This window comes from Pantoea sp. X-Soil-YNGN-775, assembly GCF_059730575.1.
Map to the genome: position 1 here is coordinate 114,953 of NZ_AP035946.1, position 225,850 is coordinate 340,802.

Genomic DNA, 225,850 nt, shown 5'->3' on the forward strand with positions numbered 1-225,850 from the left:
ACCGGCGCATTTTTCCGCCAGAGGTAGATCGCCGGATCAACTGCAATATCATCCAGCTGTGATTTGCTGACGCCCGGGCCCGACTGATAGGCCTCATTACTGAGGCCAAAATAAATACCGGGTTTCATTGCGCAGGTTCCTCCCACCCAAGCACGACCTGAAGCTCGTAATTGCGGGTCGCCTGCAGGTAAGCCAGTTTCGTAATAAAATCGATGTAAGTCTCATTTGCTTCCAGATGAGCACAGCATTTCTTCACCTCAGGATGCAGGTTCCAGTGGCGGAACAGATAAAGATGATCCGGAAAGCAGGTCAGAAGTCGCTGTGCCTCATCATCGATCCACTGCTCCTTCCTTATCGCCTCCTGCTCCTGCACATCAAGCAGGTCCTTGTGTCTTTCCAGCAAAGCATATGGCGTCATCATGGCTGACCCTCCTTAAGCAGAATTCCGATAACACGATCGATAGCCACCTGAATCAGCGGCAGCGGTGGTTGAGGTGGCAGTGCCGGAGAGGATGACGATGAAAAACTGGCACCGGTAACGATGTTTTCTGCTGAAAACTCGATATCGCGGATGGCGTGAAAAGGGCGAGCAAAAGCGGCATCGCCCCTGATGGCTGGTTGCATCATGGGAAATGGTCCTTTGAACAGTTGGTTTAAACGAATACGCTTAGTGAAAAGCCGGGCTGGCTGTCAGAAAGAGGTGTGGCCAGAAGGTAAAATGGAAATTTACCGGACAAGACCACAACCCGTTAAAGGGGGGTAGTTCAATACTCCTCCTCTTGTCTTGCGGCGTTCAGCGCGGCAAAGATACTCACCGGATCACCTGATATCAGTGTCCGGAGAATAATAATGCCGGTAGTTGTGACATCAGCTTCAGGGGCGGCTTCCAGTGCAGCCTCAACAACACGGATATGCTCAGAAAGGCATAAAATGAAGCTCTTGATGGTGAGTATCGAACGCACACCATTGGTGATGTAATCAATTTTCACGGTTACTCCTTAATCGCGCTGGCCCGTCGTCAGCAGAAGGCCAGTGATTAAATATGGATGATTGACTGCCTAAGCCAGCGGGACGCTTAAGCGAAGCGCTGGCCTTAAATCTGTTTGTCATAATCTGCGTGACTGAGCAACTCCCAATGCTGTCCGTTATCTCTGGAGAGGAGTCGCCATTGCGGGGTGACCCGAAGCGTGAGGTATCTATCACGACAGGTTCGCCTCGCCCGGATTTGTCCGGCACGCCATGAATGGATAATCCTTTCGGCGCGCTGTTTGATCCTTACCGGAGCACGAGGTTTCGGCATGAGCGCAACCTCATCTCAGCAGCACAGGCTGCCGCGAGTTTCTGAACAATAGGCACCATTCGGTTCAGCGAACCGGGTATGCCGATGAACATGCTATTACGGGCAGGGATATTCATGTCTCGTCTCCGTTGAGGTATAAAAAAACCGCCACAGCGGGCGGTTATGTTTACGTTATGAGAGACACCGTTATGACTGGTTATCCTCTTCTGCCTCTGGATCTGCACAGCAACAGCAGCCTGAAGGCCGTAAATCAGGGTGAATGTCGACAATAGGCGTGAGGGTTGAAGTCAGTAATTCATCCATTGAGCCCATTACGGCGCGCCGGTATGTTTCTCCTTCTTCTTTACTGATTTTTCCCTCCTGCTCACTCGCTTCAAACATATTTATTAATGAACACAGCTGATAAGCCACATTCAGCAGCGCTTCTGTGGCTTTTTCTGCAGTCTCACGATGTTGCATGGTGACCTCCGGGTCAGGTGAATATGCTGTCGATTAAGGGCTGGCGGAACGGCTCCTTAAAGCTCGTGTTTGCCATTTTCATCAATGACGATGAGGCGCGTATTTCTGATGAAATCACTCATGTTCACGCCCACATCCTGCCAGTGGGCCAGCGCAAGCAGCACATCGCGGCGGGACTGGCAGTGACAGGCATTGACATACGCCTGCACGTGAACAAGAGCGAGGCTGCGCATTTCTTTCTGGCTCAGCACACGCGAAGGTTTGTTTTTGTGCATAGTTTTCTCCGGTTTCGTCATAACAACATAGGAATGAGAGTGTGAGAATTTATTCGAAACATTTCTTGAATCTTCATTCTTTTGAGACAATAATGGTTTTCTGTTTTATGAAATTTTAATTTAAAGCACACATCAATAATGTGACCTTTTATTTGATTGCAATGAGGCTTCGATATGGATATCAACAAGGAAACTAGTTCCACATACTTTCAGAATCTCTATTCTATACTTATGGCCATGGTATATGGCTTGCTTGGCTTAATTGTCTATAATTGGATGGCCGGAAAACTTGATTTCAATAACCCTCCTGATTCAATGATATGGGCTACCATACACATTGGTTTTTTCTGGTTTTTATCGTACTTCCCTAAACGTAGGCTCGCCAGAGTATTTTATGTTTTCCCGTATTTTAAATATAAAGAAAAAATAGCAGCTATAATTTACTTTATTATGAATGTGATGGTAGGGGTCTTCCTTTCTATCTATTTTGATTTCTTTATGCTTTCGGGGCCAGATGACAAGGTTACTGTAAATCTATTGACTAGCTATACGGTTTTTGCGATGGCATTGCTTTGTTATCCTCTATTTGCACTTGAGCGAAGTAAAAGCAATAAGCAAAAATAATTTTTGTGATTGAACCCTTTCGTGGTTTTAGATGTAATTAGTGTCGTAATTGTTTATAAATAGAATTAGCTATTTAATATCATAACTTAGCCGCTCTAGATTAGTGAATAAAATATCAGTTATTACCGAATCGGCATTTTTTCTGGACGGCGTGTATTTGTCGACCTGCCTCGTTGCAAACTTTGGTGAATTGAGAGTTCATTCGGTAATCAGGATACTTCGCAGCGCCAGCCATAATCTGTTTGTGATATTCGGTTTCCGTCTCCACGGCCTTACTTACGCGATCGGTTACTGCTCGCCTGCAATGGTTTTCCGCCCGGCAGAGTTCAGTAGCCCGTGCTGGCGGCTCCCATCCCAGCTCTGAAGCCAGAATTTCTTCAATCTTGCGGCACGCAATCGCCTCAAGCATGCGCCGCATATGCCGGCGTGCCCGGGCATTGTTTTTGGCTACAGGTTTAACAGATCTGCCATAGCTGATTTTCGCCATACATCCCTCCGTTAAGTTACTGGCTGCACTGTCGCAACAATGCACGCAGTAACCTGAGGTTCGGTGCGTTCTCGGCACCCTTCGTAGAGCTTCCCGCTCGTTGTTAAAGAGCTTGATGTCATGCAGGTTGATAGGATTTCCCTGCTCAAAACTGACTTTATCTTCATGATAAATTTCAGTCAATATCAAAATGATAAATATCCTGATATTTGATATATCCATTTGATTTATAGTGGTTTTTATTTATCTCGAAACCTGCATTGAGAAGGTTTCGAGAAAAGGATGTTTGTGAAGGGGGGGGGCGAAGGCGGTTAACTGGCTTTACTAAGGTGTTCCAGGAAACGCGTATGCTTTAGTATTGCTGCAACATATTGGATTTTTTCAACCTCGTCTGGAGCCAAGGTGATTGGATGATGCTGGCTATTTACACTTGTAAATAGAAAAGATCCGTCTCGAGTTTTATTAAAAATTTTTATCATGTTACGCCCGTCCCTGGTCCTTACGAAAACTTCATCTCCGACCTGAACAGGCGTATTGGGTTCTATTACGACGAACTCACCTGATTGAATCCTTGGCCACATGCTATCGCCTTTCACTTTCAGCCCAAAAGCTTCCTGGTCCTTGCTACATATACATAACCATCCGGCATGAAGTTCCATCATATCCACCGAGCCATCTGTGCCCAGTAAAGCTTCTCCCACCACTCGTACAAAGCCGCTGGCAGGTGCGCCTGCAATCTCAATCTCATCTTCTGGGATGTTGTCAGGATGAATGCTATCCAGCCATCCAGTAGGAAGCTTTAGTGAACTTTCAATCCGGCGGGCAAGCCTGTCACCAATATTTCTAAATGCCTCATTGCCTAATACCTGGCTGAGCTGGGCGGGGTTCAGTCCACACTGTTCTGCAAAGCCAGCCTTAGTCGCATCGGTTTGCTGCAAATGTTCATTTAGAAGCTTTAACAGGTTTACCTTTCTAATCTCTTTGTTTTCCATCTTTAAATTTTTACATGATTTATCTTCATGATAAATGTTCAAAAAGATAAATATAGTTGCCTGAAATTTATCTAATTGATAAAGTGCCATCATTTTAAGGCAAAGGAGCCTATCGAATGAACAATGAACTTTTGCGTTGGCGCAAAGATGCTAGCAAGGAAGAGTGGGCGTTATTAGCAAGTAAGGCAATGACGACTGTAGGTTATCTGGATCAGCTGGCTTACGGTTTCAGGAAGGCCTCTCCCTCAAAAGCTGTTCAGATTGAGAAGGCCTCAGCAGAATTCACCTCAAGGAAACCGGTAAGTAAAGAAAGTCTGCTTTTTGATTCACGCGCCTAGTCGGTGAAATTCAAAAAACAATTTCTAAACGGAGCTGTTATGAGCATGACACTCATGGCCCAGGCTATGGGCATCAAGGTCGGAAATCCCATCCGAAAGCTGGTGCTGATCAAGCTTGCAGACAATGCAAACGATAAAGGCGAGTGCTGGCCTTCCTATCAGCATATTGCTGACCAGTGCGAGATCGGACGGTCAACAGTTAAAGGTCACATCAGGGCTCTGGAAGAAATGGGTCTGGTACGACGTGAGTACCGTAAAAATGGCGATCTCAATCAGTCAAATCTTTTCCATCTCACTCTCGACAATCCGGTCAAAACCTTCGCTGAGGTTAGTGGGGCAGATAATGACCCGGGTCAGGAGCTGACCGGGGTGGGGCAGGAGCTGACCGGGGGTGGGGCAGGAGCTGCCCCAGGGGGTGGGGCAGGAGCTGCCCCCAGAACCAGTCACTCTTTAGAACCAGTCATTGAACCTATAAACATAACATCCGCCGCTGGCGCGACGTGTGTGACGAAACCGGCTTTTTCTCGTTACGCTTTCGATGGCAATGTTGTGAAGCTCAATCACGAGGATTTTGAGTCATGGCGTAAACTCTATGCGAACGTGGATCTGGTTTACGAACTCCAGAAACTTGATATCGAGTTCACTCATGAGAGGCCGAAAAGCTGGTTTATCACTGCCAGCCAGAAACTCAGCTATCAGAACAAACAGGCTGTCTGGCGGAGACAGCCACCTCTTGATGCAGTAACCCTGCCGCACTGGAACGATCTCAGCGAATGGGAGAGTAATTTCATATGACCAGTCCAGCCTCAGCCGCCATTGGCGCGGAAGATCGTAATTTGGCACACAGCAACGTGCAGACGAGTAATCGGGGCGTGAATAAAACCGCCGAACAGCTGGTGGACATGCTGTTTGCTGGGCTGAAGCTGGTATTTCCGGCAGCAATCAGCACCACGCTGAAAGATCCCCGGGATGAAGCTGCCGCAAAACGACAGTGGATAGCCGCATTCATTGAAAACGGTATCTGCACGAAGCAGCAGCTATCGACAGGCATGAAGCATGCGCGTGCCAGCTGCTCACCGTTTTGGCCGTCTCCGGGGCAGTTCATCCAGTGGTGTAAACAGGACGATTACAGCGCGGCAGGCCTGCCTGATGCAGAAACACTTTATGAACTCGTAATGACCTACTGCGCGCGCCGCGGATTTTATGAAGGCCCGGAAAGCTACCCCTGGAAAACAAACGCTGAATACTGGCTTGTTACCGGTCTGTACAGCCAGATGAAAGTGAAGAATCTGAGCGAGAGTGAGCTACGTCAGGCATGTAGCGCCGACCTGCAGAGGATGTATCGCCGTATCAGGGCCGGAGAGTTAATACCTGCGCCTAGAAAACAACTGGCGAAAATTTATGTGCCGGTCAGCAAAAAAATTGCACTCGGGCATATTGCCTCTATTCGCAAACAGCTTGGTCTGAAGAAAGTTCCGCACCCGAATGTATAAAATCCATGCAGGAAAAAAGGGGGAGCAAAAGAGAGTTACGTGTACAGGTTTGGCATACCAGTGGCTGAATTATCTTGATTAAGACTGAATTACATAATGAGTGATCATTGTCAGACATGCCATTCCTGCAGGGTAAGTGAGCTCTGGTTAAAAATGGAAGGTTTATTCAGACAGGCCTTTAGCTGGTACAAGATCGTATTCCTGAATGATTCGCTTTACTGCATTCTCAGCCGCATCTGAAACCATTTTATTAAGCTCTGTTGTGGTCATTATGACCTTTGAGTCCTGGTGTATCGGATCGGGGACATCTTCTGCTTTTACCCAGGCTTCTATAGCAGCAACCATCTCAGCATTCGCTGAGCGTTTGTTGCGGTCAGCCATAGTAACGATGTGTTCCTTGAGCTCTTCAGGAAGACGAAGATTGACCTGAGGGTGTTTATATTTTCTGTCAGCCATTTATACCGCACGCGTGACCTTCTGGGTACACGTCCGTCTCGTTAAGTAACTGATAATTATCAGAAATATTAGCTACTTACATATTGACCAGCAAGATGTCACTTAATAATATGCATACGTACCTACTACATATTATTTCTGATTTTGAATTTTTCTTTCGGCCCGATGTGGCTGGAAAAGTGGTGGAAAGCTTAACGTTAAATTATCAAGGCTCCAGTATTAAGGGAGCGGTAAGGGTAATCAGGGAGTATACGGAGCGACCAGGTGTTAAGCGCCTATAGTTGCAGAAGTCCAACGGTAGTCAGACCGTCAGGCTTCAGGTTCCGAACATTCTCTGAAAGTAATTTCCGATATGAAAACTGGAGTTAAAAAATGCCTTAGCTTCCGTGGCATTCAGCTAAACCCTTAGCTGAGAAGCCCGATATCTGGCTTACAGCAATGCAGATTGGCTATGCGCTGCAGTATGCTGATGATAAAGCTGTACAGCGTATTTATTCGCGTCATGCGGATGAATTCACTGAACACTTGACGGGGATGGTCAAAGTGACCACCCCTCATGGAGAACAGCTAAGCCGAGCATTTTCACTTAGCGGTGCCCATCTGATAGCATTTTTCGCACGCACGCGCGTAGCCAAGGAGTTCCCTCGCTGGGTTCTCGACATTCTGGACCAGGAGATAACTATTTCTGCTGTCTGTAAGCCAGTCGAGCGTGAGCGTCATGCTTATAACGCAGAGGCTCTGGCTACGCACTTCTCAGAGCTATATGACGCCTGGAAGACGCAAATTGAACCCGCGCTTCGTTCAATTGAATCACCACTGGCTAGCCGACTGCATGATCGGTTTCAGGAAGGGAAGATTCTGATGAGTTAAGTTGCGAATGATGCGAGAGGTTTTTTGTTGCCTGGTGAAAAAGCAAAAATCATGTAATAACTGAAATTGAAAATCGCCAGTTACTGCTGGCGGACTTTATCAGCGCCAATTTGCATTTAGCAGGCAACAGTGTGCACCTAATACGCTGAATTTATCAAATAGCCATGCGAAAATACTGAACCGACTTTGGGGCTTATCAACTTGAGAAGGCCAGTTCCTATAGTGGAGCATTGTCCATCAAACGCGGGAAGTTGACCCACAGAAATTAAACTTTAAAAAGAAATCAGCTAAATCTCCAACCCTGGGCGGTAGTTCTGAATGCTTTTCTATTTTCACTATGTAGGCTTAATAACTTATAGTCGTTTAGCCAGCAAGTCCTTACTAATATCGTATTCTAGTCGACTCATAATTATCTTCATGCCCATGACATCATTATGTTTTGCAAAGGCGTCTGCTGTCGTATTTTTCCTGCAGTTCCAGATAACGGTGAATACACAGGTTTGTAAGACGGTTGGCTTTGTTACGCCAGCCCAGACTTTCTGATGAATTTTGGTCTGATAAGCTTTAATTGCCGCTTAGCTCACAAATAACCGTATGAAATTGTTGAGGAGTTGAAAAAGATTGAATTTGATTAAGAATTGATCAATTTTGAAGGATCGGCAAGATGATTTAGAGAAATTATCTTATGAAAAAATCTCAACATGAACATATTTGTGTTGCTCAGTATCTGAGAATGTCTACTGAGCACCAAAGGTATTCCATTGAAAATCAGGAAGAATATCTTAAGTCTTATGCCTCACAACATAACATGCTCATCAAGCATACCTACAATGATGCAGGCAAAAGCGGCGTTACACTATCTGGCAGGGACGGTCTAAAACAGCTCCTGACTGACGTGTTAAGCGGCGGAATAAACATTGAGGCAGTGCTGGTTTATGATGTGAGTCGTTTCGGTCGTTTTCAGGACCCTGATGAAGCAGCGCACTATTCATTCTTGTTAAAACAGCATAAGGTCAAGGTAATTTATTGCGCAGAGCCGATTTCTGATGAGCATCCTGAAATCGCAATGTTAGCTTTACCTGTGTTACGTTTTGGTGCAGCAAATTATAGTAAGAACCTGTCAGACAAAGTTTTTCTTGGACAGATTAATCTTGCTAAAAAAGGTTTTAGGCAGGGCGGATTATGCGGTTATGGATTGAGAAGACTTCTTATCGATGAAAATAACAAGCCTAAAGAAATACTGAGATTTGGACAAAGGAAAAGTATTCAGTCAGATAGGGTAATACTTATTCCTGGGCCTAATGACGAAGTGGATGTTGTTAATAAAATTTTCGATATGTTTATTTTTGGTAATATGCCAGAGTTTCTAATAGCCCAAAAACTTAATGAGATTAACATTTTTGGCGAAAACAAACTTAAATGGACGCGCAGTAAGGTAAATCAGATATTGACTAATGAAAAGTATATCGGGAATAACGTTTATAATAAAAAATCTTTCAAGCTAAAATCTAAGCACATTAAAAACGACGAAAGCGACTGGGTGAGGTGTGAAAACGCATACCAACCTGTAATAAAGAAGAAAAAGTTCCTGCTAGCCCAAAAAATCATAAAGGCCAGAGGGGAGCATTTTAGTAACGAGAAAATATTGGGGTATTTAAAGGACAAGTTGTCAACAGTTGGTTATATCAACAAAAAAATCATTGATCAAGATGATATAGGACCTTCAAGTTCCTTAATTGCGTCACGGTTCGGTGGATTAATCAGCGCTTACAAGCTGATAGGCTTTAAGCCACTGATAGATTACAGTTATGTGGATATAAACCAAGAACTAAGAAAAAATAAAGTGGTTTTCATTGAGAGGATTAAAGCAGGTTTTAATTATTTTAGTTGCGGGACATCATCCGAAACTCGAAAAGATATAATTATAAATGGAGAAGTAGTGGTCAATGCTTTAATTGCCAAATGTTCAGTTAAAAATCCATCAAGCGTTAAATGGAATATCAACTTTAATAATATCAAAGGGGCGGATATCTTATTGGTTATAAGAATGGATGGTACTAATAAAGATATTGAGGATTACTATATATTCCCAAGCATTGAAGCGTTTAGTAATAAGCTAACGCTTAAGCAAAAAAATATCCTGAAGCATGATGTTTATCGCTTTGATGATTTGAGTTTACTTTACCTGTTGTTAAAGCCAGTAAACGTACGCGAGGTGAGACATAATGAACTACAACCGCATTGAAATTGTTGAAATTTCGAAAATTAAAATACTAAATCCCAGAGGCAGGAATAAAGTTGTTCACGATGAAATAAAAAATAGTATCGATTTATCAGGTTTAAGAAAACCTGTTTCAGTTCGGGAAATCAAAGATGGTAAATATAAGTATGCATTAATTTGTGGCCAAGGCAGATTAGAGGCGCTTTCAGCTATAGGAGAAAGCCATGTCCCGGCAATAATTAAAGATATTAATCAAGAGGATGCGTATGTTATGAGTCTTGTTGAAAATATAGCAAGGAGGAAACCACGAGCAAGTGAGCTCTATGAAAGGATCAGTGAAATGAATGCCAGAGGTATTTCAGTTACTGATATAGCTAAGTATCTATCCTGCTCGGAAAACTGGGTAAAATCAATCCTGTTAATGTTAGAGAGAGGTGAGCGAAAATTATTAGCCGCGGTTGAATCCGGTAAAATTCCTCTTTATCTGGCAGTCGAATTTTCACGTTCTAATGGATCTGAAACACAGGATATAATGATTAATGCTTACGAAAAGGGTGTTATAAACTCGAAAAATGTTGGAAAAATCAGGGACATTCTCAATCTTCGTGCGACCGGAGTTAAAGGTATAGCAAACCTGGACTTTCAGCAACATAAAGGGAACAAAAAAATTTCTCCTGATGAGTTACTGTCTCTATATCAGGAAAGTGTTAATCAGCATAAGAACCTTATTGCAAAACATGACTATGTCATCGAATGCTTGTTAGCATGCAGGACTATTATGGTTGATCTTCTTTCTAATGACAGTTTTGTCGGGCTTTTAAATGATGAAGGGTTGAATCAGGTCCCTTATGCAATTGTAAAAGATAATGTTGAATTGGAGAAAGATAATGACAAAGCAATGCTTTAACAATGAATTCTTGGAAGTTTCTGTTGAAAAACTTATTTATAGCAAGGTTCTTCCTGAAAATGTCAAATTGAGTTTTAAATACAGACAAATACTGGCTTCAATAAAAGAAATAGGTTTGGTTGAGCCAATAATTGTTTTTATTACAGACTCCGGAAGAGTGATGAAAATAATAGATGGCCATTTAAGATTGGAGGCTATGAAAGATCTGTCATTTGAAAAAATAAGCTGCATCATCTCTACAATAGATGATTCATATACACCAAACAAGTTCGTAAATCGTCTAACTGTATTACAAGAGCATAAGATGATAAAAAAAGCAATTGATTCTGGTGTGTCAATTGATAAACTCAGTTCTGCATTGGGCATAACTTCTGAAATTATAAAGTCAAGATTCAATATTGCTAAAGGTATTAATGACGATGTTGCCTATATACTTGCAGATAAGCATGTTCCAATTAACACTTTTGATATACTAAAGAAAATGAAGCCGGTGCGGCAAATCGAAGTTGCTAATATAATGATTAATTTCGATAATTTTACTGTTAAGTTTGCGCAGTCTTTGTTATATGCCACTGAAGCGAAATTAATGGTAGAGCCTAAGAAAAAAGAGAGTTCAGGTATGACAGAAAACCTTGCTCGGCTTGAAAGGGAAATGGCATCAGTGCAAGTAGAAACAGAAAATATAAAAAATAATTATGCAGAAAAAACTTTGCAACTCCTTATCATTAGGAATCATATAAAAAAACTTTTGGGTAATTCCAACGTGTTAATGTGGCTTTTGGAAAACAAACCAGATTACCTTAACCTGCTGAAGAAAATATCTGATATTGAAAATATAAATCACCCTTGATTTAATCAGAGTTTGTAATATTAAAAATTTTTTTCAGTAGATAATTTCAGTTGATATTTTCAATGTTTAATCACTTTTTATCCTGATGGCTTGGTTGGAAATTTAATCACTATAATGAAATAAAATAAAGGGTTTTGGTTCTATTGGATTTGCGCGCATTACATTAGGCCACAGGAATGTGTTCAGCTGGTTAGGGGGCTGGTTTCGGTTTATGCGTGCTTCGTGTCGGTCGATTAAATGTTAGGTAGCCGCTGGCACAAAGCGGACTTTAGCAGTTCTTTCCGAACGTTTGAGACGCAGTGGAACCTTAAGCCGGCTCAGCGGTTGGCGGAGGGGCAAAAGTTTAAAGTGAGAAGGGCGCCACGACGCGATGTTAACGCGATATCTGATACCGGTTATGAGATTCCAGAGGGGTTTCGGGGTGGGTGAGCGTGACAAGCATCATTTTCTCCTAGTCCGCTATGAGCGAAGAGCGGACATTTACTGATGAGAACTAAATATCAGATATAAAGTCCCGATCACGAATCCCGGAACCTGCAGCAGGCCTGCTGAACCTCTGCGCTTCACTGCAAAATCGTGATACAGTATGCGGCGGATTTTCTTATCGCGAATTTCACTGCCTTACTTTCCTTCCCGGCTCCGCTGGCCAGGTTTCGGGATTTTTTTCAGCCATCCTGGTTGTTTGTCCAGGATGGCTGCCCCGGAACTTACCTTCTATATCACGACCACGCCCCTGCGCTTCAGGCACCCGACAGCGGACGCCGGCAGCAGCACGCCCGTTTTCAGGACAAAAAAAACGCCCAGAAGGCGGTACAAAGAGGAATACTGTGACTCTTGATTTTATCGTGGTCAGCCGGAGCCGCCGGCCGGTATTAACTATAGAAAAGATAGCCACAATAACAAGCGTAAGCGGGGAAAAACGCTTTCTCATACCTAGTCGCATCTACCGGCATGGCTGAGCCAGAGACCTGACTCGACGGGACTCTGCCCGTAAATACCCGCCATCTTTAGCGGGCTGAATAATCAACCATTGTTCGCAGGTTACGGCAAACGTGCCGGCTCCAGTCCAGCAGGGAAGAGATACTCCCTTCAGCATGGAATAAAAATACAGTTGCGCAAGCAAGCATACGCCGAGAATGGCAAAAAAAATGTCTCCCAGACAGGGAGCCAAGAAAAACGGTAGTTTAGGTCGTTGCACATCCCTGGTGAAGGATTATTTAAGTATCGGCCGGATTTTTGCATGTGTAAACCCGGAGAGCACAATTGTTTGTAGTTTGTAACCGCCTGTATGTAGTATTTAACCTAACAGTGCTTATTAGTCTATCAGCAGAGCAGTAATACCCGCTTTTTGCACAAAGCAGACTTGCATGCGGGGCACAGTCCGCTATGAGCGAATAAAGGACGTTAGCCTCAAGCGGACATAATCAGTTTTTGAGAAGATCTCTAAAATTGAATGAACTATTTTGACAAGCCACCTAAAGGTTTACGCGTACTTAAGCTACGTTCATCGTTAAATAATGAGTGCTGCCCAGACTTTTCACGTCTCACTCCAGACATCCGGTAAAATGAGAACACTGTACTTAACATAGCCTCGCTAATTTCAAAACAATTTAAAAGATAATCCTTAACATTGATAAATGTAACTTAAACGATTTTTCAATTTTCAAGATCGCGTGTACTAATATTTGTTTTTAAGTGCCATTTGGGAGTAAAGTTCCTATTATTAACCTCACTAGTAAATGGACACCATGAAAAAAATATTAATTACTGTTATCACAATTGTGATGTTATCTGGATGTGCTCAACAAACATTCAAGATTAATGATGGTATTACTGATAAACCCTCTCATGAGACCAAACAGACCTTCTTTGTTCAAGGTCTCGGGCAAGCTCAGACTATAGATGCAGCTCTTGTCTGTGGTGGAGCTGATAAAGTTATCCGCACTGAAGTTCAGGAATCAGGAATGGATGTACTTCTGCGAATTGTAACACTTGGAATTTATACACCTCGAGAAGCCAGAGTATATTGTTCTAAATAATTCTTGAAGGATCGAAACAGACTGCACCTTACTAAGTTGTAAATTGACTTATTAGGGTGCGTTTTTTATTATAAGTATACAGCTTTTAGCATATATAATTATGCTGAGATTCTTTTCTTATACATTGCCTTCATTATCAATGTCTTCAATTTAAATAAATCGCCTGCTAAATTAGGCAATGTAACAATTAAATGTCATTAGTGTGATCTGCTTCCCCTTTGATTATTGCAATACGAATTTAGCAAGGTCCGCAACTGGCACAAAGCGGCTTGGCGCTGGCCCACGGTCCGCTATGAGCGAGAAGCGGGCGTGCCCCGTTCACGTCCGGGCAATGCACAGTACTTGCTGGTAATCTGCATAACCCGGATTGAACATTACATCCGGGTTATGCATCGGGGTCTGGAGGCTGCGGTTCCAGACACGCGAGTCGTCTGATCGCATAGGACAGCTGCTAGGGCACGCGCTTAAGCATGTGGATTGCTAAGCCACCGTTTCGTTCTTCAGTGCGTTCAACGTGATAACCTAATGATGCGTAGAGGCGAAGGTTCACTTCAAACAATGAGTTTGTATAAAGTCGTACGACATCTAAACCGGCTTGAACGGCCAGTTGCTCTGCATGAGCCACCATCTTTCTTCCGTAACCGCGCTTCTGGAAACGCGGGTCAACGGCAACGCTTTCAATCAGGATATCGTCCTTGCGCTGAATTGTTTCCACGAGCGCGGCCAAATCTGCGCCAGAGAACAAAAGATCGACTCTGTTCTCCTGGATGAATGCGGCGTGATCCGCCTTCATCGGAAGAGGTTCCCGGCCAATCACGGGTACCCACTTAGCGTAAGCCATTCTTGTGAGTTCCGTAACGGCCTCGACATCACTAATCGTTGCAATTCGCATCGTCTCGATCATGTTATTGCCATAACATCTGTTACGAGCCCCACTGAAACGCGCTGAGCGCGTTTCTGGTCAAAAAAAAACAGATAACTGTTCCACAACATTTTCCATGTCTGTACATCATTCTCTTTCAACACCCGGATAAGCATAAAATCACCTCTTCAATTTATTGAAGTTCACCCTGTACAAAGCATAAGTATCTGTACCTAATATATACAGCGTGATAAAAAATAACAGAGATACTGAATAATTACTCATTTTTATAGAATATAAAATCATGAAGGTGCTAATGAAAAGACGCTATGTGATTGCAGACGTATTTACTGACAAACCTTTTAGCGGTAATCCGGTTGCAGTCGTTCTGGATGCTGAGGGACTGACCACTAAGCAAATGCAGTTACTTGCCGTTGAGTTTGGCTACAGTGAAACGACCTTTGTATTGCCCCCTGAAGATTCCTCAAATACTGCTCATGTCCGTATATTTACGCCGTCTCGTGAAATTCCTTTCGCTGGTCATCCTAACGTGGGGACTGCTTTTGTGCTGGCAAATCAGGCCACACTAAATGGCAGGTCGTTGCCTGAAATTCTGCTGTTCGAAGAGGCTGCTGGGCTGGTACCGGTCAGGCTTATTAAAGAAAATGAGGCGGCCACCGGTGCAGAACTTCTTGTGCCTGAAGCATTATCCTGCCGCACAGAAGTCAGCCCGGAAAAGGTAGCCGCCTGCCTCTCTCTGGGAACCAGTGATATTCGGACAAAAATGCATATGCCTCTTGTCGCCTCGGTTGGTTTGCCTTTTCTGGTTGTCGAGCTCGCAACCCGGGATGCACTTCGCCGTTGCGTACCAAATTTACAGGGTTTCCGGACTGTTCTGCCTCTCGATGGTGCGGTTTCTGTTTATGCCTATACTCTGGAAATTGCTCCGGAAGACCAGTGTGATATGCATGCCCGCATGTTTACTCCGCGAATGACCGAAGATCCGGCGACAGGAAGTGCGACAGCAGCAGTGACAGCCCTGCTGGCACAGCTTCGCAATGAGAAAGTGCTCTCGCTCCGGGTAAGCCAGGGCGTAGACATGGGACGGGCCAGCGTGTTGTATTCAGGCTATGACGGCACGTCAGAAATACCGTCCGTCAGGGTGGGAGGAAAAACCGTTATTGTGATGGAAGGATCATTTAACCTACCCTGAAGCACAAGTGGATGGTCCGCTGTGCCAAAGCGGACGTTGTGCCTTAGTGATTTTTTCAGAGATTGATAAGGTTAATTCCCCCTACATCATTTGGACAGGTGTGAAAAGTGAGCATTTCAGCGATACATGAATGGCATATGAATGATTTTCTGATTAGTACAGACAATGAAAAGTTGAATATACAGGCTGTGCATCAGTATTTGACGAGATCCACATGGGCAAAAGGTATCGATCTGGAAACCGTCACTGCTTCAGCAGAGAACAGCCTTAACTTTGGCATTTATCATAATGAATTACAGATAGGGTTTGCACGCCTGATAACAGATTATGCTACTTTCGCGTACCTTTGTGATGTGTATGTGCTTGAGGAGCATCAGGGCGACGGGCTGGGAAGGTGGCTTATGGAATGTATTCATAACCATCCGCTGCTTGAAAAGCTTCGTAGAGTGTTCTTATTCACAACAACTGCGTCCTGGCTTTATGAAAAGTTTGGCTATGAACCGATAAATCAGAAAAACTTCGCGTGGGCCATCACCAGGCCTGATATCTATACCTATAGACAAAAGTAAACATAACATTTGTTCCAAATGCCTGCTAACAGGCCCTTCAAGAGTGCAAGGTCCGCTTTTGGCACGAAGCGGACTGGTGCAGTTCCTTTGGGGCATGCAGGTGCAGTGGGACCTGACGCTGGCTCAGCGGCTGGCGGAGGAGGGGCGGCAGGATATGATGAGCAGAGTGCAAGGCCGTTACGTTAACGCGATACCCCTTACCCCATATGCGGTGCCTGAAAGGTTACGGGGAGAGTAAGGTGTCGCGGAGGCGGGGGTAAGCGGATTATGTACGCGACAAATAAAAAATGATTTGTTATTAACCCTGACAGGCTGAATACATTATTAACCTGCCTGTCGGATTTTTAGGCAAAAGGGGGCTTTGACGCCGCAGGACTATGTCAGCAATCTCTCTGACATTCACTTCCTTCATAACGCAGCCATACCGCCTCATGTATCGCAACACTATCTGCATTGTATTTGCCTCACGACTGAAACCGTACAAAAGCGCCGTCAGCAAAGCATCTTTATGGCATAACCTGAATTCATACAGGTCAGGTATTTCTGAGGGTGTCAGGGCCATTTATTTTTGAGTTTTATAATAATCAGCCCTGAACAATAGCGACACGAGATAGATGAGGAAATTCTCAAAAATTAAGATGCAGCCTGAATGCTGTCGGTAAATTAAGACACTACCGGTTCGCTTATCAAAAAAATACTCCTTTAAAATCAATTAGATGAAAACATTCGTGATTAGTGTAAATTTTTCATTATTTGACGGACTTCAAATTTAGCGAATAAAAGCATCCATTTCTCTTAACTCAAACTGGTGATTTATCAGGAGTTTGCTAACGTTAAAGCAAATGTTAGCAATTATTGCTATTCCTTAACAGTTGACACTGGCTTTCTCTGCCAGGCCCTGTGTTTACGCTTTTTATTTCCGTTGTACCGGATGCAGTCTTCATTCGTCTGAAATCCCGAGGAACCCATGAAATTAACACCTCTAGCCCGAAGTCTGGCCCTGGCCGGTTTACTCTCTACCGCTTCGCTTAGCGTATTTGCAGATGAGACACAAAAAGATGCCGCGCCTGCCACCAAACAGGCTAATGATGCCCTCTATCAGCAATTACCCTTCGATAACAAAAGCGATTTCGAAGACGCCCATAAAGGTTTTATTGCAGCTTTGCCTGATGCTGTTATTAAAGGCGAGTCAGGCAACGTGATCTGGGACCCAAAACAGTACGCCTTTATTAAAGAGGGTGAGAAAGCACCGGATACGGTCAACCCGAGCCTGTGGCGTCAGTCTCAGCTGATTAACATCAGCGGTTTGTTTGAGGTTACCGACGGGATTTACCAGATTCGTAACCTCGATCTTTCCAATATGACCATTATTGAGGGTAAAGAGGGCGTTACCGTGGTTGACCCGCTGGTTTCGGCTGAAACCGCCAAAGTCGGCATGGATCTCTATTTCAAAAATCGCGGTAAGAAACCTGTCGTCGCGGTGATCTATACCCACAGTCACGTTGACCATTACGGCGGCGTGCGTGGCGTAGTCGATGAAGCCGACGTTAAAGCGGGCAAGGTCAAAATCTATGCGCCGGCCGGCTTTATGGAATCTGCCGTTTCTGAAAATATCATGGCCGGCAACGTCATGAGTCGCCGCGCCAGCTATATGTACGGCAACCTGCTGAAAGCCGATGCGAAAGGTCAGGTCGGGGCGGGGCTGGGCACCACCACCTCAGCCGGCACGGTAACGCTGATCGCACCCACCGATTACGTCACCAAAACCGGTGAGAAACGCGTTATTGATGGTCTGACCTACGATTTTATGATGGCCCCTGGCTCGGAAGCCCCGGCAGAAATGCTGTGGTTTATTGAAGAGAAAAAGGTCATCCAGACCGCCGAAGACGTCACCCATACCCTGCATAACACCTACTCGCTGCGCGGGGCCAAAATCCGTGAGCCGCTTCCCTGGTCCAAATACATCAATGATGCGATTAACCGCTGGGGCGACAAGGCAGACATCCTGATGGCGCAGCACCACTGGCCGACCTGGGGCAATGAGAATGTTAACAAACTGCTGAAAAGTCAGCGCGATCTCTATCGTTACATCAATGACCAGACGCTGCGAATGGCCAACGAAGGCCTGACGCGTGATGAGATTGCCGCGCAGTTCAAGCTTCCGCCGTCACTGGCCACCATGTGGGCCAACCGCGGCTATTACGGCTCGGTCAGCCACGACGTGAAGGCAACCTATGTGCTGTATCTCGGCTGGTTTGACGGCAACCCGGCCACGCTTGACGAACTGCCGCCGGAAGATGCCGCGAAGAAATACGTTGAGTACATGGGCGGTGCTGACAGCATTCTGCAGAAGGCCAAATCGGATTACGACAAAGGGAATTACCGCTGGGTCGCTCAGGTGGTCAGTAAGGTGGTGTTTGCCGATCCGGAGAATAAAGCCGCGCGTAATCTGGAAGCTGATGCGCTGGAGCAGATGGGCTATCAGGCCGAATCCGGCCCGTGGCGTAACTTCTACCTGACCGGCGCGCAGGAACTGCGTAACGGCGTGAAACAACTGCCGACGCCAAATACCGCCAGTCCGGACACGGTCCGTGCCATGACGCCGGAAATGTTCTTCGATTACCTGGCGCTGCATATTAACGGTGAAAAAGCCGCCAATGCCAAAGCGGTGCTGAATGTGGACTTTGGCGGCGACGGCGGCAAGTACAAGCTGGAGCTGGAAAATGGCGTGCTTAACCACACGGCAAATTCAGAAGCGCAGAATGCGGATGCAACCCTGACGCTTTCCCGCGAAACCCTGAATAAAGTGATCCTGAAAGAGGAGACGCTGAAGCAGGCACAGGATAAAGGCGAAGTGAAAATCACCGGCAACGCCGACAAGGTCAGCGAGCTGCTGGGCTACATGGATAAGTTCGACTTCTGGTTCAACATGGTCACGCCGTAAAAACCCAGCCGGTAGCGTAATGCTACCGGCTTTTTATTTAGCGACTGACGTTCCGGGAGGATTTTTAATGAAAACTGCAGAGATGGGCGCCGCGTGCCTGCTTTTTTCTTCCGTTGCTGGCAATGCGTACTCAGCCGATCCGCCGGCAGACGCCGCCCAGGCCAATAACCCGCTGGCAAACATGACTGCATTTAACATGCAGAATTATTACATCGGTGACGTCAGCGAAAGTGACAAAGACGCCAACCAGTTCTGGTTCCGCTATGCACAGCCTTTCTCACTGGGCGAAAGCAAGTGGCTGCTGCGCGCCTCGCTGCCTGTCAATACTTACCCCTCACCGCCCACCGGCGGACATCAGACCGGGCTGGGCGACCTGAACCTGTTTACCGCTTATCTGATCGATACCGGCAATCCGGCCGTCAGCTTTGGTTTTGGCCCGCAGATCACCGCGCCCACCGCGACCGAAAATTCACTCGGCAGCGAGAAATGGTCCGCCGGGCTGGTCAACGTGCTGTTTGATGCCAGCTCACCGAAAATTCAGTATGGCTATCTGGCCTCCTGGCAGCACAGCTTTGCCGGTGAGGGTGACCGCAGCGACGTTAACCTGGGCGCTTTCCAGCCGTTCGTTTTTTATCAGCTGGGCGGCGGTACCTATCTGCGTGCCGCGCCTATCTGGAATTATAACTTCCAGAACGACAGCTATGGCGTGCCGCTGGGGCTGGGGGTCGGACAGGTCATCAAACAGGGTAAAACGGTTTATAACTTTTTTGTTGAGCCGCAGGCATCGGTCGCCGACGACGGGCCGGGACAGCCTCGCTGGCAGATTTTTGCCGGCCTTAACCTGCAGTTCCTGAACTGATAGCCTGGGAGACCCCGGCATTGTTACTGGCGCAGAGAGAAGACGGGTTCGCGCCACCAACCGGATGCTGTCAGAAAATCAGGCAAAATTTCACCGTTTAGCGGAGCCCGAAATGAATCTTGTCACAGCCGCTATTGGCTCACTGTTACTGCTATCAGCGCTGCCGGCTTCGGCGTCGCCGTACCAGAATCTGGAGTATGCGCTAAAGGAACAGAAGATTATTGCTGACCTGCGGACACACTGCACGCTGGGTAAAAATATTCCGGATGAAAAGATCCGGTCAGCATTTCTCAGTAATGAAAACAGCCATAAGCTGATCCTTGCCGCAGCCGACGCACTCTCTGCGGATAACCAGCAGGCTTATGCAGAATCGGTAGAAAAGATTCCGTGTCCTGACATCCGATAGACCGGCCACAGTCATCACCTTCCGGAGACGCTATGCGACGAATTACAGGGCTGCTGGCGATACTATTATTTTCTGCTTCATCACAGGCCAGCGGGCTGTACCTTTACGAAATTGCCACTGAGGATACGGGTCTGGCCGGAGCTGGCCAGGCCGCCCGGGCACAGGATGCCTCCACGCTGGTCACTAACCCGGCGGGTCTGACGCGGCTGCCGGATCGGATGCTGACGGGTGGTCTGCAGGCACTCTACGGTGACACGCCTTACACCCTTGATGACAGTGCTGCGCTCAGTGGAAAGAGTCCCGGCAATACTATCGGCTGGTTTCCTGGTGCCAGCGTCTTTTATCATCAGCGCCTGAATGAAGCTGTTTCGGCTGGCATCGGCCTGTACGGTAATTACGGGCTGGGGCTGGACTTTGGCGACTGGGCGGGCGAGCGCTTAATCAAAAAGAGTACGCTGGTTGGCCTGACGCTGAGTCCGGCCGTGGCCTGGCAGATAAACGACCGTCTTTCATGGGGGGCGGGCGTCGGGATTAACTATGGTTTTTTATCACTTACCCGGAATGTGGACGGACAGGATGAAAAAGCGAGCGATCATGACTGGGCACTGAACTTCCGCACCGGATTGCTGTTTGACGTGACCGAGGCAACCCGCATCGGCCTTGCTTATACCAGCAAGACCGAATACCACTTCAATATTGATGCCACGGCACGGTTCCCTCAGCTCGGTAACACTGAATTTACTCTCCCGCTCTCATCACAGATTAATACACCCGCGCAGCTGATGCTGAGCGTGGTGCACGACCTGAATAACCGCTGGTCGGTCATGGGCGATCTGGGCTGGCAGGACTGGAGTGTGTACGGCGGTAATCAGATTTATGTTGCCGGACAGCAGGTTGAGCGCACCAGCCGCCTGCGGGACACCTGGCACACCGCACTGGGGCTGCAATTCCGGCCGGATGAACGCTGGCGTCTGAATGCCGGTATCGCCTATGACAGCAGCTTTTATAAAAACCAGGATGACACTGCTATGACGATGCCTTCCGGCGACGCGTGGCGGTTTGGCACCGGAGCACAGTACCAGCTGACGCCGTCAAGCAGCGTCGGCGCAGCGTTTGAATATCTGAACATGGCTTCGTCCGCCGTTTCCTCACCGCTGCTGCGGGGTGAATACCGCGATCCGGATTTGTACTTTTTCAGTATGAATTACAGCCACACCTTCTGATAGCGCCTTCCCGGGAGGGCAGATGAAAAGAATGGGATGCCGTACTGCCGTGGTGATGCTGTTTGTTCTGAACGGCACCGCCTGGGCAGCCGCCGTAAGCGAGCCGCGCGACAAGCTGGATGACGATCCAACAAAGGTGACCACCAAAGCTGGCGTCTCATGGTCAAATACCTACGACCTGGACGACAGCAATCTCTCATTTTCCGGCTCGGTGGCGCTGGATAAGGCGAAGAAGCTGAATGCGCGGGTTAACAGCGACGCCAGCGAGTGGCGGGTGGGTGGTTCCTGGCTGTTTCCGGTGGGGATTATCAACTTCAACTTTGGCAAAAACGAGTACACCAACGGTGCTACCCAGACCAACTATTCTGTCGGCACCTTCGTCCCGCTCAGCTATTTCGGCATTGAACCGGCAGGCTTCCAGATATTCCCGATGGCCGGGTATACCTACAACACCGGGGAAATAACCGGCTGCAGTACCGGTAATCCGGCTGACTGCAAAGCGCCTCAGTTCGCCGACGCGATTCCCTCAGAGTATGGTTTCAGCACCATCACCACCTCCGGCAGCAGCGGCTATCTGGGCGCGTTCACGCTGCGGCCCCTGACGCCGGACATCACGATACTCGGCTTTGCGGCAGGATCGTATGGCTCGAAAAATGATGAAGGTGAGAACTATCGTGGGTACTTTGGCGGGCTGGGGATAGGGTACCGGTTTGACGCCCACAGCTCCGTTAACCTGCTGACTTTCGTTATGGACAACAACACCTATCTCGACGATCCGGACTCCCGCTTTCTGGTCTCATATACCTGGCAGTTCGAGTAGCTGATTATGAGCGGCCGCCGGGCTGAAACTCAGCCCGGCCGGTAATGAAATCGTTCCGGAGGCGGAATGTTCAAACCTTTAGTGTATTTAGCCTGCTGGCTGATGTTTTTCACCTCGCAGGGGGCAACCGGTGCTGAGCCGCGTCAGGCGCCGTCGCCGCAGGAGCAGGCGCGCACCCTGTACCTGCTCAATCAGCCGGTTGTGATGCTGCAGGCAACATTTGGTCTCACCACGCCCGAAGAACGGGTACAGCGGATCGTGACGCTCTTGCGATCGCTCAATGATGATGACCTGACGCAGCCGGTAGAAACGCATAACGTGACGCGTTACCGGCAGCCGGCTGTGCTTTTTTCAGTTAACGGCAAACCTTTTATGCTGCTGGCGCAGGGCGATCTGGATGAAGGCGATGACCTGTCACTTGCGCAGGCAGCGGACCGCATCCGGCTGCGGCTGGATGCCCTGCGCCTCTCACTGGGTGAACAGTACTCTTCCGGTTATCTTCTGCTTTCTGCGGTGAAGAGCCTGGTGGGGGTGCTGCTGCTGGCGTTGTTTATTCTGTTTGCCATCCGCTCCTATGGCTGGCTGAAGCGGCGCTATGCCGCCCGACGTACCCAGCAGAAAAGCATTATCCCTGGCGCGCTGCGCGCCTTCCTCGGTCCGATTGAGGTACGGCTATATGCCATAGTGCTGACCGCAGCCTTACTCGTGTCCTTTTACCTCTGGGTGAGCTGGGTATTGCGGCTGTTTCCCTGGACACGGATCTGGGGCATGGAGCTGGGCGGGTATGCGACAGGCCTGCTGCAGCATCTGGGGCTGGCAATATTTTCCGCGCTGCCAGGCCTGCTGATTGTCGTCGTCATCTTCCTCATTACGGCACTGGTGACGCGTTTAATCAGACTGGTGCTAAGGCGGGTTGAGACCGGACAGTTACGTCTGCCGGGCCTGCATCCGGATACGGTAGGGGTGACGCGTAAACTGATCGGCGTGGCCATCTGGTTATTCGCGCTGTCAGCGGCCTATCCCTTTCTGCCAGGCGCCAATTCACTCGCCTTCAAAGGGATCAGCGTGTTCTTCGGCCTGATGCTGACGCTCGGCTCGGCTGGCGTCATGAACCATGCGATGAGCGGGCTGGTGCTGACCTACTCGCGGGCACTGCGCAAGGGTGAAGTGATCAGGATTGCCGATCATGAGGGCGTGGTCACTGAGGTGGGCATGCTGGCCACCAAAATTCTGACCCGTGAGAATTATGAAGTTACGGTTCCTAATGCGGTGGTGGTTAGCGGCAGGATAGTGAATTTGAGCGCGATGCTTAAAGGCGACGGCGTCAATATGACCACCAGCGTCACCATTGGCTACGACACGCCGTGGCGGCAGGTTGAGGCGATGCTGGAGCTGGCTGCCAGCCGGACTGCCGGTATTAATCACGACACCGCGCCGCTGGTGCGGCAGCTGGCGCTTCAGGACTGGTATGTGGCATATGAGCTTCAGGTCCGGCTCCGACCGGGAGAGTCGCTGGCCGGAGTAAGGAGCGTGCTCCACGGCCATATACAGGATGTGTTCAGTGAATTTGGCGTACAGATTATGTCACCGAATTTTATCAGCCAGCCTGATCATCCGGTCCTGGTTACAAAAGATGACTGGTTTATCCCGCCGGCGAAAGAAAAGGGAAGCACAGGTGCCACTGAGAAGCCGATCCAGGATTAGAAGGTCGATACGCCTTTAACGGGCAATAATGTCTCTGCCATTTTAACAGACGTTTCGGGAGGCACAGGGCAATACAATTACACACTCATTCTCATCATATGAAGTTATCAGGTCTGCTGAATTGAGCAGTGATGTTTTCATTACGTCTGCTCCGGGGTATCTCACTGGCAATGCAATACAGCATCATAATGTTGAAAGCGTCATGAACCATGAAAGCCATATAAGACAGCATGAGTACTCAATGGTTTCAATCCCGGCCTGCCACGCCGGCTTATATGCATGGACATATCAAATCAGCTTTTTTCTGCTTATCTCCCGTTCCACGTAATTGGGGCTTGCACACGCAGCCAGTATAAATGCAACCACTTTCATCTCCCTTATTTGATCTGGCCTCAACTTTCGGCAAATAAAACCTTTAAATTCCCGTTATGAACTATTGTTAAGAATTAGTAATTAATGTTTTCAATTATGTAATCTTATTGCATTCAGCTTGTTATTGCGCTTCGAGGTCCGTGATGAACAAAGTTTACCGGTTAGTCTGGAGCTGTGCCGCGTCTTGCTATGTCCCTGTTTCTGAACTTGCTTCCGCAAGAGGTAAAAAAGCCTCTTTAACCACATCACTGTTACTTACCGCGCTCATCACAGGTGGCGCTGGCTATGCGCAGGGGGCTTATGCGGTTGATGCAGAATGGACTGCATCAGGTCATCCTTCCTATCTGTTCCCGGAAAATCAGGGCATCAACTATGACAGCGTGATTAATACGGGCTTTGCCTTTACGCTGGACAGCCAAAACGCGCCTGATCATTATCCCCCAGGCACCGCGCTGAACATTATCGGCGCTATCCCTCAGATTGGCGCAGGCAGCACAGGCAGCAGCACCTCAGTCGCGGTCGGACAGGCGTTACCCGGGAACACCGGCAGCGATCCCAACCGGATTACGGTCATTACAGCCACCGATTCATCCGGTAATCAAACCGCCATCACAGCCAGCAATATTGATCAGTTTACTTATTCACCCAACCCGGCCAATCCTCAACAGAATCAGGAGCTGAACGTTGTCATTCCCGGGCTTGAAGGCAGTAATCAGATCATCAGCATTTATGATTCCACTACATTTGTTTCATCGGACGATACGCCGGTCAGTGCACTTTTACTGCCGGTATATGACCCTGATTCCCTGCGCATCTTTAACAGCTTTGGCATTGCCTCAGTCAGTTCGGAAGGGGGGAGCGCCAGTATTAATATCGGCTCAGATACTGCGGGTAGCACAGCCATTGCCGATTCCACCAACACGCTGGATTTGCTGGCAAAAAATTCTGTCCTGGCGAAGGCTGACGGCAGCGGTACAGAAGCCAGCGCGACCCGCTGGCAATCCGATAATTATATTCATTTCCGTCCGGCACCCGTTATTTCCAGCAATACCCAAACTATCACCGCGCAAAGTGCGCAATACAATTACACCATCACGCTGCCGAATTACATCCGGATAGGCGAGCGAGTGGTGCAGGTAGGATCGCGCGCGTTTGATATTACGTCTTCAGCCGACATTGCTACCGTCAATGATTACCTTACGGGCCAGGGCGATTATGCCGGCAAACCGCAAATCCAGTACTGGCTGACGGCTGGGGCAACGGTGAATGGCGATACCATCGACTCGGCGGTGGAGGCGCAGAACACATACAATGCCATTATTACCGGCTTGCTGGCGAAGGAAGACCAGACCACCATCAACCTGACTTACCACGTATGGGATGACAAAGGCACACATATCAATAATGGCACCTTGCCGGTCGGCGATCTAAACGTGATCTACGCAACCGGCGCGAATGCCAGCGGTGCGGTAACCTCAACGGGCAGTCTGGCAGTCGATGGTGCATCAGCCGTCATGCGGGCAGATCAAGGAGCAATAATTACTAATGATGGCGCGATCAATGCCTGGCGCAGCAGTAATAGCAGTCCGGCGACCGTGGGGATGATCGCAACAGACGCGACAGCCATTAACAACGGCACCCTGAATGCCGGCTTGTTTATCGAGAAAGACGGCACTAATCAGAATGCAGGCAATGCGGGCAGTGTCGCAATCTCCGGACTGGGTGCCAGCACCTTAACCAATAACGGTCATATCAACGTCGCACTTACCGATACCACAACGGCTAATGCCATCGGTATTCGCGCGTCGGGCACTACCCTGGCAACGAATGCTGCAGGCGGCACAATTGCGATTGTTGGTAATGCTAATAATGTTGGCGGTCGTGCAACAGGTTATGGCGTGTATGCCGATCAGGGCGCGACGTTCACCAACAACGGTAATATCTATCTGGGTGTAGACCCCATCCTGACCGGTGGCGTGACACCTGTAAGCGTTGCCATGACCGGTGGCGGCAGCCTGGCGGCGGGGATCTACAGTAAAAGCAGTGGAGCTATCGTTAACAATGGTTTGATTTATCTCGGTGAAAATACCCGAAATGCGGCAGGCATTTTTTCTGATAGCGGCACGGGAGACGTGACCAACAGCGGGAATATTGCAGTTTTGGGCAAATTAACCAATGGCGCTGCGGCCTCCAGTTACGGTCTGTATATTGCCGATAATAGCGGCGCGGTGGTGAACGACGGGGATATTTTGATTGATGGCGACAATAATATCGCTATCTACCTGCAGGCCCGCACAGCGAATGCTTCAGTCACCTCGACGCAAAATAGTGAAATTACCGTTGGCAGCGCCGGCGATACTGGCGGAACGGATAACAACCCTTACACCTACCGCAATTACGCAGTTTATGCCGAAGGCCTGAACACTCATCAATCGGTGGTCAATCTCTCTTCTACTATCAGGTTACTCGCGGCGGGTGCCATTGGGGTACATGCGCGTGGCAACGCGATTATTAACGTCACCAACCAGTCCAGCCTTTCACTGGAAAACAGCCAGCAGATTGGTTACTACGCCTATGGCAATGCGGCCAATATTAACGTGGCCAATGCCTCCATTAATGATAATGGCCAGGCGGGTTCCGTGCTGTTTGCAGTAGATAATGGCGCCACCTTTAGCGGTGACAATGGCAGCGGAACGCCCTATCAGTTAACGCTGACCGGGACAGGCTCAACAGGGGTGTTTGCCAATGGTTTTGATGACAAAAATAACAGTGATGCCAGTGACGATGTGCTGACTACCCTCAACACAGGCCCGGCTATTATTGATGTAAACGGTGAGAATGCCGTCGGCGTTAAAGTCACTGGCGGTGCAAAAGGAACTATTGCCGACGGCGGTATCATCCTTAATCACGACAACACGACGGCAGTACTGATTGATGGCCGGAATTACAATATTGATGGCAGCAAAGGGACCGATCAGTTTGTCACTAATGTCACCTCAGACGCATCAACAACCAGCGGGGTCGCACAAAGTGGCATTGTCGGTTATGACGTATCACACCTCGGTAATCTGCTGTTACAGGGCGCTTCAGGTATTCAGCTGAACGGCAGTAACAGCAAAGGGATCGCATTGCATGATAACGGCAGTGCCGTGGTTAATGCGCCCGTTCAGGTACTGGGCGCTGGTAATAACGTTGGTGTGGATATCCTGAACGCGGGCGTGCTGACCAACAACAGCACCATCAGCGTTGGCGGTGGCGCTGGAAATGTGGGTATTCGCGTTCAGGGCGCTGGCGCGATTGTGCAGAAGCTGGGGGCGGTAACGGCAAATGGCGGGCTTGCTGCCGTTCAGTTACTGGGTTCAGGCGCAGCGCTGACCATTAATGGGTCGGACAATACGATTACCGCCTCTGGCGGCGCTGACGGCGTGTTGATGGACATCGGTTCTTCGTCCTTTACCGCCAGTAACAGCATCATTGGGATCAGCGGATCAGGTGCGGGAATCAATAATAAATCCAATACCGGCAATATTAACCTCAACAATGTCACCATCAATGCCGCGGATGGCCCGGCAATCCGCACAGCAGTGACGTTCAATGCTGAGGGGACCAACAACATTCTCAACGTCAGCGGCAGCGGTCAGGGCTTCGCTTTTGAGAATGATGACGGCTCGGCCACAACCGGTAATCTGGCCATCGGCACCGGATATACCATTAATGGCACGGGCGCGGGCAGTATCGGTATTCTCGGTAACACCGCCGGGAATGTAACTTCTGGTGCCAATATCACTATGGGTGGCAGCGCGGGTGCGGCAATCGATGCCACCAACGCCAGTAGCCTGATCAACAATGGCACGATCGTGACCAGTACCAATGCGGGCAGCACCATTCTTGCCGCCAATACCTCACAGTTCGTCAATACCGGCAGCATCACAGCCAGCGGAGCCAGCAATAGCAACAGCATGATTGTGCTCAACGGAACGGCGGCGAACCGGACCCTTGTCAACAGTGGCAACCTGACCAACGCCAGCACCAATCTGAATGCGGCAGTGATTGACGCCTCGGGAAATGCGAACAATACGATCACCAACAGCGGGACTTTACTGGCCGCAGGCAGCACCTCTCAGGCGATACTGACCGGCGGTGGCAACGACGCGATTTCTCTTACCGGTGGCAATACGCGCGGTGAAATCAATCTCGGAAGTGGCAACGATCAATTCAGCTGGACCAGCGGCCTGCTTGCGGGTGGCGTCACATTCAGCGGCTCGGATGGCAATGACAGCGCGACAATCGGCGATGTTTCACTGGCAAATATGACTCACCTGGTGAGTGAAGGCGGCACGGGCAGCACGCTGACGTTTAATAATACCCATCAGGGCGACAGCCCGGCCTTAGTCGGATCTTTCAGCACGGACAATCAGGTCCGCGGCACCAATATTGGCAGCGGCTGGAGCACCTTAACGCTTAACGGGGCAGCTACGGACGTACGCCTGGTCGATGATTTAACGCTTTCCGGTACGCCGCAAATTAATGTCACGGGCGGGGCGACGTTACGCAGTGGTGACAGTGTCGCCAGTTCCAGCGAAGCCACTCTGCATAACTACAGCCTCTTTACTGATGGTGCGGACAGTCTGGTGTCGTTTGATGGCGACGATGAGCAGGATTACGCCGGAATCATTTCGGGTAATGGCGGCATGGAAAGAACGGGCGCAGGTAAAACCAATTTGCTGGCCGATAATACTTATACCGGTAATACGCTGATTGGCAGCGGCGCTGAGCTTTCTCTCGGCAAGGGAGGCACCACAGGCAGCCTTTCTGAGGTTACAAACATCACCGACAACGGCATTTTGACCGTTAATCAGTCCGATAGTGTCACGCTTAATGGCATCATTTCTGGCAGCGGCGCATTTCATCAGATTGGGTCTGGCGTGACCCGGCTGGGCGGTAACAATAGCTATGCAGGTGAGACGTTGCTTTCCCAGGGGACCTTATTGATCAATGGTGATCAAACTGCCGCCCGCGCGCTGACAACGGCAGGTGATGGCACGACGCTGGGCGGTAACGGCACGTTAGGCGGTGCGGTTGTGTTTGGCAACAATACGGTACTGACGCCAGGCGATAACAGCAGAGGCACCCTGACCATCAATGGCGATTTAACGCTGAATGCCACGACCAACAGTCAATTTGAGCTGGGACAGTCCTATACGGCAGGCGGCGCCCTGAATGATTTTGTTAATGTGAAAGGGACCCTGATCCTTGATGGGATCCTTAATGTCACCCTCTCACCAGGCGGCAGTTTCCTGCCTGGCGTCTATCGATTGTTTAGTTATGCAGGGGCCTCCATCAACAATACGGCGGCTAACCGGGGTCTGGATATCGGCTCTTTACCTGCTAATGACGGCGGTACCAGCCGTATTCAGACCAACATTGCTAATCAGGTTAACCTGATCCTGAACTATCTCAATCCGGCTTCTGAACTGCAATTCTGGGATGGCGGCCGTACCACCAACCACGGGGATGGCACCAGCGGTAACAGCAATGTTGACGGTGGTAATGGCATCTGGCGCGCCAATATCGCCGGGGTAACCAATGACTGGACGACGTCAAATGGGGTGGGAAATGCGCCCTGGTCACAGACGGCTTTCGCTATTTTCCAGGGAACGGCAGGCGTGGTAGTAGTCAGTAACGTAAACGGCAGGGTGATCAACTCAGGAATGCAGTTTACCAGTGACGGCTATGCAGTGAATCAACTCAACGCCGACTCACCGCTTTATTACATCAGTACCGTCACGGACTCTTTCCCAGAGTCCGTTCCTGCACCAGCCAATAGCTACAGTGCGCAAGGGGAAGCGGTTGCCGATACTTATTACATCGTTCGAGTCGGTGACGGCGGCACGGGCAGCGATGTCACGACGACAATTAACACCGATCTGTTGCAGGACCCACTGGATGAGAATCGCATCAGGTTGCTGAAAACCGACCCCGGCAGATTAATTCTTAATGGAGAGAATGATTTCTCAGCAGGGATAGAAGTCTGGCAGGGAACATTACAGGCTTCCCGCGATGCCAGCCTGGGCCTTAGCGGTACGTCACTGACGCTGAAAAATGGTGCATCGCTGCAAGCTGGCGCAGATTTCGCGACTAGCCGGTTAATTTTTCTTGATGCGGCTGGCGGCGGCACGCTGGATACGTACGGCCACACGTTTACCCCAGCCGGGGTTATTGGCGGGAATGGTGCTCTGAACATTGTGGATACCTCTGTCAGCACAGGCAATGGCGTGCTCGAGTTGAATCAACAAAACAGCTACCTGGGTGATACCAGGATCGCCGGCAAAAACGGTAATGGACAGCTCAGCGTGAATGCGAATACCACCGGTGCGTTGGGGACTGCTGAAAGCAATATCAGCCTCACCGATCTCGCACAGTTGAATTTTACCGGCGCTGCTCAGGCGGAAGGTCATGCTTTCAGCGTAGATAACGCAACGCTGCAATTCATTGGCTCCAGTTCAGCTGCTCAAAGCAGGGTTAACCTGATAAACAGCGGACAGCTTAACTTCGCCGATCAAAGTTCCGGCGGTACGTCGCAGGTGACTGTTGATGCTACTTCTGGTCTGGCCTTTACCGATGCGGCTGATGCTGGCACTGCCGCTGTCACTAACCAGGGCGAGGTGATCTTTGCCGACAATGCTCAGGCTGGCAATGGCCGCATAGATAATCAGGCAAACGCGCGGGTAGACATCAGCGCAGCATCGCAACCGACGGCCATCGGTTCACTCTCCGGTGCCGGAAATGTTGTATTGGGTGCCGGCACACTGGTCGAAGGTAACCTGGGGCTGAGCGATCTTATCTCTGGGGTTATCAGTGGCAGTGGCGGTAACCTGGTGAAAGTCGGCAGCGGCACGCTGACGCTGACCGGTGAAAATAGCTGGACAGGAGACACCCGCGTGCTGCAGGGAACGTTGTTAATTAACGGCGATCAATCCGCTGCAACCGGCGCGATCGCTGTTGCTAGTCAGACGACGTTAGGGGGAGAAGGCATCTCAGGCGGCAGCGTAACGGTAGCGGATGGCGCTCATCTCGCTGCCGGACGCGATTTAAACAGCGTCGGTGTATTGACGCTAGGCGGGCTGACATTGGATGAAAATGCTCAGCTCGACTTCCAGTTTGGTCAGGCTTATTCGCCAGGTGGGACGCTGAACGACCTGATTAACATCAACGGCGATCTCAACCTGAATGGCAAATTGAATATCACTCAAACCACCGGTGGCCAGTTCGATGTTGGCCTGTACCGGGTATTCAATTACAGCGGCAGGTTAACAGACAAACAGCTTGATATCGGCACGGCACCTCAGGCAGCTGCTGATCTTTACGTGCAGACGTCCATCGCGGGCCAGGTCAACCTCATTAATCATGCGGGCACGGTAATGAGATTCTGGGATGGTGCCGGTGGAAATAACAGTGCGGACAAAAACAACGGAGTGATCGACGGCGGAAGCGGCATCTGGCAAAACAGTACCGGTAACGATAACTGGACCACCGATCAGACCTCACCAGACGGGCGCTTTAACACACCGTTTAGCGATACCTCTTTCGCTGTTTTTGGTGGCCAGGCCGGGACAGTGACCGTGAATAATAGCCTGGGGGTTGTGGCGATCAGTGGCGCGCAGTTTGCTACTGATGGTTATGTCTTGAATGATGGCGTAATTACAACCAATACTGCCGATACCATCCTGCGTGTGGGGGAGGGTTCCCTTCAGGGGGCAGGCTATACCGCTACGATTAATTCCTTGCTGGTGGGATCGGGTGGCATACGAAAAACTGATTTAGGTACGCTGGTGCTTAACGGCAACAACACCTACTCAGGCGGCACCTCAGTTACTGCGGGCACGCTTCAGGTCGCACAGGATGCCAGCATGGGAGCGCCAGAAACGGCACTGACCCTGGGCGGGGGGACTTTGCGTTACGGTGCAGCCTTTGATACTCCCCGTGAAGTGAAGCTCGCTGACAGCGGCGGCACTGTCGATACCAATGGTTTTAACGTTTTATTACTGAACAGCGTTACCGGCTCAGGAGATCTGACTAAAGCGGGCGCGGGAGTGCTGACGTTGACGAAAGACAGTAGCTTTCAGGGAACGACGATCGTTAACGGCGGAACGTTACAGCTGGGTGATGGCAGCGCGGGCGGTAACGTCACGGGCAACATTCAAAATCAGGCTGTTCTCTCTTTTAACCGGTCTGATGAGATGGCGGTGAACGGGGATATTTCCGGCAGCGGGCAGGTCTGGCAACGCGGTAGCGGCATTACCACCTTAAACGGCAACAACCGCTGGAGCGGCACGACGCGGGTAGAAAATGGCACGTTGCGAGCGGGCAGTGCTAACCGCTTCAGTTCAGCTTCAGACTATGTTGTCAGCCAGAATGCCACGCTGGATAGCGGTGGGTTTAATCAGCGTATTGGCAATCTGGTAAACCAGGGCACGGTAAACCTTCAGGGCGGGGATGTCGGATCAACGCTTACCGTTAATGGCGACTATGTTGGGGTTAACGGCAGGTTGAACATTGCTGCTCAGCAGCACAGCCCCGGCGTTGCCGACCGGCTGGTGATTTCCGGCGGCTCGGCATCCGGCCTGACGCTGCTAAATATTGATGTCAGCCAGTTAGGTGAACCAACAGAAGGTGATGGAATCAAGGTGGTAGAAGCGCAAAATGGCGCAACCACTACGGCGCAGTCCACCAGAGATGCGTTCACCATCGGCGCAGATAAACTGCTGGCAGGCGCATACCAGTATCAACTTTTTGCCGGAAATGCAGCTGGAGCGGGAGAGGACTGGTTCCTGCGGGCAGGTTACCGGCCGGATGTGCCGGGTTTTAACAGTCTGGGCTCAATCATCCGTCAGGCCGATCTGACCGTATTAGGTACCCTGCATCAACGCGTCGGGGATGAGCAACCGTGGCAGGCTGCAATTCCGGAAGATCAGGAAGGCCGATTCTGGGCGCGCTATATCTATAAAACCGTCGATCAGAAGATGAATGATGCTACCGGTACCACCAGTGATTCCAGTTATAACGGAATGCAGATGGGGCGCGACTTCTGGCAGAAGGATCAATGGCGTGCGGGCATCTATGCCACCTTTATGGATACTGATAGCGCGATTTCTGGTAACACCGGCATGGGCGGCGGCTCAGCCTATAATTCGACCTTTTCAAGCTATCTGGGCGGTTACGCCACCTGGACAGACAGTGACGGATTTTATGTCGATAACGTGATTCAGTATGGTTACCACCAGGTCGACCTGAAAAACAATGTGGATCGGATTACCTATCATCCGGACGGCAACTCGCTGGTTGCCTCGGTGGAAGTGGGTAAGCCGTGGAAAATAGGTAACAGTCGCTGGGCCCTTGAGCCTCAGGGCCAGCTCATTTATCAATACAGTGATTTCAGGGACGTCACGCTGAAAGGGGCGGCGAAAACCAATGTTAATGTAGACACTGACGCAGCGGTGATTGGCCGGATAGGCGCCAGATTAATGGCGGATTATGATACGGATTATGGCAAAGTTAAACCTTATCTCCGGGTGAACCTGTGGCAGGAAATATCGGACGGGCAGGACACCGTGACCTATCGCAACACCCGCAACAATGACGGAAAAACCAGCCTTAGCGCCGATCAGCGCTACAGCGCGACTGAAGCTGCGGTGGGCACCACCTGGGCGGTGAGCAGTAAAGTGCAGGCTTACACCGAAGTCGGCAAAGTCTGGGACAATGGCGGTGACAGTAAAATGACAGCGGATATTTCAGCATCGGTCGGACTTAAAATGCGCTTCTGATGTTCTGATGATAAATTCAGACCAGAGCGAAAGGCATTACTGCTCTTGTGGCCTGCTGCTGGAACAGGGCTGCTGTTGCAGCCCTGTAAAATACAGGCCTCTTATTCAATCATTTTTCCTGACAACATCATCAACGTTATGCCCGGATGAGATTATCAGGATGTTTTATCCCAGCGAGCACCGCTGCGCTAAAACATCCACCCTATGTCGCATTGGCTAATACCAATGAAGGTATCGCGCTGTCGAATAGCAGGTTTATACAAAGCCTGTCTGTTCCAGACTGAGCAGACAGGAATTAGGGTGGTTGTCATCCTGCATCTGGGTTATAACGATTTTTCCCTGCTGGTTCTGCACGTTTTTAACGTTATTGCGCAAAACAGAGGGCAATGTTCTGGTATTTACTGACAATCCTAAGCTACTCAGTAAGCGAAAAAAGAACCTGCTAAACCGTGTCTGTGACATGGAATATGTACTGGACATATCCATGCCGGTCGCTTACATCTCATTCCTGCTTGAGCATTATTTGAACAGGAAGCGCGCACTGGCTGAAACCTGTAAAATATCGATGCGTGAGCTCGCCGTTATTGATGGCATTCTCAACGGTGTTAATGCCGAATGTCACTCATCAACGCTGGACATTGAGATCAGGACGCTTTATCAGCACCGGAAAAACTGCGCGAACAAACTCGGTGTCAGAAATCTCAAAGATTTACTCAGGCTTTGATCATCGGGGGGAAGTAACGTGCCCGTCATCAATATTCATAAAATCGACTGGTTCAGGATACTCACAGACATGAGCCGTTCCGGTTACTCGCTGCAGGACATCGCGAACGAACTGGACGTGGTTGCCTCAACGCTCATCGGGTGGAAGAAAGGGGCAAGCCCCCGTCACCATACCGGGGAAGCTCTCATTCAACTGTGGTGTCGGGTGACAGAGAAGGGCAGGCATGAGCTGCCCAAAGAAAAATTTGTTCAGAAATTCATTTTTCACTCGTCGGAACGTGCCAGCCGTCATTCAGAAAAATGAATCCGGACCGACTCATAGTCCCGGTAAGTTTTTACCGGCACAGAGACATGAAGATGAAGCTTGAAAACGTTGTTAAATATCATTGCCCGCGTTCCGCTACGCCCGTTATCCGCCTTTCATCACTGTCGCCTGAGGCCATGACCGGCAGCGATGTGATGACTGCTCTGGGTATGATGCAGAAACGTGCCCCCCTCGGTTATGCAGCCTTCTCTGGCAAAATGAACCTCAGTCGCTACGACAGTCACCGCGCCATACAATTGCTCGCGATGATTGGCCTGAAGGAGTCTGTGCGTTATCCGGCCCTGTTAAAACTGGATAAGGAAGAACGCATGGCCGTCATCTTTATCATCGCCACCTATGCATTTCTTGATTACTCACGCAGCCCGGATACTGAATTACCCTGTCATGCCTGCAGCTGCACCGGACTGCGTAAAGGAAAGCGCTGCAGCAAATGTGAAGGAAAAGGTATTGTTCGTGCAGCGTGTAAAGACTGTAAAGGCCGCGGGCAGTCAGTTAACCGGAGCAAAACCCGGTTTCAGGGTATACCGGTTTATCAGTCCTGTAAGCGGTGTGCCGGACGGGGCTTTGAGCGGCTCCCTTCGGCTGTCGTGTTCAGGGCCGTGTGTCAGGTGACTCAGGCTATCTCGCTGGATACGTGGAACAAAAGTGTAAAGCAACTGCCAGAGCTCCTGATTACAGAGCTGCACAAAGAAGAGGCATGGGCTGAGAAACAGCTTAGATACATCACCCAATAGCACGCTATTTACAGGTCTGTTATCTTATCGCTTGCTATTTACTTTTCCATTTTTTGTGTTAGATTAGCTCTAACGATGGGTTAATGACCCCCGAAAAAGTTTCATGAAGCCCTGCCATCTTTGTCAGGGCTTTTTTTTATGGCTGGATGTGCCGTCAGTTGATCTTTCCCATTTCCCCTCTCCGGCTTCACATCTCAAAACACTGCGCGGCAGGACCTGATGAGCAAACTCACAACCGGTGTGGCTTATGGCGTATCCGCGGGCGAAGTTATCCATGGTGTCCTGACATTTTTCAGTCCGGAAGAGTGGAGTGCCGTGGGTGTTCTGGCCGGCATCAGTCTTGCGACCGTCACCTGCATCATTAACTGGTATTACCGGCGCAAGGCGACACTGGCAGAAATCAGGGCACTGCGCTGTACCTGCCAGGAAGAACCGCACTGAATCATGGTCATTTCTACCGCGCTGCGTAACAGACTTCTGGCTGTAGCCGGTACGGGTGCCCTGACTCTGGCAATCACGCTGCTGGGCGGTCCGGATGGCGTTGAAGGGCGCCGCTACATTCCCTATCGGGATGTCGCCGGCGTACTCACGGTGTGTGATGGTCACACCGGCGCAGATATTGTCAGAAGCAAAACCTATAGCGATCAGGAATGCGACAGTCTGCTGCGCGCTGACCTGCAACCTGTTCAGGTAAAAGTTGATAGCCTGGTAAAGGTCCCCCTCAGTGAGTACCAGCGGGCTGCGCTATACAGCTTTGCATTTAACATTGGCATTCCCGCCTTCTCAGAATCGACGCTGCTCAAAAAGCTCAATGCCGGTGACCAGCCGGGAGCATGCGACGAGCTCCGCCGCTGGGTCTTTGCCGGCGGCAGGAAGTGGAAAGGGCTGATGAACCGCCGGGATATTGAGCGTGCACTTTGCCTGGCGGAGGGAAGTGATGACCTTAAAGTTTAAGCTGTACCTGATCCTTGTGCCGATGGCTTTGGTGACTGTTTCATCCGCTGCATCATTTGTCCTTTACTACCGAGCCAATGCGGTCGAGTACAAAACCCAACTGGATAAGGTAAGCAGTAGCCTCAGACTGGCGAACGCCAGCATCGCTGATATGCAGGTCCGTCAGCGCGATGTGGCTGTGCTCGATGCGAAATACACAAAGGAATTAGCCGATGCTCAGGCCGCTATCGATAAGCTGCAGCGTGATGTTGCTGATGGCCATAAGCGGTTGCTGCTGCACGCAAGCTGTCCCGCCATGCCACCCGGTAAAACCTCCGGCTCCCCCAGCATGGATAATGCAGCCAGCGCCCGACTTGATGACGCCGCTCAACGGGATTATTTCACCCTCAGAAACCGAATCGAAATCGCCATAAAACAGATAGCCGGACTGCAGCAGTACATCAGAGAGCAGTGCAAGTAAGGAAAAAATTATTAAAGTCACAAAGCCCTCTACCGATACCAATCTATGAAATTTTAATTACATGGAGAGGTAGTTATGCGAGGTCAGTGCCCTTATTGCAGTCGTGAATCAAACTTCAGAGAAGAATCATTTGGTGAGTTAACAAAGTCACTCTTCTCAGGTATTGGAGCGTTCATCACAAAATCAAAAGTTGGTATGGTCGCTACTGTGGCTGGAGAAATTGGCAGCGGAAAGTGGGAGAATTTCAGGTGTGTCTCTTGTGATCGCAAGGTGCATACCTGCGGTGGGTGCGGTTCAATTGAGCACTATCAAGATTTTGGCGCAGTATGTTCTAAATGTGGTTATCGATAAATCCTGCTTTGATCATCACAAGGCGCATTTGCGAGTGCGCCTGATGATGGAATATCATTTGCAGCCTAATTCCTTTAATGTTTTGACAACTACAGGAAATGCAGGGAATTTCCATGGATCAACGAAATCCGGATGGAGTGTTGTTCCTACAAGGTTTCCTTTATTGTCGTATAGCGGGTCGGAATGGATTGTTTCGTAATCGTGATTTTGTTTATCTATAACTTTTAAAATTTTGCGCAATGACAATGATGGGCATGTGCTAGCCTCATTTTTGGATGTCGCTTGTGCGGCTGCCCTAATGAAGCCAGAACAGAATGCCCAGTCAGCTCTGCTTTGCTTTGACTCAACGGATTCAGCTCCATTTGAACATGCCCGGTAGAGCTCGCTTGTGTCCGGGTATGACATGTGGTCTGAAGCACTGAGTGGTGCAATGATAGGTAAATCGAGAGCACTATCATCTGCTTGAGAATGGTAACTAATGAGGAGCAGCAGGCTTAGGTAAATTTTCTTCATTTCTCAGATACATTCGGTTTTTGTTGTCATTATTATGTCTATTTTAGAGACAGATAAAAATCCGAAAAGAGAACGATAGTCACCCTGTTGAACGTTGCTGGAGTCGCGTTAAGGCTTAATGCATCAAGACATTAAATCAAGGCTGCTCCATCACAGTTAGGGTGTTCACATTTGGCTAGTTTGCCGTTGCGAACGTTGTTCGCTTTTGAAGAAAGAAATAGAAATGCGTATAGAAAATGATCTGGAAGCAATCAAGCAAAGCTTACACCGAATTGCTTACGGTGGGCCTTCTATCGGGAATCTTTGGGTTATAATTGTCGAAGTTATTGTGTTTAACCTGCTCCTTGGTTGCAGACGATGTGTTTAAGAGAAAGAAAAAGTCTCAGCGCAAAGTGTAAAACATATCTTTAATTTTTATCCAGGGCTCGCTTCGGCGAGCTTTTTTATTGGATTGAATATGACAAAGCTCACCGACAAACAAGAGCTGTTTGCTCGTGAGTTCATCAAAGACCTCAACGCCACACAGGCGGTTATTCGGGCAGGGTTCAGCAAAAAGTCAGCCCGTAACCAGGCTTGCCGCCTGATGACAAATGATGACATTTTGAACCGTATTGCTGAGCTGAAAGCTGAGCGTAACGATCGCGTTCGGGTGGATGCCGATTATGTTCTGCTCCGCCTTGTCGAGATTGACCTGATGGACGTTCTCGACATCATGACAGATGACATGAGCATTAAACCCGTGTCGCAATGGCCCGCATCGTGGCGCCGATACCTGAGTGGATTCGATCTGGCCGAGATGTTTGAAGGTCGGAGCGAAGAGCGCAAAATGGTCGGCATCCTGAAAAAGATCAAATGGCCGGACAAGGTCAAAAACCTTGAGCTGCTCGGTAAACACATTGCAGTGCAGGCGTTCCGCGAGCAGGCCACGACATCTCTGACAGGCAAAGATAGTGGCCCACTTGAGGTTGCGCTGCTTTCACGCGAGGAATACCGGCAGGCGCGCCGGGAAATGCTGGAGAATGACGACTGCTGACTTCAGGACTGCTGCACGCCGTATAGAGTGTGAAGAGGACGGGCTCTACTTTGCCCGCTACTTCTTTAAGCAGCGCACCGGCAGCAGAATGATCGTCGCGCCACATCATCAGGTGATCCAGCAGGCTCTGGACAGGGTGATTTATGGCGATATCCGGCGACTCATCATCAACGTCCCGCCGGGATACACCAAAACTGAGCTGGCTACCATCAACTTGATGGGCCGCGGGCTGGCGCTGAACCGCCGCGCCCGATTCATGCACCTGTCTTATTCCCACAATCTGGCGTTACTGAACTCCTCGACCACGCGCAGCATTGTTAAGTCTGCAGCATTTCAGGCCATGTGGCCCATGGCTCTGCGTGAAGATGCTGACAGTAAAGCCATGTGGTGGACCGAATACGGCGGTGGGGTATATGCCTCTTCTGCTGCGGGACAGGTTACCGGCTTTCGTGCCGGGCATATGGAGCCGGGCTGGCAGGGGAGTCTTATAATTGACGACCCGGTAAAGCCCGACGATGCCTACAGCGAAACGGTGCGTAACGGGGTAAACACCCGCTTCAACGAAACCATCCGTTCCCGCCTGGCGATCGAGACCACGCCTGTCGTGATCATCATGCAGCGTATCCATTACCATGACCTCAGCGGTTATCTGCTGCGGGGCGGTAGTGGCGAGATGTGGCATCACCTGAATCTGCCTGTACTGATTGACCGCAGCCAGTCTTACGCGTTGCAGTATGCTGAAAACTCACACGCGATACCTATTGAACACGGGTTGCCAGATGGCTGGCTCTGGCCGTTCAAGCATAATGAATCGCATCGGGTGCAGCTGTTTTCACACCGGCGCACCGCTGAAGCGCAGTACATGCAGCGTCCGCGCCGTTTCAATGCTGAAGGCGCGCTCTGGACAGAGGCAATGGTGTCCGGAGCGCGAGCGCTGAATATTGCCCTTCAGCCAACGCGCACCGTTGTCGCCATCGATCCGCAGGCCACTAACAGCGAAGAGAGTGACGAAACCGGAATAATTGTGGCCAGTTCATACGGACGCGGTAACGATCGTCTCTTCTCCGCTGACGCGGATTACTCCGGTAAATACTCACCGAATGGCTGGGCAAAGCGGGCCATTCGGGCCGGTGAAGAACACCACGCTGAAGCCATCGTTATTGAAACCAACCAGGGCGGAGATATGGCAGAAGACACGCTGCGCAATGCGGGATTCCGTGGGCGCATCATTCGTGTTCATGCCAGCAGGGGCAAGTTTGCCCGGGCAGAACCCATCTCAGCGCTCTACGAGCAGGGCCGGGTGGCGCACCGTGGCAACCTCTATCAGCTGGAGAATCAGCTGCTGGAATACGTGCCCGCGACAGCTAAGAAATCGCCGGACCGCCTGGACGCGCTGGTCTGGGCAATCACAGAACTTTTCCAGCCGAAAGGCACCACTGTCCGTCCATTTTCTGCCTGACAGAACATTATCATGAGCAACAACGTCCGGAAGAGATCGCCCAAAATTGAGTCATTGGCTGGCTGCTGGCCGATGATTACCGCACTGCTGGGCGGTACGGCGGCCATGCGCCTTGCGGGAAAGACCTGGCTGCCCAAATGGCCCAACGAAGAGGATACGTTCTATCAGAACCGGCTGGCAGTGGCCACGCTGTTTCCGGCGTTCTCCCGTACGGTCGAAGTCCTGAGCGGTAAGCCGTTCTCCCGGCCGGTGACGTGGGATGAGAAAGTCGTGCCTGCCCGGATAAGCGAGATGCTGACGGATGTGGACCTGCAGGGCACTAATCTCCATTCCTTTCTGGCTGATATCTTTGAAGAGGCGATGGCATACGGTCTCTGCGGTATTCTGGTTGAACACCCGCGAGCCGATAAGCCGCTTTCCCTGGCCGAAGAACGGAAACGGGGGCTGCGGCCATACTTCGTCAAGGTGACCGCGAACAGCCTGCTGGACTACGATTCAGAACGCGTTAACGGTCAGGAGACGTTCACCATGCTGCGCTTTGTCGAAGTGGTGAGTGAACGTGATCCGGAGAATGAATTCACTGTACGAGAAATTGAGCAGGTCAGGGTGCTGAATCCGGGCCGATGGCGCATCTATCGCGAGAAACCTGATGCCACATCCGGCGCGCTTGAGTGGCAGCTGCACGACGAAGGCACCACCAGCCTGAATAGAATTACTTTTGTCCCGGTTTATGGCGACAGGCGCGGCTTCATGAACGGCAGACCACCGCTTGCGGAGCTGGCCTGGCTTAACGTCGAACACTGGCAGTCACGCAGCGACCAGCAGACTATTCTGCATGTTGCCCGCGTGCCGGTACTGTTCGGTAAAAAACTGGGTGACGGGCCCATCTCGGTGGGAGCTGCGTCGGCCATCATGTCGGAAGAAGATGAGGCGGATTTGCGCTATGTCGAGCACAGCGGTAAAGCCATAGAGGCCGGGCGCACTGACATTATCGACCTTGAGGAGAAGATGCGGCAGATAGGCGCCGAGCTGCTGGTGATCAAACCCGGCCATCGCACCGTCGTGCAGACGCTGGCAGATAATGAGGCGGGGACCAGCGCCCTGCAGCGCATGGTGTGTGATCTCACCGATGCAGCCCGGCTGGCGATGCAGTATCTGGCGGAATGGACCGGTGAGAAAGACGGTGGTCACGTCACCATATTCAGTGACTTTGGTGCCACCACGCTTGCTGAAGCATCGGCAGACTTCCTTGTGAGCATGTATCGGACGCGTGCGCTTTCAGACGAGACGCTCTTCAACGAAATCCAGCGCCGGGGCCTGATTAACAGTGAACTCCGCTGGGCAGACGAGCAGGGGCGTATCCGCGCTATGACGCCACCCTCGTCAGATAAACCGGTAACAACCGCTCCGGCTTAACCCCTCCAGGCTCATGCATTTGCATGGGCCTTTTTATTGCCGGCCGCTGTGGATGCAGCGCGGCGCCACGAGCCGGATGGCTCCTGTCTGGTTGGATAACCTTAATGAAACTTAAACTCGATGAGAACGGCCATGTTGTCGTAAACGATGGCAAGCCTGTGTACGTGCAGGATGACGGAAAAGAGGTGATGTTTGATGCGCCCGGTACGCTGCAGACCATTTCGCGTCTGAACGGTGAGGCGAAGTCACATCGTGAACGTGCCGAAGCCGCGGAAATCCTGTTGAAGACCTTTGAAGGCATCGACGATCCGGCCGCTGCTCTGGTCGCGCTGGATACCGTGAAAAATTTGGAGGACAAAACGTTGGTAGATGCGGGCGAGGTTGAAAAGGTCCGCACCGAAGCCCTCCGGGCACTGGAAGAGAAGTACGCGCCGATCGTTAAAGAGCGCGACGATCTGAGCCGGAAACTCACGGCGGAGAAAATTGGCGGCAGTTTTGCCCGGTCGAAATTTATCGCCGAGAAGATGAGTATTCCGGCTGACCTGGTGGAAGCCCGCTTCGGCAGCAATTTTCAGGTAGTGGATGATGCCGTCACGGCATTTGACCGCGAAGGAAACAAAATATTCAGTGCGATCAAACCCGGCGAAGCAGCCGGCTTTGATGAAGCGCTGAGTATTCTCGTTGAACACTACCCGTATAAAGATCAGATCCTCAAAGGCACCGGTGCATCAGGCGGCGGTTCCGGCGGCGGCAATGGTCACACCAACCCCAACATGCTCACCCGTGAACAATTTGAATCCCTCAGCCCTCAGGAGCAGAGTGCGAGAGCGTGCGCGGGTCTGCAGATTACCGATTAACAGGACATCCCTGAATGGCTAATACCCTTACCCAACTCATTCCCGACCTCTATCAGTCGCTGGACATTATATCCCGTGAGCTCTGCGGGTTTATCCCATCCATAACACTCGACGCAACCGCAGAGCGCGCGGCACTCAATCAGCCGATCCATATTCCTGTGACTCCTGCCTCAGAAGCTGAAGATGTGAAACCTGGCCAGTTGCCACCGGATGACGGTGACCAGGACATTGGCAACGTGCCGCTGGCCATCACAAAATCCCGCATGGTGCCGTTCCGCTGGGAAGGCGAACAACAGAAGGGGATCAAATCGGGCCCGGGTTATCATGGTATCCGACGCGACCAGGTCATCCAGGCAATGCGTACTCTGGTCAATGAAATTGAAGAGGATCTGGGCCAGCTCTTCTGTCGTGCGTCTCGCGCAGCGGGGGAAGCGGGTAAGACACCATTCAAAGATACCCTGACTGACACGGCACAGGTGCGTAAAATCCTCACCGACAACGGTGCGCCACTCAGCGATCTGCAGTGCGTCATTGATACCACTGCAGGCGCGGCATTACGTACCATGGCGCAGCTGACCAAAGCCAACGAAGCAGGTACCACAGCGTTGCGTGCACAGGGTACCCTGCTCGAACTGCATGGCTTTACCCTGCGTGAATCGGCGGGGGTGGCAGAAAACACCGGTGCAAAATCAGAAAAACTGTCTGTCGGTGACGACCTTGAGGCTGGATCCGTGATCATCCCTGTGGCTGCTACAAGCACCAACACAAAACCTGATATCCCTGATTCTGTCAGTCCTGGGAGTGTTGTGCTGCTGGGTAAACATAAATATGTAGTAGCTTACGTAACACCAGGGGAAGCCATCATTATTAATGAGCCGGGATTGCTGGAGGATGTGAAAGCTACAACCAAATTCGACGTTGTCAGTGAATTTGTTGCCAATTTTGCCTTCAGCCGCTCAGCCATCATTCTGGCTACCCGGGCACCTGCATTACCGGAAGAAGGTGATATGGCGGATGACCGCATCATGATCACCGACCCGCGCACCAACATGTCGTTCGAGGTCTCCATGTACAAACAGTACCGCCGTGTGCGCTATGAAATCGCCGCGGCATGGGGCTGTCAGAACATCAAGCCGGAGCATACGGCAATTTTAATGGGGTGAGTAAATAATAAATACCTCCAGAATTGGTTGTTGGTTAAAATAAAGTCTCTTAAACGGGAGGCTCTGTGCTTGGAAAGTACGGTTTGCACCCGTGTGATATCAAATCATGCCATGCTGGAAATCGGTTTGGTCGCCTGCAGGTTCTTGCTGTTGGTGTAAAAGGTAGCTATCGGTATTACGCAATCTGAAAGTGTGATTGCGGAGCGGACAAAGCTATTCGTGTTGATGGGTTAAAGTCTGGAGTCGTGCTTTCTTGTGGTTGCCTGCAAAAAGAGATAAGCACAAAACATGGAATGTACACTTCTCCAAACTATTTCTGATGGAGGGGCATGCTTGACCGCTGCGAGAACCCAGCTTCACCTTCCTTCCCGAACTATGGCGGAAGAGGGATTAAGGTCTGCGAAAGATGGTATGACTTAGCTAATTTTATTAGCGACCTGCCAGATGGGTTTAAGCCTGGTATGGAGATTGACCGCATCGACAACGATGGGGATTACTGCCCCCAAAATATCAGGTGGTCGACCAGAAAAGCCAATACACGCAACAGACGCAGCACAAGGCTTATCACCCACAACGGTATCACCAGAACATCATCAGAGTGGTCGCTGCTGCCTGGCGGCGCTCATAACCTCGTTTCTGAGAGAATTGATGATTTTGGATGAAGCGAAGAGCGTGCTGTAACAACCCCGGTTGCTGACAGGCATGAAAACATACTTCAGGCTCAGCAGAAAAGATGGGCCGGGCATGTGAAAAAGCCCAAGCGCGAGACTAACCCTAAAGCACCACGCACGGTGGAACTTAATGGAAAGCAGGTCACTGCACTGGATATATCAAAAATAACTGGCAAGCCAGTCACTCTCATCAGGAGGCAGCTTTTTGAGCGAGGATGGCCGGTTGAAAAAGTGATGAGTAAAAAATAAGGGCTTCGGCTCTTTTTTATTTTCGGAGATAAAAATGGCAGGACTTACCCGAGAACTGCGCGCTGATCGTGAAGCGCAGACACAGGCTGACAATGACAGCATTCAGTGCGTCATGATGGTTCGTGATGAAGCTACGTACCCGGCACCACACACTGCTCAGGTTAACTCTGATGAAGTGCAGAATTACTACTCCGGCGGCTGGGTAGTGGGTAAAAGCTAACAGGCGATGAACGATGCTGACTCCTCAACAGCTTGCCGATGCACGCCGCTATATGGGCTATCCCATGACGGGTGACGCGTTGCCGGACGACCGTAGTGATGCGGCTTATGCGCTGGTCACGTCAGGTCGGTACCAGACGCTGGCGCACCGGCTGGCTTCGCTCCGGGCTGAAGAGGAAGCCATTGTGGTGAACTATCTGGCGACGCTGGCAGGTCTGGAAAGTGGTATTGCCCGTGCGGCAGACAATCTTGATACGGATAAGGCTGCTGTCTGGCAGCGAAACCGCTCAGAAGTGTCAGACCGCACGCGTCTCTACAATCAGTGGCGACGTCAGCTGTGCGGACTGCTCGGTATTCCACCGGGACCGTCGCTGGGCAATGGCACTACACCCGTTACCCGGTGCTGACATGGACGCGTATCAACTGGCCGCGAAGGTGAACCAGGGTAACGGTAAGGCGGCGAAACGTCTGGGCAGTATGGCCCGTCATTACCGTGCGACGTCACCATTCAGCCCTTTAAACGGAGAACCGCTGCAACAGCTCACTGCGTCATTCATCACCGATTATGGCTATATGCGGGCGGCACGGTTTGGTCAGACCGCCCGCATTGGGATCTTTGATGCGGCGGAATTTGAAGTGGGCGATATTCTGGTCTCAGCAGAAGGTACATTTTACGTGGCAGCGCTGCCGCTGTTACAACCCATCCTGTGTGTCAGATCTGAGCGGCTCGTCAGTATCAGCCGTACCTGTCAGGCGGGTTCCGGTGCCGGGCTTAAGGAGTACGGTGGCACCACCGTCGCGAATGAAACGCTCATCATGTCCGGCTGGCCAGCCAGTATTATTCTGAGCCGGGGCGGTGAGCACAGCCCGCTGAAGTTACCGGGTGAAGTGCGCAGCGCGTGGCATAACATCCTGATGCCAGCATACAGGGAGCTGCCTGTGCATACGGGGGACTTTGTGACGGATGATACGGGTCATCGTTATGTCATCAGCGGCACCGAACTGACAGCCATGGGCTGGCGGTTCACTGCTTTACAGGTGACGGTATAACATGGCCAGCGTCGATGATGTCTCACATTTCCTGGCAAGGCGGGTCGCTGACGTGGTGTATCCCGGCGGCATTCAGTTACCCGGCATCGTTAATGCTGCGGTGAAAATCTACCCAGGCTGGCCAGTGTCTGGCGACTTACAGCAGGATATCGGGAAGGGCGGCGTTCACATCTCTGTATGGCCATTACCGGCAGAACGTAAAATTGTTAGTGCGCTGGGCAGGCCCTGTCGGGTCATTGCGAAAGGCAGACCCTCCCTTCAGATTACCGTAAACGGCAGCTTGATAGGCGTCTACGGTGTGGCTTCGGCGCTCACTAACGTGCGGGTAAGCCTTGATGAAAAGGAATTCAGCTTTCAGTTCAGAGCGGGAACCACGGCTGCACAGGTGGTTCACTCTCTCACTGTATTGTTACCGCTGTCATTCATAGTGGGCAGCAAAGTGTGTGTCCTTATGGTTAAGCATATTAAGGCTCTCGTGACGACCGCAGGCACGGCGGTGAGGGAGTTGCGCAGGCAGATAAAAGATTTTCAGATTACCGTCTGGGCACCCACACCTGTGCTCAGAAACCGGATCGGCAGTGCCATTGATGTTGCTCTGTCTGAGCAGTGTCACATCGATCTTGACGATGGCGCGCCCGCGCAGCTGCTTTACGCCCGACAGTTCGATTCGGACAGGTCGGAAAACTGGCATGTTTACCGGCGCGACCTGATTTTCAGCGTTAATTACGCCACAACGCAGACCCTGACCGCACCAGAAGTTACCCGGACCGTTGTTACCCTTAACGGGCAGCAGACCACGCGGTAACACCTTTTCTTTTCAGCATCAGCTCATTAATCCGGAGTATTTATTCATGCCGATCTATTCAACCGGCGACCTCAACACGTCTGCATTAACGGCACCTGACCTTTACGTCCAGGTTGTTCCGCCACGAGCGCGTTATATTAACGGCGTGCCGACCGACGGGCTGGGGCTGGTGGGTGTGGCAAGCTGGGGGCCGGTTAACAGCGCTTTTCGCATCAGCTCAGATAACGATCTTGCATTTTTTCTGGGCACGCCGAAAGAACGGACGTACGACTTATCCACGGCCGTTGCCATTTCACTTCAGCTGGGTGCCTCAAACCTGAACTGCGTTCGCGTCACCAATGGCCGCGACACGCCTGCCAGTGGCAGGCTCTGTGAAAAGGCCGGTAAGTCAGCTCTGCAGCTGGCGGCACTCTACAGCGGGACGCGTGGAAACCGTATTATCGCGGGCATCGGCAGCGGAACCGCGGTTAACTCGAAAAAGCTGACCATCAGTCTGCCGGGAGTTAGTGCTGAGGTGTTTGATAACCTTACGGGCGAAGGCGATGCGCTCTGGAAAGCCATGGCTGAAGCGGTGAATCAGGGCCAGATGAATATCCGGGGTCCCAGCCAGCTGGTGCGGGCGACGGTTACCGAATCTGAAGCGCCTGCCCAGGCTGCGGTTAAAGAGGTCACGTTTAGCGGTGGAACTGACGGTGCGACCGGCATCACTGATGCTGTACTCCTCGGTACCGACAGCATTGAAGGACCACGTAAAGGCATGTATGCCCTGCGTGGCACTAACTCTCAGGTCATCAATCTGATTGATGTGACCGGCAAAGAGTGCTGGCCCGCAATGGCAGCGTTTGCCCGCTCGGAGGGTGCCTACATCATCGCGCAGGGCGCGGCTTCAGCCGGATGTAAAACCCTCTCCGAAGCACTCAACAGCTCAGGCGTAGACGACTGGCATTTCAAGCTAATCGTGGGTGACTGGCCATCCTGGAAGGACACTGCTAACGGTATCAACCGCATGGTTGCGCCGGCAACATTCGAGGCGGCGAATATTGCAGCCCGGTCACCACATATTTCCACCCTCAACAAACGCATCCCCGGCATCATTGCCACCGAGCGGCAGCTTGCAGGGCGACCTTACTCGGTACCGGAAATCGGTGCCATAAATTCAGCACGCCTCGACGTCATCACCAATCCCTGTCCGGGCGGCAATTACTTCGGCATGCGGTCAGGGCGTAATACTTCCTCCAATCCGACGCAATGTGATGACACCTACACCCGCATGACCAACTTCCTGTCGCTGACCATTGCGGCGAGCTTCGGAAGCGTGGTGGGTGACAATCAGACCACAGACCTGCGCCGGGAGACTAAAAGTACGCTGGAGTCCTTCCTGTCAAACCTTGAGACGTTGAAGATGATTGGTGATCCGAATGGCGGGCCGGCTTTCGCGGTGCGCCTCGATGCGACGAACAACCCGGATTCCCGCGTTGCGCTGGGCTACATGACGGCGGATGTGCAGGTGAAATACCTGAACGTTGTACGCTATTTCCTGGTGAATCTTGAAGGGGGCGGCAGCGTGTCCATCTCCGTCTCAAATGACTCATCCCGCTAACGGCTGCTGCACTCTTAATCCGGAGATAACCCATGCCAACTCTTGGCTATACCGTAGGCCGCGACATTGCTGTCGATATCAATACGCCCACGGGCAGGCTGCGCATTCCCAAAATTATCAGTTTTGACTCTAAGCCGCAGGTCTCGACCCAAAAAATCACCCCACTGAATGGCATTACTGACGAACTGCAAATCCCCGTCGGCTGGCATGGCACCATCACGGCTGAACGTATGGATGCCACGCTCGATGATTTCTGGGCGAAGTGGGAAGACAACTATTACAACGGCATCGATCAGCCCCGCGGCACCATTACCGAAACCATCACCGAAGCGGATGGCACGGTCAGCGTGTTTCGGTATGAAGGCGTGTCGTTTCACCTCACCGATGCCGGGAACAAGCAGGGCGAGAAGACGGTGAACCAGACTCTGTCATGGACGGCAAACCGCCGTAAAAAAGTGAACTGAGGAATAAATAATGGTGCAGGTCAGAGTGCATGAAACGTCACCGCCCGCAGTGGCGGAATCTGCGGTGAAATCAAATCAGGTCAGGGATGCTGGTGGGCGCATCATTACCCTGCGCGAGCTGGACCCAGTGCAGGAATCCCGCCTGACGATTGCGGTCGGTCCGGAAATGTCTATCAACGTGATGTACATGAACATGTATGCCTTTCCGGTTGCGGCGGTTGCTGACATTGACGGGGACGAATATCCGGTGCCACAGAGCCCGAAACAGATTGAGAGCATGCTGGCCATCCTCGGTAAAAGCGGGCTTAAAGCGGTGAGCGCCTGGCTGCGTGAAAAGTCGAAAGAGGAAGAAGATGAGGCCACGGAGACCGCTGCAAAAAACTCGCACGGAACCCCGGGTTCATTAACCAGTGCTGGCTGATGAAGTCCGGGGTTCCGTTCAGCGTTATTTTTCCCAGCCTGACAGCGCTGATGCCCCATGAGCGCATTGCGATGGGTGTGGTCATTGGCGAGCTTGAGGGCGGTGCTTATAACTGGAACACGGGCAGGTGGGAGGAGGGTAAGTGATGGACCTTGAGCAGTTTGCGAGAGAGCTGTCGTCTGCCTCAGCCAATATCGCCAAAGAGCTTGAGCTGGGCTTCCATGCCATTGTCAAAGAGGTTGAGGAAACGGCAAAGGAAGAAATCGGGGTCTATCAGCCCGCTGTCGGGCCGTTTGAGGCATGGGCACCGCTGGCAGCATCGACGAAAGCTGAGCGCGTCCGCCTGGGTTACACCGAAGACGAGCCGCTGCTGCGTTCAGGCCAACTCAGAGATTCCATCGAGAGCGAGGTTGCTGGTCTGGCGGCGATTGTTGGCACAAAAAATGTCATTGGACTCTGGCAGGAAGTCGGTACCGACCGCATACCGCCGAGGCCTTTCATTGGACCTGCATACGTCAGGAAGATTGATCCGCTGATGGAGTCGATTGGAATAGCGATTTCGAAGGGCTTTAAGGTTTAATTATAATTTAGAGGTACTTAAGGAAAAGTCCGCATTAGTATAAAGTGTTTAGCATCTCATCCGAATTTAACGCATTCTTATACATTAACCCAGCTCCCTTCTATCTCGGCATGTTTAAGGATGATGGGAATAAGTGACTGCAACTGATTAGCCGATCCTGCTGCTAGCGTAGTACATGGAGCAGAAGGTCTTAACTAAAAATGAGCAAGATGAGGATTACTATATGATGAGGAAGGCGAGGTGGTTGGCAGAAAAATTAGAGGTAATTAATATATTTCATTATGTAATGTCATGCTAAGCCTCAAATCCCGTGGTATAATTCAGATATCTAGTTAGGGAGATTTTTATGCATTTAAATAATGTTTTTGGTGTCTCAAAAGATCCTGTGGCCACTTATATCGAACGTGAGGCAGTTGATCAGGCTCTATCTGATGCGCTTGCAACTACTAAACAAATCGTTATCTACGGCTCTTCTAAACAGGGCAAAACAGCCCTTTTGCAACGTCATTTAGAAGAAAAGTATCGTTCAACCTACCACTGCGGTCCGACCAGCAGTGCAGAAGACATTTACAGAGCTTTTTTACGCGGTTTTGGGGTGGAGATTATTACCGAAAAATCTGCAACAACCTCAAAAGAAGCAACAGGAACAGTAAAAAGCACTTTTTCGGCAATATTACCATTTCTTGCCAAAACAGATGTTGAAGTAGGTGTTGAAGGTAAGGCTGGGAATGAATCCCAAACTACCTCTCGTCCAATTGAATTTAATCTTACAGCCGCGCAGGATGTTGGAGAGTTGCTACTTTCGGTTGGTGGTGCAAGCAAGTTCTTTGTTTTAGAAAACTTTCACTATTTATCTACTGAGGTTCAAGGGCAGCTCGCATTTGACTTGCGCACTTTCGAAGAGATGGGTATAAGATTCATAATTTTAGGGGTTTGGCGAGAAAACAACCGGCTAATACAGTTCAATGGAGATCTCCAAGATCGTATGGCTGAAGTTCCTGTTGAACCTTGGGAGGAGGAAGATTTTGCCAAAATCGCTGAAGTTGGAGAGAGAGCGCTAAATATATCAATCGATGATGTTATTAAATCAAAAATATTCCATCAAGCACATGGAAGTGTGGCGGTTGTGCAAGAACTACTAAAGAAATTTTGTGAATTGTATGGGATAAAGTCAGTCCTACTTGAGTTTAAAGAACTGACTGATGAAAATGTGCTAAATGCTGCAATTGATGCAAAAGTTGCAGAGTATTCATCGAGACATGTGAGAAGTCTAGAATCCATAGCTGCTGGAAGTAGAAGTAGAAGGCCAAGTGAGGATGCTGTAGCTTTGTACCTCCAGTATTATTTGGTTCAGGTTCTTTTAAATAGAAATTACTTAGAATTAAAAGATGGCATCGAACGCAAGTCGCTACAGGAATTTATTAAAGAAATACATTCACATCCAGATAATGTCAGAACTTCTGATGTTACTGGCACGCTGCGTAGGCTAGCTATACTCCAAACAAACCAAAAAATTGTTCCTCCTCTATTTGATTATGATCCGGGTACGCGGCGCTTGAAAATTGTTGACTCGACATTGTACTTTTTCATTGATAACTGTGACGCTGAAGAGGTGATGGCAGAAATACCTCATCCAGATTCACTAGCTGGTTCATGAAAAACTTCTCTCATCGGCGCGTTGTTGTTGGTGTGAAGAATATGGATAGAACCTTTGTATTTTCTTCATATGCAAGTGGTTGACAATGTTATCGTTACGCTTAATGGCTCCGAGCTTTCCAAAAGGTTGGCGTTAATGGCGACACCGTATAAATGGCAATTATTCGATCAATCGTAAACCCGCTCTGGCGGGTTTATCCCTTTTTTATAACCTTGCTAAAAATTAATGATCAGCGCTTATCGATAGGGAGCATTCGGCCATTTCTTGTAAGCGAAGACGAAAAGCATGAGGAAATGAAGGCCTGGACAGGAAAGCAGGATAGCCATCTTCCAGCCAAACCCTGCTTTCTGGGCCATCCGTAAGCAGGGTATGAACATCAGAAACCAGATGATTAACGACAGGGCTGCGAGGGGATTAGGCTGTTCCATTAGAAATTCTCCATGAGTTATATGCCATTTTATCGGCAGGCTGCTGCATTTATTTAGCTAAACGATTAATGACTAAGGCTTGCTTAGCAGTTCTATCTGTTTGAGCAGACGATTATGTGTGTCGATGGCATGCCATATCAGGTCCTGAGTATCGCCATCCCATTCCGGGCAAACAACCAGCTCTGCACGAAATAGCTTCAGCCTGATGTGGATCGCTGCAACTTCGTCTCGATTGCATCTTGTAGCGATAAAGTTGAGTTGAGCGTCAGTAGTTCGCTTATAAAGCGACTGAACATCCCGGGATTTTCCAAATAACCGGGCGAGCTTATCCGTAGCCTGAGGCTCCTTTGATTGGGACTAGGCCAATTATCGCCAATTTAACGTTAAAGTTCAGTATCCTTTTTGTATGTTGCGCTCCTCAAACAGACCCGCTCCGGCGGGTTTTTTTATGCCCGTAAAACGAGGCCTCTATGGATATTCAGGCATACCGCGTAGCCGTGCGCCTTGCGCTGGATGACCAGATCACGCGCAATCTGCTGCAGGTGAGTCGAGATGTGATCGAACTCAATAAGAAGTTCGTCACCATTACAAAGAACATCAAAGCCCTGACCAGCGCAGCCAGCGAGTCGACATCTGCGCTGCGGGCACTTAATCGCTCTCTTAATAATCAGTTTTCTGGCGCATCCCGCGGTGCGCGTGAGTATGCCGGCGCCATCCGGGAGATTGCAGACCAGGCACAACGCATGAACCGTGCTTCCCGTAATGCGCCGCTGCTGGCGGGAAGTTACGGTACGGCAATGATGCTGCCTGTTCTCGCCGCTGGCGCTGCAGCTGCAGGCGGCAGTGGGGGATATGGTAACCATGGCGGGGGATCTGCGCTGCCTCCGCCTTCAGAACAGGGTGGCTGGTGGCATGGCTGGCGTAACGGTGTGGCTCCGGGCGGCTGGGGCGGCGGCGCAGGGCATGGCGGAGGAAATGGTTATCCCCCTGGCGGAGGCTCATATTCAAACGGCATGACCAACCTGGCCACCGGCTATATGGGTTTCAGAATGCTGAAGGGCTTTGTTGATGAGGCGGCCCGCTACCAGACCATGACCGAGAAGTTCAGACAGTTCGGCATGAGTCAGGTTGCGACAGAGGAAGCACAGCATTTCGTGGAAACCACACGTGTCAGAGGCTCATCTGCTACTGACATGCTGAAATATCTGGTAGAGGCGCAGGGGGTATTCAGCGAATCCGGTGCAAAAACGCTTGATGAGCAGCTGCGCGCGGCAAAACTGGCAGCACCGGTGCTGGCGCGTATCACCTTCGCCTCACGCGGACTGGATGAGCTTCAGCGCGAAGCCACCACCGCTAAGCAGATGGATATGCTGCGCTTCACAGAAACTGCGGGTGGCCTGAAAAGCCCTGAGCGCTTTAATGAACTGATGGACGCTGCTTTTCGCGCCATTCAGTCTTCAGGTGGCAATGTCGATTTCACCCAGTACCGCCAGTTTATGGCCAAAGCGGGGACCTCCGCGTTCAGCCTCAGCAATAAAGCATTATTCGCCGAGCTTGAGCCCATCATCGGTGAACTGAAGGGCAGTTCAGCAGGTGATGCGCTGATGACCGCTTACAACCGGTTGAACGGTATTATCAGGCTGCCTAATCAGGTGACTCATGACCTGATGAAAATGGGTATCTGGGATGCCAGCAAAATTGAACTCAACAGCTTGGGCGGCGTAAGGCGTTTCCGGGGCAATCCGCTTATCAACCCGCAGCTCTTCAGCAAGTCACCGGTTGAATACTATGAAAAAGTCATCCTGCCAATATACCGCAGGAATCATTACACGGATGAGCAAAAGCAGCGTGAGAACGCCCTGATATTCGGGCGGACCGGCGGCAAAATGTTCAGCCTGATCGACAGGCAGCTTGAGACGATTCATCATCGTATTGAAGCCTATGGCATCGCGCGGGGACTGAATGATGCCTATGGTGCAGTCGGGAGCACCTATAACGGCAAAGCGATTGACTTCCATAAGAAATGGCAGAACCTGCAGCTGATAATGGGCAGGGATGGCGGCCTGCTGGACACCTTCACGCATGGGCTGGATAGCCTGACGCACTCACTTAAGCGAATGACAGACATTGCCCACAAACACCCTGAGATGGCGAAGTTTGCAGGGCAGGCAGCGCTGGCCGTTACAGGCCTGGCGGGCATCAGCGGTGGGTTCTGGGTCATTAAACATGCGGCTGGCGCATTGCTGTCACCGCTTAAGCTGGCGGGCTGGGGCATCGATCTGCTTATCGGGAAAAGCGCCACCACAGGGCTGACCGGACTCACTGCCGCGCTTACCGGGCTGCCTGGCATCATCTCTGCCGTAACGCTGGCGGCCCTGTATCCGGGAAGCACGGTATCACAGAGCCGGGAAATGGCGGAACGTGACCGGCTGGCTCGTCAGAATGCGCTTGATCACGGGATTGCCTATAAGCCCTGGACGCCTTCTCAGTCGGACTTCGACAGGCAGCAGTTTCGGGAGCAGGCGTATCGTAAAACCGGCCGGTACCCACCGGTACCGCCAGTGACCGCAAGTCACGACTCACAGCCCGTCAACCTTCTGATGACGTACGAAGGGCGCCAGGTGCTGGTGGCTACCGTAATGAGCGGCATCAGTAAACAGGCCGCCAGGGCACCTTCCACCACCAGCGCTTTCGATCCATCAATGCTGATGGTGTATCCGGGTCAGCCCGGCACACTCTCAACACCCTAGCGGCAGGTTCAGTGAACCTTCGGCCACTAAATGCAGTAGCCGTCATGAAACAGAATAAAGCCTTAAGAAGCCATGTCAGGGGCATGTCTACGGGCTTTATCGACATATGGTTTTTGTCAGGTAATTCGTCCCACCAGAACAGGTAATATATTGCCTCTTTTTCACTCGATTGCAGCCTGTTGTGCTGAGCTAATTTATTCCTCTCACTTCTGGAGGGGATCATGAATAAAAGCAAAATTATCTTTTCTATTCTTATGGCCACCAGTGTCTTTTGGGCTGGTATGTCTGAGGCGAAAACGTCGAAGCAAACCGATGATCAAATCCGTCAGCTTATTATCGAAGATTCAATCGCATCATATCCCGGTGTGTGTGCATGCCCTTTTAACTCTGCGCGCAATGGCAGCAGCTGCGGGAGGCGAAGTGCGTGGAGTAAGCAGGGTGGATATGCACCGGTCTGTTATAAAAAGGAAGTCTCAAAGGAAATGGTTGATGACTGGCGTAACAGTCATGCCTCGTGAATTAACCAGCTCCAGCAGGTTATAACCCGTAAGCCTGGACAGTCAGCAGACAACGGTGCGTAAAGGTTAAGCCCACCGTAAACTTTTTGCTGACCTGTTCACTGTTAATCAGTGCGTCAGATACCGGTTAAGGTGAGTCTCCGCTCAGGGCTGGTGATAAGAACTAAATACGGCTCTTACGTCATCAACAACAGTGATTCTGGCATATCCGTTTTTTTCAAACTTCATGATGTTCTGCTTTTCCCGGCTTTTCCCATACCCCGAAGTCAGTCACTCCTGATACAGGCCAACGCAGCATGTCACTACTGAATTCACTGACGCAGTACGCTCAGGGTATCGATCCGACGATTACACGCCTGATGTTAGGTGAGTTCGAATTCATGCAATTTGAAGTCCCTGAACGCATTGCCATTCGCGGCAGGCAGAAAACCGTACAGCATCAGCTAATTGGCGGCCGGCGCATTATTGATGTGCTGGGTACCGAGTACGAGCCCCTGGCCTGGTCAGGCATTATCATCGGGTCACAGGCCGGTGAACGAGTGCGTGCGCTGGAGCTGATGCGGGATAAAGGGCACCCCGTAGTGCTGACGCTGGATGATTATCGTTTTACAGTCGTGATTACAGCTTTCAGCCCGGTCTATGAATTTGTCTGGCGCCGCCCTTATTCCATCGAGGTGGCAGTTGTCAGCAATGAGGGCTTCCCGGATAAAGTGGATGCACTGACCGGAGCCCTGCGAGGACTGATCGACAGTGACCTCGGACGTTCACTGGGGCTGGCCAATATCATCAACATTGATGCCGTCACGCAGGCAGTTAACGTCCTGCATCTGGCCGTGAAGCGGGTTACCGATTTTGCCCATGCCACGGTTGGGCAGATACAGGCGGTTATCAGGCCGCTAGTCGCCGCACGCAACATCGTTGAGCATGAGCTGGCATTACTTGAAGCCGCAGCCGCAGACATCACATCACTGGGAGGTTTGGTGCCCGGTAATCCCATTTCAAAAACCGTCAGCAATCTTCTCCTGCAGTTAGATCACACCACGCGCATTCCCGCGCTTTACCGCCTGCAGGAAATACTGGGGCGGCTGAACAAAAACATGAACTCTGGCCAGACGGCTGATGGTGTCAGAGAGGTGACGCTGTCGGGTGGTAACCTATATCAGGTGGCTTCAGAGCAGTATGGCGATGCGTCTCTTTGGGCCAGCATTGCCGAGGCAAATGACCTCACCGATCCGCATCTGAGCGGTATCCGCACACTTAAAATTCCCACCAGTCCGGCGAGTTAACAATGGACGTCAACAACTCCCTCACTGGATCCAGCGCCCGCCATATCAGCGGGCGTTGTTTTTTAAATGGAATGGACGTGCCCTTTGTGTCGTTCAGCATAGAGAACAATGCCTTTCGTGGCGCCGGGACTTTTGATCTTATGCTGGCCATCTCAGCACTGCCCCCGGCCATGAGGATGCTGAACTGGTGGGCATTGCAGACCACCATCAGGGTCGAGCTTTTCATATCGATCATTACCCGGGCAGGCACTGATGAGAAAAAGCACATCACTGGCAATATCGATAACTGGCATTACGATCCTGCACGGTTTGAGATATCGGCAGAAGGGCGCGATTTCACCGCCAGGCTGATTGATGCAAAGACTCCGGGTGAAAGCTTCAGGAACCTCACCAGCTCACAGATAGCGACCATGCTGGCACAGCGTCATGGTCTGACGCCGGTGGTCACGGCAACGACGCAGCGGGTTGGTGAGTATTACCAGATTGATACGGCGCATCTGACCGGCGAGCAGACTGAATGGGACCTCATTACCACACTGGCGGGTATTGAAAACTTCTCAGTTTATGTGAACGGCGACAGTCTGCACTTCGAACCCAAACGGGACCCGGCGACTATGTCATCCGGTGGCAGCCGCCAGGCATGCAGGCGTATCCACAGTGCAATATCTCCGATGACCTGTCTTTTTCACGCTCGCTGACCATTGCAAAAGGGGCGTCGGTTGAGGTGCTGAGCTGGAATGCTAAGCGAAAGAATAAACAGTTCATGGCCTCTTACCCAAGCCCGGGCAAAAGCACAGTCCCCGGAAAAACCTCATCTGAAACTCAGGTCTATCGCGTCATACGTAACGGATTAACGCCAGAGGCAGCCCATGCGCTGGCGCAGTCCATCTACCGGCAGGTGGTACAGCACGAGATGAAATTCAGTGGCTCAACGGCAGGCGACAACCTGCTCATGCCTGACATGCATGTGCGTATTGAGGGGACACAGAGTCCGTTCGACCAGGTCTACCACTGTGATCGGGTGCGGCGCACACTGAGCCGGAAAACAGGTTACAGCATGCATATTTCGGGTAAGAACCACAGCATGGCACTGGAGATCGGGCGATGAGAGCGCTGCTGAATATCATGGCGGCAACGGCACGCCAGAGTACGGCAGGTGAAAGCGGCACACGGCAGGGCATCATCACCGCCTATGACCCGGAAAGTTACGCAGTAAAGGTTCAGCTGCAGCCAACGGGAGAAGAAACTGGCTGGATACCGCTCAGCTCACCGTGGGTGGGCAACCACTGGGGAATGGCCGCAGGACCGATGATAGGTGCAGTGGCAGAGATCGAATTTGATTCTGGCCTCACAGGCCTGGGTATGGCCGCGGGGCAGTTTTATAACGATGCAGACCGCTGTCCTGGGCCGCCTTCGGGGGAATTCTGGCTGGTGCATCAGAGCGGTTCGCATCTGAAGTTTCTTAACAGTGGAGAAGTCTTACTGTGTGCAAAAGAGAAGCTTACCTATGACGCACCGCTACATCACTTTACCGGCGGCGACGTGCTGGTGGATAAAAACCTGACAGTCGTAAAAGACATATACGATAAAAATGGCCTGTACGGCACGGTACACCGAATTCGTACCGTTTATAACGGCCACACTCATCTGGAAAAAGGGCAGGGTAATAATACTCAGCCTCCTGATCAGCAGCTGTTATTCACTTCCTGAAAGTTATTCATGTACGACATCTATCACTTCACCGGAGGCGGCCTCGAGGGTTCAGCTACCGGAGATCTGCGCACGGCCTCTGGTAGTGAGCGCGTTAAGCAGCGGATCTTACGTCGTCTGCTCACTAATCCGGGCGACTACGTATTTCATCCCGAATATGGGGCGGGGCTTGGGAAAAAGATCGGTGAGACCGTGAGACCGGGTGAATGGAAGGCACTCATCAGCGGCCAGATGTTGCGGGAAGATACTGTAGCCAGTCATCCATCCCCGGAGGTGAAACTCACACTCATTCAGGGAGGGGTCAGCGTCTCGGTGGCTTACACGGACGCCATGACGGGTTCACGTGAAACACTCTGTTTTGACGTAATGAGATAAACCGATGATATCACTTAACATCAAGTCTTTTTCGGAGCTCGTCAGAGAGCAGGTTACGGCTATTCAGGCCAGAGCGTTAAAGCTGGTGGACTTCTCCGTCGGCAGCATTCTCCGATCGCTTGCAGAGTCGAATGCAGGGGTGGCCATGTGGTTACAGCAGCTTATCGTGAAGCTGCTAGTAACAACGCGCGCTGCCACCTGCTCCGGCGAAGAGCTGGACAGCTGGATGGCAGACTTCAGCTTTTCCCGGCTGCCGGCTGTTCAGGCAAGCGGGCAGGTAACATTCCGTCGTTTTACAGCGACAAGCCAGGCCCTGATCCCCCTGGGGGCGCAGGTGTCTACAACAGACGGTACTGAGCTTTACACCGTGATCGCTGATACTGCCATTGATGCCTGGGATAGTCGGCAGTCAGGTTATGTCATCGCCGCTGGCGTCAGTTCACTCCCGGTACCGGTACGCGCAAACCGGGCAGGTGCCGCGGGTAATGCACGGGCTGGGAGCGTCACTGTCATTAATGGTTCTATCCCGTACGTTGACTCAGTCATTAACACCACTTCTTTCGTCAACGGTAAAGATGCTGAGCAGGATGACCGCTACCGGGCCAGGTTCGTGCTGTGGATCGCCTCACTTTCAAAAGCGACAAAGGCGGCAATCGGCTTCGCACTCAGTAACCTTCAGAGTGGAGTAAATTATACCCTGACAGAAAATGCTGCCTGGGACGGGACACCTCACCCGGGCTATTTCTTCGCTGTGGTCGATGACGGGAGCGGCACACCATCGCGCGCTTTCCTCGAAAAAGCCTACATGGCCATTGATGCGGTGCGGGGGTTTACGGTCACATTTAGCGTGTTTCCTCCTGAGGTGATCCACGCCGATGTCACTCTCATGATCACCACTGATGAGAGCTCGAACCATGCAGTTATTGTCGCGCAGGTGAAGACGGCGCTTCTTCAGTACGTTGCCACTCTTTCCCTGGGTAAAATGCTGGCTTTCACCCAACTGGCCCGGGTCGCTTACGGTGCCAGCCCACTGGTTACAAACGTCATGGCCCTCACGCTTAATGGCGGAATGGCTGACCTTGCAGCATCACCCAGGCAGGTTATCCGCCCGGGAATAATAAGGGTGAGCTAAATGGCTAAAGGCGATCAGAGCGACTTTCACAGCCGACTTAAGACGCTGCTACCGGTAACCTGGTTTGCTGACCATAGTCCTGTACTAAGTTATACGCTTTCGGCATGCGCAAAGACTTTATCCTGGTGTTACTCGCTTTACCTCTATGCCAGTAAGCAGACGCGGATTTCAACCGGCACTGATGGCTGGCTGGACATGACGGCGTATGACTTCTTCGGCGGCAACCTTCGGCGGCCAGCGGGAATGCCCGACGACGTGTTTCGTAAGCAGATTAAAAATTCCCTTTTCCGGGCAAGGGGAATACGCCTGGCGGTAACAGAAGTCCTTGAAGATCTGACCGGAACCACACCCAAAATCATAGAACCGATGCATCCTGAAGATACAGGCGTATATGGAGGCCCAGGTGCCGGATACGGTGTGACGGGGGCGTATGGTTCATATCTCCTGCCTTACCAGGCCTTTGTGATCGCGTACCGTCCTGAAGGGGCCAACGTTCCAATGGTGGCAGGGTATCAGGTTGAGACTGCGGGTTATGGTTGTCCATCACAAGGGGAGTATGTATCAGGAGATAGTCTCAGGGGAACTGTTACGGATGCGCAAATTTATGCCGCAGTTGCCGCAGTAAAAATGGAAGGCACGCTTGTGTGGGTGAAACTGCAGTAAAACATTTAGCGCTGACAAGCAAATTCACTTAAGCCATCCCTCCGGATGGCTTTTGCATAGGAAAAACTATGGATCGTCAGATAGTCTATCCGGGTCAGATTCCACTGGAAACGGACCTGCTCAACACCAACAAATTTGCCATGATAGGGCTGGCTAAGCTGGCTTCAGCTATTCTAGGGAACAACACCTGGCTTTATGGACTGGTCTGTACTCCGACAGCCCCGGCGTCAATGGCCGTAACCGTATCGGACGGTCAGATTTACAGTCTGCAGAACATTGATGGTACGCCATACTCATCACTGGCCGCCGACACGATGAATAGCATTCTGAAGCAGGGATTTCATATCAAACCAGCATCATTTTCCCTTTCCGCACCTGGCACTCCAGGGCATAGCATCAATCACCTGATACAGGTCACTTACAGCGATACCGACGCCGATCCTGTCATTCTGAAATATTACAATGCAGACAAGCCGTCGATGGCGTTTAACGGCCCGGCCGGGAGTAATGATGCGCAAAGCACGGTTCGTGCGGGCCGATGCTCGGTATACATTAAAACAGGAATCTCTGCCCGTACCGGTCAACAGGTAACACCGGCACCTGATGCAGGCTGCATTGGAGCATGGGTGGTCTCGGTTCAGTATGGCGCAGGCTCAATTGAGGCCGCCAATATCAGAATGGCTGACGGTGCGCCGTTTCTTCCCGTTGATGGCATAATCTCTGCCATTCAGAAAGGACAAATCACTTTCGGCCAGGATACTGGCACTCCAAATCACTATAAAGTGACCTATACGCCCGGGGTAGAGTCCGTCAGCAACGGTATGCGCCTGCATTTTCGTGCCGCCAATACAAACACAGGGGTGTCATTCCTGGCTGTAGATAGCATGCCAGAGAGCCGTATTCTTACCGCAGCTCATGAAGAACTGACGGCAGAACAGATCATTCAGGGGAGCACCGCAGAAATTGAATGGAACAGCACTCATGAAGCATGGATTTTATGTTCCTCCCCTGGCGGCTATAGTAAGCGCGACTCCGATAAACGATACTACTCCCGGGCCGGCGGAGAAATCAGTGGTGATGTTGATATTGACGGTAATCTTAGCGTTGGAAAAGAATTAAAAATCGGAAAGGCTGTATTATCAGCCACGGGTGATATCAATGGGGATCGCTGGAAAGGGAGTTTATATGACTGTCTGATTCGAAACCAGCCGAACATAAATGAGAACAATGATGGGTGGTATTATAAAAACTCTGTAAGTGGCTTTGCCATACAGGGTGGAATAGGTCGAATTTCCCGGGCCTCGAATCATGTTCACTTTCCGGTCAAGTATCCCGTCGATTGCTTCAGTGTGCTTATAACCCAGGATGGTAAAGGTAAAAATAAAATGAGTCGTGACAACATCTCCGTATCTGATGTTAAACCTTTCGGATTTTCCGTTCATCTCGGTTCAGGCGAACCTTACTTTTACTGGGTAGCGTTCGGGAAATGATTATGGATCGCATTTATGGATTTAGTCCTTCTGCCAAAGAGTTTTACTGGGTGGAAGATAAAGAACTTTATATTAAATATGGCAACTGGAATGACGATGTTGTTGGTATTTCTGATGAGGTATGGCGCACGTACAGCAGTTTCCCGCCATCTGGGAAAGTTCTTGGTGCCGATCTAAATGGAATGCCCTGCTGGCATGATGCGCCAGAAGAAACAGGCGACCATGCTTATTACGAAAATGATTTTAAAAAGCAGGCTTTGCTCGAAAGAGCGGATGCAGAGATAAGAAGGCTCAGCATTGTAAATGAAGTCTGCGAACTTACCGATACGGAAAAACAGAGTTTTGCCGCCTGGAAAAAGCATCTTGTGGACGTTTACCGCTGTGATGCAAAACAAAACGGGCCTGTTGATTGGCCCGTACCGCCTGACAGCAACTAGTAGTTAGCCGCTCATCGCTTGCCATATTATACCGAATTAAAATTGAGAGCCTACACTTACAAATCCACTGTTAATCTGATTCCAGTTTGATTCAAATGTGGCTTGAGAGCCTTCATAGCCAACGGTAAGCGCCAGGTTTTTTATTGGTTTGAACGTAAAGCCAGCGCTGTAAGCGACTTGATCAGACGACTCAGAGCTATTCTTAACGTGTGCGCCTTTATTAAAATCATAGGCTAGCGGCTTATCGACTTTAGTATGAGATACCCCTGCCAGGGCAAAAAGGTCCATGCGTTTAGAAACCTGATAAGTCGGGCAAAACATGACGGGGTAATACTCCGCTTTTCTGTCAGCATTAGGCCTGTCATTGTATTTTTCTCTGCACGCTTTGTCCGTTCTTGCGCAAAGAATATTTCGTTCTCCCATGTGTTTTTCATTGCTGTCAGTGACCCCATGACACCTACGGGCTAGAATTTTCATACCGGACCTTAAAGTTGCCCCCCTTAATATCATCAAAGCCCTTAATATGCCCGTGCTGGATCCCTAATGATACGGTCGGCGGGTCCAGTGAATCATGAGCCATAACTGATGAACAAATCAACACCGTGGTGACGACGAAAAATAACGTCTTTCTGAACAACATTTCGACTCCTTTCTGAACAGTCAAATAAGATGCATCTCTAAGCATGCATTTTAGCCAAAGGAATTTTATCTTCAACGCTATGAGATTCATAAACATGAATATATGACGTTATTGTTAAAAGATAGACATTATTAATATTCATTAAGATGCATTTATTTATGGTGCTGACCCAGCCTAAAACTTCGTGTCAGTGAATAAATTAGCATTCGATTTAATGGGATCGTATCAAGACTTACCAGTAGATTTTAATACAGAATAAAGATAAAAGGAGGGCGAATAGTACCAGGCAAGCCTGTCATGCTTAAAGTAGAAAGCGATACCAGTTATCGATGAGTTTCAGGCAAGCACGAACCTCAGGTACAGGTAAAGACGGACTGATAGCAGTGGGCATCAGCATCAGATCAGTCATGCCACGATGGCGATGTTATTACTGTGATAAACAATTAACAAATGTCGCCTTCAGATGCAAAAAATCTACATAGCGCGGGCCAATTAGCAGCTGGTTATTTTTGTCGTTATGGGCAGTTCCACTATTAGAGTGGCCACTATTATAACGACCGGGATCTGGCGCTCTTTATATATGACATGCAAAAAAAATACCTGCCCCCCAATGAAAAGAGCAGATACAAGTATGTGGTGAAGACTTCGAGCGCTTATGAGTGCCCTATTATTGGTCTTTCTATGTTGCAACAGAAAACATGCATCATGTTAGTTCTCCGTGCTTCCCAAACGGTAGGAGCGTTCAGGTATGACACAACAACTATTAGGCTAGTAAACCTGATAAAAATCGCAAGCATAAGCGGTAAAAAAAAGATGATTTTTGTAAGTGATAAATGTGACTATTTATAAAGTATTAGTAATTTCATGTACATTTGATCCCGAGCTCTGAGTCTCAATTAAACCAAACGGTAGCTGAACAAAAGATAAACGTGACGATTAGTGTTGAACCCTCTCTGAGCTAAAGTTTGCGCTTGTATTTCAGCCGATCTGTCGAAAAAATTCTGCTCAAAAACCTTTCATTTTTCTTCTGCAAAACCTTTGATATATTATTGAAAAATAACAGGATTATTTTTTTAAAATTTGCAGGTCTTTGTCTGTGAAATTATCAATTATAACCTTTTAAAACATATAGATAACTCAGTTTTTGGTCGCTATGGCTACGGTATCAAAGCCAACACCGACTGGAAGAAGACGCTCGGCACCGAGTGGCGGCAGTATGAAGAGGTGTTCCCTAAGCTGCAGAAATCAGCCATCGACATCATTTCGCTGGAGTGTCAGAACTCACGCGTGCCGATGGATCTTATTGAACTGATCCGCGGCAAAAAGGTGATGGTGGGGGCAATTGACGTGGCAACTAACGCCGTTGAAACCGCCGAACAGGTCGCCAGTACCCTGCGTAAGGCGCTGCAATTCGTTGATGCAGATAAACTTTATCCGTCGACCAACTGCGGCATGGTGCCGCTATCCCGTCAGGTTGCCAGCGGTAAACTGGCTGCGTTAAGCGCCGGTGCGGACATCGTTCGCCGGGAAATTCTCGGCAAATAATCTCCCTTTCTGCACACCTGTAAAGGCTCAGTCCGGACGGTTTAATCCGGCCGGTTTTCCGAGATCTTCCGGACTGAGTACATCTGAATCTGCGCCGTTTTAGCGGCTGTAAAAAGAGGGTCTTCTGCAGAACCCCTGCAAAACTCTTCTGCAAAACAGATTATTTTTTGACCGCCAGATGCTTCCAACCCTGGTGACGATTGTCGTTGTATTTATCTATCATCTCCTGTCTTTTATGACCCAGCAACGTACGTGTAACGTCGATCTCAATTACTGGATGTCCTGACAGAATTCGATTGCTCCGGTGAAGCGATGCCCACTGTCGGATGGGCTATTTTCGATGCTGAAAACCGCTGCATAATTTTGCCGGATTTTCGTGAAAACAATATCCCTGTAAATCAGTGAGCTTCAAAAGGAGCAGTGCGGCAGCGGCGTTATCGTGAGCGTCAGAAGGCAAAGTGTAACGTTACGACGCAGCATTACGGTGAAACATCTCCTGGCGTAACGGACATGCGTAACGCATCCGGGGTAACGCAACGAAATCTTGCAGATCCTGTGCCTCTGAATGACCCGGTAGCAAGCATGTGAACATGTCATATCTTTTCGCAGGTACCACAGGTACGGTTCACCATGCATCCTGAGTGGCAACCATCTTCTGATCTGATTCAGATTGCAGCAGTGGCAGGCATAACCCTTGATAAGCTACCAGAACCCGCCCAGATTGCTGGATTTCGCGCATTCTGGCGATCCAGTTCAGACAGGCACAGTAAGGCCTGAAGCTGGCTCAGCGACTGGCGGAGGGATAAAAGTTAAAGGTGAGAAGGGCGCCACGCCGTGACGTGAACGCAATATCTGATGCGCCCTATGAAATTCCGGAGCGGTTCAGAGGGGCTGAGCATAAAAAAGCCATGTTGCATATAGTGCGTGATGAGCACAAAGCGGACATACTACTACTTCCTTTTTATGCACACTAAAAGCACATGATTGTCGGCCAAAGTCGAAATAATTCATTCTACACAACTTGTGATTTACATCAGTAAAAACTCGTCAAACGCCGCCATTGCCTCCTTTCGGTCAGCAAGGAGTGCTATTTTCTCCAGCTCCGAAAGATGTGAACCGGGCGTGGGTAGGGCAGAAGCTGTGTCCGCAAGCCATCGATTAAAAAGAACACTGCTAAATAATTCCGGGGCCGGTGTCTTCTGTAATTGGGCCATCTCGATATACTTAGCAATAACTGGATTGACCTTAGAATACGTAAACCGTGAAGAGGGATGGTTTACCACAGCCACCGGCACGCTACCCGCAAGCGACCTAATCCGATTGCCGTTACGTAGGCTGAAGCAAATAATCAAATCCGGAGCCAACACTTCCAGAACTTCGGTAAATGCTTTCTCACTGCGTTGCCAGACGCCTGCCGGTGGCGCAACGCGGCTGCCCTGTAAAAATTCCTGCAAAAAGTTGTAATAAGCAACACTGTTCCAGAACTCCCTTCTTTGTGTACAGGAGAAGCGCTGTCTGACGTTCTGAACAGCAGACATTATTAAAGTAAAATGCTTATGTCGTGGAAGCTTACTAGTTGCCCGAGGGTGCCTCTCACCCAAAGCAAGCGCCTTAACGATCTCTGGAGTGACTGTTGGACGTTCATGCTGCTTATCGGCATAGTGAGACTCGCACACCAAAAGTACGCGTAATCCGCAAAATCCTCTTTCATAGTGGAGGCCGACCCAAGGTGCAAAGCGGACGTTACTTTTATTCATTGTCATCCTTAGTTACTGTCTAATCACACCATCACTGATGCCTCTAAATTATCAGAATTATTTATTCTCTTTAAACCGGTATTTGATTGAGCGCGATACGCTTCATTATTAAGCGGCCTGAATGTGCGCTTCTGGCACAAAGCGGTCTGGTGCAATTCCCTGGAGCATGCAGGCGCAGTGTGACCTGAAACTGGCAGAGAGTCTGGGTTGAGAAGGTCACTACGGCATGATGTGACGTGAATGCAATATCTGATGCGCCCTATGCGATTCGGCAGGGGTTCCGGCGTAGGTGAGAGCAACAGGCGCCATATTTGAGCGGACAAAGAACTTTAAGGTCCTGTTAAAATGCTGCTATGCCGATACATTCATGCCTGTCAGAGAGGCTGAACGGTGTAGTTCAGCGCTATAGGGAATTAATTAAAAGTATACCTGTTGCGAAACGATAGCATTTATCAGTATAACTTTCTTAAGGTCTTGATAGACGGGCAGATGTAAACAGGAGAAGGGCGATGATTTCAAAGGAAAATGCAGAGCATTATTTCTGGGGCGACGATTGCGAAGGCTGGTATCTGGTAAACCGTCAGGACATGCTGGTTATTCATGAAAAAATGCCTCCAGGCACGTCTGAAAAGCGACACTTTCACTCCGTTTCCAGACAGTTTTTCTTTGTTCTCAATGGCGTTCTTTCTATGGAGCTGGAAGGCGAATTGCACAATATTAACGCTTTGCAGGGGCTGGAAATTCCACCGGGGTCAAAGCATCAGGCCAGAAACGACACCGGGTCTACGGTAGAATTTATTGTCATTTCACATCCGACGACACGAGGAGATCGTTCTGACCTCCCTTCATCCTGCTGACGACTTTTGAACAACGGCTATGGCCTGTCTTAACGTAAGGCCAGCACGCTATGTGTTAACCTGCCTGCGTGTTTGCAACACCTGCTTCTGGCACAAAATAGTTCTGTTCAGGCGCATCGTTCGCCATTAGCGAGAAGCGGACAGCAGGTTAGCCGTTATTATGGCTGCCGCCTGTCGTTTCCGCGGACAGTCGCCTGTAGTTTTTAATGGTCGCGCTGGAAAGGCCTGCCGCCGTATCCACGATGACAAAGCTGAAAGCATTTTCAGTTATCAGGGGACTAAGATCTGTACAGGCAATCAGAAGAGCCTCAACCTCAAGATTTGCCACTGCAGACATTAAATTCTGCCACTCTGCCTGTACATCGGGGTCATGAAAACCGCTGGTTTTAACCCGTCCAATCAACGAAGTGGTCATGTCACGAAGCAGAGGTGAATCAATAATCTCTTTACCAGAAGCTTCAATCCGCTCCTGATAGAAACCTGCTTCCAGCGTAGGTTCTGTAGCCAGAACAGCTACTCTGCTGACTTCTGCAGGCAGTGACTCCAGAGCGCAGTCTGCGATATGAAGCAGTGGAATACCCGCGCTCACCGCTTTCATTTCCGCAAAATAGCAGTGTGCAAGGTTACAGGGAACGGCTATCAGACTTACTTTTGCCTGGACGAGTTCGGAAATACCCTGCTGCAGGGCTGCGATCATCGCATTATTATCAATTTTTTTGCCCGGCCAGAAAGGCGTTGGCAACGAGATGATATGCATTTTAGGAAAATCCATATCATATTTCGCGCCGTATCCGACCTGGCACTCTGTCACCAGCATATCAATGAACGGGGCTGTAGACCGCGGCCCCATACCGGCAAGCACCCCTATAGAAACAGTCATCGCCAGTGCCTCCTTTCGACATTCTCTTTGTGGTGGACGAATTATCACTGAGTTGACTGAAAATTGACAGGCGTTTGATTTTTCTTGTTATTTAAGAACATTGTTTATAGTTATCGTTTTGCTTCCCGTCGGTGACAATGTCGCGGGTAAGAACACATCTGTGGAATAGGCATATCTGACTATAACCAGCACAATCATTCAGAGCTGTATCCACCGTGTTCTGTTGATAAAACTTATGATGTTATCCTGGGCAAAGGTCAACAATAGCGTCTGTTACATGGCGCCGGAACTCAATCAGTGCATCTCCAGTATGAGGTCGGGGACTTAAGCCTTTTTTCCAGCCCATCAGAGTCGCGGGCACCACATTCACCTCTTCCGCAATAGCCTGGAGTGAGCAGCCTTTACCGCTGATATCTGAGAGCGCCTGAAACCAGTTGACCTTGTCAATATTTCTCATAGACATAACGGAACACGCATAGTGATAACGGCTATGACATTAAAGCCAACACCGACTGAAAGAAGACGCGGGTTACCGAGTGGCGGCAGTATGAAGAGGTGTTCACTAAAGAAATCAGCCAGCGACATCATTTCGCTGGAGTGCCAGAACTCGCGCGTGCCGATGGATCTGATTGAATAGATCCGCGGCAAAAAGGTGATGGTGGGGCAATTGACGTGGCAACTAATGCCGTTGAAACCACCGAAGAGGTCGTCACTACCCTGCGTAAGGCGCTGCAATAACCCTTTCTGCACACCTGAAAAGGCTCAGTCCGGACGGTTTTATTATCAACCGGACTGAGCTAAGTCTACCTGCGCTGTTTTCACCAGATAATAAAGAAGTCTTTGGCGAAACGCCTTGAAGGCCTGTCACAACGCAGTATTTTTAAATCAAGCTAGCTAGTTGCTATACATTATTTGCATTTTTGAATTCCAGATAATATTCATCTGCCATTTTTTTCAACAGACGCCCGATATTAGCGTATTGGTATTCATTAAGATTGGCCAATGAAACCCGGCCAGATGGATGCTCGCTACCAAAACCTTTCCCGGGCAGTAGTACGATTCCCGTTTCGGAAGCAATGCGGAAAAATAACTCATTGTGGGAGAAGTTACTCCTGACCCATGATGCAAAATCAGTATCATATAACTCTGTCGCAATTTTTTCCAAATCGAGCAGGGTATAATAGTCTACTGAATGTGAATCTTGTGGTACTGATACACCCAGCTCGCGATATAGAGTAGATTGACGCTGCCGAATAACCTTTTTAAGTGTATTCTTGTAGTTATCATTTTCATCCATCAGGGCAAATAAAGAAAACAATACCATCTGGATTTGTTGCGGCAGAGACAAGCCTGCTGTATGGTTTAAAGCGACGGCGCGGCTATCAGCAACCAGTCTGTCAATAAAATTTAAATCTTCTACATTAGTGATGATAGAAGTATAACGTCGGTTTAATTCCTCTTTATTCTCAAGTGGTAGTTCCTTAATCTTATCATCTAAAATGTTATTGTTATGGATGGCGATCGTTCCCAAACGCCAACCGGTTGCACCGAAGTATTTTGAGAATGAGTAGACCAGAATTGTGTTGTGGGGACATACAGAAAAAAGCGATTTAAAATCATCTGCAAATGTTCCATAGACATCATCTGTGATAATAATTAAATCTTTACGGAAATCTTCAACTATTGTTTTGATCCTGCTCAGGCAGCGTTCGTCAAGTTTTACTGAGGCCGGATTGCTTGGGTTAACGCAGAAGAATACTTTGATTGATGGGTCTTTCAATTTATCAAGTTCTGCATCACTGTATTGCCAGTTATTTTCAGCGTCAGAGTTTATTTTCACTATCTCAAAAGCATACTCATCCAGCTGTGGAATTTCAATGTAGGGTGTGAAAACGGGCATACCGATAGCCACTTTATCCCCTTTTTTGACCAGGTGGTTTTTCTCTAGTGAATCAAAGATATATGCCATGGCAGCCGTTCCACCTTCAACGGCAAAAATTTTAACATCCTCAGTCGAAGCATCGCTGCCTGACATTTCGCGTAGCAAATAATGGCTAACGATTTTTTCGCTAATTTCCAACATGCGCGATGGTACCGGATAATTGCAACCCAGAATACCTTCCACCATTTCTTTGAGATAGGCCTTGCCTGGCAAACCTAGCTGATCTTTTACATAGCTTAAAGAGCTACGCAAAAAGCCCACTTCCGGAAGGTGAATGTTTTCATTAGTGAAGCGTTCAAAGCGCTCAACAATGCCTTCCCCGTCAGGGATGCCGCCGATATCTTGCTTCATGTAAGAATAAGATAGTTCAGATTCACTCGCGGCAAACAAACCTAACTGGAAAAAGGCACGGCGGGGCAACGTTGCAAGGAAATTAGGATTTCCACGCCCTGCGTTAAGCATAATATGATTCTGATTATTCGATGCCAGCTTAATTAATTCATCTTTAAGTTCAAATGGACTGAGCTGGGAAAGTTTTTTTAAATCGTTCATATTCAGGTCTCTTTATTGGTTATACAAAAGCAACAATTAATGGTCCTAACAGCGTCAGGAATACATTAGCGAGGGCATAGGTGATTGCAAAAGGCGCGGTAGGAACTGAATTGCCGGCCTTTGCAAGGATCTCACCAAATGCGGGATTAGCACTACGTGCACCGGATAAAGCGCCAGCGAAAACAGCGGTATTGTCATAACGTAAAATATAACGACCAATTAGCATTGTGATAAGTAAAGGAACAACTGTTACCACTAATCCAATGACAAAAATAGATAAACCACGTTCAGCTATAGTGTGTATTGCTTGTTGGCCGGATTGTAATCCTACGACAGCAACAAACCCGGCCAGGCCTAAATCTCTTAATAATCCAGAGGCTGCTGTAGGCATATTACCCCTGACCATATGGCGCGACCGATACCAGCCAAAAAGCAGTCCGGAGAACAGCGCGCCACCACCTGCACCTAAGGTTAAAGGTATATCGCCGAGATGAACTACTCCAAGCCCAACCAGTAAACCTGCAGCAATACCTAAACCATGATAAATAAAGTCAGTTTTTTCATTAACCGTGATGATCGGGCCTACACTCTGAGCAAGTCTTTGTATATCTTCATCCAGACCATATACGGTTACAACATCACCGGGTTTCACAATGGTTGAATTTAACAGTGGAATTGATCTTTGACCTCTGCTTAGGCGCAAGAAGTAAACGCCGTGGCGCAGGGTTTTATTTGTTAAGAGTAATTGAGCAATTGTTTTGTCTGCATATTCTTTACCAGAGATAATAATGTCTCTGGTTGCTACTACCATATCCATACCATCCCGGTCATTTGTTTCCGGGCCCAACGTTTTTTCAAGTTGAATGATTCCTGAACGACGTCCTACGATTAATAAAACATCGTCTTTTTCAATGACAAGATTAGAGCTTAGGCCAATAATCTTACCATTACGCTTAACTCTCTCAATTGTAACTTTACCGGATGTGCTCAGACTCTCTATGTGTGAAATAGTTCGGCCTGCTGCTTGCCCGGCTTTATATACTCTTCCTACAAGTTGGGGAAGCGCTGACGTTTCTCCGGGACAGTAATTCCTTTGACCATTTAAAAGTTCAGCTTCAGCTTTAACGGCATCTTCTCGCAAGCCGCGTCGCATGAACCAGGGAAGAACATTCACACATAAGATGATGGCACCGAGCGAACCAAATATGTAGGTTACGGCGTACCCTATAGCAACATTTGATTGCAGGTTTTGTGTCACAGATGCGCTTAAACCTAATTTATCTATAGCAGAACTAGCGGTACCAATAATTGCTGATTGAGTTAATGCACCCGCCGCGATGCCAGATGCAGTCCCTTTGTCCAGGTCATATATCCTGGCCATAATGACGACAGTTGCGAATGCGGTAAGAGCCTGAACAGCAGCAAGAATGATTTCTTTTATAGACTTCAATCCCAGTGAACTGAAGAATTGAGGCCCACTCTCGAAACCCACTGCATAAATGAAGAGTGCAAAAAGAACGCCTTTGATGCCGTCATCTATAGTAACTCCAAACTGACTAAGAATGACTGAAACAACCAATGCGCCAGCAACACTACCAAGCTGGAACTTACCAAACCTGAATTTACCAATCCAGGCGCCAAAAGCTAATGCGATGAATAATGCTATCTCCGGGCTCATTTGGAAAATGGAATGTATAATAATCACAACGAGCAACCCCTCTTAAAGAAAAGCCTGTTAAGAATAATTTAGAAGTAAGTCACATTGAAAGATGGAGTCTGGTGCAGTGTATTAATATTAAGTAATACCCTGATTTCATATCCGCCGTTTTCGGGAATGAGTATATTTCTTTGCCGGGATAATAAATTATGATCAGGATCAATCCAGGAGTCTGGAATAATTATTAAATAATTGAATTTTTAAAATAATTCGGCTAGCCGGAATGAATTTTCTTTTCTGGTTCGGAAATCCGGATTTCACTGTTTTTTAAGATGGTGGCTTAATTTTTTTAATGCCTCAGCGTCAAGGCTTTTCACCAGCGGGCGGGGATCATATGTTCATTCTGTTTATAAAGTTGCTTAATTTATTACGTCTTTAGACTATAATGGGTCGCTTCTGCAAAACGATCAGGCGAGATAGTGTGAAAATCAAAATTGGAAAGTTTGGAGTTCGCTCTGGATTTTTCGTGCGCGGTAGATTTTTGTTACTGATGATAATGATTGTTATTATTATTTCCTCATTGACTATCATTTATGATGGTGTACATAAACGTATAAAATTTCTGAATACTGAACTACATCAGAAGGGTCTTGAGTTAACGTTGAGAGTTAAGCGTTATGAGTTCATACCTTACTCTCTGGCTACCAATGAGCATATCATCAACTTTTTGAAAATCGTCGATAAAAACGATGAGGATTATGTTGAATTAAATCGATATCTTAGCGCGATAAAAAAACAAACTCATGCACTGGCTTTATATCTCCTAGATGATCGAGGGAAGGTTGTTGCCAGTAGCGATGATGATGACGATAAAAGTGCTATAGGTTACAATTTATCTCATCGTCCTTACTTTCAGAAGGTTGAACCCAATAAAACCATTGGCTATTTTGGCGTTGGAATATCAAGCTTGATATCAGGGTATTATCAGGCGAATGGCATCTATGTTAATGGTGTTAAAAAAGGGGTGGTAGTTACAAAAATAAATTTGAATGACCACATAAAGAATGACAATAACAACTATCACACAGTTTTGCTGGATAGAAACAAGATCGTTGCATATTCCTCCAATCCTGACTGGTTCTATCATGTGGTCAATAAACTTTCACTGGAAGATAGTAAGAAAATTATCAATGAAAAAAGATATTATAATGCAGTGATTCAGGGGGAGGATGTTAAATGGGAACTCTCCCTGGGTAATCGTGCTGGAATAGCCTTAGTAAATAACTCACATTATGTTTATTACTATAACTACATTCCGGAAATAAACATGATCATTGCGGGTCTGGTTCCACTAAGCCAAATAGTATGGGCTGTGCTGCCATCCATTGTCGCTGTAAATTTGACGTTGGCTTTGATACTAATACTCATTTATGCAATGAATCAAAGAGGACAAATTATTAAGCTTAGGTTAGAAAAGCAGCAAGCATTAGAAATAAAAAAAGAAAAGCTGGAGTATATTGTTAACCAACGAACAAGTGAATTGTTTGAACGAAGTAAGCAGCTCGAGGCGGAGATTCAGGAGCGGATGTCAACCGAAAAAGCGCTGAGAGATACACAAAATGAACTATTACATAAAGAAAAGCTAGCTACCATCGGAAAGCTGTCGGTTGGGCTGGCACATGAAATTAATCAACCCTTGTCAGCTATCAATATGTTGTCAGCGAATGCACTGAAACTAATCGATATAGGTGCCACAGATGAAGCAAAAGATAACCTTTTAAGGGTTTTAAAATCTGTTGATTTCATTGGCCGACTCAGTAATCAGTTACGAACTTTTTCCAGATCAAAAGATGATTCAGTCGGCCCGGTGTCGGTAAGCGCGAGTTTGGATAATGCCATGTTGCTAATAAGCCATCTTTTCAGGCAGTATGATTGCAGATTTACTAAACTTTCAACAGATGTTGATGTTTGGTGTATGTGTAATAATATAAGATTAGAACAAGTGTTTGTTAACCTCCTAAGTAATGCGCTTGATGCTGTAATAGAAAACCAGACTGCAAGGATCGTAACTGCTGAATGGGCTATTGAAAATAACTTTGCTGTAATTAAGATTGAAGATAATGGGGTAGGAATTTCAGAAGAAAATGCAGAAAAAATCTTCGATCCCTTTTTTACGACTAAACTAAATCGTGGTTTAGGCCTGGGCTTATCAATTTCTGCCGATATCATCCAGTCTTATAATGGGACGCTCAGTGCGGAGAATGGAAAGGCAGGTGCGTGCTTTGTTGTACGTTTGCCGCTAGCTAATATTAACCAGGGTAACTGATTTATGAACAATATAGACGTACTAGTCATAGAAGATGATTCAGATATTCAGTTAGGCTGTGTCCAGGCTTTAAAGCTTGAAAAATTGCATGCCGTTGGTGTTTCTTCGGTAGAAGAGTCTCGCTATCTTTTACCCGCGTTGCGCCTTCATGGCGTTATAGTGACAGATATGAAACTACCGGGTAAAAGTGGATTTATTTTTCAAAAAGAGTTTAATCAGACAGATCCAGATGTACCGGTTATTATCATTACGGGGCATGGAGATATTGAGACGGCTGTTGAAGCTATGCATAATGGAGCTTATGACTTCCTGACTAAACCCTTTACTCCCCAGCAATTAATTAATATTGTTTTTAGAGCGTTGGATAAGCGCCGGCTAATTCATGAAAATAATCAGTTGCGTCGTAAGCTCGCAGACGCAAATACACTCGATAACAAGTTAATTGGAAACTCGATTGCCATTCATGAATTGAAAGAAAGAATAAAAGACGTCGCTGTGACGCCGGCTAACATAATTGTTTATGGTGAGACAGGCACAGGAAAAGAACTTGTCGCCAAATGTATTCACGAAATTAGCGAAAGGGCAGGGCCTTTTGTTGCATTAAATTGTGGGGCTTTACCTGAGTCTATTTTTGATATCGTTTTTTTTGGCTGTGATTCGGGCGCATTTCCTGGAGCACTAAAAGTTCGAATTGGTAAAATTGAATATGCAGACAAAGGGACGCTTTTCCTTGACGAGATTGAAAGTCTGCCATTAGCGATGCAAGTTAAGCTTGTAAGGGCTCTGGAAGAAAGATCTTTCGAACGTTTAGGTTCAAATGAAAGCATCCCGGTTGATGTTCGAATTATTGCTGCGAGTAAAACCAACCTGTCAGAGCTTGTGCAAGCTGGATTATTCCATGCTGGATTATACTTCAGACTTAATGTGATAAACATTGAAGTTCCTCCCCTACGCGATAGAGTTGAAGACATCCCCTTACTGTTTAATCTCTTTGTGAGTCAGTTTGCTCTGACCTTTAAACGCCCGATACCAGAAGTAAAACAGCACTATCTGCGTAACTTAATGTCCGATAACTGGCCGGGTAATGTCAGAGAGCTACGCAATCAGGCTGAGAGGTTTGTACTCGGTATTCATGACGCTCATGATGACAGTAATGATGAGAAAACATTAACACAAATGGTTGAAAGCTTTGAGCGAAGCATCATTCTTGTCGAATTGCATCAGCAAGGCGGAAACTTAACAAAAACCGCGGATGCGCTGAAAATTGCCAAAAGCACTCTTTTCGATAAAATTAAAAAATATTCTCTTAAGTATTGAGCTGGCTAATCTTTGAGCGCGCCCTGAATGCCTGTATCAAAATGCACACCGCACGCTTCTGGATTAACTTTTTACAGAGGATCTACTTTATAGCGCTGCTGCCGAGCGCTTGTTTGATCTGCTCGTCGTTAAATAACACACCACTGTGCTAGTCATGTCTTCATCAGTCACGTGATGAGACCCCATAAAGAAACGGTTTTCCGACGAACAGGTCATCAGTACCCTCCACGAAGCCGAAGCCGAAGCCGAAGCCGAAGCCGAAGCCGAAGCCGAAGCCGGAATTTCGCCCCGGAAACTCTGGCGCAGGCATGTTATATCAGACGCCACTTCGTAATCAGCATAATCTCCATTCCCGGATTTTAAACAGCTGGCATTCATATAATCCTGATCAGCTTATTAGTCAAAACGGCTAAAAATCTTTCCGGTACTATCTCCCTTGCGCGCGCGTTATGGGAGGCCCTATGCCATGCATTCAGTCAGTGTAGGTGGGCTGGTGCCTTGCTCTTTGTAAGTCGGGCCGGACGATGACTTCACAGTCTGCAGCTGCTGGTACCAGACCAGGTGGACTGACATTAATACTAAGGGGTTTACGCCCCTTTTTTGAATGCGATTTTGATGAGCTACAGCGCTGCCAATGGCAAGGCAAAGATAACAGTTAAATTATTTACAGTCGGGAATTCGTGAAAACCATCAGAATTCCGGGCAATTTGGCTCCCATACCAGCCACCGCTGGCCCGGAAAGTTTATTACCAGGTAATAAGTAATCGAATACGGCCGTAATGCTCGGGCTACCGTGGCAGTGTGCCTGCCGTATCGCCTCAGGCCGCCAGCGGCAGGCTGGCGGCGTTAAGCTAGGATGCTGATATTCTGAGGCTGATTAAAAAGGCTCAGGGTCGGTCCGGTTTTGAGCTGTTTTCTTCAGCCAGAAAATCTTTCTCATCAGCCCGGCAGAGGACGAAAATTCTGTTCTCCTTCAATAAATCGCTGCTGACGTAAATGTGCTTGTCAATTAACGCTAACCTGCCATGCTGGGCCCTCTTTTACCGGGGATAACCCTGATGTGTATTCATGAGATTCGCTAAATTTCGCTGCCCGTTCTGCGGTGATAGGAAGTTTACCTATTCTCTCCTGTCTGACATGAAGAAAGGTGCTCACGGAGCAGTCTGCTTTGGATGCGGCAGGCCGGTAACCGTGGCAAATTTTCAGAGGCTTACGCTGGTCAAAAAATAGCGTAATCCGACAGCGGTTTTGTTAATTATTTCCTGCCAGTGAAAATGGTTAATCAGCGTTTCCTCAACCTGATTAACTGCCAAATATAGGTTTTATAGAGTATTTCCCATGAAAAACGTTGTGTTAAGCATGCTTGCCAAAATCTCTAAAATTGATGCGGCAACCAAACAGTTAACTGCCCGCGTCGAGGCTCAGTCGCTTCTGATCAGCGCGCTGGTGCTTGCTGTGAGTAAGCAGGGCGGTGTGACTGAAATGATGGAAAGCGCCGGAAAGGCCATCAATACGATTATTGAGTCCGTGGATACCGATGAGGTGCTGAAATCGGATGCGGCTATTCTGCTGCACGAACTGCAGGACTTACTCATGATGGCCAGGACTGTTGATGGTGCCGCAGCTGAAATCGATCAGGATGGGCTTTCTGACATCACCGGCGTTTCTGCCGCAGAGGATGTGCAGCGTAAAAACGAGCAGTAGCCGAATACCTGCCGGGCTAACCGCCGCTTATTACTTCTGCAATTGCAATCTCTGTACCAACGACTATCAACGTTTCCCGGGGAGATGCGCCGGGAAACGAGCCCGCGTCGTGCGCACGCTGTTAAGCATTACGAAGGATACATACTTTACCGTGCCACATCCGGTAGCCGGCAACCTGGGTAAGCAGACAGAACCTTCTGCGCGGTAGCGTATCAACAGGATGCTGCACCAACCATAATCTGCCTGTGGTCCTCCGCTTCTGTCCCGACCGCCTTACTCACCCGATTGGCCGTTGCCCGCTTATAACAAATCTCCGCCCGGTTTAACTCAGCAGATTGCACTGGCAACTGATGCCCGAACTTTCAGCCCCTTAGTAAATATCAGCGCTAAGGCGATGATCGATAACCGGTTCCACAGACCAGCAAGGGCTTGGTGGCGATCCGCGACGTGCATCCTGGCAGGAAGGATCTTAAAGCCGCCTGTCAGAGAAGTTTGTGGCAGGTCAGCGAGCGTCGGGCATAGTTAAGGCTGAATCGCTTTACCCTGCTCATCAAGCAGATCGGTCAGGAGTGCCGTGCCATCGCTCCCGACGCGGAATGCCCCGTAACGTGCCTGCGCGAAACGCTCGCCATGGCCTTCCTGAAAGAACCAGGCGTTGGTGCCGACGGTCAGCGAGCCAGAATGTTGATGGTATTTCACCCGTAACTGATTCGCCTGCAGAGGCTCACCGTGATCAAACCGGGCCTCAGTCGCATGACGCTGCGCATCGAGGTCAACAATCAGCGTCCCGCTGGTGGGCAGGCAGGGCGCTGACAGAGTCGCGCCGCAGGTCTCAGCCTGCTGGTACAACCTCAGTTCCAGAGACCGGGTCAGGGCATAATTCAGCGCCATGTAATCACCCTGCATCAGGGAGCGCGGGTCAGCCGGCGCAAGGGGTAAAATCATGACCGCGCCCTGTTTCAGCAACTGCTCTTTTTGCCAGATGCTGACATTGACGGCCGCCAGCGCCAGCGCTATCACTGCGCCTGCCAGCCATCGGCTCTGTTTACGCATTCTCACTGGCACCTCCGATCGGTGCGGGTAACACTTTTTTGACTCCCCAAACCAGCCCCAGCAAAACCAGACCACCGACCATTAGCAGCAGGGATTTTTGCAGCAGAGTAACCGCCAGGAAGTAATACCAGCCAATGACATACAGCACCATGAACCCGCCACTGACCACCAGTAATCCCAGACTCCCCTGATAACGCGCCATCAGTATCAACCACAGGCCCAGTCCAATACCCGGTGCATAGAGGGCGACAGCCCCGCAGAGAAGGGCGGCGGGCAGTGTGATAATCGAAAACAGCGGCTGGCCGTTCCTTTTCTGACTGAGTGCACTCAGCACTAAGCCTGCCGCGATCCCTGTGCCTGTCGCAGACTGAAGCGTAGTCAACTGCGCAGTTGACCAGATGAACTCCGTGAGATACGCCGCGTTTATCCCGAGGAGACTTAGCAACATCAGACCAGCCGGGATGCCATACAGCAGGGGATGTACCGCGTCAGCATACGGCCCTGCCTGTAACCTCAGTTGATGACTGACGATCCACAGCCACCAACACGTTATTGCCGCCACCACTGCGCAAACAGCAAGGCGGCCAGCCGTCGGCGACAGATACAGCCGGGCCAGAGAATGGCCCGCCAGCACCAGAAAAAAGGTCAGGGCAGTGATGGCCATAAATCGATAAGTGCGGTCGGGCATAGCCACCGCCATCGCGGCCAGGATCGGCACCGCACACAGTGAACTGAGCATAAGGAAGCTGACGTCATTGCTGTGGATTTGCAGCAGAACGCCGGATATCAGCCCGCAGGTCGCCGCAATTGCCCATGCCAGCCCGAGGTGATGTTTACCGTCACGCTGACTGCGCAGCAGGCCGCGCGCAATGACGGCGAGCAGCAGCGAGGGGAGAATAAGAGTGGCGGCATTCGGTTGGTCGAGTAAGTCAGCGGTATAGAGCAGCAGTACCAGCAGTAACAGAATGATGATCGCTGCGATCCAGCCACCGACGCTTAGCACCAGCCTCAGATACCAGGGCAAGTCGGACGCGTGATCGCGTTGCTGAATTTCCTCAACCTGCGAGGCGCTTAGCAAACCCTGCTGTCGCAACGTGTCTGTCAGTAAGGTCAGCCTGGCCGGAACCCGATCGATCGGCTCCTCTTCAACCAGTTTGCGCTGCCACTTCAGCAGGATCGAACCATTTACCGCTAACCAGAATGCCATCAGGGCACCGGTCAAAAACAGATCACCGGTATCGTAGGCGTAAAGAAATAACCGCATGATTAGCGCACAACCAACAACGGTCAGACTGGCGATGCCCAGCGTCAGCATGCAGAGATCCTGATAGCGGTAACGGTACAGGTAATAACCTGCCAGCAGGGTGATTACCCAGCCGACCGTGATATAAGTAAAGGGGTTGGCACCGTCCCAGTCAGCGATGTTCCCGGCCACGATGGTGGTCAGCAGCAGCAGTAAAAATCCTGCCATCACCCGTGAGAACCAGCGACTTGCCAGCCAGCTCTCAGGATGATGCGCTATCGCCCGCCAGGCCAGCGCTTCCCTGACAATCAGGCAGGCTGCCAGCAGCGCCAGATATCCGTGAAGCACCGCCGTCGGGAGTCGGGTGAAGCTGTCAGACACGGCGAGATCCAGCAGTGAGGTCGGCATCGTGGTGTAATAGAGCTGGAACGCCAGGTTAGCGACCAGCCAGCTGCAAAACCACAGGCTGTTTTGCCGGGCAATCAGCGCCAGCGGCAGAAGAACGCATAACCAGGCCCGGAATAGTTCCCAGCTGTCAGCCCCGGTCTGATAAATCTGCCCATACAGCGCAAACAGGGCGCCGAAACTTAACCCTGCTGCCAGCAATGCGCTGCGTGCCAGCGTGCTGTACCAGCGCCACCAGACCACCACCGCCAGCGCGACGATCAGCAGTTCGGCCAGCGCAAATTTCGCTATCTTCGGCAGCCATGCCCAGTTCCAGGCAACAAAGAACACCGATCCGGCAACCAGTGAAAGTAGTCCCAGACAGCAAAGAACCGGGATAAGAAACTGACGCCATTGAGTCTCTGACGGTCTGACACCACAAAAAGCATAAATACGCTGACAGGTCTCCGGGGTCAGGCTCCCTCCTTTCACCTGGCGTGCAGTCTGACGGCAAAGATACTCTGCCGTGCGTGACGGCATACCGGTTATGCCCTCGGGTGCAATCTCCCTCATACTTTCCCTGCCTCTGTTTGCGGAGTTACTTTTAATGTTAACGACGGGTCTTCCCTGCGATCAATCCGCGTCTCGGTGAGTAACGCTCTGCTGAGCGGCAGAGCCGCGGATAAGTTTGCTGAATAAATTTAATCATCTTTTCGCGGACATAACAGCGTCAATCAAAGGCGACGGGTGGACCCGGATCGCAGGATGATTCAGCAAACCTCTTCTGCATGCCGGGAATCATACCGCAACTGAGCCTGCTCCATTTCCGCACCATGTTTTAGTGCCCATCCATACAGCGCACTAAAAGGCTCCTGAAGCGTCTGTGCCAGTGATGTAAGACTGTACTCCACACTCACCGGCGAAGTCGGCAGTACCTTTCGATGCACCAATCCATTGCGCTCAAGCCGCTTAAGCGCATCAGACAAGGCTTTGTGCGTAATCCCATCCAGTCGGCGACGAAGTTCATTGAAGCGCACGGGTTCACTACAAAGTACGGTGAGAATTAAAATTGACCATTTATTGGTGATGTTCTCCAGCACCGGTCGGGTTTTTCCTATTTCTGTCAGGTCATTACTCTCAATTTGAGCCATAGCGATATATTCCTCGATACCTGATATAAACAAAGTGCGTAATTGTTATTAAGTATAAAAATTATATCATCTGTTTTCCATCCCGACAGGAGTGAGCAGATGCGTAGATTAGAGAATAAAGTTGCCCTGATACTCGGCGGAGCAAAAGGCATTGGTCTGGCTATCAGCCAGCGATTTGCCAGTGAAGGTGCAACGACCTGGCTGACCTCGCGCCGAAATGAAGAGTTGGAAGCAGCCAGCCACACCATAAAGGGCACCGCCAGGCCCGTTCGTGCTGATGTCAGCCAGGTAAGCGAACTGACACGGATAGTTGATGTAATCAGGGCAGAGTCTGGCCAGATAGATGTGCTGGTCATCAATGCCGGAATGGCGGAATACTCGACGATTGATGACGTCACCCCGGCACATTTTGATGCTATTTTCGGCCTGAATGTGCGTTCACCGCTTTTTGCTATGCAGGCTGCACTTCCCCTGATGAAGAAGGGCGCGAGCGTCGTTTTGATCGGGTCGATTGCCGATGTGATTGGCACGCCGGGATATGGCGTATATGGCGCCAGTAAAGCAGCTCTTCGTTCTTTTGCCCGCACATGGACAAAAGAACTCTCCGCCCGTGGCATTCGAATAAATGTTGTCGCCCCTGGCCCCATCGATACGGAAATGATGCTTGCGGCCTCTGAAGAGCTACGTAATGGGATAATCAGCACCATTCCGTTATCAAGAATGGGCAGGCCTGAAGAAGTTGCCAGTGCTGCACTATTCCTCGCAAGCGATGAAAGCAGTTATATAGCCGGAGCAGAAATCTGTGTGGATGGTGGCATGACCCAAGTATGATCAATGACGTTCAGTTTTACTAACACCAGAGAAAGGCTGAATGAGAGACGAACCGGGCTATTACCCGGTTTTATCTTTCGCCAAAGCGGGTCGCTGTCAGTGGCTAGGCAGGCAGAGGCCCGGACGCGCGATATGAATCGACCAGCGCATCGAAAAGCGAGATATCCGAGCGACTTCTGGCAAAAAGCTGGGCACCGACAATAGCGGCGAAAATTGCCCGTGCTCTGGATTCACTCTCACTGGATTCGCACACCTTCGCAGCCACCAGAAGCTTACTGAGCCATGCAATGTTTACTTCAGCAAATTTCTGAATTTCTTTCGTCATTTCAATCGGTAAAGTATCAGTTTCAGCGCCCATGAAACTGCCTAGGCAGAGACGATTGTCGGCCTCAAGCGATCTGCGGAAGATTTCAGGAAAGCGACGCAGCGCGTCAATCGGAGATGGGCTTTCTGATTCGATCATCTCGAGTGCGAGCGCACCGTCCTCCCAATAGCGTCTGGCAACGGCAATACCCAGATCGGCCTTGCTGGGAAAATGGTAGTAAATACTCGCCGCTTTGATACCAACAGCTTCCGCGAGGTCGCGGAAATTCAAACCATTGTAGCCGTGCGATTGGGCAATTTTTTTGGCCGCCAACAAAATGGCTTCCTTAGAATTGACGCTCATCCTGGTACCTTTCGTCCTGCGACGTTCTGTTCAATAAAGAAGGCCATTTTACAGCAAACACCTAACGTGTGACAGGTAGATTGTCAGTGGAGCAGTGCGTTCATGTGATCAGGGCGCGCAGGCTTAAGCCGTTCCATCATGATTCAGCTGGCGGCATCGCCAGCCAACTGAGTCGCTACGGTCACCGGGAAAGTTAAAGGATGGCGATCCCGGCGTACCGGCGTTTTCATTGAGAAGCTATTACCGGGCTGGCGAATCCAGCTCAGGAATGCCGCTGCTGCGATCGGCGTAGGCTGCCTGGAAAGCAGGACGTTTTGTCCAGCGCTGCCAGTACGCATCCAGGAACTCAAAACGCTCGTCCAGTGGCGTGGCATTGACCGGGAATTTCGAGAAGGCGATGGCGGTTGCCAGCGTAATGTCCGAGAAGGTCGGGGCATCGCCGCCGAGCAGCCATTCGCGGCCGTCTGACAGATGACGATTGACCAGGGCGGCGTGAGCCAGCGCTTCCTTGCGGCAGTGTTCGCCCCAGGCCTCATTTTTGGTCAGTTCCAGCTTGAAGCCGAGTCCGGTGTGCAACACGTGGAACGCGGTAACGATGCGGTACAGGATGTGCACCCATACCCGGTTATCCCACATATTATCCAGCCCCTGTTCCAGTGCGGTCTCTCCCATGATCTTGCGACCGGGATACTCCTGATCAAGATAACGCACGATGGCAGCCGTTTCGGAAATATAGCTACCGTCAGCCAGTTGAAGGGTAGGCGTTTCACCCCACGGGTTCATATTCAGATGACGCCAGCCACGCTGTTCACCGACCGGCGACATGTCATAGATGGTCTCGGCAAACTGGTCAGCGATGCCCTTTTCGTGCATGAACAGACGCAGACGCTGTGGATTCGGAAAGGCTGAAGGCGAAGTGAAAAGCTGAAGTTTAGTTGTCATGGTCGATCCTTTAGGTTGGTGGCTGGGTTGCCTAACTAACGTTAGGTAGATAAACCTTAGCGGGCGATTTGACCTGCGTCAACACCTATCTAACACTTGTTAGGTAAATATTTTCTCTGCCGTCCCGGTTAATACGCTATCTCAGCGTCTGCACAGCTGAAGGTGAGGGGAATGAGGTGGAACGGCCGGGCGATGCACATTACCGGTAAGATCGAATGAAAATGACTGTTCAGGTGCAGTGCAATGTCGCATTGCTGGCGACTCACTGCGGTACGAACCCAAAGCCAGCCGGGCCAGCCTGACGATATCGCAGCAATACAGAATCGGCTTCGCTCTTTGGCGAAGGCCAACGCTCTGACCGAAGCCTGTCTGAATAAAACAGCCTGACCTGATGCCGACGCACACTCTTCAATGAGCAACGCAAGCGTTCTGATTCTGGCCCCGGGATTACCGTCAGTGTATTCATTGCCGACCGCGCCTCTCTCCGTTGCAGAGGCAAAATTGCAGTTATATCTGCTGTAAAACGGTTTCACATGCCAGTGCTAATGAGAGTAAAAAATGCTCATCCCGCGTTTTGGCGAGTAACTCCATACCAACCGGTAACCCCTTGCCGGTGTTACCACAGGGCAGCGTGATGGCAGGCAATCCGCTAATCGCTGCCAGCTCAGGAGCGCAGCCCGGTGGCATTTTTTCAAGACTTACCGGTTGTCTGGCGACGGTAGGATAGAGAAAGGCATCTATACGATAGTGCTCTGCGCTGCAGTTTAGATTCAGATTTAACCTGCGCACAAAGCGACGGCCATTCAGCCATTCTGGTGTTTTCAGACTTTGCCATTTAAGCATCTGTTCCAGCAGCGATAGGTATTCAGGCAGATAGTCACCGGAGGCGATGATCGCTTGCAGACTGGCTGGCCCGTTTTGCTGCAGCTTCAACCAATGATTAATCGCCACCTGAAATTCATACAGGCTCAGACACTGCTGAGATTCAACCTCTGTCAGAATGGGCAGATCCACCTCAACTATCGTTGCACCCGCCATCCGGAGCTGGTCCAGCGCCTGGTACCAGGTTGTAAGCTGAGCCGGATCTTCGCCTTCCAGCGCACGAATGACACCAAGGCGTACTGAACGCAAACCCACGGCTTCAGGTTTATCCGGCTGGATGCCATGTATAATCGCGTGCAGAATCGCCGCATCCCTTACGCTGTGGGTCATCGGACCGACGGTATCTTTACTGATGGATAAGGGTGCTACGCCCTCAAGCATGCTGCGCCGGAAGGCAGGGCGTAACCCCACCAGGCCGGTGTAACTACAGGGAATGCGGATTGAACCGCCCGTGTCGGTACCCAGTGCCGCGTCGGCCATACCGGCAGCGACGGCAGCGGCACAGCCGCCGCTTGATCCACCCGCCGTCACCGTCAATTGCAACGGATTAAGCACATCACCGCCAATCGAGCTGCGCGATCGAACGTCAAAAGCAAACTCAGACATATTCGCTCTGGCGAGAATAATCGCCCCCGCAGCACGCAGGCGTTGAATGACCCGCGCGTTGGATGCCGCTCTTACTGTGCTCAGCCCTTTGCAGCCGAGTGTTATTGGCAGAGAGGCACATGCGATATTGTCTTTTATAATTATCGGGATGCCGTGCAGCGGGCCCAGAATATTACCGCGCCGCCTTTGGTGCTGATATTGTTCAGCCAGCCTCATCGCGGCGGCATTAACGCCAATAATTGCATTGAGGTGATGCTGATCTGCCATCGCCTGCAGCCGCCGGGCAATCTCGTCGCGACAGTCCTGAGGCGGTATAAGACGCATTGCGCGCATAGAGTGAGTTCCTGGAAAAAATGAGGCAGACCAGGCCTGCCTCGGTCATCAGCTAATCCCGCGTGCCTGCGGTAATGCCGTCGATATCCTGCGGGCGCAGGCGGATCTCGGCCGCACGACGGTGGGCCTGCATGCCCTCGGTGCGGCTCTGACGGATGGCCGGCTCGGCGATGGCCGGGATCCCCTGTTCATCAATCCACTGATGGGTACAGACTTTTACATACGCGCCGACCCACAGTCCGCCGGTGTAGCGAGCCGCCGCCATGGTCGGCAGCGTATGGTTCGTTCCGCAGCATTTATCTGAGAACACCACGCTGGCATTCTGGCCGATAAACAGCGAACCATAGTTGCGGATCTTTGATGCGGTGGCGTGCGGATCGCGGGTATGCACCTGCAAATGTTCGGTAGCGATATAGTCGGCAAAGGCGACCAACTGTTCTTCCGTTTCGCAGACCACGATTTCGCCCTGACGACGCCAGGCTTCTCCCGCCGTGGCGGCGGTCGGCAGGTTGCCCAGCTGGCGCTCGATCTCGGCAAGGGTACGCTCGGCGATCTCGCTGCTGGTGGTCGCCAGCCCGACGCGGGTATGGATGTCATGCTCCGCCTGCGCCAGCAAGTCGGCGGCCAGAATGCGCGGATCGGCGCTCTCATCCGCCACGGTGAAGATCTCGCTTGGCCCGGCAAGCGCATCAATCCCCACTTTCCCAAAGACCTGGCGCTTCGCCTCGTTCACAAAGGCGTTGCCGGGACCGACAATTTTATCCACCGCCGGAACGCTCTCCGTTCCCCAGGCCATGGCGGCGATGGCCTGCGCGCCGCCTACTTTAAAAATGCGATGTGCGCCTGCGAGGTGGCAGATGGCGATCATTGCCGGATGCGCGCCCGGTGGCAGACAGGCGATAATCTGCTCACAGCCCGCAACCGTAGCCGGCACAATCGACATCACCGGCGCGGAAAGAATCGGGTAGCGTCCGCCCGGCACGTAGCAGCCTACCGTCTGCACGGGAATAATGCGGTGCCCAAGGTGCACGCCCGGAAGCGTCTCGACTTCCAGAGGCAGCATCGTGGCGAACTGCGCCTGGGCAAAGCGGCGGACCTGGGAAATGGCAAATTCACTGTCGCGGCGGGTCTGCGGATCCAGACCGGCCAGCGCCTGTTCAATTTCAGTGGCGCTGACTTCAAACTGCTGCGGCACCACCTTATCAAACTGCTGTGAAAAATCCCTGAGCGCCGCGTCCCCTTCCTGTCTGACCCGCGCAATGATGCCGCTGACGGTGTCGGTCAGGGAACGGTCGGCTTTCTCATCCTGCCCCAGCGGGCGTTTAATCCAGCTGACCTGGTTAACAATCGTTGCCGCAGACATTATGCTTTCTCCATCTGACCAAGATTAATTTGTGCCAGCAGCGCCAGGTGATCGTAAAGCGTCCACTCATCAATAATTCTGCCGTTCACGATGTGATAGTGCGACATCCCCATCACGAACAGACGTTCTCCGGTCGGTTTGCCAAGCTCGCCATAGCCCAGGTGATGGCCTTCCATAATCCAGCGGATCGCCACCTTCACGCCGCCTTCATCGCACGGCGTCGAGCAGATATGCTGCGGCAGCCATGCGCCGTCCGGGATCATGCCGATCAGCGCCAGCGTCTGATGCGTCACCGATGCCACGCCATACAGTTCTTTCATCAGCGGGCCGTGGTACTGCACGTTGGGGGCATAAACCTGTTTAATTTTGCCCAGCATCCGGCGGTTATAAATCTCGTGCATCCAGCGCAGGCACTGCTCCTCGGTATCGGTATGCGCGATGGAGATGTCGCACGCCATCTCGGGCGGATATTGCCCCAGCATGCGCCCGTTCTCACCGATATCAGTGACGCGGAAGCCTTTATCAAATTGCTCTTTCGCCATGCCGAAGGCGATTTCGGCGGTATTCAGCCCCAGCTGCTTCATCAGTGACATGTTGTCGCTGACCACCCACTCGCGATAAATCTTATTCTCATGGATCATGCAGTCGGCTACGGTGCGCGTGACAAAAGTGCGGTTGGTGGGCTGACCAAGGTGGCTGAACTGGGTATGACGTCCGCTGCCGGTCACCAGATGCGAGGTATAAAAGCCATCAACGTCATTTCCGTTCCAGATCACCTGAGTTGCCATGCCACGCCGTTCGGGGAAAGCCACCAGTCTTTTCAACGTGTCCTGCACCACGTCTTCACGGGTATAAAGCGTTCCCAGCGCGTTATAAAGCACGCAGTTATGGGTATAGTGGGTATAAATTAATCCCACGTCGCGTTCATCCCATATTTTGTGGGTGCAGCGAACAATGTAATCAACAATATCCGTATAGCACTCATCAAAACCTCTTAAAGATTGCGCGCGCGGGCGTTTCTCCGGCACTAAATCGATAAAGTCTCGCCGTTCAATCTGTAATACCGGATCGTCACGTTGAGATTTATTTTTTTCGGCTGTTGCTGGGGCTTTATTTGTTACTTCAGTTGAAGACATGCGACCTCCCGCATTGATGTACAGAGTATTTTCAGACAATAAGATCTCTGCCCCTTAAAATAAGGAGAGAGCATTGCCGCAAAATAAATTGCGGCGAATAATTAACGTCGGGCTTTATTGATTAACGATTTGTGACCAGATAGCTAATTCATCGATGCCAAGATATTCGCGAATAATTAATCCATCGCGTAATTCAAGCTGGCTGATACCGGTAATAGAAATGGGCTTGCGGGTTGGCGCGCCAAATTTACCGTAGCCGTCATGCCAGGTTAACAATGACCAGCGCAAAGAAATACGGACAGGCTCATTAGCATCTTTACGCACAGTTAAATGATGAAGCTGGGTTTCGCTGTCGGCAAACGAGGCGCGGTAGCCCGAGAGCAGGGCGCTGATTTCCGCCTCGCCGGTTCCTGTACAGTGGCCGGGCGCATATAAGGTGGCGGCCGGATGGTATAAACCGGGCACGATACCGCTGTTACCCCCTGCCCACATCGTCAGGTAGCGTTCAATTACCCCCGAAATGGGGCCTTCAACATCATCGCCTTCAGGGCCACCAGCCCAGCGTGCGTCAAGCACTTCGGCGGATGCGTTTTCCAGTCCCAGTTGATCACGGGCGCTGTTCAGGCTCAAGGCAAAATCACGCACGTTTAGCCCCAGTTGTGCCAGTATTGCCGCGCGATCCTGCAACAGCCACTCCTGACGTATCGCACCGTCCGCGCAGATGCGATCGGCCCAGGTGCGAACCCAGACGCTCTTGCCGGTTGGGGCACCGAAAAAGCCTTCACCCTGGTGGCGAATAGAGGCCACGGTTCGCTGTGAAACGTAATAATCGCTGTCTGTCGTTTGCGTGTAGAGAATATCCTCAGTCAATACGCTGCGCTGCGGAAAACTGTACATCGCTTCCAGGGTATGGCGCATAAACTGCGACAAATCGGTCAGCTGTTTTTCCGGCGTAATAAATACCACCGGCGTAGCATAAAAATCAGCCAGCTGACCAATATCCTTTTCTTCCCAGACGACGTGAGTCAGCGTGGTAATAAACTGCTGGATAGAGTCAAACTGGGGGCTGAAGCCAGGTAATCTGTTCATTTGAACTCCTGAGGCTGAAACAGGGATACACCCTCTTTTTCGATGATGCCGCTCAGTGGTCGTCGGGCCGAGTGGCGTACTATCAGCATGCCCGGTACGATAATCTGCTCGGGTTCAATAATGCCGCTTTCTATTTGCTTCATCAGCAGTTCAATAGCTGCTTCCACCATCTCCTGAACCGGCTGTGATACCGAGGTCAGGGCATATGAAGGCCAGCCGGAGGGACCCGTGTCGTCGTAACCGATCACCGACACGTCCTGAGGAATTTGCAGGCCGAATTCGTAACGGGCAACGTCCATCACCGTGATCGCCATATGATCGTTGGCGACGAAGATGGCATCGGGCACCGATGGCGCTGAAAACAGGCGATAGGCAGCACGTATGGTTTGCTTCGTATCATAGTTTCCATTAACCACCTGAACATCGTTAATGCCTTGCTCCTGCAGTGCCGTCAGGTAGCCATGCTGACGGATGATGTTCACTGAAGAGTCGGCAGCGCCGCCGACGTAGGCGTAACGCTGGTGTTCTCCGGCCATCAGAAACTCAGCAATCTGCCGCGCTGCCGCTTCATTATTGCTGTTCACGCTCGAGGTCATGCCGTTTTCCTGACTACGGTTAAACAGCACCACCGGTATGCCTGCCGCCAGGCACTCTTCGGAGAGATCCAGCGACAGCGTGACCGACGCCAGCACAATGCCATCGACCCGGTATTGCATGATCTGATCGAAAATCCGATCGACATTGCCCTCCCGGTCGCCAACAAACAGCAGCAGGTGGTAATTGAGGGTATCCAGTTTCTGCGCCAGCGCTTCCAGCACCTGGGGATAGAACTGATTATCGAAATAGGAGATCACTACGCCGATGATGCGCGAGCGGGCGGTGTTCAGCGAGCGGGCAATGGCGTTTGGGCGGTAACCCAGCTCCCGGGCAGCCTTGAGCACTTTTTCACGGGTCGCCGGAGAGATACTGGCTCCAGGCGTAAAGCTGCGTGATACCGCTGACTGTGATACGCCTGCCAGCTGTGCCACCTGCTGCGAGGTGACTGCTGCAAAACTCTTTCGTTTCATGATCCCGCTTCCTCCTGCTGGGCGCTTCCTGTCGTACTGATGCCGCCGTCAGAAAGAGGGCGTTTTTTATACTTACACCATCTTTGCATGCGTATGCAACCAGCAAAATTAATTTTTGAACAATGTTAATCAGGTCACTTTACAAACATGAAACCTTTTCGTAACTTAAATTTTGAATACGTATTCATGCCGTTTCATGCCGTCAACGATACCGTGCAAATGGAGTGACAACCAGAGGGAAGCGCCGGTAATGCCGTTCTTGATTGGTTAAAAACCATTAATTTTCAGAGGTTCAGACCATGTTCCGAGCACTACTCCGCCGACCTGAAGCCCGGCTGTTTTTTATCATCAGCATTTTATTTTTTATCTGTATTCACAGTATTGACGCCTTTCTCGCTCCCATGATGCTGGCGCAGGGCATAGAACCGCAGGTGATGGGTATTATCATGGGGGCAAGTGGGCTCGCGACGCTGCTGATCCGTTTTCCGCTGGGGATCATTTCGGATGTGGTAAAAAGCCGCAAAATTTTTATTCAAATTACCCTGTTGTTACCGGTATTTACCTGGCCTCTGGCCTGGCTGGAGCCAAATGCGGTCACGCTCTATCTGGCGAAAGCAGCGGATGGCGTCACTGCTGCAACCTGGGTTTTGTATAACATTCTGTTTATTCGCTACTTTGATCGTAAAGAGGCCCCGGCTGCCGTCGCACTACTGGCGCTGGCAGGACCGGTTGGCGTGTTTATTGGCAATTGCATTGGCGGTTTATTAATCCACTATTTTGATAACAACATTGCCTTTCTGCTCTCCTGTGTCTCCGGCTTACTGGCGCTGATCCTGACCACCCGAATTAGCGACGCACACGATTCGGTCCAGGCTCCCACGCTCAGGGCGTGTATCAGCGGTGCGCGTAAACAGCTTAGCGATCGCTCGGTGTGGATGATTGGTATTCTGGCGACCATTGTTATTCTGGTGCCGTTCGCCACCCGCGATACCCTGACGCCCATTTATGCCGAAAAGCTGGGTGCCAGGGCAGGGATTCTGTCGCTGTTAAGCAATATCCATCTGATCTTCTATGCGCTGGCTATCGCGTTGTGCAGCGCGGTTTTTTACCGCCGTCTGGGCGTAATGAAAACGGCCGTGGTGGGGATTATTTTGCAGGTACTTTCCACGCTCGGCATTCCCTTTACCGATAATATGTATCTTATCTATGCCCTGCAGGCGCTGGCGGGTTTCTCCTTTGGTATGGCCTTTGCCGCATTTATGTCACTCAGCGTGATAAATACCACTCCGGATGAGCAGTCCACCCGTATGGGGCTGTTTCAGACCATTTATTCGCTCGGCATGTTTATTGGTCCGGTAATGATGGGCGTCATGCTGCAACACGTTAATCTGTCGTCCGGCTATTTTCTGATTGCCGCGCTTTCCATTATTGCCGTCGTTATTACGCCGCTCTCGGTGCGCTGGGTGAATAACCGTCAGGTAAACCGGTCCTCTGAATTATCCGCTAACGGGCAATTCGCTTCAGTACGCGACCAGTAATCTCTACAGCTAAGTATTTAATCCCGGTTTGCCGGGAGGAAGTCTCATTGCCATTTAACAGGAGTACCCGATGCCACAATTTTTAAAAACCAGTAAACCCATGCAGGAACGCCAGCAATCTCAACGCCAGATTAGAGAAACGGTTGAACTTATTCTGGCGGATATTGAACAGCGCGGGAATAAAGCGATTCGTGAATTAGCCATTAAATTTGATGGTTACGATCGTCAGGATTATCGTCTGAGCGAGGCTGAAATTTCGCACTGTATTAAACAGCTCAGCCGCCAGGATATTGCGGATATCGAATTTGCGCAGGAGCAGGTGTTTAATTTCGCCCGGCAGCAAAAAGCCTGTCTGCTGGATCTGGAAGTGGAGACCCGCCCCGGCGTAATTCTCGGACATAAAAATATTCCCATCAATGCCGTAGGCTGTTATGTGCCGGGAGGGAAATATCCGCTACTGGCCTCGGCGCATATGTCGATCATCACCGCCAACGTTGCGGGCTGCTCGCGCATTATCAGCTGCGCGCCGCCCTTTAACGGGCAACCGGCACCGGCGATTGTCGCTGCCCAGAAGATGGCGGGCGCCACGGAAATTTATGCGCTCGGCGGCATTCAGGCCATCGGCGCGATGGCGCTTGGCACCGATACGCTCGCCCCGGTGGATATGCTGGTGGGGCCTGGTAACGCTTTTGTGGCGGAAGCTAAACGACAGCTGTTTGGCCGGGTTGGCATCGACCTGTTTGCCGGACCCACCGAAACGCTGGTGATTGCCGATGAAAGCGTCGACGCTGAAATGTGCGCCACTGACCTGCTCGGACAGGCTGAACACGGCGTCACCACGCCGGCCATTCTGTTAACCAACTCTGAACGGCTCGCCAGACAGACCCTGCGGGAGGTTGAGCGACTGCTGGCAAAACTGCCTACTGCGGATATTGCCCGCCGCGCCTGGGAAGATTACGGCGAAGTGATCGTCTGCGACAGCTACCAGGAGATGTTGCAGCAGGCCGATCGCATCGCCTCCGAACATGTTCAGGTGATGACCGAACGTGACGACTGGTTCCTGGCCAATATGACTAACTACGGCGCGCTGTTTCTTGGCCCGCGGACTAACGTGGCCTACGGCGATAAGGTTATCGGCACCAACCATACTCTGCCCACCCAGAAAGCTGCACGTTATACCGGCGGGCTGTGGGTCGGCAAATTTATGAAAACCTGCACCTGGCAAAAAGTGTTAAGTGATGAGGCCACGGCGGAAATTGGCAGCTACTGCTCGCGCCTCTCTCTGCTGGAAGGTTTTGCCGGACACGCCGAGCAAGCCAATATCCGCGTGCGCCGCTATGGCCAGACGGATGTGCCTTATGCGTCGCCAGCCCCGATCAGAGAGAAAGTGAAATGATGCGGCTGCCGCATACGCCCTCATTCTCACTTCACGGCAGACGGGCGCTGGTGACCGGCGGTTCGAAAGGGCTTGGTTTCGCCTGCGCGGTAGCACTTGCCGAGGCCGGGGCTGAGGTGTGGATCGCCGCCCGCAATCCCGACGATCTGGCGGACGCCGTTGCGCTCGCCGCCGGTGAACAACTGACGCTGCATTCGCTGGTGCTGGACATTACTGCCTCACCACAGGTGGAAGAAACCATTAGCCTGCTGCCGGTGATGGATATTCTGGTCAATAGCGCCGGACTGGCACGCCATCAGCCCTTTCTGGAGGTGAGTGGCGAGAACTTTGATGCGGCGATGGCGCTGAACCTGCGGGCGACTTTTTTTGTCAGCCAGCAGGTTGCGCGGCGCATGCGTGAAGCGAAGAAGGGGGGCGCCATCATCCATATTTCATCGCAGATGGGACACGTCGGCGGGCCGCAGCGTAGCGTCTACTGCGCCTCGAAATTTGCACTCGAAGGGCTGATGCGCGCCATGGCGCTGGAGCTTGGCGAGGCCGGGATCCGGGTGAACACCCTCTGCCCGACCTTTATCGAAACCGAACTGACCCGCCAGTCGCTGAACGATCCAGACTTCCGTCGCTACGTAATGAGCAACATAAAGCTGCCTCGCCTCGGACGCGTGGAAGATGTAATGGGACCGGTAGTCTTTCTCGCCTCGGATGCGGCGGCAATGATCACCGGTAGTGCGCTGATGGTGGACGGAGGGTGGACCGCAGCATGACTTCACCCTTTATCGATAACAGTGACGTGCCGCTGGTGCTGATTGGCGGCACGCTCTGCAATGTCCGGCTGTGGCAACCGCTGATCGCACAGCTGAACGTTGCGGCGGTAATCTGCCTGACCTTATCCAGCGATGCGTCGGCGGAAGCCTGTTCCCGGCGGCTACTGCAAATACTGCCGCCGCGCTTTCTGCTGGCGGGATTCTCGTTGGGGGCGATTGTCGCGCTTCAAATCGCGGCCGATGCGCCGGAGCGGCTGGCGGGGCTGGCCTTGCTGTCGGTCAATCCGCTGGCGGATCGTCCGGAAAACGCCGTTAGCCGTCGGGCAGCGGTGAGGATGGCGCGCGAGCAGGGGCATGGCGAATGGCTCGCTGCCACGCTCTGGCACCAGTACGTTGCGCCGTCCAGCCTCAGTAACCGAAAGCTACAGGATCTGCTCTGTCTGATGGCACAGGAGACCGATCCCGCCACTTTTGCCCGGCAGACCGAAATGGCGATCAGCCGTCTCGATAACCGCGATGCGCTGGGCCTTCTTGCCTGTCCGGTGCTCATCCTGAACGGTGAGTTCGATCCGATATGTACGCCAGCGCACCATCGTCTGGTGGCTGACAGCATCCCCGCTGCCACCTGGTTAACCCTCAGTTCATCTGGTCATTTTTTTGTTCTCGAAGCGGCAGATAAAGCAGCCGTTGCGGTCAGGAAATGGATTAAGGAGTCTCTCAATGCGAGTAAATAAGCTTAAAACGGCGTTTGCTGAACAGCGCCCTGTGATTAATGGCTGGCTGGCTATTCCTTCCAGCTACAGCGCCGAAATTGCCGGGCATCAGGGGTACGATGCCGTGACGGTCGATTTGCAGCACGGCATGATTGATTTTGCCAGCGCGCTGACAATGCTACAGGCGCTCTCGGCCACGCCCGCTGTGCCGGTGGTGCGGGTTGCAGATGATACCCCGGCGCAGATCATGCGGCTGCTGGACGCGGGAGCCTACGGAATAATCTGTCCGATGATCTCAACGCCGGAACAGGCACAGCGTTTCGTTTCGGCCTGCCGCTATCCACCGCTGGGGACACGGTCCTTCGGGCCTGCGCGAGGCTTGCTCTACGGCGGAGCAGATTATCCGCAGCATGCCAATCGCGAGATCCTTACCCTGGCAATGATCGAAACCCGCCAGGGGCTGGCAAACATTGATGCGATCCTGGATACCGACGGGCTGGATGGGGTTTTTATCGGACCAAACGATCTCTCTCTGACGCTGACCGGGGCCGCCAGCGCCGAGTCCGCGCATCCCGATATGCTCTCCGCGACTGAACGGGTCGTCAGCAAGTGTCGCGAAAAGCACAAAATCGCCGGTATCTTCTGCACCTCCGGTGCTGCGGCAGCGCAGCGTATCGCGCAGGGATTTCACTTTGTCACGCCCGCTAACGACGTTATGCAACTAGGCCGCGCCTCGCGCGAAGCGATCGCGATCGCCCGCGGCAACGACATCCCCACTACCGGCGCGTCCGGTTATTAACAGGAGCTGATATGAAAGTCATTACCTTAACCTCTGAACAAGCCCGCAGCCGCCTCGTCGCGCCGGAAGATATGGTCTCCTGCAATCTGGCCTTTATTGACTGCAAGCTGCCGGGTTCGCATCTCAAGCAGAATTATTCCTTTATCGGGCCTGGCGTCACGCAGTCTGCTTCGCAGGTGGTGAATATTCCCGAGCCGCACGGGTTTAACATCGGCGCAGCGGCAATGCCGAAGGGTGTCACCAATAACCTGCATCTGCACTTTACTGCTGAGGTATTTTTACTGCATGAAGGCAGCTGGCGCTTTCGCTGGGGGGCGAACGGTGAGCACGAAGCGGAGTTCAGCGCGCCGGCGATCCTGACCATTCCCACCTGGATATTCCGCGGCTTTACTAACGTCAGTAAAGAAGATACCTGCGGCATGGTGTATACCGTGCTGGGCGGCAATAACACCGGCGGAATTATCTGGCACCCATCGATACTGGCGGCCGCCAGCGAGCATGGGCTTTATCTCAGCCAGGATAATATGCTGATTGATGTCAATGCGGGTGATACGTACCCCGGCACATCGGCGCTGTTGCCGCCGCTGGCCGCAGAGGAGATTGCCGCTCTGCGTGATTATTCCGTAGAGGAGATGCGTCAGCGGGCCGTCACGGGTGAAGAACGTCAGTGGTCGTCAGACGGGTTACTGGATGCAATTCTGCCGGGCCACGGCGGCGAAATTGCTCCGGTTATTGGCTATGGCATTTCACAGGATCGCCACAGCGCGCCCCCAATCGTCCAGCCGCACGGCTTTTCCGTGGAGTGGCTGCGCCTGCGGGACGACCACCAGGTAGGGCGGCACCTTTGTCCGGACATTCAGGTCATCATGGTGTTTAAAGGTACGCTGGAGGTGAGCTGGAATCAGGACGGTGAAGAGGTCAGCATCATCGCGCCTGATCGCTCGGTGGTATCCGTGCCGGCCAACAGCTGGCGGCGCTACCGTGCCATTGATGGCGACGCGGAGTTTATTCTTACCACGCAAGGCGATCAGCGCAAGCGCCTCTACTGGGATGAGGCGATTTTGCAACAGGCCAGAGAACGCAACCGCGGACTTGATCCCGATGGCTATGTCAGCAAGCTGGATATTCTGCCGGTCACTGCGCGCTGTGCGGGTGCCAGAATAGAGCGCCTTTTTGCGCAAGGATAATGAACCGGCCGGCGGGGTGGCTCCGGCTATTTTATTGCCTGCACGTGCCGCTGGCTTATAACCGGCTATTTTACAAGGATAATTATCTGTTCAGCGGCACCTGAGTCTGGCACCGCGTCTGACGAAAAGGTAATCGTACCGGGCGGCCGGACGAGAGGTTAGCCTGACAGCGCCACACCATATCATCCGCCTGAGAGGGCAGGCGGACGTGAGATAGCGTTGAAATAAAGCGGACCTTGACGGCACAGGCGCGACAATTGCAGATAATGCGGTCGATCCCGTCAGCAAAGGCGCGCACAGCGGGAGAATGAAACCGCTAATGTGGATATAACATCGTCACCGGCACTGCTGACGGCTGCCAGTGTGCCAGAATTTCAACCGATCATGCGCCCCTGAAGCGCTGACCAGGCGATCAAGGGCGCGTTGGAACTTACTGGGTTATCAGCTGTGGGTTGGATTTACAGCACGGGTGACGACTTTGTTTTTCTCACTGAGCCGGGCGGGGGCGGTTTCAGGGGTGCGTAATGCGCACCAGGTAGAGAGAACGCCCAGCAGAGAGAAAATAATGGCCGGTCCGATCCAGCCAACCATGCTATAAACGCCGGTGGCAATAAATGGCAACAGACCCGCTACAACAGAAGCCATGTTGTAACCCAGTGATATACCGGAAGAGCGTATATGGGCCGGGAATTGTTCAGAAAACCAGCTTGATTCTACAGCGAAAATCGGGTCATGACTCAGCAGCAGTGATAATGCAATCGCTGTAATTACCAGCACCACCGCGCCACTGTTGATCAACATAAACATTGGGACACCGAATGCTATGGTGAACAGGGCTCCAAACAGAAAGACCCGACGGCGACCAATTTTGTCACTGAGCGCGCCGTATAAAAGATGACTGCCCAGGCCAAGCGCAGAGCCGATGAGCGTCCCCCATAGCACGTGACGGGTATCGGTAATTTCAGCAAGGACGACATAGGAGAGCATAAAACTCGTGGTGATATAGTAACCACCCGTTTCAGCCAGCCGTAACCCTACGATATTCAAAATCGTTCGCCAGTCGCGACGAATAACTTCCAGTGCCGGTTGCTTAACGATGCGCTTCTCCGCTTTCGCTTTTTCAAATTCGGGTGATTCCGCAACGCTCATTCGGATAAAGATACCGATAGCGACCATAATGAACGATATCAGGAACGGTACCCGCCAGACCCAGTCACCTTCAAACAGTGCGCCAGAGAGAAGGAAAGCTCCGTTAGCCAACAGCAGGCCAAGCGGTATGCCAAGTTGCGGAACAGCGCCATAAAAACCCCGTTTTCTCTCTGGTGCATGCTCAAACGCCATCAGTACTGCACCTCCCCATTCCGCACCAAAGCCGATGCCCTGGATCATACGTAGCAGAATCAGCAAGATGGGAGCCAGAACACCGGCCTGCTCATAAGTCGGCAGAGCGCCAATCAGGACTGTCGCCAGTCCCATGGCCAGCAGCGACCAGAACAGGACAACTTTGCGGCCATAGCGATCGCCGAAGTGACCCGCCAGATAACCGCCGACGGGCCGCATCAGAAAGCCCACCGCAAGTGTCGCGAAGGCGGCCATAATACCGACAATCGGCTCGCTGGTATGGAAGAAAATTTTTCCAAACCACGCAGCGGCTGCCGTGCCGTAAATAAAGAAATCGTAGCTTTCAACCGCCGAGCCAATCATGGAGGCGATAGAGACTTTGACCGGGTTATTTTTATGATTATCAGGTACAGAGGAAGTTTTCATGGTTGACCCCGTTACGATGGGTTATCCGGGCGATCCGGATAACCACTTATGGCTACTGCCAGGTTTCAATGACCCGGCTGTCATCACGTTGCCCCAGGCCAGCTTCTGCTGCAGCCAGATAGCGGGTATGAGCCACCTTTAACAGCGGCACCTCTGCCTCGCATGCCGCGGCAGCTTCTGCCACCAGACCGCTGTCTTTGACGAAAATGTTAATCGCGCTGGACACCTCGACACCGGTTCCCTGTAACATACGAGGACCACGGTCAGATAACATCCAGGAGCCTGCCGCGCCGCCTTCAACCAGGGGCAAGACCTGCGCCGGATCCAGTCCAAGCGACTGAGCGAGGTTCAGCGCTTCGGCTGCGGCGACAATGTGGACTGCGCAAAGATGCTGGTTAATCACTTTGATTCCTTGCCCATCGCCCGGCCGGTGACCCACCGTTTTCACCCGGCCCATAGCCGTGAGAATCGGGGCGACATAGTCGAGGGAATCGTTGCCACCTGCGGCAAATATCACCAGTTCACCGGTGTTGGCCCGCGCTGTACCGCCGGTTACCGGCGCATCAACCACGCTGGCCCCGCTTCGCTGCAGCTGCTCCGCGGCTGCAATAATGGCTTCGGGGCCAACGGTTGACATGATCACCCAGTGCTGACCGGATACTGTCGGCAATGCCTCCTCGACCAGTGCTGCAAGCTGCTGAGGTGTGGCAACCATCACCACCACCACATCAGCTTTGCCTGTCAGGGCATAGCGCTCTGTGGCTGCAATACCCTGAGTGCGCGCCCGCAGTCTGGATGCCTCCGCGACATCAACACCCTCTACCTGATGCCCGGCTGCTTTTATCTGTAAGGCCATTGGCAACCCAATCGCGCCCAGGCCGACAAATACAACGTTCATTTCGTGCTCCTTAGGCAAGCCAGCCTTTAATCGTGCTGACCATGGATGAGGTGGAGATGCCATAGCGATCGTGCAGCGTGGGCAGGGCGCCAGCCGCCAGAAATTCGTCAGGTAACCCGATATGACGGAACACAGGCATGACCTGCGCACGCACTAATGCCGTCGCCACCGCTTCGCCAAGGCCACCTATTACGCTGTGATTTTCCATCACTACAACCAGACGACCGCTGCGGCGGCACTGTTCCAGAATCGTCGCTGTATCGAGCGGCTTAATGGTCGGCACATGCAGCACGGCAACGTCTACCTTGTCTTGGGCCAGCGCTTTTGCTGTTTCCAGCGCCCGCATCGTCATAATGCCGCTGGAGATGAACAACACGTCGCGTCCATCCCGCAGCAGTTTGGCTTTACCCAGTTCAAACTGATAGTGGTACTCATCCAGTACCAGCGGAACTTTTCCACGCAGCAGGCGCATATAGACCGGTCCGTTGTGATCGGCCGCAGCCGCCACTGCCTGTTCAGTGTCCAGAGCATCGCAGGGGTCAATAATGGTCAGATTAGGAATGCCGCGCATTAGCGCGATATCCTCGGTGGCCTGGTGGCTGGGCCCATATCCGGTAGTCAGACCCGGCAGCGCCGCGCAGATTTTCACATTAAGGTTCTCCTCGGCGATGACCTGATGAATGAAATCGTATGCGCGACGGGTGGCAAAAACGGCGTACGTAGTGGCAAACGGAATCATTCCTTCTTTGGCCATGCCGCCGGCCGCGCCCATAAGCAGCTGCTCCGCCATTCCCATCTGAAAATGGCGCTCAGGAAACGCCTGAGCGAAGATATGCAGGTCAGTATATTTAGAGAGATCGGCGGTAAGCCCCACTATATTTGCCCGGCTTTGCGCCGCTTTGACGAGTGCATGGCCAAAGGGAGCCGGGACCGTTTTCTGTCCTTCTGCCGCGATTGAAGCAATCATGGCCGAGGTGGTTAAACGGGGTTTCTTTTCTGCAACGCTGCTCATACGCGTTCCTCCTCTGCCTTATCAAGAATTGCTATGGCCTTTTGCCACTCATCAGCATCCACGCGGATGAAATGGTTCTTCTCACGTGCTTCCAAAAATGGGACGCCTTTCCCCATCAGCGTATCCAGCAGAATGACGCGTGGTTTTGGCTCTTTTAGCTGACGTGCGCGGTCGAAAGCCGCTTTCACTGCTGCGATATCGTTACCGTCGACACGCTGTACATCCCAGCCAAAGGCCAGCCACTTATCGGCCAGCGGCTCAAACCCCATCACCTTTTGCGAAGGACCATCAGCCTGCTGTTGATTAATATCGACCAGCGTGATCAGGTTAGCGAGTTGATGATGCGCGGCCGACATTGCCGCTTCCCAGGTTGCGCCTTCATCAAGTTCACCGTCTGACATGGAGTTGTAGACAAAGGCTGAGTTGCCTTTATGACGCAGCGCCAGCGCCATACCCACGGCGATGGAAAGTCCCTGGCCCAGCGAGCCACCGGACATCTCCATACCTGGCGTGTAGGTTGCCATGCCTGACATCGGCAGGCGGCTCTCATCTGCGCCGTAAGTATCCAGCTCCTCTTCAGGGATCACGCCGGCTTCAATCAGTGCAGCGTAAAGGGCGATTGCGTAGTGACCGTGTGACAGCAGAAAGCGATCCCGTCCTTCCCATTCCGGATTAGCAGGATCGAACCGCATAGCGTGGCACCATGCTACTGCCAGCATGTCAGCCAGACCCAGCGCCTGGCCGATATATCCCTGTCCCTGAACTTCCCCCATTCTTAAGGCGAAGCGGCGTATACGCCAGGCATGCTTTGCCAGTCTGCTAAGTACTTCAGCCGATGCGATGTCGGGCTCTGCAATCGTGCTCATTTACTGCTCCTCTTAGGACGTTCAACATATAACAGGCAGGATTTGCGGATAGAGGATGTTGAATCAGCGTGCTAACTTATTCACGCATGGGTGGCATCATTCATACGGAAGTCGAAAAGACCGCGCACCTCAAGTCCCGGCCTGTCCGGGCATGCAATGAGCTTAGGGTGTGCAGGTCAGCGCTGACAAAAGCAATTAATACAACTACTGGTGAAAAGGATTCATGAATGACGCTTTTGCGATTAGCGCCTCTCAACCTGTTACGTACTTTCGAAACAGCTGGCCGGACAGGATCTTTTGCGCTCGCAGCCGCTGAACTGGAACTGTCGCCCAGCGCCATCAGTCATGCCATTCGTAAACTGGAAACCCTGCTAAAAGTTCGGCTTTTTCAGCGCAGCACGCGGGAAATCACGCTAACGAAAGAGGGGGCAATACTGCTTGAGCACATACAGCGCGGGTTCAACGAAATGCAACAGGGGCTTTCATTAGTTACGGCTGATGAATCCAGACCTTTACGCCTTCATACCGCTCCGAGTTTTGCTCATCAGTGGCTGTTACCCCGGCTCGGCAGTTTTATACGTGAGAACCCACAGATCGATCTGCGGCTTTCGGCCAGCACCGAATATGCGCGTTTTGAGCAGGATGACTTCGACCTCGACATCGTATATGGCGAACCTCGACCATCCCCCTATGAAAAAATTCCCCTTGCCGTAGAGGAACTTACGCCTCTGTGTTCCCCACTGCTGGCTGAAAGGCTAATGAAGCCGGAAGATCTCTATGCGCTGACATTGATTCAGTGTGATGTGCAGTTATATCAGTGGAAAGGGTGGTTTGAGGCGAATGATATGAAGCCGCCCCGACATTACGGGCTTCGTTTTGACCGCAGTTTTATGGCCATTGCTGCCGCAGTCGACGGGTTAGGGGTTGTACTGGAATCGAAGTTGCTCGCTGAACGCGAAATTGCAAGCGGCAGGCTGGTATGTCCGTTGGTGAACAGTACCAGTGAAATCCACTACATCGGACATTATCTGGTTTTTCCGCAGCATCAGCACATGCATTTTGCGCTGGAGACCTTCAAAACGTGGCTACTTAGTGAACTTAATCTCGCTCAGCTCAGATGATCCTGCTCACATTTTTACGGGTGATGAAGACAGGTTATTCCTCAGATAAAAAGCATTTTTGTGAGGGTTCTCACCTGCTCTCACTGAGGCAATGCGTCAATCAAACCGGTTTTTAAATCTATCTGCATGTCTGCGTTACCGGCAAAGATAGGGCTAAGAGCGGAATCAGACAGCGTTAATCCGCTGATAAATGCTCGTTGAGTTAACCGGAGTTATCGTCCGTTTCTTTTACTCGCTTCGGACATCCTGAAGCGGAGTCAGATGCAGATGGCGTGAGTCAAAAGCTAACCAGGGCCTTGATGGAAAGGGTAGCGGATAAACCCTCGGCTACTATGATGATAATGGTGGCTACTGGAATTAAACCGCCTTTTCAGACGAATTTTCGCGTAAACAGAACCGACACAATCTCTTCAAACACCTGCCGGGCATGACCCGCGCGGCGTTCAGACGATGAAAAATATCCCACATAAAAGTTAACCGCAGTTTGATAACTGTATTAACCACGGAAGCGGTCAACGCCGCGACTTTTTCAATGCTGCCGCCGCTTCAGTAGATAAGCAGAATGCAAATAACCTCAAGGTTCAGCCGCTAGCCCATTCATCAGTTGTCATCTCTGACATGCTCAGGTATAGCTTGCTGCTGGTGTCTCCGACGGGCATTCGATTTGCTGTTCGGGGTTGCATGACTTCTGCTATGAACATTAAGGGACATAAGCAGCTACGCCGGGCTGCGCACTTGATGACGTTTGTTTCTTCAGCTTTTTCAGGAATGCCTGCTGCTGATCTGTAATGGTGGCTTCAGGATCTGCAACTTACTGCGCAACTTTTGCCTCCGCTGACGAAAATGTTTATAGCGTTCACGCTATTTGCCATCATTTCATCGCAGCGACGCTGAGGCCGTTTTTATCCGGCGCGGCATGAATGACGTTATTCCGCGTCTGACCTTCTGCCGTAATATCCTCCCGGGCTGAACCAGCAGTCAGAAGCGTTTAAAGACCCGCGCCCTGGGAATTGCCAGCAGATAATAATTAGCGAATAGGATCTGCCTGCCTCTTTTACCGAACGGCCCATTATTCTGGCGTTGCATCGTATTGCCGGATAGCCGAAGTCTCAGGCGCGGCTAATAAAGCTTAATGTCAGCACTTAGAGACAGATGCTCACCAACCTCATGCAACACCCCACTAATCAGTCAGCGCCTCTGGCTCAAAAAGGATCGGTCAAACAGGCAATGTTTGCATTGACGGAATTCAGTGCCTGGTGATGTATACATGATTTTTCAGAATGGTGTCGCGCACCTGACATGCTGTTATCCCAAATAATGTCCAGTCTTAGGATCGGCTCAATTAATAAGACAAGGCAAGCCACCCTACTCAACAAGAAAATCTAACAGGAACAGTTTAGCAAGGCTGTGGTGGCCTTTAGATCATCTCATCAGGCCGGTTAATTGGCTCAATAACCGGCAGAATGAGCGGTATCAGTCAGCTTACGAGCCTGACAAACACCAAAGATATAGCATTTTTTGCTCAATAATTTTCTTTGCAAAACAAGTAATTAAAATGTGCGTGTAACCGCATTCATTTTATCAATATCAAAAGCTGATCAAGATCAAATTTCACCTCGACGTTGCGGCGTAAATTGCGCTTTCTGAGGGCAAAAGAGCAGATATTAGCCGTGTAATCGATTTCATTGTTAGCCTGTCTCTTACCGCCTCCGACAACTGTACAGCAAGGTTTTCAGGGCTTTTAACGGAACCAATATGAAGTATGGAAGCGCGTGTTTGCTAGTCCAGGCTCTGGAAATCGTTAATGGGCATGCCCCCATTATTGAGTGCTTCACTATCGAGGGGCAACGCTGCTGAAACCAGGAAGTAACAACGGTTTTTAATTGCTTATTATTTCATGCCATGAGCAGTTAAGGCTTAGTAGCGCTTTAGATAAAGACAGTTTGTAGATTACGTTACATCGTTGCACCTGATCTGAAGGAACAGCAACTTTGCATTCAAAGCGCGATCGTGTCGTATTAATGAATTCAATTTGTAATACCCGGGCCTCATTGACCAGCTCTTTTAATGTCTGCATTTATATTTTAGATGAATTAAAGCGTAGGTGGAGAGAAACTATAAGTTTCAAGTGGAAATTGATGTGGCAATGATAGGCTCTGCAAACAAAAAGAAGTTTTATAGTAAAAGATAAGTGCCTGGACTGTTAAAAATTCTGGTGGGGGTTTTTAAGATTTTCACAAATTATTTTATTAGCAGTAAAAAGACCTCGTCGATTAAGACGAGGTCTTTTAGGGATTTCAATCTTATGGCTGGCGGGCCAGGAGACTGATTTCCATTTGTGATTTACACATGATGTCATAAATCAACTTTAGCGAGTTCATTTTAATGAAAAGATCCATTGTGGCTGTGACTATTAGTGCGATTTGCGGATTAGCGATTAATACAGCACATGCAGACGCATTAACTGAGTCTGTTGCCTATGCGTTGACACATGCGCATACAGAAACAGACTGGGCTGAAGCGGCGCGAGGCTGGAATAACTTAAATGCAACGCAACAGGCAACACTTGCGGACTCATTCCAGGCTACGGGTAAATCTTCATATATTGCGGACCTGATCGGAAGCCAGATGAGCACCAGACCGGGCGGCGAGTGGGTGAACCAGCCGACAACATATTCTGATGAAATCGCAGGTAAATTGCGGGTAATTGATAACCAGCGCCGTACCGAAAACCAGAAAGTAGATCCGGTTGTTGCTGTGCAAGCACAGCGTGATGCGCTGGCGGCTGCGCACCGTGGCATCGCCGACGTTAAGGCCGCGCCTGTCACCACCACTGAACCGCCGGTAGCCCGGTCTGTGCAGGAACAGCGCGATGCGCTGGCGGCTGCGCACCGTGGCATCGCTGACGTTAAGGCCGCACCTGTCACCACCACTGAACCGCCGGTAGCCCGGTCTGTGCAGGAACAGCGTGATGCGCTGGCGGCTGCGCACCGTGGCATCGTTGACGTTAAGGCCGCGCCTGTCACCACCACTGAACCGCCGGTAGCCCGGTCTGAACAGGAACAGCGTGATGCGCTGGCGGCTGCGCACCGTGGCATCGCTGACGTTAAGGCCGCGCCTGTCACCACCACTGAACCGCCGGTAGCCCGGTCTGTGCAGGAACAGCGTGATGCGCTGGCGGCTGCGCACCGTGGCATCGCTGACGTTAAGGCCGCGCCTGTTACCACCACTGAACAGCCGGTAAAAGATAGCGATGCAACTGCATACCGCACCGCCGTTAATGAACAGATTGCACAGCAGCAGCGCAATGATTCCCAGCAGCAGCGCAATGAATCACAGCAGATCCAGACGGCTGCCAACGACGTAAAAGCAAATGCGGCGGGCATTCAGACTAACGCTGCCGAGGTTCAGGCAAACCGCACCGCCATTCTGGCGGACGGCGAAGCGATCCAATATAACGCGGCTCGCATCGATACCAACGGCGAAGCCATCAGCGCTAACCGTGAAATCATCCAGCACAATAGTGCTCGCATTGATCAGAACAGCGCCCGCCTGGACAATGCAGAGAAGAGCATCAAGCACAACTCTGACCGCATCGCAGAGAACAGCAAAAAGATTAAGCAAATCGGCGATAACGCTGCCGCTATGTCTTCTCTTCACTTCGACGCTAACCACGATAGCTGGGCGCTCTCTACGGGTACAGCGAACGGAGAGGGCGCAGGCTTCGCCGCCGGGGTGCAGAAAGGGGTAACTGAACACACTGCCGTATCTTTCCAGGCGTCTACCGATTCTTTCGGCGGCTGGATGGCTGGAGCAGGTGTGCACGGCGACTTCTGATAAATCTAAACCCGCCTGTGCGGGTTTTATTATCGCGCACTCGTGCACGCATGTGGGAGTGGCCCTATGCGATGGTTTGATATTGCTGCGCTGACTGTCTTGCTGTTCGTTATGTTGGCGCTTTCATGTTTCATAACGATAGCCGCGCTTACGCAGGCTTTTGAAGGGTGGATGTGATGAATACTGATCAAGTAAAAGCGTGGTTGATGGTGCACGCGAATGGTACTGAGCTGGTAACACAGCAAGAAGAGCACGCGAAACAGGTGGCGCAACTGAAGTTCTGGACGGTTTATCCACTGAAACCAGAAGAGGGAAGTAATGCCGCTAACGTGGGGATTGTCTGCGCAGGTTAGACACTTTCGCAATGAACTCCGCCGCGAGCGTCACCGCTGACGCGAGTCAGAGAAGCGGTTCGCACAGACCCGCTAGTGGATCCAGATACAGGCGGAAATGAATTATCAGGTTAATTTGTGGCACAGGGACGCGCCGCCTGCTCAAAAGATACCAGAGGTGTCAGATTATTATGAATAAGAAGGGAATGTCGGTTCAAATCGTCATTACAGCGACTGATGCTGAAGGGCACGCGGTTGAAGTCATGAACTGCACACAGCAAGATAACGGCGAAGCGATGAAGGTTCATATGAATGTCGTTGACGAATTTCAGACTATTGCCGTGATGGCAATGGCGGCAGCGGCATCCAGCGTACTACGTAAAGGCGAACCGTGCGATTGTCCGGTTTGTACCGAACGCCGGGCGTTGGCTGTGGCGGCGGGAGTGCCTGAAAAGGTTGCTAAACGCGCAGTCCTTCATTAACGTTCAAAATCACGCCCGGGAGTGAAAGCACTTTGCCGGGAAACCGTTCAGTTTGAGGGTGAGGATAGTTTCAGAATAAACAAACTGGCAATTGGTTTTCCGTTGTTGCGGTTTTTACTGAACCTGCATGTTCTGAAAAGCATATTTCCGCGGCAGTTTTCGGTGGCGCTTATGGCCGGATAAGTTATGCCTGAACTCAACGTTATATGTCAGTCGCTATAATAAAAAATGTAGCCATGCAGAATATAGTCTCAGAATAATCACCTAAAAAAGAAGTTAGTTATGTGTGATTTACAGCGCAAAGCAATAAGTAAAATCGCTGTTCAGCCCAAGGCGGCAGGGTTGTTAACGATTTAACTAATGCAAAGCCGACATGACACTAAAGGCATAATCAGTATGGAAAAGTTATTCGCTGTTGCCGTTATTGCAGCGTTAATGACTGGCTGTATCACACAGACATCCGCTCAGCAACATGCCAGGCATTACGTCTATTACTTTATGGAGGCCGATAATATCAATAGGGCGGTAGATAAAATGAGTTCTGTAAAGGCTTTGCAGCCTGCATTTGAGTATATCTACGATGCAGGGAAATCGGCTCGCAGTGCAGGTTTAACGGCGATAGAGGCTGAAGCCGAAGCTAAACGCATTACACTGCAAATGAACGGTGAAACCAACTTTAGTCATTATAACGGCCAATCCTTCTCGCAGTCCTGGTCTGACCGGGAGCGGAAAGGCTTAAACGCTGATATTCAGGCTACTTTTCTTGATGGGTATGATGGGAAATGATGAAAAAATTACAGGTTATTGGTGTGGTGCTGACGGTGGTCGGTTGTTCTTCTGCTTCTTCGCGCATGGCTGATTGCCAGGCACAAGGCGTCAGCCGCGATATCTGTTATATGGCAGAGCAGAACCGCCATACAGCAATGGTTGGCGCAGCCGAGAAACAGGCGCTTGAGAATGCACAAATCGCCCAGGCGGCCCATAAATCTGCCGCCGGAAAGTGGCGCTATAAAAATGTAGTGGTATCACGTGATAAACTGGGCATCGTCAGCATAGACGGCAAGCCAGCCATTAAAACTGAAGAAAATGCCGGTAACCAGGTGTTTGCGGCCGGTATCAGTAATGTGATTTTTTACAAGAATGGTAAAGTCGCGCTCATGCAAAATGGCCAGTTTGAGGGCTGGATGAAGTGAGGCAGGATGAAGATTTGAAACTTATTCGCCAGCTGCATCAGGAAACCATGCTGGCGATGCAGCGGCAGATCCGTGACGAACGTGAGGTGTTATTCCTGCCTATCGGGATATGGAAAAAAATCTCTGTCTGTGTCGCTTCCGTTGTGTTCGCCTTTATTCTGGTTGAATGCCTGCGCGGCAACGGCATTCACTGGCCAGTAAGTTAATATCTGACAAATATAAAGGGAGTTCCGCTCCCTTTATAAATCGGCACATATCGGCGGCATTTTCGCCTGCCGTCTTCTCATACAACCCTTGCTGAATTGAACCGCGTATTTTTAGGGGTTCAGTAAACAAGAGCGACAGATTTCGATGGCAGACGATACAGCATCTCTATCAGAAAGATCCGACGACATCTGCAACGTGCAAAGAAAGCCTTACTGTCTGCCGGCAGCAACTGCAGCAGCAGTGGCGTTATTAGCCTGACACTGCTTTCGTCAAAACCCTGGCAGCGTTTCTTTATTACATTTGTAAGTTCGTCAGCTGTTATTTCATAGCCATTTATATAATAGATTCTTGCTGCGTTTTGATTCAAACCCCGATGATTGAAATCAAGATTCAGTGGATTGGTAATGAACTCAACGGCGCTCATACTTTCAAACCATGCGATATACCTGACTATTTTCTTCATCTGGCGGATTCAACCTCTTCATGCGGACCGATCACGTCGGATAATGCATAGCGGTGCTAACACGTATTGATTGCAGATAAACCGGGTGGCGGCGTCTCAAGTGCCGTTATCACGTCAGGTCGCCAGCGGCAAACTGGCGGCGTTAAGTGCGGGCGACTGCATCGTACTCCGACAATTTCCTGGCGAATCATCTACCCTTCAGCACCGCTGAGCAGGCTGCGTCGGGGTAACCGGACAGATTATTTTGCTATCTCGTTACTTGAGCTTTTTTGTCCATTCTGAGCAAAAATCCAGATACGCTCGCACCAGGGTTGACGGATGTTTATGGCGGGCATAGACCAGGTGCAGCGGGAGGCTTTGCGTTGCGATCCCGGGTAATAGCTGTATCAGTTCACCGCTTTCCAGCCAGGGCCGGACAGATATATTCAGCAGCTTTGCGATACCCATTCCCTGCAGAGCATAATGAAGTAATCCCTGAACGTTATTAGTGGTAAAGAAGGGCGCGTATTTTACTTTTTCCGCTTCCGCGTTCCATTCAAAAAAACCGCGATTCAGCGTTTCCCAGGCAACAATCGGTAGCCGGGCCATTTCAGTCAGCGTCTTCGGGGTGCCGTGACGCGCCAGTAATGCCGGGCTGGCTACAAACACCGTTTCCATATTCATGACGGGCTTAGCGATCACCTCATCGGTTTTTAAATCGCCCATTCTCAGCGCCACATCGATACCATCTTCGAATAAATCGACCACCCTTTCGCTGGAATGACAAAATACGCTGATATCAGGATAGCGTTGCTGAAATGCGATCAGTAAATCCCACCACAGTGAGAACTCAGGCGGGACCGACAGGCGCAATTTGCCCTGAAGCGTGTGGGCTGAGGTGACAGACTTTTGCGCATCTTCCAGCAGTTCGACGCCCAGACGGGCCTGTTCAAAAAATTGTTGCCCGCGATGGGTGGGTTTTACCCCCTGTCGTGAGCGTTCCAGCAGTTGCACCTTCAGGGCCTGCTCAAGCTCATTAATCTTGCGGCTCAGGGTGGAGATCGGCACGCCCATTCTGTCACTGGCCGCCGAAAAACTGCCGGCATTCACCACGGCGATGAACAATTTCGTAGCGTTAAAATCCACTGTGTTTTCCATATATGGGCATCAGGTTTCTATTTTTGACGATTCCTTTCCATTATGTAAAGCGTAACATTTTGCCTGTGTAATTTTCTGCAGGAGCAAAAAATGAATAATCGCGTCACTAAAATCCTGAATATTCGCTATCCACTAATACAGGCACCGTTGTACTTCCTGACCAATGCGGAACTGGTCGCTGCCGTTTCAAATGCTGGTGGGCTGGGTACGCTGGGCCCGCACGCCGGTCAGCAAAGTCTGCCGGGCTCACGTTATGTGGCACTGGACCGCATGCGGGAAGAGATCAGAAAAGTGAAAAAGCTGACCAGCAAACCCTTTGCTGCCACCGTGATCAACGGCCCGGCCATGGATTTTTGGCGGCCCACCGCAGAAATGCTGGTTGAAGAAGGCGTGGAAGTGGTGCTGCTCAATGAGCTGCTGGACGCTGAAATTTTTGATTTCTTTAAAAGCCACGGCATAAAAATCCTTTATCGCGCCCTGACGCCGACCATCGCTAATTCAAAAGAAGCCGAGCGATTAGGGGCCGACATCATCATCGCCACCGGATTTGATGAAGGAGGCACCGTGCCAACCCGGGTGATTGGCACCTTCAGCATCGTTCCGATGATCGCGGATAGCGTAAAAGTCCCGGTCATCGCCGCCGGCGGTATTGGTGATATCCGTGGCGTGCGTGCTGCCCTGGCGCTGGGAGCGGAAGGGGTTTATGCCGGCAGCCTGTTTTTAACTGCAGACGAGAACCCCGCCGCTGACAAGGTTAAACGGCTGATTGTCGACTCAACGGCGGAGGAGTTACTGCTGTTCCGCACGCTGCCGGCTTATTACCGTACTTTACCCACCGATCTGAGCCCTGCACTGGCAGAACTGGATGCGCAGGGCACCGATCGGGACGCCATGTTCAAAGCGATGAACGGCTATCACTCGCTGTGGCAGGCCATGAGGCTCGGCAATTTTGACCAGGGCATCGTGTCCACCGGGACCGGTATTTCCGTCATCAAATCCATTCGTCCGGCGGCAGATATTGTTTCTGAACTTATGCAGGACTTCAAAGAGTAACAGCGCACCGTTAACGCCATTACTCAACAGACTGACCGCGACGCCTGAAAGAGTCAGGGCAGGGTAAGGTGGCAGAGGGGAAAGCGGGTGATGACTGCAGCAAGCGAAGCGTGTCAGATACCACAGCCAGGACAAGACAAACGAGGCGTGAGCTGAACAATGCTGACCACAGTCACAGCCACAGCCATTCACCCTGAGACCCGGACGACTGGCTCTATATCTGACGCTGCGGATCAATCAGCGCCAGCTGCAGATGATGCTCTATAAAGTCTGCTTTGAATGCGCTATAGCGATGCGCATCGTTATTATACAGCGATGCTGCCGCGCGCTTTATCCCGGCATATTTTTCGGCGATATCGCTGTTTTTCCTCAGGTAATCACGGAAAGCAAGATGTCTTAATATCTGTGTATCGCCGACTGCAAACGCATGTAGCTGATGGCTGCGCCTGTCACCACCCTTAATGAAGTAGCGTCGCCCTGCAATTCCGTTCTCACCGCGCGCAACGTATCCGGCGCGGGCCATTGCAGAGCGGTATTTATCCAGTGGGTTGATATCGTACACTTCCAGCAGTATATCGATAACGGGTTTTGCTGCGAGGCCAGGCACCGCCGTACTGCCAATATGATGAATATCTTTAACTATCTTACCTAAAAATGTCTTTATTAAGGCACTTTCTGCCTTAAACATTTCCGGCCACTGTTTATCGTACGGCACCACAACAACTGACCGCATAGCTAGCTCCTCTTTGCCCGATGCTATTTACCCTGTCACAGAAATATACCTTCATCCCCGCACCATCCCGCTTCTTAACGAGGTGAAATCAAGCTGTTAGCCGCCTAAGTTTGCCGGGCATATCATTTAACTGTCATTTGTCTCCCTTAAGATGTCAGTTTTCCTTCATGGACGTTAACATTATGAAAATAAAAACCATTGCCTTGATTATCGGTTGTGCGCTCTCTTTATCAACGTTAGCGGCACAGCCTCAGGCTGAGCACTATATTGTCAGTTTTCCCGAAGGTACGCGCGTAAGCTACAGCGGCGCTTTCGCCAGCGCGTTTCCACAGGGTTTGCCGGTAGGGATCGGCTCCGGCTTGCTGTTTACCGGCAAGCAGGGCGACGCGCTCACCTTCGAAACCGTCACCGATCGCGGACCGAATGCCGACTCGCCTGATGTGGGTAAAAAGGAGGCGAAGATTTTCGTTACGCCAGACTTCGCCCCGCTGCTGATGAAGATTCGGGTGCAGAACGGCAAAGCGGAGGCCACGGATGCGCGGCCGCTGCATGACGAAAAGGGCAATGTGAACGGCTTACCGCTACAGGATGGCGTCATCGGCTCAACCAATGAAGTCGCGCTCAGCGATACCCTGAAAGTGCTGCATGGCGATAACCGGGGTCTGGATACGGAAGGCATTACGCCTGACGGCAAGGGCGGATACTGGCTGAGCGATGAGTATGGCCCGTTCCTGATTAACGTTGATCAGCGCGGTAAGATTCTGGCGATTCACGGGCCGCAGGCCGCGGAAGGAGAGAAATCGATCGCCGGTGGTCTGCCGAATATTCTTAAGTGGCGCCAGCCAAATCGTGGCTTTGAAGGCCTCACCCGCATGCCGGATGGCCGTATTATCGCCGCGGTGCAGAGCACGCTGGATATCGAGGGTAAAAGTAAAAAGCAGGCGCGCTTTACCCGCCTGGTCAGCTTTGATCCGGCGACCGGGAAAACCGCGATGTATGGTTACCCCATCGACAGCGAGGCTTACGCTAAAAACAGCGACGCGAAAATTGGCGATATCGTGGCGATCGACAATCAGCATATCCTGCTGATTGAACAGGGCAGCAGCAAAGACGACGCAATGCGTAACCTTATTTATAAGGTGGACCTGAGCCGGGCTACCGATCTTGCCGCATTCGATAAGCCTGACGACTACCCGGAGTTTGACGATGAGAAAACGCTGGCGCAGCGCGGCATTAAGCTCGCGGCTAAAACGCGGGTGGTCGATTTACGTCAGCTCGGCTGGCAGCAGGAGAAGGCCGAAGGGCTGGCGCTGATTGACAATAAAACCCTGGCGGTGGCTAATGACAATGACTTTGGCGTGAAAACGGTGATGAAAAAGCCGGTTGAAGGCAAGAAGCGCAAGGATTATCGGGTGAACGAGCAGGGGACGCTGACGGTCGATGATAAGCCGGTGGCCACCACTATCGGCCTGAAGCCGCTGGAGAAACCCGAGTCAGATAGCGAGTTGTGGATCGTAACGCTGGCGGAACCGCTGAAATAAAGCTTCTCCTCACTCCAGGCTGTCTCCGTTAATCGCATCACGGATTGTAAAAGAGCCGGATTCAGCCTGGCTTTAGCGTCGCCAGATAATACCCGCCGCTTTATCATCAGGTGAGGCAGTACGCCGCTCTGCGTTTAACCGGTCAGACGTCCCTTCACCGTGTTGCCGTTGGGTTTAGCCATGCAACAGCGTGGCATTCAACAGCAGCAGCTCACTTTTTTAACGCTGTTACCCCGGCCGTCTATGTTACAGACAGCGCTGCGGCCGCTAATAAACATGTGGTGGCAGCGCTTGCGCGAGGCGCGAAGGTCGCCTTATCCAGCCGGAATCCGCGTGCCGCAAGATCTTAAAGCGAATGGCTGAAACTAAGATTTTGCGTCGGTTTCAAGCGCAGCCAGAATGGCGGCTTCCATTTTCTGCGGGGTAGTGATCGGTGCAAAACGCCTGAGCGGTTTGCCGTTACGTCCGATCAGGAACTTGGTGAAGTTCCACTTGATCCGACCCCCCAGCACGCCGGGCAATTGGTCTTTCAGGTACCGAAACAGCGGGTGCGCGGCGGCTCCATTGACGTCCACTTTCTCAAACATCGGAAAGCTCACGCCGTAGTTGATCTGGCAGGTCTGGGTGATTTCGTCGGGCCCGCCGGGTTCCTGCTTTCCGAACTGGTTGCAGGGAAACCCAAGCACCACCAGACCCTGGTCAGCGTATTTTTTATACAGCGCTTCAAGGCCTGCGTATTGCGGCGTGAAGCCACAATGGCTGGCGGTGTTAACCACCAGAACCACCTTGCCAGCATAGTCGGCCATCGGGACAGGCTGGCCACGCAGGCTGGTGGCAGTCAGTTGATGAAAAGGGGTCATGACGGCATCCTTAAAGCAGAATTATTTGACGTCGACAGTGCAACGTCGTGCGATGCTGCACGCGCTGTGAGGCGGGGCGAGCAGCAGATATTATGACGTCAGGCTTTACGGCAAGGTCAATGAAGTCGGCGGTTATGCTGGCTTTAGTCTGGTAAAAAGCCTTTTTGGCCCGGCCACTCTGCTCTGTTCGCGTGCTCATACTGTAGGCGATACCTATTGATCGCGCCGAATAACAAGGTGACCGGGACTGACCTGCGGCCCGGAGTTTAACGCACCCTCATCTGACCCGTGTCCATTTTTGCCACCAAAGCTGGCATTTTGCCATCATCCTGCTGCTATGTATCAGCAACGGAGGTGAGCTGTTCGACGCTGTTTTTGCTGGCTGCTGAGCAGAGGCAGGCCTGGCGCGTGTGAAAGGGCTGGCAGCGACATTCTCAGGCAACGTTGCTCAGTATCTGTTTTGCCTGAATGTAATCGTAAGAGGTCACTTCAATCTTGTTATTACTGAGATCGCTAAAGTATACCGACATCGAAACATCGTGGTCACAGGCGGTATAAGGGATTTCATGGTGTTTGAGGCGGGGTAATAGGGAGCTAAAAAAGGGGGGCTTCCACGCCGAACGCCATGGTATGGCCAGGATGCTGAGATTTTCTCAGGAATAGAGAAAGCGATGCGCCATGATTCCTTATCACCAGCGGTCCACCCTGTTTGAACCAGAAGGCGAGTGCGTTATCGCGTGAAAATCCGAGGATCTCTTGATACCAGCGCTCTGCGTGCTCAATATGGTCAACGTAGACATGTATATGATCTATATTAGCTATCTTCATACTCTGTCTCCCTGCTGTATATTACCGGCAATACTCGCTGAAGTATGACGAATAAACCATCTGCAACGTGCCTGATAGTCCTCACCCCGCACGTGCGATCAAATCTCACTGTTACTCAGATTGAAACGATGGCGCTATTTCATCTGAAGCAACGCTTTAAACACCGGTCAAAATCCGCCGGACATCAATAATTTTTTAGTGAGAATATCAATCACAGGGTCTTAACGATAGCCATGACAAAGCCGTCCCATCCCTTTTCGCCCACAGTCTGTATGGCGGTGGCTTCAAGGCGCTGATCCTCCGATATCATTTGAATAAACTTGCGGAGCCCTTTTACGTTAGGATCTTCATTATCGGCATCAAGGACTTTACCGCCACGCACCGTGTTATCGCCAACAATAACCGTACCAGGTTTCGACAGTTTGATTGCCCATTCCAGATAATGTGGGTTATTCACTTTATCGGCATCAATTAAAATAAGATCAAAGTGGCCGCTAAGCGTGGGCAAGAGATCCAGTGCAGCACCGGTGAGCAGTTTAACGCGCTCAGTAAGTCCTGCCTTATCTATATTCTGACCGGCAACTTCAGCATGATGCTTATTGAACTCAAGGGTCGTTATGCTTCCGGTTGGGGGTAGAGCTCTTGCCATCCAGATCGTGCTGTATCCTCCAGGCGTACCAATTTCAAGCACCTGTACAGCACGTGTCATCCGGATGAACATTGCCAGCATTTTGCCTTGTAATGCAGATACATCGTGTGTCGGTAGCCCTTTCTCTGCATTGTTGGCGAGCGCATATTTTAAGTCTGAATCTTCATTTTATATGGGTTTGAGTTCTGACCGGGCGGATTATTCATCAACAACATGGCCGCCGGATCCCGGTCAGGCCCTGCACGTCTGGTTAAAAGGATGCAGTTACTGCACGGCCCCGCAGGTGAGCCGTGCAGCAGACGCTTTATTCAACAGTGACAACGATTTTACCTACCTGACCGTTTGCTTCCATATAACGGTGCGCATCAGCAATTTCATCGAACCTGAATGTTTTATCAATTACCGGTTTAAGTTTGCCGCAACGCAGGCCGTCGGTGACGAAGGTTTTTGCGCGCGCCATTTTTTCCGGATCGGTGGTGATTTCGAACAGCTCATAGCCACGCAGGGTGAGGTGTTTACCAAGAAGTTCGAACACCGGTACCTGCATGTCACGGCTATCGAGCGCGCCATACTGGAAGAACACTCCCTGGGGTGCCATGACCCGCATCAGCTTTGCCACGTCCGGGCCGCCTACAGGATCAAAGACAATATGGGCACCCTGATCATTGGTCAGGCGATTGATTTCAGCGACCATATCCTGTTCTGCCGTGGCGATAACGGCGGCTGCCCCGGCTTTAATCAGCATCTCACGCTTCTCGCTGGTGCGGGTCAGGGCCACAGGGTTTGCGCCCAGCATATTCGCTATCTGAATGGCTGCCAGCCCAACGCTACTTGAGGCTGCGCGGATGATGACATTCTGCCCGGCCTGCAAATTACCGTACTCAACCAGCGCACCGTAAGCGGTTACGTACATCATCCAGCTCGCGGCGGCCTGTTCAAAGGAGAGATTTTCTGGCTGTTTCACCACCGCATGTACAGGTGCGTTAACCCGTTCGCCATACATGCCGTATTCACTGAACATGAACGACGGGATCACGCTGACTGCATCCCCGCAGGTAAAACCGTCGACGTTTTCACCGACTGCCTCAACCACGCCAGCCGCTTCATAACCCAGACGCGCCGGGAATTCGGGTTCGATCACATACTGACCCGTGCGGTACATAATTTCCGCCCGGTTAACACCTATTGCCTTTACGCGAATCTGAACTTCTCCTGCAGCCGGTGTCGGCACCGGTACATCAACAATTTCCAGAACCTCGGGACCACCGGTGCGGTTAAAGGTAACAACTTTAGACATTTTCAGACCTCGTCAGTTAGCAGGATAGCTTACGGGTAGCGCAGAGCGCACACCCGATTCATCTGCGACTAATCTACGTGGTTGTCATCGCTGTAAAAATAGTCGTTGAGGAACGACAGTGTTATTAATCCGGTAACAATCAGCGGCCTCAGTAAACCTGGCTGGCAAAAACCTTACCGGAGCAATATCATCACCTGGAAACCCGCACAGGTCTGTCGTGTCGTCCGCTCTATCCTGCCGTTTCACTTGCTCCGTTGGCTGAAAATAAATCAGGCAGGAAAGTTGTCGTTGCCCGGCCGGTGTGAATGCGGGTCGGGAAGCTTTACCGCAATACGAAAGCCTGTAATAAGCCAGATTATCCATCGACGGACAGGCCTTGTTTCTGCTCCTCCTGCCATATTGTTTTCCACGCGGTTGATTCCGGACTGAATATACCGCTAAATCCCGGATTAGATTTATACACGTACTCCAGAAATACCGGCTGCCTGAATCCCGCTTTGGTCACGATACTATGACGGTGGTGGTAGAGGGTTTTTATCGCGCAACCCAGCTGTCTGGACAGGTCCGGCAGACTGACACCGGCGATAAAAAAGGGCAGCAGCCGACGCTCCGTCAGCGTCAGGCTGACCGGTCTGACACGATCTGCTGTTAGCCGGGATACCGACTGTTCGGCAATTTCTCTGATCATCGGCGCAAGCGAGCTAATATCCTCTGTCTGTGACAGGATCCTGTCACCCCGGCTGGTTGCCGGGAAAACCCGCCCGGTATGTTCCTGAGTCAGCCAGACCACAGAAATATCTTCCCGACAGGCCCGGAGGCTGTTGAACGTCAGCCATTCGCCCCGGAAAAATATCAGGCTGTCCACGGCAACGATGATGTTGCGGGCTTTCTTCACCTGCCGTGGTATAGGTTGGCTGGCATAGTCCATCCTTAGACAGGTCATCTCTGGCAACAGGTCAGTCAGGCCCGCAAATAACCAGTTATTTTCGGTCATCACAATAAGAAGAGGTTTATCCATCATATTAATCTCCCTGATTTACACGTATTCAAAACAGCCTGATATTTTCATGCGACATAGCGATACAACAACAGGATTCTGCCGGTAAATGTTCTATTTACAGACTGAATTCTTCGGCTCTTCGCTATTGCATAATTGGCTGTAAAATTAAACCTGCACCGGCAGGCGGTTTTATAATAAATATGGCGTCGATAGGTTTGTCTGTATCAGTAAAAGACAAGCCCAAAAGAATAAACTACCTTCGGGCCTGTACAGAATTATAGCCTGTTAAACAGACGTGCTGAGAGACGACATCTGACAATATTAATGCGCTTTCATGAATTCTATGATTGTCTGCAAACCGTTATTATTATTTTTATGATATTGCAGCGACAAAATCGATCCCCAGAACATTAACCGGTATGGCGTGATCTCTTCGGGCAGTTCCTCAAGGGTTTTGACATTGAAAAATACTTGGAATCGCTGATCGAGTGTCTGTCCCACCGACTCCCGCAGATCTTTATCCGCAAACGTCGCCTGCCATATTTCCATGATCAGAACCAGCGGATTGTGCACCGGCTGTTGCTGCATAAACTGGATTAACTCCAGGATCCGTGTCTTACAGTCTGAGGTGCTACTGGCCGGTATCTGCTGTAAAAGCAGGGGGATGAGTTCATTTAAGAGATCATATCGGCCGGTGGGAAAATGATAACGCAGGGCACCACGAGTGACGCCGGCCAGTTCGCAAATTTTATTCTCACTGAAAGCGACATAACCTTCCTCAGCAAGGATATCTCGTGCCGCAGCTATCAGTTTCTTTTTGGTCTCATCCGCATTACGGCGGATCATCTCCATCTTCATCAGCATCACACTCCGGATACATTCATTTTGTTGTCATACGGCCAGGCAGGCACAGAGCAGCAGAGGCTGACCAGTTCACGGCTCCTGAGCAGAAGGGGACTGTTCAGGACCGCGTCACTTTCCACCTCACTCTGCTGCATATCAGCCATTAGCGGATCTACCGGTGTGGCAATAGCCGGTGCAGAGCCCGGTTCACTTTGCAATCCCTCGGCATAGCGCGTCATCCCGGCTGACAGGCTCTGCAGCAGACGACGGGCAAGCGTAACCGCCTCATGCTGTTCAGGATCCCCGGCAGAATGCGCATACTCGGTTTCCAGCCTGGAAATTGCAACGTGGATCTCACGCAGTTTACCCAGCAAAGTCTGACAGGTTAGCGTCAGCTCTTCATTATTGTTGCTGCGCCAGTTAGGTTCGAGCGCCACCTGGGCCAGTAGTTTTTGTGCGGCATCCAGTTTAAACCAGCCTTCCGCCTGGCTGTTGGTTTTCCCTTCCACCAGGCTCATTCTTGCCGCCATAGATTGAAACAAGCCCGCCAGGGCATGACGCAGTGTTCTCCCCTCCGTTTCCGGCCAGATCAGGCTGTGTATCAGGGTCGAAACCGTAATGCCCAGTAAGATACCTACCAGCCGGTCGCGAATTTCTGACAGGTCCGGGTGGGGAGAAAAGCTTGCGAACATGGCCAGCGAAAACGCGAACAAAATCTGAACCCCGGCATAGCTGGTTCGCTCGGAGCCGGCCGTCACCCAGCCGCTGAGGGCGATCGCCGGTATCACCATCAGCAACAGTCCGGTTATTGAGTCGATGTGAGGCAGGATAAAGATTGTGCAGAATAACGCCAGCAGACTGCCGACCAGGCAGCCACCGATCCGCAGCAGGCTTTTATGAACTGAGGCGCCAAGGCCGGGTACGGCAACAATGATACAGGTGAGCATCGAGGTATGAATGCCAGGCCACTGGACGCTGGTATAAAAGATATAACAGAGGGCAACTGCGAGTAATGTCTTGATGCCGTATTTAATATAGTCATATGAAAGCGCTGCTTTCGGCCGGGCAGTCGCGGGAAGCGTGTCGCCTGATTGCTGAGGCTCGCTGCGTTGTGCGTCCAGCAGGGAGACGCTGCGTAGCGCACTGTACATTTCCTGAAGACAGGCTGGCAGGGCGTCAATTTGCGACCGATCCGCCGGCTCAGGAAGATAGCGCCGGTTGTCCCGCAAACACTGAAGAAAGGAACGGCACTCGACGGCCAGTTTGCGGCAGTGATTGGAGGCCGTGTCGGTTAAGCCGCCGTGCAGACTGGCCAGCTGACGTGAGGCAGAATAAAGCCGTTCAGCGGTGGCGATTTCGGCGAGGTGCTTTTCCTTATTGGCGCGAAACGGCTGCGACCGCATGATGGAGAACCTGAGACAGCTGTGTAACGTCAGCACACTGGTCTGGATCTCTTCCAGCGTGACTGGCGTCGTCGGCTTGCCTGCAGCTGCTGTTTCCAGCGCCCGGCGAGTCGCCGTCAGGATCCTGTCCAGCTCCTGCTGCAACTGTCTGACCGGCTCCACCGGCAGCAGCAGCGTATTAACGATATGCGCCACCACAGTGGCATAACAGCCGGCCACCCACGACCACAGACAGTTACGCAGCAACATTTCGCCATCTGAACTGAGATCGACAAAGCTTTGTGCGTAGGTGATGGTGATAGCGACGGCAAAATAGAGAAAGCCCCATTTTCTGGAAGATCGCATCTGATACAGCAGAATAAGCAACGCAACAGAGACGCTCAACAGACGGAGCATCGGCACATCAATGGTGAATTTCAGGATAAGGATCGCCGCCGCGACTGCCGCGGTATTCACCAGCAGGAACAGCGGAAATATCATCCGGGTTAATACAATGTTTTTCTGGGTGGCAAAAAAAACCACCAACAGAGAATAGGCAAGCTGCGGGACGCCCAGCGTCAGCGAAGTGATGATGACGATGACGGAAGAAAGCAGATACCGCAGCATGGCATTATAACGCCCGGGGAATCCCCTTAACTCCTGCTGCAAAAAACGAAGCAGAGCACTGGTTTTTCCGCCGGTGATGGCTGGCGTTGTCATGCTGCAATACCCTTCCTTTCATGTCGCAGACGGCCGGAATGCACTTTCACTACCGCAGAGGTTCCCATTCTGAAAAGCCGACGGTCAGGAGCTGTAATGCGAATGCGTACCGGGAAGCGCTGGGCAACACGCACCCAGTTAATATTGCGGGCAACACTCGGTAAACCACCCTGTAACGACCCGCCATCATCGGGATAAACCCCATATCCAATGGAGTCTACGGTTCCGCTAAAATGCTTTCCGGTATCACTCATCAGATAAACATCGACGCTGTCACCGTTGTGAATATGTTTAAGTTCAGACTCGCGGTAGTTTGCCACCACGTACCAGTTCTTACTGTCAATCAGGGTAAAAACAGCCTGTCCTGTGCTGACGTACTGACCGCTGGTGGTTTTTAATGAGGTGACACGGCCTTCAAACGGCGCCCGGATAACGGTATGTTCCAGATTAAATTCGGCGGTGGAGATATCTGCTTTGATCACTTCACGTTTCGCAATCAATGCCGCTACGCTGCTGACCGCAGCATTAGCCTGTTCAGCTTGCAGTCTGGCTGACTGTAACTGCGCCGCCGATGCACGCTGCCGGGCTCGCGCCTGATCAAGAGATTCCCCGGAAACGTAGTTTTTTCCGCGCAGCGCGTCCATTCGTCGCAGGGTAGCCGCATCCTGCTCAGCCGTAGCGCGGGCGGCATCAACCCGTTTTACTGCCGCCTGTGCATTGAACTGCTGCGCACTGACGTCGCGCTGGGTAAGAATAATTTGCTGCTCCAGCTGGGCAAGGTTTGCCTTTTCGCGTATTAAGGCATCGTGATAGGGACGAGGATCTATTTCGAATAAAATATCTCCCTGACGAACAAGATTATTCTCTTTCACCGGCATTTTTATGATCACCCCGTTAACCTGAGGGGCGATGGTTATGGTATCAGCATAAACATAGGCATCATCAGTGCCGGGTGTCTGATCAAATACCCAGATTAACCAGAATAATATTGCCAGCGTAAGCACTGACAGCGCCAGAATAAACCGCCGCTGTCCCGCGCCATTTTTTAACTGAATAGACATCTGTTTTCCATGGTTAACAAATTGAGATTAATAAAAAAACAGGATCCACAATCCCATTGAGAAAAGGGTGATCAGCAGCGGATAAGTCAGGATATAAGGTGTGAGCCACGCATTTTTCCCGTACCGGGTTAGTGACAGGTATATTGCCGCTGAGATCAGGCAACCACCGGAAATGCAAAATAGCCAATCCGGGAAGTACGCGCCCAAAATATTGACCGAGGGAGAGTGCGCTGCACAGCCGCTTAGCTGAAAGATGACGGCAGCCAGCAGAATTTTTCTGTATTTCATAAATAAATGCGTCATTGAATTTTCACATACCCTATATCAACCCGACGTCGACATACAACCCTGTATTTAGTAGGTGTATTCGGTGCCTCGGGCAAGGCTGTGACGCTTTCTGGCACTAACAGAAGGCGTCGTATGGCGTCTTTCAGCCGGACAGAAAGGTGAGGGACAGCGCTAATCCAGACCTCTGGTTTGCTGCCCGAAAAGGGGAGAGCTACGGGTATTTGCGGTCCACTCAGGCAGCGGTGGGCGCTGCTGACGGCAGGTTAGCCGCTGTGAAGAGTACCAGACGCAGACGGGTTTACTGCCGCTAGTGGGAGCGAAGCCAGCGAGTATTGATAACGATTCACTGCTGCCCCTCCCTGGCGGGCATCGCCGTGAGACAGGCTGGATTATTTGGTGCAGCCTGACAGACTTCACGCCCGTCAGGCATTAATCTCACGCCCCCATTCTCTGCTAACACCCGACCTCTGACAGCGGTGATGTCAGGTTGATAATCACAGTGAATTGAGGCGCATTTGTAAAACGATATCGGCTTACCAGCCCATGCGCCGCAGTAATGGCTTACCTCTACGCTGATGCTTAACGACGGCTAAAATATGTCCGATTACCAGCAGCGCCAACGTCATGCAGGAAATAATATGCACCTGATTAAAAACGGTCGTAATCCCGGGGTCATTAATCGGTTGAGGTAACGCAATCAGGCCAAACACATTAATCGGTTTTTCCATCATCATCACGCCAGTAATCAGGACTAAAGCAATATTGCTGTAAAGCAGGAAGTGTCCTGCTGCAGCAAGCTTTTCTTCTTTATGACTGAGTAGATTATCGCTGGGTTTTCCGTGGCACCATGCAAACCATATTCTTAATATAAAGAGAGGGATATAAATTGTTGTAACGGAGACATTGATAAATCCAATCCAGCGTGCGCACTGCGGAGCGTGATTAAATAATGCCACATAGAATCCGCTGAGCGTGGCCCAGATGATAATAACGGCGGAGATCCAGTGCAACCAGATCTGCGGTAATGAATAACGCGGTAACACAAGGTTAATTCCCTATTACTAAATTTCTTAAGTGCATCCATGACACTTTCAATAAACACTGTCGTGGAAATTGGCCGCGCACTTTAAGCAATGCACAGAAGGGTGGCTATAAGATCATTCTCATAAATAAATAGCCTGATTTACTTTATTCTTCCGAGATTAAACCCCCTCGGAATGCATATTTAGTTCCAGATAAATTAAGAGGGAAATATTATTTGTCAACTCAGGATGTATTAAAAATTATTCTTTTTGAGCCTTGATTTCGTATTAAATGCCGGATCGCTGAAGTGGCCTTAAATGTCCTGTTGCTCTAGGGTAACCACCTGAAGTTAAACGTATTAAATGTTACCAGTCAGCTTTTTAATAAATTACGCCGGGCGCAGGCTCAGGCCGCGCCTTATCGCTTTTGAGCCAAATCTGACAAGCCTGACGCCTGCTGGTTCCCTGTCTGGTTATGCTGTTTAATATCAGGGGCGGAGATGCGTAAATAATAGTGCTTTGGCCGTTAATTATCGGACCACGACCGGGAACAGTCAGGGAGCAGGATATTTTGCCACGTTGCCGGAATATTCTCATTGGGCAGTGACCTGATTCTTAAAACTCCCGGTACGGGCAGCAGCAATATCATCAGGTGTTTCCTGAACAACAAACAATCAAACGCTATGCCCTATCGGATGCCCGACCATTTCTGATTTCCGGCCTCAGTCTGCCGATTATTGCTGAGTTTTTGATTACTTATCTCACTCGCTACAGCATTTTCAGTATTCAACTGTGGCAGAAAAGGATTAATGGCAGACTCCAGCCTATAATCTCATCAAATACCTGGCGCGGGGATCGCCTATGTTTGAAGGATTTACCCATACACAACTCAGCCTGTCAGAAGCGGTGCTCAATGTCCGTTATGGCGGTAATGGTCCTCCGGTGCTGCTGCTCCACGGACACCCGCGAACCCACGCAACCTGGTCAAAAGTGGCGCCGGAGCTGGCGAAATCTTTTACCGTCGTTTGTCCTGATTTACGTGGTTTCGGCCGCTCTTCAAAGCCTGCTGACCAGCCTGATCATGCTGGCTCTGCTAAAAGAGCCAAGGCAAAAGATTGTATTGAACTGATGAACCAGCTGGGTTTCAGGCAGTTTGCGCTGGTGGGACATGACAGAGGAAGCTATACAGCCTACCGAGCTGCGCTGGATTATCCTGACCGAATCACTCGCCTTGTCGTACTGGATTGCATTCCCATACTCGAAGCCCTGAACCGCTGTAATGAGAAATTTGCGCGGCAGTGGTACCACTGGTTCTTCTTTGCTCAACCCGAAAAACCAGAGCGGGCGATCCTCGCCGATCCGGACAAGTGGTATGGAGGCCAGCCCGAAACCATGGGAGATGAAGAATACAGTGAGTTCAGACGAGCCATCCACGATCCGGAAACGGTACATGGGATGATTGAGGATTATCGCGCCGGTCTGGGTATAGACAAAGAACACGAACTTCATGACCGTCAGAGCGGACGGATGATTGCATGCCCGACGCTCTGTTTATGGTCAAAATACGACGATCTGGAGGCGTTATATGGCGATATAGTGGGGATCTGGAAAAACTGGGCAGCCGATGTCACGGGTAAAGCCATCGCGAGCGGTCACCATATGGCAGAAGAGGCACCAGACGAATTAACAGCTGAACTCCGTCATTTTCTTTTACAGCAGGTGCCACCCTGAAATAACCTCTAGCTGCCTCTGTGACACATAATCGACCGATCGCTGGTTTTTCCACGAGAGTGCATGACTTAACCCTCAGGGGATTATTCAACTATCAGGCTCACCGATTAAAGCGGCGAGCCTGATTATTATTAACGCATCACTTTGACATCTTCCAGCGTGACCAGGCTTTCAGGTTTACCACTTATTTGCGTCGCGACCGGGACGAAAATATTGAGGTCCTGCAGCCAGGCAAATTTATTACTGCTACCCGGTTGCCCTTCGTCAGTTTCATCACACTTAACCAGCAGATATTTCCCACTAAACTCAGGTGAAATTTCATGCGCATCCCCCTGATCGGTTACGTCGCAACGTAACGCTGAAGCAGTGACTTTCTTATCGGCATCAATGCTTTCCCATTTCGCCTGATAGTGTTGTCCGGTCACTAACGGGAAACGCAGATCCGTCTGCAACGTGTTGAGCCGCGAAGCACCATTACTGATGGACATTGTGAACTTCAGCTGTAGCTGATTAGCCAGCGTTAAACGTTGCACCGTCCAGATACCATAGTCTTCCAGTTTGCGTATATAACCATCTGCTTGTGCATCCAGCTGTACTTTAACCTTACCCAGAGCGCTGACCGTGGTATAGCGAACCTGCTTAAAGCGCGGAAGCGCCCAGGGTTTAATCAGTGACTGTGCCTGATGCTCAATGGCTGCTGAAAGAGGGAATTTACTCAGCCACTGCGGATTATTATTGCTCAGATCGGGCATTGTTGGCCCCATCAGCTTTGATGCTGGCTTATTAGCCGCAGGGACAAAGTGTCCTTCAGCTCTGAAAGTTTTCCCTGCGGGTAACTGGCAGAGTTGCTCAAAGCGTTGGGTCATTTGGCCGTCAATTTTGAAGCTACTCTTGCGACGAATGATATCAGCAGTGATGAGTGAATCGGTAACGCGGCCTTCACTGTCGACGTTCATCGCAGCCACCGCATCACCCTGATGGGTTTTACAGTTATACAGGTAATGCTCAATCTTTAATTCAAGCGGGGCGTCATAAGGCGGTTCCCAGATGATATCTGCAAAGTCATATCCCATGCGCACCGATAAAATATCACCAATATGCTCAATGCTATTCACATCGACAAGGTTGGTAGTACCGTACTCAGACGTGGCTGATAATTTTTCCCAGCGTGCCTCTTTTATGGGTAACTGACAAACCTTGCGAATATCCTCTGCCGTCATTTGACTGTCATCCTGTGCCGGCGCATAGCGGAGGTAACTGTTGCCGTAAAAGCGAGCTTTAGTAAGCCCGCTCTCATTCAATAAATCCTTGTACAGAAGCTGTGCCGTGCCGTGCTTACAATCAACGGATCGCCATTGCTGAGCTGTTTTTCCATTATTGAAGTTTAACGACACCATGTAATTCACCCGATCGTGGATTTTGGTGACCGAAAAGGGGTTAGTTTTGCCGCCGGTCAATACAGGATTATCCGCAGCCTGAACCAGAGAAAAGGGCAGCAGCGTCAGAAAAAAAAGTGGCCGGATTAAAGGGCGTACGCAGTACATACATGTTCCTTCATATAGTGTAAGAAAGGGAGTTATCGGCATCAGCAGGTTGATCGTTAGTCTTGTTGTCAGAAAAAACGGGTATGAGGTTAGTGCTGCCGCTTCTGTACAAAACTGACAGCTGCTGGTCATGCAGCCTGTTACAGGAAAAAAGGCGTTCATTCCGGCTAAGTACAGAGTATGTCAGCAAGATAAATGCTTCGTTCCGGTGCTGGTCATCCAGTCAGAACGATAATTATCTGTTCGCTCAGCTACGCAAAACCCGATAGCGTTGCGCTCGCCCTGAATATACCTGACGGCGGCCGTGCTGGCATTAAGCGAAGGTAAATCCGTATGATAAATCTATTCTGATTATTGCTGCGGCCCTGACCCTGATTATTGTCTGCCTTAAGAAGCAAAAACTGTTTTTAGCGATGCGGCACAGCGCATTCGCTGGATAAGTAACGCGTGTGGATAAACGGGATGCGCTGATTCTCGCCCTTCGCTTTAAATTCGCCCGGTGCGATCCCCGCTTTTTTATTTCGTCATTTTCTGCCGTTCGGCTTTGCGGAAAATAGCGCATTCGGCTGTCAGACATCATTGATCCACTATACTGACCAGTGAAGACGTTATTCCACGACGAGACTGTTCACGGGTAAACAATTAATACTGACCTCACCATGATTATCAGGAGAGCAAAATGCAAAACAGTAAAACCCTGAAAGGGCTGCTGGCCGTATCGTTATTCGCAGCAATGTTCAGTGCTGTCGGCGTACACGCACAGACTACGGCCAGCGCAGCGGACGCTGCAATGCAGAATGGATCGAAGGCTCAGCTTAGCGCCGACGACGAAAAAGCGTTGAAAGACATGGCACAGGCCAATATCAATGAAATTGCCGCTGCAAAGATCGCACTGACTAAGGCTGAAAGCAGCAAAGTCAAAGCGTTTGCCCAGCAGATGGTTAAAGACCATGGCGATGCCCTGACCAAAGTCCAAACGGTGGCCCAGCAAAAGGGCGTAACATTGCCGACCGCGCCGGACGCCAAACATAAGGCTATGGCTGCCATGCTGGAAAAACAGAGCGGCGGCGCGTTTGACAAGATGTACATGGAAAATGCCGGCACAATGGACCACCAGATGGTGCTGTCGACGCTGCAGAGTGATGCCAGCAAAATTAAAGATCCGGATGTGAAGGCGCTGGCCGACGCGCACACCCCGGTTGTTGAGCAGCACCTGAAGTCCGCCCAGCAGATGTCGATGTAAGCGGGCATAGCAGCAGATAAGTTAACCGGTTGTCCGGTGGGCAATGTGCCCTGCGGTCTGGACAACCCGTCACCAGCGGGAGAGTTGACCGGATTCAGCAAATTATCCGATGTCAGTTTATTATCCTGGTCGATCAATCACCTTGTCGCGACAAGAATTCGGCCCGGCCGGAGGGCGTTAATATCCCGGTGCCAGCTGTATTGGCGGCAGTGTCGAAAACGATACCCGCGACACGCCAGCCGGATGAAAACCCGGCCGTCGCCTGAAAAAGCCCGCCAGACCGGCGATTTATTGCCGCATGCACCACTCATCACGGGTTATTTCCCACAACTGATAATCGAGCACGCCAGCGACATAGGCTTTTTTACCGGTTTCGATTAGCCGCATGCCGGAATGACGTGAAATCGATACCGAGCCGGCGTTGATTGCGGCTTTCGGCACTCGCATCACCGGACGGCCCAGCGTCCTGAACCAGAAGTCATTCACCGCCTGGCACGCTTCCGTCATGTAGCCGCGTCTTTGCCATTCAGGCACCAGCCAGAAACCGCGGTTATCATTTTCCAGATCGCGCAGTTCAATCAGACCGATAAGTTCCTCAGGTTTTTCCTGCCGCCTGATGGTCCAGCACCATGCTCGCCCGGCCTGTATCGCCGGTAAGGCGATATTGTCGACGTAATCCTGCGCGGCGCCGTCGGGGTAGGGCCAGGGCACGGCAACCGTCAGATAACGCACAATTTCCCACTGCGGGAACCGCGCCTGAATAGCCGCTGCGTCATGGCGCTGAAGGGGTTCGAGCAGCAGTCGTTGAGTCTCAAGCTGTGGCGTCATGCTTCCTCCGTGTTGCGGTTAACCTACACATTGATGTTGCTATGACAGCGCGCGCGTTTCAACCGGTCGGGATGATTATCGTCTCCCCGCACCCGACAGGCAGCGTAGTCTTTCCGCTTAACAGACTGCACCACGCACTCTTATCCCTCGTCTGCCCGGACTGCTTCAATGCCGGCGTTTAACGAGATCAAGGTAATTTGAGTGGCGATAAAGTCGGCGCGCATGGCGCAACTCCTTACGCGTTGGATAACGTGCCGTTAACCCAGGCGGCAGTCATCATTGCGGGCTTGCTCACAGTCAGACACAGGGCGCAGATCTTCTTATCCGTCGGAAGCTCTGAAAAGAAGTAAGCCGCTGGTGGGCGGCTTGTTCACCAACAGAAGAGTCACCCGGTATGCTGGCTTGTGCCGTCCGGAAAAGTTTGAAAAGAACACCATCAGCCCGGGCTGATGGGGAGGGTGCAGAAAGTCACTGGTCGCGTGTCGGCGCAATGTTCTGAGGGAAATAAAAAGCCCGCTGTTAAGCGGGCTGGTGGCGAAGGTTAGGCGACTTTCTTCTTAGCTTTGCTGGCAATAAATTTGGTAGCGGGAACGATGCGGCTAAATTCTTCTTGCGCGCGGGTGTCGTTCTCTACTTCCCAAAGATCTACAGCAGCCTGAAGGTTAAGCCAGAAATCAACGGACGTATCGAATGCTTTAGACAGACGGAATGCCATGTCAGTAGTCAGTTTGCGGTTATTGTTAACCAATGCGCTTACACTATTGCGATGCACATGCAGCATTTCCGCAAGTTCGTTGATTTTAAGATCTAGCGGCTCCAGGTATTCGTACAGCAGGATGTCACCTACGGTAGTTGGTTTTCTGGTTGCCTGTTTCATTGATATTCCTTGAGGGTTTTTGAGTATCATTGGTAAATCAAAAGGGGCCAGGGCCAACTGGCACGCCTGTCTTTTAATATTTATGCGGATCCAGATAGAGATCTTCCGCTTTTCCGTCCACCCATTTAAATATTAAGCGATATTGCTGGTTAATGCGTATTGACGAATAACCCTCCAGTTTGCCGTTTAACTCTTCATACCTGTTGCCGGGTGGCGATCTCAAGTCAAGATAAGTAACGGCAGCGTTGATAAGGTCAAGTTTGCGAGCCAGGGTGGTATGTATGTCTGGAGGAATCTTTCTATGCGGTGTTGAGTGCAAAAAAAAGTCCTCCAGCCATACATCACGGAAGCTTTCTATGTGATTTAGCATTCTATTCAAGCCTCTCTATATTTTATGCAATCATGATAGCGCACCGTTGCACGGTGCGCAAGTGCGTTATGGAGAGTGAGTGTCACAGGTTAATGAGTGGCTCGTTTACGCTGCGCGATAATGCTGAAGGGATCTTCTCTACCGTGTCTGGCCAGGAGATGTCGCAGCCAGTAGAGCGTCAATCAGTGCTGGCGCTGTTAGTTGTCCAGTGCATTAATTTTATTGGCCTGCAGCGCCTTTAGGCGCAGATATGGGTTTGACGTGCCTGCGTTGCTTTGTTCACTCGCATTCTGCAGCGCAGGATTTGCCACGCCGCTGACGGCGAAAAGCGGACTTACTTTGCAACTTAATGTACCCTGTTAAGCAAGCTGGCTGGCTCAAACACTCCCCCAGGAAACTCTTGTTAACAGGTAACATCGGCAATGGCTCTGATCCCGAAAAATTACACGCGGCTGGAAAGTGGCTATCGTGAAAAAGCGTTGAAAATCTATCCGTGGGTGTGTGGACGTTGCTCACGCGAGTTCGTTTATTCGAACCTGCGTGAATTAACCGTGCACCATATCGATCACGATCACACCAATAACCCGGAAGATGGCAGCAACTGGGAGCTATTGTGTCTTTACTGTCACGACCACGAGCACTCGAAGTACACCGAAGCCGATCAGTACGGCACCAGCGTGGTGGCGGGAGAGGACGCGCAGGATGATGTCGGCGCAGCAACTTACAATCCGTTTGCCGATTTAAAGTCGATGCTGACGAAGAAGAAATAAATCTCACCGGCGCTGCCGATCGGCCATTCTGCATTCCGGCCAGTCGGCAGCGCTGATTCGAAGACTGGCGCTTTATTTTTTATCCAGCGACCAGGTCGCGCTGCGGACGTCTACTTTCACCGGCAATAACCCAATCCCGGTAAATTTATCGGCCAGCGCCTGCTGCTGCGTAAAGACCTCCGGCGTCATGCGCTGCGCACCGTAAGGCATTCTTGCCAGCGCACGTTGCCAGATTGGCTGCGGCAGGCCGGTTGACGAGGACATGATTTTTGCCGCCTCCTGCGGGTGCTGATTGGCCCAGCTACTGAGGGTGCCAAGCTGGTCGATTACCTGCAGTGCGGTCTGCGGATAGCTTTCAGCAAACTTACGGCTGGCAAGATAGAAGGTGTAATGCGGCACCAGCCCTTCAGCATTTTTTATCAGCCGGGCGTTGGCGTTGGTTTCCACTTCAGCATAGTAAGGGTCCCAGATAACCCAGGCATCGACCGCGCCACGCTGAAATGCCGCGCGCGCATCCGCCGGCGGTAAATAGACCGGAGTGATATCTTTATAGTTCAGGCCCGCCTGTTCCAGCGCCGTCACCAGCAGGTAGTTGACGTCCGACCCTTTATTCAGCGCCACCCGCTTACCTTTCAGATCCGCCACATTTTTGATGGGGGAGTTAGCCGGCACCACAATGGCTTCAGTCTGTGGATTGGCCGGGGAGTGCGCCAGATAAACCAGATCGGCATTCGCCGCCTGCGCAAAGGTGGGCGGTGCATCGCCGGTGGCGGCAAGGTCAATACTGCCCACGTTCAGTCCTTCCAACATCTGCGGCCCGGCCGGGAACTCGACCCAGTGCACCGCGATCCCCTGTTTCTTGAAGGTCTCATCCAGCGTGCCGCGATACTTCAGCAGGGCGAAGATATTGGCTTTCTGAAAGCCGATGTTAACCGTCTGCGGTGACTGTTCAGCCTGAGTAGTGAAAATCATCCCCGCCTGCGCGGCGACAATAAGCGCACTGAGTAAAACTTTTTTCATCTCTCTTTCCTGAGTCTGGTTGTCATCCGCGCAACATAACAAACGGCGCGTAAAGCGCTTAGCGATGAAAAATTCTATGCTTAGCGAAAGAAAGTTATTGCTGCCAGACCGAATCCCGCACATTTCTCGCCCGATTAAGCAGGCCGGGCGCATAGCAGCGGTCAGCGATGACCTGCTGCTCACGAATAATCGCCTGGTTCATCCACTGGGTCTGATGACGGCGCCGCGCTAATAAACCGCTTGAGGCCCGGCAGCCTCTGGCGCGGCGGAACAGGTTTCTCGACGGCATTTCGCGCCAGATGGCGCAGCATTACATCAGCACAATGCCGAACCGCTTTAACAGCATCGCCCAGAGCGCAAACAGCAGCAGCGTCAGGCCACAGCACAGGACCAGCGTCAGCCAGAAGCCGGTACGCTGATAGAGAAACGGAAACAGGATAAACATCGGCAGGGTCGGCACCACATACCAGAAGGTGTACCAGGCGTGGGCAGAAATTTTCTCCGCCGTCTGGCCTTCCAGCTTCATCCACACCAGCACCAGCACGGTGACCAGCGGCAGGGCGGCAAGCATCCCGCCGAGCCGATCGCTGCGTTTGGCCGTTTCGGAGATCAGCACCACCATAAAGGCGGTAATCGCATATTTTGACACCAGCCAGAGCATATTTTTCCTCATTAATCAGTGAGCCGCTAGCCGGAGGCGGCAAATCCGCTCGCCCGGTGCTTATCAGCAAATGAAACATCAGCAGGCGATGAAGGTTAGCACAGACCTGCGCTGCGCTTGGGGATGGAGCCAGGTTGTCAGGCAGCAGGTTAATTAACCCTACCGCCAGTCAAACCGCTCAAGGCCCTGAAGCACGTCTTATCCGCCGTGTCAGTGCGCCGGTAGCGAAGGTCTGCCACAAATGCAAAAGCTGTGCATCTGTGCATCATGCGAACATTAAAATTAACCCGGCCAGTGAGCTTTTGTTAGCGGCTTACCCCTTGATTGTTCATATGTTCATCTCTGCATCGGTTTGCTGAGACACACCTCACAACCTCAACGATGAATACCCTTTAGCCCGTTAATTGTGATTGTACTCACAATCGGCAGTCAAAAAATAAGCGATAAAATATAACAAATGAACAACATTGGTTCATATGCACGCAGTGACCGCTGCTGTTAACGCTAATGAAATAAGGGACGACAATGCCTGCTCATACCCTGCGCTTCAACGGTGACAGCCGACCGTTTCCCTCTACGGGATAGATTACCCGTTACGTTGCATCGCGTCGCCTGACAGCGACCCCCAACCTCTGACCTGAACACACAAGGTTCATCTATGAAAAACCGCTACAGTACGAAAATACTGGCGCTTTTTTGCGCCCTGTCATTTCTGATGTATGTCGATCGCGTCAATCTGTCGACGGCTGCCGGGTTGATCAAGCAGGATTTAGGCCTCAGCAATACCGATCTCGGGCTTATTTTCTCCGCGTTTGCCTATACCTATTTAGTTTTCCAGATCGTTGGCGGCTGGTTTGTCGATCGCTACGGGGCGCGCAAAACTATCATTATCTGCGGCAGCATCTGGGTAGTCGCTACCGTCTGTACCGGCTTTGCCGGCGGTTTCGCCTCACTGTTTCTGTCACGGATGTTGTTAGGCATTGGTGAAGGTGCCGCGCTGCCTTCTCAGGCGCGTGCCATGACCTTCTGGTTCTCCAGCGAAAAACGTGGTTTCGTCCAGGGCATCACCCACTCCTTCTCCCGCTTTGGTAATGCTGTTACACCGTCATTGGTGGCGCTGCTGGTGATGCTGCACTCCTGGCGCTTCTCGTTTATCGCATTAGGGGTGATCACCGCGGTATGGCTGGCATTCTGGATCGCCGGATTCCGCGATAATCCCCATCTGATCGCCGACTTGAGTGAAGAGGAGCGCAAAGTTCTGCCGAAACCGGATGCCAGCCTGACGGTTAAAACGCCCACGCCGTGGAAGGCGCTGCTGAAACGTATTGGCCCGACGATGGGCGTCTATTTCTGCTACGGCTGGACCGGCTGGCTGTTTTTTACCTGGCTGCCCACCTTCTTTATGAACGGTCGTGGCATGGATCTGAAATCGTCCGCGCTGTTTACCTCGGCGGTCTTTCTCTCCGGCGTGGTCGGCAACACGGTCGGTGGGGTAGTCAGCGACCGGATCCTGAAACGCACCGGCAATGTGGTCGCTGCGCGGCGTAACGTGATTATCTTCAGCTTTCTTTCGGCCGGATTACTGCTGATACCGGTGATCGGCTCCACCGATATGACCGTGATTACGGTCTGCCTCGGCCTGGCCTTTTTCTGCCTCGAACTGACGATTGGTCCGATCTGGGCGGTACCGATGGAGATCACCCCTAAATATGTCGGGGTCGCCAGCGGGCTGGTGAATGCCGGATCGGCGGTGGCGGGGATAATTTCACCCATTCTGTTTGGCATCATCATCGACAAAACCGGTAACTGGAGCCTGCCATTTTACGGCTCGGTGGTGCTGCTGATGGTGGGCATCGTGCTGACCTTCTTTATGCGTCCAGATATTCCCTTGTCTGAAGATGCTCCTTCTCGCGGCGCGGTTGAGCCGGTTAAAAATGCGTATCACTGAGGAAATCCTGATGAAAAAACCTTCTGTTGCACTGGTGCTGGGCGATCCGGCAGGTATTGGTCCGGAGCTGGTGGCGAAAGTGCTGTCACAGCCGGCGCTGCGCGCGCTGGCTAACGTGATTATCATTGCGGACCGCCATGAGCTGGAAAAAGGCATGGTGATTGCCGGTCAGCGTTTCGACTATGACGAAATCACTGATACTGCAGCAATTGCGTTCACCGCCGACAGGCCGCTGCTGCTCAATCACGACTGGTCCCGGCGCACGCCGTTCCACTACGGCAGCGCCAGTGAACAAAGCGGCGTTTATATTCTGGAGACGCTGGCCCGTGCCGTCGAATTAACCCAGCAGGGTATAACCCAGGGGATCTGCTTCGCGCCGCTGAATAAGCAGGCGATGCACATGGGTGGGCTGAAGCATCGCGATGAGCTGCACTGGTTTGCTGAGCTGCTGAAGTTTGACGACTTCTGCTGTGAGGTTAACGTAGTCGACGACCTGTGGGCGGGACGCGCGACGTCGCACATACCGTTCCGCGATATCGTGAAAAACCTCAGCGTTAACGGCGTGGTGGAGACGATTTCACTGATGGATCGTACGCTGCGACAGGCGGGCATCGCTGCGCCTAAAATTGCGGTGCAGGCGCTTAACCCGCACGGCGGCGAGAATGGCCTGTTTGGCGATGAGGAGCAGACGATTATCCAGCCGGCGATGTCGCAGGCCAGAGCGCTGGGGATTGACGTTTACGGGCCCTACCCGGCGGACACCACCTATAAAGCGGTGGAAACCGGCAAGCTGGATGCGGTGGTATCGATGTACCACGACCAGTTCGCCACGGCGCTAAAAATGCTGGGCTTTGAGCGCGGCGTAACGGTTCAGGGTGGGTTGCCGGTCCCGATTGCCACCGCTAACCACGGCACCGCCTATAACCTGTATGGGCAAAATCTTGCCACGCCCTCGGCGTTTGAGAATGCCTTCCGCCTGCTGGTAAAAATGGCCGGCAGTGCCGCTTAAGATGGCACAGTGATCCCGGCTGACTGCCGGGATCGGTCGGTTTAACGGGATCGGATCGTCGCGGACCCGACCGGAACAACCTCGCCTGAACGCGCCGCGCCAGTAACCGTCTGCAACAGCTAACCAGACGGCGGTGGCGCGGCAGATTCCCGGTTATTCTCTGCCGCGCCGCTGCCTGAAAATCGTTAACTTCGCAGAATGAGGTTAATCACCGATGCGGTTACCCTGCTGATCAATCACGCGCTCTCCGTCCTCTTTACTGAACGCGCCTTGCTGCCGATCCGGCAGAATATCCAGCACCTGCTCAGAAGGACGGCAGAGCCGGGTGCCGCGCGGCGTCACCACGATTGGGCGGTTAATCAGCAGCGGATAAGCCAGCATCGCGTCCAGCAACGCATCATCACTCAGCTGCTGATCCGCCAGCCCCAGCTGCTGGTAGGGCTCGGTATTCTGGCGCAGCAGGGCGCGCACGCTGATGCCCATCTCTGCGATCAGTTTTTTAAGTGTTTCGCGGGTTGGCGGCGTCGCCAGATAAAGGACGATTGCCGGCTCGACCCCGCTGTTGCGGATCAGGGCCAGGGTATTACGCGAAGTGCCGCATTCCGGGTTGTGATAAATAGTGATGTCTTGCATAAAGTATTCTCCATTACGGAACGGCACTGGCACGTTCCGCTTGTCAGCTCAGAAAGAGAGTCGCAGCGCCAGCGCCGTCAGCGTAACCAGCAGCACCGGCAGCGTCATAACGATCCCCACGCGGCAGTAATATCCCCAGCTGATGGTGATGTTTCTCTGCGCCAGAACGTGCAGCCACAGCAGAGTCGCCAGGCTACCGATCGGGGTAATCTTCGGCCCCAGATCGCAGCCGATGATATTGGCGTAGACCATCGCCTCTCTGACTACGCCCTGCGCGCTGCTGCCGTCGATGGAGAGCGCGCCCACCAGCACCGTCGGCATATTGTTCATCAGCGAAGAGAGCAGGGCGGTAAGCAAACCGGTTCCCAGCGTGGCGCCCCAGACGCCATGTTCAGCGAAGCGGTTCAGCACGGCGGAAAGGTAGTCGGTCAGGCCGGCATTTTGCAGGCCATACACCACCAGATACATGCCGAGCGAGAAAATAACGATCTGCCAGGGCGCGCCTTTCAGCACCTTGCCGGTATCAATCACCCGACCACGACGGGCCACGGCCAGCAGGATAGCTGCCGCCACCGCCGCCACCAGGCTGACCGGCACTCCCAGCGGTTCCAGGCCGAAGAAACCGACCAGCAGCAGAATCAAAACCAGCCAGCCAGCGTTAAAGGTGCGGCGATCCCGAATCGCCTCGCCGGGTGACTTCAGCTTGCTCAGGTCATAGCTGTGCGGGATATCCCGCCGGAAAAACCGCAGCAGCATAACCAGAGTGGCAGCAACCGAAGCGAGGTTAACCGGCACCATCACCGCAGCATAGTCACTGAATCCGAGCCGGAAGTAGTCCGCCGTCACGATATTCACCAGGTTTGAGACGATCAGCGGCAGGCTGGCGGTATCGGCAATAAAGCCTGCCGCCATCACAAAGGCCAGCGTTGCGGCGGGGCTGAAACCCAGCGCCAGCAGCATGGCAATCACAATCGGAGTCAGGATCAATGCCGCCCCGTCATTGGCAAACAGCGCAGCGACTGCCGCCCCCAGCAGCACGATCGCTGCGAACAGCCGACGGCCTCTGCCGCCGCCCCAGCGGGAAACGTGCAGCGCGGCCCATTCAAAAAAGCCGGACTCATCCAGCAGCAGGCTGATGATGATCACCGCGATGAAAGTGGCGGTGGCGTTCCAGACGATGTGCCAGACCAGCGGGATATCGGCTATCTGCACCACACCGCTCAGCAACGCCAGGGCGGCACCGAGCGTGGCGCTCCAGCCAATGCTTAATCCTTTGGGTTGCCAGATAACCAGCACCAGGGTGAGGACGAAAATCGCGCTCGCCAGAAACATAGCTTCTCCTGTTGAATAGCGTCACCCGGCCAGCCGGGCTGTAGATACTGAAGCGAAACATATGCGTTATTTCGAATATGTAAGGGCAAAATTTTTAGATGCAGATCGGCTTGCCGTTGGTGGTGGCATTGTCGCGCTCGGCCTGCTGACGAAGCAGTCGAATCTCATCCTGCTGGCTGAGATAAGCCTGCTCGATAATCATGGCGGCCCAGGCAGGCATATGGGGAGACAAACGATAGTGGATCCATTTGCCGTCGCGCCGGTCGATAAGCAGCCCGTGTTCCCGTAATAAAGCCAGATGACGGGATATTTTCGGCTGGGGCTGTTGCAGCGTCGACGCCAGCTCACAGACGCACAGCTCGCCTTTTTCACGCAGTAATAGCACCAGATAAAGTCGGGTTTCGTCAGAAAGGTTTTTGAACAGCTGAAGCGGGGTGATTTGCGACATGATAGCATCCTGTGACCGTAGCCGATCAGTGTCAGACTTTCGCCACGCCGGGTCAATAACATATTTATTTTTTCGAATTTGTTTTTTGATGGCTGGCAGCATGCAGCGGCGGAGGTAATCAGCAGCGCCGTGCTGAAACAGCCTATCGACAGTGCTGCTGGCGTGACAACGCCGGTTACCGCACCCTCCACAACATTAACCGGGCAGCAAGGCGTGGCGCGTCGGCCATCGCTTGCCAGCGGTTGACTGTGTCAGCGTGCTGAAACTGTCAGTACAGGGTGTTTTTCAACCGCTCCGGCAGGGCTTTATCATACGCCTCGCCATCGATCGCTTTACCGGCGATCTGGTTCAGGATACTGCCGGTGCTGGGCAGTTGCTGACGCTCAATCTGTATCGCCGGGTCCCATAATCTGGCGCGGATAATGGCGCGACTGCACTGGAAAAAGACGCTCTCTACCGCAATGCGCAAGACGGTTTTGGGGGATTGATTGTTGACGGCGAAGCGGGCCATCAGCGCTGGATCGCTGCTGATTGTCGCCTTGCCGTTGACCCGCAAGGTCTCGCCAATGCCTGGTATCAGAAACAGCAGCGCCACCCGGTTGTCGTGCAGAATATTGCGCAGGCTATCGATGCGGTTATTGCCTCGTCGGTCGGGCAACAGCAGCGTGCGCTCATCTTCTATTTCAATGAAGCCCGCCGGATCGCCGCGCGGTGACACGTCCAGCCCGTCCGGACCGGAGGTCGCCAGCGCCACAAACGTTGAGGCTTCGATAAACGGGCGATAAGACGGATGAATATGGTCAGTCACCTTGGCCAGTGAAGGTGTTGCCACCGCGCCGTAAATCCGCTCCAGTTCTGCCAGCTCAGTAATCGAGGTTTTCTCTTCAGTCATCTTATCCACTTCCGTTTTAATCGGGGATGTCCGCTACAGATTATGGCTAACGTCGCCGGGTTTCCACACCTCATGCCGGGTCACTCACCTCAACCCGCGGGCGGCGAAAGAGTGTAAGTAAGCGTGAGCGAAGGCTTTAATAAAAACACCGTATTGATATAAAAACAGCGGGACGTGTCAGTTGTTCGCAGAACCACAATAAAAATGTTAAAGGGGATGCCAGATGGTAAAAAAAACCACACCAGAGCAACGGCGTGAATTAGGGGCTTTTTTGATTAGCCGGCGGGCGAGGTTAAATCCGCAGGAATATGGGCTGCCGAAAGGCGCGCGCCGGACGCCCGGCCTACGCCGCGAAGAGGTGGCGATTCTGGCTGGCGTCAGCGTCAGCTGGTATACCTGGCTGGAGCAGGGCCGCGAAATTAAGCCCTCTGCCGACGCGCTGCAGCGAATCGCCAGCGTGCTGAAACTCAACCGGGTCGAATCATCCCACCTTTTTGCGCTGTCGCCCAGGGAACAACCGGTGCCGCGTCAGGCCGATTCGGGGGTGACGGAAGGTCTCGATATGCTGGTCAGGGCCATCGATCCTATTCCGGCTTACGTGCGCAATGCCCGGCTGGATATCCTCGCCTGGAATGACGCGATTGCCGACCTGTTCATCGACTACGGCTCGCTCAAGCCGCACGAACGCAATACGCTGCGGCTGCTTTTTCTCTATCAGCCCTATCGCACCCTGATCCTCGACTGGGAACAGATGGCGCGCGGCATGATCTCGGTTTTTCGCGCCTCCCGGGCGCATGCCCAAAACAAAGCTCCGTTTGATGCGCTGATCAAAGAGCTGTCAGACAACTCACCGGAGTTCCACGAATGGTGGCAGGACACCGACGTGCAGGGCATGAGCGAAGGCAGTAAGCGCCTGATGCACCCGGTTTCCGGACACATCGAATTCACCTACGTGGCGTTAACCCCTGAGGGCAGACCCGACCTGTCACTGGTGACCTATATCCCCCGACACGTAGCCAGTGACTGCCAGTAATAGGATAACAACACGCCTTCCTGGGCTGAAATGAGATGCCTAAGATGGATTTAACGCAGCACAACCGCGCTGCATTTCATCTCTCAGGAGGCAGTCAATATGTCATCTCAATCAGCCCGACCCGATTCAGTTTCCGCTCCGCTGGCGGTATCACGCAATCCCGCCACCGATGAGCTGATCGCCACCTATGCCGGCCAGACGGCGCAACAGATAGAGCAGCTGCTGGAGCAGAATGCAGCAGCATTTCGCATCTGGCGGGCCACTCCGCTGCGTGAGCGGGTGGCGGCTTACCGTCGCCTCGCAGTGGTGCTACGTCAGCGTTCTGACAACCTGTCGGCCTTGATCAGCGCAGAAATGGGCAAAACCCTGAAGGCTGCCCGGGCAGAAGTAGAGAAGTGCGCCGTCACCCTTGAATGGCTGGCGGAAAATGGTCCGGCGGTGCTGGCCGACGAACCGGTGGCTGTTGATAACGACGATCGGGTGTATGTCTCCTGGTTGCCGATTGGCACCGTACTGGCGGTGATGCCGTGGAACTTCCCGTTATGGCAGGTTATTCGCGCGTCAGGTCCGATTATGCTCTCCGGCAATGGCTTCATCCTGAAGCACGCCCCGAACGTTATCGGCTCTGCTTATGCCCTGCAGGACGCTTATGAAGCCGCCGGTTTCCCGGTGGGGTTATTCACTAATTTGATTGCTGACAATGACACCGTTGCGCGGGTCATTGAAGACGATCGTGTGGCGGCGGTCACCTTAACCGGCAGCCTGCGTGCCGGTTCAGCGGTGGCGGCCATCGCCGGTAAGGCACTGAAAAAAAGTCTGCTTGAGCTGGGCGGTTCGGATGCCTTTATTGTGCTGGCCGATGCCAATATCGACCTGGCGGTGAAGGCAGCCGTTGAGGCCCGCTTCCAGAACGCCGGGCAGGTCTGTCTGGCCGCCAAGCGGTTCATTCTGGAAGCCCCGATTGCCAGCGAGTTTACCCAAAAGTTTGTTAAAGCGGTCAGCGCGTTGAAAGTGGGCGATCCGCTCGATCCGCAGACCGATATCGGGCCGATGGCCAGAAAAGATCTGCGCGATGAACTGCATCATCAGGTTGAACGCACCCTGTCGGCCGGTGCCACGCTGCTGCTGGGCGGAACAAAGCTGGCGGGAAGCGGCAATTTTTATGCGCCGACGGTGCTGGGGAATGTGGTGCCAGGTATGGCGGCCTTTGATGAAGAGACCTTTGGTCCGGTCGCCGCCATCAGCGTGGCGGAAAATGCTGAGCACGCCATTGAACTGGCGAACCAGAGTGATTACGGGCTGGGCGGCAATCTCTGGACCGGTGACGTGACGCGTGGACAGCGGCTGGCGCGCCGGATGGAAACCGGCGGCGTATTCATCAATGGTTTCTCCGCCACCAATGCCCGCATCCCGGTCGGTGGAGTGAAAAAGAGTGGCTACGGTCGCGAACTCTCCCATTTCGGCCTGCGGGAATTTACCAATGCGCAGGCAGTCTGGGCTAAACAGCCGGTCTGAGCCGGGACGCGTCGGTTACGGCAGCTAACGGCCTGCTGGCCGTTATTGCCGCCCGATCCGGCGCGCGTTGCAGATTATTTAAATTAAACAATACGCTGGCGATGACCCGCTCCGGCAGGACGCGTTACGCCGCAGAATCGCATTCAAAACTGATAAGGTGAATCACATGTTTAAAAAATCAATGGCTTCAATCGCGTTAGGTCTGGTTATGTCGGTGTATGCAGCGTCCTCTCTGGCGGAGCCGGTAAAAAATATTGTGCTGGTCCACGGGGCTTTCGTTGATGGTTCTGGCTGGAATCCGATCGCTAAAATACTGGGCAAAGCGGGATACAAGGTTTCGATTGTGCAGGAACCGCAAACCTCACTGGCGGATGACGTCGCTGCGACCCAGCGCGTGCTGAAAATGCAGAGCGGGAAAACCCTGCTGGTGGGCCACAGCTACGGCGGGATGATTATCAGCGAGGCGGGTAACGATCCTTCGGTGGCGGGGCTGGTGTATATCGCGGCGATGGAACCGGATGAAGGTGACTCGTTACTGAGCCTGGCGAAAAAATATCCGCCTGCTGCGCACTCTATCGCGGAAACTGACGATCACTTTCTCTATCTGAAACCTGAATCGTTCCACGCTGACTTTGCCGCGGATTTACCGGTAAAAGAAACCGATCTGCTGGCGCGTTCCCAGGTGATGCCAGCCGTCGCGGCGTTTAATGCACCTGCAGGCAAACCGGCATGGAAAACCAAACCAAGCTGGGCGGTGGTCGCCAGCACCGATCGGGCGATCAATCCTGAACTGGAGCGCTTCATGGCTAAGCGGGCTAACAGCAAGGTGACTGAACTGAAAGGGAACCACGCCATTTACGCGTCACAGCCGCAAAAAATCGCCGCCATCATCGAAGGCGCAGCAAAATCATTAAACTAACCTGCCATCACCAGCAGAAGCAGCGATCGGTCTGCTTCTGCTGTGCAGTTATCCGCGTCGTTCTCTGACCTTACCCGCTGTTGCCTGACACCGCCGGTGTTGCCAGCAGAGAGCTAACGGCTTATCCCGCGCAGTCGCTCCCGGCCCAGATAGCGGGTTTTCGGTGATGCCATGGAAACGCGCGCTCCAGCTGACCTGCCAGTTTCAGTAACACCGCCTCCTGATTAAAACCGGCTATAAATTGCATGCCAACAGGCAGCTGATTTGCCGGACTGAATCCCAGCGGGACCGACATCGCCGGCGTGCCACAGACGTTAGCCAGCGCGGTAAACGGCGAATGATCAAACACGTGATGCATCCAGCCGCGCCCATCCAGCTGATGCTGTTGCTGATTGTACTCACCCAGCCGCGTCGGTAACGCTGGCAGTACCGGCGTCAGCAGCAGGTCGTACTGCTGATAAAACTGCGCCATCTTCTGCGTGACGCTGTTACGCATCTGCATCGCCGCGATGAAATCCGTTGCCGTCAGGCTATGGCCCAGTTGCCACAGCGCCAGATTGGCTGGCTCCAGCGTTTCGTGGTTGACCGGTCTGTTCATCGCGGCCGCCAGTGCATCTATCCAGGCGGCGGTATTTGCCGCCCAGAAGCGGCTGTTCATTTCAACAAACGACTCCCAGCTGCCGATTTCCAGCGAAACCTCTTCAACCTGATGGCCCAGCGAAACAAGCTGTGCGACGGTCTGTTCCAGTGCGCCAGCGACTTCCGGCGCAGTGCGGGCGCCATTCAGCGGATGCGTCATGACACCGATTTTTAGCCGGCCGGGATCCTGAGTGACGCAGGCGCGCAGGCTTTGCGCGGAGGCGGGAATGGTGAAGGGATCGCCGGCCTGGTTGCCCTGAAGCGCATCCAGTAACGCCGCGTTATCTCTCACCGTGCGGCTGAGAAAGCCATGCACTGCAAGCCCGGACCAGACTTCATCAACATCCGGCCCCATGCTGAAGCGGCCACGGCTCGGTTTTAAGCCAAACAATCCGTTTGCTGAAGCCGGAACCCGAATCGATCCTCCGCCGTCGGTGGCATGCGCTGCTGGCACCATACCGGCCGCCACTGCCGCCGCCGAGCCGCCGCTTGAGCCGCCCGCACTGTAGGCCGGATTCCAGGGCGTAGCGGTTTCCCCCTGAAAACGCGATTCGGTGGTGGTGCTGGTGGCAAGTTCCGGGGTGGTGGTACGTCCCAGTAACAGCAGACCGGCCTGGCGCATGCGGTGCGCGAGGTTTGAATCGTGAGGCGAAACGTGACCGGCCGCCAGACGGCTGCCCAGTTCGTTACCGCGACCTTTAACGGAAATACCCAGATCCTTGACCAGCATCGGCACTCCCTGAAACGGACCGTGCGGCTGGCTCTCTTCCTGCTGCCAGATTTCAATCACGGCATTGACCTCAGCGTTAACCTTATTGATGGCGTTAATCGCGGCGGCTTTGACTTCTGCGGGCGTGACGTCGCCCTGGTTAATCAGCTCAGCGAGGCCAGTAGCATCGCAGGCGGTGTATTCTGAAAGTTTCATAAGGGTCCGGTTAGTGGCTGACAAGACGAACAGCGACTGTGCGTGTATACTGTTTAGTATCGAGTGATACCGATCGGTATCGTAGTATACTAATTAGTATCGTTGCAAGGAGTGAAGAGTGACGAGAGAGATCCAACCGCGATTGCCGCCGCGAGAACGCATTCTTCAGGCTGCTGAAAAGCTTTTCTATCAGGAAGGCATTAACCGGGTGACGGTAGATGCGATAGCAGAACAGGCAGAATCGACTAAGATGACGCTCTATCGCCACTTTGCCTCTAAAGAAGTGCTGGTTCTGACGTGGATAGGACGATTGATTGAAGATTACAGTCAGATCTTTGATCGGCTTGCTGAGCAGTTTCCTGACAATCCGGCCGCGCGGATTAAGGGATTTGGCGAGTTTATCGCCGCCAATCTCAGCGGGACGCTGAAGCGTGGCTGTCCGTTTACTAACACCCTGGCGGAAACAACCGGGCATTATGCTGAGGTCAGGGCGCTGATATTTGCCCATAAGCAGCGGCAATTTCACCGGCTGGTGGCGCTTTGTCGCGAAGCCGGTGCCAGTCAACCGGAAACAGCGGCCAAAGAGATCACCCTGATGCTTGAGGGACTGCAGGTGGTGGCTCAGAATGCAGGATTCGACGGCGCGGCTGAGTTTGTGCTTGAGAAGTTAAACGCGATGGTAAAAGCATTCTGATAATCAAGGAGACAGTGATGCGTGCAGCAATAACCACAGTCACATCGACAGAAATTTATCGAAACCGCTGGATGACGCTCAAAGAAGATCAAATTCTGCGGGCTGACGGCAGCCAGGGCATCTATTCGGTGATTGAGAAAGACGATTTTGTCGTCATCGTTGCGGTGCAGGATGATGAAATCTATCTGGTCGAACAGTACCGTTATCCGCTGGGGAAGCGCACGCTGGAGTTGCCCCAGGGAAGCTGGGAGCACGCGCCAGATGCCGCCCCGGCGTCAATTGCTGCTGGCGAATTGCGTGAAGAGACCGGTCTGGTGGCGGGAAAGCTGGACTATGTCGGCTACCAGAAACTGGCACAGGGGTACTCTTCTCAGGGTTACCATATTTTTCTGGCGACAGAACTCAAGTTTGAGGGGCAACAGCTCGAACAGGAAGAGCAGGATCTGCAGGTAAAAAGCATCAAAATAGCCGCATTCAGGCAAATGATCCTCGAGGGAGAGATATCTGACGCTACCTCGGTGACCGCCTTTCTGTTGACCTCGGCAAAAAACCTGCTCAGCAGTTAGCCAGACCGCAGGCAGGCGGGCAAAACAGACCCTTTCGCCGCCTGCTGAAGACGATGCTAAGGCCTCTTCACCTGAGTCAGATTAGCGGGTGTCAGCGACAAAATATTCCCGCTAGCCTCTGGTGATTAATGGCGCATTAACGGTTGTTGCGGTGGGTTAATACCACGCAGCGGCAGCCCGGTAGTCTGACATCTCTGCTGAGCGAAGAAAGCAGCAACTGTAAGGTGTCAGCACCTCCTTAACCGAATGCCGGCTTCACGGGCTGGCGTAGTTTCCCGACCGGCAGGCCCCAGTGAGTTACCCTTCAGGTCATTAAGCGTAGTACCATATTAAAGTGCATGACGCCTTGCTATCCTGTTGAATGGTCAGGCTAGCGGTTTTTTATTCATATTTAATGCTGGGCTTACCAGCGAATCCTCAAACGGTTGGCTTATAATTAATCAGCTTACATGCGGCCACATTTAATTTTTTATATCGCTTCGCTTAATTTCTGAATAATATTCAGGCGATGGCTTTTTATTCGCCAGAATTCGATGTTAAACGAAAGTTAAATAAAATTATTCCTGATTATTCAATTTGGTTAAAATGTGATGCTGATCACATATTTCACATTTCAGAAATTTATACCTTTGGTGAAATTACTGTACAGTTTTATAAATTAAATAATTGAAATGTAATTAAATTTAATTTTGCTAAGACAGTTTTAGCCAAAAAGCCAAACGGCAAAATGACTTTATTTGATTAAATATTTTTCTTGAAAATAATCGCTTCAGTTTTAATATTTAAATTGTTCTGGTGGGGTGTTTGTTTATTTGTGTACATTCAGTTGAGGTGAAATTATGCAACAACAAAAACGGCGTGGTGGATCGGGTAATTTTGCCGAAAATCCGGAGCGGGCGCGCGAGGCGGGACGCAAAGGCGGACAGATAAGTAGCGGAAACTTCAAGAATAATCCGGAGCGTGCGGTTGAGGCGGGTCGACTAGGGGGTAAAGTGAGCCGCAGGCCGCCTGCGGAAAAAGCCGCCGGATAAAGTCTCAGATCGAAAATCCTGATGCTGTAATTTTAAGCGTTAATTTAACGAGATTAAGATAAACCATGCCCGGAAATTCTGGGTCAGGCTTTCCTTATACCTGGCAAGAGAGCAGTGGCAATTATTTTATCGTGCTGGGGCCGGTATGCGAGATAATAATAGCGAACTGCTGGAACACTTTCTGAATAGAATGAACCTTAACGACGAGGATGCCGCACACGCGCTGGTGGTGGGGGTGCTTGTTTGTGAGTTGATGCGCTCGGGTGAAGCCATTAACCGGAAGACGCTGTGTTGTAAATTAGTCAGACAGCTTGAGCTCTGTCAGTCAATGGAGGAAGAACGCACCTATTACCGGACACTTCGCCTGCTTTTTGGCCGGCAGTAACGTTAGCGGCCCAGGAGAACTGTTTTCAGATAATGATCTTATTTCCTGAAAAGGGAGTCAGGAAAGATCCACGCTTCCTTTGGTGGAAGAAATCGTGATGTGATTTTTACGCCATTGTTAGCGTTCAGCCCGTATTGACGGGCTTTTTTATTCCGACAGCTGACAGATTGATCCTCCGGCTGTTATTTACCGTTTCGGACGATGAAGGCTGGCGATTCTCAGGTGATGTTCAGCTTACTGTTCAGCGTAAAGTCTGAAAGCGGGTCAGATAACGGCTACGCAGGCATCCGGGTGACCCGAATGCCTGCCCGCAGGGTGAAAGCGCGTTAACGGATTTTGCCGTATTGTTCGTCAGTGACATGTTCCAGCCACTCGACGACTTTTCCTTCTTCATTTTCCTGGATAGCGATATGCGTCATGGCCGTGGTTGCACTCGCGCCATGCCAGTGTTTTTCAAACGGGGGGATCCAGACCACATCACCGGGCTTAATTTCCCGTGCGGTTTCGCCCCAGGTCTGAACATAGCCGGAACCTGCCGTGACGATCAGTGTCTGACCGCGCGGATGGGTGTGCCAGGCCGTCCGTGCACCGGGCTCAAAGGTTACGGCACCGCCACTGGCGCGGGCAAATTCGTTGGCCGGAAACAGCGGATCGATACGCACGGTACCGGTAAACCACTCTTCCGGACCGACCATTGAAGGCTGAGAGCCACATTTGAAAATATCAGTCATTTTATTGTTCCTTACTGATTCAGGGTGAGTAATGTTTGTTGTATCGGCTGCTGCATCAGGGGGCAGCGGATTTACTGCACGGTATAGCCACCGTCAACGGCCAGTGCATGGCCGACCACAAAGCTGGCACCCGGACTGCACAGCCACAGCACGGCTGCTGCCACTTCCTCCGGCAGGCCGAGACGACCAATCGGTTGTAGCTTCAGCAATTCATCCATCGCTTCGGGCTCTTTTTCCAGCATCTTCCCGACCATTGGCGTGCTGATGATGCCCGGACAGACCGCGTTAATCGTAATGCCGCGCGCGGCGTATTCCAGTGCCGCACTTTTGGTCAGACCCAGCACACCATGTTTGGAAGCGTGATACACACCGCGGCCGGCAATACCGACCAGTCCGCCGAGAGAGGAACAGTTAACGATGGCACCCGATTCCTGAATGCGCATCTGCTGAAGTTCATATTTCATACAGTTCCAGATGCCACGCAGATTCACCGCATTAACCCGATCGAACTCCTCTCCACTGGCATCGGCTGTTTCAGCCACCGGGCTTTGAATTCCGGCATTGTTATAAGCCGCATCGAGTCGGCCAAAAGCCGTCACCGCCTGGTCGACCACATTTTTAACCTGTGCCTCATCGGTCACGTCGCACACTACTTCAAGCAGGGGATAACCTTTATCACGTAGCGACTCTGCCGCCTGTGATAAGGCCTGCGGATTAAAATCAGCCATAACCACTGCCGCACCCGCTTCACAGAAAGCGCGGGCGGTGGCAAAACCCATTCCGGAGGCTGCGCCGGTTACCAGCGCAACTTTTCCGCGATAGTCATAATTAATCATCTTAGTCCCGGATAGTGATCAGAATCAGAGTGAGTAGCCTGGTTTTTTATAGAGCCTCGCCAGGCTGGGCAAAATAATCGGATCGTAAACTTCTGCTTTCCAGTTAGCCGCACTGACGCGGGTGAGCGTCAGGGAGATCGCGGCCTCATTGATATTCAAATGACGTATCAGTACCGCACACAGATCTTCAACCATGGCGTCAATTTCTGTCTCCGTCATTTGCTGCGGATTAAACGTCAGGCTTAAATGCGGCATCGCTGATCCTTAATGATTTTGTTAAACAGGGGAACAGTGACGCCTGTTCCGCTAAAAGAGTCTGGGCTGAGAACGCTGCGCAGTGAAGCGCGCTGTCGGAAATAAGCTTATGAGTGCTATTCATCAATAACGGCAACGGCATGCGCGGCAGGTGTATTATCGGCGTGGCGGGGTGGCGTAATCACCCCGGTCAGCTGAGGCAGTCCGCCCGGCCGGCGCTGGATAGCGCTATTGAGAATGACAACCGGCGGCCAGGGCGGCGACTAATCTGCGGAAACAACTCTGCGGAAACAACCTCAGGCTTTGCCGCGGTATCTGACCGCATCGACAAAGGCCACGAAGGCAGAGGAGGTATGGCGGCGGTTGGGATAGTAGAGATGAAAACCTTCAAAGGTCGGGCTCCAGTCGGCCAGCACTTCAATCAGCGTGCCGTTTTCGATGTGCGGTTTGGCCATCGCTTCCGGCACATAGGCCAGACCGATACCATCCAGCGCGCCATTCAGCACGTGTACGATGCTATTGGAGATGAGCGGTCCGTTGACCCGGATATTCAGTTTGCGTCCCGCTTTTTCAAACTCCCAGGCATAAACACTGCCGGCAGGCGAATGGCGGATATTAATACAACGATGCTGGGCCAGATCCTGTGGAATAACCGGTAACGGGTGGGCGTTAAAATAGCCGGGTGTCCCTACCACCGAAAGGCGCCAGTCTGGCCCCATGCGAACCGCGATCATATCTTTACTGATTGATTCGCCCAGCCTGATGCCGGCATCAAACCGTTCTGACACGATATTAGTGAAGCCATAATCAATCGAGATTTCTACGCTGATATCGGGATATTTCTCCAGAAACGCCGGCAGCATCGGACGTAATAACCCTTCGGCGGCATCGTCTGAACAGGTAATACGAATATTGCCGGCTGGCGTATTACGTAATTCACCGATGCGCTCAATTTCATGATTGATCTGCTCAAATAGCGGGGCGACAGATTTCAGTAAGCGTTCTCCGGCCTCGGTAGGCGCGACGTTACGCGTGGTGCGCGCCAGCAGGCGAACCCCGACCCGCTCTTCCAGATTACGGATGGTGTGGCTTAAAGCCGACGGGCTGACGCCCAGACCCGCCGCCGCTTTGGTAAAACTCTTCTCGCGCGCAACAGCAATAAATGCCTGTATATCATTCATCGGTTCAGTCCTTTATTTGTGAGTTATATTCACAAGCAGATGCAGATTATCCGATCTAATCAGCCACCACCATCGCCTTTATGATTAACCCGACGGTAGCGATGGCGAATTAACAGCGGGCTATCCATACCTATGTCGGCAGAGCGCGGGAATAAGCGCCACCAGGCCGCGCTATTTGTGAATTGAATTCATCAGGGCATTCAGACCAGCGCTATTAATCCTGCGCTTAATTTTTGTCAGGATAATCTGCCCGCTTAATCATGTTATTCATCTTTTTCTCTGCTGCCGTCTTTTGTTGCGCGTTGGGCTAAATGCGTCTTAGCGATTAATTGACTTCCGGGCAATGTCACCCCTCTGGAGCGGAAAACCTATGGAACTGCACGTTAATAATCAAACCTATCAAACCGATGCCGAGGCGGATACGCCGTTGTTGTGGGTGATTCGCGACGATTTGGGGATGACCGGCACCAAATATGGCTGCGGCCTGGCGCAATGCGGCGCCTGTTCGGTATTGGTGGATGGCCAGATCGTCCGATCCTGCGTGACGCCGGTAGAGAAGGTCGCCGGTAAACAGATCACCACCATTGAAGCCATTGAGGACGATGAAGTGGGCCGGCGGGTGGTGGACGCCTGGGTCAATCTTCAGGTGCCCCAGTGCGGCTACTGCCAGTCGGGGCAGGTGATGGCGGCAACGGCACTGTTAAAACAGACCCGCCAGCCAACGGATGAGCAGATTGCCGCAGCGATGATCAACCTGTGCCGCTGCGGCACCTATAACGCGATCAACGCTGCCGTCCATCGGCTGGCCGCTGAAGGAGAGAAAGCATGAGCCGCCGCATGCCTGATACCAGGACGTTTGGCGAACAGCCGGTCAATCTCTCCCGGCGTCGTTTTCTGATTTCGGGTAGCGGTCTGGCGGGCGCGCTGGTGCTGGGCGTCGGGCTGCCGGTCGGACAGAGCCGTGCACAGTCCGCCGCGGCCGCAATGCCAGCCGGTACCCGGGTACCGGCCTTTCTGGAAATACGCGCGGACAGCTCAGTGAAATTTCTGTCGCCCTTTATTGAAGGCGGGCAGGGGATTTTCACCGCCATGGCGCAGATTGTCGGTGAAGAACTGGACGCCGATCCGGCATCCTTCGTGGTGGAGAACGCGCCGCCAGGTTCGCAATATCAGGTAATGGATAACGGGATGCGCATCACCGGCGGAAGCCAGTCGGTGCGGACCAGCTATACCACCATGCGACGGCTCGGCGCGCTGGCACGACAGATGCTGATCGAGGCCGCTGCCGCTGAACTGGCGGTGCCGGTGACCAGCCTGCACACTGAGCCGGGACGGGTGATCCATGGCGAATCAGGGCGCTCATTACGCTATGGCGAACTGGCTGCGCGGGCGCGTGAGCTGCCGGTACCCTCAGTCGATTCGGTCAGCCTGAAAGATCCCGATCACTTTCGCTGGATTGGTAAGCCGGTTCAGCGACTGGATATGCATGAAAAATCGACCGGCAAGGCGATTTACACCATCGACTGCCGGGTGGATAACATGCTGCACGCGGCCGTACAGCACGCGCCGCGACTCGGTCTGACGGTGGGTACGCTGCGCAATGCCGCACAGGTCAGCGCGATGAAAGGCGTGCATTCGGTTCATCAACTGCCCGGCGCCGTCGCGGTGGTGGCCGAACGCTGGTGGCAGGCGAAACGTGCGGTTGAAACGCTGCAGGTTGAGTGGCTGGAGCCAGAGACGCCAGACGGCAGCTATATGCCCGCTGACTTCTCCTCTGATGCGTTCGCCGCCGTGCTGGCTCAGCAGCCTGGCGACGGGGAAAACGCTGAGGTTCGTGGCGACCTTCAGCACGGACTGGCTGAGGCGAAGAGCACCTTTAGCGCCCACTACCAGAGCCAGTATCTTAACCACGCCCAGCTTGAGCCGCCGTCCGCGCTGGCACGTTTTAATTCCGACGGCTCGCTGGAGTTGTGGATCCCCAATCAGGCACCGGAAATGTTCCAGGCCGACGTGGCTAAGCGTACCGGCCTCAGCCCGGATAAGATCATTATCCATTCCCCGCTGCTGGGCGGATTTTTTGGCCGTCACTTCCTCTATGAGTCCGCGATGGTCTGGCCACAAGCCGTCCAGCTGGCCAGGGCGGTCGGGCGACCCGTCAAACTGATCTGGAGTCGTGAAGAGGAGTTCCTGCGCGATACCCATCGCCCGATGGCCGCGGTGCGGTTTCGTGCCGGACTGGATGCCGACGGCTACCCGCTGGCGCTGGAGGCGGTCAGCATCTGTGAAGGGCCGACCGAGGGGCTGGCCGGTCAGCACGGCGACACGCTGGATCCTACCGCGGTGGAAGGGTTATCGGGCAAAGCCTACGCCATTCCGCACGTTCGTATCGCGCAGATTTATCATAAAGGCCCGGTGCGGCTGGGTTACTGGCGATCGGTCGGCAATTCGATGAATGACTTTTTCTATGAATGCTTCCTCGATGAAATTGCCGAGCGGGGCAGGCTCGATCCGATGGCGCTCAGGCTGCATCTGCTGCAGGGCAATGCGCGTCTGACCACGCTGTTGCAGACGGTGGCCGATCTTTCCGGCGGCTGGCAACCCGGCCCGTATACCGCCGCGGACGGCAGCCGTCGGGCGCGGGGCGTGGCGATGGCGTCACCGTTCGGAACCGAGGCCGCCGCAATCGCCGAGGTCTCTATCGAAAACGGTGAAGTCAGAGTGCACCAGATTTGGCAAGCAATCGATCCGGGTAGCATCGTGAATCCGGCGATCGTCGAGGCGCAGGTCAACGGCGCCGTGGCGCTCGGGCTCTCTCAGGTGCTGATCGAAGAGAGCGTTTATCAGCACGGACAACCGGTGGCGCGTAACTTTGATATGTATCCGATTTTGCCTCCGTCGCGTATGGCGAAGGTGCAGGTCCGCATTGTCGAGAGCGGGGCAAAAATGGGCGGAATCGGTGAGCCGCCGCTGCCGGCGGTTCCGCCTGCCGTCGTCAATGCGGTCTCACGTCTGACCGGTGAGCGGGTGCGTAGCATGCCGCTGTCCCGGATTACCTTCAGCTGAGCTACATCGTAAAGGGAATGCACTATGAAACATAAAAAGCTCAGCCTGACATTGCTGGCAGCCGTCGTAGCCGCCAGCGCGACTGCTCTCTGGCTGTTTAAAACCCCGGACTCGCCGTTTGACCGTGCCAGTCCGGCAACGTCAGCGCCATCTGCCGATCTGATCCAGCGCGGCGAATATGTCGCCCGGCTCAGCGACTGTGTTGCCTGTCACAGTACGCCAGGCAGCGCACCGTTCAGCGGCGGGCTGGCGATGGCCACGCCGGTCGGCAAAATCTACACCACCAACATTACGCCGGATGATGACAGCGGTATCGGACGCTATTCGCTGGCCGATTTTGATCGCGCGGTGCGTCACGGCGTGGCACGCGACGGGCATCGTCTCTATCCGGCTATGCCGTTTCCCTCCTATCAAAAACTCTCCGATCAGGATATCGCCGCGCTCTATGCCTTTATGATGCACGGCGTGAAGCCCGCATCCCGTGCCAATACGCCGTCCGATATCCCCTGGCCGCTCAATATGCGCTGGCCGCTGGCGTTATGGCGCGCGGCTTTCGCGGCGGGTGAGCCATGGCGGGAGAACGATGAGCAGAGTGCGGCCTGGAATCGCGGCGCTTATCTGGTGGAGGGGCCGGGCCACTGTGGCAGTTGCCACACCCCGCGCGGGCTGGCGTTTAATGAAAAAGCGCTGGATGCCAGCAGCCCGGATTATCTTGCCGGAGCCTTACTGGATGGCTGGTATGCCCCCAGCCTGCGCAATGATGCCAACAGCGGATTCAGTCGCTGGAGCGAAGACGATGTGGTGACCTTCCTGAAGACCGGCCGCAATCAGCACGGCGTGGTGTTCGGTTCGATGACCGACGCATTCAACAACTCAACCCAGTTTATGCACGATAGCGACCTGCAGGCGATTGCGCACTATCTCAAGTCTCTGCCGCCCGGCAGTAACAACGCCGGCCCGCGCTGGCAATACCCGTCACAGACCAGCCAGCCCGCGCACAACGATCAGCCCGGCAGTCAGATCTACACCGCGCGATGCAGCAGTTGCCACGGTGCGGATGGTCGCGGCCAGGCACCGTGGATCCCACCACTGGCGGGCGCGAGCTCAATGCAGGTCGATCCCGCTTCGGCGATTAACGTGGTGCTCAACGGCTCGGCGCGGGTGGTGTCGCAGGGGATACCCGATGCCTACCGGATGCCGCCTTATCGTAAACAGCTCAGCGATCGGCAGACGGCGGAGGTGCTGAATTTCATTCGCAGCGCGTGGGGCAATCAGGGTGAAAAAACCGACGCCGGGGCGGTGAAGGTGATGCGCGAAAAAACCGATCCCGCCAGCAGCGAGGTGATTATTTTACAGATGCGCTAAGCCGGCAGGTTGCGGTTGCGGTTGCCGGGTTGCTGTTACCGATCGGGCAACCGCGATCGCCTGGTCGGCGTATTGATGAATTTAACTCACAATTTCATCTCGTTTACCGCTATTAATTAAACTATTCCTTCCGGGATAAGATCGCGGCATTGTCTGATTAGCAGGAATGAAAATGTCTTCAGTAAACCTTAATGCGCCGGGTGCGCAGTCACATCATGCTGCCTGGGGCGCGGTGTTCTCAATGGCGCTGGGCGTGGTGGTTTTGATCGCCTCAGAATTTATGCCGGTCAGCCTGCTGACCCCGATCGCCAGCGATCTCAGCATCAGTCAGGGGCAGGCGGGACAGGCGATCTCGATCAGCGGTTTGTTTGCGGTGCTCACCAGCCTACTCAACACGCCACTCACCGGGCAGCTGGATCGTAAAAAGGTGCTGGTGACCTTTACGCTGCTGCTGACCCTCTCCGGTCTGGTGGTGACGTTTGCGGTTAACGGCATCATGTTTATGCTGGGACGCGCGCTGCTGGGCGTTGCCATCGGCGGATTCTGGTCAATGTCTACCGCCACGGTGATGCGGCTGGTGCCACGTCACGCGGTGGCTAAAGGGCTGGCGCTGATCAACGGTGGTAATGCGCTGGCGGCCACCGTTGCGGCACCACTCGGCAGTTTTCTCGGCCAGTATATCGGCTGGCGCGGGGTGTTCTTTATGGTGGTGCCGCTCGCTATCCTGGCGTTCATCTGGCAATGGCGCAGCATTCCTTCACTCTCCGGCTCCGCGACTAAAAATAGCGCCTCGCCGCTGCGGTTACTGAAACATCCGCATGTGGCACTGGGAATGACCGGGATAATGTTCCTGTTTATGGGCCAGTTCAGCATCTTTACCTATCTTCGTCCCTTCATGGAATCGGTAACCGGTGCCAGCGTCGACGCCCTCTCTTTTATCCTGCTGCTGCTGGGCGCTGCCGGTCTGGTCGGGACCTGGTTGATCGGCCGGTTACTGGCGCATCGGTTGTTTATCTGGCTGGTGCTGATCCCGCTGGCGATGGCGCTGATCGGCGGGCTGCTGATTGTTGAAGGCGGCTCACTGTGGGGCACCGGTCTGCTGCTGGCGCTGTGGGGACTGATTGCCACGCCTGCGCCTGTCGCCTGGGGATTGTGGCTCAGCCGGGCGCTGCCGCAAGAGGCTGAAGCGGGCGGCGGCTTAATGGTGGCGGTGATTCAGATGGCCATTACCCTGGGCGCGAGCGTTGGCGGTGAGCTGTTCGACGCTGCCGGCTGGTGGAGCCCGTTTGCCTTTGGCGTGGTGGTTCTGCTCTGTTCGGCGCTGTTTGCGCTACTGGCCGCTCGCTATGGCCTGGCGAGTCAGGCGCAGGAGCAACATGCGTAGCCCTGATCTGCAGATACTGCAGACCGCCCGGCGCTGGGCCGAAACCTCAGCGATCTGGCTGTGCACCGTGCTGCACACCTACGGTTCATCGCCCCGTCCGCCGGGCGCAATGATGGTGATTACCGCGGATGGCCGCTATAGCGGATCGCTGTCGGGTGGCTGCATTGAAGAAAGCTTCATTGCGCGCATCCGTGATGGGGATTTTTCTGCGGCGAGCCAGCGGGTGCGGTATGGTGAAGGCGGCTATGCCCCCGACAGGGCGCTGCCGTGCGGAGGCGTGCTGGATATTCTGGTTGAAAAACGCCAGCCGGGAAGCGAGACCCTCACTTATCTGTCGAAGATGATCGAAGCACTGAACAGCGCCAGCGCGCTGACCAAAAAAGTGACGCTGCCTGCCGCCTGCCATTCACTTGAACCCGCCCCGTATATCCGGCGCACCCGGGTGACGCTTGACCACCAGCAGATCGAACTGACCCTGTGCGCGCCTGCGCGGGTGATCATTGCCGGTCTCTCCAGCGTGGCGGTGTACTGCGCTAATTTCGCCGTGGCGCTCGGCTTTGAAACCGTCGTTTGTGAGCATCGTGACGAGGTGATGAACAGCCTGGCTGCGGAGGTGAATGACGGGGTGGTATGGATTAACCAGTTTCCGGCGGCCTGGCTGGAGCGCGAAGGCTGTCATTCCGGCACCGCCATTCTGTCGTTAACCCACGATCCCCGCATCGACGATCTCACCATGATGGAAGCCGTTAACCTGCCAGCCTTCTACCTCGGCGTGATGGGATCTCAGCGCAACAGCCTTAATCGTAAAGCGCGGCTGGCGCGACTGGCAGAGATGAGTTCCGAACAGCTTAACCGTATCCACGCCCCGGTGGGGCTGGAAATTGGCAGTAAAACCCCGGCGGAAATAGCTCTGTCGATCATGGCCGATGTGGTTCGCTACAAAAATGGTGCGGCAGCCGGGCAGGAGTTCTGCCCGGCATCGTTTAACGCCAACGGTATCCGGCAGAACATTTAATCGCTGTCATTATCCTCAACCTCTCTCCCTCAACTCGTAAGGAGCCCTATGAAAAAAGTTACCCTTGTTGCGCTGGCACTGGCGCTGACCGCCTCCGCCGTCTCCGCTCAGGAAACGGCTTCCAGCATCCGCTTATCTCATAGTGGTGATCAACCTTCCGTGAAGGGACCAGCAGACTATTTCACCGGTGCAGTGCGTATTGATGCGCCTTTTCAGGCTACTGCACCGGCACGGACCGGTGGCGCGACGGTGACGTTTGAGCCGTCTGCCCGCACCGCATGGCATACCCATCCGCTCGGTCAGACACTGATTGTCACGGCGGGCGTGGGTCGGGTGCAGGAATGGGGAGGACCGGTTCGTGAGATCCGACCGGGCGATATTGTCTGGATCCCGGCCGGCGTTAAACACTGGCACGGTGCCGCTGCGCAAAACAGCCTGTCCCATATCGCTATCGCAGAAGCGCTGGACGGCAAGGTAGTTGACTGGATGGAAAAGGTCAGCGATCGGCAATATGCCGCGGCTGAAAAATCGTAAGGACCGAATGATGAAAACCTTAAATGCCGCACTGATGCTCTGCATGGCACTGGCCCCGTCCGTGGGGCAGGCAGACGCCATGCCCGATACAGAACGCAAAAAAATAGCAGCTCAAATGCAGAAACAAACCCAGCCACTGTCGTTACAACAGAAAAACATAGCCAGCATTGCCGCCTATGCGGCCATCGGTGATGTAACCGGACTGAACGCGGCGTTGAATCGCGGTCTGGACGCTGGCCTGACCCTGAGCGACTGTCGCGAAATACTGGTCCAGCTGTATGCCTATGCTGGCTTCCCACGCAGTCTGAATGCGCTGGGCGAGTTGATGAAAGTGACCGAAAGCCGACGGCTGGCGGGAAAACAGGATCGGCTGGGGCAACAGCCTGGCCCGCTTCCTGCGCCAGAGGCGATGGCGGCCGCCGGTAAACGCAACCAGACCGCGCTGGTCGGCAGCCCGGTGAAAGGACCGCTGTTCGATTTCGCGCCGGTAATGAATGATTATCTGCAGTCTCACCTGTTCGGTGACATTTTTGAGCGGGACAATTTCAGCTGGAAAAATCGTGAGCTGGCGACGGTCGGCGCGCTGGCCGCGATGGAAGGGGTGGAGCCGCAGTTGAAAGCGCACCTGGGCATCAGCATCAATACCGGCCTGAGTGCCGAGCAGTTGGGCGAACTGGTGCCGTTTTTCAGCGAGCAGCAACAGTCCGCCTGGGCTGAACGGCTGCAGGCCGCGCTCGATTCAGTGGCGCAACAGTAGCAAATAAGCGCCATGCAGTGCATGGCGCTTTTAGCAGGAAAGAATCAATCCTTATTCGGGTGACAACGTCACGCTGACCGTTGCTGCTTTCATGCTGTCATGCTGTTCTAACGCCTCCGGTGCGTCTATCCGGCCAATCCGCGTATAGCGGTAGGTGGTATGAAAGCTTTTATAAAACAGCACCAGCGTATTGTTGCCATACAGCATCACATCGCCAGCCTGAATGGTTCCGGTGACTGCCGGTCCGACCGGCAGATCAAAAGCCAGATCGACATATTTTTCGTTGCCGTTCAGTTCAACCATTTCCACGCTGAGCGGCAGTTTGTTTATCAGGGCGCGGGACGCCGCGTTATCGGCTGGAATCAGGCGGTACGACTGATTATCGATCTGCATTGTGATCATTCTGTTTTTACTCAAGGCCGGGCCGGTAGGTTGGTTTATCGCGGCGAACGCAGCGCCTGGGCTGGCGATGGCCGCAATCATTATCGCTAGTGTAACGCTGAAACGTCTGTGACGCGATGTGGTGTGAAGCATCAGAACGGGCAGGATCGCTGTCATGATAAAGACCTTAATCCGGAAGATGAGCCTTAGAAGTGTACACGGTCAGTCTGACCGTCAGTTAACATTTTAGCTTTACGCAGGGTTGTGGCGTTGCACCAGCGACCGGCTTTGAGGATGCGCGGAAGCAGAACGGCGCGTTTTGTAGCTGACTGATCCCTGTTGAGCAGCTGTCAGCGGAACACAACTCACGCAGACTGAGGCTACGTGCTCTGAAAACAGGCACAGCGGCTGGCTAACCTGCATTGATATTTAGCGCCGTCTTACCCTTATACCCTGTGATAGCGGGTCAGCGCTATGCGGGGAGATTTTGGTGTGGAGCAGGGGGAGAATCTGTCGAAGCTAATCCTGTCATAAGCAGTGTCAGGCGCTGCAAAGCGCGAATTTAAAACCGGCTAACCTCTGTTATGAGCGAAAAGCGACGGGAAAATAGTTAACCGGGGTGCGGAGCAGGCTGGAAAGTGTTTAACCTGCTCCGGCAGGCAGTAAATTCATTGCTGGTAAGACTAAAGTTTTAGCTGGCTTCCTAAAATAACATCGGCTTCCTGCAATGTGACATCCAGTCCCGCAGATGGGGTGAATGTCAGCTCGCCAAAAATAACGTTGCCATTGAGCAGGTAGAAGTCGGCCCGGACAAACTTAAAGTCAGCGGCGAGTTTAACCGCATAATCCCGCATTTTTTTGAAACCTTCAGGCATTTTTGGGTAATCGTTTTTATTGATTAACTCAATGGTGTCTTCAAATGGAAGCGGGGTCCAGTCCATATCAAAATAGTAGAATTTTGGGGTGCCTTTCTCACGCTCCATGCACACCATTACTGCATAAGGTTTGCCATTAAAACAATAGAATTTATAATCATCAGGAAACCCCCCGCGATCATTTTCAATGTATTTCTCGCATAAGATTTTTCTTTCTATTCTCTTATACTGTGGCTCTATAAAGTTGGTTGAAAAGTCCTGCTTCAGCCATTTGTTTAGTTGCCTGCTGGTTTTCGCAATGTCCAGTGATGCTTTGTTATGACATATAATATTGTATCCGGCGCCATGGTTACACTTAAGTGCAAACCTGTCGGGTAATGCCCGGTAGTCAATCTCCCGTGAGTCATCATAGACACCGTAGAGTTCGTTAAGAATTTCACCACATCCTTTCGATTTGACATACTCTCTCACCTTGTACTTATCCGCGCACAGGGTGTAAATATCATCATTTAATTCATTGAACTTGAGCCACTGGATTTTTTCATTAAAGTTGGTAGGGTTTGTTAAGTTCAGTTTTTTTCTGAACTTGATGTAGTAGTGCGTTTTAGCGCAAAATTCAGGGTACATGTAGGCGCTAAATTTTAAAGCTGACTTGACTGTGTGTTTTATCATGTTCATTAAAATTATCTCAGTTTGAAAATATTAAGATGCATTTTGATGATTGTTTTGTTTTTGAAGAAGTAATTGAGTAAGGTACAGGATGAAATCTCAACGATTAAAAAGCAGTATGCCGCACCGTTAATCCCGAAAGCATTTATCATTAACCAGGATAACGGTATGGTTAACAGACAACATAACAACATTTTCCTGGCCAGGTAGTTGTACCCGGACTCTTTTATCATATAGCGGTAGCAAATTGTTCCTAACGACGAGAACATGGTGCCAATGATAATGATGGGAATGATCTTTACCGAATCCATATACTTTTCGCCATAGAGTAAATGTATGACAAAATCGCCAAATATATAGAATCCGCCCAGCGCAATGAGAGAAAACAGGATGACAAGTCGGTTGATTTTAATCAGTAACGCTTCAACCGTTAGCTGATCTTTCTCACTGTATATCTTTGAAAAGAAGCTAGTTATTAACGCAAGAACAATAAATGACCATGCACCTCCTAAGGTTAACGCAACGCTATAAACACCCAGGTTTGAATAAGAGAGGATTTTAGCTAGAAAAATGCTCGATATCTGCGTGTATATATCAGCAGACAGGCTGGATAAAATCAGTGCACTTCCGGCGAATAACATGTGCCGGTTATAGACTGCAATCCCCTTACTGTTCTCTTTTATTTCAGTTGTACGGTTAAAATAAATAAGGCGCAAGATATAAGGTATCAAGGGGATAATGATAATAGGGATAGTGAAGTAGTACACTGGCAGTTTAAAATGGGCCACACAGTAACGAATCAACAGCGCGATGGATAAACCAATTACGTTGGTTATGGTGTTTATTTTTGATTTTAGCTGGGTGTTATTGTAGATGGAGAAAAAGTCCATCACGATAAAGTAGGTGGCAATGCAGTTGGCGACGCCAAATAAAAAGACGATAAAGTCAGTGAAAAAATAGAGATAAATTAATACTGCGCCTGATGACAGCAGAAAGAAAAAGCGCCGTTGGTTTTGGGTGTGCATCGCCAGTGCAACGCCGGAACTGGTCTTTTCACTCATGCGTTTAAAAATAATGTTCTGACCACCAAACCACGAGAGCGTCTGTACAAAGATGAAAAGAGAGGTTGAGATATTTATCTTACCAAAGTTTTCCGGGCCAACGTACTTTGCCATCAGTGCGTTGATATAGATTAAGCCGATAATGTTGACTGACTTCTCAAGCATGATCCATATCGAGTTGGAGTACATTTCATATCTCTCATGAACAATTTTTCAATGCTGTAGTGCGTAATTAATGAAGCAAGCCTAAAACAGGCTTACCGTTTATCTTCTGAGTTAATTTACTGTCGGGCTTAGAAGGTTTTTATATAATCAAATAACGTCTCAGCATAATGTTGTCTAACCGGAATGAAATTTATTTGGTTGACAGTGTGGCTGCTTAAATAAGATTAGTGAAGGGTTTTTTTAATGAATCAGATTAATGACAGTGATTTTAGAATAATGAGGCCACTGGTAATTTGTGTCGCATAATTGGATAAGGTGCGAACAGGAAGGATTATCTTTCTGCTGGTTTTGCGTGATACCCACATCGGGTCATTGAGGTTTACCGGTATGCTATCGGATGGCGGGCCGGCGTTTCATTTCTCCCGTCTTCTGTCCGTAAAGTTACCGGGTTAACGCAGCCAGTTTATTGGTGTCCATATTAGCTGAGACCTCTATTTCTGAATGGCTGCTTCGCGATTGGCCGCAGGAACAGAGATCCTGACGGTGTTAATTTGCGTCCTGAGCGAATTTGCCTCTTGTCTGAGCCGTTTAACCGCACGTTCCTGTTATTCGCTATAGGCTTCTTCTTTGTGCACCTATTCTCAGGGCGCTTATTCTCAGTGCACTTATTATCAGTACACCGATTCGCTGATCATTCATTCTCTGAACGCTTATTCTCAAAAAAACTGCGCCCCGCTGACCCGGCTCCAGACAGGTGAGGTATTGGGGCTGAAGACAGGCAACAGGCTCTGCATCCAGCATTTGTACGGCCAGAGCATTACCGGCATGAGATGGCAGATTGGCAGGTTATTAGCGCAGAGTGAGCTATCGCGTTGGTGGCGGCATCAGCAACTTTTTCCGAGGCAAAAAAACCTGTTAGTTCAGTCGCGAATACCGCCGTTTGGCTGCTGAGCCGCCGAAGCGGGATACAGCCGGTCACCGCTTACAGGCCAGCTAATCCGCATCCCTGCTTTACTCTTTGCTCAGCGTGAGCGAGGCGTGTCCGGCATGCTTCAGCGAGACCGCGGTGATCAGGTTATCCGCGACGGTCAGCGTCAGAACACGATTATCGTGATACCAGCGTCCCTCATTGGCTTTCCAGCCGTCAGCAATCAGCTGACCGGAGGCGACATCTATCGATTTGCCGATCAGCTGATCCAGCTTCAGGCCGGAGGCAGGGGCGTTTACGCTGTTTGCCTGATTCTGCGCTCTGGTTTTTCTGATGTCGCAGGTGCCGTCGGCGTCGGTCATCTGGCTACAGCCGCTGCGCTCAAGCTGGGCGCGATAGGCGCGGCTGATAGCCTGCGCGGGCGTCGCAATGCAGCTCAGTGCCGTCACAATCAGCATCGCCGTTAAAATGCGGGAACCCGCAGGAGCTGTGATGTTCATGGTATTTCCTCGTTTATGATCAGCTTTGCTGACCCATCGATGATTTCAGCCGCTCTGGTTAAGCTGCTCTGATTAAGCCATCCTTACAAAGCCATCCGTACAAATCATAGTGCCGATGGCTTCATTGGTCAGAGCCGCTGACCGATAATGACCGGCAATGCCGCCAGTCTCAAACTTAACCATGACCGGCGCCAGGCTGACCGCGCGAATCTACCTGTGCCGCGTACGACGTGAGTTGATCGCGGTCAACGTCGGATTCCGTTGAACGACCTGCACCAGCCGACGCGCTTTCAGGCGGCGTTTTGCAAACGCGATTCATCGGCATAAAGTCCGGTTTTAACGCGTGCAGCCGGCATGAAGAAAGCAGCGTCAGCCGTGATGTGTTGCATGCTTAACAGGCTAACCGTGAGGAACAGCAATGACCGTCAGTGCCGAACCGCTCATCAAACTGCTGGATGAAAAGACCCGCAAAGATTTTCCGGCGATATCGATTGCCATCGGCAGAGCAGACCGTCTGATCTGGCAGTACGCCGCGGGATATGCAGACCTCAGTAACCGCCAGCGAAATTCAGCTGATACCGCATTTGGCATTGGCAGTATCACCAAACTATTTGTCGCCGTTATCCTGCTGCAGCTTAGCGAAGAGCGGCTAATAACGCTTGACGATCCGCTCTCTGCCTGGCTGGAACCAGCACAGCTTGCTGGCATCGCTAATGCCCGGGTGGTGACGATCAGACAGCTGTTATCACATTACGCCGGGATCCCCAGTTGGGAAGATCAGCCCGGCTGGATTCATGTTGCGCGCGGTAAAGATAGCGTTGCAGATAAGGTCTGGCGACCGGAGGAAGCGCTGGAATATATCCACGGCAAACCGGCACTGGCTCTGCCTGATGAACAGTTTCACTACTCCAACAGTTCCTTCACCCTGCTGGGGATGCTGATTGAACGGGTCACCGGCAACACGCTGGAGGAGACGTTAAACCAGCGCATCTTCAGGCCGCTCTCGCTTAAACAGACCCGGCTGGAGGGCTATCCGCTTTCCGATCGGCACAACGTCGCCACGCGATATCATCGGGCGGACGCACATTTCATCCAGCACGCCGGCGTCGCCGAATGTTTTACCCCTGAGCGCGCGGCGATGATCAATGTTTCTGCTGCCAGCCTCTCAGTTGAGTGGGCCGCTGGCGGGATGGTTTCTACCGCCGGGGAGTTGATGCGCTTTTGTCTGGCGCTGAAAAACGGCGCGTTAGTTAACCCGCAAAGTCTGCGTGAGATGCAACGCTGGCGGCCGGCCGGCCGGCGAGGCGCAAATTGGCTTAAGCCTGTTCACAACAGATTCTGCTTTTGGCCCGGCCATCGGTCACGGCGGCAACGTGCTGGGTTACAGCGCCTGTGCCTGGTGGTTCAGAGAAACCGACTGCGCGCTGGTGATATTAACCAATCTCGGATCGATGCATGCGGCGGCAGAAGCGGACTGTGCCAGCCGGTTATTCAGCAACCCAGCGATCGTCAGACTGGCGCATGAAATTTGCGAGGGCGGCTAAAAAGCCGGAAACCGCACGTTGCTGCCCATGCATCGCCCGATAAGGTAAACTGCCGGTGATAGGTTAATGCAAATTATTTGCTTTAACCCGCCAGATTGCAGCTGAGAGCAGGAGGAAAAGATGGCAAAGGAGATGATTCGTCAGGGCGGACGCAGTGCCCGAATCCAGCAGGAAGTTCACCGGGCGGTGAATCAGTTACTCAAAACTACCGATCGTGCGGCGATAACCCTGCCGATGATCGCTGAACGGGCCGGGGTTACCCCGTCCACTCTCTATCGACGCTGGGGCGATCTGTCACAGTTACTGGCCGATGTGGCCGTGGCGCGGATGCGGCCGATTGCTGAACCGGAGGACACCGGTGAGATGATCGGCGATCTGACGGCGTTCATCGTGCAGTATGCCGAAGAGATGTCATCAAAAGTCGGACGTGAAATGCTGGCCGACGTGATCGGCAGCTACAGCGGAGACGCCAGCCAGAAATGCTGTGGCTACACCTTGCAGCATCTTGAGACGCTGAACAGCCGGGCGCTGGCGCGCGGTGAGCCAGGCTTTGACGTCGGGCAGGTGATTGATGGGGTGGTGGCACCGGTGATGTACCACATTCTTTTTAACGATCGGGAAGTGTCAGCCAGCTACTGCCAGTCGCTGATTCAGCGGCTATTTGATGGTGCCGCCGACCGGCATGCTATCGCTGAGTAAAGGGCAAGGCGGCGTCGATGATAAGCTGTTGCAGCAGCGCCTGCGCCGGGTCATCCGTGGTCTCTGGCGTCACCAGCGCAATGCCGATATGGCCGGGCGTCGGCAACAGCCCGGATGCGATCGCCAGCTTTTCCGGCATTCCGGCGCGGGTGCGTAGCGTCAGGCCTAAGCCCGCCTGTAACGCCGCCCAGACCCCGCTCAGGCTGTGACTGGTAAACACAATCCGCCACGGGATGCCCGCGGCATCCAGCGCGGCAGTGGCCCGCGAGCGCATCACGCACGGCGCATCAAACGCCACCAGCGGCAGCGGGTCGCCGCGCTGCAACCGGTCGGCCAGCGTGAAATCAGGATGATGTATCCAGGCTAACGGGCACTGACCGACCCGCTGACCCGCAGCGTGCGGATCGGCCTGCCACACCAGCGCAAGGTCGAGTTGATGCTGCGCCATCGCGCTCAGCAGCGGCTGATTGCGGTCGACACGCGCGGTTATTGTGACGCCAGGATGCTGGCGACTGAACGCCCCAAGGATCGCTGGCATTAACGTCTCGCCAAAATCTTCCTGCATGCCGATGCGGATTTCACCCTTCAGCCCATCACCTTTCACTGCCCGCAACGTCTCATCATTTAGCAGCAGCAAACGTCTGGCGTAGCTCATCAGCAGTTCACCGCTTCGCGTCAGTTGCAGATGCCGTCCCTTTTTCATCACCAGCGCCGTGCCGCATTGCTGCTCGAGCTTTTTAAGCTGGGCACTCACCGCCGAGGTTGAGCGGCACAGTTGCCGGGCCGCCAGCGCGAAGCTGCCGGCTTCTATGCCGGTGACAAAGCTGCGCAGTGCATCAATATCCAGTGACTCGGGAACTCTGTTCATAATCATCCTGTAAAAGTGGATGGTCTGTGCTGATTAATTTGATTTTCAGGATTATAGCGCTGCGCGACACTCTGTCTATCAACACGGGAGAGAAAAAATGAAAGAGACGCTGAATCGGGAAACATTGATGCACCTCGCACCGAAGCTGGCTGAGCTGACCCAGCAGGTGCTGTTTGATGATATCTGGCAGCGCAGCGTGCTGTCAGCGCGTGAACGCAGTCTGCTGACGCTGGCGACGTTAACCGCGCTGGGCCGCGTTGAGCAGTTGCCCTGGCATATTGATTTTGCGCGTAAAAATGGGCTGACGCAGCAGGAGCTGATCGAGAGCTTTACCCATCTGGCTTTTTACGCCGGCTGGCCCGCCGCAGTGACTGCGCTCAGCTACCTTGAGGAGCACAGCAGATGCCGTTAACCCGTATCACCCTTGGCCAGGGTTACAGTGAGGCCCGGTTACAGCAGATCTCCGCACTGTTGCATCAGACGCTGGTGGCTGAGTTTGCGGTGCCGGTTGATGATTGTTTTCAGCTGATCGAGCAGCTGCCAGCCCGTCAGCGAATTTACAACCGTCACTACCTGAGCGAAGGGCGCAGCGAGGATTTCATCCTGTTCCAGATTACCGCCGGTCGGCCACGCACCCGGCAGCAGAAGCAGCGCTTTTATCAGCAGCTGTGCGCCGGATTGCAGAGCACGCTGGCGATCGATCCGGATGATGTGATGGTGATTATCCAGTTCAATAGCAGTGAAGAGTGGAGCTTCAGCGGCGGCAGAATGCTGGCGGAGATGATGTCATGATGGTGATGCATTACCGCTTTACGCTGCCGGCAGATTACCCGATGGCGACGATTGAGCAGCGTATCCGGCTGAACGGCGCGCGGCTGGACGGATTTCCGGGTCTGATTGCCAAGGCTTATCTCTACGCCCGGCGGGATGATGACCAACTGGCAGTGGCAGAGAACCGCTATGCGCCGCTCTATTTCTGGCAGCATGCGTCAGCCATGCAGCGTTTCCTGCAAAGCGTGGGCTTTCAGCGGCTGGTGGAGGATTTTGGCTGGCCGGTGATCGAGAGCTGGCTGGCGCTGAACGGCGATGCGTTGCCGTATCAGCTCGATCAGGCGCGCTTTATCACGCTGCGCCGCTGGCCGATCGCCCCGCACAGCAACCTTGCCGATCTGGCGCAGCATACCGGCTTCAGCGCCTGGGATGTCAGCCGCTGGCAGGGGCTTAGCGTTACGGCGTCAGCGGTGCCACCCGTAGATGAGCAGGAAGTGTATCGCATCGGTTACCTGGCCCGCGGTGCGGTGGCGTCAGGGGATCAACGCGGATAAGGCGATAGCCAGCAGCACGGTTCCGCCAAGTGTGTTGATATATTCACGCAGCGTGGCGGTGCTGATGGCGCGGGTTGAGCTCATCAGCAGCTGGCTGGCAGCGCCGAGCCAGCCGGCCATGATCACAATATGCACCGTGGCCAACAGCAGGAAGTCGCGTACATGGCCGCTCTGGCCGGTAAAGCGCGACACCACGGTCAGGTAAAGCAGAACGGCTTTGGGATTGAGCAGGTTGGCCAGAAAAGCCTGTGACAGTGTCACCGGTTGCGGAGCGGGGCTGACAACCGGCTGGCGGGCACGCAGCCCACTGATTATTAACTGGCTAGCCAGCCACAACAGATAAGCGGTGCCGGCGATCTGCAGAAGATGAAACAGCGAGGGAAAAGCCATCAGCATCGACGAAACGCCTAATCCCACCAGCAAAGCGTGGCAGTAGATCCCCCAGTGCGGTAGCCACAATGATGGTCGCGACGCCGCGCCATCCTTCAGCCAGCGCGCTGTTAATCGCCAGAGTAAAACTGGCACCCGGCGACAGCGCTATCGGTAAGATGGCAACAATGAAACCGCTATAATCGAGTGGCATGGTAACGGGTTACGCACAGCGCGGTGAGAGATTCACAGAGCAAAAATCGCCTCAATCTCAATGCGTAAATCCGTCGAAAACAGACCACTGACCTGCACCAGGGAACTGGCGGGCAGATGGCTGCCGTAGTGACGGAACAGCACGGTGCGCAGCGCCGCAATATCGCTGAAGGCGGTGATAAAAATGGTCACCTTCAGCAGGGCGGCCAGCGACGTCTGCTCAGCGTCGGCGATCAGTTTAAGCTGTGAAAAGATCGCTTCCGCCTGTTCAGCGATGTCACCCTGCTGTGCCGGGGTACCAAAGGCGGTCAGGCCGGAAACGTAGAGGGTATCGCCATGTTTCACCGCATGCACGTAAGGCGCTTTTACCTCGCCGAGCTGCGGATAATTGATGCGTTCAGGTTGCGGCATGCTATTTCCTTGCGGGTTTGAGTCAGTGCGGCTCTTTTGTTAGCGATTTCAGCGTTTCAGTAACTGCTGGCAGGCGAGGTTATCGGTTGCCGCCTGGCGTTGCTCAGCGGCGCTCAGCTGTTGCCAGTGGTCGATCACCTGACCCGCCAGCGCCGGTTTGAAGGTGATTTTCTGCAGTGCATAGTCAGAATTGCTGCCTTCGATAATCTGCTGCATTTGCGGCAGCAACTGTGAGTTATCATGATGATCGATGCCGCAGAATATCGCAACGTAGTACGCTTTATCCTCGCTGCTGAAATGCGGAATTAACCACCAGCCCGCCAGCGCCAGCACCGTCAGCAGCGGTACCAACCACCTGAGTTTACCCTTAACCAACGCTACCCCCGGTTATCTGCAGAAGAGGTCCGACAAGGAATCGCCGGACACAGGGCGCGTATCCTGCCATATATCCGGCTCGGCGTTAACCGATGCTGTCAGGCGGTTGAGGTCAGGTTTACGCGCTGGCGGCGTCTATCAGGCGTGCGTCGATGGTGGCGTCTGGCATCATCTGTTGCAGACCGGCGATCAGATCGTCACTGGCCTGTTGCAGCGCCGTCAGCGGCATCGCTGGCAGGCTTTCAAGGATAAACCACATCTGACGCGCCTGCGCATCCAGCCGGGTGCGCACCCCCTGACGCCAGTTCCAGCGGCGGCAGGTTACGCCCCGATCGTCGCGCCAGATCACTTCTCCCGGCTCCGGCGACTCATACACCACGTCGCCTTGTTTGACCGTATCGAATGACTCGCTGCCATCGGCGATCGTCAGCCGCGGCGCGCCGACGTAGGCGGCAATGTTTTCACCGCCGACCGGCAGCGCATACTGAATGCTGATGGCGTTATACAGATCGACCACCGGATCGATAGCCGGCATTACGCCATCGCGCATTACCCGTTTGCGCAGTGCATCCGCCGAGCAGGGAGTCCGTTTCGCCTTCGCGCCAAACGCTTTGAACACCTCTGCCCACGCCGCGAGATGGGCGTCGGCCCACTCCACATCCTGCTCCAGCAGCTGGTGGCAGGCCCGTTCCAGCGCCTGTCCGCCAACCTCAGGTCGGGTGACTGGCGCGGCCTCCACCATAATGCTGATGGCACGAAAGCCGGGTGCCAGCGCAAATACGGCCGGGTCGATTGACGGATCAACAGATAACATTGGATAATCTCTCAGTGACTAATTTATTTCATAGTAATGACCGATGACCAAAAAAGTCAATATATCGACCGATGCCGGCGCTGACGTGTCGAGCGTCAATCAGGCTGTTTCTGACAGCATTAAAAACTGGCGTAAAAGCCAGAAACTGTCGCTGGATGCGCTTTCCCGCCGGGCCGGCGTCAGCAAAGGGATGCTGGTAGAGATTGAGAAAGGCGAAGCCAATCCCAGCATCGCTATTTTATGCAAAATTGCCGCCGCGCTGGGCGTGTCGGTGGCGGATATCGTCAATGTGACCCATACGCCCGCCGCGTGGCTGATTGATCAAAGCGCGATACCGACGTTGTGGCAGGGCGAACAGGGCGGTCGCGCGCAGCTGCTGGCCGGTACCCGCGGGCCTGACATGATTGAGCTGTGGCGCTGGCAGATGTTTGCCGGTGAAACCTTCCGCTCCGAAGGCCATCCGGCCGGTACGCTGGAGTTGCTGCACGTCGAGCAGGGCAGCCTGGCGTTAACCGTTGGCGATCAGACGCTGGTGGTCGGGCCGGGCTGCGCGGCGGTGGCGCGAACCGATATGCCGCACGCCTACGCCAGTGCCGATCAACAGCCAGTGATCTTCACCATGACGGTTGCTGAACTGCACCATTAATCTTTTTCTTCGGCTGCGGTAACCGCTTCACCGGCAAACGGCAGCAACAGCGTTTTCAGCATGCCTTCCAGCGCGCTGCGTTCCGCCCGCGAAAGCGGTGCCAGTATCGCGTTCTGGGTGGCAGTATGGACCGCCAGCGCCTGTTCAATACAGCGCTGACCCTGCGCGGTGAGTCCCACCAGCATACTGCGTTTATCATCGGGTGACGCCACGCGCGCAATCAAACCCCGCTGTTCCAGCCGCTTAAGACGATGGGTCATCGCGCCGGAGGTGACGAGCAGCGAGGTATACAGCTGGGTCGGTGACAGACAGTACGGCGTCCCGGCCCTCCGCAACGTTGCCAGCACGTCAAATTCTCCTTCATGAAAATCAAACTGCTCCAGCGCCTGACTGCGTGCTTTTGCCAGATGTTTCATCAGGCGCAGCATCCTGCCGACGATGCGCATTGAGGAGGCATCCAGCTCTGGCATCGCGATGTCCCACTGGCTGACGACAAAATCGATATGGTCCTGCATCATTCACCTGTTCACTGTGTGGCTAATTTGTCGGGTTGTGCGCAGCCTCTTAACGCCGGCCGCTATTTATCTTAACGTTAAGATAAATGCTGACAGCCTGCTGCTGTCAGCGTTAATCCTCTCCACGGAGTCGGCTATGCAAAACACCCGCTTATTACCCGCTATCTTCGCACCGATCGCCTTTCTTGTCGGGCTCAATCTGCGCCCGCTACTGGCGATTATCGGCCCGCTGTTTCCGGCATTGCAACAGCAGGCCGGTTTGTCGGCGACCACCTTTAGTCTGCTGACCACGCTGCCGGTGGCCATGATGGGGCTTGCCGCACTGGCTGGCCCGTGGCTGCTTAAGCGTCGCGGTGCGGCACGCGGCATTGCGACAGGGCTGTTCTGTCTGGCGATCGCCTCGCTGTGGCGTGGCTTTTCGCTCTCGCCGCTGTCGTTAATCCTGACCGCGCTGGCGGGCGGCGCGGGAATCGGCGTAATACAGGCCCTGATGCCGGCGCTGATCCGCCAGCGCTATCTTCACGCCGCCCCGACGCTGATGGCGTTATTCAGCACCGGGATTATGGCGGGCGCGGCGCTGATGGCGGCGGGTGCAGATCCGCTATTTTCGCGGCTCGGTTTACCTGCGGCGCTGGCGATGGCTGGCGGGCTGGCGCTGATCACTCTGCTGGTCTGGCGGTCAGCGAATCCGGACAGTCCGGCGGACCGCGCGCCGTCTGTTGGGGTAGCAGCGCTATCCGCGTCGCGCACCTTATTACTGTTACTGTTTTTCGGTATTGGAACCGGCGCCTATACCCTGGTGCTGGCCTGGCTGCCGCCGTTTTATATCCAGGCAGGCTGGAGCGCCCGCAACAGCGGCTTCCTGCTCGCCGGGCTGACGCTGACCGAAGTGGTTGCCGGACTGGTGATCTCTGCCGTTCAGCAGCGCTTTCCCGATCGCCGCCGGTTACTGCTGCTGGTGCTGACGCTGTTACTGGCCGGACTGATCGCGTTGATTGTTGCGCCGGGTGCCATGCCGCTGCTGTCGACGCTGCTGCTCGGCCTCGGGATCGGGGCGCTGTTTCCGCTGTCGCTGATCGTCACGCTCGATCATGCCCGCAATGCCACCGAGGCCGCCGTGCTGTTGTCGCGGGTGCAGGGCGGAGGGTATCTCATCGCCTCCATTATGCCGTTGGTGGCTGGCGGGGTGCGTGACAGTGGGGCATCGCTGACCAGCGCCTGGCTGATGATGAGCGTCGGGGTGGTGGTGCTGATGGCGATCGCCTGGCGGTTCAGACCGCAGGCAAACTGAATAATCAGTCGCAAGTGCTGACAAACTGATTGCTGATACCGCGCGATCTGGCATGCTGCTGTTTGGTCACATTTTCAGGAGCCGCAATGAAAGTCATTGGTCTGTTAGGTGGAATGTCATGGGAGTCGACCGCGCTTTACTATCGCATCCTCAATCAACAGGTTAAACAACGGCTGGGTGGCCTGCACTCGGCGCAGCTGGTGCTTTACAGCGTCGATTTCCAGCCGATTGAGCAGCTGCAGGCGGCGGGGGAATGGCAGCAGGCGGGCGAAATACTGGCCGCGGCGGCTCAGAATCTGGAGCGTGCCGGCGCGCAGTTTATCGTGCTGTGTACCAACACCATGCATAAAGTGGCCCCGCAGATTAGCGCAGCGGTCTCTGTGCCGCTGCTGCACATCGCTGATGCCACCGGGCGACGGATTCAGCAGGCGGGATTACGCAAGGTGGGGCTGCTGGCGACCCGGTTCACCATGGAGCAGGCGTTTTATCGCGGCCGGCTGGAGCAGCAATTTGGTCTGCAGGTGATTGTCCCGGAGGAAGAGGACCGCGCGTTGGTTCATCAGGTGATTTACCACGAGCTGTGCCTCGGCACGATCAATCCGGCTTCGCGCCAGCGCTATCGGCAGATTATGCAGCAGCTGGTGGATCAGGGGGCAGAAGCGATCATTCTGGGATGCACCGAAATCACCCTGCTGGTGGATCACAGCGATGCCAGCGTGCCGTTATTTGATACCACGCTGATTCACGCCGAAGAGGCGGTGATCCAGGCGCTGGCTTAGATCTTTTCACCCAGGCAGCAGACTGGCTGCCGTTTCCCCGGAGCACGCATGAAAATTGATAATTTGCCGTTTGGACTGACGCAGTGGGAGCAGGTGGAAGAAACGGTTCATCCTGGCGATCGGGGCGAGGCGATTTGGCGAACCCTGCAGTTCAACGATATACGCGTCAGGATGGTCGATTATTCGCCGGGTTATCTCGCCGACCACTGGTGCGTTAAAGGCCACATTCTGCTGTGCCTCGACGGGGAGCTGCATACCGAACTGGCCGATGGACGCCGCTTTGTGCTGACGGCAGGCACCAGTTACCAGGTGGCAGACAACGCTGAACCGCATCGTTCTTCAACGCCGGTTGGCGCGCGACTGTTCATTGTTGATTAACCTGCCGCAAGCCGACAGCCGACAGCCGACAGCCGACAGCGCTGTCGGCGATGACGCAAAACGTTACGTTGACAGTTGTAGAGGTAAACTGAAACTGCTTTATAAAAATCAGCAAAATTAATGGCTTATTTCATCGGAGTAATCTGTTTCTGACAGGAAAATTTCTTATCAGCTTGTATGCTTGAAGCGGTTAAACCCGTTTGCATTCACCTGATTTGGGGAATCCTGTGCTGATAAAAAAGAAGAAAGTCAGATCGCATACTGAAGATCGCCTGCTGGCACTGGTGCTGGCCACCACCGCGGGCATCCTTAACGCCATGGCGCTGGGCGCGTTCGGTTTTTTTCCGTCGCACATGACCGGTAACACTTCCCAGATATCAACCGAAGTCACCACCAGCGACCTGCACCAGCTGTTGTTTCTGCTGGCGCTGATTACCGCCTTTGTTATGGGCTGTACCGTTGCCCGACTGGCGGTGATCGTCGGCCAGAAACACCGGCTGCGCACCATCTTCTGTCTGATTATTCTGGCTGAAGGCGTCGCCCTGACGGCGGCATCCCTGTTTGAGATCATGTTCTATACGCCGCGCTTTAACGGTGAAGTACTGGTGATGCTGGGTTTCCTGATGGGGATTCATAATGCTACCTCGACCCAGCTGTCGAACGGTCGCGTCAGATCAACCCATATCACCGGCACCTTAACCGATGCCGGTATCGCGCTGGGATCGTGGTTATCGTCGCATGTTTCGCACGATGAAAGCGCCGATCGCCGATTCTTCCAGAAGGTGCTGCATACCCACCTGACCACGGTGTTTTCATTCCTGGTCGGCTGTATTGCCGGTCTGCTGCTGTTCAAAACCTACGGCTTCAACGCCATGATCGGTTTAGGGCTGTTTCTGATGCTGGTGGCGCTGACCGCAATTGCCGTTACCGTGCAGCGGAGCCGCAGAAGCTTCTATTGATCGATGTTGACCGCGGCCCGATGCCAGCACGGCATCGGGCCGGGGCTTACTGCTGGGTGCGGGTTGGCCGCACCACAATCTCATTCACGTCTACCTCCTCCGGCTGTTCAATCGCGTAGCGCACCGCCCGGCCAATAGCATCTGGCTGCAGGGCGATGGCCCGATACTGCTGCATCGCCTGCGCCGCGGTCGGGTCAGTAATGGTCGCCGCCAGTTCACTTTCAACCACGCCAGGGTGTACACAGGTGACCCGAAGCTGACTGTTCTCCTGTCGTAACCCGTCTGAAATTGCCCGCACCGCAAACTTGGTGGCGCAATAAACCGCCGCAGTCGGTGATACTGCCAGTGCGCCAATCGAGGCGATGTTGATGATATGGCCGGACTGCCGGGCCAGCATCGGCGGCAGCACGGCGGCAATGCCGTACAGTACCCCTTTGATGTTGACATCGATCATCTGATCCCATTCGTCGACCCGCAGCGAGGCCATCGGTGAGAGCGGCATGATACCGGCGTTATTGATCATCACATCGACCCGACCCCACTGCGCCAGCGCAAACCCGACAAAGTCTTCCAGCCGATCGCGCTGGGTGACGTCCAGCGCTTTTACCGCCACCTCAGCGCCATTGAACCGCAGCTCTTCGGCCAGCGCGTTAAGCCGCTCTTCACGCCGGGCACCGAGCAGCAACCTGGCGCCGGTTTTCGCCAGTTCACGGGCGATGCCCGCACCAATGCCGCTGGAGGCACCGGTAATTAAGATCACTTTCTGCGTCATAACATTTCTCCTGTTGTGATGTCGCTGGTGATCTTACGACGGCTCGACTATAAAGATAATCCACCCACTGCTTCATAGACTGGCAACTAAAACTAACCAATGAATGCTGATAAAAATGCGCTGGAAGTGTTTGTAATCGTGGCGCAGACGCGTAATTTTCGTCTGGCGGCCGAACAGCTGGGCGTCACCCGGTCAGCCATCAGCCAGACCCTGCGACGTCTGGAGGATCGGCTCAACCTGTCACTGATGCAGCGCACCACCCGCACCATTCAACTGACCGAAGCGGGACAACGGCTGTATGCCGAGGTGGCACCGGCGATCAATCAGCTGAACCGGGCCATTAGCGATATTGCTGAACTGGCCGCAGAGCCGCGCGGGCAGCTGCGACTGGCGATCTCCTCGATCGCCGAACGCATGCTCGGCGGAGAATTGCTGGCGGGCTTTATGGCCGCCTATCCGCAGATCGAGCTGGATATCACCGTCACCGATGAAGAGTTTGATATTGTCGAGCAGGGTTATGATGCGGGCGTGCGGCTGGGAGAGGTGATTGCGCAGGATATGATTGCGGTGCCGGTCTCCGCCGCGCAGCGTCAGGTTGCCGTGGCCTCGCCGGACTATCTGGCGCGGCACGGGACGCCGCAGCATCCACAGCAGCTGATTGAGCATCGTTGCATCGGCTGGCGAAAAGGACCGGGTCTGTCACCTTATCGCTGGGAGTTTGCTGAGCAGGGGCGTGAATTTGATGTGGCAGTTAATCCGCAGCTCACCACCAATGATATGGGCGTGATGATTCGCACCGCCTGTGCCGGTGGCGGGATTAGCTTCGGCATGGAAGAGACGTTTCAGCCCTACATTGCGCGCGGGGAGCTGGTGACAGTGCTGGACGCGTGGTTACCGGCCTTTGCGGGATTTTATCTCTACTTTCCCAGCCGCAAAAACCTCGCACCCAAGCTACGTGCGCTGATCGATCACGTGAAGCTGTAGTGCCTGGCGGTAGCGGCGGCGAGGCTAAGTGGTCATGTTGTAGCGGGTGATAATGTTAATTTTTGAGTAAGGCGCCAGTGGCTCCGAGGCGGGCAGAAAGCCGTGAAATTCCAGCAGCGTTCTGAAGGCATGCTGAGCATCAAGCTGTAAATTATGTTCGATCAGCGCATCAATTTTGCCCGCCTGCATCAGTGCGCGATTTTCGCGATCCAGATCGTGACCGATAAAAGCGTTAATGGGGCGGTTTTGCTCTTCAAAGGCGCGCAGAATGCCTGGATTACCGCCACCGACGGTGTAAACCGCATCCGTTTCGGGATGGGCCTGTAAAAATTGCTTAAGCGACTGATACATCAATGGGTCAATGCCGTAACCTCCCGCTACCACGCTGACCCGATGCTGTGGCGCAAACTGCTGCATCGCCCGTTCAAAACCTTCAATACGCTCCTGCTCACCGATAAAGTCTCTACTGCCGGTAATCGCCACAATGTGCGACTGCGCCGATCGCAGCCATTTGGTCATTAAGAAGGCGGCAACTTTACCGGCATCAAAATTATCCATACCAATGTAGCGCAGGCGCGCACTGGTCGGCAGATCGCTCATTACCGTCACCACCGGTATCCGCTGCTTAAGCAGCATGTCGATAGCCGGATTCAGCAACTCAGAGTGGGCCGCCTTGAGAATGATGCCGTGGCTGTGCAGCGCGCTTTTACTTAACAGCGCGTTAATCTCGCTGGCGGTTAACGTCTCGCTGAAGTGAAAGCGCAACTGGAGTTTAAAGCTGGCAAAGCTGGCTATCTGACTGCTGAACGCCTCCCGCACCAGCTCACGAAAGCGATCGGGCGTGTGCATGATGACATCAAAGTAAAGGGTTCTGCCTTTCGCCAGCGCGGTTTTCTGAAGCAGCTCAAGGTCGGCAATTGCCTGGCGGATACGATGCTGGGTTTGCGCATGCACCCGGCCACGCTGATGCAGCGCCCGGTCAATCGTCGCCAGGCTTAAGCCGGACTGGGCTGCAATCTGTTTTAAGGTGAACTTAGCCATGCGTCACTCGTGAGACGGGGAAATAAGCGTAGTTTTATCACACTGTTGGCGCGAAACCGCAGCGGCTTTGCCTGACAGGAAACTTTTTTTATCCGCCATCCGGCAGGTCAGTAAATGAAACCGGTGAACGGGAAGAAACTGGCTCCTGACGATGAGGCATCAGACAGTGCCGGTAAAGCATCCATCAGTCAACGGATCACCTCTGACTGCGCCGGTATGTTTCATAATATGAATATTCTGAGCTGTCTGCTTAAAGGGGGGGATAAATATATTGCAGCAGTTCCAGCGCGATATCTGGCGGTAATATCTTTGCCGTTAGCCCGGTAACGAAATAGTACCAGATATTATTCTGAGCCAGTATGAATAATAACCTTTTCTGCCGCTTCGCTTATATTTCCCTGAACCGGGTACTTTTGTTTTTTGTCTTTCAACGGTGTTAAACTGTATATGCATACACCGTCTGGAGGTCGTGTGAAGTACGATGAAGAAAAAGATATTCGCGCGCTGGTTGGCGCTATTGTCAGCGATCTGATTAAGACAGGGCAGCCTGTTCATTTTCATGATATTACCGACGCACTGTTTCGCCTCAGCGAAGAGACGCGCGATAGCCGGCTGAAAGCGCTTTGCCATGAAGCGATCGGCTTTTTTACCCGCAAGATGCACTAAGGCCAGTGGCGTTGAAAATAAACGCCCGCCTTGCTCAAAACCGCTTCTTTATTTCTCCCCCCTGGGCAGCACGGATTTTTACCTAAACTCTGCTTCGGTGTAGAACGGCGGCGCTTAATAATGACGGTTATCAGCGGAGAATTATTCAGCGTGTCTGCCAGTGTGGTGCTTATTCTCCGGACCACGCCCGTGGGCCTGTAGGCACATCGTTACCTGAAAATACCGCCCTTGCCAGATAAGACTATTCTTACTTAATCGGCTGCCAGCCTGTACGCTGAATATTACGCAGCATCGGTGACAGTCACTGATTGAGCTCCCTGAGTCGTTGCCGGACCAGGGCTGGAATAAGAGACGTGAACCGGCGCAGCACGGGAAAGCGACTCTGTGACCGGTTTTAACGTTCTGCGAGTAATGACGCCAGGCCAGTCTTTAGTGATGGCTGACGTCAACGGCGGCACGGTGAAACAGTTTCATTGCCGGGCGCAACGCGTTATAAAGAATCTTCACCGGGGTAACCCTGAACGGCCTGCCATCGGGCTGTTGACGCTGCGAGACCAAACCAGACCAAAGTACGCTGCATCACCTGTCTGTTAAGCAACAGCAGGTCGATTAACCGGGGTCAGCGCAATTAAGGATATGACCATGATCTTTTCGGATGTTGAAACACACTATATCAGCAGCAATCAGGACAGTCGGCTGGTGAGATACGATGTTATTAAAATTGATGATGATACTTTTGTGGTTAAAGTGATTGATAATAAAGCACATAATAACACCCAGCGTGACGATTTCACTGAAATTGCGACTCTGACCATTACCCGTGATGACTTCAACCTGGAAAATAATATTGGTTCTTCTTCAGTGGTCAGAAACCGTATGCCGACCACCTTCAATGGTCATGTGCTGGTGAAATGTCAGCAGCATCGTGATTCACTGGATTAACGGCTCTATTGGCTGACGAGAAGGGTGTTGTTCGGTGTGCCGGGCTGGCAGACCGGCTGAGCAAGGCGGGGAGGGGAGTGGGTATAATCGTTGATGCCGACGGGATGTTCCTGCGCAATCATCACCCTGACTGCGCAGGAAGCCTGCATCAGACTCCGGCGTCGTCCGGCGTGCGGCCAACAACGATTTCCAGCGTTTTACGTAATACATCCAGCTTAACCACGTCTGAGGTACTCTCCAGCTCGGCGATCAGATAAAGGATGATGGCCTTATTGGTTACGCGTCCCTGTTCGGCGACGATATTTCGGATGATCCCGCCCAGTAATTCGGTTTCCGGAGCAAGCTGGTCGCCTGCGCTGCGAAAATAGTCAATGAGAGTTGAATCTGAAGATGAGTGTTGCATGTTTTTCTTTCTCTGCGGAAAATTCGGTAGTTGCATCGACTTAAGTCAGAATCGAGTGTAGTCGCTATTACTGTTTTGCCCAGACGAACGGCAAACTTTTTTCTGATAAGCCTCAGCGCTTCGTTAACACGTAAATTATGGTAACAAGTTCCGCAAAAAACGGATCGTTTAGTGTTTTTTTGAACCTTCAGGCGGACCATCATTGTTTAAACGGTGTGAAGCATTTTCACGATCGGCAAGCGTGCTGTTGGTTCGCTTACGCGCTGCCACCATCCCATTCCGCACTTCAGTAATCGCCTTGCGGATCGTTGTCACCTTAGCTTCTTCGTCCGTCTCGGCGGCCATCAGCTCCAGCTGATTGATCAGGGCATTGCTGGACACCGGTTTGTCTGACTTAAGCAATGTCAGTACGGCTTCGCCGATCATGACATCTGTCAGTTTCTCATCATCACTTCTGTACATACTGGTTTCTCTGATTTACGAATTAATGGCCACGTTGCGGCTCCTGATGTAGAAACAGGCGCCGTTGACGGGGCGCCTGAAACGGGACAGCAACACTGGGCTTCGTTAATGCGAAAAATAGTCCGATCAGAATTGCTGTGAGCTGAGGCGTAATGCATCTTCATCAACGCCGGGTATCAGTTTTACTCTTCCCGACGGAAAAGCAGCCCGATCAGTTCATGCAGATGACTCTCTTCCTCCGGCGTAGAGGCAAGTTCCAGACGGCGCAGCAGTTTGCTGCAAATAGCTTTACGACTCAGATTATGACCTGCGCGCAGAATTTCAACCACAATCTCACCCAGCGTCTCCTGCTGTGAAGGCTGACTGGCTTGATTGAAGTAACGGGCAATGTCGCTGATGGCTTCCGGTGCATGTCCGTTCTGACGCATAGTGTTGTCCTCAGATGGTTAAAATGTATCGCGCTCTGGATGCGCAAGTTATACATCTTTAAAAAACTTGTACAGAATTTTGAATTCCCGGAATGATTTTTTTTGTGCAAAAAATGCTATGCTTTATTAATCAGGCTGTTACGAAGAGTTTACTGCGAGGTTAAAAGCGTGTTCTGGCGGCTTTTTCAGCGTTTAATGAATCCGGCCTGTACAACACCCGCACAGGCCGACAGTCTGGCAGACCGTTCAGGTCAGCTTTTAAATATAATATCATCAGCAGAATCAGTGCTCATTTTGTCAGCGTTCAGCGGATTCGATAACCAGCCAGCCTGCTCAGTGTTGCGTGCGCCAATGGTTTTGAAACTTTTTAACCATTGTCGTACCTGTTGCAACTGTTCGAGACGGTTCTCATCCACTTCTGATGCAGACATCGCTAGCAACTCACCCATCAGCAATTCTACATTGACCTCCTGACTGTCCTCGATCAGGTTCATTGCTGCTTCGCCAATGATGACATTCGCTTTTTCGTCGCTGGAAAAATACAAATTATCCTCCCTGGTTTTGTTGCGGTAAGTAACATTCACTGTAGCAAAAAAATTCGCTGAATTTAATTTGTCCTGTCTATCAATTCGTGTCTTTTGATTGTTATCAGGCGCAAGGGGCAGCGTAACCTCCCGGCTGACCGGGCATTTCACTGCTTTCATCGCCCCACCTTTACCGGCTGCTGCGACGGTAAACAACGACTTTCAGGACAGTTCTGAGCGGACACTGGCGACCCGTCACACGGCATCTTTCCGCCGCCTTTACCGATATGCCTTCAAAAGCCACGCTTAAATAATTCAATTTATTCAATGAATAACAGTGGCTGTTTACACAACTTCTCATTCCGCTGTTGATGCTGAAGAAACTTCACAAAGGGAGCCTGTCGTAAAGTTATAGCCTGTGCTATAAAAAATAGCACAGGCTAATTATGTTTTAATTTTAATCATATCCGGAGATCGTGCGATGGCCCCGATAAAAAAAAGCGTAACGCTCATTTTCAGCCTGCTGCTAAGCGCGCTAATGTCCACCAGCAGTTATGCAGCAGAAAAATTTAAGGTCGTCACCACCTTTACGGTGATTGCTGATATGGCAAAAAACGTGGCGGGCGATGCGGCAGAGGTGAGCTCAATTACCAAACCGGGTGCCGAAATTCATGAATATCAGCCGACGCCGGGTGACATTAAACGTGCGCAGGGCGCGCAACTGATTATGTCGAACGGGCTGAACCTCGAACGCTGGTTCCAGCGTTTTTATCAACACCTGGACGGCGTACCCGAAGTGGTGGTGTCGCAGGGCGTTAAACCGATTGGCATTGGCGAAGGCCCGTATAACGGCAAGCCCAATCCGCATGCCTGGATGTCTCCTGATAATGCGTTGATTTATGTTGATAATATCCGGGATGCGCTGGTGAAGTACGATCCTGCTAACGCCGAAACCTATCGGCAGAATGCCGTTGCCTATAAGCAAAAAATCACTGCGGCGCTGGCACCGCTGCGCCAGCAGGTGGCCGCGATCCCGGAAAATCAGCGCTGGATGGTGACCAGTGAAGGCGCGTTCTCCTATCTGGCGCGCGATCTCGGTTTGAAAGAGCTTTATCTCTGGCCGGTTAACGCCGATCAGCAAGGAACGCCGCAGCAGGTCAGAAAAGTGATCGATCAGGTTAAGAAACAGGCTATTCCGGCAGTTTTCAGTGAAAGTACCGTCTCTGATAAACCCGCCCGACAAGTGGCGCGCGAAACCGGCGCTTATTATGGCGGAGTGCTCTATGTCGACTCATTAAGTCAGGCTCAGGGTCCGGTGCCGACCTATCTCGATCTGCTTCGGGTCACCACCACCACGCTGGTCAACGGCCTTAATCATGGGAGGAGTGCGCCATGAGCGACACTATCGTGGTTTCCGACGTGAGCGTCACCTACCGAAACGGCCACACGGCGCTGCGTGATGCCAGCTTCAGCATTCCCGGCGGCTCAATCGCCGCGCTGGTCGGCGTGAACGGATCGGGCAAATCGACCCTGTTTAAAGCGCTGATGGGCTTTGTCCGGCTCTCCGCCGGCACGATTTCGGTGCTGGGTATGCCGACCCGTCAGGCGCTGCGCCAGAGCCTGGTGGCTTATGTTCCGCAATCTGAAGAAGTGGACTGGTCTTTTCCGGTGCTGGTTGAGGATGTGGTGATGATGGGCCGCTACGGCCACATGGGGCTATTGCGTCGGCCTAAACGCCATGACCGCGACATTGTTGATGAGGCGCTGGCGCGGGTCGATATGCTGGCGTATCGTCAGCGACAGATCGGCGAGCTTTCCGGCGGTCAGAAAAAACGGGTTTTCCTTGCACGGGCGATTGCCCAACAGGGCAGGGTGATCCTGCTGGATGAGCCGTTTACCGGGGTTGACGTCCAGACCGAGGCGAAAATTATCGCCCTGCTCGGCGAACTGCGTGATGAAGGTAAAACCATGCTGGTCTCGACCCATAACCTTGGGTCGGTCACCGAATTCTGTGACTACACGGTGATGGTCAAGGGCACTATTCTCGCCAGCGGTCCGACCCGCACGACCTTTACCACCGCCAACCTTGAACGGGCATTTAGCGGCGTGCTGCGCCACGTTGCGGTCAACGGGCTGGACGATCAGATCATTACTGATGATGAACGTCCGTTTATCGCGCCGCGCGCCTCGCTTCACGACGGGAACTGACCATGAATCTGCTACTGGAGCCGTTCGGATACCACTACATGCTCAACGCGATGTGGGTTTCTGCCATGGTCGGCGGACTCTGTGCGTTTCTCTCCTGCTACCTGATGCTTAAAGGCTGGTCGCTGATTGGGGATGCGCTGTCGCACTCGATCGTGCCCGGCGTGGCGGGCGCTTATATGCTCGGGCTACCGTTTGCGCTGGGCGCGTTTCTGTCGGGCGGACTGGCGGCCGGCAGTATGCTGTTGCTCAATCAGCGCACCCGCTTAAAAGAAGATGCGATCATCGGACTGATCTTCTCTTCGTTTTTTGGCCTCGGCCTGTTCATGGTGTCGCTTAATCCGACCTCGGTAAACATTCAGACTATAGTGCTGGGCAATATCCTGGCGATTGCGCCAGCTGATATCCTGCAGCTGGCGCTGATCGGCGGCATATCGATGATCATTCTGCTGTTTAAGTGGAAAGATTTAATGGTGACCTTTTTCGATGAGAACCATGCCCGTGCTATCGGCCTGCGGCCGGAACGGTTAAAGATCCTGTTCTTTACCCTGCTGGCGGTTTCGACCGTTGCGGCACTGCAAACCGTCGGGGCGTTTCTGGTGATCTGTCTGGTGGTGACGCCCGGCGCCACCGCCTGGTTGCTCACCGATCGCTTTCCGCGCCTGCTGATGATTGCGGTGGCGATTGGCAGCATCACCAGCTTCCTCGGCGCCTGGGCGAGTTATTATCTCGACGGCGCAACCGGCGGCATAATTGTGGTGGCGCAGACGCTGTTATTCCTGCTGGCGTTTGTCTTCGCACCGCAGCATGGCCTGCTGGCGAACCGGCGTCGCGCCCGCAACGATCCGGATAAGGAGCCTGCCTGATGTGGATATTTGAACCTTTCCAGTTCGCCTTTATGCAAAGCGCACTGCTGATCGCGCTGGTGGTGGCGATCCCCTGCGCCTTACTGTCGGTCTTTCTGGTGCTGAAAGGCTGGGCGCTGATGGGCGATGCAATGAGCCATGCGGTGTTTCCCGGCATTGTGCTGGCCTGGATGCTGGGCATTCCGCTGGCGATCGGCGCCTTTATCGCGGGACTGTTTTGTGCCGTAGCCAGCGGATTTCTGCAGGACAACAGCCGGATTAAACAGGACACGGTGCTGGGGATTGTCTTTTCCGGCATGTTCGCCGTCGGGTTGATTCTGTATATCGCGGTGAAGCCTGAAGTGCATCTCGACCATATACTTTTCGGCGATATGCTCGGCATTACCCGCGCCGATATCATCCAGACGCTGATTATCGCCGCGCTGATTGTCACTGTTATTGCGCTGAAATGGCGCGATCTGATGCTGTTCAGCTTTGATCCGCAGCAGGCGCAGGTGTGTGGCCTGCCGGCCCGACTGATGCATTACGGCCTGCTGTGTATGGTGTCGTTAACCATTGTAGCGACGCTGAAAGCGGTGGGCATTATCCTGTCGATCTCGCTGCTGATCGCGCCGGGTGCCATTGCGGTCCTGCTGACCACACGTTTTTCTCACGCGTTGCTGATTGCGGTGCTGGTGTCGGTGCTGGTGTCACTCAGCGGCGTTTATCTCTCTTTCTTTATCGACAGCGCACCGGCGCCGACTATCGTGGTGCTGTTTGCGCTGGTGTTCATCGTCGCGATGATCGTCTCCGGTCAAAAAACGCGGCGGCTGGAGCGCCAGCCTCGGCCACTGCGGTAACCCTGGGGTGCGTTATTGCCGCTTACTCGCCGCGATAGCGCACCGCCTCAATCAGCCGGGCAAATGCCCGGGTATGCTGTTTGCGGCTGGGATAATAGAGATAGTAGCCGGCAAACGGTTCACACCAGTCGGCCAGTAGCTGCACCAGTCGGCCCGACGCAATGTGCTCAGCGACACAGTCCTGCGGCACATAGCAGATGCCCATACCGCAGAGCGCCGCATCAATGCGTGCCGCCAGAGTATTAAAAATCAGCTGACCCTCGACCCTGACCCGAATCTCCTTGTTGTCGCGCATGAATTCCCAGCTGTACAGTCCGCCGCGCGTCGGTAACCGCATATTAATGCAGTTATGGTTTTGCAGATCGTAGGGGGTGGCGGGCACGCCATGCTGCTCAAGGTAGTCGGGCGAGGCGACCACGCACATATTCCAGTCCGGACCGATGCGCACCGCGACCATATCTTTTTCGATCTGCTCACCCAGCCGCACGCCCGCGTCGAAGCGGCCACTGACGATATCAGTCAGGGTGTTATCCACCGAAAACTCGATATTCACTGCGGGGTAGCGCTGCAGAAACGGCTTAGTCAGCGGCCACAGCGTCGACATCAGCGCATGTTCACCGGCCGTAATGCGGATGTTGCCAGCGATCTCCCCCTGGGTATCGGTAACGCTGACCAGCTCGGACTCAATCTCACTGAATAAAGGCGCGATGTTTTTGATCAGGCGTTCGCCCGCCTCAGTTGGGGCAACGCTGCGGGTGGTGCGGGTCAGTAAGCGCAGGTTAAGACGCTCTTCCAGTCCACGGATGGCGTGACTGAGCGCCGATTGCGATACGCCCAGCTTTGCTGCCGCGCGGGTAAAGCTGCGCTCCTGAGCCACCACCACCAGATACATCAGGTCGTTAAAATTTTCTCTTAGCATCGTCTTTCTGGCTCGCTAAACCTGCTGCTACTGCCTGCGCAGGTCGATTCCATGATAGTGCGGCCAACGTGCCGCGCGCTGGTCTTAACCTCAGCCCGCAACAGAATAGGGCAAATTCCCCCACAGCATTGATGAATTCTGTGCATTAAAGCTGTGAAGATGATTAATAAGTGAAGTTTTTAAATAATCTAAATCTATCATAGCGATAGAACAAAAAAAGAATAAATTCGCCGCAGTGCAGGGGATCTGTCTGTCACGTCAAAAGGGGACTTTTTACCCGCTGCGCCAGCGGATGGCTGAAAAGCTGCTAAAACTAAAGACGTGCATACGCGCGCAAAGCTTAGGGTTATCCGGATTCTCCCCGATTTATATCCCGTCCGAAACAGACTAATAAAAAAATTACACTTTTTAGCCCCCAACAATGGGAAGCAGACAATGTCAGAAAAAATATCGCTAACAATGCAGGTCAACGGCCAGCCATACCCGATGCAAATCGATCCCCGTGTCACTTTGCTTGATGCGTTACGTGAGCATCTGAACCTTACCGGCACCAAAAAAGGCTGCGATCAGGGACAGTGCGGGGCCTGCACGGTACTGGTTAACGGTCAGCGGGTGCTGAGTTGTCTGACGCTGGCCGCTCAGGCTGACGGCGCTGAGGTGACCAGCATTGAAGGGCTGCAATCTGCCAGCGGTGAATTACACCCGGTGCAGCGTTGTTTTGTCGAAAACGACGCCTTCCAGTGCGGCTACTGTACGCCAGGCCAAATCATGTCGGCCGTCGCCTGCATCAAAGAGGGCCATGCCGGATCGGACGATGAAATTCGTGAATACATGAGCGGCAACCTGTGCCGCTGCGGTGCCTATCCGCACATTGTCGATGCCATTAAACAGGCGGCAGCCGAAATGGCGAAGGAGTCCGCATGAACCCATTCCACTGGAAAGTCGCGCAGTCAGCCAGCGAGGCCGCAGCGTTAAAACAGCATTCTGGCAGTCAGATTCTGGCGGGCGGCACCACTCAACTCGATTTGATGAAATGTGGCGTGTTTAACCCGCCGCAGCTGATTGGTATAAATGGCCTGACCGAACTCCGCAGCCTGAGTTTTGATGATGACAAAATCAGCGCCGGCGCGCTGACCACCATGAGCCAGCTGGCCGATCATCCCGCCTGTCAGCAGCATGCGCCCGCTATCTACGGCAGCTTATGGCAGGCCGCGTCGCCGCAAATCCGCAATATGGCCACGCTGGGCGGCAATTTACGGCAGCGCACCCGCTGTGCCTATTATCGCGATCCGGCGACTTTTTCGGCCTGTAATAAACGTAATCCCGGCTCCGGTTGTGCCGCACGGCAGGGCGTAAACAGTAACCACGCTATTCTGGGTGCCAGCGACAGCTGTATTGCGGTCTATCCGGGTGACCTGGCGGTGGCGCTGGTGGCGTTTGATGCGGTAGTGATAGTACAGAATCAGCAGGGCGAGCGTCGCCGGATCGCCATTGATGATTTCTTCCTGCTGCCGGGTGAGACCCCGGATCAGGAACACGATCTGCGCGATGACGAGATCATTGTGGCGATTGAAGTGCCACAAACCGCTTCCCTGCAACGCTCACACTACCTCAAAGTGCGCGATCGCAGTTCCTATGAGTTTGCCGCCGCCAGCGCAGCCGCCGGGTTCACGCTGGAAAACGGCGTGATGCGTCAGGTGCATATCGCGCTGGGCGGCGTTGCGACTAAACCCTGGCGTGCCACGCGGGTTGAGCAGGCGTTAGAGGGACAGCCATTTAATGAAGAGACGGTATTCCAGGCCGCAGAGCTGATCAATCAGGAAACCCAGGCGCTGGAGCATAACGCCTATAAAGTGAAGCTGGCACCGCGCGTAATAGCGCGTGCGCTAATGGCAGCAGGAGAGATCGCATGAGTGAAGTAAAGCCTAACGACCGCCAGGCTCAACAGGCGCGGTCGGCAGCAGAGATCCCTGACGCTTCCACCGCCGACACGGCGACGGCACAAGCCAGCAGCCCGATTGAAGGATTGGGCGCGGCCCGATCGCGCGGTGACGGCCGGGTGAAGGTTATCGGTGAAGCGCGTTATGCCATCGAACATCAGCCTGAAAATCCGCTGTACGGGGTCGTACTCCAGTCAACCGTTGCCAGCGGTCGCATTTCCCGCCTGTCAGCCGAAAAAGCCTTGCAGGCTGATGGGGTGCTGGCGGTCTATACCCATCTGAATCCGTTAAAGATTAACAAGCCGACCGCGATTGCTGACGGTGGCGCAGCGCAGTCCACCTACACCCCGATCCAGGATGATGTGATCATTCACAACGGCCAGAATATCGGCATCGTGATCGCCGAAACCTTTGAGCAGGCGACCTGGGCCGCCTCGCTGGTCGAGATCGACTATGAAACCACGCCGGCGCGGGTGTTTGCCACCGACGAGGGCGTCGAGCATAAGCAGATGTCAGAGCAGGACATTGATCTGGGCGATGCGACCACCGCGATGCACAGTGCCGAGGTGCGTATCAACCAGCGTTATACCACCCCGCGCGAATACAACATGCCGATGGAGCCGCATGCCTGCATCGCGCACTGGCACGAAGGTCAGATCACGGTCTGGGAACCCAGCCAGTGGGTGGCGGGCGCGCAGGTTGAAATCGCCGAATGGCTGGGGATTGAGACCGAAAAAGTACGCATCATTTCACCGTATGTCGGCGGGGGTTTTGGGTCCAAACCGGTGCCTTATACCCACGTTGCATTAGCCAGCGTCGCGTCGCGCGCCCTGAACCGTCCGGTTAAAGTGTCGCTGACCCGACCGCAGACCTTTACCGGCCTGGGTGGACGTCCGGCGACCTCCCAGCAGCTGGAACTGGGCGCTTCACGTGACGGTAAAATTGAGGCGATTATTCAGCGCAGCTTCAGCGAAACCTCGCTGATTGATGTGTTTGCCGAAAACTGCAGCAAAGTGACCGCCCGGATGTACGCCGTCAGCAACGTGTCGGCACAGCATCAGGTCCGGCCGATTAACACCGTCACGCCTGGCTGGATGCGTGCGCCGGGCGAGAATCCCAGTGCGTTTGGCCTTGAAGTGGCGATGGATGAGCTGGCCTATGCGCTGGACATCGATCCGCTGGAACTGCGTCTGCGCAACTGGGCAGATAAAGATTATCAGCTCGATCTGCCGTGGAGTTCGCGTCGGCTGAAAGAGGCGTACCAGAAAGGGGCAGAAGCGTTTGGCTGGGATAAGCGCATTATGACGCCGCGCTCCATGCGTGAAGGCCGTGAGCTGATTGGCTGGGGCATGGCCTCCGGCACTTATCCGGTCAACCGGCTGCCGGCCGAAGCGAAAATCATCCTGACGCCGCAGGGCCGCTTTGTGGTGCAGTGCGCCGGCGCAGATATCGGAACCGGCACCTACACCATTCTGGCGCAAACCGCTGCGGATCATCTCGGTGTCCGGTCGGAAACCATTGAGGTAGAGCTGGGTGATACCGCGCTGCCGCGCGCAGGCGTGGCAGGCGGATCGCAGCTGGCCGGTAACCTGACGGCGGCGGTGAACGATACCGCGCAGAGAATGCGCGAACGGTTGCTGGCTCTGGCCAGTGAGCTGCCCGCGTCGCCGCTCAGCGGCCTGCCGGTGTCGCAGTTTACCCTGCAGGATGGCGCGATTCAGCACAGCGGCGGTACCCGCATCTCTCTTACCCAGCTGGCGACGCTGGCTCCGGCCGACAGCCTGAGCGTGAAAGGCGGCACCTTCCCGGACGATATGCCGCAAAGCGAGCGCGACAAAATCGTGCGTAACCTCAACGACATGAGCCGGCCAGAGGCATTTTCCGCCCACAGCTGGAGCGCACAGTTTGTTGAGGTGCGGGTTGATGAAGATTTCGGCACCATTCGGGTGAAACGCATGGTGGCGGCACTCGACAGCGGTCGGCTCTATAACCCTAAACTGGCGCGCAGCCAGTGGATCGGCGGGATGATCATGGGCGTCGGTCAGGCACTGATGGAAGAGGGGATTATCGATCCTCGCAACGGTCGGGTAATCAACAATAACCTGGCGGACTATCTGGTGCCGGTTAACGGTGATATTCCCAGCATCACCACCATCAACGTCGGCGAACCTGACTTTGAGGCGACCACCATGGGCGGTAAAGCGGTCGGTGAGCTGGGCATCGTTGGCGTGGCGGCGGCGATCAGTAATGCGGTCTTCCATGCTACCGGCAAGCGGGTACGTGATCTGCCGATCACCCTCGACAAAATCATCTGATTACGGCGGACGCCGGGCCGGCTGCGATGGATGCCGCCGGCGTTGAGGTCAGGTTTACGGGCGCAGAGCCAGTCTGCGCCCGTTTTTATCGCCAGCGGGAGAAGCTGTTTTGAAGATAGCGATTGTGATGATGGCGGCGGGCTTCAGCCGCCGTTTTCGTCAGCAGAGCGGTGAACACAAACTGCTGGCCCAACTGAACGGCAAGCCGCTGTTACAGCATACCCTGCAACAGGCGGCGGCCAGCGGTCTGGATCTGTTTGTAGTGACCCGTCCGGAGCAGGGGGCGATTCGGGCGTTGATTGCGCCGGCGACGGCGGTGCTGTGCGACAGCCACGGGCTGGGCGACTCCATAGCCGCCGGTGTTGCTGCCAGCAGCGAATACGACGGCTGGCTGATCGCACTCGGTGATATGCCATTGATTACCGCCGACAGCTATCGGGCCGTCAGCGCAGCGCTGGCCGATGCGGCGGTGGTCAGACCGTGGATTGACGGCATACCGGGCCATCCGGTCGGCTTTCAGCGGCACTATTACCCGCTGTTAACCGGCTTACAGGGTGATGTGGGCGCGCAGGCAATAGTCAAACGTGATGCGATTCGCTTGCCCCTTAGCGATCGCGGCTGTGTTTATGATATTGATCTGCCAGCTGATTTGCAGGCGATAAAGGAATTTTCATGATTACGCTCGATCAACGGGTGATTAATGCGGCATTAAGCAGCTGCGAGGCGGGGCAATCCGTCTGGCTGTGTACGGTGTTACGTACCTACGGTTCGTCGCCGCGTGCGCCCGGTACGCTGATGACGGTCAATCAGGCGGGCGCATACTGCGGTTCGCTGTCAGGTGGCTGCATCGAAGAGGACTTTTTAGCCCAGCTGGCGACCGGCGCTTATCGTGCCAGCAGTCAGCAGGTGCGTTATGGCGAAGGTGGTATGCGGCCGAATGTCAGTTTGCCGTGCGGCGGCAGTCTGGAAATTATGATTGAATATTTGCCGCCCGATACCGCCAGTCTGGATCTGCTGCGCGCGATGCAGCGGGCGCTGAGCGGCCAGCAGCCGATGGTGAAGCTGATCCGGCCCGGTGAGCGCGCGCAGTGGGAAGCGATGGCGGCGGATCGGCTATTGCCCGCACTCAGCGTCAGCGACCAGCTGGTACGCTTACCGGTCGGCGCGATCCCGGAACTGCTGGTGGCCGGCTACTCCAGCGTGGCGTTTGAATGCATCCGGCTCGGCCAGATGCTGGGATTTCATGTGCGGGTTTGCGAGCATCGTCCCGGGATGCTCGATGAACTGGAGCGGCATTTCGGCGCAGCGGATAACGTTACGCTGGTGCGCCAGCATCCGGCGCGCTGGCTGGAGCTGAACGGGGCGCATGCGGCCGTGGCGATCGTGGCGCTGACCCACGATCCACGCATTGATGACCTGACGATGATGGAAGCGATCGCAACACCCGCCTTTTATATCGGCATCATGGGATCGGTGAAGAACAGCGAAAAGCGCCGGGCGCGGCTGCAGCAGATCGCGGGGATGGATCGCAGCGAGCTGGACCGCATCCATGCCCCGATTGGCCTGCCGATTGGCAGTAAAACCCCGGCGGAGATCGCGCTATCGGTGATGGCTGATATCGTCCGGGTGAAGAACCTCGGGCGTTCGCTGCCGGCTGCCTGACGGCGGGGCATTGATCGGCGCCAGCCGATAGAGGTAGCTGCCTGACAACGGAATCGGCAGAAACTCCTGGAACATCTGCCTGAGGGTCTGCTGCGGATCAACATCCTGGAACAGCTCAGGATAGAGCGTGGCAGCGAAAAACTCGGTTGCGACCACATGCCATGGGCTGAGATAGAAGTTGTGCCACAGCGCACCGCTGTGTCCATCACGCAGCGCCCGCAGCTGCTTCAGGCCATTTTGCTGTTGGGTCAGTCTCAGCAGGCTTTCGCGGGTCTGGGCCGCTGAGACGGCCGGGCCCAGCGTTAACCTATCCGGTTCATCAGCGTTGCCGATACCGGTCGCGAAATAGTAGTCCGGCTGGGCGGCAATCACCTGCTCCTCACTCAGCCGTCCGAACACCCCGTTAACCTGCTGGCTGGCAATGTTCTCGCCGCCGGCAAAGCGCAGCAGTTCGCCAAGGTTGCCGTTTACCGAGGTGACGCAGCACTCGCTGCGCCGTCCGAGATGCAACTGCAGCAGCACGGTCGGTTTCGGCCCGTGATAGCGTGCCAGCCGGTTGGCTATTCGCTGCATGTGGCTGCGATAAAAACGATTGAAGTCGGCTGCCCGCTGCGGCTGATTGAACACTTCGCCCAGCAGCGTCATGCTGCGCTCACTGTTTTTCAGCAGATGAACCCGCAAATCAACCTTCAGCACCGGAATCTTTGCTGCTTTCAGCATCGTTTCCAGCTGCAGCCCGGCATCGCTGTTGCGTGCCAGCTGCGGCAGGATCACCAGATCGGGCTTCAGCGCGATCACCTGTTCCGGATTAATGTCATTTACCCCCTCCTGACCGAGAGCCGGAATCGTCAGCATCTGCGGAAACTGGCGGGCAAAAATCTGCCAGGTCTGCGGATCGTACTTCTTCAGATCCTGCGGCCAGCCGACAATCTGCTGGAGCGGATTTCCGGGCGTCAGCAGCGCGATGCTATACAACATCCGGCTCTCGCCCAGCACAATCCGCTGTGGCCGATCCGGCACGCTGACCGTTTGTCCGGTGATATCGGTCAGGGTGCGCGCCCCGGCTGGCGAACTGGCGCAGACCAGGCCGATCAGTAACAGGCTGTTACGCAGCAGACGGCCGAGCGGATTAAAATTCAACACTGGCTTGTACCATCAGATTACGGGTTTCGCCTTCGCGGACGCGCAGGTTGCCGCCGCTTGAACTGTAATAGTGTTTATCGAACAGGTTATTCAGATTGAGCCGTAGCTGCGTTTTCTGCCCGAACAGACGATGATTCCAGGCGACAAAGCTGTCGGCCACCACATAATCAGGCAGGGTGAAACTGTTATCCGGATCGCCAGCACGGCTGCCTGTATAGCGCGCACCGCCGCCCAGCCGGAAGGTGCCGGGCAGGTTACTGAACTGCAACTGATGACTCAGATAAAGCGCCCCGGCATGGCGTGGCGCATTTTGCAGCCGGTTACCGTTGTTATCCGGATTGACCCGATCCTCAATGATTTCGGCCTGGTCATAGCTGTAATTAGCACTGAGATCCCAGCCGGGTGCGATTTCACCATTCAGCTCAAATTCAGCGCCGCTGGAGCGGGCTTTATCAATCGCGCGGGTGGTGCCGTTAATGCTGAGCGACATCGATTTTTCATCAATGCGATACAGTGCGACAGAGGCAAACAGTTTCGGTGAGACTTGCCATTTGCTGCCGATCTCCCAGCTGGTGCCCTGTTCAGGTTTGCCGACGTTGCCCTCGTCGTCCACGTCGGTGGACGGCGTGAAGGATTTACTCACGCTGGTGTAGAACGATAACGCGGGCGTGAGTTTATAGATGATCCCGGCCTGTGGCAGAAACGTGTTGCCCTCATCGTTAAGCGTTTCGACCTGCGGATCAAAGCCTTTAGAGGCGCGCTGCTCATAGTGCTGATAGCGGCCTCCAAACACAACGGTCCATTCTGGTGACAGTGTCACGCTATCTTTGGCGTAGATCGAACGGCTATGAATGCGGTTCAGGTTGTTGGCGTTAGCACTGTTTTCTGTGCTGCTGTCAGTCAGCGGTGACAACTGGTCATATTCAGGCTGGAAGAAATTGAAGTTATTGGTCGCCTTGCCCTGATACTGATGGGCGCGATAAGTCTGATTCATCTCATAGTCGGTGCCGACCACCAGCGCGTGCGACAGTCCGGCGATTTCCGGGTTGCCCAGCAGATCCCAGCTCAGGTATTTGGTCTTATGGTTGAAGCCTCGATTGGCATCGGCCCGACGGGTCACCGCACCGGTGGTGGTATTGACCGCCGTCACCCGGACTTCATTGTTGTCATAGCGCCGCTGGTTCCAGCCGAGGGTGAAACGGGTGCGCCACTCATCATTAAACTGCCATTCGTAGTGCGCATTAAGGGTTTTGTTGTGCCCCCAGGCGTGGTTAGCGGTGTCATCCAGACGATCCTTATAACCGATGTCGATCGGCTTGCCGTCAATAAACGCAGTGCCGCGATCGTAAGGAATGTCATAGCGGTAATCGGCATAGCTGATTAAAAAACTCGCCTGATCGCCATACCACTGTAAAGACGGGGCCAGCAGAGTATGTTGCTCACTGCCAAAGTTACGCCAGTAATCCTGATTCTGCTTCTCAGCGATCAGTCGAAACGCAAAGCCATTACCCAGTGGGCCGGTTACGTCCAGCGTACCTGCGCCGCCACCCTCGCTGGCATAACGGCCACTGACTTTGGTGTGCCAGCTATATTGCGGTTTCTTGCTGACCACATTGATCACCCCGCCGGGATTCTGAATACCGTACAGCAGCGAGGCCGAGCCTTTCAGCACCTCAACGCGTTCGGTGGTGGCATCGAAGTTGAGTCCCTGACTGCTGCGGATGCCATCACGATAGATCGATCCATCGGCATTACTGCCAAACCCGCGCCGGACAAAACCATCTTCGGTGCCGGCCAGCGTATTCGCTTCCGCTACGCCACTGACAAAGCGCATCGCATCCGCCAGCGAACTGGCCTGGTAATCCTCCAGCTGCTGCTGGGTGACCGTGCTGATCGATTGTGCCTCATCCAGTCGCGCGGTGGGCATTTTGCTGGCCACGCTACTCTGGCTGCTGGTGTAACCCGTTTGCGGATTGTCGTCAGCGGTCACGGTGATATCCGGCGTGTCGGTCCCGGTTGCCGCCTGTGCCTGCACCACTAACAGCGCGCTGCCGATCGCCAGCGCCAGTGCCGAATGGCGTGCCGGATTTTTGATTTTATCTGAACGGTTGGTCATTTTTTCTTTTCATGTCTGAAGCGAGTCATGCTTTACGGTTCAGCACAGCGCGGGCTGCTGCTGACCGCCCTGGCGGTATTCTGCAAAACGCAGAGAATAAACAGTGAGCAGGCGGCCAGACCGGCGCGGATAGCAAAGGCAATTCGCGGCGACGACAATACTTCTCATCTGTAATTGAGAATCATTCAAACATTGGCGGGTGTAGTAGTAAACATAAATAATGATGAAAACACTACAGAAAATCGGAGCCGGACCTGGCCATTAAATGGCGGGATGACAACGTTTAATACGTTGATATATAAATTTAAATAATAAAATCCTGTATTGATGACCGACTAAATCCCCAGTATTGTCAGGTCAATGACAGCGTGGATTATCTTGCTCACTACAGCGTTCAGGTTAAAATCAGCGCGCTTCAGCGCGGGTGAACCCTATTGCCCGACCGACCACTCAGCCAGCAGGATTAATAATGAAAAAGGCAATAACCGGCAAAAATCGGGTTGATGTTTTTGGTGAGCGTCTGCGTTTGCGGCAAAAGCAGCTGTCGCCCCGGCTGCTGGCGGTGGCCCGTTACATCGATCAACAGCGGGAAACGGTGCTGGAAAGTACCGCGATGGAGATAGCGCAGGCTAATCAGACCTCCGATGCCACGGTGATCCGGGCGGTTCAGGCGCTGGGTTTTAGCGGCCTGCGCGACCTGAAACAGACGCTGCAGGCGTGGTTTGGTCCATCGCTGACCTCTGAAGATAAGATGATCACCACCGTCAGCGAAGTGACCAGCGACGTTAACAGTTCGATTGATTTTGTACTGGAGGGGCACCGGCGCGCCTGTGAGGTAATGTCGCTGCCGCACAACCGGGTCGCCGTCGCCGATGCGGTGGCGCTGCTGGCGGAGGCGCGTCAGGTGGCGATTTTTGGCATTAACGCCTCCGGGATTCTGGCGGATTACAGCGCCCGCCTGATGAATCGTATCGGGCTGCCGGCGTTTTCCCTTAATCGCGCCAGTATTGCGCTGGCCGAACAGATGCTGGCGCTGCAGCGCGGTGACGTGCTGGTGATGATGGCGCAACAATCGGCGCACCGCGAAGGCACCACCGTGGTCCGCGAGGCAAAACGGCTGGGCATTCCGATTATTCTGCTGACCCATGCCACCGAGTCGTTTTTTGCCCGTGAAGCCGATGTGGTGATCAACGTCCCGCGCGGCGGTGAAAACGGCCGCATTCCGCTGCACGGCACTATTATGGTCTGTCTGGAGATGCTGATCCTTTCGGTGGCGTCCACGCTCCCGCAGCGCACGGTCAAAACCATGAAACGCCTGCAGGATCTCTATCGCGGCCTGAAACCTGCCGGTAAAAAATAGTCCCTGAAGCAGCCCGGCGGCCGTCATCTCTGCCGGGTAAGACGCCGCATCTGACCAAATTTTCCCGCTTTGAGATCCCGATCGCGGCTTTTCTGCTGTCATTTTCTGCTGCCGACTACGCTTACTTTGCTTTGCGAGCTTGAGCCTGTTTTTTTGCTTCTTTTAATCCCTGTTACCTTGTGCGGAGCCGATGATGAAATTTTTTCACCCGCGACACCTGCTCTCCAGTGCAGCGATAACCACCCTGAGCCTGCTGTCGCCGCTGCCGGCAGCGGCCTGGAGTCAGCTCACCGTGTTTGGCGATAGCCTGAGCGACGGCGGCAATGTAGGCCGCTTCACCTACGACGCGGCGTCCCATCCGTTGTATGACGAGATACTGGCGCAGCAGCTGAACCAAACCCTGCTGCCGTCGTCCCAGGGTGGCAGTAACTATGCTGCCGGAGGAGCGGTGGCGGTGCCGGCGCTTAATCCGCAGTACAACAGTCAGGATCAGGTCGACCGTTATCTGGCCGCCAGTGGCGGTCGCGCTGACGGCAACGGCCTCTATATTCACTGGATCGGCGGTAACGATCTGGCTGCAGCCGCCGCCGATCCGCTGAATGCGGTGCAGGTGATCGATAACAGTGCCCGCTCTGCTGCCGACCAGGTCAGCCGGCTGCTGGCGGCCGGAGCGGGAACCGTGGTGGTGCCGACGGTGCCAAACGTTGGGGCGACGCCGGCTTTGCTGCAGGCCATCCTGCAACCGCTTGGCCCGGTGGCGGAACCGGCTATAGCAGCGCTGTTCCAGTCGTTAAGCAGCGTCACAACGCCCGATCGGGCGGCGCGTGAGCAGGCTATTGAGGCGGCATTCCGCCAGGCAGCCGATCAGATCCCGGCCATTCCGCTGGTGCGTGAAGCGATCGCCCGACAGTTGTTTGCCGCCTGGCAACTGTTAAGCGACACTGCGGCGACGCTGACCGACCGCTATAACCTGCTCGAAGAGCAGGGGCTGGTGGCGACCGGCGGCAATATCGCGCGGGTCGATATCAACGGACTGTTCAATGAGGTGATCGACAATCCGGGCCAGTACGGCATCAGCAACAGCGCAGGCATGGCCTGTCCGCCTGGCGTCTCGGCAATGGATTGCACTTCGGCCACGCCGGGCTTCTCTCAGGCGCAGCAGTATCTGTTTGCGGATCGTCTGCATCCCAGCCCGGCGGTGCATGCCCTGATCGCTGACTATATTCAGTCGGTGCTGGATGCGCCGTTGCAGGTGGCGGCGCTGAGTCAGTCACCGCTGATGCTGGTGAGGGATGCGCGGAATACTCTGGAAGGGCATTTGCAGCAGCAGCGCCAGCAGCCCGCTGACGCTGGACAGTTTACCGTTTTCGGTGGCTATGCCGGTCAGTCACGGAATTTCCGCGGCGACAGTTATCAGGATGGCGATGCCACCACCGCCAATGGCGCGGTCGGTATTGGTTATCAGCTAAACGACAGCTGGCAGGCCGGGGCGATGTTTTCAGCGACGTCGCAGCGTCAGGAGCCATCGTCACGTTACGACTACCGACTGCGTGGCAATCTGGTGGCGCTGTGGAGTCAGCTGCGGCTGTTTGATCAGGGCTGGATTAACGCCGATCTGCACTATGCCTATCTCGATTTTGATGATATTGAGCGTCAGGTCAGACTGGGACCGGCCACCCGGACCGAGCAGGGCAGTACTGATGGTAAGCTGCTGGGAATGCGCATCGAAACCGGCTGGGATCTGCCGCTCGGCCAGTATGTTTCCACCGGTCCGGTTGCCAGCTATGCGCTGGATTACAGCCGGGTCTCAGGCTATCAGGAGCAGGGCAATCGCAGCAGCGCCATGCGCTTTGGCGATCAGACGCTGCATTCGCAGGTCGGTTCTGTCGGCTGGCGCATCGACAGCAGGCAGCTGTTGATCAATCCGTGGGCGCAGGTCAGTTACAACCATCAGTTTGGCGACAGTGACTCTGCGGTGACGGCCGGACTGAAATCGACCCGCACGGCGTTTACCCGCACCCGCGAAGCAGGCGATGATAACTGGCTGGATATGGCGGTCGGGGCCAGCGTGCCGCTTGGCACGGCGGTGACCGCGTTTGCAGGCGTCTCTGCGGTGGCGGGCAACAGCGAATATCATCAGGTGAGCTGGAACGTCGGGCTCAATGCGCGCTTCTGATCGGCGGCGATCGCACTGCAGGGAAGCGGTGTGATAACGTAGCGAGACGGTGCGCATTAATGAGGCAGGAGAGGATGATGAAGGTCAGACGGGCTTCACCTGAAGAGGCAACAATCTTGTGGGATATCAGAAACCAGGCGATTCGCCACGGCTGCCAGTCGGTGTATGCAGCCGAGGTGATTGCCGCCTGGACGCCGGACCGGATGCCCGTCAGCTTTCCGGCGATGATCCGCGAGAATCCTTTCCTGGTGATCGACGGTCCTGACGGCCAGCCGGTGGCAACCGGCTCGCTGGATCTGGCGGCCGGCAGCGTTGAGGCGATCTTTACCCTGCCTGGCTTCACCGGCCAGGGGCTGGCGGGCAAGATTATTGAAACCATCAAAGCGGAAGCACAGCGCCGTGGCTACCGGCGCCTGACGCTCGCATCCACCCCTAACGCCGCCAGCTTTTACCTGCAACATGGCTTCGAGTTGCTGGGTGAAAGTGTTTATCCTTCAAAGCTGGCCGGCAGTGGATTGCGCTGTATGAATATGGCCATTGACCTGTCAGCGCCGTCTGACTGAGTCACGCCGTTAAGCCGGGCCGGGCCGCGCTTCAGCAGCGGAAAAGTTTCGCGCGCAAACACTTCGCAAGCCCACGCCGGTAAGGTATAGTCCGCGTTTTTTGGAGGAACCATGCTGACTCATTCATCAACTCGTCTCAACAAATACATCAGCGAGAGCGGAATCTGTTCTCGTCGCGACGCCGATCGATATATCGAACAGGGCAACGTTTTCATTAACGGCAAACGCGCCACTGTCGGCGCGCAGGTTTTTGCAGGCGATGTGGTGAAAGTGAACGGTCAGCTTATCGAGCCGCGTGATGAAGATGATTTAGTGCTGATTGCGCTGAACAAACCGGTCGGCATTATCACGACTATGGAAGAGGGTGAGCGCGACAACATCAGCGATTTCGTGAACCACAGCAAGCGGGTCTTCCCGATTGGCCGTCTGGACAAAGATTCTCAGGGGCTGATTTTCCTGACCAACCACGGCGATCTGGTCAATAAAATTCTGCGTGCCGGTAATAATCACGAAAAAGAGTATGTGGTTACCGTTGATAAGCCGATTACCGATGAGTTTATCGCCGGAATGGGCGCGGGCGTGCCGATGCTGGGTACCGTGACCAAAAAGTGCAAAGTTAAAAAAGAAGCGCCTTTTGTGTTTCGTATCACCCTGGTGCAGGGGCTGAATCGCCAGATCCGCCGCATGTGTAAGCACTTTGGTTATGAAGTGACGAAGCTTGAGCGTACCCGCATCATGAACGTCAACCTGAAAGGTCTGCCGCTGGGGGAATGGCGCGATCTGACCGATGACGAACTGATCGAACTGTTTAAACTGCTGGAGAACTCTTCTTCAGAAGATAAGCCGGCAAAGAAAGCGCCGGCTAAAACCGCCGCAGCAAAAAAAGCGCAGAAAAGCCCGGCCCGTCCGGCTGCTGGCAAAGCCGAGCCTGACAGCGCCTCACGCAAGCGTTTTGCGCAGCCGGGACGCAGGAAGAAAGGGCGCTAATCGATATGCCGCGCAGCCAGCCAGGCTTTCCGGCCGCGCTGTCTGCGTTCGCCATTGTCACTGAGGCGCTCAGGGAATAATTCTGGCGGCGCGAAAGCGGGCAAACAGATCGCAGAACATCCGGTCGGTTGCGCGGTATTGATGAAACCCCGCCTGACGGATTTTGCTGCCGTCGCCAAACATATCGTAGTGCCAGCCGAAGACGAAATCGGCAAAGCTGCCGTCACTGAGCGCCAGAATATCGGGCTGAACCAGTTGGTTAGCCGCAGCGATATCCCGCCAGCTGTGCCGATAATCGCCGAACAGTTGCTGCAGGGATAAGCAAACGGGCGGCGCGATCTCAAGATCAAACCACGCCGCGATCACCGGCCACAGCTCACTCCAGCGCCATAAATCACCATTATTCACGTTAAACGCCTGATTGCGTGCGTCGGATGCCTGCCCGGCCCAGATCGTGGCGTCGGCCAGTAATTCAGCGTCGGTAAAGTCGACCAGGCTGTGCCAGGTCTGCGCTGAACCCGGGAAGCGCAGAGGCAGCTTTTCAGCGCGACAGAGTGAGGCATAAAGCGCCAGACTCAGCGCCAGGTTCATGCTGTTGCCCGGGCGGTCGCTGCCGACCACGCCGGGACGCAGCGCGCTCCAGTGCCAGGCTTTACCCTGTTGCCGGTCGGCCAGCCAGCGAAGCTGTTCGGCATTAAATTCAGCACCCGGTACGCCAGCATCGCTTTCTCGCGCCGGCGTTTTGAACGGTCCGAGATGAGCACCGTAAACTTTATATCCCTGCATCAGGCTGACATGCTGTAGCGGCGCGACCGGCTCTATGCTGCTGACCAGGTTTTGCAGCATCGTCACGTTGGGTTTCACCATCGCGGCCCAATCTGCGGCGTTGAGCCAGGCACTGTAAAAAATATGCGTGACCTGAGTCAGAGCAGAGAGCCGCTGTTGACTCTGCTGCTGATCGAGCAAATCAACCGACAGCAGGTCAGCCAGAGCCTGTTCTGACTGCTGCTGGTCGGGCTGTCGCTGGCGGCTCAGACTGATGACCTGCCAGTGCTGCGCAGTTAAGGCACGAATAAGTTGCTGGCCCACGATACCGGTCGCGCCTGCCACCAGCGCGACGTTTTTTTTCTGACTGTTAATCATGATAGCGATCTCATCTGGAGTGAAATCACAGTCTCACCTGGGCTTCTTTGTGATTAAATCCCCTCTATACCGATAACACTTATCAAGAAATCCACTAAATGCAGAACAAACTGACTGCGATTCAGTCATTCATTCGCGTTGCCGAAGCGGGATCGTTTTCAGCAGCTGCGCGACAACACGGGATGAAACAGTCGGCGATAAGCCAGCAGGTGGCGGCGCTTGAAGCCGATCTGGGCGTGGTCCTGCTGCACAGAACCACCCGCGCGATGGCGTTAACCGAAGAGGGACAGCGTTATCTGCAGCAGGTCAGGCAACTGTTACACGCCATGGATGAACTGGAGCAGCAGTTACGGCCGACGTCGCAGCCGCTGCAGGGGAAATTGCACATTCAGTTACCCAGCGGGCTGGGCCAGCGCTTTATGCCGCAGCTGCTGGCGTTTCAGCAGCAGCATCCGGCATTACGGCTGGAGGTGGCGCTTGACGATCGCTTGTCCGATCTGATTTCTGAAGGCGTCGATGTCGCCATCCGTCTCAGCGAAGCGCCGCCGGCCGGCCTGGCTGTCCGCATGCTGGCCACGATTGAAACAGTGCTGGTGGCCGCCGCTGACTGGGTAGCGCAGCATGGTCAACCGCTGACGCCCGCCGATTTACAGCGTCATCCTCACATTCGCTTCAGTGGCCTTCAGCCGGATGCGCCGTTGCGCCTGGTCTCAGCACAAGAGAGCGTTTCGCTCGCGGTGGAATGTGTCTTTCGCTCGAATAACAGTCACTCGCTGACAGAGGCTATTGAAGCCGGGCTGGGGATAGGCGGCATACAGACGTTAATTGCCAGTGAGGCGCTGGCGGCCGGTAAGCTGGTCAGAATTTTGCCTGACTACCGGCTGCCGGATCGCTATCTCTATGCCATCTTTCCCGATGCACGTTTCATTCCGCACAAGGTACGTTTGCTGGTGGGCTGTTTTGAACAGAAGCTTGCCGCTTTGCAGCAGCAAAGCCTGCAGCGGCAGGATTAACCCCTGCCTCAGCACCAACGCCGCATAGCCGACACATTCAGAAGATGACCCCTTTTCAGGGTTCAGAGGGCGTGGCAGGATAAGCGCAAAATGTTAAGGAGAGTGCCTGATGTTGCTGAAAGGTATGAACGATCCGCTGTTGAAAGCGTATCAGCATCCTAAATCACGGATGATGATTAGCCGCTTCAGAGGGCTGGCAGGCGATCGTAAACTCAGTGACTGGCAGGTGTTTTGTATTCTGGTGACCGGATTTACCAATTACTGGTATGTACAGGCGGGTCATTTCAACATAAACGTCAGCTGCAGCAAAACCCGGCAATTTGATTTCATGCAGGATTTCCTGCATGTTTCGGTGACGCTGGAAGGACTGATTTGTGATGATAACTTCCGCTGTCCCGACTTCTTTTTGCCGCGTTACGATGTGCCCTATGAATTCTGCCGCTGGCGCAGCAAGCGTGGCTACGACTCCTCTCTGACCTATGTCAGTAACCACGGTGTGAAATCGCATAAGGCGATTTTTGTCGCTTCAGATGACGCCGCACGTGAAGAGCGGGTGATGAAGTGGGAAGGAATGGTTAACGTCTATGATAAAACCTTTTTCACCGTCGCCAGCTTCAGCACCACGCATGACTTCCTGGTTAAAGACATCACCAAAACGATTCACGAAGGATTGGTGAAACATCTCAACTTCTACCGGGATTTATTCAGCTATATCTTCCCGTCACCAGCAGCAGCACGGCTGCAGGCGCGAGATGACCGACGTCTGCTGAACAAAATGTAGCCTGCCGTTTTCACCGCTGTATTGCGCAGCCAGCGGGCTGGGTATCTGGCGCTATGATCTTCGCCGAATGGTGGAGTTCAGCGCTTTAATCAGCGTATGGCTCGCGGCTTGCCTGGTAATTTCGCTCTGGAATTATTAACGATGTAATTTATTGCTGTAATTTATTGCTGTAACTGATTGGGACGATTATTTGATCGTTCGTGATTCAGAGCGTGGCTTTCTGCCGGGTCATTATGGCTATTGCAGGTCAGATGAATTTTTCCGTAATTGATAGCGGCTTAACGCCCGTTAACGGAAGCGGTAAACATAATCTCTTATCAATTGTCTTCAGCATTTACCTTAAACTCACATCAATCACTGCGGGTCAATGTGCCTCAGCAGCCTGTTTCAAATGAAGTCCATAGCAGTGACGGAAAACCGCCTCAAAAGATCTAAGCCACAAAAGTCGATGATAAATTCCAGTTCGAACGGGAAGATACGGTTATCGGTGAGCATTACCAGTTCATCGTAAAGAATGTCAGTCAGACAGAACTGCCGTTTATGCTCGCGTCGGGCCCGGACGGCGTCTTATATGCTGATGAATATGACGCCGCTGGCGGTTTTTATTCGCTGACCTCAGATATGGTTGAAGCTGCGGGTATCGATAATATGCTGATTGCCGGCGGCACGCTTGCGGGTGGTGCGGCATTAGCCGGTATTGCCATCTTCTTTCCTTCGGGCGGCAAACATCACAGCTCTTTCTCTTCAGCCGCAACGAACCCGGGTGACAACACCGGCGCTGTGGTTGACAACAACAAAACCAGCGATCCAGCAGGTGTGACAGTCACCCAACTGATGCTGAGTGACGATGCCGGCAACCCGATTGCCGATCGCCCCGCGTGATGTGGCCTTTATCACCCCGGGTCAGCGCGCCGTGGTCAAGCTGACCGCGTATGACTTTAATATTTACGGCGAGCTGGAAGGAGAGGTTGCCTCAATATCACCTGATACCATTCAGGATGACGTTCATCGCGATCAATATTTTTACCGGGTCTACATCCGGACTGATAAAGATTATCTGGTGAACAAAAAAGGGAAACACTTTCCGGTTTACCCAGGAATGATCGCCATGGGAGAGATCCACACCGGCAGCAAAACCATCATGGAGTATTTACTTAAGCCGCTTAACCGGGCCCGGGAAGCGCTGCGTGAACGGTAAGCAAATCCGTCGCGGGTGAATCCCTCACCGCCCTGGCGGTGAGGGTGAGTAAAGCGCCAGGGATAGCGTCAGACCGCTAACCTGGCGCTTAAGCCGGCAGCAGACCGGCCACCTGATAATCGGTTATCAGCGCATCAAACAGCGAAATGTCGGAACGACTGCGGGCCAGCAATTGTGCCCCGGCCACGGCGGCAAAAATGGCCCGCGCCCGTGCCTGACTCTGCTCCACGTCGGTCATGCCGGTTTCCTGCAGGCGCGCCGCCAGCCAGGCAATATTCACATCGGCAAAATGCTGTACCTCGGTTTTCACCGCCTCGGGAAGATCGTCATATTCTGCTGACATAAAGCTGCCCATGCAGAGCCGGTTTTCGCTTTCCAGCGAACGGCGGAAAATATGCGGATAGTGGTGCAGACAGGCCGCTGCCTCCGGGTTTGATTCACGCAGTGCGTCAAGATCGGCGGCGGTATCTTCCCAGTAGCGTCGGGCGACCGCCGCCCCTAATTCCGCTTTGCCTGGAAAGTGGTGATAAATGCTGGCGGCTTTGATACCGACTTCACTCGCCAGCTGGCGGAAATTGAGGCCGGTATAGCCATGGGCTTGCGCACTTTTACGCGCCGCGGCCAGGATCGCTTCTTTTGCATTCTTACTCATTGTCTCTCCTCCGGTGAAGCTATCATCCTACCATTTGGCAGGTAGTTGTTGACAGTGGAAAATAAGCGATCTACTGTTTACCTACCAAGTGACAGGTAGGTAAATTTAACATGCAAAATCCACTCTTTTTTAACGATGCGACAGAACTGGCTCAACGCATTCGCAACGGCGAGGTTTCACCGGTCGAAGTGGTTAAGGCGCACCTTGATCGCATTGAACAAACTAATCCGCAGATCAATGCGATTGTCACGCTGGCAGAGAATGCGCTGAGCGAGGCTAAAGCGGCCGAGCAGGCTGTCCGTTCAGGTCAGGCGCTGGGACCCCTGCACGGTGTCCCGTTTACCGTTAAAGATTCGATCGACACCGCGGGCGTGATGACGCAGCGCGGATCGCCAATCTTCAAAAATCGGATGCCGACTCAGGATGCCACCAGCGTGGCGCGGATGAAAAAGGCCGGCGGCATTCTGCTGGCTAAAACCAATCTGCCTGAATTTTCATACTGGATTGAAAGCGACAATTTACTCAGCGGCCGCACCAACAATCCGTGGGATCTGACCCGCACGCCTGGCGGCTCAAGCGGAGGCGAATCTGCCGCCATTGCCGCCGGGATGTCGCCGCTCGGCCTCGGCACCGATCTGGCCATTTCGGTTCGTGGTCCGGCGTCTCAGACCGGTATTACCTCCATCAAAGCCACCCATGGCAGCATACCGATGACCGGTATCTGGCCGCGCGCACCGCGTCGCTTCTGGCATGTTGGTCCAATGGCGCGTTCGGTACGCGATATTGCGCTTGCCTTCTCGCTGCTGTCGGGTCCGGATGGGCAGGATGCTTTTGCGACTGCTGCTGCCCGCCCGCAGTCGGGCGAGGCCGTTGGCGATCGTCCATTGCGGATTGGCTGGATGACCGGACCCGGCTTTGGTCCGGTTGATGCGGACGTGGCGGCAGTGGTGAAAGCGGCGGCGGCGGCGCTGCAACAAAGTGGGGTGCAGGTTGAGGAGGTGGGGATTGCAGCGCTGGAACGTGATTTTGCGCTGGAGGTGTTCAACCGTCTGCACGTGATGGAGATGAAGCCTGCGTTTGCGGCAGCTGTAGCGGGCCGGGATCCGGCGGAAATCTATAAAATGGCCACAACCATGCTGTCACTGCCCGATACGCCGCTGCAGGCGTACATCGAAGCGGAACAGGCAGCCGAGCGAATCCGCGATGGCTATGCCGAATACTTTTCGCGCTATGATGCGCTGATTACCCAGGTGCTGCCGACACCGGCTCACAAGCATGGAGTTGAACAGCTGGTGATTGATGGGCAGACGGTGGATGTCAGCTGGCTGCAGGCGGCCACGGTCCCGCTTAACGTCACCGGATTGCCAGGGATTGCCTTACCCTTTGGTCAGAGTAGCGAAGGTTTGCCGATCAACATTCAGATCACCGGGAAATGGCACGATGAAGCGACAATTCTGGCTATTGCCGCGCGGCTTGAAGCGTTAAGTCCGGTTAAAGGTCTGCATCCTGCACTGCTGACTGGCGAGTAATTCGGCAACATCTGTTGCAGCTGACGACTCGCCGCCCGGGAGAGCGGCGGGTCAGGGCAGGTGAATAATGCGTTCAGCTTACCACTTCATCTCGCCGGTATTCACTTTGGCACTCAGTTCCAGTGACCCTTCTTCTGCCAGCTGTGGCCAGGCGGCTTTGACCGCGCCGATCACCTGCGATGAGGTTTTATATTGCGCCAGGGCCGCGTCAAAGCTTTTGAGGTAATTCAGGGTGAAGTCTACCGCCTGACTCCCGGCCGGGCGTTCGCCGAGGTAGTGACCTGGAATGACATTTGTCGCTTTCAGCCCCTGCATTTCAGTCAGCACCTTGCGCCAGGCGGCGCGGCTTTCTACCGTCTGCGTATCGGCGGTCCAGACATGAATGCCGGACGAAATCGCCGTTCCACCCAGGATGGTTTTTTCTGACGGGACCCAGACGTAAGCGGCGTATTCATCCGGATGACGCAGCTCCAGCACTTCTCCATCGATGCTGAAGCGGGTTTGATCGGTGACTTCAGGCAGGGTCAGTTTATCCGGCGCGCCCTTCTTCATCTGCGGCCCCCAGTACTGCAGCTTGGCCTGATGCGTCTGCTGAATATGCTTCACCACGCCCGGCGTCGCAACTACCTTCACGTCAGGATAGGCCTTCACAATCGGTTCCAGACCAAAGTAAAAATCAGGATCGCCCGAGGTGATGACGATCTCTTTCAGCGTTTTACCGCTACGTTTAATCATCTCAACCAGTTTTTCACCGTCGATGGTGCTGAACTGCGCATCGAACAGAATGGCTTCTTTCGGTCCGCTCACCAGGGTTGAGGAAACGGCAAAAATACCGTTGTGCTGCGGGTTGTAGGTTTCGAACTGCAGCGGGACCGCCGTGGCGGCAGCCGAGGCCAGAATTAGCGTTAACGGTAACAGCGTGGTTTTCATTTTTAATCCTCTGAGTAGCGGGAGTCATTTCCTGACCAACCTCTGCAAAGTCGTCAGGAGAGAACACCGGCGTCGCCGATGACTCAGCCGCCTGTGTTCTCTGCAGATCACAGCGCTATTTTACGGCTTTTGTTATCTGATAGAATTCCCGCAATCAGAGATGCTGAGTTTCATAAATCGTACAAGTGATGAGATGGATCGTGTGACAGCTGCGGCGGTGTTTAACCGGATATGCGAGTTGGGCAGCCTGAGTGCGGCGTCACGGGCGCTGGGCATTTCGCGGCCGATGGTCAGCCGCTATCTGGAGGAGATGGAAAAGTGGGCCGGGACCCGCCTGCTGCACCGTTCATCGCGTCGGTTAACCATCACCCCCGCCGGCGAGGCGATATTGCTGCGAACCCGTCAGCTGGCACGGCTTTCGGAGGAGATTGAGCAGGAGTCGACGCAGGCGATGCCCGCCGGTACGCTGCGTATCGCCTGCGCGCATTTTACCGCGACTCACCTGGTCGGTCCGGCAATTCCCGATTTCCTTAGACGTTATCCGGCGCTGCGTATTGAGCTGGAGATTAACAATCAGCCGGTCAGCCTGATCGGCGAGCGCATCGATCTGGCGATCCGCATCACAGACGCACCGGAGCCGGGTGCGATTGCCCGTCGGCTCGGCGAATGTCGCTCGGTTCTGTGTGCCTCGCCGGGCTATCTGGCGAAACAGGGAACGCCACGGACGCCAGAGGCGTTATCGTCGCACAACTGCCTCTATTACAGCCGATTTGCCGGACAAAGCTGGCATTTTACCGCCCCCCAGGGTGAAAAGATCGCCGTGGCGGTCAGGGGAAATTTCAGTGCCGGCATCTCATCGCTGTTGTGTGATGCGGCTATTGCCGACTGCGGGGTGGCGATGGTGCCCGAGCAGGAAGCCCGCAGCAGCCTGGCGAGCGGCAAGCTGGTGCAGCTGCTCCCCGACTACCGGCCACAAACATTCGGCATCTGGGGACTCTATCTGTCGCGCGAGCACCAGTCTGCCGCGCTGCGGTTGTTTCTCGATGAGCTGCAGGGCACTATCGCTCAGATAAGCTGATCGGACCGATTCCGGTAGTTAAAAGACAGGATAAAAGGCGCTATAAATGATTGATGACAAGCCGATCTACTGGAACCCGATGGTGCCAGAGCTGACCGTGAGTGATTTCGCGGCTTCATTATTTTTCTATGTCGATATCATCGGTTTTGCGCTGATGAACCGGCGCAAGGATCCGGATTTCGCCTATCTCAACTTCGGCGACGCACAGTTAATGATTGAGCAATATCACGCGCAAGGCTGGAAAACCGCGCCACTGGAAAAACCGTTCGGACGTGGAGTTAATTTTCAGATTGAGGTTGAGGCAATTGAACCGATACTTTTACGCCTTGAGCATAAGGGCATTCCGCTGTTCCGGCCGGTTCAGGACAATCATTATGTGACAGGAAACACAACGATGTGCCAGCGGGAGTTTCTGGTGCAGGACCCGGACGGCTATCTGCTGCGTTTCAGCCAATACCTGGCCTGAGACACCGACTGGTGCGTTGAACAGATATCGCGCGGCTGTTATTTCCTCTGTCTGCTTGCTGGCGCGGCTTAGCAAACTGCCCCGGCTGCTGTAATACATTTCCGGATAATATCGATAATCATGTCAGCGTTAAACTTTCAAGCCGCGGTTAGCGTTTCTGCCGGGTAACAAGCGGATATTATTTTATTCGCATTAAACAGTTGCCCGTCAGGCCGGAAAGTTTGTGCTCAGGCTGAATAAAAAGATCGCCAAAGAACTTTAAATTTTTGCGGCTTAGCTATACTCACTTTTGACTGGCCCTGTTCAATTGCATGGCCGATCTGCCTTATTTAGACGCTGTTACAGTGAATAAATCAGCGATCGCATCTGACGCTGATGGTGCCTGTCCGACTCTTTGTTATCGCTGAACTTTATTGATGGGTGCCGCGGCCGATAAGGGTTAACGTCACCCAGGAGAATGCGTAATGAAAACACGTTTAATTGCCTGCCTGGCCACGCTGCTCTTCACCCCAATCGGACACACTGCCAGTGCAGAGAGTCTGCCTTCTTCAGCCTCGATCAACTTTAGCGGCAGCATTTTCAATGGCTCCTGTAATATGGATGTGAAGCTCAATCCGGCTGCCTTTATCTGTTCTGATCCCCAAAGTGGAAAAACGGTGGCGCAATATGTCGATGTGCGGAAAGCACAGACGCTCGCTCAGCTGCCAGTGAGTGTCAATACGGCGTGGCTGGATGCCGGTAAACGTAAAGGCATTGTCTCAGTGACCTATCTGTAAAATTACCGCCTCTGTTGCCATAAACCGAATCATAGGGCCACGGTGTGATTGCCGCTGGCCCACTTTTGTCGTGAAGCTGTACGGGGGGATTTAGTGCTGGTTTATTTCTGGTGAAATTAGCCCGCAGGCGTTATCAACCTCGCAGCTTTACCGGCGTGAACGGTTTAATCCGGCAACAGGCTGTAGGAGATAGCCGGTTACTTTTTACAGAGCGTCTGCCGTGCCTGGGATGAATCGGCGAATCACGCCCCTCCCTGGGCGTGTGGATGGAGAGAGAATGATCAGGAGTGATCGGAAGAGTGCAGCGGGAAAAACTTCGCGCTCTGCCGTTTTTCTCTTTTGCGGTGCAAAAGATAGCTGGTGGCAATGATCAGCAGCGTTAACCCGCCGGTTGCCAGCAGCTCAGCCTGATGATCGGCATCAAACAACATCACCACCAGCACCGTAACAATAAACAGGATGGTGAACCAGGTGAGGCCGGGAAACAGCCACATCCGATAGCTCAGCACTTCACCGGCTTTTTCACGTTTTTTACGCAGCACCAGATGCGATGCAGCGATCACCAGGTAGACCAGCAGCGCAATAGCGCCGGAACTCGCCAGTAAAAACTCAAATACCGCGCTCGGAGCCAGATAGTTGGCGATCACTGCCAGGAAGGCCGCGCCAGTAGAGAGCAGTACCGCAACCCACGGTGTGCCGCTGCGGTTGGTGCGGGAGGCGGCGGCGGGCGCATCTTTACGGCGTGACAGTGAATAGAGCATCCGCGATGAAGTATAGAGCGCCGAGTTGAGGCAACTGCACACCGCCATCAGCACCACCAGATCAACGATCAGCCGGGCATGCGGGATGTTCATCGCCTGTAGCACCGTCTGCCAGGAGCCCTGTTGCACCAGGCCCGGCGTATTCCACGGCACCAGCGCCACCACAAAGAAAATCGACAATAGATAAAACAGCGCAATACGCCAGATGACCGAGTTAGTTGCCTGGGTGATCTGCTTACCGGGATTCTTCGACTCTGCGGCGGCGATAGTCACAATCTCGGTGCCCATAAAAGAGAACATGGTAGTCAGGATCGCGGCCATCACCGCACCCATTCCGTTCGGCATAAAGCCGTGGGTATCATAAAGATGTGACAGTCCCTGAGTTCCGCTGCCCGGCAACCAGCCCAACACCGCCGCCGCCGCTACCCCGAGAAACAGAATGATTGCGGCAATTTTAATCAGCGCAAACCAGAATTCAAACTCGCCATAATTTTTCACACTCAGCAAATTGGTGACGGTGAGAATAAGTGTGATGGCGAGAGTGAACTGCCAGATAGCCACCTGCGGATACCAGGCGTGCAGTATGGTTCCGGCCGCATTGGCCTCCAGCGGGATCACCAGCACCCAAAACCACCAGTAGAGCCAGCCGATGGTAAAGCCAGCCCAGCGGCCGAGCGCCTTGTCGGCATAGGTCGAAAACGAGCCGGAATCAGGCGATGCGACCGCCATTTCGGCCAGCATCCGCATAATCAGCACCACCAGCGCACCGGCTGCCGCATAGGAAATCAGTACTGCCGGTCCCGCCTCTGAGATGGCGTGGCCGGAGCCAACAAACAATCCAGCGCCAATGACCCCGGCGATGGAGAGCATCCGCACATGGCGCGGTTTCAGGTTTTGCGCCAGCGCATCATTATTCGCAGTCTGCGTTATTGTCATATCATCGTCTCCGACGCTGCGCCCGGGGGGACCCGGACGAGCAGGGGAAAGAGCCCGGCTGAATCAGCCGGGGGAATCAGGCCGGAACGGCACCTTGTGTCGCGGGTGCCAGAGACTGGCTGAGCACCGCGCTCAGAATATCCAGCGCCTGGCTGAACTGCGCATCGGGAATAGTGAGTGGATAAAGGAAACGGATCACGTTGCCTTTTGCGCCACAGGTCAGCAGCAGCAGGCCACTCGCCATTGCCGCCTGCTGCACCGCCTGTGCATCGCCGGGCTGATGAAACTCCATCGCCACCATCGATCCCAGCGCGCGGACGTCGGCAATCGCCGGATAAGTGGCATGATGTTTTTGCAGTTCTGCCTCCAGCCTGGCGCCTAATGTCACGGCGCGCTGACACAGCTGTTCCTCTTCAATCACATCCAGCACCGCATGCGCGGCGGCAATCGCCAGCGGATTACCGGCATAGGTGCCGCCAAGGCCACCGGGTGAGGGCGCATCCATCACGCCGGCCCGACCGGCAACGGCGGACAGTGGCATCCCGCCTGCCAGGCTCTTGGCCAGGGTGATGATGTCCGCTTTCACCGGATAGTGCTCCATGGCGAACAGTTTGCCGGTACGGGCAAAGCCGCTCTGGACTTCATCCGCAATCAGCAGGATGCCGTGGCGATCGGCCAGCTCGCGCAGTGACTGCATAAAAGCCAACGGCGCAGCGTGGAATCCGCCTTCGCCCTGCACCGGTTCCAGCACAATGGCGGCGACGTCGTGCGGCGCAACGTCCTGACTAAAAATGTCGTCAAGGCTGCTGAGTGCCGCTGCAACACTGATCCCCTGTACTTCGCTGGGGTAGCGGGCGTGCCAGACTGAGGCCGGCATCGGACCAAAATCTCGCTTGTACGGGGCCACTTTGCCGGTCATCGCCATGGTCATAAACGTCCGGCCGTGAAAGGCGTTGCCGAAGGTAATGATGCCGTGACGACGGGTATAGGCTCGCGCCACTTTGACGGCATTTTCAACCGCTTCCGCGCCGGTGGTGAAGAATGCCGTCTTCGCCGGCCCGGCAATCGGTATCCGCTGATTGATGCGCTCAGCGAGTGCGATGTAACTTTCATACGGGGTGATCTGAAAAGCAGTATGGGTAAACTTGGTTAACTGATCGGCGACCGCCTGTTCAACGCGCGGATGACGATGACCGGTGTTCAGCACCGCGATGCCGCCAGCGAAATCTATCCAGCTGTTGCCAGCCTGATCCCATAAGGTGGCATTCTCCGCCCGGGCAACATACCAGTCGCAAAGCGTACCGATACCCTTAGGCAGTGCCGCGGCTTTGCGTTGTTGCATCAGACTGTTTTTTTCGCTCATTTGATCCACCTCGCTGTATTGCGTATTTACAATTCCCGACAAACACGCTTATTTAGGCGTGAGGCGCGGTGAGTTGCCAGAGCCAATTGTTGAAGCAGGGGTGGAGCCAATTGCAACTGTTGTACGCAGATCATCTATTAGCGCGGTTACAGTTTGAACCCGCCGGCTCATTGCATCAGCGCCTGCTGAATTGTATGCAGGCGGCGATTATTGAAGAGGTGTTCCCGAGCGGCGGAAAACTGCCGCCGACCCGCGATCTGGCGCGCGAGCTCGGGGTGTCGCGCAATACGGTGATGCATGTTTATGAGAGCCTGATGGCGCAGGGCTACGTCACTGCACGAACCGGCAGCGGCACCTGGATTGCTGAAACGCTGCCAGAAAATTGCCTGCAAAGTGATGCGATGTTCGATACCCAGCCGGTGGCGCTGCCACTGCCGGCGACGCTGTCAAAACGCGGCGCAAGTTTGCTGGGGCATGCTACCGCCTCACCCTATCAGTGGGGTGCATTTGTACCCGGCGCGCCGGACGTTACCGAGTTTCCCCATAAATTATTCAGTCAGATTCAGGCCCGCCTGAACCGGGAACCGGATGTTCACCGGCTGGTCTACAGTAGCGGCGGCGGCTGCCCCGATCTGCGTCATGCGCTGGTGGATTACTTGCGCGTGGCACGCTCAGTTCGGGCGGATGCCGATCAGATATTGATCACCGAAGGGGTGCACCAGGCGGTGGATCTGGTGACGCGGGTGCTGTGCGACCCGGGTGATCGGGTGTGGATGGAGGAACCAGGCTACTGGGGCACCCGTAATCTGTTGCGGATGAACGGTCTGGATATTCGGGCGATGCCGGTTGATGAACAGGGGATAGTGCCGGACAGCGGACCGGCGCCTAAAATGGTATTTGTGACACCGTCACACCAGTATCCGCTGGGTGTACATCTCAGTCTGGCGCGGCGTCAGGCGCTACTGGCGCTGGCCCGCCGTCATCACAGCCTGATCGTGGAAGATGATTATGACAGTGAGTTTCGCTTCTCCGGTCAGCCTTATCCTTCGTTGCAGGGGCTGGAAGCGGACGCGCCGGTCATCTACATGGGTACCTTCAGCAAAACGCTTTATCCGGCACTGCGGATTGGTTATCTGGTGGTGCCTAAGCCGCTGGCGCAACCGTTACGCATCGCCGCGGCAGAACTGTATCGCGGCGGGCATTTGCTGATTCAGCGGGCGCTGGCGGAGTTCATCCGGCTGGGCCATTACATGGATCATATCCGCCGCATGCGGTTGCTCTACCGTCAGCGACGTCAGTTTTTATGTAAGCTGATTGAACGCTATCTCGGCGCGTCCTTCTTGCCGCCGATCAATCATGACGCGGGCCTGCATCTGGTGATGCCGCTGCCGCCCGGAACAGATGATGTGGCTATTGCGGCTCAGGCGTTAACGCGCGGCGTCAAAGTCCGGCCGTTATCGCAATACTATATGCATCCGCAGCACCAGCGCGGTCTGCTGCTCGGCTATGCCTGCGTTAACGAACGGCAATGTCAGGATGCGTTCGGCACGCTCAAAGCCTGCCTGGCCTCGGCGGGTATCGAATTCACTCCGCAGCGCTAAAAGCTCTGTAGCGCTTTCAACGGTCGGCAGGTTGCCAGATGAGCGATATCAGGTTAAACGTGCCAGCCTATCTTTTTTACCCCATAAGAGGGTTGTCTGGTGCTATTACCTGCTGCATAGAAGGCATCACACATTGAATTTGATTATTAAATGCTACAGAAAGATGGGAGAGCCACATTCGGGTCTGCATTTAATGGGGAATGTGAAATTACGCACATATCTTTAAAAAGCATCAGGGCATTTCAGCTTTATTTATTGTTAATTCATTGCCAATTGGGCCTGCTTTATCACAATCTTCGTTTGTTTCAACTACGTCAATTTAAAATATTAGCTGAGACACGTTTTGATTATGCTTCACTTAATTGATATACCTGGTCTGCAGTACAGTTCTCTTCAGGTAAGAACAAATATTGAAGAGGATTAAAAATGGAAATGTTAAATAAAATGCAGTCGACGTTTATCGCAGGTGCAAGTGGAGATTATGATCCTGCTTATGCTGGCGCAGGCGCCCGAACCAGTCAGCACGGTAGCCGTTCTGGCAGTCACCATTATATCTTTGTTCCAGACAATGGCGTTCTTCAGCTGGTCGCCGCTCATCCTGAACTGAAAGACTTCTCAATGGTATTTTGGGCGGAATGGTTGCGGGTTCGGTAGGTGGCGCAGGTACGGCCGTAGCCAGTGCTATCGGTGGTGGTATCGGTTCCTGTAATAACAATACCGGCAGAAATAATGCTCGAGGAAGTATAGGTGGCCAGTACACCTGGTAAAATACTTAGCAGCAACGATAGCTGAGGGAAAAGATGGCAAAATTAATCTGCGGTTTAGCTGCAATGGCAGCAGTGCTTACAGGTGCCGCTTTCCTTAGAGGCGCTGGCGTAACATATTTAGAGTGGTATTCTTTGCCAGCAACAATTTCAAAGGCAGTGGTAACAGTCGCAACGCTTGCAGCGTTTGTTAAGGTGTTTTTATTTTTAATATCACTTTTTTCACCAATCCGAACAGTAGTAAAGAAAGTAAATCTTAGTTTCCGCATTAAAAGTAAATAAAAAAGCCCGCATCGTCGGGCTTTTTTATTTCCGTCATAACAACGGTAGCGGACACTGACCACGAGGTTGTAGCAATAGCGATTGTCATTCATTGGTATCTGTAACGGTCCAAAGGAGTACAGCATTTATGCCAGCTAAGCACTTTTATCGTCTCTGCAGGGACCATAACTCGCCGATGGAACGGATACCCGGAGCTGGATTAATCACAGTTTAGGCGCTAACCGTCCCGTTTAACGCTAGTCTTGAATAACGCTCACCCACTTCAGGAAGAAAATCATGACAAGCCGCTGGCAGGACCGGACGCTGAACGCTGATGAACGCGCGCAAAGTGTAGTGGAACAAATGACGATGGATGAAAAAATGCGCTGGCTGAGCGGACCGATGGCAATTCCGGCGCCAGGTGAGGCCCGAATCCCCGGTGCGTTAGGCTCGGCTGCCTGTTATCCGGCGATTGAGCGGCTGGGTATACCGGCGATGCAACAATCTGATGCCAGTCTTGGCGTCGGCAATCTGGCTAACGTACGGCCCGGCGATAATGCCACCGCGCTGCCTTCTTCGCTGTTACTGGGCGCGGGCTTTGATCCGGCAATGGCGGAAACCACCGGTAATATGCTGGGGCGGGAGGCTCATGCAAAAGGATTTAACGTGCAGCTGGCGGGCGGTGCCAATCTGATCCGCGAACCGCGTGGCGGGCGAAATTTCGAGTATATCTCCGAAGATCCGCTGCTGACCGGCATCATCGCCGGACACGCGGTAAAAGGTATTCAGTCACAACATGTGGTCTCCACCGTGAAACATTTTGCGCTCAATGCACAGGAAACCGGACGGGTGCTGGTCAGTTCCGATCTGGATGAACAGGCGATGCAGCAGTCGGATCTGCTGGCGTTCCGGATTGCTATTGAACTTGGGGAGCCGGGTGCGGTGATGCCGGGTTATAACCTGATCAACGGCGAGTGGGCCAGTGAAAACCGCCATCTGTTACAGCAGGTGCTGAAAACCGAGTGGGGCTTCAAAGGCTGGGTGATGTCAGACTGGGGCGCCACCCATTCTACCGAAAAAGCGGCGCTGGCCGGACTCGATGTTCAGTCCGGCAGCAATCTGGACCCAGAGCCATTTTTTGGCGAGCCGCTGCGGCGGGCAGTAGAGCAGGGACGGGTCCCGGCTGAGCGGCTGGATGAGATGGTGAGACGGCAGTTACGCAGCCTGTTTGCGGTCGGGGCGATTGACTTCCCGGCCCGGCCTGGCGTGCCAATTGATTACACCGCGCACCGGCTGATTGCGCAGCGGGCGGCAGAAAATGGCCTCGTGCTGCTGAAAAACCACGCTCGCTGTTTGCCGCTGGCACTCAATCTGCCACGACTGCTGGTGATTGGCGGCCACGCTGACCAGGGCGTGTTATCCGGCGGAGGCTCCTCTTCAGTCACGCCGATTGGGCATTTTGCGGAGCAGGGTGCTGCCATCATGGGCGTGCCGGTGCCCAAAGTTTATCATCCTTCCTCGCCGCTGCACGCCATCCGCTGCCAGTCGGGCGCGGCCCGGGTGGATTATCTCGACGGCAGCGATCACGCCGCGATTGCCTCGCAGGCCGCCGGGGCGGATGCGGTGATTGTGTTTGTTGAATCGTGGAATACCGAAGGACAGGATCTGCCCGATCTGGCCCTGCAGGATCAACAGGACCGCCTGATTAGCGCGGCGGCGCGTGCCAATCCACGAACCCTTGTGGTGATTGAGTCAGGCGGTCCGGTTAAGATGCCCTGGCTGGAGGAGGTCAGCGGCGTGCTGGCAGCATTTTATCCCGGCTCGGGCGGGGGAGAAGCGATTGCCGGAGTGCTGTTTGGTCGGGTGAATCCATCAGGTCGCCTGCCGGTCACCTTCCCGCGTGATGAAAACCAACTGCCGCGCTCGGCGATGAGCGATCCCGCAGTGACTACCTCCAATCCGGGTGAACCGCTGCGCGGTGGCGTGTTTCACATCGATTACAATATTGAAGGCGCTGATGTGGGTTACCGCTGGTTTGAAAGGCAGCGATTGAGCCCGCTGTTTCCTTTTGGTTACGGTCTTTCCTACACCTCCTTTTCGGCCGACAGCCTGCAGATCACCCAGCAGGATGAGCAACTCCACGCCAGCGTAGGGGTAAAAAACAGTGGCGAGCGAGCTGGCGCAACGGTGGCTCAGCTGTATGGCCGACGGATTGATGACCCAGGCCAGACGTGGCGTCTGGTGGGTTTTCACAAAGTGATGCTGGAGGCAGGTGAAGAGCGGACGATACCGATTGGGATTGAACCTCGTTGTCTGGCGGTGTTTGACCCCGCAAGCCGAAGCTGGCAGCTCGCCGCTGGCGATTATCAGTTCAGGCTGGCTGACCACGCGCTTGATGACGGCATCAGCCAGATCATCACCTTGTCAGCGTGGCGCAGCCACTAGCCAACCGGTATCAGTCGGCGGTAATGACGCAGCCAGCGGGGGGACGGGAGAGAGACGGTTTCATCGTCGTAACGCATTGACTTTTAATCCCGGTCATCGAGAATGTCCCTTTTGCGACCTGACCAGAGTTTACTGGAGTTCATCATCGCCGTTTATCACCGTCCCGGCCCGACCCGGACCTTTATCAGGCGAGGCGTGGCGCTGGCTACCGCACTGCTGCTGATCGGTTGTGCCTCGCAGCCGCCGCGCTCGCTGGTCACCCCGTTCCCACCGGTTACCAGACAGCCGTTGCCGGTGACCCCACAGCCGCAGAGTAAACAGCCGGTGCGTGGCGTCTGGATAGCCACCGTTTCGCGTCTCGACTGGCCGCCGGTCGAATCGGTCAACGGCAGTGCGCCTGCGTTGCGTATCAGCCAGCAGCAGCGCGCGCTGATCGCTAAGCTGGATAATCTGAAAAGTCTCGGCATCAATACGGTGTTCTTTCAGGTTAAACCTGATGCCACCGCGCTGTGGCCATCAAAAATTTTGCCGTGGTCAGATATGCTGACCGGCAAAATCGGTGAGGACCCCGGCTACGATCCGCTGCAGTTTATGCTGGATGAAGCGCATAAGCGCGGTATCAAGGTACACGCCTGGTTTAATCCCTACCGCGTCGCGGTGAACACCAAACCTTCCACCGTCAGTGCGCTGAATCGCACCCTCTCGCTGCATCCGGCCAGCGTATTTGTGCTGCACCCGGACTGGATACGTACGGCCGGCGACCGTTTTGTTCTTGACCCTGGCATACCGGAGGCGCGTGACTGGATCACCAGCATCGTAGCCGAAGTTGTCGCACGTTATCCGGTCGATGGCGTGCAGTTTGATGACTACTTTTATGCCGAATCGCCCGGCTCGATGCTCAACGATAGCCAGACTTTCCGCCGCTACGGCGAGGAATTTGCTGCTAAAGCAGACTGGCGGCGACACAATACCCAGCTGCTGATTGAGCAGATATCCCGCACCATTAAACAGCTGAAGCCAGAGGTCGAATTTGGCGTCAGTCCGGCCGGCGTCTGGCGTAACCTGTCACACGATCCCGCTGGATCGGATACCCGAGGCGCAGCCGCCTATGACGAAGCCTATGCGGATACCCGTCGCTGGGTGCAGCAGGGACTACTGGATTACATCGCACCGCAGCTCTACTGGCCGTTCTCGCGCCAGGCCGCACGGTATGACGTACTGGCTAACTGGTGGGCTGAAGTGGTGAAACCGACCAAAACCCGGCTTTATATCGGGCTGGCGCTGTATAAAGTGGGCGAACCGTCAAAGATTGAACCTGACTGGACCCGACTGGGTGGCGTGCCTGAGCTGAAAAAGCAGCTCGACCTGAATGAATCGAACCCCAATATCGATGGCACCATTTTGTTTCGCGAGAATTACCTTAATCAGCCTCAGACCCGCCAGGCGGTGGAGTATCTCAGAAGCCGCTGGGGCAGGTAGCAGAAGGCGCAAGTGTAAGGCCAGTGCGGTTAAGTTTTTCCCCGCAGTTAACTGTTATTCTTGGGCTTTATAAGGGGAGAACTATGAGCAACCTGATCGATATTTTTACCAGCCACAAAAGTGAACGCAGTTTTACAGAGCAAGCGGTCGATGATGCGGTTCTGGATCGGATAATCAGTACCGCCTATCGCGCGCCGACGTCGGTGAACTCGCAGCAGGTTTCAGTGGTGGTGACGCGTGACGCCAGCCGACGCGCTCAGATCGCCGCGATAGCCGGCGGCCAGCCGTGGATTGCCAAAGCACCGGTATTTATTACCTTCGTGCTCGATATGCATAAATCGGATCTGGCCATATCGGCCATCGATCAGCAGCAGATTGCCCATCAGAGCATTGAAAGTATTGTCTCCGGCTCCACCGATATCGGCATTGCGCTGGGCTCGGTAATGGCAGCCGCGCGAGCGGAAGGATTGGGTATTGTACCCATCGGCGGTATTCGTCGCGATCCGCAGGCGATGATTTCGCTGCTGGAGTTGCCGCCTCTGACTTTCCCGATTGCCGGTGTGGTTATCGGACACGTTGATCAGCCTGCGCATCAGAAACCGCGTCTGCCGATGGCGACCTTCCGCCATGAAGAGACCTATCGGACTGAGCAAATGGCGCAACACATCGCTGCCTATAACGATGAGATGGTCCAGCACTGGAAAAACATCGGACGCAGTGATGGCGAAAGCTGGAGCGAAAGCGTCAGCGGTTACTATAAAAACATCTACTTCCCGAACGTACTGCCCGCGCTGCTTAAACAGGGTTTCGGCAACGATAAATAAGCCGCTTAGCTAAAGCGTAGCTGGCCTGCGCCAGCTCTTCTCAGGGCCAGTCGTAACGTGGTATACGGCTGGCCTTTTTCATTTTGTTACGATAACTCGCCGTAACCTTCCTGGCGCTAAACCATAATTCCTCTTTTAAACGAAGCGCAAACGCATGACTTCGCTTTCAGGGAAATTTTATGTCTCAACGTTCTCTCACCGCTCTCTGTCTGATGAGTTTTTTTCTGGCCGACGTACGTGACGGCCTCGGGCCGTTTTTGGGGATCTTTCTGACCCAACGCCACTGGCGGCCCGACGAGATCGGACTGGTGATGACCGTTGGCGGCATCGCCGGACTGCTGGCCACCTTGCCTGCCGGCATTATGGCGGATGCCACCCGACATAAAAAAATTATCGTGCTGTTGGGTTGCCTGGTGATTACGTTCGCCACGCTGCTGCTGTGGTTCAGCAATCAGAGCTGGGTAGCGATGGTGTCGCAAATCGTGGCGGGCATTGCTGCGGCGTTTATTGGCCCTACGGTAGCAGGTATCACTCTGGGATTAAGCGGCCAGCCTGGTTTTAACCGGCAGATGGGGCGTAACGAAGCGTTTAACCACGGCGGTAATACCGTTGCCGCGCTGCTGGCCGGTTTTGCAGCCTGGCACTGGGGAATGGGCGCGGTATTTATTCTGATGACAATAATGGCGATATTCGCGGCTGTCGCCACGCTGGCCATCCGTGGAGATGAGATCGACCATCAGGTGGCGCGCGGTTATGAAAAGCAACAACACGCGGCTCCGGCTCAGGGGTTGTGGGTGCTGATGCGACAACCCGCGTTGCTGATGGTCGGGATTACCCTGCTGCTGTTTCACCTTGCCAATGCCGCGTTATTACCGATGCTCAGCATGCGTGTCGCGTCAGCGGGCACCGACGCGGCGGTCAGTCCCGGCCTGTATGCGGCCGCAACGGTGGTGATATCACAACTGGTGATGATTCCGGTTGCGCTGTGGGTGTCAAAGCGAATTGGGACGCACGGTTATCGTCCGCTGATTAGGGTGGCGCTGTTAATTTTGCCGCTGCGCGCGCTGCTGGCGGCCAGCTTCTCCGAACCGATATTCGTGATACCGGTGCAGATGCTGGACGGTATTGCCGCCGGAATACTTGGCGTGGCAGTTCCGGGCTATATCGTCTGGTTGTTACGCGGTACCGGCCATGTTAACGCCGGGCAGAGCGTGATAATGCTGATGCAGGGAGCCGGTGCTGCGCTCAGTCCGGCCCTGACTGGCGCCATCGCCGCTCGCTACTCCTACAGCATCGCCTTTTACGTACTGGGTGCCATCGCACTTTGCGCACTGATTCTCTGGTGGCGCGGTGGGACAGATCCTGAAAGTCGGCTTGCCTGATTCAGCCACAAAAAAGGCTGCCAGTTGGGCAGCCGTTTCTGGCAAATCCGTTTGCGACCATCCGTTATTTATACAGTTCAGCGGTCATATGAACACGATTGTTGGTGTTCGCTTCGGTGATTTTGTACTGTGCGCCCTGTTCCTGAGCCTGAGCGGCGATTTTCGCTTCTGCGCCATCCAGAGTGGAAGAGGTAACAGAGACACTCTGTGCGAAGCTGCCAAATGAGATCAGCGAAAGAGCGGCGAGGGCGGCGATAGAAGTCGATTTAATAGTTTTCATGGTCATATTCCTGTTGGTCAGAGAGGAGGTTACTGCCTCCGATGGGAATAATGATAACCAAGGTTACTATACCAATATTGATAATTAGTGCGGTTATGATGATCGCGCTAATCAAGTTGCTGACTGGAGGAGAGCGTCTGCGCCACTTCAATCATTAAGCCGCGCAACCAGCGGTGAGCCGGATCGTCGCGGTAACGCGCGTGCCAGCCCATTTCAACCGGAAAGGTGCCAAGGTCGACCGGAGCCGGTAGCACCTTCAGCCGCGGATCTTTTGCCAGCTGCTGACAGATCAACCGGGGCAGCGTCGCGCAATAGTCGGTCACCGCTATCATATCCGGCACCGCCAGAAAATGCGTGACTGATACTGCAACCTGACGGCGCAGCCCGCGCTGCTCCAGCGCCTGGAACAATCCGGCTCGCATCCGGCCGGGCGGCAGCACATTGACATGCCTGAGCTGCTCATACTGTTCCGCGCTCAGCTCGTCAGTAACCTCAGGATGATCGGCCCGAACCACGCACGCCAGCCCTTCATCCATCAAATGCTGTACCACCAGGTTATCGGGCGGCTCAACGATGCGTCCCAGCACCATATCTGTGTTGCCGGAGATGACGCCGGTTTCGGCAATGTCGTTGCCAAACGGCGTCAGCCGCAGACGAATGCCCGGGGCAGTGGTGCGCAGGCGCGCCACAATGGTCGGCATCATGACGAATTCAACGTAGCTGTTAGGGGCCAGTGTAAAGAGCCGGGTGGCGTGGCGTGGGTCAAAATCCTGCTGGCCGAGGATAACTTTGTCGATCGCGCCGAGCGAGGCTGCAACCACTTCGGCGAGCTGTTCCGCCATCGGCGTTGGACGCATGCCGTAGCGTTCGCGAATAAACAGCGGATCGTTAAGCGTTTCCCGCAGCCGGTTTAACGCATTGGAGAGCGCCGGCTGGGTAATCCCGAGCCGCTCCGCAGCGCGGGTGACGTTGCGCTCCTCCATCATCACCAGCAGGACAGGCAGTAAATTCAGATCGTATTTCATTGAGCTATAATGCTATGTGAATAGCTGAAATTGAAGAAATAAATTTCAGAAATATGTCCAGCCAGGTAATGATGGCCCGGTCAACAGAGAATACGGCTGAACAGCAGCCGGTTCCGAACCCTAAACTTTAGCCTGAACCGATACACAGAGACGGAGCAAATATGAAAATTTTAATGGTACTCACCTCGCATGATCAACTCGGCAACACCGGCAAGAAAACGGGCTTCTGGCTGGAGGAGTTTGCCGCCCCTTATTACGCTTTTACCGATGCGGGCGTTGAAGTAACGCTGGCGTCACCAAAAGGCGGCCAGCCGCCGCTCGACCCGAAAAGTGATGAGCCTGGTTCACAGACTGAACAAACCCGTCGCTTCCATGGTGACAAAGAGACTCAGGCAGTACTGGCTGCTACCGTCCGCCTCGATTCAGTTTCACAGGATGCGTTTGACGCTGTTTTCTATCCTGGCGGTCACGGTCCATTGTGGGATCTGGCCAACGACAAAAACTCAATTGCATTGATTGAACAGACTCTGCAGGCGGGTAAACCGGTAGCGCTGGTCTGTCATGCGCCGGGCGTACTGCGCGATGTCAAAAGCGCCGATGGCGAGCCACTGGTAAAAGGTAAGAAAGTGACCGGCTTTACTAACACTGAAGAAGAGGGCGTTGGCCTGACCAACGTGGTGCCTTTCCTGGTGGAAGATGTGCTGAAACAGAATGGCGGCATCTATTCTCGCGGTGATGACTGGCAGTCTTATGCGGTGCAGGATGGTCTGCTGATTACCGGTCAGAACCCAGGTTCTTCGGTTGAGACAGCTCAGCTGCTGATGAGCCAGCTGTCGAACTAATTGGCTGATTGTATTACCAAAGCTTGACCGCTAAAAGGCACCGGTAAGGTGCCTTTTTTCGTGTCACGCGGGTCGCTTCTTTATTCAGTGCTCTGTTCACTTCGCTGCGTACCAGGTGGCTAAGCGCGCAGTCCCGGTAACGGAGAATGTATCGACGGTTCGTACCCGAAGGCAAGGGGGCAATAATGATATAATCACCAGGCTAATTATTCAGTATAAAAAGATTAGAATTCTATTTTTATTCGTAGTGATAATAAAACTGCGGGGGGGCTCATCCTGCCTGAGAATGATTATTAACGCTATTGCTAAGCTACTGAAGATATAAACATGTTTTTAAAAACAGTGTTGACTTTGAAATTTAAAATCGTAAAGTAAGACACATCAGCGGCAAACAAGACGTCTCTGATAAAGTAAGTTGAAGTTTGAGTTAAATTAGTAAGCACTCCTGTTAAATTGAGTTATGTATTAATAGCACTGTTGAATGGAGTATCGTTAGTAACAAAGTAGTAATTAGTAGTCAGTAAAGTAGTTTTAGTACGTTGATGTTATTTCAGTAAAAAGTATTCGCGATGATGTAAGGCCTCGTAGTTCTGAACGTTTACGTTACGACAGGATACGATTGCGGTTTAAACGTCGTAATGAAAGTAAGGCAACGCATCAAAGAGTATATATCGCGATGGGGGTGTGCAGGTTTATCCGGGCCTGACCTGTCTTTGTCTCATAAAAGACTATCAGGTGGTGAAAACCGCTAATGATAATGAGTGACTTCAGGTGTTCATTATTATCCGCAGGACCTGTTCATAAATAGCAGTACCGAAGCAGTAAATCTCAATTAAGTTCCTTAATGGTAAATGTTAAATCGGTAGTACCTTAAAAGCCCTGGCTAACTCAGTCAGGGCTTTTATCATTGCGCGCAGGGCGGAAGTAGCTGGCCAGGCGACATTTTTTCGATTGCTGGATCACCATAAGGCACAGAAAGGGACAGGCACAGAAAGGATCAGCAAGAGAGGAAAAAATTCTGCTTAATACGGCTAACCAACCCAGCAACCCAACAACCCAACAACCCAGCAACCCAGCAACCCAGCAACCCAGCAACCCAGTAACCCAGTAACCCAGTAACCCAACAACCCAACAATCCCACAACCTTCCACTCCAGGGCAACCGCCCGGCAATATCACCAACTTACAAATCAACCGGCAAATCCACCGCTCCCGCCAGGCAATCCAACCCGCTACCTAAGAAATCCGCCACTCTTCAGCACCCGGCTTGTAATCCTGCATCTAACTAATCAAATCGCCGAATCCCAGGAATCAGCCCGGCAGTCCCGCAGCTAACTAATCAAACCGCCAACCCAAAAAACCAGCCCGGCAATCGCACCCCCTAACCAATCAGTCCGGCAACCCAATCCACCTCAACCCAAGGCCACTCCTCTGACATCAATCCTTTGCTCACAATCGTTTCTCCAGGCGTGTACTCAGCCGAAGCTTCTTATCGCTGCCATACCTCAGAGCCAAAGCTTGTTGAGATGAAGTATCGGAATCGGTCATAGCGCTTAACGAGACATTTAGCGAGACGTTTAACGCGCCCGGGCGCTGTTGCCTGGCGGGGAAAGCGCCTCAGAACGGCGTTTATCTTCGTCTTGTCAGGTGGGTTCAGACTGATGAGCAGCGGGTTAACAGGCTGATGCCGCAGCCGGGCTGCGCGCTGCAAGACTAAGCCAACCGCTGAACATCAGGCCGCTGCGTTTTACATGGCATTTAACTTTTTAATCAAAAGTAAAAAAATGTTAATCGCCAGGCGAGGGGGCGATAATTGATCGCCTTGGGTAAGTGATTAGCCTCAATAAATTTTTCCCGTTTACCGTTTTGCTTATTCATGGCGCTGTCTCGCTTCGGCTAAATATAAATCAGGACCAGAAGGTTGTAATAGACTTGCAGCCCGAAAAGGCCCGGCTAGACTTATCACTGCAACACGAAAACGGCTGGCGTAATAGAATTATGCTGGTTGCCATTAATCAAATGACAATATGTTCAGGAGGAAATTATGGCCGAACATCGTGGTGGTTCCGGTAACTTCGCAGAAGATCGTGAAAAAGCATCTGAAGCAGGTAAAAAAGGCGGACAAAACAGCGGCGGTAACTTCGCTAATGACCGTGAAAAGGCTTCAGAAGCCGGTAAGAAAGGTGGCCAAAACAGCCATGGTGGTGGACGTAAGTCCGAATAGAAAGTCGCTGATGCGGACTTTTTAACCATCAGCCCCGGCATTTTGCCGGGGCCTGTTATAACCAATATTAAAAGTTAATGCGCTGTGGTTTATTCTTTGGTTACGCTGATATCTATTGATTTTTACTCCTGCTATATATTCCCTCTAACCTATCCCTGAATAATATCAATAATAATACCAATCCGCTGAAAGCAGAATAATGCTGTGCAAATTTTCTTATCTGATTTCCAGATATAAAACGCCTTGCCTGTAGTTTGCATTATCCATTCGCTGATTATTGCCAGCGGCTGCGCGGAGGGACAAAAAATGCGTAACCGGCTCGCTCAGGTAACCCAGTCAGGGTAGAGATGTAACAGGATTTGTCGTCTCATCAGCAATGGTGATTAACAACTGACGCAACCATTGATGACCTTTATGCCGATGGGTTCGTTCATGCCAGGCCAGCGTTTTGGTAAAGCCCGGTATGGTCAGCGGCGGCGGAAGTTGAGTCAGGCCCGCGCCAGCAATCGCCAGACGACGTGGTACCACACTGATTAAATCACTCAGGCGCAGGATCTCGGGCAACACCAGGAAGCTGCATATTGACAGAGTGACCCGGCGGCTGCGGCCCAGTGCTGCCAGCGCCGTATCTGTCACACCGCTGAAATTACCGCCAGGATAGGAAACCAGGGCATGCTCCAGCGCACAAAAAGCATCCAGCGTCAGCGGTCCGGCGCTTGCCAGCGGATTATCGTCGCGTAGCAAACAGACATACTCCTCATCAAATAAGTGACGGGTATGCAACTCCTGCGGCGTGGTGTCAGGCGTCAGCAAGGCCAGATCGACCGCTCCGCGTTCAAACTGCTCCTGCAAGATCTCATTATTGACCGGGACCACCGCCACCCGAATGCCGGGAGCCTCGCGCCTTAAACGGGCTATAAACGGGACGATTACCGCACGCAGCGCATAATCTGTCGCGGCGATCTGCAACGTCATCTCAGCCGTTAACGGATCAAACTGTTGTGGCTGCAGCAACTCCTCCACTTCCGCCAGTATCGCTTTAACCGGCGCAGCCAGTTCAAGCGCCCGCAAAGTTGGCACGATACCGCGCTGAGCTCGGGTAAACAGCGGATCGTCAAAACTGTCTCGCAGCCGGGTTAACATGCCGCTCACCGCAGGCTGGGTCAGCGATAATCGCTCGGCAGCGCGGGTAACGCTGCGCTCATCCAGTAAAGCATCCAGCGTTTTCAACAGATTTAAATCGACGTTGTGAATGTTGCTGCGCATTTTCTTCTCGCGGCTGGTCAGTCAGACAAGCAGTTTTTGATATTAGTTACGATGATATCATGCATTAATTATCACGATTGGCGTTATTTCAGCGTCGCCCTGATACT

At 53.0% G+C, this 225,850-nt stretch carries 221 protein-coding genes and 4 pseudogenes (1 of these 225 only partly in view); 136 read left to right on the forward strand and 89 right to left on the reverse strand.

Annotation, left to right across the window (positions count from 1 at the left end):
* From AC6I8I_RS20400 to AC6I8I_RS20430, 7 genes are all read right to left on the reverse strand, one after another.
* A protein-coding gene (locus tag AC6I8I_RS20400; RefSeq protein ID WP_497820753.1) for a PD-(D/E)XK nuclease-like domain-containing protein crosses the window boundary here: on the reverse strand, positions 1-128 show its start. It extends 691 nt beyond the left edge of the window; only the first 128 of its 819 coding nucleotides appear in the window; it begins with the start codon at positions 126-128; its stop codon lies beyond the left edge, outside the window.
* Positions 125-421 carry a host nuclease inhibitor GamL gene (gamL, locus tag AC6I8I_RS20405; protein WP_497820754.1) on the reverse strand — a complete coding sequence of 99 codons (297 nt, stop codon included), beginning with the start codon at positions 419-421 and terminating at the stop codon, positions 125-127. The genes AC6I8I_RS20400 and gamL overlap by 4 nt, the downstream gene beginning before the upstream one ends.
* A complete protein-coding gene (locus tag AC6I8I_RS20410; protein ID WP_497828805.1) occupies positions 418-627 on the reverse strand; it encodes a hypothetical protein in 210 nt (69 codons plus the stop codon). The genes gamL and AC6I8I_RS20410 overlap by 4 nt, the downstream gene beginning before the upstream one ends.
* 137 nt (positions 628-764) lie before the next feature.
* Positions 765-989, reverse strand: coding sequence for a hypothetical protein (locus AC6I8I_RS20415; RefSeq protein ID WP_069729679.1), 225 nt, complete (start codon positions 987-989; stop codon positions 765-767).
* Between the two features lie 104 nt (positions 990-1,093).
* The gene (locus AC6I8I_RS20420) at positions 1,094-1,300 is read right to left on the reverse strand and encodes a ParE family toxin-like protein (protein WP_122983653.1); all 207 of its coding nucleotides are present in this window, start codon (positions 1,298-1,300) and stop codon (positions 1,094-1,096) included.
* A 186-nt stretch (positions 1,301-1,486) separates the two neighbouring features.
* Positions 1,487-1,759: a hypothetical protein gene (locus AC6I8I_RS20425; RefSeq protein ID WP_497828806.1), complete on the reverse strand. Its 273-nt coding sequence runs from the start codon at positions 1,757-1,759 to the stop codon at positions 1,487-1,489.
* A gap of 56 nt (positions 1,760-1,815) precedes the next feature.
* Complete coding sequence (locus tag AC6I8I_RS20430; protein WP_069729677.1) at positions 1,816-2,034, reverse strand: hypothetical protein; 219 nt, start codon at positions 2,032-2,034, stop codon at positions 1,816-1,818.
* Between the two features lie 174 nt (positions 2,035-2,208).
* On the opposite strand from AC6I8I_RS20430, the gene AC6I8I_RS20435 reads away from it, so the two are divergent.
* Positions 2,209-2,658 (forward strand): hypothetical protein, encoded by a 450-nt coding sequence (locus tag AC6I8I_RS20435; RefSeq protein ID WP_313188824.1) that lies wholly within the window; start codon positions 2,209-2,211, stop codon positions 2,656-2,658.
* A 115-nt stretch (positions 2,659-2,773) separates the two neighbouring features.
* Here AC6I8I_RS20435 and AC6I8I_RS20440 read toward each other — a convergent pair whose 3' ends face one another.
* A complete protein-coding gene (locus AC6I8I_RS20440) occupies positions 2,774-3,367 on the reverse strand; it encodes a hypothetical protein (protein ID WP_497828807.1) in 594 nt (197 codons plus the stop codon).
* 89 nt (positions 3,368-3,456) lie between these two features.
* Entirely contained in the window at positions 3,457-4,137 is a 681-nt protein-coding gene (locus AC6I8I_RS20445; protein WP_497828913.1) for a S24 family peptidase, read from the reverse strand.
* 116 nt (positions 4,138-4,253) lie between these two features.
* On the opposite strand from AC6I8I_RS20445, the gene AC6I8I_RS20450 reads away from it, so the two are divergent.
* The 3 genes from AC6I8I_RS20450 to AC6I8I_RS20460 all read left to right on the forward strand — a co-directional run bounded on the left by AC6I8I_RS20450 (position 4,254) and on the right by AC6I8I_RS20460 (position 5,968).
* Positions 4,254-4,475, forward strand: a complete 222-nt coding sequence (locus AC6I8I_RS20450; protein ID WP_497828808.1) for a transcriptional regulator — start codon at positions 4,254-4,256, stop codon at positions 4,473-4,475.
* Positions 4,476-4,514: 39 nt separating this feature from the next.
* Positions 4,515-5,270, forward strand: coding sequence for a helix-turn-helix domain-containing protein (locus AC6I8I_RS20455; protein WP_497828809.1), 756 nt, complete (start codon positions 4,515-4,517; stop codon positions 5,268-5,270).
* Positions 5,271-5,347: 77 nt separating this feature from the next.
* Positions 5,348-5,968 carry a replication protein P gene (locus AC6I8I_RS20460; RefSeq protein WP_497828810.1) on the forward strand — a complete coding sequence of 207 codons (621 nt, stop codon included), beginning with the start codon at positions 5,348-5,350 and terminating at the stop codon, positions 5,966-5,968.
* Between the two features lie 162 nt (positions 5,969-6,130).
* Here AC6I8I_RS20460 and AC6I8I_RS20465 read toward each other — a convergent pair whose 3' ends face one another.
* Positions 6,131-6,424, reverse strand: a complete 294-nt coding sequence (locus AC6I8I_RS20465; protein WP_497828811.1) for an Arc family DNA-binding protein — start codon at positions 6,422-6,424, stop codon at positions 6,131-6,133.
* A 423-nt stretch (positions 6,425-6,847) separates the two neighbouring features.
* Between AC6I8I_RS20465 and AC6I8I_RS20470 the strand changes: the two genes are divergently transcribed.
* From AC6I8I_RS20470 to AC6I8I_RS20490, 5 genes are all read left to right on the forward strand, one after another.
* Entirely contained in the window at positions 6,848-7,294 is a 447-nt protein-coding gene (locus AC6I8I_RS20470) for a BRO-N domain-containing protein (protein WP_497828914.1), read from the forward strand.
* A gap of 685 nt (positions 7,295-7,979) precedes the next feature.
* Positions 7,980-9,539, forward strand: a complete 1,560-nt coding sequence (locus AC6I8I_RS20475; RefSeq protein ID WP_497828812.1) for a recombinase family protein — start codon at positions 7,980-7,982, stop codon at positions 9,537-9,539.
* The gene (locus AC6I8I_RS20480) at positions 9,520-10,422 is read left to right on the forward strand and encodes a ParB/RepB/Spo0J family partition protein (protein WP_497828813.1); all 903 of its coding nucleotides are present in this window, start codon (positions 9,520-9,522) and stop codon (positions 10,420-10,422) included. Before AC6I8I_RS20475 ends, AC6I8I_RS20480 begins: the two co-directional genes overlap by 20 nt.
* Positions 10,403-11,272 (forward strand): plasmid partitioning protein RepB C-terminal domain-containing protein, encoded by an 870-nt coding sequence (locus AC6I8I_RS20485; RefSeq protein WP_497828814.1) that lies wholly within the window; start codon positions 10,403-10,405, stop codon positions 11,270-11,272. Before AC6I8I_RS20480 ends, AC6I8I_RS20485 begins: the two co-directional genes overlap by 20 nt.
* A 1,748-nt stretch (positions 11,273-13,020) precedes the next feature.
* Positions 13,021-13,311 carry a Bor family protein gene (locus tag AC6I8I_RS20490; protein WP_497828815.1) on the forward strand — a complete coding sequence of 97 codons (291 nt, stop codon included), beginning with the start codon at positions 13,021-13,023 and terminating at the stop codon, positions 13,309-13,311.
* A 451-nt stretch (positions 13,312-13,762) separates the two neighbouring features.
* Here the strand turns inward: AC6I8I_RS20490 and AC6I8I_RS20495 are convergent, their stop codons facing one another.
* The gene (locus AC6I8I_RS20495; protein ID WP_411555825.1) at positions 13,763-14,215 is read right to left on the reverse strand and encodes a GNAT family N-acetyltransferase; all 453 of its coding nucleotides are present in this window, start codon (positions 14,213-14,215) and stop codon (positions 13,763-13,765) included.
* 274 nt (positions 14,216-14,489) lie between these two features.
* Between AC6I8I_RS20495 and AC6I8I_RS20500 the strand changes: the two genes are divergently transcribed.
* The 15 genes from AC6I8I_RS20500 (at position 14,490) to AC6I8I_RS20570 (ending at position 37,303) form a co-directional block, all read left to right on the forward strand.
* Entirely contained in the window at positions 14,490-15,386 is an 897-nt protein-coding gene (locus AC6I8I_RS20500) for a PhzF family phenazine biosynthesis protein (RefSeq protein ID WP_473796636.1), read from the forward strand.
* A 107-nt stretch (positions 15,387-15,493) separates the two neighbouring features.
* Positions 15,494-15,955 carry a GNAT family N-acetyltransferase gene (locus AC6I8I_RS20505; RefSeq protein ID WP_497828816.1) on the forward strand — a complete coding sequence of 154 codons (462 nt, stop codon included), beginning with the start codon at positions 15,494-15,496 and terminating at the stop codon, positions 15,953-15,955.
* A gap of 967 nt (positions 15,956-16,922) precedes the next feature.
* Positions 16,923-18,899 (forward strand): alkyl/aryl-sulfatase, encoded by a 1,977-nt coding sequence (locus AC6I8I_RS20510; protein ID WP_497828817.1) that lies wholly within the window; start codon positions 16,923-16,925, stop codon positions 18,897-18,899.
* A gap of 82 nt (positions 18,900-18,981) precedes the next feature.
* Entirely contained in the window at positions 18,982-19,758 is a 777-nt protein-coding gene (locus AC6I8I_RS20515; RefSeq protein WP_069729168.1) for a hypothetical protein, read from the forward strand.
* A 112-nt stretch (positions 19,759-19,870) separates the two neighbouring features.
* On the forward strand, positions 19,871-20,164 hold the full coding sequence (locus AC6I8I_RS20520; RefSeq protein WP_497828818.1) for a YicS family protein: 294 nt from the start codon (positions 19,871-19,873) through the stop codon (positions 20,162-20,164).
* Between the two features lie 32 nt (positions 20,165-20,196).
* A complete protein-coding gene (locus tag AC6I8I_RS20525; RefSeq protein ID WP_497828819.1) occupies positions 20,197-21,387 on the forward strand; it encodes an OmpP1/FadL family transporter in 1,191 nt (396 codons plus the stop codon).
* A 55-nt stretch (positions 21,388-21,442) separates the two neighbouring features.
* Positions 21,443-22,207, forward strand: a complete 765-nt coding sequence (locus AC6I8I_RS20530; protein ID WP_497828915.1) for a hypothetical protein — start codon at positions 21,443-21,445, stop codon at positions 22,205-22,207.
* Positions 22,208-22,273: 66 nt separating this feature from the next.
* Positions 22,274-23,911, forward strand: coding sequence for a mechanosensitive ion channel family protein (locus AC6I8I_RS20535; RefSeq protein WP_497828820.1), 1,638 nt, complete (start codon positions 22,274-22,276; stop codon positions 23,909-23,911).
* Positions 23,912-24,426: 515 nt separating this feature from the next.
* A complete protein-coding gene (locus AC6I8I_RS20540; RefSeq protein WP_497828821.1) occupies positions 24,427-34,107 on the forward strand; it encodes an autotransporter-associated beta strand repeat-containing protein in 9,681 nt (3,226 codons plus the stop codon).
* A gap of 484 nt (positions 34,108-34,591) precedes the next feature.
* Entirely contained in the window at positions 34,592-34,831 is a 240-nt protein-coding gene (locus AC6I8I_RS20545) for a helix-turn-helix transcriptional regulator (RefSeq protein WP_497828822.1), read from the forward strand.
* Between the two features lie 18 nt (positions 34,832-34,849).
* A complete protein-coding gene (locus AC6I8I_RS20550) occupies positions 34,850-35,134 on the forward strand; it encodes a hypothetical protein (RefSeq protein ID WP_497828823.1) in 285 nt (94 codons plus the stop codon).
* A gap of 47 nt (positions 35,135-35,181) precedes the next feature.
* Positions 35,182-35,889 carry an antitermination protein Q gene (locus AC6I8I_RS20555; protein ID WP_497828824.1) on the forward strand — a complete coding sequence of 236 codons (708 nt, stop codon included), beginning with the start codon at positions 35,182-35,184 and terminating at the stop codon, positions 35,887-35,889.
* Between the two features lie 219 nt (positions 35,890-36,108).
* Entirely contained in the window at positions 36,109-36,330 is a 222-nt protein-coding gene (locus AC6I8I_RS20560) for a class II holin family protein (RefSeq protein WP_497820805.1), read from the forward strand.
* Positions 36,331-36,333: 3 nt separating this feature from the next.
* Positions 36,334-36,843: a lysozyme gene (locus AC6I8I_RS20565; RefSeq protein ID WP_497828825.1), complete on the forward strand. Its 510-nt coding sequence runs from the start codon at positions 36,334-36,336 to the stop codon at positions 36,841-36,843.
* Positions 36,827-37,303, forward strand: coding sequence for a lysis protein (locus tag AC6I8I_RS20570; RefSeq protein ID WP_497820807.1), 477 nt, complete (start codon positions 36,827-36,829; stop codon positions 37,301-37,303). Before AC6I8I_RS20565 ends, AC6I8I_RS20570 begins: the two co-directional genes overlap by 17 nt.
* A 405-nt stretch (positions 37,304-37,708) precedes the next feature.
* On the opposite strand, the gene AC6I8I_RS20575 is transcribed toward AC6I8I_RS20570, so the two are convergent.
* Positions 37,709-38,167, reverse strand: a complete 459-nt coding sequence (locus AC6I8I_RS20575; RefSeq protein WP_313188874.1) for a hypothetical protein — start codon at positions 38,165-38,167, stop codon at positions 37,709-37,711.
* A gap of 457 nt (positions 38,168-38,624) precedes the next feature.
* Between AC6I8I_RS20575 and AC6I8I_RS20580 the strand changes: the two genes are divergently transcribed.
* The 26 genes from AC6I8I_RS20580 to AC6I8I_RS20705 all read left to right on the forward strand — a co-directional run bounded on the left by AC6I8I_RS20580 (position 38,625) and on the right by AC6I8I_RS20705 (position 62,600).
* Entirely contained in the window at positions 38,625-39,200 is a 576-nt protein-coding gene (locus tag AC6I8I_RS20580) for a terminase small subunit (RefSeq protein WP_497828826.1), read from the forward strand.
* On the forward strand, positions 39,187-40,659 hold the full coding sequence (locus AC6I8I_RS20585) for a phage terminase large subunit family protein (protein ID WP_497828827.1): 1,473 nt from the start codon (positions 39,187-39,189) through the stop codon (positions 40,657-40,659). The genes AC6I8I_RS20580 and AC6I8I_RS20585 overlap by 14 nt, the downstream gene beginning before the upstream one ends.
* 72 nt (positions 40,660-40,731) lie before the next feature.
* The gene (locus AC6I8I_RS20590) at positions 40,732-42,075 is read left to right on the forward strand and encodes a DUF4055 domain-containing protein (protein ID WP_497828916.1); all 1,344 of its coding nucleotides are present in this window, start codon (positions 40,732-40,734) and stop codon (positions 42,073-42,075) included.
* Between the two features lie 104 nt (positions 42,076-42,179).
* Positions 42,180-42,932, forward strand: coding sequence for a DUF6651 domain-containing protein (locus tag AC6I8I_RS20595; protein ID WP_497828917.1), 753 nt, complete (start codon positions 42,180-42,182; stop codon positions 42,930-42,932).
* 14 nt (positions 42,933-42,946) lie between these two features.
* Positions 42,947-44,095, forward strand: a complete 1,149-nt coding sequence (locus AC6I8I_RS20600) for a P22 coat - protein 5 family protein (protein ID WP_497828828.1) — start codon at positions 42,947-42,949, stop codon at positions 44,093-44,095.
* Between the two features lie 329 nt (positions 44,096-44,424).
* On the forward strand, positions 44,425-44,757 hold the full coding sequence (locus AC6I8I_RS20605; RefSeq protein ID WP_497828829.1) for a hypothetical protein: 333 nt from the start codon (positions 44,425-44,427) through the stop codon (positions 44,755-44,757).
* Between the two features lie 292 nt (positions 44,758-45,049).
* A complete protein-coding gene (locus AC6I8I_RS20610) occupies positions 45,050-45,235 on the forward strand; it encodes a hypothetical protein (RefSeq protein WP_497828830.1) in 186 nt (61 codons plus the stop codon).
* 13 nt (positions 45,236-45,248) lie between these two features.
* Positions 45,249-45,641 carry a hypothetical protein gene (locus tag AC6I8I_RS20615; RefSeq protein WP_497828831.1) on the forward strand — a complete coding sequence of 131 codons (393 nt, stop codon included), beginning with the start codon at positions 45,249-45,251 and terminating at the stop codon, positions 45,639-45,641.
* Between the two features lies 1 nt (position 45,642).
* A complete protein-coding gene (locus AC6I8I_RS20620; protein ID WP_497828832.1) occupies positions 45,643-46,284 on the forward strand; it encodes a hypothetical protein in 642 nt (213 codons plus the stop codon).
* Position 46,285: 1 nt separating this feature from the next.
* Positions 46,286-47,089: a hypothetical protein gene (locus AC6I8I_RS20625; protein ID WP_497828833.1), complete on the forward strand. Its 804-nt coding sequence runs from the start codon at positions 46,286-46,288 to the stop codon at positions 47,087-47,089.
* Between the two features lie 46 nt (positions 47,090-47,135).
* Positions 47,136-48,689, forward strand: a complete 1,554-nt coding sequence (locus tag AC6I8I_RS20630) for a phage tail protein (RefSeq protein ID WP_497828834.1) — start codon at positions 47,136-47,138, stop codon at positions 48,687-48,689.
* A gap of 32 nt (positions 48,690-48,721) precedes the next feature.
* The gene (locus AC6I8I_RS20635) at positions 48,722-49,153 is read left to right on the forward strand and encodes a hypothetical protein (RefSeq protein WP_354474530.1); all 432 of its coding nucleotides are present in this window, start codon (positions 48,722-48,724) and stop codon (positions 49,151-49,153) included.
* A gap of 10 nt (positions 49,154-49,163) precedes the next feature.
* Positions 49,164-49,574, forward strand: coding sequence for a hypothetical protein (locus AC6I8I_RS20640; protein WP_497828835.1), 411 nt, complete (start codon positions 49,164-49,166; stop codon positions 49,572-49,574).
* Between the two features lie 145 nt (positions 49,575-49,719).
* Complete coding sequence (locus AC6I8I_RS20645) at positions 49,720-50,154, forward strand: phage virion morphogenesis protein (protein WP_497828918.1); 435 nt, start codon at positions 49,720-49,722, stop codon at positions 50,152-50,154.
* A 346-nt stretch (positions 50,155-50,500) separates the two neighbouring features.
* Entirely contained in the window at positions 50,501-51,811 is a 1,311-nt protein-coding gene (locus AC6I8I_RS20650; RefSeq protein WP_497828836.1) for a hypothetical protein, read from the forward strand.
* 898 nt (positions 51,812-52,709) lie between these two features.
* On the forward strand, positions 52,710-54,989 hold the full coding sequence (locus tag AC6I8I_RS20655) for a hypothetical protein (protein ID WP_497828837.1): 2,280 nt from the start codon (positions 52,710-52,712) through the stop codon (positions 54,987-54,989).
* A gap of 254 nt (positions 54,990-55,243) precedes the next feature.
* Positions 55,244-55,507 carry a hypothetical protein gene (locus AC6I8I_RS20660; protein WP_409520458.1) on the forward strand — a complete coding sequence of 88 codons (264 nt, stop codon included), beginning with the start codon at positions 55,244-55,246 and terminating at the stop codon, positions 55,505-55,507.
* Positions 55,508-55,803: 296 nt separating this feature from the next.
* Entirely contained in the window at positions 55,804-56,793 is a 990-nt protein-coding gene (locus AC6I8I_RS20665) for a hypothetical protein (protein WP_497828838.1), read from the forward strand.
* A 2-nt stretch (positions 56,794-56,795) separates the two neighbouring features.
* A complete protein-coding gene (locus tag AC6I8I_RS20670) occupies positions 56,796-57,491 on the forward strand; it encodes a hypothetical protein (RefSeq protein WP_497828839.1) in 696 nt (231 codons plus the stop codon).
* A gap of 65 nt (positions 57,492-57,556) precedes the next feature.
* On the forward strand, positions 57,557-57,901 hold the full coding sequence (locus AC6I8I_RS20675; protein WP_497828840.1) for a hypothetical protein: 345 nt from the start codon (positions 57,557-57,559) through the stop codon (positions 57,899-57,901).
* Complete coding sequence (locus AC6I8I_RS20680) at positions 57,898-58,503, forward strand: baseplate assembly protein (protein ID WP_497828841.1); 606 nt, start codon at positions 57,898-57,900, stop codon at positions 58,501-58,503. Before AC6I8I_RS20675 ends, AC6I8I_RS20680 begins: the two co-directional genes overlap by 4 nt.
* A gap of 9 nt (positions 58,504-58,512) precedes the next feature.
* On the forward strand, positions 58,513-58,878 hold the full coding sequence (locus tag AC6I8I_RS20685) for a phage tail protein (RefSeq protein WP_497828842.1): 366 nt from the start codon (positions 58,513-58,515) through the stop codon (positions 58,876-58,878).
* 4 nt (positions 58,879-58,882) lie between these two features.
* Positions 58,883-60,010 (forward strand): baseplate J/gp47 family protein, encoded by a 1,128-nt coding sequence (locus tag AC6I8I_RS20690; RefSeq protein ID WP_497828843.1) that lies wholly within the window; start codon positions 58,883-58,885, stop codon positions 60,008-60,010.
* Positions 60,011-60,673, forward strand: a complete 663-nt coding sequence (locus AC6I8I_RS20695) for a UCP028438 family phage-derived protein (RefSeq protein ID WP_497828844.1) — start codon at positions 60,011-60,013, stop codon at positions 60,671-60,673.
* Positions 60,674-60,741: 68 nt separating this feature from the next.
* Positions 60,742-62,163 (forward strand): gp53-like domain-containing protein, encoded by a 1,422-nt coding sequence (locus tag AC6I8I_RS20700; protein ID WP_497828845.1) that lies wholly within the window; start codon positions 60,742-60,744, stop codon positions 62,161-62,163.
* 2 nt (positions 62,164-62,165) lie between these two features.
* Positions 62,166-62,600 (forward strand): tail fiber assembly protein, encoded by a 435-nt coding sequence (locus AC6I8I_RS20705; protein ID WP_497828846.1) that lies wholly within the window; start codon positions 62,166-62,168, stop codon positions 62,598-62,600.
* A 36-nt stretch (positions 62,601-62,636) separates the two neighbouring features.
* Here AC6I8I_RS20705 and AC6I8I_RS20710 read toward each other — a convergent pair whose 3' ends face one another.
* The gene (locus AC6I8I_RS20710; RefSeq protein WP_497828847.1) at positions 62,637-63,023 is read right to left on the reverse strand and encodes an Ail/Lom family outer membrane beta-barrel protein; all 387 of its coding nucleotides are present in this window, start codon (positions 63,021-63,023) and stop codon (positions 62,637-62,639) included.
* 1,369 nt (positions 63,024-64,392) lie between these two features.
* On the opposite strand from AC6I8I_RS20710, the pseudogene AC6I8I_RS20715 reads away from it, so the two are divergent.
* Both AC6I8I_RS20715 and AC6I8I_RS20720 read left to right on the forward strand, forming a co-directional pair.
* Positions 64,393-64,785 (forward strand): annotated as a pseudogene (locus AC6I8I_RS20715) (uroporphyrinogen decarboxylase/cobalamine-independent methonine synthase family protein); the annotation flags it as partial.
* 630 nt (positions 64,786-65,415) lie between these two features.
* Positions 65,416-65,562 (forward strand): DnaT-like ssDNA-binding domain-containing protein, encoded by a 147-nt coding sequence (locus AC6I8I_RS20720; protein WP_409519759.1) that lies wholly within the window; start codon positions 65,416-65,418, stop codon positions 65,560-65,562.
* Positions 65,563-65,813: 251 nt separating this feature from the next.
* On the opposite strand, the gene AC6I8I_RS20725 is transcribed toward AC6I8I_RS20720, so the two are convergent.
* Positions 65,814-66,542, reverse strand: coding sequence for a hypothetical protein (locus AC6I8I_RS20725; RefSeq protein WP_312053776.1), 729 nt, complete (start codon positions 66,540-66,542; stop codon positions 65,814-65,816).
* A gap of 509 nt (positions 66,543-67,051) precedes the next feature.
* Between AC6I8I_RS20725 and AC6I8I_RS20730 the strand changes: the two genes are divergently transcribed.
* On the forward strand, positions 67,052-67,399 hold the full coding sequence (locus AC6I8I_RS20730) for a cupin domain-containing protein (RefSeq protein ID WP_312053778.1): 348 nt from the start codon (positions 67,052-67,054) through the stop codon (positions 67,397-67,399).
* 148 nt (positions 67,400-67,547) lie between these two features.
* Here the strand turns inward: AC6I8I_RS20730 and AC6I8I_RS20735 are convergent, their stop codons facing one another.
* Positions 67,548-68,279 carry an aspartate/glutamate racemase family protein gene (locus tag AC6I8I_RS20735; protein ID WP_312053780.1) on the reverse strand — a complete coding sequence of 244 codons (732 nt, stop codon included), beginning with the start codon at positions 68,277-68,279 and terminating at the stop codon, positions 67,548-67,550.
* A gap of 474 nt (positions 68,280-68,753) precedes the next feature.
* On the opposite strand from AC6I8I_RS20735, the pseudogene AC6I8I_RS20740 reads away from it, so the two are divergent.
* Positions 68,754-69,014: pseudogene (locus AC6I8I_RS20740) on the forward strand (methionine synthase); the annotation flags it as partial.
* 166 nt (positions 69,015-69,180) lie between these two features.
* On the opposite strand, the gene AC6I8I_RS20745 reads toward AC6I8I_RS20740, so the two are convergent.
* On the reverse strand, positions 69,181-70,773 hold the full coding sequence (locus AC6I8I_RS20745; RefSeq protein WP_497828848.1) for a bifunctional aspartate transaminase/aspartate 4-decarboxylase: 1,593 nt from the start codon (positions 70,771-70,773) through the stop codon (positions 69,181-69,183).
* 19 nt (positions 70,774-70,792) lie between these two features.
* Positions 70,793-72,478 (reverse strand): aspartate-alanine antiporter, encoded by a 1,686-nt coding sequence (gene aspT, locus AC6I8I_RS20750; protein ID WP_312053783.1) that lies wholly within the window; start codon positions 72,476-72,478, stop codon positions 70,793-70,795.
* Between the two features lie 433 nt (positions 72,479-72,911).
* Here aspT and AC6I8I_RS20755 point away from each other — a divergent pair, with 433 nt between their 5' ends.
* Together AC6I8I_RS20755 and AC6I8I_RS20760 are read left to right on the forward strand one after the other, a co-directional pair.
* On the forward strand, positions 72,912-74,756 hold the full coding sequence (locus AC6I8I_RS20755) for a sensor histidine kinase (protein WP_497828849.1): 1,845 nt from the start codon (positions 72,912-72,914) through the stop codon (positions 74,754-74,756).
* Between the two features lie 3 nt (positions 74,757-74,759).
* Complete coding sequence (locus AC6I8I_RS20760) at positions 74,760-76,073, forward strand: sigma-54-dependent transcriptional regulator (protein ID WP_312053786.1); 1,314 nt, start codon at positions 74,760-74,762, stop codon at positions 76,071-76,073.
* Between the two features lie 163 nt (positions 76,074-76,236).
* On the opposite strand, the gene AC6I8I_RS20765 is transcribed toward AC6I8I_RS20760, so the two are convergent.
* A complete protein-coding gene (locus AC6I8I_RS20765) occupies positions 76,237-76,383 on the reverse strand; it encodes a hypothetical protein (protein WP_497828850.1) in 147 nt (48 codons plus the stop codon).
* A 1,028-nt stretch (positions 76,384-77,411) separates the two neighbouring features.
* On the opposite strand from AC6I8I_RS20765, the gene iraP reads away from it, so the two are divergent.
* Entirely contained in the window at positions 77,412-77,777 is a 366-nt protein-coding gene (gene iraP, locus AC6I8I_RS20770) for an anti-adapter protein IraP (protein WP_031377586.1), read from the forward strand.
* A gap of 522 nt (positions 77,778-78,299) precedes the next feature.
* On the opposite strand, the gene AC6I8I_RS20775 is transcribed toward iraP, so the two are convergent.
* The 3 genes from AC6I8I_RS20775 to AC6I8I_RS20785 all read right to left on the reverse strand — a co-directional run bounded on the left by AC6I8I_RS20775 (position 78,300) and on the right by AC6I8I_RS20785 (position 81,608).
* Positions 78,300-78,830, reverse strand: a complete 531-nt coding sequence (locus tag AC6I8I_RS20775; protein WP_312053789.1) for a GDYXXLXY domain-containing protein — start codon at positions 78,828-78,830, stop codon at positions 78,300-78,302.
* The gene (locus tag AC6I8I_RS20780) at positions 78,823-81,030 is read right to left on the reverse strand and encodes a DUF4401 domain-containing protein (RefSeq protein WP_312053791.1); all 2,208 of its coding nucleotides are present in this window, start codon (positions 81,028-81,030) and stop codon (positions 78,823-78,825) included. The genes AC6I8I_RS20775 and AC6I8I_RS20780 overlap by 8 nt, the downstream gene beginning before the upstream one ends.
* Positions 81,031-81,227: 197 nt before the next feature.
* A complete protein-coding gene (locus AC6I8I_RS20785) occupies positions 81,228-81,608 on the reverse strand; it encodes a winged helix-turn-helix transcriptional regulator (protein ID WP_069729128.1) in 381 nt (126 codons plus the stop codon).
* A 99-nt stretch (positions 81,609-81,707) separates the two neighbouring features.
* On the opposite strand from AC6I8I_RS20785, the gene AC6I8I_RS20790 reads away from it, so the two are divergent.
* Positions 81,708-82,439, forward strand: coding sequence for an SDR family NAD(P)-dependent oxidoreductase (locus AC6I8I_RS20790; RefSeq protein ID WP_312053794.1), 732 nt, complete (start codon positions 81,708-81,710; stop codon positions 82,437-82,439).
* Between the two features lie 103 nt (positions 82,440-82,542).
* Here AC6I8I_RS20790 and AC6I8I_RS20795 read toward each other — a convergent pair whose 3' ends face one another.
* The 7 genes from AC6I8I_RS20795 to AC6I8I_RS20825 form a co-directional block, all read right to left on the reverse strand.
* Positions 82,543-83,106 (reverse strand): TetR/AcrR family transcriptional regulator, encoded by a 564-nt coding sequence (locus AC6I8I_RS20795; RefSeq protein ID WP_312053795.1) that lies wholly within the window; start codon positions 83,104-83,106, stop codon positions 82,543-82,545.
* Between the two features lie 240 nt (positions 83,107-83,346).
* Positions 83,347-84,048: a glutathione S-transferase family protein gene (locus AC6I8I_RS20800; RefSeq protein WP_312053797.1), complete on the reverse strand. Its 702-nt coding sequence runs from the start codon at positions 84,046-84,048 to the stop codon at positions 83,347-83,349.
* 507 nt (positions 84,049-84,555) lie between these two features.
* Positions 84,556-85,869: an amidase gene (locus AC6I8I_RS20805; RefSeq protein ID WP_312053799.1), complete on the reverse strand. Its 1,314-nt coding sequence runs from the start codon at positions 85,867-85,869 to the stop codon at positions 84,556-84,558.
* A 52-nt stretch (positions 85,870-85,921) separates the two neighbouring features.
* Positions 85,922-87,232, reverse strand: coding sequence for a histidinol dehydrogenase (gene hisD / locus AC6I8I_RS20810; RefSeq protein ID WP_312053801.1), 1,311 nt, complete (start codon positions 87,230-87,232; stop codon positions 85,922-85,924).
* Positions 87,232-88,368: a nuclear transport factor 2 family protein gene (locus tag AC6I8I_RS20815; RefSeq protein ID WP_312053802.1), complete on the reverse strand. Its 1,137-nt coding sequence runs from the start codon at positions 88,366-88,368 to the stop codon at positions 87,232-87,234. Before AC6I8I_RS20815 ends, hisD (AC6I8I_RS20810) begins: the two co-directional genes overlap by 1 nt.
* Before the next feature lie 114 nt (positions 88,369-88,482).
* A complete protein-coding gene (locus AC6I8I_RS20820; protein ID WP_312053803.1) occupies positions 88,483-89,457 on the reverse strand; it encodes a nuclear transport factor 2 family protein in 975 nt (324 codons plus the stop codon).
* Positions 89,454-90,524, reverse strand: a complete 1,071-nt coding sequence (locus AC6I8I_RS20825; protein ID WP_497820845.1) for a LacI family DNA-binding transcriptional regulator — start codon at positions 90,522-90,524, stop codon at positions 89,454-89,456. The genes AC6I8I_RS20820 and AC6I8I_RS20825 overlap by 4 nt, the downstream gene beginning before the upstream one ends.
* Positions 90,525-90,823: 299 nt before the next feature.
* Between AC6I8I_RS20825 and AC6I8I_RS20830 the strand changes: the two genes are divergently transcribed.
* From AC6I8I_RS20830 to AC6I8I_RS20855, 6 genes are all read left to right on the forward strand, one after another.
* The gene (locus AC6I8I_RS20830; RefSeq protein WP_312053807.1) at positions 90,824-92,062 is read left to right on the forward strand and encodes an MFS transporter; all 1,239 of its coding nucleotides are present in this window, start codon (positions 90,824-90,826) and stop codon (positions 92,060-92,062) included.
* 70 nt (positions 92,063-92,132) lie between these two features.
* Entirely contained in the window at positions 92,133-93,458 is a 1,326-nt protein-coding gene (gene hisD, locus AC6I8I_RS20835) for a histidinol dehydrogenase (protein ID WP_312053810.1), read from the forward strand.
* Complete coding sequence (locus AC6I8I_RS20840) at positions 93,458-94,222, forward strand: SDR family NAD(P)-dependent oxidoreductase (RefSeq protein WP_497821058.1); 765 nt, start codon at positions 93,458-93,460, stop codon at positions 94,220-94,222. Before hisD (AC6I8I_RS20835) ends, AC6I8I_RS20840 begins: the two co-directional genes overlap by 1 nt.
* Complete coding sequence (locus tag AC6I8I_RS20845) at positions 94,219-94,956, forward strand: alpha/beta fold hydrolase (protein WP_497828851.1); 738 nt, start codon at positions 94,219-94,221, stop codon at positions 94,954-94,956. Before AC6I8I_RS20840 ends, AC6I8I_RS20845 begins: the two co-directional genes overlap by 4 nt.
* The gene (locus AC6I8I_RS20850) at positions 94,943-95,734 is read left to right on the forward strand and encodes an HpcH/HpaI aldolase family protein (RefSeq protein WP_497828852.1); all 792 of its coding nucleotides are present in this window, start codon (positions 94,943-94,945) and stop codon (positions 95,732-95,734) included. The genes AC6I8I_RS20845 and AC6I8I_RS20850 overlap by 14 nt, the downstream gene beginning before the upstream one ends.
* An 11-nt stretch (positions 95,735-95,745) precedes the next feature.
* A complete protein-coding gene (locus AC6I8I_RS20855; protein WP_312757868.1) occupies positions 95,746-96,921 on the forward strand; it encodes a cupin domain-containing protein in 1,176 nt (391 codons plus the stop codon).
* A gap of 441 nt (positions 96,922-97,362) precedes the next feature.
* Here AC6I8I_RS20855 and AC6I8I_RS20860 read toward each other — a convergent pair whose 3' ends face one another.
* The 4 genes from AC6I8I_RS20860 to AC6I8I_RS20875 are packed head-to-tail and all read right to left on the reverse strand — an operon-like array spanning position 97,363 to position 101,464.
* Positions 97,363-98,688, reverse strand: a complete 1,326-nt coding sequence (locus tag AC6I8I_RS20860; RefSeq protein ID WP_497828853.1) for an MFS transporter — start codon at positions 98,686-98,688, stop codon at positions 97,363-97,365.
* Between the two features lie 52 nt (positions 98,689-98,740).
* Complete coding sequence (locus AC6I8I_RS20865; RefSeq protein ID WP_497828854.1) at positions 98,741-99,586, reverse strand: NAD(P)-dependent oxidoreductase; 846 nt, start codon at positions 99,584-99,586, stop codon at positions 98,741-98,743.
* A gap of 10 nt (positions 99,587-99,596) precedes the next feature.
* Positions 99,597-100,598, reverse strand: coding sequence for a transketolase family protein (locus tag AC6I8I_RS20870; protein WP_312053819.1), 1,002 nt, complete (start codon positions 100,596-100,598; stop codon positions 99,597-99,599).
* Positions 100,595-101,464, reverse strand: a complete 870-nt coding sequence (locus tag AC6I8I_RS20875) for a transketolase (RefSeq protein ID WP_312053821.1) — start codon at positions 101,462-101,464, stop codon at positions 100,595-100,597. Before AC6I8I_RS20875 ends, AC6I8I_RS20870 begins: the two co-directional genes overlap by 4 nt.
* Positions 101,465-101,691: 227 nt before the next feature.
* Here AC6I8I_RS20875 and AC6I8I_RS20880 point away from each other — a divergent pair, with 227 nt between their 5' ends.
* The 7 genes from AC6I8I_RS20880 to AC6I8I_RS20910 all read left to right on the forward strand — a co-directional run bounded on the left by AC6I8I_RS20880 (position 101,692) and on the right by AC6I8I_RS20910 (position 108,635).
* Positions 101,692-102,585 carry a LysR substrate-binding domain-containing protein gene (locus AC6I8I_RS20880; protein WP_497820851.1) on the forward strand — a complete coding sequence of 298 codons (894 nt, stop codon included), beginning with the start codon at positions 101,692-101,694 and terminating at the stop codon, positions 102,583-102,585.
* A 2,628-nt stretch (positions 102,586-105,213) separates the two neighbouring features.
* Positions 105,214-106,422: a hypothetical protein gene (locus tag AC6I8I_RS20885; RefSeq protein ID WP_497828855.1), complete on the forward strand. Its 1,209-nt coding sequence runs from the start codon at positions 105,214-105,216 to the stop codon at positions 106,420-106,422.
* Positions 106,423-106,598: 176 nt separating this feature from the next.
* Positions 106,599-106,775 (forward strand): hypothetical protein, encoded by a 177-nt coding sequence (locus tag AC6I8I_RS20890; protein WP_497828856.1) that lies wholly within the window; start codon positions 106,599-106,601, stop codon positions 106,773-106,775.
* A 170-nt stretch (positions 106,776-106,945) separates the two neighbouring features.
* Complete coding sequence (locus AC6I8I_RS20895; RefSeq protein WP_312053831.1) at positions 106,946-107,236, forward strand: hypothetical protein; 291 nt, start codon at positions 106,946-106,948, stop codon at positions 107,234-107,236.
* 396 nt (positions 107,237-107,632) lie between these two features.
* Positions 107,633-108,022, forward strand: coding sequence for an Exc2 family lipoprotein (locus tag AC6I8I_RS20900; RefSeq protein WP_312053832.1), 390 nt, complete (start codon positions 107,633-107,635; stop codon positions 108,020-108,022).
* A 23-nt stretch (positions 108,023-108,045) separates the two neighbouring features.
* Positions 108,046-108,429 (forward strand): hypothetical protein, encoded by a 384-nt coding sequence (locus tag AC6I8I_RS20905; RefSeq protein ID WP_312053834.1) that lies wholly within the window; start codon positions 108,046-108,048, stop codon positions 108,427-108,429.
* Positions 108,430-108,443: 14 nt separating this feature from the next.
* Positions 108,444-108,635 (forward strand): hypothetical protein, encoded by a 192-nt coding sequence (locus AC6I8I_RS20910; RefSeq protein ID WP_312053835.1) that lies wholly within the window; start codon positions 108,444-108,446, stop codon positions 108,633-108,635.
* A 119-nt stretch (positions 108,636-108,754) separates the two neighbouring features.
* Here the strand turns inward: AC6I8I_RS20910 and AC6I8I_RS20915 are convergent, their stop codons facing one another.
* Positions 108,755-109,099: a hypothetical protein gene (locus tag AC6I8I_RS20915; RefSeq protein WP_497828857.1), complete on the reverse strand. Its 345-nt coding sequence runs from the start codon at positions 109,097-109,099 to the stop codon at positions 108,755-108,757.
* Positions 109,100-109,184: 85 nt separating this feature from the next.
* On the opposite strand from AC6I8I_RS20915, the gene AC6I8I_RS20920 reads away from it, so the two are divergent.
* Complete coding sequence (locus tag AC6I8I_RS20920) at positions 109,185-109,310, forward strand: hypothetical protein (protein WP_497828858.1); 126 nt, start codon at positions 109,185-109,187, stop codon at positions 109,308-109,310.
* Positions 109,311-109,354: 44 nt separating this feature from the next.
* Here AC6I8I_RS20920 and AC6I8I_RS20925 read toward each other — a convergent pair whose 3' ends face one another.
* The gene (locus tag AC6I8I_RS20925; RefSeq protein ID WP_497828859.1) at positions 109,355-110,224 is read right to left on the reverse strand and encodes a LysR family transcriptional regulator; all 870 of its coding nucleotides are present in this window, start codon (positions 110,222-110,224) and stop codon (positions 109,355-109,357) included.
* A 102-nt stretch (positions 110,225-110,326) separates the two neighbouring features.
* Here AC6I8I_RS20925 and AC6I8I_RS20930 point away from each other — a divergent pair, with 102 nt between their 5' ends.
* The gene (locus AC6I8I_RS20930) at positions 110,327-111,289 is read left to right on the forward strand and encodes an NAD(P)H-dependent flavin oxidoreductase (RefSeq protein WP_312757886.1); all 963 of its coding nucleotides are present in this window, start codon (positions 110,327-110,329) and stop codon (positions 111,287-111,289) included.
* Between the two features lie 214 nt (positions 111,290-111,503).
* On the opposite strand, the gene AC6I8I_RS20935 is transcribed toward AC6I8I_RS20930, so the two are convergent.
* On the reverse strand, positions 111,504-112,022 hold the full coding sequence (locus AC6I8I_RS20935; protein WP_497828860.1) for a GrpB family protein: 519 nt from the start codon (positions 112,020-112,022) through the stop codon (positions 111,504-111,506).
* Between the two features lie 182 nt (positions 112,023-112,204).
* Between AC6I8I_RS20935 and AC6I8I_RS20940 the strand changes: the two genes are divergently transcribed.
* Positions 112,205-113,563: an esterase-like activity of phytase family protein gene (locus AC6I8I_RS20940; protein WP_497828861.1), complete on the forward strand. Its 1,359-nt coding sequence runs from the start codon at positions 112,205-112,207 to the stop codon at positions 113,561-113,563.
* A 365-nt stretch (positions 113,564-113,928) separates the two neighbouring features.
* Here the strand turns inward: AC6I8I_RS20940 and AC6I8I_RS20945 are convergent, their stop codons facing one another.
* The 10 genes and pseudogenes from AC6I8I_RS20945 to AC6I8I_RS20990 all read right to left on the reverse strand — a co-directional run bounded on the left by AC6I8I_RS20945 (position 113,929) and on the right by AC6I8I_RS20990 (position 123,534).
* Positions 113,929-114,423 carry a glutathione peroxidase gene (locus AC6I8I_RS20945; RefSeq protein ID WP_497828862.1) on the reverse strand — a complete coding sequence of 165 codons (495 nt, stop codon included), beginning with the start codon at positions 114,421-114,423 and terminating at the stop codon, positions 113,929-113,931.
* 594 nt (positions 114,424-115,017) lie between these two features.
* The gene (locus AC6I8I_RS20950; protein ID WP_497828863.1) at positions 115,018-115,251 is read right to left on the reverse strand and encodes a VOC family protein; all 234 of its coding nucleotides are present in this window, start codon (positions 115,249-115,251) and stop codon (positions 115,018-115,020) included.
* A gap of 211 nt (positions 115,252-115,462) precedes the next feature.
* Positions 115,463-116,065, reverse strand: a pseudogene (locus AC6I8I_RS20955) (O-methyltransferase); the annotation flags it as partial.
* A 139-nt stretch (positions 116,066-116,204) separates the two neighbouring features.
* The gene (locus AC6I8I_RS20960; protein ID WP_497828864.1) at positions 116,205-117,197 is read right to left on the reverse strand and encodes a zinc-dependent alcohol dehydrogenase family protein; all 993 of its coding nucleotides are present in this window, start codon (positions 117,195-117,197) and stop codon (positions 116,205-116,207) included.
* Positions 117,198-117,552: 355 nt separating this feature from the next.
* Positions 117,553-118,218: a helix-turn-helix transcriptional regulator gene (locus AC6I8I_RS20965; RefSeq protein WP_497828865.1), complete on the reverse strand. Its 666-nt coding sequence runs from the start codon at positions 118,216-118,218 to the stop codon at positions 117,553-117,555.
* 300 nt (positions 118,219-118,518) lie between these two features.
* On the reverse strand, positions 118,519-119,061 hold the full coding sequence (locus AC6I8I_RS20970) for a TetR/AcrR family transcriptional regulator (RefSeq protein ID WP_497828866.1): 543 nt from the start codon (positions 119,059-119,061) through the stop codon (positions 118,519-118,521).
* Positions 119,061-121,049, reverse strand: coding sequence for an FUSC family protein (locus tag AC6I8I_RS20975; protein WP_497828867.1), 1,989 nt, complete (start codon positions 121,047-121,049; stop codon positions 119,061-119,063). Before AC6I8I_RS20975 ends, AC6I8I_RS20970 begins: the two co-directional genes overlap by 1 nt.
* Positions 121,050-121,138: 89 nt before the next feature.
* On the reverse strand, positions 121,139-122,203 hold the full coding sequence (mdtN, locus tag AC6I8I_RS20980; RefSeq protein WP_497820863.1) for a multidrug transporter subunit MdtN: 1,065 nt from the start codon (positions 122,201-122,203) through the stop codon (positions 121,139-121,141).
* Positions 122,204-122,230: 27 nt separating this feature from the next.
* Positions 122,231-122,506, reverse strand: a complete 276-nt coding sequence (locus AC6I8I_RS20985) for a YtcA family lipoprotein (RefSeq protein WP_202966903.1) — start codon at positions 122,504-122,506, stop codon at positions 122,231-122,233.
* A gap of 518 nt (positions 122,507-123,024) precedes the next feature.
* The gene (locus AC6I8I_RS20990) at positions 123,025-123,534 is read right to left on the reverse strand and encodes a cytochrome b (RefSeq protein ID WP_312053855.1); all 510 of its coding nucleotides are present in this window, start codon (positions 123,532-123,534) and stop codon (positions 123,025-123,027) included.
* 840 nt (positions 123,535-124,374) lie between these two features.
* Between AC6I8I_RS20990 and AC6I8I_RS20995 the strand changes: the two genes are divergently transcribed.
* On the forward strand, positions 124,375-125,244 hold the full coding sequence (locus AC6I8I_RS20995) for an alpha/beta fold hydrolase (protein WP_031375198.1): 870 nt from the start codon (positions 124,375-124,377) through the stop codon (positions 125,242-125,244).
* A 131-nt stretch (positions 125,245-125,375) separates the two neighbouring features.
* Here the strand turns inward: AC6I8I_RS20995 and AC6I8I_RS21000 are convergent, their stop codons facing one another.
* Positions 125,376-126,788 (reverse strand): hypothetical protein, encoded by a 1,413-nt coding sequence (locus AC6I8I_RS21000; RefSeq protein ID WP_497828868.1) that lies wholly within the window; start codon positions 126,786-126,788, stop codon positions 125,376-125,378.
* A gap of 679 nt (positions 126,789-127,467) precedes the next feature.
* Between AC6I8I_RS21000 and AC6I8I_RS21005 the strand changes: the two genes are divergently transcribed.
* Positions 127,468-128,031, forward strand: coding sequence for a DUF4142 domain-containing protein (locus AC6I8I_RS21005; protein WP_497828869.1), 564 nt, complete (start codon positions 127,468-127,470; stop codon positions 128,029-128,031).
* 288 nt (positions 128,032-128,319) lie between these two features.
* Here AC6I8I_RS21005 and AC6I8I_RS21010 read toward each other — a convergent pair whose 3' ends face one another.
* The 3 genes from AC6I8I_RS21010 to AC6I8I_RS21020 all read right to left on the reverse strand — a co-directional run bounded on the left by AC6I8I_RS21010 (position 128,320) and on the right by AC6I8I_RS21020 (position 130,106).
* Positions 128,320-128,859 carry a GNAT family N-acetyltransferase gene (locus AC6I8I_RS21010; protein ID WP_497828870.1) on the reverse strand — a complete coding sequence of 180 codons (540 nt, stop codon included), beginning with the start codon at positions 128,857-128,859 and terminating at the stop codon, positions 128,320-128,322.
* A 541-nt stretch (positions 128,860-129,400) separates the two neighbouring features.
* A complete protein-coding gene (locus AC6I8I_RS21015; RefSeq protein WP_312053862.1) occupies positions 129,401-129,736 on the reverse strand; it encodes a HigA family addiction module antitoxin in 336 nt (111 codons plus the stop codon).
* 73 nt (positions 129,737-129,809) lie between these two features.
* Positions 129,810-130,106 (reverse strand): type II toxin-antitoxin system RelE/ParE family toxin, encoded by a 297-nt coding sequence (locus AC6I8I_RS21020; RefSeq protein WP_312053864.1) that lies wholly within the window; start codon positions 130,104-130,106, stop codon positions 129,810-129,812.
* A 92-nt stretch (positions 130,107-130,198) separates the two neighbouring features.
* On the opposite strand from AC6I8I_RS21020, the gene AC6I8I_RS21025 reads away from it, so the two are divergent.
* Complete coding sequence (locus tag AC6I8I_RS21025; RefSeq protein ID WP_312053866.1) at positions 130,199-130,348, forward strand: hypothetical protein; 150 nt, start codon at positions 130,199-130,201, stop codon at positions 130,346-130,348.
* 180 nt (positions 130,349-130,528) lie between these two features.
* A complete protein-coding gene (gene yajD / locus AC6I8I_RS21030) occupies positions 130,529-130,876 on the forward strand; it encodes an HNH nuclease YajD (RefSeq protein ID WP_063879236.1) in 348 nt (115 codons plus the stop codon).
* Positions 130,877-130,948: 72 nt separating this feature from the next.
* Here the strand turns inward: yajD and AC6I8I_RS21035 are convergent, their stop codons facing one another.
* The 3 genes from AC6I8I_RS21035 to AC6I8I_RS21045 form a co-directional block, all read right to left on the reverse strand.
* A complete protein-coding gene (locus AC6I8I_RS21035) occupies positions 130,949-131,896 on the reverse strand; it encodes a sulfonate ABC transporter substrate-binding protein (protein ID WP_312053867.1) in 948 nt (315 codons plus the stop codon).
* A gap of 94 nt (positions 131,897-131,990) precedes the next feature.
* Positions 131,991-132,185, reverse strand: a complete 195-nt coding sequence (locus AC6I8I_RS21040) for a hypothetical protein (RefSeq protein WP_312054114.1) — start codon at positions 132,183-132,185, stop codon at positions 131,991-131,993.
* Positions 132,186-132,206: 21 nt separating this feature from the next.
* Positions 132,207-132,557, reverse strand: coding sequence for a DUF3147 family protein (locus AC6I8I_RS21045; protein ID WP_497828919.1), 351 nt, complete (start codon positions 132,555-132,557; stop codon positions 132,207-132,209).
* A 658-nt stretch (positions 132,558-133,215) separates the two neighbouring features.
* Between AC6I8I_RS21045 and AC6I8I_RS21050 the strand changes: the two genes are divergently transcribed.
* Together AC6I8I_RS21050 and AC6I8I_RS21055 are read left to right on the forward strand one after the other, a co-directional pair.
* Positions 133,216-134,505, forward strand: a complete 1,290-nt coding sequence (locus AC6I8I_RS21050; protein ID WP_497828871.1) for an MFS transporter — start codon at positions 133,216-133,218, stop codon at positions 134,503-134,505.
* Positions 134,506-134,515: 10 nt separating this feature from the next.
* Positions 134,516-135,514, forward strand: coding sequence for a 4-hydroxythreonine-4-phosphate dehydrogenase PdxA (locus AC6I8I_RS21055; protein WP_497828872.1), 999 nt, complete (start codon positions 134,516-134,518; stop codon positions 135,512-135,514).
* Between the two features lie 204 nt (positions 135,515-135,718).
* On the opposite strand, the gene arsC is transcribed toward AC6I8I_RS21055, so the two are convergent.
* The 4 genes from arsC to AC6I8I_RS21075 form a co-directional block, all read right to left on the reverse strand.
* Positions 135,719-136,147: an arsenate reductase (glutaredoxin) gene (gene arsC, locus AC6I8I_RS21060; RefSeq protein ID WP_312053872.1), complete on the reverse strand. Its 429-nt coding sequence runs from the start codon at positions 136,145-136,147 to the stop codon at positions 135,719-135,721.
* A gap of 48 nt (positions 136,148-136,195) precedes the next feature.
* On the reverse strand, positions 136,196-137,479 hold the full coding sequence (locus tag AC6I8I_RS21065) for an arsenic transporter (protein ID WP_497828873.1): 1,284 nt from the start codon (positions 137,477-137,479) through the stop codon (positions 136,196-136,198).
* Between the two features lie 94 nt (positions 137,480-137,573).
* The gene (locus tag AC6I8I_RS21070) at positions 137,574-137,927 is read right to left on the reverse strand and encodes a metalloregulator ArsR/SmtB family transcription factor (RefSeq protein WP_312757922.1); all 354 of its coding nucleotides are present in this window, start codon (positions 137,925-137,927) and stop codon (positions 137,574-137,576) included.
* A 268-nt stretch (positions 137,928-138,195) separates the two neighbouring features.
* Positions 138,196-138,819, reverse strand: a complete 624-nt coding sequence (locus AC6I8I_RS21075; protein ID WP_312053878.1) for a pyridoxamine 5'-phosphate oxidase family protein — start codon at positions 138,817-138,819, stop codon at positions 138,196-138,198.
* Between the two features lie 223 nt (positions 138,820-139,042).
* Between AC6I8I_RS21075 and AC6I8I_RS21080 the strand changes: the two genes are divergently transcribed.
* The 3 genes from AC6I8I_RS21080 to AC6I8I_RS21090 all read left to right on the forward strand — a co-directional run bounded on the left by AC6I8I_RS21080 (position 139,043) and on the right by AC6I8I_RS21090 (position 142,286).
* Positions 139,043-139,852: a helix-turn-helix transcriptional regulator gene (locus tag AC6I8I_RS21080; RefSeq protein ID WP_031377718.1), complete on the forward strand. Its 810-nt coding sequence runs from the start codon at positions 139,043-139,045 to the stop codon at positions 139,850-139,852.
* A gap of 99 nt (positions 139,853-139,951) precedes the next feature.
* Entirely contained in the window at positions 139,952-141,367 is a 1,416-nt protein-coding gene (locus AC6I8I_RS21085) for an NAD-dependent succinate-semialdehyde dehydrogenase (protein WP_031377717.1), read from the forward strand.
* Between the two features lie 166 nt (positions 141,368-141,533).
* Positions 141,534-142,286 carry an alpha/beta hydrolase gene (locus AC6I8I_RS21090; protein WP_312757925.1) on the forward strand — a complete coding sequence of 251 codons (753 nt, stop codon included), beginning with the start codon at positions 141,534-141,536 and terminating at the stop codon, positions 142,284-142,286.
* Positions 142,287-142,407: 121 nt separating this feature from the next.
* On the opposite strand, the gene AC6I8I_RS21095 is transcribed toward AC6I8I_RS21090, so the two are convergent.
* Complete coding sequence (locus AC6I8I_RS21095; RefSeq protein WP_312053884.1) at positions 142,408-143,850, reverse strand: amidase; 1,443 nt, start codon at positions 143,848-143,850, stop codon at positions 142,408-142,410.
* A 118-nt stretch (positions 143,851-143,968) separates the two neighbouring features.
* Between AC6I8I_RS21095 and AC6I8I_RS21100 the strand changes: the two genes are divergently transcribed.
* The 4 genes from AC6I8I_RS21100 (at position 143,969) to AC6I8I_RS21115 (ending at position 146,526) form a co-directional block, all read left to right on the forward strand.
* A complete protein-coding gene (locus AC6I8I_RS21100) occupies positions 143,969-144,544 on the forward strand; it encodes a TetR/AcrR family transcriptional regulator (RefSeq protein ID WP_312053885.1) in 576 nt (191 codons plus the stop codon).
* A gap of 17 nt (positions 144,545-144,561) precedes the next feature.
* The gene (locus tag AC6I8I_RS21105) at positions 144,562-145,110 is read left to right on the forward strand and encodes an NUDIX domain-containing protein (RefSeq protein WP_312757928.1); all 549 of its coding nucleotides are present in this window, start codon (positions 144,562-144,564) and stop codon (positions 145,108-145,110) included.
* Between the two features lie 839 nt (positions 145,111-145,949).
* Positions 145,950-146,141 carry a con-10 family general stress protein gene (locus tag AC6I8I_RS21110; protein WP_072051044.1) on the forward strand — a complete coding sequence of 64 codons (192 nt, stop codon included), beginning with the start codon at positions 145,950-145,952 and terminating at the stop codon, positions 146,139-146,141.
* Positions 146,142-146,286: 145 nt separating this feature from the next.
* Positions 146,287-146,526 carry a biofilm development regulator YmgB/AriR family protein gene (locus AC6I8I_RS21115; RefSeq protein ID WP_084227913.1) on the forward strand — a complete coding sequence of 80 codons (240 nt, stop codon included), beginning with the start codon at positions 146,287-146,289 and terminating at the stop codon, positions 146,524-146,526.
* A gap of 326 nt (positions 146,527-146,852) precedes the next feature.
* Here AC6I8I_RS21115 and AC6I8I_RS21120 read toward each other — a convergent pair whose 3' ends face one another.
* The 4 genes from AC6I8I_RS21120 to AC6I8I_RS21135 form a co-directional block, all read right to left on the reverse strand.
* Entirely contained in the window at positions 146,853-147,257 is a 405-nt protein-coding gene (locus tag AC6I8I_RS21120; RefSeq protein WP_031377662.1) for a (R)-mandelonitrile lyase, read from the reverse strand.
* A 71-nt stretch (positions 147,258-147,328) separates the two neighbouring features.
* A complete protein-coding gene (locus tag AC6I8I_RS21125) occupies positions 147,329-148,093 on the reverse strand; it encodes an SDR family oxidoreductase (RefSeq protein WP_497828874.1) in 765 nt (254 codons plus the stop codon).
* A gap of 24 nt (positions 148,094-148,117) precedes the next feature.
* Positions 148,118-148,348, reverse strand: coding sequence for a tautomerase family protein (locus AC6I8I_RS21130; protein WP_497828875.1), 231 nt, complete (start codon positions 148,346-148,348; stop codon positions 148,118-148,120).
* A 296-nt stretch (positions 148,349-148,644) separates the two neighbouring features.
* Positions 148,645-149,529, reverse strand: a complete 885-nt coding sequence (locus tag AC6I8I_RS21135; protein WP_497828876.1) for a LysR family transcriptional regulator — start codon at positions 149,527-149,529, stop codon at positions 148,645-148,647.
* A gap of 370 nt (positions 149,530-149,899) precedes the next feature.
* On the opposite strand from AC6I8I_RS21135, the gene AC6I8I_RS21140 reads away from it, so the two are divergent.
* The 7 genes from AC6I8I_RS21140 (at position 149,900) to AC6I8I_RS21170 (ending at position 157,647) form a co-directional block, all read left to right on the forward strand.
* Positions 149,900-150,358, forward strand: coding sequence for a (2Fe-2S)-binding protein (locus AC6I8I_RS21140; protein WP_312053894.1), 459 nt, complete (start codon positions 149,900-149,902; stop codon positions 150,356-150,358).
* On the forward strand, positions 150,355-152,592 hold the full coding sequence (locus tag AC6I8I_RS21145; RefSeq protein ID WP_497828877.1) for a xanthine dehydrogenase family protein molybdopterin-binding subunit: 2,238 nt from the start codon (positions 150,355-150,357) through the stop codon (positions 152,590-152,592). The genes AC6I8I_RS21140 and AC6I8I_RS21145 overlap by 4 nt, the downstream gene beginning before the upstream one ends.
* A 24-nt stretch (positions 152,593-152,616) precedes the next feature.
* Positions 152,617-153,957 (forward strand): c-type cytochrome, encoded by a 1,341-nt coding sequence (locus tag AC6I8I_RS21150; RefSeq protein WP_497828878.1) that lies wholly within the window; start codon positions 152,617-152,619, stop codon positions 153,955-153,957.
* 172 nt (positions 153,958-154,129) lie between these two features.
* Positions 154,130-155,341 carry an MFS transporter gene (locus AC6I8I_RS21155; RefSeq protein ID WP_497828879.1) on the forward strand — a complete coding sequence of 404 codons (1,212 nt, stop codon included), beginning with the start codon at positions 154,130-154,132 and terminating at the stop codon, positions 155,339-155,341.
* The gene (locus tag AC6I8I_RS21160; protein ID WP_497820880.1) at positions 155,334-156,356 is read left to right on the forward strand and encodes an XdhC family protein; all 1,023 of its coding nucleotides are present in this window, start codon (positions 155,334-155,336) and stop codon (positions 156,354-156,356) included. The genes AC6I8I_RS21155 and AC6I8I_RS21160 overlap by 8 nt, the downstream gene beginning before the upstream one ends.
* A gap of 48 nt (positions 156,357-156,404) precedes the next feature.
* Complete coding sequence (locus AC6I8I_RS21165) at positions 156,405-156,890, forward strand: (R)-mandelonitrile lyase (RefSeq protein WP_497828880.1); 486 nt, start codon at positions 156,405-156,407, stop codon at positions 156,888-156,890.
* Positions 156,891-156,897: 7 nt separating this feature from the next.
* Positions 156,898-157,647, forward strand: a complete 750-nt coding sequence (locus AC6I8I_RS21170) for a carboxymuconolactone decarboxylase family protein (protein ID WP_497828881.1) — start codon at positions 156,898-156,900, stop codon at positions 157,645-157,647.
* Between the two features lie 51 nt (positions 157,648-157,698).
* Here the strand turns inward: AC6I8I_RS21170 and AC6I8I_RS21175 are convergent, their stop codons facing one another.
* From AC6I8I_RS21175 to AC6I8I_RS21190, 4 genes are all read right to left on the reverse strand, one after another.
* Positions 157,699-158,040 (reverse strand): cyclophilin-like fold protein, encoded by a 342-nt coding sequence (locus AC6I8I_RS21175; protein WP_312757942.1) that lies wholly within the window; start codon positions 158,038-158,040, stop codon positions 157,699-157,701.
* Between the two features lie 671 nt (positions 158,041-158,711).
* On the reverse strand, positions 158,712-159,581 hold the full coding sequence (locus AC6I8I_RS21180) for an ATP-grasp fold amidoligase family protein (RefSeq protein ID WP_312053906.1): 870 nt from the start codon (positions 159,579-159,581) through the stop codon (positions 158,712-158,714).
* 5 nt (positions 159,582-159,586) lie between these two features.
* The gene (locus AC6I8I_RS21185; RefSeq protein WP_497828882.1) at positions 159,587-160,822 is read right to left on the reverse strand and encodes an oligosaccharide flippase family protein; all 1,236 of its coding nucleotides are present in this window, start codon (positions 160,820-160,822) and stop codon (positions 159,587-159,589) included.
* A 987-nt stretch (positions 160,823-161,809) separates the two neighbouring features.
* Positions 161,810-162,184: a hypothetical protein gene (locus tag AC6I8I_RS21190; protein ID WP_312054095.1), complete on the reverse strand. Its 375-nt coding sequence runs from the start codon at positions 162,182-162,184 to the stop codon at positions 161,810-161,812.
* Between the two features lie 460 nt (positions 162,185-162,644).
* On the opposite strand from AC6I8I_RS21190, the gene AC6I8I_RS21195 reads away from it, so the two are divergent.
* Positions 162,645-163,751 carry a serine hydrolase domain-containing protein gene (locus AC6I8I_RS21195; RefSeq protein ID WP_497828883.1) on the forward strand — a complete coding sequence of 369 codons (1,107 nt, stop codon included), beginning with the start codon at positions 162,645-162,647 and terminating at the stop codon, positions 163,749-163,751.
* A 139-nt stretch (positions 163,752-163,890) separates the two neighbouring features.
* A complete protein-coding gene (locus tag AC6I8I_RS21200; RefSeq protein ID WP_497828884.1) occupies positions 163,891-164,469 on the forward strand; it encodes a TetR/AcrR family transcriptional regulator in 579 nt (192 codons plus the stop codon).
* Here the strand turns inward: AC6I8I_RS21200 and AC6I8I_RS21205 are convergent.
* Positions 164,456-165,337, reverse strand: coding sequence for a LysR substrate-binding domain-containing protein (locus AC6I8I_RS21205; protein ID WP_497828885.1), 882 nt, complete (start codon positions 165,335-165,337; stop codon positions 164,456-164,458). The genes AC6I8I_RS21200 and AC6I8I_RS21205 overlap by 14 nt on opposite strands.
* Positions 165,338-165,434: 97 nt before the next feature.
* Here AC6I8I_RS21205 and AC6I8I_RS21210 point away from each other — a divergent pair, with 97 nt between their 5' ends.
* Genes AC6I8I_RS21210 through AC6I8I_RS21220 form a run of 3 tightly spaced genes read left to right on the forward strand, consistent with a single transcriptional unit; the run spans position 165,435 to position 166,662 of the window.
* Positions 165,435-165,749 (forward strand): carboxymuconolactone decarboxylase family protein, encoded by a 315-nt coding sequence (locus AC6I8I_RS21210; RefSeq protein ID WP_312053911.1) that lies wholly within the window; start codon positions 165,435-165,437, stop codon positions 165,747-165,749.
* Positions 165,740-166,129, forward strand: coding sequence for a tautomerase family protein (locus AC6I8I_RS21215; RefSeq protein WP_312757947.1), 390 nt, complete (start codon positions 165,740-165,742; stop codon positions 166,127-166,129). The genes AC6I8I_RS21210 and AC6I8I_RS21215 overlap by 10 nt, the downstream gene beginning before the upstream one ends.
* Entirely contained in the window at positions 166,126-166,662 is a 537-nt protein-coding gene (locus AC6I8I_RS21220) for a DUF4865 family protein (RefSeq protein ID WP_312757949.1), read from the forward strand. Before AC6I8I_RS21215 ends, AC6I8I_RS21220 begins: the two co-directional genes overlap by 4 nt.
* Here AC6I8I_RS21220 and AC6I8I_RS21225 read toward each other — a convergent pair.
* From AC6I8I_RS21225 to AC6I8I_RS21240, 4 genes are all read right to left on the reverse strand, one after another.
* Positions 166,642-167,121 carry a LysE family translocator gene (locus tag AC6I8I_RS21225; RefSeq protein ID WP_497828886.1) on the reverse strand — a complete coding sequence of 160 codons (480 nt, stop codon included), beginning with the start codon at positions 167,119-167,121 and terminating at the stop codon, positions 166,642-166,644. The two genes, AC6I8I_RS21220 and AC6I8I_RS21225, sit on opposite strands and share 21 nt — an antisense overlap.
* Before the next feature lie 156 nt (positions 167,122-167,277).
* Positions 167,278-167,655, reverse strand: coding sequence for a RidA family protein (locus AC6I8I_RS21230; RefSeq protein ID WP_312757953.1), 378 nt, complete (start codon positions 167,653-167,655; stop codon positions 167,278-167,280).
* A 48-nt stretch (positions 167,656-167,703) separates the two neighbouring features.
* Positions 167,704-168,030, reverse strand: coding sequence for a hypothetical protein (locus AC6I8I_RS21235; protein ID WP_497820888.1), 327 nt, complete (start codon positions 168,028-168,030; stop codon positions 167,704-167,706).
* Between the two features lie 118 nt (positions 168,031-168,148).
* Entirely contained in the window at positions 168,149-168,844 is a 696-nt protein-coding gene (locus tag AC6I8I_RS21240; RefSeq protein ID WP_497828887.1) for a B3/B4 domain-containing protein, read from the reverse strand.
* A 43-nt stretch (positions 168,845-168,887) separates the two neighbouring features.
* Between AC6I8I_RS21240 and AC6I8I_RS21245 the strand changes: the two genes are divergently transcribed.
* The gene (locus AC6I8I_RS21245; protein ID WP_312053922.1) at positions 168,888-169,490 is read left to right on the forward strand and encodes a helix-turn-helix domain-containing protein; all 603 of its coding nucleotides are present in this window, start codon (positions 168,888-168,890) and stop codon (positions 169,488-169,490) included.
* Here the strand turns inward: AC6I8I_RS21245 and AC6I8I_RS21250 are convergent.
* A complete protein-coding gene (locus AC6I8I_RS21250) occupies positions 169,487-170,005 on the reverse strand; it encodes a MarR family winged helix-turn-helix transcriptional regulator (RefSeq protein ID WP_497828920.1) in 519 nt (172 codons plus the stop codon). The two genes, AC6I8I_RS21245 and AC6I8I_RS21250, sit on opposite strands and share 4 nt — an antisense overlap.
* Positions 170,006-170,141: 136 nt before the next feature.
* Here AC6I8I_RS21250 and AC6I8I_RS21255 point away from each other — a divergent pair, with 136 nt between their 5' ends.
* From AC6I8I_RS21255 to AC6I8I_RS21270, 4 genes are all read left to right on the forward strand, one after another.
* On the forward strand, positions 170,142-171,296 hold the full coding sequence (locus AC6I8I_RS21255; RefSeq protein ID WP_312053924.1) for an MFS transporter: 1,155 nt from the start codon (positions 170,142-170,144) through the stop codon (positions 171,294-171,296).
* A gap of 86 nt (positions 171,297-171,382) precedes the next feature.
* Positions 171,383-172,075 carry an aspartate/glutamate racemase family protein gene (locus AC6I8I_RS21260; RefSeq protein ID WP_312757961.1) on the forward strand — a complete coding sequence of 231 codons (693 nt, stop codon included), beginning with the start codon at positions 171,383-171,385 and terminating at the stop codon, positions 172,073-172,075.
* Between the two features lie 48 nt (positions 172,076-172,123).
* Positions 172,124-172,453, forward strand: a complete 330-nt coding sequence (locus AC6I8I_RS21265) for a DHCW motif cupin fold protein (protein WP_312053926.1) — start codon at positions 172,124-172,126, stop codon at positions 172,451-172,453.
* Between the two features lie 227 nt (positions 172,454-172,680).
* Positions 172,681-173,412 carry a YoaK family protein gene (locus AC6I8I_RS21270; RefSeq protein ID WP_312053928.1) on the forward strand — a complete coding sequence of 244 codons (732 nt, stop codon included), beginning with the start codon at positions 172,681-172,683 and terminating at the stop codon, positions 173,410-173,412.
* 46 nt (positions 173,413-173,458) lie between these two features.
* On the opposite strand, the gene AC6I8I_RS21275 is transcribed toward AC6I8I_RS21270, so the two are convergent.
* Positions 173,459-174,184 (reverse strand): SDR family oxidoreductase, encoded by a 726-nt coding sequence (locus AC6I8I_RS21275; protein WP_312053929.1) that lies wholly within the window; start codon positions 174,182-174,184, stop codon positions 173,459-173,461.
* Positions 174,185-174,283: 99 nt separating this feature from the next.
* On the opposite strand from AC6I8I_RS21275, the gene AC6I8I_RS21280 reads away from it, so the two are divergent.
* A complete protein-coding gene (locus tag AC6I8I_RS21280) occupies positions 174,284-175,168 on the forward strand; it encodes a LysR family transcriptional regulator (RefSeq protein ID WP_312053930.1) in 885 nt (294 codons plus the stop codon).
* Positions 175,169-175,192: 24 nt separating this feature from the next.
* On the opposite strand, the gene AC6I8I_RS21285 is transcribed toward AC6I8I_RS21280, so the two are convergent.
* Complete coding sequence (locus tag AC6I8I_RS21285) at positions 175,193-176,209, reverse strand: substrate-binding domain-containing protein (protein WP_312053932.1); 1,017 nt, start codon at positions 176,207-176,209, stop codon at positions 175,193-175,195.
* 471 nt (positions 176,210-176,680) lie between these two features.
* On the opposite strand from AC6I8I_RS21285, the gene AC6I8I_RS21290 reads away from it, so the two are divergent.
* Positions 176,681-176,875 carry a hypothetical protein gene (locus tag AC6I8I_RS21290; RefSeq protein WP_312053933.1) on the forward strand — a complete coding sequence of 65 codons (195 nt, stop codon included), beginning with the start codon at positions 176,681-176,683 and terminating at the stop codon, positions 176,873-176,875.
* Positions 176,876-177,517: 642 nt separating this feature from the next.
* A complete protein-coding gene (locus AC6I8I_RS21295; protein ID WP_497828888.1) occupies positions 177,518-177,817 on the forward strand; it encodes a hypothetical protein in 300 nt (99 codons plus the stop codon).
* A 148-nt stretch (positions 177,818-177,965) separates the two neighbouring features.
* Here the strand turns inward: AC6I8I_RS21295 and AC6I8I_RS21300 are convergent, their stop codons facing one another.
* The 4 genes from AC6I8I_RS21300 to AC6I8I_RS21315 form a co-directional block, all read right to left on the reverse strand.
* A complete protein-coding gene (locus AC6I8I_RS21300) occupies positions 177,966-178,220 on the reverse strand; it encodes a biofilm/acid-resistance regulator YmgB/AriR (RefSeq protein ID WP_312053937.1) in 255 nt (84 codons plus the stop codon).
* Between the two features lie 168 nt (positions 178,221-178,388).
* On the reverse strand, positions 178,389-178,682 hold the full coding sequence (locus AC6I8I_RS21305; RefSeq protein WP_312053939.1) for a hypothetical protein: 294 nt from the start codon (positions 178,680-178,682) through the stop codon (positions 178,389-178,391).
* Between the two features lie 182 nt (positions 178,683-178,864).
* A complete protein-coding gene (ycgZ, locus tag AC6I8I_RS21310) occupies positions 178,865-179,110 on the reverse strand; it encodes a regulatory protein YcgZ (protein ID WP_031375952.1) in 246 nt (81 codons plus the stop codon).
* Between the two features lie 251 nt (positions 179,111-179,361).
* Positions 179,362-179,814 (reverse strand): hypothetical protein, encoded by a 453-nt coding sequence (locus tag AC6I8I_RS21315; protein ID WP_312053942.1) that lies wholly within the window; start codon positions 179,812-179,814, stop codon positions 179,362-179,364.
* 301 nt (positions 179,815-180,115) lie between these two features.
* On the opposite strand from AC6I8I_RS21315, the gene AC6I8I_RS21320 reads away from it, so the two are divergent.
* From AC6I8I_RS21320 to AC6I8I_RS21335, 4 genes are read left to right on the forward strand one after another with little or no spacing between them, the layout of a single operon-like run.
* Complete coding sequence (locus AC6I8I_RS21320; RefSeq protein ID WP_497820891.1) at positions 180,116-181,030, forward strand: metal ABC transporter substrate-binding protein; 915 nt, start codon at positions 180,116-180,118, stop codon at positions 181,028-181,030.
* Entirely contained in the window at positions 181,027-181,842 is an 816-nt protein-coding gene (locus tag AC6I8I_RS21325; RefSeq protein ID WP_312053943.1) for a manganese/iron ABC transporter ATP-binding protein, read from the forward strand. The genes AC6I8I_RS21320 and AC6I8I_RS21325 overlap by 4 nt, the downstream gene beginning before the upstream one ends.
* 2 nt (positions 181,843-181,844) lie before the next feature.
* The gene (sitC, locus tag AC6I8I_RS21330; RefSeq protein WP_497828889.1) at positions 181,845-182,705 is read left to right on the forward strand and encodes an iron/manganese ABC transporter permease subunit SitC; all 861 of its coding nucleotides are present in this window, start codon (positions 181,845-181,847) and stop codon (positions 182,703-182,705) included.
* The gene (locus AC6I8I_RS21335) at positions 182,705-183,544 is read left to right on the forward strand and encodes a metal ABC transporter permease (RefSeq protein WP_497828890.1); all 840 of its coding nucleotides are present in this window, start codon (positions 182,705-182,707) and stop codon (positions 183,542-183,544) included. The genes sitC and AC6I8I_RS21335 overlap by 1 nt, the downstream gene beginning before the upstream one ends.
* 22 nt (positions 183,545-183,566) lie before the next feature.
* Here the strand turns inward: AC6I8I_RS21335 and AC6I8I_RS21340 are convergent, their stop codons facing one another.
* The gene (locus AC6I8I_RS21340) at positions 183,567-184,463 is read right to left on the reverse strand and encodes a LysR family transcriptional regulator (RefSeq protein WP_312053948.1); all 897 of its coding nucleotides are present in this window, start codon (positions 184,461-184,463) and stop codon (positions 183,567-183,569) included.
* Between the two features lie 435 nt (positions 184,464-184,898).
* On the opposite strand from AC6I8I_RS21340, the gene AC6I8I_RS21345 reads away from it, so the two are divergent.
* The 5 genes from AC6I8I_RS21345 (at position 184,899) to AC6I8I_RS21365 (ending at position 190,380) form a co-directional block, all read left to right on the forward strand.
* Positions 184,899-185,387 carry a (2Fe-2S)-binding protein gene (locus AC6I8I_RS21345; protein WP_312053949.1) on the forward strand — a complete coding sequence of 163 codons (489 nt, stop codon included), beginning with the start codon at positions 184,899-184,901 and terminating at the stop codon, positions 185,385-185,387.
* Positions 185,384-186,376, forward strand: a complete 993-nt coding sequence (locus AC6I8I_RS21350) for an FAD binding domain-containing protein (RefSeq protein ID WP_312053950.1) — start codon at positions 185,384-185,386, stop codon at positions 186,374-186,376. The genes AC6I8I_RS21345 and AC6I8I_RS21350 overlap by 4 nt, the downstream gene beginning before the upstream one ends.
* Positions 186,373-188,718, forward strand: coding sequence for a xanthine dehydrogenase family protein molybdopterin-binding subunit (locus AC6I8I_RS21355; protein ID WP_497828891.1), 2,346 nt, complete (start codon positions 186,373-186,375; stop codon positions 188,716-188,718). Before AC6I8I_RS21350 ends, AC6I8I_RS21355 begins: the two co-directional genes overlap by 4 nt.
* A gap of 109 nt (positions 188,719-188,827) precedes the next feature.
* Positions 188,828-189,394: a nucleotidyltransferase family protein gene (locus tag AC6I8I_RS21360; RefSeq protein WP_312757977.1), complete on the forward strand. Its 567-nt coding sequence runs from the start codon at positions 188,828-188,830 to the stop codon at positions 189,392-189,394.
* Positions 189,391-190,380 carry an XdhC family protein gene (locus AC6I8I_RS21365; protein WP_312053955.1) on the forward strand — a complete coding sequence of 330 codons (990 nt, stop codon included), beginning with the start codon at positions 189,391-189,393 and terminating at the stop codon, positions 190,378-190,380. The genes AC6I8I_RS21360 and AC6I8I_RS21365 overlap by 4 nt, the downstream gene beginning before the upstream one ends.
* Here the strand turns inward: AC6I8I_RS21365 and AC6I8I_RS21370 are convergent.
* Both AC6I8I_RS21370 and AC6I8I_RS21375 read right to left on the reverse strand, forming a co-directional pair.
* A complete protein-coding gene (locus AC6I8I_RS21370; RefSeq protein WP_497828892.1) occupies positions 190,318-191,523 on the reverse strand; it encodes an ABC transporter substrate-binding protein in 1,206 nt (401 codons plus the stop codon). The two genes, AC6I8I_RS21365 and AC6I8I_RS21370, sit on opposite strands and share 63 nt — an antisense overlap.
* A complete protein-coding gene (locus tag AC6I8I_RS21375) occupies positions 191,510-193,639 on the reverse strand; it encodes a TonB-dependent siderophore receptor (protein WP_497828893.1) in 2,130 nt (709 codons plus the stop codon). The genes AC6I8I_RS21370 and AC6I8I_RS21375 overlap by 14 nt, the downstream gene beginning before the upstream one ends.
* A gap of 469 nt (positions 193,640-194,108) precedes the next feature.
* Between AC6I8I_RS21375 and AC6I8I_RS21380 the strand changes: the two genes are divergently transcribed.
* From AC6I8I_RS21380 to rluF, 4 genes are all read left to right on the forward strand, one after another.
* Positions 194,109-194,999 (forward strand): MurR/RpiR family transcriptional regulator, encoded by an 891-nt coding sequence (locus tag AC6I8I_RS21380; protein WP_312757985.1) that lies wholly within the window; start codon positions 194,109-194,111, stop codon positions 194,997-194,999.
* A gap of 190 nt (positions 195,000-195,189) precedes the next feature.
* Positions 195,190-197,175, forward strand: coding sequence for an autotransporter outer membrane beta-barrel domain-containing protein (locus AC6I8I_RS21385; protein WP_497828894.1), 1,986 nt, complete (start codon positions 195,190-195,192; stop codon positions 197,173-197,175).
* A 77-nt stretch (positions 197,176-197,252) separates the two neighbouring features.
* Positions 197,253-197,738 carry a GNAT family N-acetyltransferase gene (locus AC6I8I_RS21390; RefSeq protein WP_497828921.1) on the forward strand — a complete coding sequence of 162 codons (486 nt, stop codon included), beginning with the start codon at positions 197,253-197,255 and terminating at the stop codon, positions 197,736-197,738.
* A gap of 111 nt (positions 197,739-197,849) precedes the next feature.
* The gene (gene rluF / locus AC6I8I_RS21395) at positions 197,850-198,725 is read left to right on the forward strand and encodes a 23S rRNA pseudouridine(2604) synthase RluF (protein WP_312757987.1); all 876 of its coding nucleotides are present in this window, start codon (positions 197,850-197,852) and stop codon (positions 198,723-198,725) included.
* A 69-nt stretch (positions 198,726-198,794) separates the two neighbouring features.
* Here the strand turns inward: rluF and AC6I8I_RS21400 are convergent, their stop codons facing one another.
* Positions 198,795-199,868 carry an SDR family oxidoreductase gene (locus AC6I8I_RS21400; RefSeq protein ID WP_497828895.1) on the reverse strand — a complete coding sequence of 358 codons (1,074 nt, stop codon included), beginning with the start codon at positions 199,866-199,868 and terminating at the stop codon, positions 198,795-198,797.
* Between the two features lie 98 nt (positions 199,869-199,966).
* Here AC6I8I_RS21400 and AC6I8I_RS21405 point away from each other — a divergent pair, with 98 nt between their 5' ends.
* The 4 genes and pseudogenes from AC6I8I_RS21405 to AC6I8I_RS21420 all read left to right on the forward strand — a co-directional run.
* Entirely contained in the window at positions 199,967-200,881 is a 915-nt protein-coding gene (locus tag AC6I8I_RS21405) for a LysR family transcriptional regulator (protein ID WP_497828896.1), read from the forward strand.
* Positions 200,882-200,990: 109 nt separating this feature from the next.
* Positions 200,991-201,662, forward strand: coding sequence for a hypothetical protein (locus tag AC6I8I_RS21410; protein ID WP_312757991.1), 672 nt, complete (start codon positions 200,991-200,993; stop codon positions 201,660-201,662).
* 540 nt (positions 201,663-202,202) lie between these two features.
* Complete coding sequence (locus AC6I8I_RS21415; RefSeq protein ID WP_497828897.1) at positions 202,203-202,544, forward strand: hypothetical protein; 342 nt, start codon at positions 202,203-202,205, stop codon at positions 202,542-202,544.
* Positions 202,531-202,860 (forward strand): annotated as a pseudogene (locus AC6I8I_RS21420) (beta-barrel domain-containing protein); the annotation flags it as partial. The gene AC6I8I_RS21415 and the pseudogene AC6I8I_RS21420, both read left to right, overlap by 14 nt.
* Positions 202,861-202,948: 88 nt before the next feature.
* On the opposite strand, the gene AC6I8I_RS21425 reads toward AC6I8I_RS21420, so the two are convergent.
* Positions 202,949-203,512: a TetR/AcrR family transcriptional regulator gene (locus AC6I8I_RS21425; RefSeq protein ID WP_312053970.1), complete on the reverse strand. Its 564-nt coding sequence runs from the start codon at positions 203,510-203,512 to the stop codon at positions 202,949-202,951.
* A 110-nt stretch (positions 203,513-203,622) separates the two neighbouring features.
* Here AC6I8I_RS21425 and AC6I8I_RS21430 point away from each other — a divergent pair, with 110 nt between their 5' ends.
* Positions 203,623-205,041, forward strand: a complete 1,419-nt coding sequence (locus AC6I8I_RS21430) for an amidase (protein WP_312053972.1) — start codon at positions 203,623-203,625, stop codon at positions 205,039-205,041.
* A gap of 78 nt (positions 205,042-205,119) precedes the next feature.
* Here the strand turns inward: AC6I8I_RS21430 and AC6I8I_RS21435 are convergent, their stop codons facing one another.
* A complete protein-coding gene (locus tag AC6I8I_RS21435) occupies positions 205,120-205,971 on the reverse strand; it encodes a Vmh family MBL fold metallo-hydrolase (RefSeq protein WP_497828898.1) in 852 nt (283 codons plus the stop codon).
* Positions 205,972-206,164: 193 nt separating this feature from the next.
* Here AC6I8I_RS21435 and AC6I8I_RS21440 point away from each other — a divergent pair, with 193 nt between their 5' ends.
* From AC6I8I_RS21440 to AC6I8I_RS21450, 3 genes are all read left to right on the forward strand, one after another.
* A complete protein-coding gene (locus AC6I8I_RS21440; protein ID WP_497820906.1) occupies positions 206,165-207,049 on the forward strand; it encodes a LysR family transcriptional regulator in 885 nt (294 codons plus the stop codon).
* A 46-nt stretch (positions 207,050-207,095) separates the two neighbouring features.
* The gene (locus AC6I8I_RS21445; RefSeq protein WP_312757376.1) at positions 207,096-207,515 is read left to right on the forward strand and encodes a bleomycin resistance protein; all 420 of its coding nucleotides are present in this window, start codon (positions 207,096-207,098) and stop codon (positions 207,513-207,515) included.
* Positions 207,516-207,979: 464 nt separating this feature from the next.
* Positions 207,980-208,291: a YmdA family protein gene (locus tag AC6I8I_RS21450; RefSeq protein WP_497828899.1), complete on the forward strand. Its 312-nt coding sequence runs from the start codon at positions 207,980-207,982 to the stop codon at positions 208,289-208,291.
* Positions 208,292-208,572: 281 nt separating this feature from the next.
* Here the strand turns inward: AC6I8I_RS21450 and gabP are convergent, their stop codons facing one another.
* The gene (gene gabP, locus AC6I8I_RS21455; protein ID WP_497828900.1) at positions 208,573-209,988 is read right to left on the reverse strand and encodes a GABA permease; all 1,416 of its coding nucleotides are present in this window, start codon (positions 209,986-209,988) and stop codon (positions 208,573-208,575) included.
* A gap of 76 nt (positions 209,989-210,064) precedes the next feature.
* Complete coding sequence (gene gabT / locus AC6I8I_RS21460) at positions 210,065-211,351, reverse strand: 4-aminobutyrate--2-oxoglutarate transaminase (protein WP_312053983.1); 1,287 nt, start codon at positions 211,349-211,351, stop codon at positions 210,065-210,067.
* A 110-nt stretch (positions 211,352-211,461) separates the two neighbouring features.
* Between gabT and pdxR the strand changes: the two genes are divergently transcribed.
* Positions 211,462-212,952, forward strand: a complete 1,491-nt coding sequence (gene pdxR, locus AC6I8I_RS21465) for a MocR-like pyridoxine biosynthesis transcription factor PdxR (protein WP_312053985.1) — start codon at positions 211,462-211,464, stop codon at positions 212,950-212,952.
* A 426-nt stretch (positions 212,953-213,378) separates the two neighbouring features.
* Positions 213,379-213,606 (forward strand): hypothetical protein, encoded by a 228-nt coding sequence (locus AC6I8I_RS21470; protein WP_497828901.1) that lies wholly within the window; start codon positions 213,379-213,381, stop codon positions 213,604-213,606.
* 118 nt (positions 213,607-213,724) lie between these two features.
* Here the strand turns inward: AC6I8I_RS21470 and AC6I8I_RS21475 are convergent, their stop codons facing one another.
* On the reverse strand, positions 213,725-214,090 hold the full coding sequence (locus AC6I8I_RS21475) for a hypothetical protein (protein WP_497828902.1): 366 nt from the start codon (positions 214,088-214,090) through the stop codon (positions 213,725-213,727).
* A 184-nt stretch (positions 214,091-214,274) separates the two neighbouring features.
* Here AC6I8I_RS21475 and AC6I8I_RS21480 point away from each other — a divergent pair, with 184 nt between their 5' ends.
* From AC6I8I_RS21480 to AC6I8I_RS21495, 4 genes are all read left to right on the forward strand, one after another.
* A complete protein-coding gene (locus tag AC6I8I_RS21480; RefSeq protein WP_497828903.1) occupies positions 214,275-216,422 on the forward strand; it encodes a glycoside hydrolase family 3 C-terminal domain-containing protein in 2,148 nt (715 codons plus the stop codon).
* Between the two features lie 111 nt (positions 216,423-216,533).
* Positions 216,534-217,901 carry a glycoside hydrolase family 10-like protein gene (locus tag AC6I8I_RS21485; protein WP_497828922.1) on the forward strand — a complete coding sequence of 456 codons (1,368 nt, stop codon included), beginning with the start codon at positions 216,534-216,536 and terminating at the stop codon, positions 217,899-217,901.
* Between the two features lie 83 nt (positions 217,902-217,984).
* Entirely contained in the window at positions 217,985-218,725 is a 741-nt protein-coding gene (locus AC6I8I_RS21490; protein ID WP_312053990.1) for a nitroreductase family protein, read from the forward strand.
* A 179-nt stretch (positions 218,726-218,904) separates the two neighbouring features.
* Positions 218,905-220,107, forward strand: a complete 1,203-nt coding sequence (locus tag AC6I8I_RS21495; RefSeq protein ID WP_312053991.1) for an MFS transporter — start codon at positions 218,905-218,907, stop codon at positions 220,105-220,107.
* A gap of 64 nt (positions 220,108-220,171) precedes the next feature.
* Here AC6I8I_RS21495 and AC6I8I_RS21500 read toward each other — a convergent pair whose 3' ends face one another.
* Complete coding sequence (locus AC6I8I_RS21500) at positions 220,172-220,387, reverse strand: YdgH/BhsA/McbA-like domain containing protein (RefSeq protein WP_312053993.1); 216 nt, start codon at positions 220,385-220,387, stop codon at positions 220,172-220,174.
* 107 nt (positions 220,388-220,494) lie between these two features.
* Entirely contained in the window at positions 220,495-221,412 is a 918-nt protein-coding gene (locus tag AC6I8I_RS21505; protein ID WP_312053995.1) for a LysR family transcriptional regulator, read from the reverse strand.
* A 161-nt stretch (positions 221,413-221,573) separates the two neighbouring features.
* Here AC6I8I_RS21505 and AC6I8I_RS21510 point away from each other — a divergent pair, with 161 nt between their 5' ends.
* Together AC6I8I_RS21510 and AC6I8I_RS21515 are read left to right on the forward strand one after the other, a co-directional pair.
* Positions 221,574-222,254: a type 1 glutamine amidotransferase domain-containing protein gene (locus AC6I8I_RS21510; RefSeq protein WP_312053996.1), complete on the forward strand. Its 681-nt coding sequence runs from the start codon at positions 221,574-221,576 to the stop codon at positions 222,252-222,254.
* Positions 222,255-224,297: 2,043 nt separating this feature from the next.
* Positions 224,298-224,477, forward strand: a complete 180-nt coding sequence (locus AC6I8I_RS21515; RefSeq protein WP_031377499.1) for a con-10 family general stress protein — start codon at positions 224,298-224,300, stop codon at positions 224,475-224,477.
* A gap of 336 nt (positions 224,478-224,813) precedes the next feature.
* Here the strand turns inward: AC6I8I_RS21515 and AC6I8I_RS21520 are convergent, their stop codons facing one another.
* Positions 224,814-225,743 (reverse strand): LysR family transcriptional regulator, encoded by a 930-nt coding sequence (locus AC6I8I_RS21520; protein ID WP_312053997.1) that lies wholly within the window; start codon positions 225,741-225,743, stop codon positions 224,814-224,816.
* Positions 225,744-225,850 lie beyond the last annotated feature (107 nt).

Excerpts from the sequence above, each read along its gene's own strand:
- AC6I8I_RS20560 (WP_497820805.1), top strand. The coding sequence starts at position 36,109 with ATGAGCAAACTCACAACCGGTGTGGCTTATGGCGTATCCGCGGGCGAA.
- AC6I8I_RS20635 (WP_354474530.1), top strand. The coding sequence starts at position 48,722 with ATGCCAACTCTTGGCTATACCGTAGGCCGCGACATTGCTGTCGATATC.
- AC6I8I_RS20785 (WP_069729128.1), bottom strand. The coding sequence starts at position 81,608 with ATGGCTCAAATTGAGAGTAATGACCTGACAGAAATAGGAAAAACCCGA.
- AC6I8I_RS21150 (WP_497828878.1), top strand. The coding sequence starts at position 152,617 with ATGAAACATAAAAAGCTCAGCCTGACATTGCTGGCAGCCGTCGTAGCC.
- AC6I8I_RS21260 (WP_312757961.1), top strand. The coding sequence starts at position 171,383 with ATGAAAGTCATTGGTCTGTTAGGTGGAATGTCATGGGAGTCGACCGCG.
- AC6I8I_RS20535 (WP_497828820.1), top strand. The coding sequence starts at position 22,274 with ATGTTCAAACCTTTAGTGTATTTAGCCTGCTGGCTGATGTTTTTCACC.
- AC6I8I_RS20595 (WP_497828917.1), top strand. The coding sequence starts at position 42,180 with ATGAAACTTAAACTCGATGAGAACGGCCATGTTGTCGTAAACGATGGC.
- AC6I8I_RS20610 (WP_497828830.1), top strand. The coding sequence starts at position 45,050 with ATGGCAGGACTTACCCGAGAACTGCGCGCTGATCGTGAAGCGCAGACA.
- sitC (WP_497828889.1), top strand. The coding sequence starts at position 181,845 with ATGAATCTGCTACTGGAGCCGTTCGGATACCACTACATGCTCAACGCG.
- AC6I8I_RS21435 (WP_497828898.1), bottom strand. The coding sequence starts at position 205,971 with ATGAAAACCACGCTGTTACCGTTAACGCTAATTCTGGCCTCGGCTGCC.
- AC6I8I_RS20860 (WP_497828853.1), bottom strand. The coding sequence starts at position 98,688 with ATGAAAACTTCCTCTGTACCTGATAATCATAAAAATAACCCGGTCAAA.
- AC6I8I_RS21425 (WP_312053970.1), bottom strand. The coding sequence starts at position 203,512 with ATGAGTAAGAATGCAAAAGAAGCGATCCTGGCCGCGGCGCGTAAAAGT.
- AC6I8I_RS21195 (WP_497828883.1), top strand. The coding sequence starts at position 162,645 with ATGACCGTCAGTGCCGAACCGCTCATCAAACTGCTGGATGAAAAGACC.
- AC6I8I_RS20680 (WP_497828841.1), top strand. The coding sequence starts at position 57,898 with ATGAGAGCGCTGCTGAATATCATGGCGGCAACGGCACGCCAGAGTACG.
- AC6I8I_RS21430 (WP_312053972.1), top strand. The coding sequence starts at position 203,623 with ATGCAAAATCCACTCTTTTTTAACGATGCGACAGAACTGGCTCAACGC.
- AC6I8I_RS21070 (WP_312757922.1), bottom strand. The coding sequence starts at position 137,927 with ATGTCGCAAATCACCCCGCTTCAGCTGTTCAAAAACCTTTCTGACGAA.
- AC6I8I_RS21365 (WP_312053955.1), top strand. The coding sequence starts at position 189,391 with ATGATTACGCTCGATCAACGGGTGATTAATGCGGCATTAAGCAGCTGC.
- AC6I8I_RS21165 (WP_497828880.1), top strand. The coding sequence starts at position 156,405 with ATGAAAAAAGTTACCCTTGTTGCGCTGGCACTGGCGCTGACCGCCTCC.
- AC6I8I_RS21190 (WP_312054095.1), bottom strand. The coding sequence starts at position 162,184 with ATGCTGATTGTGACGGCACTGAGCTGCATTGCGACGCCCGCGCAGGCT.
- AC6I8I_RS20825 (WP_497820845.1), bottom strand. The coding sequence starts at position 90,524 with ATGAAACGAAAGAGTTTTGCAGCAGTCACCTCGCAGCAGGTGGCACAG.
- AC6I8I_RS20625 (WP_497828833.1), top strand. The coding sequence starts at position 46,286 with ATGGCCAGCGTCGATGATGTCTCACATTTCCTGGCAAGGCGGGTCGCT.
- AC6I8I_RS20530 (WP_497828915.1), top strand. The coding sequence starts at position 21,443 with ATGCTGTTTGTTCTGAACGGCACCGCCTGGGCAGCCGCCGTAAGCGAG.
- AC6I8I_RS20485 (WP_497828814.1), top strand. The coding sequence starts at position 10,403 with ATGACAAAGCAATGCTTTAACAATGAATTCTTGGAAGTTTCTGTTGAA.
- AC6I8I_RS20540 (WP_497828821.1), top strand. The coding sequence starts at position 24,427 with ATGAACAAAGTTTACCGGTTAGTCTGGAGCTGTGCCGCGTCTTGCTAT.
- AC6I8I_RS21345 (WP_312053949.1), top strand. The coding sequence starts at position 184,899 with ATGTCAGAAAAAATATCGCTAACAATGCAGGTCAACGGCCAGCCATAC.
- AC6I8I_RS20615 (WP_497828831.1), top strand. The coding sequence starts at position 45,249 with ATGCTGACTCCTCAACAGCTTGCCGATGCACGCCGCTATATGGGCTAT.
- AC6I8I_RS21380 (WP_312757985.1), top strand. The coding sequence starts at position 194,109 with ATGAAAAAGGCAATAACCGGCAAAAATCGGGTTGATGTTTTTGGTGAG.
- AC6I8I_RS21210 (WP_312053911.1), top strand. The coding sequence starts at position 165,435 with ATGAAAGAGACGCTGAATCGGGAAACATTGATGCACCTCGCACCGAAG.
- AC6I8I_RS20985 (WP_202966903.1), bottom strand. The coding sequence starts at position 122,506 with ATGACGCATTTATTTATGAAATACAGAAAAATTCTGCTGGCTGCCGTC.
- gabP (WP_497828900.1), bottom strand. The coding sequence starts at position 209,988 with ATGACAATAACGCAGACTGCGAATAATGATGCGCTGGCGCAAAACCTG.
- AC6I8I_RS21135 (WP_497828876.1), bottom strand. The coding sequence starts at position 149,529 with ATGAATGATATACAGGCATTTATTGCTGTTGCGCGCGAGAAGAGTTTT.
- AC6I8I_RS20875 (WP_312053821.1), bottom strand. The coding sequence starts at position 101,464 with ATGAGCACGATTGCAGAGCCCGACATCGCATCGGCTGAAGTACTTAGC.
- AC6I8I_RS21250 (WP_497828920.1), bottom strand. The coding sequence starts at position 170,005 with ATGCAGGACCATATCGATTTTGTCGTCAGCCAGTGGGACATCGCGATG.
- AC6I8I_RS20695 (WP_497828844.1), top strand. The coding sequence starts at position 60,011 with ATGGCTAAAGGCGATCAGAGCGACTTTCACAGCCGACTTAAGACGCTG.
- arsC (WP_312053872.1), bottom strand. The coding sequence starts at position 136,147 with ATGCAAGACATCACTATTTATCACAACCCGGAATGCGGCACTTCGCGT.
- AC6I8I_RS20795 (WP_312053795.1), bottom strand. The coding sequence starts at position 83,106 with ATGAGCGTCAATTCTAAGGAAGCCATTTTGTTGGCGGCCAAAAAAATT.
- AC6I8I_RS21440 (WP_497820906.1), top strand. The coding sequence starts at position 206,165 with ATGGATCGTGTGACAGCTGCGGCGGTGTTTAACCGGATATGCGAGTTG.
- AC6I8I_RS20660 (WP_409520458.1), top strand. The coding sequence starts at position 55,244 with ATGGCCACCAGTGTCTTTTGGGCTGGTATGTCTGAGGCGAAAACGTCG.
- AC6I8I_RS21110 (WP_072051044.1), top strand. The coding sequence starts at position 145,950 with ATGCAACAACAAAAACGGCGTGGTGGATCGGGTAATTTTGCCGAAAAT.
- AC6I8I_RS20435 (WP_313188824.1), top strand. The coding sequence starts at position 2,209 with ATGGATATCAACAAGGAAACTAGTTCCACATACTTTCAGAATCTCTAT.
- AC6I8I_RS20725 (WP_312053776.1), bottom strand. The coding sequence starts at position 66,542 with ATGAATAAAAGTAACGTCCGCTTTGCACCTTGGGTCGGCCTCCACTAT.
- AC6I8I_RS21350 (WP_312053950.1), top strand. The coding sequence starts at position 185,384 with ATGAACCCATTCCACTGGAAAGTCGCGCAGTCAGCCAGCGAGGCCGCA.
- AC6I8I_RS20670 (WP_497828839.1), top strand. The coding sequence starts at position 56,796 with ATGGACGTCAACAACTCCCTCACTGGATCCAGCGCCCGCCATATCAGC.
- rluF (WP_312757987.1), top strand. The coding sequence starts at position 197,850 with ATGCTGACTCATTCATCAACTCGTCTCAACAAATACATCAGCGAGAGC.
- AC6I8I_RS20895 (WP_312053831.1), top strand. The coding sequence starts at position 106,946 with ATGAATAAGAAGGGAATGTCGGTTCAAATCGTCATTACAGCGACTGAT.
- AC6I8I_RS20805 (WP_312053799.1), bottom strand. The coding sequence starts at position 85,869 with ATGCGCGCAATGCGTCTTATACCGCCTCAGGACTGTCGCGACGAGATT.
- AC6I8I_RS21230 (WP_312757953.1), bottom strand. The coding sequence starts at position 167,655 with ATGCCGCAACCTGAACGCATCAATTATCCGCAGCTCGGCGAGGTAAAA.
- AC6I8I_RS21450 (WP_497828899.1), top strand. The coding sequence starts at position 207,980 with ATGAAAACACGTTTAATTGCCTGCCTGGCCACGCTGCTCTTCACCCCA.
- AC6I8I_RS21140 (WP_312053894.1), top strand. The coding sequence starts at position 149,900 with ATGGAACTGCACGTTAATAATCAAACCTATCAAACCGATGCCGAGGCG.
- AC6I8I_RS21410 (WP_312757991.1), top strand. The coding sequence starts at position 200,991 with ATGTTGCTGAAAGGTATGAACGATCCGCTGTTGAAAGCGTATCAGCAT.
- AC6I8I_RS21175 (WP_312757942.1), bottom strand. The coding sequence starts at position 158,040 with ATGCAGATCGATAATCAGTCGTACCGCCTGATTCCAGCCGATAACGCG.
- mdtN (WP_497820863.1), bottom strand. The coding sequence starts at position 122,203 with ATGTCTATTCAGTTAAAAAATGGCGCGGGACAGCGGCGGTTTATTCTG.
- AC6I8I_RS21015 (WP_312053862.1), bottom strand. The coding sequence starts at position 129,736 with ATGAAACAGGCAACCAGAAAACCAACTACCGTAGGTGACATCCTGCTG.
- AC6I8I_RS20430 (WP_069729677.1), bottom strand. The coding sequence starts at position 2,034 with ATGCACAAAAACAAACCTTCGCGTGTGCTGAGCCAGAAAGAAATGCGC.
- AC6I8I_RS20425 (WP_497828806.1), bottom strand. The coding sequence starts at position 1,759 with ATGCAACATCGTGAGACTGCAGAAAAAGCCACAGAAGCGCTGCTGAAT.
- AC6I8I_RS21215 (WP_312757947.1), top strand. The coding sequence starts at position 165,740 with ATGCCGTTAACCCGTATCACCCTTGGCCAGGGTTACAGTGAGGCCCGG.
- AC6I8I_RS20570 (WP_497820807.1), top strand. The coding sequence starts at position 36,827 with ATGACCTTAAAGTTTAAGCTGTACCTGATCCTTGTGCCGATGGCTTTG.
- AC6I8I_RS20440 (WP_497828807.1), bottom strand. The coding sequence starts at position 3,367 with ATGGATATATCAAATATCAGGATATTTATCATTTTGATATTGACTGAA.
- AC6I8I_RS20605 (WP_497828829.1), top strand. The coding sequence starts at position 44,425 with ATGCTTGACCGCTGCGAGAACCCAGCTTCACCTTCCTTCCCGAACTAT.
- AC6I8I_RS21280 (WP_312053930.1), top strand. The coding sequence starts at position 174,284 with ATGAATGCTGATAAAAATGCGCTGGAAGTGTTTGTAATCGTGGCGCAG.
- AC6I8I_RS20800 (WP_312053797.1), bottom strand. The coding sequence starts at position 84,048 with ATGACAACTAAACTTCAGCTTTTCACTTCGCCTTCAGCCTTTCCGAAT.
- AC6I8I_RS20655 (WP_497828837.1), top strand. The coding sequence starts at position 52,710 with ATGGATATTCAGGCATACCGCGTAGCCGTGCGCCTTGCGCTGGATGAC.
- yajD (WP_063879236.1), top strand. The coding sequence starts at position 130,529 with ATGGCTCTGATCCCGAAAAATTACACGCGGCTGGAAAGTGGCTATCGT.
- AC6I8I_RS20900 (WP_312053832.1), top strand. The coding sequence starts at position 107,633 with ATGGAAAAGTTATTCGCTGTTGCCGTTATTGCAGCGTTAATGACTGGC.
- AC6I8I_RS21080 (WP_031377718.1), top strand. The coding sequence starts at position 139,043 with ATGGTAAAAAAAACCACACCAGAGCAACGGCGTGAATTAGGGGCTTTT.
- AC6I8I_RS20975 (WP_497828867.1), bottom strand. The coding sequence starts at position 121,049 with ATGCTGCGGTATCTGCTTTCTTCCGTCATCGTCATCATCACTTCGCTG.
- AC6I8I_RS20515 (WP_069729168.1), top strand. The coding sequence starts at position 18,982 with ATGGGCGCCGCGTGCCTGCTTTTTTCTTCCGTTGCTGGCAATGCGTAC.
- AC6I8I_RS21025 (WP_312053866.1), top strand. The coding sequence starts at position 130,199 with ATGAGTGGCTCGTTTACGCTGCGCGATAATGCTGAAGGGATCTTCTCT.
- gamL (WP_497820754.1), bottom strand. The coding sequence starts at position 421 with ATGATGACGCCATATGCTTTGCTGGAAAGACACAAGGACCTGCTTGAT.
- AC6I8I_RS20855 (WP_312757868.1), top strand. The coding sequence starts at position 95,746 with ATGAAAGTCATTACCTTAACCTCTGAACAAGCCCGCAGCCGCCTCGTC.
- AC6I8I_RS21055 (WP_497828872.1), top strand. The coding sequence starts at position 134,516 with ATGAAAAAACCTTCTGTTGCACTGGTGCTGGGCGATCCGGCAGGTATT.
- AC6I8I_RS20790 (WP_312053794.1), top strand. The coding sequence starts at position 81,708 with ATGCGTAGATTAGAGAATAAAGTTGCCCTGATACTCGGCGGAGCAAAA.
- AC6I8I_RS20645 (WP_497828918.1), top strand. The coding sequence starts at position 49,720 with ATGGACCTTGAGCAGTTTGCGAGAGAGCTGTCGTCTGCCTCAGCCAAT.
- AC6I8I_RS20840 (WP_497821058.1), top strand. The coding sequence starts at position 93,458 with ATGCGGCTGCCGCATACGCCCTCATTCTCACTTCACGGCAGACGGGCG.
- AC6I8I_RS21325 (WP_312053943.1), top strand. The coding sequence starts at position 181,027 with ATGAGCGACACTATCGTGGTTTCCGACGTGAGCGTCACCTACCGAAAC.
- AC6I8I_RS20700 (WP_497828845.1), top strand. The coding sequence starts at position 60,742 with ATGGATCGTCAGATAGTCTATCCGGGTCAGATTCCACTGGAAACGGAC.
- AC6I8I_RS20510 (WP_497828817.1), top strand. The coding sequence starts at position 16,923 with ATGAAATTAACACCTCTAGCCCGAAGTCTGGCCCTGGCCGGTTTACTC.
- AC6I8I_RS20935 (WP_497828860.1), bottom strand. The coding sequence starts at position 112,022 with ATGCGGTCAGTTGTTGTGGTGCCGTACGATAAACAGTGGCCGGAAATG.
- AC6I8I_RS20885 (WP_497828855.1), top strand. The coding sequence starts at position 105,214 with ATGAGCACCAGACCGGGCGGCGAGTGGGTGAACCAGCCGACAACATAT.
- AC6I8I_RS20545 (WP_497828822.1), top strand. The coding sequence starts at position 34,592 with ATGCCGGTCGCTTACATCTCATTCCTGCTTGAGCATTATTTGAACAGG.
- AC6I8I_RS20445 (WP_497828913.1), bottom strand. The coding sequence starts at position 4,137 with ATGGAAAACAAAGAGATTAGAAAGGTAAACCTGTTAAAGCTTCTAAAT.
- AC6I8I_RS20865 (WP_497828854.1), bottom strand. The coding sequence starts at position 99,586 with ATGAACGTTGTATTTGTCGGCCTGGGCGCGATTGGGTTGCCAATGGCC.
- AC6I8I_RS20760 (WP_312053786.1), top strand. The coding sequence starts at position 74,760 with ATGAACAATATAGACGTACTAGTCATAGAAGATGATTCAGATATTCAG.
- AC6I8I_RS20995 (WP_031375198.1), top strand. The coding sequence starts at position 124,375 with ATGTTTGAAGGATTTACCCATACACAACTCAGCCTGTCAGAAGCGGTG.
- AC6I8I_RS21115 (WP_084227913.1), top strand. The coding sequence starts at position 146,287 with ATGCGAGATAATAATAGCGAACTGCTGGAACACTTTCTGAATAGAATG.
- AC6I8I_RS21305 (WP_312053939.1), bottom strand. The coding sequence starts at position 178,682 with ATGTACAGAAGTGATGATGAGAAACTGACAGATGTCATGATCGGCGAA.
- AC6I8I_RS20575 (WP_313188874.1), bottom strand. The coding sequence starts at position 38,167 with ATGAAGAAAATTTACCTAAGCCTGCTGCTCCTCATTAGTTACCATTCT.
- AC6I8I_RS21265 (WP_312053926.1), top strand. The coding sequence starts at position 172,124 with ATGAAAATTGATAATTTGCCGTTTGGACTGACGCAGTGGGAGCAGGTG.
- AC6I8I_RS21185 (WP_497828882.1), bottom strand. The coding sequence starts at position 160,822 with ATGTACTCCAACTCGATATGGATCATGCTTGAGAAGTCAGTCAACATT.
- AC6I8I_RS21480 (WP_497828903.1), top strand. The coding sequence starts at position 214,275 with ATGACAAGCCGCTGGCAGGACCGGACGCTGAACGCTGATGAACGCGCG.
- AC6I8I_RS21155 (WP_497828879.1), top strand. The coding sequence starts at position 154,130 with ATGTCTTCAGTAAACCTTAATGCGCCGGGTGCGCAGTCACATCATGCT.
- AC6I8I_RS21095 (WP_312053884.1), bottom strand. The coding sequence starts at position 143,850 with ATGAAACTTTCAGAATACACCGCCTGCGATGCTACTGGCCTCGCTGAG.
- AC6I8I_RS21315 (WP_312053942.1), bottom strand. The coding sequence starts at position 179,814 with ATGAAAGCAGTGAAATGCCCGGTCAGCCGGGAGGTTACGCTGCCCCTT.
- AC6I8I_RS21075 (WP_312053878.1), bottom strand. The coding sequence starts at position 138,819 with ATGACTGAAGAGAAAACCTCGATTACTGAGCTGGCAGAACTGGAGCGG.
- AC6I8I_RS20960 (WP_497828864.1), bottom strand. The coding sequence starts at position 117,197 with ATGTCTAAAGTTGTTACCTTTAACCGCACCGGTGGTCCCGAGGTTCTG.
- AC6I8I_RS20455 (WP_497828809.1), top strand. The coding sequence starts at position 4,515 with ATGAGCATGACACTCATGGCCCAGGCTATGGGCATCAAGGTCGGAAAT.
- AC6I8I_RS20410 (WP_497828805.1), bottom strand. The coding sequence starts at position 627 with ATGATGCAACCAGCCATCAGGGGCGATGCCGCTTTTGCTCGCCCTTTT.
- AC6I8I_RS21000 (WP_497828868.1), bottom strand. The coding sequence starts at position 126,788 with ATGTACTGCGTACGCCCTTTAATCCGGCCACTTTTTTTTCTGACGCTG.
- AC6I8I_RS20585 (WP_497828827.1), top strand. The coding sequence starts at position 39,187 with ATGACGACTGCTGACTTCAGGACTGCTGCACGCCGTATAGAGTGTGAA.
- AC6I8I_RS21515 (WP_031377499.1), top strand. The coding sequence starts at position 224,298 with ATGGCCGAACATCGTGGTGGTTCCGGTAACTTCGCAGAAGATCGTGAA.
- AC6I8I_RS20520 (WP_497828818.1), top strand. The coding sequence starts at position 19,871 with ATGAATCTTGTCACAGCCGCTATTGGCTCACTGTTACTGCTATCAGCG.
- AC6I8I_RS21200 (WP_497828884.1), top strand. The coding sequence starts at position 163,891 with ATGGCAAAGGAGATGATTCGTCAGGGCGGACGCAGTGCCCGAATCCAG.
- AC6I8I_RS21010 (WP_497828870.1), bottom strand. The coding sequence starts at position 128,859 with ATGACGCCACAGCTTGAGACTCAACGACTGCTGCTCGAACCCCTTCAG.
- AC6I8I_RS21385 (WP_497828894.1), top strand. The coding sequence starts at position 195,190 with ATGATGAAATTTTTTCACCCGCGACACCTGCTCTCCAGTGCAGCGATA.
- ycgZ (WP_031375952.1), bottom strand. The coding sequence starts at position 179,110 with ATGCGTCAGAACGGACATGCACCGGAAGCCATCAGCGACATTGCCCGT.
- AC6I8I_RS20735 (WP_312053780.1), bottom strand. The coding sequence starts at position 68,279 with ATGACTGTTTCTATAGGGGTGCTTGCCGGTATGGGGCCGCGGTCTACA.
- AC6I8I_RS21040 (WP_312054114.1), bottom strand. The coding sequence starts at position 132,185 with ATGCCGTCGAGAAACCTGTTCCGCCGCGCCAGAGGCTGCCGGGCCTCA.
- AC6I8I_RS21300 (WP_312053937.1), bottom strand. The coding sequence starts at position 178,220 with ATGCAACACTCATCTTCAGATTCAACTCTCATTGACTATTTTCGCAGC.
- AC6I8I_RS20665 (WP_497828838.1), top strand. The coding sequence starts at position 55,804 with ATGTCACTACTGAATTCACTGACGCAGTACGCTCAGGGTATCGATCCG.
- AC6I8I_RS21415 (WP_497828897.1), top strand. The coding sequence starts at position 202,203 with ATGCTCGCGTCGGGCCCGGACGGCGTCTTATATGCTGATGAATATGAC.
- AC6I8I_RS20830 (WP_312053807.1), top strand. The coding sequence starts at position 90,824 with ATGTTCCGAGCACTACTCCGCCGACCTGAAGCCCGGCTGTTTTTTATC.
- AC6I8I_RS20705 (WP_497828846.1), top strand. The coding sequence starts at position 62,166 with ATGGATCGCATTTATGGATTTAGTCCTTCTGCCAAAGAGTTTTACTGG.
- AC6I8I_RS21240 (WP_497828887.1), bottom strand. The coding sequence starts at position 168,844 with ATGTTATCTGTTGATCCGTCAATCGACCCGGCCGTATTTGCGCTGGCA.
- AC6I8I_RS20950 (WP_497828863.1), bottom strand. The coding sequence starts at position 115,251 with ATGAAGATAGCTAATATAGATCATATACATGTCTACGTTGACCATATT.
- AC6I8I_RS20965 (WP_497828865.1), bottom strand. The coding sequence starts at position 118,218 with ATGATGGATAAACCTCTTCTTATTGTGATGACCGAAAATAACTGGTTA.
- AC6I8I_RS20945 (WP_497828862.1), bottom strand. The coding sequence starts at position 114,423 with ATGACCCCTTTTCATCAACTGACTGCCACCAGCCTGCGTGGCCAGCCT.
- AC6I8I_RS20870 (WP_312053819.1), bottom strand. The coding sequence starts at position 100,598 with ATGAGCAGCGTTGCAGAAAAGAAACCCCGTTTAACCACCTCGGCCATG.
- iraP (WP_031377586.1), top strand. The coding sequence starts at position 77,412 with ATGAAAAACGTTGTGTTAAGCATGCTTGCCAAAATCTCTAAAATTGAT.
- AC6I8I_RS20620 (WP_497828832.1), top strand. The coding sequence starts at position 45,643 with ATGGACGCGTATCAACTGGCCGCGAAGGTGAACCAGGGTAACGGTAAG.
- hisD (WP_312053810.1), top strand. The coding sequence starts at position 92,133 with ATGCCACAATTTTTAAAAACCAGTAAACCCATGCAGGAACGCCAGCAA.
- AC6I8I_RS20970 (WP_497828866.1), bottom strand. The coding sequence starts at position 119,061 with ATGCTGATGAAGATGGAGATGATCCGCCGTAATGCGGATGAGACCAAA.
- AC6I8I_RS21105 (WP_312757928.1), top strand. The coding sequence starts at position 144,562 with ATGCGTGCAGCAATAACCACAGTCACATCGACAGAAATTTATCGAAAC.
- AC6I8I_RS21205 (WP_497828885.1), bottom strand. The coding sequence starts at position 165,337 with ATGAACAGAGTTCCCGAGTCACTGGATATTGATGCACTGCGCAGCTTT.
- AC6I8I_RS20630 (WP_497828834.1), top strand. The coding sequence starts at position 47,136 with ATGCCGATCTATTCAACCGGCGACCTCAACACGTCTGCATTAACGGCA.
- AC6I8I_RS21475 (WP_497828902.1), bottom strand. The coding sequence starts at position 214,090 with ATGAATGACAATCGCTATTGCTACAACCTCGTGGTCAGTGTCCGCTAC.
- AC6I8I_RS20915 (WP_497828857.1), bottom strand. The coding sequence starts at position 109,099 with ATGAAGAAAATAGTCAGGTATATCGCATGGTTTGAAAGTATGAGCGCC.
- AC6I8I_RS21085 (WP_031377717.1), top strand. The coding sequence starts at position 139,952 with ATGTCATCTCAATCAGCCCGACCCGATTCAGTTTCCGCTCCGCTGGCG.
- AC6I8I_RS21400 (WP_497828895.1), bottom strand. The coding sequence starts at position 199,868 with ATGATTAACAGTCAGAAAAAAAACGTCGCGCTGGTGGCAGGCGCGACC.
- AC6I8I_RS20590 (WP_497828916.1), top strand. The coding sequence starts at position 40,732 with ATGATTACCGCACTGCTGGGCGGTACGGCGGCCATGCGCCTTGCGGGA.
- AC6I8I_RS21295 (WP_497828888.1), top strand. The coding sequence starts at position 177,518 with ATGATCTTTTCGGATGTTGAAACACACTATATCAGCAGCAATCAGGAC.
- AC6I8I_RS20890 (WP_497828856.1), top strand. The coding sequence starts at position 106,599 with ATGAATACTGATCAAGTAAAAGCGTGGTTGATGGTGCACGCGAATGGT.
- AC6I8I_RS20765 (WP_497828850.1), bottom strand. The coding sequence starts at position 76,383 with ATGCCTGCGCCAGAGTTTCCGGGGCGAAATTCCGGCTTCGGCTTCGGC.
- AC6I8I_RS20685 (WP_497828842.1), top strand. The coding sequence starts at position 58,513 with ATGTACGACATCTATCACTTCACCGGAGGCGGCCTCGAGGGTTCAGCT.
- AC6I8I_RS20710 (WP_497828847.1), bottom strand. The coding sequence starts at position 63,023 with ATGGGAGAACGAAATATTCTTTGCGCAAGAACGGACAAAGCGTGCAGA.
- AC6I8I_RS21335 (WP_497828890.1), top strand. The coding sequence starts at position 182,705 with ATGTGGATATTTGAACCTTTCCAGTTCGCCTTTATGCAAAGCGCACTG.
- AC6I8I_RS20930 (WP_312757886.1), top strand. The coding sequence starts at position 110,327 with ATGAATAATCGCGTCACTAAAATCCTGAATATTCGCTATCCACTAATA.
- AC6I8I_RS21520 (WP_312053997.1), bottom strand. The coding sequence starts at position 225,743 with ATGCGCAGCAACATTCACAACGTCGATTTAAATCTGTTGAAAACGCTG.
- AC6I8I_RS20525 (WP_497828819.1), top strand. The coding sequence starts at position 20,197 with ATGCGACGAATTACAGGGCTGCTGGCGATACTATTATTTTCTGCTTCA.
- AC6I8I_RS21180 (WP_312053906.1), bottom strand. The coding sequence starts at position 159,581 with ATGAACATGATAAAACACACAGTCAAGTCAGCTTTAAAATTTAGCGCC.
- AC6I8I_RS20420 (WP_122983653.1), bottom strand. The coding sequence starts at position 1,300 with ATGCCGAAACCTCGTGCTCCGGTAAGGATCAAACAGCGCGCCGAAAGG.
- AC6I8I_RS20775 (WP_312053789.1), bottom strand. The coding sequence starts at position 78,830 with ATGCGTAAACAGAGCCGATGGCTGGCAGGCGCAGTGATAGCGCTGGCG.
- AC6I8I_RS20675 (WP_497828840.1), top strand. The coding sequence starts at position 57,557 with ATGGCCTCTTACCCAAGCCCGGGCAAAAGCACAGTCCCCGGAAAAACC.
- AC6I8I_RS20465 (WP_497828811.1), bottom strand. The coding sequence starts at position 6,424 with ATGGCTGACAGAAAATATAAACACCCTCAGGTCAATCTTCGTCTTCCT.
- AC6I8I_RS21065 (WP_497828873.1), bottom strand. The coding sequence starts at position 137,479 with ATGTTTCTGGCGAGCGCGATTTTCGTCCTCACCCTGGTGCTGGTTATC.
- AC6I8I_RS20940 (WP_497828861.1), top strand. The coding sequence starts at position 112,205 with ATGAAAATAAAAACCATTGCCTTGATTATCGGTTGTGCGCTCTCTTTA.
- AC6I8I_RS21170 (WP_497828881.1), top strand. The coding sequence starts at position 156,898 with ATGATGAAAACCTTAAATGCCGCACTGATGCTCTGCATGGCACTGGCC.
- AC6I8I_RS21245 (WP_312053922.1), top strand. The coding sequence starts at position 168,888 with ATGACCAAAAAAGTCAATATATCGACCGATGCCGGCGCTGACGTGTCG.
- AC6I8I_RS21285 (WP_312053932.1), bottom strand. The coding sequence starts at position 176,209 with ATGGCTAAGTTCACCTTAAAACAGATTGCAGCCCAGTCCGGCTTAAGC.
- AC6I8I_RS21220 (WP_312757949.1), top strand. The coding sequence starts at position 166,126 with ATGATGGTGATGCATTACCGCTTTACGCTGCCGGCAGATTACCCGATG.
- AC6I8I_RS20730 (WP_312053778.1), top strand. The coding sequence starts at position 67,052 with ATGATTTCAAAGGAAAATGCAGAGCATTATTTCTGGGGCGACGATTGC.
- AC6I8I_RS21490 (WP_312053990.1), top strand. The coding sequence starts at position 217,985 with ATGAGCAACCTGATCGATATTTTTACCAGCCACAAAAGTGAACGCAGT.
- AC6I8I_RS21505 (WP_312053995.1), bottom strand. The coding sequence starts at position 221,412 with ATGAAATACGATCTGAATTTACTGCCTGTCCTGCTGGTGATGATGGAG.
- AC6I8I_RS21510 (WP_312053996.1), top strand. The coding sequence starts at position 221,574 with ATGAAAATTTTAATGGTACTCACCTCGCATGATCAACTCGGCAACACC.
- AC6I8I_RS20650 (WP_497828836.1), top strand. The coding sequence starts at position 50,501 with ATGCATTTAAATAATGTTTTTGGTGTCTCAAAAGATCCTGTGGCCACT.
- AC6I8I_RS20815 (WP_312053802.1), bottom strand. The coding sequence starts at position 88,368 with ATGTCTTCAACTGAAGTAACAAATAAAGCCCCAGCAACAGCCGAAAAA.
- AC6I8I_RS21120 (WP_031377662.1), bottom strand. The coding sequence starts at position 147,257 with ATGACTGATATTTTCAAATGTGGCTCTCAGCCTTCAATGGTCGGTCCG.
- AC6I8I_RS21390 (WP_497828921.1), top strand. The coding sequence starts at position 197,253 with ATGAAGGTCAGACGGGCTTCACCTGAAGAGGCAACAATCTTGTGGGAT.
- AC6I8I_RS21320 (WP_497820891.1), top strand. The coding sequence starts at position 180,116 with ATGGCCCCGATAAAAAAAAGCGTAACGCTCATTTTCAGCCTGCTGCTA.
- AC6I8I_RS21145 (WP_497828877.1), top strand. The coding sequence starts at position 150,355 with ATGAGCCGCCGCATGCCTGATACCAGGACGTTTGGCGAACAGCCGGTC.
- AC6I8I_RS21375 (WP_497828893.1), bottom strand. The coding sequence starts at position 193,639 with ATGACCAACCGTTCAGATAAAATCAAAAATCCGGCACGCCATTCGGCA.
- AC6I8I_RS20555 (WP_497828824.1), top strand. The coding sequence starts at position 35,182 with ATGAAGATGAAGCTTGAAAACGTTGTTAAATATCATTGCCCGCGTTCC.
- AC6I8I_RS21340 (WP_312053948.1), bottom strand. The coding sequence starts at position 184,463 with ATGCTAAGAGAAAATTTTAACGACCTGATGTATCTGGTGGTGGTGGCT.
- AC6I8I_RS21020 (WP_312053864.1), bottom strand. The coding sequence starts at position 130,106 with ATGCTAAATCACATAGAAAGCTTCCGTGATGTATGGCTGGAGGACTTT.
- AC6I8I_RS20690 (WP_497828843.1), top strand. The coding sequence starts at position 58,883 with ATGATATCACTTAACATCAAGTCTTTTTCGGAGCTCGTCAGAGAGCAG.
- hisD (WP_312053801.1), bottom strand. The coding sequence starts at position 87,232 with ATGTCTGCGGCAACGATTGTTAACCAGGTCAGCTGGATTAAACGCCCG.
- AC6I8I_RS20820 (WP_312053803.1), bottom strand. The coding sequence starts at position 89,457 with ATGAACAGATTACCTGGCTTCAGCCCCCAGTTTGACTCTATCCAGCAG.
- AC6I8I_RS20565 (WP_497828825.1), top strand. The coding sequence starts at position 36,334 with ATGGTCATTTCTACCGCGCTGCGTAACAGACTTCTGGCTGTAGCCGGT.
- AC6I8I_RS20850 (WP_497828852.1), top strand. The coding sequence starts at position 94,943 with ATGCGAGTAAATAAGCTTAAAACGGCGTTTGCTGAACAGCGCCCTGTG.
- AC6I8I_RS20495 (WP_411555825.1), bottom strand. The coding sequence starts at position 14,215 with ATGATCGAGACGATGCGAATTGCAACGATTAGTGATGTCGAGGCCGTT.
- AC6I8I_RS21035 (WP_312053867.1), bottom strand. The coding sequence starts at position 131,896 with ATGAAAAAAGTTTTACTCAGTGCGCTTATTGTCGCCGCGCAGGCGGGG.
- AC6I8I_RS21470 (WP_497828901.1), top strand. The coding sequence starts at position 213,379 with ATGGAAATGTTAAATAAAATGCAGTCGACGTTTATCGCAGGTGCAAGT.
- AC6I8I_RS20880 (WP_497820851.1), top strand. The coding sequence starts at position 101,692 with ATGACGCTTTTGCGATTAGCGCCTCTCAACCTGTTACGTACTTTCGAA.
- AC6I8I_RS20490 (WP_497828815.1), top strand. The coding sequence starts at position 13,021 with ATGAAAAAAATATTAATTACTGTTATCACAATTGTGATGTTATCTGGA.
- AC6I8I_RS20780 (WP_312053791.1), bottom strand. The coding sequence starts at position 81,030 with ATGAGGGAGATTGCACCCGAGGGCATAACCGGTATGCCGTCACGCACG.
- AC6I8I_RS21160 (WP_497820880.1), top strand. The coding sequence starts at position 155,334 with ATGCGTAGCCCTGATCTGCAGATACTGCAGACCGCCCGGCGCTGGGCC.
- AC6I8I_RS20450 (WP_497828808.1), top strand. The coding sequence starts at position 4,254 with ATGAACAATGAACTTTTGCGTTGGCGCAAAGATGCTAGCAAGGAAGAG.
- AC6I8I_RS21445 (WP_312757376.1), top strand. The coding sequence starts at position 207,096 with ATGATTGATGACAAGCCGATCTACTGGAACCCGATGGTGCCAGAGCTG.
- AC6I8I_RS20640 (WP_497828835.1), top strand. The coding sequence starts at position 49,164 with ATGGTGCAGGTCAGAGTGCATGAAACGTCACCGCCCGCAGTGGCGGAA.
- AC6I8I_RS21355 (WP_497828891.1), top strand. The coding sequence starts at position 186,373 with ATGAGTGAAGTAAAGCCTAACGACCGCCAGGCTCAACAGGCGCGGTCG.
- AC6I8I_RS21495 (WP_312053991.1), top strand. The coding sequence starts at position 218,905 with ATGTCTCAACGTTCTCTCACCGCTCTCTGTCTGATGAGTTTTTTTCTG.
- AC6I8I_RS20745 (WP_497828848.1), bottom strand. The coding sequence starts at position 70,773 with ATGAACGATTTAAAAAAACTTTCCCAGCTCAGTCCATTTGAACTTAAA.
- AC6I8I_RS21275 (WP_312053929.1), bottom strand. The coding sequence starts at position 174,184 with ATGACGCAGAAAGTGATCTTAATTACCGGTGCCTCCAGCGGCATTGGT.
- AC6I8I_RS21405 (WP_497828896.1), top strand. The coding sequence starts at position 199,967 with ATGCAGAACAAACTGACTGCGATTCAGTCATTCATTCGCGTTGCCGAA.
- AC6I8I_RS20580 (WP_497828826.1), top strand. The coding sequence starts at position 38,625 with ATGACAAAGCTCACCGACAAACAAGAGCTGTTTGCTCGTGAGTTCATC.
- AC6I8I_RS21125 (WP_497828874.1), bottom strand. The coding sequence starts at position 148,093 with ATGATTAATTATGACTATCGCGGAAAAGTTGCGCTGGTAACCGGCGCA.
- AC6I8I_RS21255 (WP_312053924.1), top strand. The coding sequence starts at position 170,142 with ATGCAAAACACCCGCTTATTACCCGCTATCTTCGCACCGATCGCCTTT.
- AC6I8I_RS20480 (WP_497828813.1), top strand. The coding sequence starts at position 9,520 with ATGAACTACAACCGCATTGAAATTGTTGAAATTTCGAAAATTAAAATA.
- AC6I8I_RS20845 (WP_497828851.1), top strand. The coding sequence starts at position 94,219 with ATGACTTCACCCTTTATCGATAACAGTGACGTGCCGCTGGTGCTGATT.
- AC6I8I_RS21500 (WP_312053993.1), bottom strand. The coding sequence starts at position 220,387 with ATGAAAACTATTAAATCGACTTCTATCGCCGCCCTCGCCGCTCTTTCG.
- AC6I8I_RS20720 (WP_409519759.1), top strand. The coding sequence starts at position 65,416 with ATGCATCCTGAGTGGCAACCATCTTCTGATCTGATTCAGATTGCAGCA.
- gabT (WP_312053983.1), bottom strand. The coding sequence starts at position 211,351 with ATGAGCGAAAAAAACAGTCTGATGCAACAACGCAAAGCCGCGGCACTG.
- AC6I8I_RS21050 (WP_497828871.1), top strand. The coding sequence starts at position 133,216 with ATGAAAAACCGCTACAGTACGAAAATACTGGCGCTTTTTTGCGCCCTG.
- AC6I8I_RS20600 (WP_497828828.1), top strand. The coding sequence starts at position 42,947 with ATGGCTAATACCCTTACCCAACTCATTCCCGACCTCTATCAGTCGCTG.
- AC6I8I_RS20500 (WP_473796636.1), top strand. The coding sequence starts at position 14,490 with ATGAAAAGACGCTATGTGATTGCAGACGTATTTACTGACAAACCTTTT.
- AC6I8I_RS21045 (WP_497828919.1), bottom strand. The coding sequence starts at position 132,557 with ATGCTCTGGCTGGTGTCAAAATATGCGATTACCGCCTTTATGGTGGTG.
- AC6I8I_RS21130 (WP_497828875.1), bottom strand. The coding sequence starts at position 148,348 with ATGCCGCATTTAAGCCTGACGTTTAATCCGCAGCAAATGACGGAGACA.
- AC6I8I_RS20475 (WP_497828812.1), top strand. The coding sequence starts at position 7,980 with ATGAAAAAATCTCAACATGAACATATTTGTGTTGCTCAGTATCTGAGA.
- AC6I8I_RS21005 (WP_497828869.1), top strand. The coding sequence starts at position 127,468 with ATGCAAAACAGTAAAACCCTGAAAGGGCTGCTGGCCGTATCGTTATTC.
- AC6I8I_RS21090 (WP_312757925.1), top strand. The coding sequence starts at position 141,534 with ATGTTTAAAAAATCAATGGCTTCAATCGCGTTAGGTCTGGTTATGTCG.